Consider the following 186,892-nt stretch of genomic DNA (forward strand, 5'->3'; position numbering starts at 1 on the left):
CCAAAGATGACGTGATTGTTGTTTTACTCCATGACCATGGTTCAAGATATGTAGGTAAAATCTACAATGATGAATGGATGAAGGAAATGGGCTGGCTAGACTAAAAAGCAAATAAAAAAATCAGAGCGATCTGCTCTGATTTTTTATTTAATATTTTTCTTTATTACCTGTTTCAATACGCTGTAATCCTGTTTACTCATTGACTTTTCAGGAAACATATAGTTGTATTTACCTTCCATCGAAATATAGTCTTCATGGGTTTCTGCAGTTACAAATTCACTCCACCTGCTGAGTTCATGCTGCTCATTAAGATTAACATTGAAAGTTTCATTATTGAATCTTATCTCATAAATACCGGCATTCTCAAGTGATTTAAGATATCTTTTGACCTGTTTTTTCCATCTGGACACCTTATTGATGCTTACCGAAAGATATACAGCACAAAGAAGAAAAACAAAACTTATAAAATATAGAATTCCAAAGCTTTCTTTACTTAAATTTTCTTTTAAGGAAAATGTAATCAGAAAAATCAGAGCGACAACAATAGTGATAATGGTTTTACTTCTGGTCTCCGATGAGAAAAACAAACTTCCCTGGTTTCCTTTAAAGTAGATCTCTTCAAAATCTTTTCTGTTTACATGTAGTCTGATCACTTTCTCGTCACCCATTGTATAAAAAATTTAATTTGTTTACAGATTGCAAAACTAAATTAAATATCCTCATATCGATCACTTATTGCAGAAAGTTTGGCCAGTAAGTCTCTATTTTTTTGTTTAAGATCAGTCATTTTCTGAAGCATATCATTAATAACTTCTAAACCGGGAAGGTTTATTTCCAGATCATAATGCCAATTCGTGAATCTTTCAAAAGCAGGTAAATCTTCATACATCAAATAGCGCACATCATTTTCAGTCTGTACCTCAAGTAAGCCGCAGTCTACCAGCTCATCAAAGAAAGCAATTTCTATATTATATATTTTTACGAGTTCTTCCCGTGATATTCTTTCTTCCATGATCTAAGAATTTTTAAGTTGTTCAAAAAGTTCTTTTTGTTTCTCAGTAAGGTTTGTTGGCAACTTCACTTCATATGTTACGAACAGGTCCCCAAATTGACCTTCTTTCTTATATACGGGAAACCCTTTTCCTTTCAACCTCACCGTTAATCCACTTTGAGTCTCAGGTTTAACCTTTAAATTAACGCTTCCGTCCAGGGTATTTACTTTTACATCACCACCCAAAACAGCTGTATAAAGATCAATAGTAACTTTCGTTTTAAGATCATCTCCTACCCTCTCAAAATCAGGATCAGGTGAGATATTAAATGTAATGTACAAATCTCCCGAAGGACCTCCATTGATACCGGGGTTTCCGTGACCTTTTAATTTGATCTGTTGACCATCATAAACTCCGGCGGGAATTGTAATCCGTACTTTTTTGCCATTAATCTCAAACGTTTGGGGATGTGTTTTGGCAGCATCTCTAAGATGTAAATTAAGCTCAGCCTGTACATCCTGTCCTTTAAATTTCCCGGAAGCACTACCTCGGGAGCTTCTTCCGAAACCTCCGCCTTGTCCAAACATACTCTGGAAAAAATCTGAAAAGTCCTCTCCTTCTCCAAAATCTGCACCGGAGAATCCACCACTGTAACCTTGCCCTTGATTTTGATATTGTCTTTGTTGCTGTTGAGCCTTTTCATATTCCTCACCATGTTTCCAGTTTTCTCCGTACTTATCATATTTGCTTCGGTTTTCCGGATTACTGAGAACCTCATTCGCTTCATTCAGTTCCTTGAATTTTCTCTCAGCCTCTTTGTCATCGGGATTAAGATCGGGATGTAATTTTCGAGCCAGCTTTCGGTATGCTTTTTTGATATCTTCCTGCGATGCTTTTTTATCTACCCCCAGAATTTTATAGTAATCTATATAAGCCATAGAAACGTTTATTTACTCAAATTTAAAAAATTTAACCCTGAAAATTATACAATAATATGTTAAAAATAAGCCTATCTTTGGTAAAAAGCAATACATGAAAGAAGTATTTAAAAACTACTCTGGAATTTTATTTTTACTCTTGGGAATCATAGTTGGAAGTATTATCGGGATCACTGCTCCCGATTTTGTAGGTTATATAAAACCGCTTGGAGACATTTTCCTTAATTTACTTTTTGTAAGCGTTGTTCCATTGGTATTTTTTGCTGTGTCTAATTCTATAGCATCTTTAGAGCAACAATCAAAATTTGGAAAGATCATTGCGATGATGTCGTTTACCTTTTTATTTTTTATATTAACAGCAGCTGTTTTTACCATTATTGCTGTTTATCTTTTTCCTATGTCTCCTATTTCAGGAAGTTCACAGATCATTTCTGAAGGTAATGACAATGAAACCTGGGGAAACAGGATTGTAAGCTTCTTTACAGTTGGTGAATTCACAGAGCTGTTTTCCAGAAAGAATATGCTCGCCCTGCTAATATTTGCTTTTTTAACAGGTTTTGCGGCAAGAAAAACGGGAGAAACCGGCCAGCCATTCAGACTTTTCCTTGCTTCAGGATACGAGGTCATGAAAGAGCTGCTTTTACTGGTTATGAAGCTTGCTCCGATCGGGCTCGGGGCTTATTTTGCCTATCAGGTTGCTACTGTGGGTCCACAGCTTTTTGGTTTTTACGGAAAGCCACTAGGTATCTACTACATAATGGGAACCATCTATTTCTTTTTATTTTTCACACTATATACCTTCATGGCCAACGGGCAAAAAGGAGTCAAGGATTTCTGGACAAATGCACCCTATCCTACGCTAACTGCTCTAAGTACCTGCAGTAGCTTTGCAACAATGCCTGCAAATTTGCAAGCAGCTTCGAAGATCGGAATACCAAGTTCTATTGCGAATCTCGTTATTCCGATTGGAACTACTTTACATAAAAACGGATCATCCATATCTTCAATCATCAAGATTTATGTCGCATTTCTAATTATCGGAAAAGATTTTTTTGAGCCTTCCAACCTGATTTTAGCTTTGGGAATTACAATATTTGTAAGTATTGTTGAGGGCGGAATACCTAATGGTGGTTATATCGGTGAGCTCCTGATGATTTCTGTATATAAATTACCTCATGAAGCGATTCCTGCCGTAATGATTATCGGAACATTGGTAGATCCATTAGCTACCGTTCTAAATGCCGTAGGAAATGTTGTGGCCGCCATGTTTGTAAGCAGGTTCATAAAGGTAGATGGTTGAGAAGCTACTATAATTTTTAAGAGGAATACTCAAAATTAGTTTCTATCACTCTCTCTGATTTTACAGATCAGCTAGAGTTATTCGCTGCGTTTTACCGGTTCCAAATTTTTGTATTCTTCAGGAGTAAAAAGCTTGTAATGTACTTTAAATGTTTTTCCTAAAGGTGTTTCCAGAGAAAAACCACCTGGTCCGAAACCATCTACAACATCTAATGTAAAGTGAGAATATTTCCAATACTCAAACAAATCGCGATCGATCCAAAATTCATGTCTGTTGACTGTACCTATCATAGCATCATTCATTCTTGGAAAAAACCCTCCTTTTTCAAAACATTGAGGCTGAGTACCTTCACAACAACCGCCTGCCTGATAAAACATCAGGTCTCCATATTTTTCTTCTAGCTGCCAGATAACTTCAAGCGCTTTTTCCGTAGCAGATAACCTGGATATTTTGGGTTCCATTTCTGTAGGTTTAAGTTGATTTTTATACTGCAATAAACTACCAATTTTTCATGTAAGATTGTTAGTAAAGATCATCATTTACTCTTAGAATTATTCAAAAAACCTGACAAAAATGTCAGGTTACCTAAACTTAAGTATTAATCATAGGATGGCGAAAAAATTCTCCCTCATAAGTTTATTAATAATGAGCCTTATGGAACGGATACGAAACATGATAGTATCAGATTAGGCCGGCCGTTTTGCTCCGCTTAAATAACGGAACAAACGGACATGCCCTGATGTTAAAAAAAATTAAAAGAACCCTAATTTGTTTTTGTTGTAAGAGATCAACATATTTTTAGTCTGACGATAATGGTCCAGCATCATTTTATGATTCTCCCTTCCAATTCCGGATTGTTTGTATCCTCCAAAAGGTGCTCCTGCAGGATAAGAATGATACTGATTGACCCATACTCTTCCTGCCTGGATCTTACGGGGCACATTATACAATTGATGTGCATCTCTTGTCCATACTCCTGCACCAAGACCATAAATCGTATCATTAGCAATCTTTATTGCTTCTTCCTCATCTTTAAAAGTGGTAAAAGCTAAAACAGGCCCGAAAATTTCTTCCTGGAAAATCCTCATTCTATTATTACCTTTAAAAATTGTGGGTTGAATGTAGTATCCATCTTCTAAACCTTCCCCGACATTATTTACATCACCACCCACAAGAACTTCAGCACCTTCTTCTTTCCCTAATTTGATATAGGACAATATTTTATCTTTCTGAATCTGGGAAGCCTGGGCACCCATCATTACGGTTTTATCTAAAGGATTTCCAACTTTAATCGCTTTTACCCGTTCAATTACTTTTGCTATAAAAGCATCAGCAATATCTTCCTGAACCAGTAACCTTGAAGGACAAGTACAAATCTCTCCCTGATTAAGAGCAAAAAGAACGGCACCTTCAATAGCTTTATCCAAAAACTCATCATCCGCATCCATTACAGAGCTGAAGAAAACATTCGGAGATTTGCCTCCAAGTTCCAGTGTGACAGGAATAATATTTTCAGTTGCATACTGCATCACCAAACGTCCTGTAGCTGTAGAACCTGTGAAAGCTGCCTTTGAGACTTTAGGATTGGTTACCAAAGCCCGGCCAAGCTCTGCCCCGAAACCGTTTACGATATTTACTACTCCGTCAGGTAGCAAATCACCGATTATTTCCATTAAAACCATGATAGAAACAGGAGTACTTTCTGCCGGTTTTAATACTACGCAATTTCCAGCTGCCAATGCAGGGGCCAATTTCCAGATAGCCATTAATAAAGGAAAGTTCCATGGAATGATTTGTGCGATAACTCCCAGGGGTTCATGTACGATAAGAGAAACGGTATCTTTATCCAATTCATTGTGAGAGCCTTCTTCTGCACGGACTACAGAAGCGAAGTACCTGAAATGATCTACTGCTAAAGGTAAATCTGCAGCAAGGGTTTCCCTCACAGCTTTACCGTTGTCGATAGTTTCTACTGTTGCCAGGTATTCAAGGTTCTGCTCTATTCTGTCTGCAATCTTATTTAAAATAATACTTCGTTCCGTTGAAGAAGTATCCTTCCAGGTTTGAAATGCCTTGTGAGCCGCGTCTACCGCTAATTCTAAATCTTCCTTGGAGGAATGAGCCGCTTGGGTAAAGTTTTTTCCGTTAACTGGAGAAACTACATCAAAATATTGTCCGTTCACCGGAGCTGTAAACTGACCATTAATATAATTATCATATTTACTTTTGAAATCAGGCCACTGTAAAACAGTTTCTGATTTTTGTTCTGTTATTGTGCTCATATCGTATTGTTTTTAATTTCTGTTAAGCCAAATTACATTTCCCCACTAAGAACAGATAGCATAATCCTACAAAAAAACTTCAAAATCGTATTCGCCAGGAATTTTATACTTTTTTAACAATACCTCGATTTTATATTTTCTTATATTTGATAGAATGGGTTTTAAAAATGTATAGAAATGAATGATAATAAGTTTTTATTAAATACTCCTGATCTGAAAAAAGAAAATCAGCTGATGAGCCTTGTTGAAAACCAAACGAAATTCAATCTCAACAATTGTGAGTTCAGTATCTATGAAACCCATGAAACTGCTTTTGGTGTAAAACTTCATTTTGATACCATTGCATTTACCGCTATGCTGAGAGGAAAAAAGCATATGAAACTGGAAAATAAAACAGGATATTTTGATTATTTTCCAGGAGAGAGCATACTGGTAGCACCAGGAGAAACAATGATTATTGATTTTCCTGAAGCTGATGAAACTCCATCACAATGTATTTCATTAAGTCTTAATCCTGATTTTATAGAAGATTCGCTTAACCATTTAAATTACACATTACCAAAGGTGGATGAAACTTCTCAATGGAATATTCAGCTGGATGAGTATTTTCTATTCAATAATAAATCTCTGGCTTCCGCTACCAACAATATCATGAGGATCGCTATGGATGATAATTCTCAAAAAGACATCATGGCTGATTTTGCCCTGAAGGAACTTTTGATAAGATTGATGCAGACCCAGGCCAGAGGTATGGTAGAGAAGAATATTGCAAAAAATAAATCGAGAATAGGTTTTGCCGTCGATTATATCAAAAAAAATCTTCATCAGAAACTTTCCATTGACAGCATTGCTAAACTTGCTTATGTCAGCAAATCAAATTTCTTTAAAATGTTTAAAGATGAACTAGGTACTTCACCCAATGATTTCATTTTACAAGAGCGAATCAACCGGGCTAAAGAATTATTGGCTACTCAGAATAGCATTAAAGAAACCGCTTATCAAACAGGTTTTTCAGATACAAATTATTTTACAAGAGTATTCAAACAACTTGTGGGAGTAACACCAAAGACTTATCAGAATAAGGTTATATACTTTGAATAAAAATCTTATTTCTTTTAGAAATATGACATGAAACGACTATTCGCCTTCGCGACCATATTACTTTTCTCAAGTAGTAAATACAATTCCCAAACTTCTACAAACAAGTTTGAGATTTCATCCGATCTGGAGCAAATTTCCTTATGGGCAAAAAGCAATATGCCTGATCAACTAGGTAGTATAAACGCAGAAATGATAACTAATAAAGGGTCTGTCACTCATGTTTCTGATCCAAGGTTAATTATTCATCGACCTAAAAAACCAAATGGTATAGCCATTTTAGTCATTAGTGGTGGCGGATATGCTCACATAGAATTAGGAAAAGAAAGTACACCAACTGCGAATTGGTTAGCATCAGAAGGAGTAACTGCCTTTGAACTTATTTATAGATTGCCACAAGAAGGTTGGAAGACGACCAATGTTCCTTTTGAAGATGCACAAAGAGCTATGCGAATAATCAGAAGTTCAGCCAAAAATTATGGTATAGATCCTCATAAAATTGGCATCTTAGGGTTCTCAGCCGGTGGACATTTAGCCGGAATGATTGCCACGCAACCTAATAAGATGTTTTATAAACCCGTCGACGATATAGATTCTCTATCTGCAAGACCCGATTTTGTAGGATTGATTTATCCGGTTATTTCAATGCTTCCCCCGAATAATAAAACCCATGCTTTTAAGAGTATTCTTGGGAAAAATCCATCAACTTCCGAGGAAATAGAATTCTCTGTGGAAAGGCAGGTGAATAGTCAAACACCACCAACTTTTTTAGCACAAGCAATTGATGATCCTATTTCTCCTGTGGAGAATAGTATATTAATGGATGATGCATTAAAGAAGGTGAATGTTCCTGTTGAAATGCATTTGTTTAAGAATGGAGGACATGGTTGGGGATTGGGAAAGAAAGGAAGTGAGGTTGCGGCGTGGCCGGGGATTTATAGGGAGTGGCTTTTGAAAGCAAATAAAAAGATTATGATATATAACAAATATTAAAAAAGAGATTCGATTTTTTATTTCGGAAGAATTAATAAATCCAAATATTTATAAAAAAAAGAGACTATCCAGAAGATAGTCTCTTTTTTTTACTTTTAAGTACCTTACTTACCACCCTGGATTTTGTTGGCTGGCAAGAAGCGGGTTAACACTAGTTGTCATAAGCGGTATGGGCCATAAAAACCTATAATCAGTATAAGCAATACCATTAATCAGATTTCCGGAATAAGGAATTCCTACAGTATAGCTTGTCGCTGCCGGGAATCCATTAGGCACTTTTGCCGGAATCCCTTGAGTAGGAGCAATATCATCATTAATTAACCGATGAATATCTCCCCAACGAACTCCTTCACAACTCAACTCGATTCTTCTTTCCATTAAAATCCCTTTTACCATCTTCTCTTTATCAGGAAACGAAGCAAGCGTATAGGCTTGTGTATCAGGATTTGCCAATGATCTATTTCGAACCTCATTAAGGAGTGTTAATGCATTGGATAAATTGTTCGTTCTGGCATAAGCTTCTGCAGCCGCCAATTTCATTTCAGAAAACCGGACAATCGGTGCCGCATCTGTATAATTAACAATATCCGTATATTTTCGGGTAAATCTGGCACCAGAAACGACAGCCGTAATATCCCTCCGTTTATCATTTCCCAGCCAAAGAGGATCATTCCATAAAATAGGACTGATCGCGATCAATGCTCTGTTATTAAACTGGGCTGCCAATGCTCCATTCACCCCTGGATTATTATTTGCGGTATTAATAATTGAAAAAATAGACTCTGTATTTGCCAGGTTATTATTGAATACTGCTGCAGGATTAGCTTCTAAAGTATACATAGAAGTAAGCTTATTATATTCTGCGATCACTCCATTCCAGTTTCTCATATTCAAATAGGCTCTTATTTTAATCGCAATAGCCGCCCCTTTCGTGATTTTGCCTATTCTATTAATTCCTTGTCTTTGAACATTGGTAGGAAGACTACTTTCTGCAAAATTCAGATCTGTCAACAATCGTTGATAATCCTCAGCGACAGTCTCTCGGCCCACCTGCATTGCTTGCTCAATGGTAGCTTCAGTATCAACTCCTAATGTCCTGTATGGCACCCCCATAGAAGCGCCATTATCCAAATGATAAGGTCTTGAAAAATGTTTTAAAAGCTCAAAATGAGCTAATGCTCTGAAAAATAAGACTTCTCCTTTGTATTCATTTCCCTGAGCTTGAGATATAACATTATTGCTAACCGCTCTGTCAATCCCCTCATTAACAAGATTAGCTCTATTAATCAATCGGTAAGCATCAACCCAATAATATACATTATTGGCAGTAGTCGCATCATAATTAGATTCATACGTTAATTGATAAAATGCCTGCGTATTGACTACATCTTCCCCTCTTGCCTCATTTTGTTGAAAGTAAGCCGCTCCAAAAACATACCCCCTTGGTGTACCGTTAAAATTTCCAATTTGTGCGGCATTGTACACTCCATTTACCGCTAGTTGAACCAATTCAGGAGAAGTAAATGCCAATCCAGGATTAGGGTTATTAAAGGAAGTTGTATCTAAAATATCTTGCTGACAAGAAGCCATAGCCAGTCCTGCTGAAGCTAATACTATATATTTTTTTAATGCATTCATTATGATTCTATTTAAAATTAAAGTGTAACATTTAGTCCTATTGAAAAAACTCTTTGTCTTGGAATTCCATTAAAATCGAGCCCGTTCACCTGCATTTCAGGATCTGGTCCTGAATATTTCGTAATAATAAATGCATTTTGTGCCTGAATATAAAGTCTCATTTTCTGAATGTTAATCTTGTTTAAAAACTCTCGCTCTAAACTGTATCCCAAAGTGAGATTATCAAACTTAATAAAATCTCCTTTCTCTATAAATCGGCTATTTGAAACTGCCGGGCCATTAACCCCTGGATCATTACCTGCCATCAATCTTGGAGTCCATCCATCTCCTGGATTTTCCGGACTTTGCCATCTTCCAAGTATTTCTGTAGAGTTGTTCACAAAGTTCTGGCTCAAGAGTTCTCTTCGGGTAATATTCATAATATAATTACCTCCGCTAAACCTTACCAATGTTCCCAAATCAAAATTGTGATATTTTACAGATATATTGAAAGCACCGAAATATTTTGGAATGGTATTTCCTAATAATTGATTTTCCGGAGCACTTCCCGCCTGAGAAACATCACCTGGGTTATTCGGGTTAAATGTATTATACCTTCTCGTATTTAAATTGTATTGTACCAAAGACCCGTCTAGTTTGTAATAAACAGGGTTTCCATTGGCAGAATTGGTACCCCAGTATTTTATACCATATAATTGATTCATAGAATATCCTTCTCTATGAACTCTGTAGAAGCGATCCACATTGCTCCAGTCAGCATTTCCCGGGAAGATATCTGCTCCTTTGTATAATGTTGAAATGGTATTATTAATCAATGAAAGATTAGCTCCTATATTGACTTCAAAATTTTCCCTCTTGATAGGGGTATAATTCACTGAAAACTCCCATCCTTTATTTTTTGCAACTCCAATGTTTGAACTGTATTGATTATCTGGAACCCCTAAAGATGGATCTACAGGAACCTGTTGGATCATTTCATCAATATTATTCACAAAATAATCTACCGTTACTTTCAGCTTATTTTTAAAAAAACTCAAATCCATCCCATAATCCATCTTCTCACTTCGTTCCCACCTTAAAGTATTAATTCCCATTTGAGAATATCCTAATCCATTAGCGTCCCCATACCTAGCTGGTCCATACAATGACATATAAGGATAGTTTCCAATATTACTATTTCCAACTCTACCATAAGATGCCCTTAGCTTTAATTCGTTAACGTACATTCTCGCTTTTTCGAAAAAGCTTTCATTACTAACATTCCATCCTAATGAAGCTCCGGGAAAGTACCCAACCCTTCCTCCTCTAGGAAGAGATGACAGCTCGTCTCTTCTTATAACTCCCTGAAAGAAATACCTTTTCCCAAAATCATAATTAAATCTTGCTAAATAGGATATTAAAGCAAACTCTGTCCTTCCCCCTCCAGAAAGAGGAGTTCCATAAGTTCCCGTCACTACATTGGTACTAAAATAAGAATCTCCTAAATCAGTTCCTCCTCCAAAAAACGTATTTTGATTTTCCTTTTGGTATTCGTTCACCAATGTAACCCCTACCTTATGATCTCCAAAGCTCTTGTTAAAGTTTAATATATTTTGGATATTATACCTTTCCAAGGTCGTATTGTTGTTTTGGATTCTTCCGTTACTCCCTCTTCCATCACCATGAAATGCATTCCAATACAATAAGCCTTCATTTTGAGAACGATCTATGCTCATCTGAAGCTTATAGGTTAGAAATGGTAAAATTTTCACTTCACCAAAAACATCTCCCAGTACTCTTAGCACTCTGGACTGTAATCTATTGGTATTCATTATATACACAATATTCGGAAGGTTATTGGCAACATATTCTGTATTTTCTCCTTTACCTGTAATAGTATTAGTCCCTACCACATCAATATTGTACCCGAATGGTCCTCCTTCTCTGTATATAGGAGTATTAGGCAATTGTCTTAAAGAATTAGCCATTGCACCAGAAAGGGAATTCACTCCAGAATTAAGAGCATCATATTCTGTTCGCGTTACTCCAATATTAGCTCCTACTTTCAACCAATCATTTACCTCCTGATTGATGTTAAAACGAGCTGTAAATCGCTCCATTCCATTGCTTAAAATGATTCCGTCTTGCTTTGTATAGCCTACAGATCCAAAATAAGAACCTTTGCCTAAGCCTCCCTGAAGAGAAATATTATGATCCGTTTGTGTTGCTGATCTCAATACAGCTCTTTGCCAGTCTGTATTGTATTGTGAACCAAAAGCCCAAGGTGATCTCCCCGCATTTGTCCTTTTCTCATTGGAGATTGTTAAAAATTCCGGTGTTTGAAGTAAATCAAATTGTTTTACGACTTGAGCAATTCCAGTATATGTATTGTAGTCTAGCTGAAATCTTCCCTTTTTTCCTTTTTTTGTAGTAATAATCATTACTCCGTTAGCAGCTCTAGAACCATAAATAGCTGCTGCAGCCCCATCTTTTAAAATCTCAATACTTTCTATATCTGCAGGGTTAATATCACCCAATGCATTACTTGGAGCATACCCTCCCGTATCTCCTGTAAAAATGGGCATTCCATCAACTACAACCAAAGGATAAGTTCCTGAGTTGAGAGAATTGATTCCCCGAATATTGATAGCAGGTGCTTGTCCTACCATCCCCGAGTTAGTGGTTACACTGACCCCTGCTGCCCTTCCGGCCAATTGAGACTCAAAACTGGCAGTAACTAAGCCCGCCATATCATCAGCTTTCACCTGAGATACTGCTGCCGTTACCTCACTCTTCTTTTGTGTTCCATATCCAACCATCACTACCTCTTCTATTTTTTGCTCTTTTGTGGCTGTATCTTTTAACACCTTTTGAGCATGTACAACTTGTCCCGTAAAAAATAAAACAGCAGTTGTTATCATGCATAATTTTACATTCATGTTCTTTTATTTAGTATTATGGCTGTAAATATGTTAATAAAAATTAACATTAACAAAATTAAAACACTGATAAACAGTGAATTACAAATAAAAAAAATCACTTTTGTCGCCAAAAAAAACTAATATTATAATCTTTAAACTCTTTATAAGCTTTATATTTTTTTTAACAAATTAATATTTAAGTAAAAAAAATAAACATCAATAAGACAAATAAAAACTTCACAACTATTAAGAAAGGAATCAAATAATATTAAATAAATAAACTTAAAATATTAAAATATTAAATAAAATAAAGACTACTTTAGGCATATTAAAGTAATTTAACACCTATAACACCCCTTCTTTTTCACCAATTTATGTACGTAACAAAAAAAACATCCCATAAAGAGATGTTTTTCATGAATTCGTTTTTTAATTTACTCCTATTTTATTTCTGATATGAATAGTATCTTGCTCCTTTTAGCAATGGATTTTCAAGCTCTACCGATTGCAATCCGAATCCTGCATAATTTTCATTAACAGATTGATCCAGTTGCTTTCTGTGTAATTTTTCATATGTTTCAAAATTAACAGGTGTTCTTTTCTTTAGGTTGTCAAATAAATTCCATTGAGAAACAACAGTCTTCCAGTTTCCGGAAATCTTAGCGGCAAATACCTTGGATTTCGACCCACTTCCATAGCCTAAAAATCCTATTTCCTTACCCTCTAATTCTTCATTTTCATTGTATGATATCTGTAATGCGGAAAGCAAAGCCATAAATATGGAAGCAGTATACATGTTTCCTATTTCAGAGGATGCCCTTTGGGTTCTTTCTATTTTATTATTGATAAATTGCAGATATCCTTTAGATTTAGCCACTGTTTTTTGTTCTTCAGGGGTTTCGTAGCTCAATCCATTTTCCAGGCTATAAATCTCTGTGAATACCCTCTTTCCATGGAAGGCATAAGGCAGGTGGAAAATCAGATATCTCCAATCTTCATAAGGCTTATCCTTACCACTGATTTCTTTATAATGATGATAAGCTTCTCTGATTCGATCCTGATAACATTGGTTAGAATATTGTCCGTCAAAAACCGGCTCATCCGTAAAAACCTCTATCTTATCCGAAAAAGAGGCTGGAGCATCTTTCAGATCTTCTTTTTTGTAGTGACGTCGGGGTTTGAAAAAATCAAAAACACTCTCGGTTGCGACTCCCCATTGATTCTCAATCTCCAAAAGGTTAGGTTGGGAAGAGACCAATAGGGCTACAGCTCCTCCTCCTTGTGTATATTCACCCGATGAAGCCAGCTCGTATTTTGCGTAATCACTCGCTATGACAATTGCTTTTTTTTCAGGGTTTACCCTCACAAAATCCAGGGAATTGTGCAATGCATCGACAGCTCCTACACAAGCAAAGGTCATGTCCACAACATCACAATTTCTAAAGCATCGTTCTCCATATTTTTCTTCTAACACTTTTTCCACCATCTGCATAGCATAAGATGCTGTTGGTTTTGCGGCATCCAAAGCACTTTCAGTTCCAAGATAAATTCTTGCAATATCCTTAGGATTGATGTTATAGTCTTTTATCAGTTTAAGTAACGCTTCAGCAGCAAAAGTAGCTGCATCTTCATGGACATCAGGAAAGCCCATTTTATGTAAACCTAAGCCCTTTTCTAATTTTGCAGGATCAATTCCCCTTACCTCAGCTAAATCTTTAATTTCCAAATACAAAGAAGGCACATGATAGCTAGCTGCCTCTATTCCAAAAGTCATACAGTAAAATTATAAAAGGCAAATTTAGAAATTATTGATAACAACACCCCTAATTTTCAGATTAATATTATTACTTTGCATTCCGATGTACGCTATTGCAAAAAATATTGTAAAAAAAATACTGCCTCAAAAATTTCTTTTTGAAAACGAAATGTTTTTCAGAAAAGCTTTGTATCCCCTTTACAAGGGAAAGGATTATGAATGCAATATCTGCCGTTCCAGACTTAAAGAGTTTGTAAGATTAGAAAACGGAAATCTATTGTGCCCTGTTTGCGGAAGCTTACCAAGATCACGAAGGCTATATAAAATCCTGACTGAAAATTATCTGAAAGAAGGATTTACCGTTTTAGATTTTTCGCCTTCAAGAGCAATCTTCCGTGCTTTAAAACATAAAAAGCAAATCAAGTATTTTCCAACAGATTTTGAAAATGAATTTTTAGCAGATTATCATTTTGATATTACTAAAATTGATGTGGAAGCCGAAAAATTCGACCTTATTATATGCTATCACATTCTTGAGCATATCGAAAATGATGGTGCTGCAATGAAAGAATTACACAGGGTTTTAAAAACAGGTAAAACACTTTTAATTCAGACTCCGTTTAAAGAAGGTGACATCTACGAAAACCCTGAAGTTAAAACATCAGAAGAAAGACTTCAACACTTCGGCCAGAAAGACCATGTACGAATCTATTCCGTTAATGGATTGGTTCAGCGATTAAAAGATTCCGGATTTCAAACAGAGATAAAGACTTATGAAAAAGACACTTATTGGGGCTTTTCTGATCAGGAAACCATTATCTTCTGTACTAAATAGATAAAATTCGTGAAAACCAGGATATTTTTTCTGGTCCGGATAGAAAATATAAAAGGGCTGCTCATACTGAGCAGCCGTTATTTGATTATTTGTAATCCTCTATACTTTTATTCAAGGCATCGATTTGTTTATTAATGCTTGCAGCATTTTGTGGGTTTTGTTTTAAAAGTTCCATTTTTTTACTAAGACCATCTTTCAACATTTGAGAGATCATCATTTTAGCCTGAGGATTCTGAGCGACCTGGCCTTTTGCCTGCGCCAGCAACTTGGTAATGCTTTGTGTTGCCGCAATATTGTCGGAGGTCATGATCCAATTGAAACCTTCTTCTGCAGATTTTCCTAATTCAGGATTCTGGAATTTAATGAATGGATAAAATGCCGCAATAGGAGCTATATTGGCCATTTGTGAGGAAACCTTATTCTTTACGACAATGGGTAATAATTGTGCCAGAAGTTCATCAGAAGCTCCTTTTAAATCGATTTTATCCGCTAATGTACTGGCCTTGGAAGGATCAACAGTAAGTATAGCTGACAGGGAATTACCGCGTACAGAATTAGAAACAGCCCCCACTCCTTTTTCAAAGACCGGAAGATACTTTTTATCTTTTGTTTTTGCTAAAGCAGCAACCGCAGCACCCTGAACTAATGTTTTAGGGTCATTTGTTGCTAGTTTTTCAACGTCAGCAGCCAAAGCTTTTGCTTGCTCAGGGTTCGAAAGATCCATCAGTTCCAAGGCTTTCATTCTTACTCTGAAATAAGGGTCTTTCAAAGCAGCAGACAATAATTTTGTAGCTGCGGGATTTTTACCAACCTGATCTTTAATGGCTTTTAGCGCTGTATATCTGCTCTTAAACTCTTTGGACCCATTGAATTGCATCAGGTTCTGTTCAGGAGTTTTTGTTTCCGTAATTTCTGAAACTAATATTCCGTCAGCATTGATATTAACAAGATCCGGAGTTTTTGAAACATCAAAATTAAATGTATTCTTTGCTTCAGCATTTACCCACACATTATATCTTTTCGGTTTTCCGTTTTCATAAACATCTATTGCCAATGGAAACTGAAAAGGCTGTTCCTGGCTTTGACTGATCACCAAGCTGATCTGTTTTTTAACGGGTTCAAAAGTATAAGAATAACTCAATTTGGGATGCCCGCTTCCAAAATACCATTGATTGAAAAACCAATTCAGATCCTTTCCGGAAACCTTTTCAAAAGAAAGTCTTAGCTGATGAGCCTCTCCGTTTTTGTATTCATTCGTTTTCAGATAATCATTCATTCCGGCAAAGAATGCGTCGTCCCCAAGATAGTTCCTCAACATATGAAGGATGCCACCCCCTTTCTGATAAGTTACCAAATCAAAAACATCTTCACGGGAATCATAATTAAAACGAACCAGGTTTTTATTAAAATCAGCCGGATTATGAATGTACATATTCACATCGCTCATCTGATGATAGTCCGCCTGATCTTTACCATATTTATATTCGTTCCATAAGTACTCTGAATAATTGGCAAATGATTCATTTACGGTAAGATTACTCCAGCTTTCCGCAGTTACAAGATCCCCAAACCAGTGGTGGAATAATTCGTGAGCAATTGTATCTTCCCATTTATTTTCGTCAATTAATTGTCCCGGTTTCTGTAAAATATCACTTCCATGCAGTGTTGCTGTCGTATTTTCCATAGCCCCACTTACATAATCCCTTCCGGATATCTGTGCATATTTTGCCCAAGGATAATCGTAACCCATTTTCTTTGAGAAAAATTCGATCATTTCAGGAGTATTTCCATAGATCTGCTTTGCATAAGGTTCATATTCTTTTTCAATATAATAATCCACCGGAATATTCTTCCATTTATCTTTCACGATCGCATAATCCCCCACTCCCATAAAAAACAGATAAGTTGAATGTCTTTTATCCATGACCCAATGATCTGTTCTCAGTCCATTCGCTTCTTTCTGGGAATCCTTTAATAATCCATTAGAAAGAGTCACATATTTTTCAGGAACCGTCATATAAATTTCCTGCGTTGTCTTTTGATTCGGTTTATCAATGGTTGGAAACCAGGCGGAAGAAGATTCGGTTTCACCCTGTGTCCAGATTTGGGTTGGTTTATCCGGATCTTTCCCCTGAGCATTAATGAAATATAAACCTTTTGCATCATTGATGGCTGCACTTCCTTCTTGTTTTACTTCATTTGGACGGGAAGTGTATTTGATGTACACTGTGTAATCCTGATCTTTCTGATATGTTTTATCCAAAGTAATGGTTAACACATCATCTTTATATTCATACTTTAAAGGAGATTTCTTACCATTGTTATCTAAAGCGACTTCATGGATCAGCATACTTTTCGCATCAAGAACCAGCTGATTGGCGGAATAAAAATAAGGTGAAGCGGTAAGCCACTCCTCTCCGTTCATCTGTTCTTTCTGGTAGTCAAAATTGACTTTAAGTTTGGTATGCTTTAGTTCTGTTACTTTAGTGTGTGTGGCCCTGTAGACTTTTTCTCTACCTGAAGTTTCAGTTTGTGCTGATACGTTTGCAGAAAAGAAAATCGCTAGTACCGCAATCGATAAAATGGCTTTTTTCATTATTACTTAGAATTATTTTTAGTTAAAATCTCAAAAATGTCATTGACTAATGTTTCATAATCACCTTTTTTAAGTTGTTCCTTTGTTTTTGCAAAAGCTTTCTTCAACTCGCTTTCAGGGTTTTCTTCATCAATAATTTCAGCAGAATTCACTCCTTTTAATTGTAGAATGGCATTCCTTAGCATTTCGAGATCTGCTTTTTGATCCGTATTTATTTTTATATATTTCATTATATTATTCTTTAATAAATTTCACTTTATTACCTCCCTGCAAAATTAGAAGCTGCCTTTTTGTAACATCAAAATCAATAACAATTCCCGCAGCATCAAACTTAAAACTTGTTTGAGAAGTTGCTTCTAAAGGAAAAGCACCCTGTCCCGTTGCCTGGGCCATTAATACTTTTTCTTTAATGAAAATGGTAATTTTCATCGGCATTTGTGCCGTCGCGTATGTTCCGGTAAATTTTTGAAGCTCACTTTCCGGAAGATTCACTACATTAAAATTCGGAATTTCAAAGCTTTTTCCATAAGCTGCACTTAAAGCGGTGATCGAAATATTATTATTGTCAAAATTACTTTGATTACTGATCATAGCAAAAGTTTTCTCGCCATCAGGGAAGTAATACAATATAGAGCTAAAATGATCTATTCCTCCGTTATGCCCAAAACCTGTTTTTCCCATAAACGGAACTTCGGCCAGGCCAAAACCATAATGGTCTTTAAAATTACGCATTTTATCTAAACTTTCTCTGGAAATCAATTTTCCTGAAGCCAGTGCATTTATAAAAATAATCAATTCTGAAGGAGTAGAAACCAAATTTCCTGCGCCCAAGGGAACAGACATATCCGTTTCGGCACTTCTTACATAATTCCCATTTTCATAAGTGTACGAATGGGCCATGTTTTCTAAAGATTCTATCTTTCCTCCTGCTTTTGTATATTTTAGTTGTAAAGGTTTTGCTATAAACTCTTCAATAAGCTTTGCGTAAGATTTTTTATAAACTTTTTCCAGAATAAAACCCAGCAAAGAATAATTCGAGTTGCTGTAACTGAATTGAACACCAGGTTCAAAATCCGAGCCTGCCTTTTGAATAATATCGATAAGCTTTTCCTTGGAAACAGGTTGTAAATAGTAGGATGCATACAAGGCATCATCAGTGAAATTATGAATCCCGCTTCTATGATTTAAAAGATTTTCTACTTTGATCTTCTCAGCGTTCTTTATTTGAGGAAAGAATTGACTTAATGAAGTGTCCAGTGTTAGCTTTTTATCTTCTACCGCCTTCATGATCAAAACGGCTGTAAAAGTCTTTGTTATGGAACCGATCCTGTAAACCGTATTAAGATCTGCTTTTTTCCTAGCCTCAACATCAGAAAATCCAATCGCATTGGAATAAATTATTTTTCCGTGATCTGCAATGGCAAAACTTCCCATCACCTTGTGCTCGCTATCCAGAGCTTTAAAATAATTGTCCAGTTTTTCCTTATCAATATTCTGGGCAAAACTGAAACTGAAAACTCCGATGGAAACGCAAAGAAATATCTTTTTTAACATACTAATGACATTTCATTAATAGGTCATAAAATATGAAGATTTGTTACATATTCAGTAACGTATGAAAATAGTACTAGATCGCCACAGGAGCCTTAATTCCAGGATGTGGATCATAATTCTCCAATGTAAAATCTTCAAAATTAAAGTCGAAAATATCCTTGATTTCAGGATTTAATTTCATTGTCGGAAGAGGTCTTGGGTCTCTCGAAAGTTGTCTTTGAACCTGTTCGAAATGATTATTATAAATGTGGACATCTCCAAAACTGTGGACGTAATCTCCCACTTCAAGATCACATACCTGAGCCACCATCATTAACAACAGGGCATAGCTTGCAATATTAAAAGGAACCCCAAGGAATACATCAGCACTTCTCTGATATAGTTGTAAAGACAATTTCCCGTCAGCAACATAAAATTGAAATAATGCATGGCAAGGTGCTAATGCCATATTAGGAATTTCCGCTACGTTCCAGGCAGAAACGATCAATCTCCTTGAATCAGGATTTTTTTTGATCTGATCGATCATTTCTGAGATCTGATCAACCACTTTATTATCGGCACCTCTCCAGCTTCTCCACTGCGCTCCGTAAACAGGACCTAAGTCCCCGTTTTCATCCGCCCATTCATCCCAGATGCTCACTCCGTTATCTTTTAAATACTGGATATTGGTGTCTCCTTTTAAGAACCAAAGCAATTCATAAATTATAGATTTCAAATGCACTTTCTTGGTGGTTACCAAGGGAAAACCTTTAGACAAATCATATCTCAGCTGATATCCGAAAACGCTTCTTGTTCCGGTTCCTGTTCTATCAGTTTTATCTGTTCCGTTATCCAGAATATGCTGTAAAAGGTCTAAGTAGTTTTGCATTGTGAAAGTTTAATTATTGTGCTTTTAATAAAATTATAACAGATGTCAAAGTTAATAAAAAAACAGTTGTGAATTTATTTTTCACAACTGTTTAACTTTTATTTTTATCCGGCTTACGATTCCCAGATCTCATGACAGGAACTCAATTTTCAGCCATTCAATAAGTAATTAACGTATAACTACCGCAACATCCTTTGTGTTTCCCTCTACTGATTTGATTTTTCCAAATTTTCTCTTTTCCATTATGGTATCATTCCAATAATCCAGAGTGACATTTCCAAATTTTATAAGTTTTTTATACTTACTCTGATCTATAATTTCTTTTCCACCAAAGTCTATTGATATATCTCCAATCGACTTTAATTTTCCAAACTTACTATCATCTATAATATCATGATCCCAATAATCTATAGACAGATTTCCTATCTTTTTTACCTTTCCGTTCTTTTCCTGATCAAAACGATCCCAGTAATCTATAGCAATATCTCCGATATTTTTTACTTTGCCATCTTTATCTGTATCAAATTGATCATAATAGTCAACTTTAGAATTTCCTATCTTTTTTATTTTTCCCATTTTATCCCGGTCGAAATATTGATCATCATAATAGTCGATATTCCCATTTGAAATGGAGTTAAATCCTGCAATTGATCCGTCATCATTAATGGTAATAATTATATCCCCCATTGTAATATCCACAGATATGAGATCGTAGGATTTCCCAGAAACATTAGCTCTTACCTGAGCCAGCAATAAAGAATTTGATATCAGGAATAAAAAGACGAATAGAATGTATTTTAGTTTCATAGCTTACCAGATATTTTCAATCGTTTGATGAACATTATTGATCTCAAACTTCTCTGCTATTTTCTTGCCAAACATTGCTTTTACTAACGGAGATTCTGTAGAAACGGTCATGATCTTCTGATTTTCAAATATAATTTCTCCAATTGAAACCGAAACATAAAACAATCCCTTATTCGTTTTTATTAATGCTCCATTTTGTACTTTAAAAGATGGTTCCGGAAGTATTTTTTGAATCAGAGCCTGTTGATTCAACACTTCATTGAGCTGTCTTTGAAGATGATTAATTTCCTGTTGCAGCATCTCACGGCCAGTTTCATATTTATCTCCCATGGAGCTTTTAGTATCATTATTTGAAGCGCGGGTTTCCGCAATCAGCAATTCAAATTTTTGTGCTCTTTCTGAAAGTTTTTCCTTAATAATATATAGTAGTCCTTCTTTATTCATATGAATTAAATGCCGTTATCCGAATTAAAAAGCGGGCCTTGGCCCGCCTCTGTAAGTATAATTTTTTTAAATATAATAAAAATGTTCTTAGATTTTAAGCCAGAATCTCAGAGGCTCTGATCTTCATTTTTCAAAAACCACATAATCAGAAACTTTAAAATTAAAATCTTTCCCTGTGGTGAAATCCCTTTTTGTACCATCAAAAACATTTCGGAAAGCTCCGGACAGATTTTCATCTTGAATACTGAAACTTACATCTTCTTTAGACATATTCAATACAACAAGAACTTCATTGTTACCATTTTTCCTGACATACGCTAAAATTTTGTCATTGGCCGTTGTATTTAAAAGATAAGTTGTTACATGAGTGTCTCCACCTCTTAATGCCGGATTTGAAGATTTCAAAGCCAGTAAGGTCTTATAAAAATCTGCAACCTGATAATTGGCAGTCCACTCAATAGGATCTTTTTCAAAGAATTCCAATCGTTTCATATTAGGTAATTCCTGTCCGGAATATAACAACGGAACTCCATTCCAGGTCGCTGAAAAAACAGCCATAGGCTTTGTGATGACACCATATTTTTCATATTCTGTTCCGTTCCATGAGTTTTCATCATGATTGGTCGTGAACCATGCTCTCATTGAAGCATCTCCAATGTTGGAATATTTCAATAATAAATCTTTCAGATCTTGTAATGACAGGTTCTTTTTATAATAATCTTCAGATTTATGCATCCAGGTCCACGAGTAACTTGCGTCAAAAATTTTCCCGTATTCTGGATTCTCCAATTCGTCAAATTCGCCTAACCAGAAAAGAGGCTTTAGGGTCTCTACCTCAGGACGGGCCTGCTGCCAGAAATCAACCTCAACCCATGAAGCAAGATCGCACCTGAAACCATCAATATTAGTTTCTTTAACCCAGAACTTCATTGCACCAATCATTTCCTTACGCATCTCCTGATTCTTATAATCAAGTTCGATAATATCATCCATTCCCGATGCAATATGGAATTTTCCATCCGGATCTTTTAAATAAAATTCAGGATGTGTTTTTGTCCAGACATGGTCCCAACCGGTATGGTTCGCCACCCAGTCGATGATTACCTTAAATCCTAATCTGTGGGCTTCATTTACCATGTGCTTAAAATCATCGAGTGTCCCGAATTCAGGATTAACAGACGTATAATCTGCAGCAGCATATGGACTTCCCAAGCTTCCTTTTTTATTTTGCTGAGCAATCGGCGTAACCGGCATAAACCAAAGAACTTTTATTCCCATAGACTTTAAACGGGGCATCTCTTTTTCAAAAGCTCTAAAAGTCCCTTCTTGTGTATATTGCCTTACATTGACTTCATAAATATTTGCAGAGTGTTTCCAATCTTTAGGTAAATCCATAGTCTTATTTGTATTTTGTACAGCACAGGAAACAATTCCCAAGCCAATAATTGCCAAAAAAATTAATTTTTTCATTAATTCCGGTTTTAACAAAAGTAAGGATTGTTTTATGATTAAAAGAGGAAAGATAGAACGGAAAAAGGGTTAAAAGCAAATTTAATTCTACCTTTTCAGCATTTCCGCCTGGCATAATTTACAAAAAAGCCCCGGACATTAATCCAGGGCTCTATATTTTTATTGTGTTACCAATTATCTTTCGTCATCGTTGTCATCATCTTCATCGAATACATCGTCATTGTAGTCTTCTTCTTCCTCATCATCAAAACTGTCGTCTTCATCGGAAAAATTCCCTCCGCTTTCGAAATCGTCATCAAAATTAAATTCATCATCGATAAGAGGCATTGCAGATTTCTTTTTAGATCCACCCCCGTTTCCGCTCTTGCTTGGAGCTTTTAACGGAACGTTTCCAAATCTGTATACTGTTATAGGATAATTAACTCCTTTGGTTTCCTCGATTACTTCAATTAATTCACAGAAGAATTCCCAAAGATCCAGAAGTCCATATTGAAACTGAGCTTTATTTCCTACACTTGCAAAAGCTTCATCAATATAAACATCTGACATAATTTCCCCATCACCGTCATCACTCATATCTTCTAATGGAACACTTTTTACTATCGTACCATCTTCTTCCAATAAATTAAAAGTTGAAAGTTCATCTCCCTGCAAGCTGAACGCACTCTTAATTCCCAGATGTAAATTCCATAGTGTCTGTTTTCCCTTCACTTCGATATCACGGAAAATATCTTCTTTCGCATCTAATATTACGCGGATCTTGTAAACCATATCAGTCTTTAAATTACTTTTTGCCTTTATTTATTATGATAAATTTCTGTTGCAAATATATAATAAATGACATGTCACAAAAAAATATTTCAAGATTTTTTAAAATATTTTTTTTCCTTACATTTTGCCCAGATTATTTACTTTTTTCAAGCATAAAACTGAATTTTGTACCTTCAAGGTACACGCTTTCAACTGTAATATTTTCTTTATGAGCTTCCAAAATATGCTTTACAATAGCCAAACCTAATCCGGAGCCTCCTTCTCTACGATTCCGGCTGGTTTCTACACGGTAAAACCGCTCAAATATCCTCGGAAGAATTTCTGACTTGATTCCCATACCGTTGTCAATAACTTCAATTAAAACTTTATTCTTAAGGACGCTGGTTTTCACTACAACCTTTGCTTCCTGCCTGTTAGCATAGTGAATAGCATTAGAGATCAAATTAATAAAAACCTGTGAGATTTTTTGTTTATCAGCTTCCACAAAGATCTGAGGATGCAGTGTCTGAATTTGTAATGTAGTATTGTGCTTTTCTGCTTCAAGATCAAGCAGGTCAAAAACTTCTTTGATTAAGAGATTAACATCAAATCTCGAAACCGTAAGATTGATTTCTCCGGCCTCAAGCCTGTTAATCATATCCAAATCGGTAACAATAGCAATCAGTCTTTCTACGGATATATCTATTCTTTCAAGATATTTATCGCGAATGGTCAGGTTATCTACTCCCCCATCCCTCAACGTTTCTACATATCCCTGAATTGAAAACAATGGAGTCTTAAGCTCATGAGAAACATTTCCTATGTACTCTTTACGATAGCTTTCCATTTCCTTCATCATATCAATCTCAGAAACTTTTTGCTGATTGAGATCTGAAAATCGCTCTCCTAATTCTTTAATGGTAATATTCTCGTCATTGGTATTTACAATTTCCTGTGGCAGGAGCTGGGAAAGCCCACGAACCTGTTTTTTACCATAGTAATTGAACAGCAGTTCAAGAACGAGGTAGTTCACAATAAATATAACAACGAGACATATGATCAGCCCTATTTTAAAAAACGGTGTTTTATAATAAATATCCTTCAGCGAATCAAAGATGATCACCAATAGAAACATCACCAATGTGATAAGACATGATGCTACAAGAGTAAGCCTGTAAAATTTCAATTTTACAAATTTTTTATGGTTATAAGGTAAAGGTAGGCTATTTCGATTAAACGATCAGTTTATACCCTATTCCTTTTAAAGTCTGAATGGTATTAATTCCTAATTTCTCTCTTAATCTTCTGATATGAACATCAATGGTTCTTTCTCCGACAATCACATCATTTCCCCAGACTTTCTCAAGAATTTCTTCTCTTTTGAAAACTTTTTCCGTATTGGAGGCTAAAAGATACAGCAGATCAAATTCTTTCTTAGGAAGTAAAAACTGCTGCCCGCTTTTAGAAACCCTGAAGTTATCTTTATCAATAATCAAGTCTCCAATTTCAATTAGCTTAGCATTGTCTGACACCTGAGATGTTAGCTGTAATAGGGCATTTACTTTAGAAATAAGGATTTTCGGTTTGATCAGCTTTACAATATAATCATTGGCTCCGGCCTGGAAACCTGCTAACTGAGAAAACTCTTCGCTTCTTGCAGAAAGGAATACAATCAATGATTTTTGAAGTTCCTTTACTTTTCGAAGTTCCTGACAAGTTTCGATACCATCTTTTTCAGGCATCATTACGTCTAGTAAAATTAGATCCGGAACAATTTCTTTGGCTTTTTCTATCCCTTCATTACCATTGGTAGCGGTATAAATATCGTAGCCTTCCTTTTCTAAATTGTAAGACAGAATCTCTAAAATATCGAGTTCATCGTCTATTAAGAGTATTTTCTTTTGGTTCATTTTCAATTTTTACGTGTCAAAGTTAATAATTTTTGTACCATAGAATAACAAATCATCTATCGTTCATATAAAGTTAACAATTATATTGTTTTGTTAATGTTTAGTTAAGGAAAAATTAAATTTAACTAAACCATTAAGACCGATAAACTTTTATTCCTTTGCACCGAAAGAATATAGTAAAATAAAATGAATTTTAGAAAAGCTAGTATAGCGGTTATTTTTTTAACCGCCTCATCGACTGCGTTTTACGCTCAAGATACCAGGCAGGACACCATCAAGAAAGAGAAGAAAATCGAAGGTGTTGTCATCCAGGGAAGTAGCAATAAAAAAACTGAAACTGCTGTATTAGGAGAACAGAAAAAAGCAATTATCCAGAAGCAGGCTGTAAGTGCTGAGGAAATTTCCAGAAAGGGAATTTCTAACGTAGAACAAGGCCTTACAAAGGTAACCGGAATTACTACAGTAGAAGGACGAGGGCTTTTCGTAAGAGGTCTGGAGGAAAGATATAATTATCTTTTAATTAACGGTCTTGGCTCTCCTTCCAATAACCCTTTCCAAAAAATCATTGCATTAAAGCAATTCCCTACCGACGTTGTGGGTAAACTCAATATCTACAAAACATTCAATTCTAACCTTTACGGAGATTTTGCCGGAGCTACTTTTGATATCGAAACTTTAACGATTGATAAGCCCTTTTCGAAAATTGAATTCAGTGTTGGAGTTAATACATTGAGTACATTCAGAGATAACTTTAAAGTGGCTGAGGGTGCAGATGGGATGAATGGATATTTGGGTTTAAATTCCAGAGATAGAAGACTTCCAAATGAAGTAAGAGATTATAGACCAAATACCCATAATTTTACTAAAGATGAATCATTAAATTCATTTAAGGATTCATGGAATGTAAATAATATTAAAACTCTACCAAATACAAGTATAGGTTTTACTACAGTACAAAAGGTAAAAACTGGTGAAACGGGAAATATTGGAATCTTATTTTCTTTGAATCAGGGCTCTAAATATTCATATAAAGAAGGAGATAATAATCAGTTTAGAGATAACGGACAGATTATAGAGGTAAGTAATCTACTCAACAAGAAAAGTTATATCTATGAACTTGAGTCCTCAGCATTGTTGGGAGCAGCGTATAAGAATAGGGGTACAAATATTAACTTAAACGCTATTTATTTACAAAACTCTGCTAATATTATTGAAGATTTTAAAGGTTATAAGAACTTCAGTGTGGAGGACAATCGTTTTTTTAGAACCAATCAACAAGATATTTCCAAATTTCTAAATTTACAATTAACAGCTTCTCAAAAAATCGGGGAACGTCATTTGTTTAAAGCTGGAGGCAGTTACGTTCTTAATAATTACAGCCAACCTGACAGAAAAATATTTGAACTTACTTATCCTCAAGATTTTAGTCATGCTGCATTTTCTTATGGTGGTAACAATTTAATCAGACAATATCTAGATGTTGATGGAAAATTCTATGCGTCAGCTTTTGGTGAGTACTCTGTTTTCCTTGGAGAAAAGGGTGATAAAAAAGAGTTCCCTATGCAATTGTCTGTTGGATATAATGGCTTTTCTGATATCAGAAAAAACTCTTATCGCTTTATTTTTGGTACGCCTAAAGGTACTAACACCCCTGTCTTTATAGATATTGACAGTCCTCAATCTACCTTAGAAAATTCAATTAAAAATGATAAACTATTTTATAAAGAAGACTCTGATGCATATTCCTATTTATCAAATATTTATCAGTTCGTAAATGCAGGATATCTAAATTTTGATTATAAACCAACTGAAAGTTGGGATATTTTAATTGGAGGAAGATTCGAAAATGACATGAGAATTATTCGTTACAACAAACCAGGGGTTTCTGATAGAATTAACCTTACCACGAATAAAAATTATTTTCTTCCTTCCCTTTCCATAAAGAAAGCTTTAGATAGTAAAAACAACTTAAGATTATCATTAAGTAAAACGGTTACTCGTCCTATCTTAATTGAAACAATGCCGATTGAATATATCAATCCGGATAACACAACTGTGAGAGGTAACGAAAATATTAAAAATAGTGAAAACTATAATATTGATTTAAAATGGGAGTATTTCCCATCTAATAAAGAAATGTTTGCAGTAAATCTATTTGCTAAAAGAATTGATAATGCAATTGAAAAGTCTATCGCTCCATCGGGAAATGCAAGTGGTGTAGTTATTACTTATTACAACTCCAAGAAAGCAACGCTTGCTGGAATAGAGCTAGAAGGTATATTAAGTTTAGGTAGAATTTCTGATGCACTTGATAAGTTTACGTTTGGTGCCAATGCAACATTTATGTATTCTGACGTAAAAAGGAGTGAAGAACAATTAAAAACAGAACGACCAAATATTGTTGGATTTACAGACGATCAGCTTCATAAAAGAGGCTTGCAAGGTGCTGCACCTTATACTATAAATGCTGATTTAAAGTATGAGTATAAGAATTCCAAAAATCTTAGCAGTACACTTTCTCTAGTATATAATGTTTCAGGATCAAAAATTTATGCTGTAGGTGGGTCTGGAACTGATAATTATTATGAAAAACCGTTTAATCAGCTGGATTTTGTTTACCAAAATCAAATTGATAAAAACTGGAATATAAAATTCCGAGTTCAAAATATCCTAAACAGTAAATATCGTGTTGAGTTAGGAGATGATAATTACTATACACTAAGAACAAACGATAACTATTCTCTAAACAATTATTTCAACGGAGTCAATTTTAACTTTACAGTTGGCTACACATTTTAAAAAATTATAAAAATTAAATCTTACTATAAAATGAAAAAGAATCTTTTAACTTTATTTTCCTTAGCTATAGCTTTGAGTGTAACATTGACTTCATGTACCATAGATATTAACGATGGGGACAACGGTAACGGAACAATAACAAATCCTGGCACCACTGAAAGTGTACTAAGTGGTAGCGGAACCCTTTCAGGTACAATTACAAAAGATATATTAATTAAGAAAGGAACTTATATTCTTGATGGTGTTGTGAAAATAACAAATGGTGCAACTATTACCATTGAGCCTGGTGCTGTTTTCAATGCTGTAACTACAAAATCAAGTAGCTTGGTAGTATTACAAGATGGTAAAATAAATGCTGTAGGAACTGCAAGTGAGCCAATTGTATTTACAACTACAAATAAGCAGCCTGGGGATTGGGGTGGAATTACATTATATGGAAATGCCCCAATTAAAGCAGTTAATGGGTTATCTCAAGCATTATCTGAAGATGGAAATAGTGTTTATTATGGAGGAAATGATGCAAACCATAATTCTGGAACAATGAAATTCGTTCGTGTAGAATATGGAGGAAAGAAAATTAATGATGGTACTTCAGAAACCAATTCTATGACATTCTATGCTGTAGGAGCTGGAACTACATTAGAAAATCTTGTAACTTACAAAGGAACAGATGACGGGTATGAATTCTTCGGAGGGACTGTAAGTGCTAAAAATATTGTTTCTTATGGCAACTTCGATGATTCATTTGACTGGCAAGATGCATGGAGCGGACAAAATAACACAAACTGGTATGCTTTCCAAACGGGTACAGGAAATTTCGGAATGGAGATTGAAGCTTCTGCAAACGTTGATAATATTGCACCAAAAATCTCTAATATAACTTTAATCAGAGATGCAAATACAAATCCAGAGGTTGCAGGTTCAGTAGAAATTTCTGCTATCCAATTTAAGAGACAAGGAACTGGTATTTTCTCTAACGTTTATATTAGCGGATACAAAAACTTAGGTGGTAAAAGTGCTTACTCAGTTCTTATACAAGATGCTGCAACTGAAACAAATCAAGTAAATACAGGAAAAGTAGTAGTTGCACCTATGACCTATCTTAACTCTGATAACGCTGGAGTTTGGGGATATGCATATAATCCAAACGGTGGAAAAACTTTCACAAACGCAACAACAGTTACAAAAGTTACATTGGTACCAGGAGCTTGGGCTACGGTAGATGGTGTTAACCTTTTAGCTGGATTACAATAAGCAAGTAATAGTTTCTCATATCACATTAAAAGCCATCAGAGAGTTTTCTGATGGCTTTTTTAATTTATTACACAAAATAGGCATTGAAAATCTTCAATACCTTTTATATAATTCTGTTTTCTAGGAAATCACAAAGATATATCCTAACATGTTTACATTAGTAAAGTTTGGTCATAGTTAATTAGTTTCGTTGTTGATCAGATCGTAAAAAAATCTTTTGGAATTACTTCTTTCATTTCCTTTGTCTTGAGCAGTCGGTTTTGTCCATAATGCTCTATGGAAATCACCTTCTTCAAATCACTTTTAGTAATTTTAGGTTCCAGAAGTAAGGAGTAAAATTTTGCAATGTCTACCCTTAAACTTTCAGTCTCTATGCTGTATTTTTCTTCACCCGACTTAAGACATTGATCAAATAATTTTAGCAGCTGATGAAAATGAATCAATTCTTCTTTTGAAAGAGTCGTTTTTTTGTTGAAAAGCTTAAATTTACCTTTATTGTTCCTGGTCTCTTCCTGGGCAGGAAAGTCGTTAAAATCCCCATCGGGAACATTCAACTTAATCTTCAGATAGCTAATCATTTGTTCAGGGGATATTCTTTCCTGATAGTAATCGTGGAGTTCTTTAAGGGAAGTCCACCTGCTTCTATCAAGTGATAAATCCACTTGTCGCAGAAAAGCATAGAAGAAAAGAATTTGTTTGTAATCTACTTCTAATTCATTCATAATATACAGTAATTTATAAGGGCTTTCCCCCTATTAGTAATAATGTTGGGAAAGTAAAAAAATAGTTTTTCGTAAAAATATTTGTGTGTAAGGTGTGTATTGTATACTGCAAAAGTACACGGTAATGACAATGCGAATTTATTTCATTATTAAATAATAAACATATATTCTTATGTAAAATTAATATTAAAATTACCTTAACTGTATTTTTTTCAACATAAAATAAAAACACCAAAGTAAATTACAATGGTGCCCGGTTACAAAAACAAGTATTAAAAAATTATATTAAAACTCTTTCCAGAGTAAATGATCCTGGATCAGTAATCCCTCTATTTTAGGGACTCTTGCTACAGCTTCTGCAGAACAGCTCGCATTTAAAAAGACAGCATTTGCCTGGTCTCCTGCTTTTGGCCACTGCATTTCTCCTTTTTCATTTAGAGGAAAAACATTTCTCGTCGCAAATCCTAAAGTCCTTGAAAGTTCAAATTCTGTCTCATATCCATATAACTCAGCAATCAAATTAGCCTTCTGAAGCATATTTCCGGATCCGAAAGTGCTCCAGTGATCCTGGACATTATCATTTCCTACCAGAATATTCACTCCATATTTTTTGAACGCTGGAACAGGCATAATTGTTCCTCTGAAAGGAATAGAAGAGGCTACTCCCACCTTAGCATTCGCAAGTCTTTCAGCGATTTCATTTGTTTCCTTTAAAGATAAATGCCCCAGGGCAAAAGCATGGCTGATGAAAGTTTTTTCCTTGAGAACCGGATTTTCAATAACCTTATCGATCAGATAACTGATGGTTTTCATCCCCGATTCACCTATTTCATGCAAATGAATATCAATTCCTTTCTCATAATCCAGCGCCAACTGAACGGTGAAATCAATTACCTTTTCAATATTCCCATCAATTGAATAGGGGTCTAAGCCACCTATAAAGCTTACACTTTTTAAGGCAGCCGCTTCTTTCATCAGGTGAGCCGAATCGGTATAATACAATCCATGTTGAGGGAAAGCCACCAGTTCAGCACTGAAAAAATCTTTTTTATGTTCTAATGCTTTTTCTAAGTTTTCCAGGGATTGTAATCCTGAAGTAGGATCGACATTAAAATGAGTCCTCGCAAAAGTGGTTCCGTAAGACTGCAATAAAGAGATCAGCTCTCCTCCTCTTTCAACCGATGTCTTTAAAAGCTCAGGAATGATTTCCTGTTCATAAGCAATCATGTCTTTCACTGTTTTTCTTTTCGGCGATATTGCCTGCCATGGAAGTCCATATAAAGTTTTGTCCAGATGGATATGCATGTCACTAAATGCAGGGAGCATCAGTTTGCCATTTACATCAATCCCACCGGAATGTGCATCACCAGGTAGGATATTTTTTATTGTTCCTTTTTCAATTTCAACACAAAACAAATCCGTTTTTGTTCTGATAACGTCTTTCTCATCGTAATCGAATCCGGTTTCCAGGCGGACGTTTTTCAACAGATAGTTTCCGGAGGCAATAACCTTATAGTCTGGCTGCATACTTCTCATTTTATGATAACAAAGTTAAGCCCACCATTTCTAAAACAGGTGTACCAATTATATGATGCTTTGTACGGATTATTACTCTTTAAATTGTGAAGGTGTCATTCCGGTTTGAGCCTTGAAAAATTTTGAAAAACTGGCGTGATCATAAAACCCAAGATCATATACAATATCTTTTACAGACATTGCAGACACTTTCAGCAGACGCTTGGCCTCAAGCAAAATGCGATCCTGGATCAACGAGGAAGCCGATCTATTCAGGTTCTTTCTGCATATTATATTTAAATAGTTGGCAGAGATATTTAATTTTTCCGCATAAAAAGAAACTGAACGTTCTTCTTTAAAATATTGGTCAATAAATGACAAAAATTTAGATATTACGGGATTGGAATTAAAAATTTCAAAATCATTAAAAGCTCCTTCTACTGATTTACTGATCAGCAAACCAATCACTTCTCCTCTTTTTTGAATCAGTTCCCAAAATACAGGCTTATTATTTAAAGAATCTTTAATAGCCTTAAATTCGTACAAAAGCTGCTGAAAGATTTCCTCAGAGACATCAATCACGGGATGATTCTGATAATAAGATGCTGAAAACCGTAATACCGGAAGAAAATTTTCAAACCATTCACGGCTGATCATCAGCTGATATCCTATTGTCTCTTTCTCTATCACCCATTGATGGACCTGTCCGGGAAAAACCAGGTGAATCTGACTATTTTCAACTTTGTACCCCACAAAATCAATTGTATGAAAACCTTTACCTATTTTAAAAAGGTTAATAATGAAAAAATCATGCTTATGAGGCTCATCGATTGATCTTTCACCATACAGCTCATTAAACAAAAGATGACAACCTTTTGACTGGTCCTCACTGAATTCATGAATACCTAAGACGGGAAAATAATCTGACTGATGGCTCATTCCGCTTTTAATTTACTCTCTAAAATAAGTAAATTCTGCCAGAATAGATCACAACCTCTATCAAAAAACAATCGTACCCTGATGAACGAGAGATTCGATATGGGAAATTCTTGAAACCGCCTCAGCAGAACAGCTCGCATTTACAAACACCATATTGGCATCATCCCCTTTTTTAGGCCACTGCTGATTTCCGTTATCATCCAGCGGAAGTACATTTCCTGTTGCCAGTTTTAAACTCCTTGATAGTAAAAATTCTGTTGAATATCCATACAATTGCGCCATCAGATTTGCTTTCTGCAATACGCTTCCTGAGCCGAAAGTATTCCAGTGATCAACAATACTGTCATTACCCGTCAGAACTGTTACACCATATTGATACAATAATGGAATCGGCATAACAAGGCCTCCGAAAGGAATGGTAGAAACAATTCCTATTTTAGCGGCAGCCAGCTTTTCTGCAATTGCTTCCTGTTTTGGTTTTTCAAGCTTCCCCAAGACAAAGCAGTGGCTCAAATAGGTTCTTCCTTTGAGAGATGGGTTTTCATTCACTTTATTAATAAGATACTCTACTGTTTTTAAGCCGGATTCTCCGGACTCGTGCAAATGAATATCAATTCCTTTGTCGTGATCCAAGGCAAGCTGAACTGTAAAATCAATTGTTTTTTCAATAGCTCCGTCAATCGTATAAGGATCTACCCCTCCTATAAAATCAATATCCATAGCAGCTACTTCTTTAAGATAAGGCACCGAATCCGTATAAAAAACACCATGCTGAGGAAAAGCAACCAACTCCGCTCCAAATGTTTTCTTTTTATTCTCCAATGCTCTTTGAAGGTTTTTCAGGGAATCCAGTTTGGATGTAGGCTCAATATTGACATGGCTTCGCGCAAAAGAAGTTCCTTTAGATTGTAAGAGCTCAATCATTTTTTCTGCTTTAAAAGCTGAATTCTTCAACATTTCCGGAAGTATCTTCTGCTCCAGGGCAATCATTCCCTTTACTCCGCCTGTTCTTTTCCTTACAGCCTGCCAATGATCTCCATAATATGTTTTGTCTAAATGAATATGCATATCTTTAAATGCAGGCAGCATTAAAAATCCCTTTGCATCAATCGCTTTAGCATTAGGCTGGTTTGGAGTAATGCTTTTTATTTTTCCATTTTCTATATCAACACAAAACAGATGGGTCTGCGTAGAAATCACCTCCCCTTCTTGATATTGAAAACCGGTTTCCAACCGAACATTTTTAAAGCTCAGTTTTCCATTACTTAAAGTTTCATTTTCAAAAAGCAGGCTTGCAGCATTCATTGTTCCGGATGTTAATGTTGTTAAACCTGCCATTGCCAAGGCAGAGCTTTTAATGAAGTCTTTACGGGTTATATTGCCTGAGGTGTTCATATCCAATCTATTTATTACAAAAATAAATATAACAGAGATGAAGGACAGGTATAGTTTATAACAATGTCTGTACAATTTATTGTGAAACTCATTTTGCGGAAAATTTTATGTATACCGGTATCTGGTGTATTTAAAAACAAAAAGGACAAGATTGATAAATCCTGTCCTTTTTTATTTTTGTTTCTATTGAGTTAAGAATACTCAAATTTCCTTACAGCTTCCAGCGTCATATCGATTTCCTTCTCTTTGATCGCATCACTGATAAAATACGTTTCATAACCGCTTGGCGGAAGGTAAATTCCATTGGTTAGCATTTGATGGAAAAAGTTATTGAACAAGGAATGATTCGCTTCCTGCGCTTCATCAAAGTTTGACACTCTGTTGATATGAAAGAAAACAGACATCATAGAACCTTTTCTGTTGATTTTATGAGCAATCCCTTTTTCATTTAAAATTTTTCCAATTTCAAAATCTAAAGTTTCCGTAGTTCTATTAATTCTTTCAAAAAAGTTCGGATCATTTTTAATCAGCTGAAGTGTTTTTAATCCGGCTCTCATAGCTAAAGGATTTCCGCTCAGTGTTCCAGCCTGATACACTCCTCCTTTCGGAGCCAGGTGATCCATGATCTCATTTCTTCCCGCAAAGGCTCCTACAGGAAGTCCTCCTCCGATTACTTTTCCGTAGGTAACCAGATCTGCTTTTACATTGAACAACTCCTGAGCACCGCCAAAAGCTAATCTGAAGCCGGTCATTACCTCATCAAAAATTAATAAAGCTCCATTTTCATCACAGATTTTTCTTAAATTCTGTAGGAAATTATTTTCAGGTAAAACACATCCCATATTTCCGGCAACCGGTTCTATGATTACGGCAGCTATTTCTCCCTGGTTATGACGGAACAGATCTTCTACCTGCTCAAAATCATTGTAGCGGGCCAAAAGAGTATCTTTAGCAGTTCCCTGAGTTACACCGGGTGAATTTGGGTTACCAAAAGTAGCAGCTCCACTTCCGGCTTTGATCAAAAATGAATCTGAATGTCCGTGATAGCATCCTTCAAATTTTACAATCTTATCTCTTCCCGTGTATCCTCTTGCCAGCCTGATTGCACTCATACAAGCTTCAGTTCCAGAAGAAACCATCCTGATCTGATCAATGTTCGGAACATTTTCTACGATGAATTTTGCAATTTCCGTTTCCAGCTCTGTAGGAGCACCAAAGGAAAAACCTTTTTCTGCCTGTAATTTAAGTTCTTCCAATACCTCAGGATGGGTGTGTCCAAGAATAGCGGGTCCCCATGAATTAATGTAATCCACATAGGTGTTGTTATCCTCATCTGTAAGATATGCACCTTTTGCAGACTTCATAAAAACGGGAACACCTCCCACTGATTTGAATGCCCGTACCGGAGAATTTACTCCGCCCGGAATGTATTGATATGCTTCATTGAATAAAGCTGAACTTCTTTGATATCTCATGTTACGTAAAGAAATGCGCCTCTCGGCGCATATATATTTTATTATTTAATTTCTCGGCTTTTTATCTATCAGATAAATCAACTGTCCAGGCGAAGGTTGTTGTCCTTCATCCATTCTGTTTTTTGCGTATAGCTTGTGTAGTTTGATCCCGAATTTCTGCGCGATGTCGTGCATATCTTCACCAGACTCGGCTTTATACACGGCCGTATTTCCTGTGGAATTTTTAGATTCAAGAAATACGATATCATTTTTCTTTAAAGCAGTTCCTTCTAATTCGTTCCATTTGATCAATCTGCCTTCGCTAACCTTAAATTTGTTGGCAATGTATTTTACATCTGTATCCTCTGGAATAACGATATATTTCAGTCCGTCATTAGGATGGCTTTTTATCAGTATAGAATTAAGGATTTCAGCTTTTGTTTTAATTCTTTCTACCCTTTTCTGCTGTTGTGCATAAGAAGTCTGTTTATAAGGTACATTCACTGTAACAGGATCTTTTTTTGCGACTTTAGAAGGTTCTAATTGTGCCATGAAAGTTCTGTCATCCTTAAGGTTCGGATATAAGCTTAGTACGGCATAAAGAACCTCTTTGGAATTGGTATTGTCAAACTCATACAGTTTATATCTTTCAATTTTACCAATAAGAATGGAAGCATAACGCGGATTGGTTGCATATCCTGCTTTTTTTAATCCGTACGCCCATGCTCTGTAATCTTTCATATCCAGCTTGAAAAGATTGGTGTAGTACTTTCTTGTTGAAAGGAATATGGAATGATCTTCATAAGACTGCCTTGGATCTTCATACACACGGAAACATTCGTTCGGAGCATCATCCGTATGCTTCATTGTTTTCCCTGTCCAGTCTTCTTTGCATTTTATCCCAAAATGATTTTTCCCTTCCAGAGCCAATCTGCTTTGCCCTCCCCCTGTTTCCAGAAGCCCCTGAGCAAGCGTAATAGAAGCAGGAATTTTATATTTTTCCATTTCTTCTACTGCATATTGTGCAAATTTCTGGATGTATTGGTCTTCAGTAGCCCAGGTCTGAGCTGAGAATTTTGATAAAACTAAAAGGCTTACGAGTAAGAAAAGTCTTTTCATGTTTTTCAATTTTTACTTTATATAATTAATTTTCTATTTTGTTTTTCTAAAAGCAAATTTGCGCCTTCAATTCCCTGCAAACCGCCGGTATGGAAGCATAAAATTCTACTATTCTCAGGAAAATATCCATCATCTATCAGTTCAAAAACCTTCTGCATCATTTTCCCTGTATAAATCGGCTCCAGCGGAATCTGGTATTTCTCTTTAAAATCATTTATAAAACGGATATTCTTATCCGTTATTTTCCCATAACCTCCAAAATCAGAATCTATTAGATGATAATTTTTCTTCAAGGTTAATTGGGCTATGGTATCCTCCAATGAAGAATCACCAACCACCTTAAATCCTATAACCTGCTGATTATCTTCACAAAAATTAGAGATCCCGGCAATTGTTCCTCCGGTTCCAACTGCGGTGCAAAGATAATCAAAATCTTTTGTTTCATGATTCAGCATCATTTTCACGCCACGAACGGCATCTTCATTGGTACCTCCTTCGGGAATGATTAGGGCATCCGGAAATTCATGCTGCAAAAACTCAGATAATTTTTCTTTATTACGATATTCCTCACGCGAAACAAATTTCAGATTCATTCCATTCCTGAATGCAAAGAGAAGTGTTGGATTATCACGCCATTTTTTAGAGAGTTCTTCTCCTCTTATAATTCCAACTGTACGAACTCCTGCTAACTTCCCTATCGCTGAAACTGCTGAAATATGATTAGAATAAGCACCGCCAAAAGTGATGATGAGTGGATTTTCAATTGGTTTTTGAAGATAGGTATTAACATTATGAAAAAGTTTCCAATACTTATTCCCCGAAATCAGTGGGTGGACAAGATCTTCTCTCTTAAGAAAAAGACTGATATTCTTATCCATCTTTATTTCATCAATCGGAATAGGCTCTGCAGGAATCTGTAAAATCATTTGTTTTAAAAGTAAGACTGAAACTAAAGGCAAAATTACCATTTTTAAATCTTATCTATCTGTACTTCCAAAAACTCCAAAGTTTTCTGCTCTTAAGATAACCTCCATCATCTTCCATAGCATAGGCTTCTTTTTCGAATGAAATACTCCGGTAAGCCAGATAAGCATCTTTTAACCTGAAAAAGTGATAGTAATATTCTATAACATAAAAGATATAAAAGAAAATAATCAACAGTTCCAGTTGTTGTCTTAAATGAATTTTTTCGTGATTGATCAATACATTATTTTCCTTATCTTCGGGTTTTCTTACGAAGATAAAAGGAAAAAGAGCAATACCATTAATTTTTAATTTTTTTAATGGTTTTTGGCACACAATTATCATAATAACAAATATAAAAGTTTTTGATCAAGATTTAACTTATGGCTCATTTTGACATCAAAGAACATGAAGACTTCTACTATAACGAACAGGGATATAAAGTCTTTACGGAAAAGTTTCATCTGAAGCGAGGATATTGTTGTAAGAGTGGCTGTAGACATTGTCCTTACGGATACGATAAAAAGACTGATACATTCATTAAAAACGATAAAAAAAATAAATAAAATGAAAAAATATATTTTTATTTTGTTAGCCGCGGCTACTTTAGGTTTAACCTCCTGCAGCCCTTTTCAGGTTCGTTCTGACTATGCCGAAACTGCTAATTTCACTTCTTATAAAACATACAAAATAAGAATTGATGATTTGAAACTTAACGATATTGATAAAGACAGGGTTTTGAATGAATTATCAAAACAGCTGCAGAGCAAAGGTCTTTCATCGGGAGAAAATCCGGATCTTATTGTTAATGTAAAAGCTAATCATAAAAAAGTAACGGATATCAACAGTTATTCACCATACGGAATGTGGGGATGGGGAGGACCTTTTGGATGGGGTATCGGAATGAACAGAACATGGACCAGTAACTATAATGAAGGAGCATTAATTGTAGACCTGGTAGATACGAAAAGCAATAAGCTGGTTTGGCAAGGTATAGGAAGCGGAATATCTGTAGACTCACCAAGAGCTAAACAAAGACAGATCCCTGAAATTATGGCGGAAATTATGAAGAACTATCCTCCACAAAGAAAATAAAGATTATTTTAAATCAATTATACTGAGCCAATGCATGATTTTGCATTGGCTTTTTTTATTAATTTGTAGTTCATCACGGTAGTTATCTTATCAAATATATACCATACATAATATAAACGGCCAAAATTAACAGAAATGTAATTTTTCATTTCATAAAAATGTAGTAATCTTACACCCTAAATTTTTATTAAATATGAAAAAAATTATCTTATTTCTTGCTTTAGCAGGTATTGCTAAAGCCCAGGCTCCTGCAGGATACTATTCTTCTGCCAATGGATTAACAGGGGCTGCTTTGAAAACAGAACTCAGTTCCATTATTACGAATGGTCACCAGGACAAAGGTTATGGAGGACTTTGGACCGGATATAAAACTACCGATATTGATAAAACTTATGAAAACGACGGATCTATCATGGATATTTATTCCGAGAAACCCAATAGTGCGGATCCGTACAACTATACTCCGGTGACGAATCAATGCGGAACTTATTCAGTAGAAGGAAATTGCTATAACCGTGAACATATTGTACCACAAAGCTTGTTTAATGAAGCATCACCGATGGTTTCGGATATCAACTTCATCAGAGCTACCGATGGTAAAGTAAACGGAATGAGATCCAATTATCCTTTCGGAAAAGTAGGAACAGCAACATTTACATCCAAAAATGGATCAAAATTAGGGAACTCCGTATCTTCAGGGTATTCGGGAACAGTTTTCGAGCCAATTGATGAATTCAAAGGGGATGTGGCCAGAATGATCTTTTATTTTGTAACACGTTATCAAAGTAAGCTTTCTTCTTTCTCTTCAGGTAACATGCTAGGAAACACAGCTTTTCCGGGGTTACAAACCTGGGAGCTTAATGTTCTTTTAGCATGGCATAATCAGGATCCTGTTTCTCAGGCAGAAATCTTAAGAAATAATGCTTCTTATACTTATCAGGGCAATAGAAATCCTTTTATTGACAATCCTGCTTATGTAGATCAGATCTGGGGATCTCAACAACCATCAAACGATACTCAGGCACCTACAACAGTTACGGGCCTTAGTGTTTCAGGTAAAACATCAAGTAGTGTATCTCTTTCATGGACTGCCTCAACGGATAATGTTGGCGTTTCCTCTTACGACGTTTATATGAACGGAAGCTTAAAAACCAATGTAGCTTCAACTTCTGCAACAATTTCAGGATTGAGTTCATCCACAACTTATACTTTTTATGTAGTAGCTAAGGATGCGGCTGGAAATACTTCTTCCGACAGCTCAACAGTTTCTGCAACTACAGAATCCGGAGGAACAACGAATCCAGGTACAGATTGTGTCAATGAAAATTTTGAAACCATTCCTACGGGAAGTTCATCAAGCTATTCTACAAGAACATGGACCAATGGTGGAATTACCTGGACTGCAACAGATGCAAGAACCGATCAGACGATTTCCAATAAGGCGATTACTGTTCGTGATGGTTCTTTAAAATCGAGCAGCTCAGCTAGTGGTATCGGATCATTAACGGTAACTACTCAATTAAAATTCAGCGGAAGCGCAGGAACGTTTAATGTTTTGGTAAACGGAGTACAGGTGGGAACAATTCCTTACAGTGCAACAACTGCAACCACAACAATCAATAATATTAATGTTTCCGGGAATGTAGTAGTGACATTGGATAATAATTCATCAAGCAATCGTGTAGCTCTTGACAACCTCAGCTGGACTTGCTATTCCGGAACAGGAAAGCAAGGCAAGAGTATCTCTTCTGATGTTCAGCCTGAGTCAAAAGATTTACAGGTTTATCCTAATCCCATTTCAAATCAGGAGATCTTCATAAAAGGAGAAACTCAGAATATTAAAAAAGCTGAGATCTATAATTTGCAAGGAAAAGTAATGGAAACAATTAACAGCCCCTTCAAAAACAGCAGGAATTCAATTAAAATTAAAAATCTTGAGCAAGGTATCTATATCTTAAAACTGGATAATTCCAGTCTTAAGTTTATCGTTAAATAAGCTTTCATGATTTTATTTTAAATAAAAAAAGCCTTCTCTTTATTAAGAGAAGGCTTTTTATTGGTAGTTTAAATATCAGGGAATCAAGACCGCTCTGCCTTTGATTTTCCCTTCTCTTAACCGGTCATAAACCTCATTAGCCTGATCGAGCTTATATTTTTCAATTTCAATATGGATTTTCTTTTGTCTGGCAAGTCCTACAACCTCCATCAGTTCCACCCGGGAGCCCCAGTAAGGATTAGTCATACTTACCCCAAATGGCAATCCGGACATATTGTATTGATAATGTCCTCCTCCCAATCCTACAATGGTAAGGTCTCCGTCAAGGCTTACAACCTTAGTTCCCAACTCAATGGTCGAAGTTGCTCCAACAAAATCCAATACTACTTTAGCCTTTTTTATTCCGGTAATCTTTTTGATCTGTTCTGCAGCATCAGCATCTTTGGAATTAATGGTGTAAGAAGCTCCAAGCTCTCTGGCAAAGGCCAGCTTATCTTCTGTGACATCACATGCAATAATTTCAGCTCCGCTGATCTCCCGTAAGATCTGAAGTGCAACATGCCCTAATCCCCCAACACCGATCACCACCACATACTCATCTGCCATCAACTTATCCAGTGACCTTTTGATCGCTGAATACGGGGTTAAAGCAGCATCGGTAAGTGGTGCAGCTATAACGGGATCGAGATCATAAATAGGAACCAATAAACGGGACGATGGAACAAGCATATATTCTGCCATCCCGCCATTCAGTCCTAATCCTCCACCATACGCCATTTCTGACTGATGGTCACAATAGTTCTCTTTTGATTGCTGACAGGGTTTACAATGCCCGCAGCCCCAAGGTCCATAGACTAAGACAGCATCCCCTTTTTTATATCCTTTGACATCTGAACCGATTTCTTCAATCCATCCCGCATTCTCATGTCCCAAAGTAAAAACAGAACCTGAAACTGTACCTTCATCTATAATATGCAAATCCGAATGACAAACACCTGCACCTCCAATCTTTAATAATACTTCTTCTCCTGATGGTTTTGGGATTTCCATATCATTTACAACACGGACATCTTTGTGTCCGAAAAAACGTACTGCTTTCATACAATTAATATTTGAAATTTATATACTTCAATTTACTAATAACATACTGGTTTACATGAATAAATACCATTAAATAAATCATGTTTCCAATAAAATTTCCTATATACGTATTACATTAAAGAAAATTACAAACAACCCACCAACAAAAAATGACCGCAAAATTGCGGTCATTCAGTTCGATCATATCATTAAAGTTATTTTCCCATATTTTTAAGCTGATTAATCTGCTCCATATATCCGTCCCAGCCGACAGTAGAAAGGACAAAGATCATATAGGCAAGACTCAGAACTCCTATAATCAGACCAATGATGCATAATATTCTTCCTGTTTTAAGGTTATCATAGTCTGAATATACTCCCGGATTCTGAAGATACAGCGCATTATCCTTATTGTACAGATTCATTCCGATTAATCCACAGATTACACCTACAATCCCGTTACAACAACAGCTTCCGAGGATAGCGACGATTCCTAGTACTAGTACGGTTGTCGCGTTTGGTAATTTTTGATTCATAGTTAGTTATTTTAATAATTTAATGTAATGTTAAAGGATGTTTATAAAAATAAGAAACCACCATGATAATTGAATTAATAATGGCTAAAAAAACCAGTATATTACCATAGCTTCTTTTTTTATCAATAAAGTTCACTCCTACCATAAGCAAAAAAAGAAGTAAGGTGTAGACCGCAGGAAACATATGAAAAGCCTCTGAAAATTTTCCTTCAAAGACTAAAACAATTGCCCTTTGGGTACCACAACCAAAACATTCAATTCCTAAGAATTTTTTGCTTGGACAAGGTAGCATAAAATCTTCAATCTTCATTTCCTGAACTTTTATTTTGGTTTCTAAAATTAAGAAGAAATTTTAGCTCTTAGATATTGATGTGGGAAAAAACAGTTTTCATTCATTTCAAAGGATCCCTGAACTGCAATATATGGATTTCTAAGAATTTCCCTGGCTACAAAAATAAGATCGGCATCACCCTTCTGTAAAATATCCTCAGCCTGCTCTATTTTTGTGATCAAACCTACTGCTCCCGTCTTCACTTCAGCTTTATTTTTTACCTGTGATGATAAAGGGACCTGATAACCGTCAAAGACAGCAATCTTTGCTCCATGAATATTCCCACCACTTGAAACGTCCACTAAATCCACCTTATGCTGCTTCAGTATTTTTGCAAGCTCTACACTGCTTTCGATATCCCATCCATTTTCAGCATATTCTGTTCCTGAGATTCTCACAAACAATGCAGTATTATCATTCAGTTCCTCGTTTACCGCATCTACTATTTCTATTAAAAATCGTATTCTGTTTTCGAAGCTGCCTCCATATTCATCTGTTCGTATATTCGAAAGCGGAGATAAAAACTGATGAACTAAATATCCATGTGCCCCATGGATCTCTATAATATCAAATCCTGCTTTCACAGCTCTTCTTGCAGCTTCTTTAAAATTCTGAACCTGAGTTTTGATTTCTTCCAGCGTCAGAGCGTGTGGAATTCTTTCTGTAGGATGATAAGGAATCGGGCTAGGTGCCAGGGTTTCCCACCCCTCTTCCACTGGAATTTGAATATTATTCCAGGTAGAGCCTTTTCTTCCGGCATGTGCCAGCTGGATTCCGATTTTACTCTCAGAATTGGAGTGGACAAAGTTGACAATCTGCTGAAGTTTTTCAGCCTGTTCGTCATTCCATATTCCCATACATTTATTAGTGATCCTTCCCCGGGGTTCAACACCCGTTGCTTCAATCATTATCAGTCCGGTACCACCTTGTGATCTGCTTCCGTAATGTACGAAATGAAAGTCATTAGCCATTCCGTTTTCACTTGAATACATACACATAGGTGACATAACCCATCGGTTAGAGAGTTTAATATTTCTGAATTGTATCGGAGTATATAACATTGTCTATTAATTTTTGAATTTTACTAATGAAGAGGAAATAATCCCGGGTTGCCCACGTGATTAAAAAGAACTAATTTTACCTCCCCTTTTTAGGCTCCAATAAATATATGAAAAAAGATATACAGATCGGCTACGAATATTTTAAAAATAGCTCTGAACTGAACGATATAGAAAAAAAACTTTTCGAAAGAGCAAAACAAGCCCGCGAAAATGCTTATGCCCCTTATTCCCAATTTTTGGTCGGGTGCTCCGTATTACTTGAAAACGGAGAAATATTTTCCGGTAACAATCAGGAAAATGCAGCTTTTCCATCCGGACTTTGTGCTGAAAGAACAGCTCTATTCTGGATAGGTGCAAATTTCCCTGAGGAAAAGATCAAAAAGATTTTTATCGTAGGAGGCCCTAAAGAATCTTCTGAAAAAACACCACCGATTCCCCCGTGTGGCGCCTGCAGACAAAGTCTTATTGAATACGAAACAAAACAAAAAGAAAATATTGATCTTTATTTTTCCAGTATGAATGACGAAATCGTTAAGGTAAATTCGATTAAAGATCTATTGCCATTTTACTTTGACTCGACGTTCTTGTAATCGTGAAACTCTCAATTCTGAGGTTCTGGGAATCGTTATTTTTTCTGCAGACCATTGTTTTGATTACAAATTAACAGATACGACTGAGATTTCTTTTTAAAAACTTATCTTTGCAAAAATTTTGGTTTTCAAGCTATTGAAATAATAGGGAATTGGGTGAAAATCCCAGACTGTCCCCGCAACTGTAGATCGCAATTAAAATTTCTATAAGAAACCACTGTGAAAACGGGAAGGTATAGAAATGCGAAAGTCAGGAGACCTGCCAAAATGATAATATCAAAAATATATTGCTTTCGGTGGAAAAGTAAAATAGTATGAAAAAAACCTTAGTACTGCTTTTATCGTTATCTGCTTATTTTCTTTGTCTGGGACAAGAGAAAGCAATCGATACCGTTTATATTTTTGACAACCAGATGAACAAGGTAAAACTTTTTCATAAGGTTACTCCAATTACTCCTCAGGATGCTGAAAAGAATTCCACGAATCTTTCAGAACTTTTACGTTTCCAATCCAGTATTTATATCAAGGAAAACGGACGAGGTGCAGTTTCTTCGCCTTCGTTCAGAGGAACCTCTGCTCCACAGACAGCCTTTGTTTGGAATGGAATCAATATCAATTCGATATTTCTTGGTCAGGGAGACATTAATAATATTCCTCTTTTCGGATATGATGAGATCGGAGTGAAAGCCGGTGGCGGAAGTGTAATATACGGGAGTGGTGCAATCGGCGGGAGTATACATCTCAATAATAATCTGGGTTTCAATAAAAGTTTTAAAGCCTCCCTGTATTCTGAGGGTGGATCATTTGGTACTTTTAATAATTTCGGAACGGCCTCCTACAGCAATGAAAAGCTGAGTTTTAAAGTCTCAGGAAATCATTCGATCAGTCAGAATGATTATAAAGTCGAAGAAAAAAACTATATTAATAGAAACGGCAAATACTTTAACAGTACCTTTAATGTTGGAATCTCCTATAAAATTGCGAGACATCAGACGATCTCATGGCAAAGTCAGTTTTTTGACTCGACACAGAATTATCCGATTTTTGTAGAGAATGGCAACCGTACAAAATACGAGACACAAAGCACCAGAAGCTTACTTTCCTGGGATATTACTAAAAATAAATTTTCAAATAGCTTAAAAGCTGCTTACACAGAAGAAAATTTCCAATATTTTGGCAATTACAATGCTCCGAAGACCAGTGGTTCAACAGGGAAAAATTATATCTTTAAAAATGATTTTAATTATTTCATCGTACCTGAACTTAATGTCAACATCATCACCGAATTCCAGGTAAACAAAGGTGAGGGGTATCAGCCTGATCTCCAAGGTGTAAAAACTGAAGGAATTGGTAATGTAAGTAGAAATGTAGGCTCTTTAGCGGGGTTAATACGATATTTTCCGACGAAAGATCTGCGTTTTGAAGCTGGTGTTAAAAAGGATTTTGTAGAGAATATAAGTTCGCCATTGCTTTACTCATTCTCGGGAAAATGGAGTCCGGTACAATGGTATAATCTTGGAGTAAATGTATCCAGAAATTTCAGATTTCCAACATTCAATGATCTGTATTGGAATCCCGGAGGAAATCCAAACCTAAAACCGGAAAGGTCTTACCAGATGGATATGGACCATGAGTTTAAATGGGGTAATATTAAACTTGCATTAAGTCCGTATTATCTTTATATATCGGATAATATAGTGTGGTTGCCGACAGCTTACGGATATTGGTCCCCAGTTAATATCAATAAAGTGAAGTCTTATGGTTTAGAATCACAGATTACTTTTGATAAACAGCTTAAAGAACACCATTTTAGATTTAATATAGGATATACACTTGCAAAATCCATCAATCAGGAAACTAAAAAGCAAATGATGTATGTCCCTCTCCATAAGGTTTTTGGAAATTTTGATTATCAGTATTCTTTCCTAAAACTTTATGTTCAGGGAGTTTTTAATGGTCTTACATACACTACAACAGATGAAAAAAGAGAAGATGCTATAGATTCTTATTTCGTCATGAACACGGGTGTATCAGCAACGATCTTAAAAAAATATGTCTTAGGTTTTAAAATCAATAATTTAACCAATACTGTTTATGAAACGGTGTCTTATTATCCGATGCCAAAACGTAATTACAGTATTTCCGCAACGATAAATTTTTAATAAAAAATAACATGAAAATAACTAGACTTTTACAACTTTTATTTGCTGTAGTACTACTTTTCAATATTTCCTGTAGTACTGATAGCGATAATACTTTGCCTGTAGTAACTTATGAAAACGGATATTTAATTTCGAACGAAGGAAATTTCGGAAAGCCAAATGCAGAAGTAACTTTCGTTTCAAGAGACTTAACTTTTAGTCAAAACAGCATCTTTTCCAAAAATAATAATGGAAACCAATTGGGTGATGTTTTACAAGCTATGGCATTCAACGGGGATAAAGCGTATCTCTTGTTAAACAACTCAAATAAAATCCAGGTAGTAAATCGATATACTTTTAAAAGTGCAGGTGAAATTACCAATCAAATAGATAATCCCCGTTATGTTGCAGTTGCCAATAATAATATCTATGTAACCAATGATAAATATCAGGGAGCTAAATATGTAAGTATTTATAAAAATTCAGATCTATCTTTTGTTAAGAAAATTACATTCACGGATAACGTTGAAAGAATTGTTGAAGCAGGAGGAAATATTTTTGTTCAAAATGCAAGCTTTGGATTCGGAAACAAAATAACTTACATCAATACTTCGAACAATGATGTACAATCTGTAATTACATTGCCCAATGTAAACATCAACAAAACAATTTCCTATAATGGTAATGTATATGTTATTGCTACAGGAACTACTGACTCTTATATTTATCAAATTTCAAGTACCGGAAGCATTACGAAAACAACAACGTTGACAGGTATTCCTAATGCTACCAATCTTCAGATTGATGGTGGAAGATATTTCTTCTCTTCAGCAAATAAAGTATACTCAATGGTTATGGCGGCAACTACTCCTCCTACAACTCCTATTATTACTGCTGTAGACGGAGGACAATACTATACACTTTACGGTTTCAGTGTTGTAGATGGAAAGATCTTTACGTCTGATGTGAAGAACTTTACTGAAGACAGTGAAGTTACAGTATATACTACTTCAGGATCAAAAATCAAATCCTTTACAACAGGTAAGGGGACTAATGGCGTGTATTTAAATTAAGAAGTTTCTACTTTTTAATAGACTAATAAATTTTATTTTTTTTTCATCATTTGTGTTTTTTCCGGGCTGCCTAAGGCAGCCCGGATTTCTTCTACAGAAACCAGACAACATCCAAATAAAAAAGATCCGGAAATGAAATCTCCGGATCTTTTTCTTTTTTCAATTGATAGTTTTGGACTCAGATGATCAATCCTAACTTTTCAGCTTCTGCAATAACATACTTTTTTGCTTCTTCATGATCATTCTGGATTTCACCTTCAAGAATAGCTTCTTTAACCTTCTCTTTCAGAATTCCAATTTCACGTCCCGGCTTCAGCTGAAACATCTCCATGATTTCTTCTCCGGATATAGGTGGCTGAAAGTTCCTTACCTGGTCCTTTTCCTCAACTTCTTTTATCTTTACCGCTACATATTCGAAGTTCCTCTTGAACTTTTCCTGTTTTTTTGAATTTTTCGTGGTGATATCCGCCTTACAAAGCGTAAACAGATCTTCAAGATCTTCACCAGCGTCGAATAAAAGTCTTCTTAGAGCAGAATCAGAAGCATCATCCGTAATCAAAGCGATCGGGCGGGATGAAAGTTTGACCATTTTCTGTACATACTTCATATCTGGCCCTAAGGGAAGTTTAAGCTTTTGGAAAAGGGTTTTCACCATTTTCGATCCCAAAAATTCATGACCATGGAAAGTCCAGCCGGTTCCTTCAACAAATTTTTTAGTGGGTGCTTTTCCAATATCATGAAGTAATGCTGCCCAACGCAACCAAAGTTTGTCTGTATTGACGGAAATATTATCTACAACCTCCAAAGTATGGTAAAAGTTATCTTTATGGGTCTGTCCTTCCACCTCTTCTACCCCTTTCAGTTCAATCAATTCAGGAATGATGTATTTTAAAAGACCGGTTTGTTCCAGCAGGCTTAATCCAATAGACGGCTTTTCAGAAAGCATAATCTTATTGAATTCTACCATAACCCTCTCCTTCGAAACAATTTTAATCCTTTCTACCTCCTGGCTGATTGCGGATAACGAGTTTTCCTCTATCGTAAACTGTAAGGTAGAAGCAAAACGAACCGCTCTCATCATTCTCAAGGGATCATCAGAATACGTCTGTGCCGGTTCCAAAGGGGTTCTTAATATTCCTTTTTCTAAATCTTCTACTCCATTAAACGGGTCTATAAGTTCCCCAAAATTATCTTTATTTAAAGAAATTGCCATTGCATTGATCGTGAAATCCCTTCTCTTCTGGTCATCTTCTAATGTTCCCCCTTCCACTTCCGGCTTTCGGCTGTTTTCATTATAGCTTTCCTTTCTTGCTCCCACAAATTCCAGCTCAAGATCTTTATATTTGATCATTGCGGTTCCATAGGTTTTGAACACGGAAACCTTCATTTTCGGATCAATTTCCGCAGCCACGCTTTGTGCAAGCTCTATTCCGCTTTGTTCAGTAACAAAATCAATATCTGTAGACGCTTTTCTTTTCATCAGTAAATCCCGCACGTATCCGCCAACAATATATACTGATTGATTATTCCGGGCTGCAACCTCCGAAATGATTTTAAAAAGCTTTAGATTTTTATTTTGATTGAGATTAATGAACATATTTATTATTTAATGTAAAACCATTAAGAAACCAGGTTATTGGACTTATTTAAAATTCCATGCATTTTAAACAGACTCCACCTCCCACTCTCTTAATGGTTATAATGATTTTGCAAAGATAATTAAAATCTTGTTTTCTACTCCCGAAGTACCTTGATTCTATTATCACTCCAGATTTTGATAACTGAAGATCCGGAATACCTGGAAACCTTTTCCCTGTCTTCTTCCACTGCATAATCAACCATGTTAATGATCTCCGGAGAGATATCCGAAAATTTTAACGGACTCTTGTCTCCGCTAAAATTTGCTGAAGTAGAAACCAACGGTTTATTCAGTTTTGTGATGAGTTTTTTACAAAAATCATTTTTTACTAACCGAATTCCAATACTTCCATCTTCTGCCAACAGTTCTTCAGGTAAGCCTCTTGGATTTTCATAAACTATAGTTACCGGTTTTTCACTTAAATCAATAATTTCCCAGGCCATTTCCGGAACATCAACCAAGTCCTGAAGTCTTTTTTCAGATTCCACCAAAATGATCATCGACTTGTTTTTTTCGCGCTTCTTAATCTCAAAGATCTTATTAACAGCCTCTATATTAGTAGCGTCGCAACCAATTCCCCAAATTGTATCTGTAGGATAAAGAATAGTTCCACCGGATTTTAATATATTGATAATGTTTTCCATTTTTAATATTTAGAATTATGAGAAAAATGAAAGAGAAAGAATCTCTTATATACAATTTTTCAAATTGAATTTACATGTCAAAAATACGGATTTTCCGTTAGGTTTTGGTTGAAGCCATCGGAATAAAAAAATACATCAATACAATTTTATAACAAGAGCATATAATCAATAAAGGTGGGCTAAAGCCCACCCAAAAAATGATAAAAAAATATCATTCTATTTTTTCAAATTTGGTAAATACCTCTCTTCAATAACATTCAGATGGTGATAATTATGCCCTACAATTAACTTACCTACTGTCTCTGCTGAAATAGAATTTCCGTTAGCGTTTCCTACCGTAGCCAAAGCATCAGGCTGTAAACTTTCAAGGAGGATCTTAGAAGATTTCCTTACCAGCTGATACTCATCCAGTAAAGATTTCAGGCTTCTGTCATTAGCATGAGAATTATTTGCGTATTCATTTTCATCAAAACCTGGTAAATCTTTCTGCTCGCCTCTGGCGATCGCCAAAATCCTGTATTGAAAAACTCTTTCCGTATCGGAAAGGTGTAATAATAATTCCTTCAAGGTCCATTTTCCTTCTGCGTACGTAAAATGAGATTGCTCTTCAGAAAGGGCGGAGTAAATATTGGTTGTCTTTTCTTCTGATCTTTGTATTTCTTCCTGCCATTTTCCGGAAGGAATAAGATCGAGGTATCTTTGAATGTATTTTTGAAATTCAGTCATGTGTGAGTGATTATGGGTTATTGATGATAATTGATGTGTGATGAGTGATAAATGATGAAATTTAGACCAATGTTTATATGATGTTTATTACATCAAATCTTGATTCCTGGCTCTTGGTTCTTGATTCCTGGCTCTTGGCTCTTGATTTTTGGTTCCTAAATCTTTCCCTCCTCCTTCTATTCTTCCGGATTACTCCATTCATAGAAATTAACAGAATCGTAGAGCTTAAAACCACAAGCCGGATATAATTGATTTCCTATGTCATTGCTTTTTCCTGTTTCCAATAACACTCCGCAGGCATCAGAGGATTTGCAAAGCTCCTTTGCTTCTTCTATCAACTGTTTTGAATAGCCCTTTCCTCGATATTGGTCATTAACATAAAGATCATTGAGCAACCAATAGCGTTTCATTCTGGTTGAGGAAAAAATAGGATATAACTGAACAAAACCAATTAATTTATCTTCTTCCTGAGCAACAAAAATTTCAGAATCCTGATTCAGGATCCTTTCTTTTAAAAAGTTTTCAGCAGCCGGGATATCAGATACCTTATGGTAGAAAATCCTGTATTGATCAAACAATCCGGATAACTCTTCTATATCCGAAATATTTGCTTTTCTTGTATTTTTCATATGATATAATGCTTATCGGTGATCATAGCTCAGCACCCGCTTGAGTTTCCACTGGTTATGGTCGAAGATCCACAAGTGGGTAAATTTTGCTTTTCCGGTCTTATTCCATTTCCCATTGTTGTTTTCGAAAAACTCATGGTCACCTTCCTGTATAAATCCATATAAGGTTTTATTATTATACAGAGGATACACTTTCATACTTCCGGGAACAAGTTCTCTTTTTATTTTACCGGGAACGCTGCAGATGTTATTTTTTACAGAAGCTATAAACGCTTCTTTACCCAGAGTAATACCACCAATATCATGATAGAACTCAAGGTCATTACTTATGATATCATTATAGTGGGAAGGGTTACATTTATTAAATCCTTCTTTGAAAACCAAACTATCCAATTTCATGGCGGTTTGAAAGAGTTCACCAGTAGATTTAACCTGTGCATATAATAGCTGGTTAAAAATACTCAGGATAAAAATAATTGTAATCCTTCTCACTACTATATTATCTCAATTAAGAAAAAGCTCTTTCCAGGTCAGCGATAAGATCTTCAGCATCTTCAATTCCAACGCTTAGACGAACCAAATCATCTGTGATGCCTAATTCAGCTCTTTTTTCAGCAGGAATGGAAGCGTGAGTCATCAATGCCGGGTGATTAGCAAGAGATTCTACTCCACCTAAAGATTCAGCAAGGGTAAAGACTTTTACTCTTTCAAGGAATTTGATGGCATCTTCTTTCTTTCCGGATTTAAAAGTAAACGAAACCATTCCTCCAGCTTCCTTCATTTGGGATTTTGCTAATTCATACTGTGGATGAGATTCCAATCCCGGATAGATTACCTTATCAACTGCAGGGTGGCTTTCAAGATATTTTGCGACTTCCAGTCCGTTATCCGAATGTCTCTGCATTCTTAATGCCAGGGTTTTAATCCCTCTAAGAACCAGATAAGAATCATGTGGTCCTAAGATACCTCCACTTGCAAATTGGATGAAATGTAGTTTCTCTCCCAATTCTGCATCTTTAGCAATAAGAGCTCCTGCAATAACGTCTGAATGTCCTCCTAAATATTTTGTTGCAGAGTGCATAACAATGTCAGCTCCCAGATCGATAGGTCTTTGTAAATAAGGCGTTGCAAAAGTATTATCTACGGCTACCAAAATATCTTTTCCTTTAGCGATATCAACAACAGCTTTGATGTCCACTAATTTCATCAGAGGATTCGTAGGTGTTTCTACCCAGATCAGCTTTGTTTTATCTGTAATAAATTCTGAAATTTTAGAAACATCATCAAAATTCACGAAAGTAAATTTCAATTGGTATTTCTCAAAAAGTCTTGTAAACATTCTGTATGTTCCACCATACAAATCATCAACAGCTATTACCTCATCTCCCGGGTTCAGTAACTTCAAAACACAATCTATCGCTGCAAGACCTGAACCGAAAGCAAGACCTCTTGCTCCATTTTCAATACTTGCCAAAGAATCTTCTAAAGCTTGTCTTGTAGGATTGGCAGCTCTCGAATATTCGTAACCGGAGTGAACACCCGGACTTTTTTGTGCAAAAGTAGAAGTTAAAAATACAGGAACATTTACGGAACCTGTTGCAGATTCATGGTGCTGGCCACCGTGAATAACTTTTGTATTAAAATTCATAATATTTTTTTTAATCCAACAATCCAATAGTGTAATTATTTAAAAATGCTATTGATGCATTACACTATAAGATTGATATATTAGTAATTGGTTTACATTTTTATCGCAGATTTTACCGCAAATTCCTCTGCCATTTGTTCGATCCACTGCGCCACATCTTCTTCTCCTGTCGCTCTCTGATAGGTATTCCCTAATGAAACTAAAATCTGGTGAATGAACATTTTCATCTGATCCACAGGCATTTCTTTTGTCCAAAGATCAATTCTTAATGCTTCCATTGCTTTTTCATCCCAAACAGAAATCATCGTTGCCTTAGTTTCCTCTTTTTCAATTCCTCCATCTTGAGCATTCCATGTTATGGTTTCCGGAATGTGATTTTCATCTAATTCAACGTCTATCGTTATCTGAGTCTTTCTCATATCAATTTTAAATTTTTCACAAAGTTAATACTTCTTGAGCTTATCTAAAATTTCTACGAAATTATCTTCATCAGGAAAAGGGCTGTTCATGTTAAAAACTTTTCCATCAGGATCTATAATAATAAATCTGGGAATAGTTTGAATTTTATATCTGTTCATAAACTCCTGAGCATCCGCCAGCCAGTATTGAGGTACTTTGGATGGTTTTGTTTTTAGATAATTCAGCCATTTTGATTTATCCTGGTCAAGACTTATTGAAATAAACTGAATATTACTATAGTATTGATATTTAATACTTCTCATGTCAAATATCGGCCGGATCTGTTTACAAGGGCCACACCATGTTGCCCATAAATCAATGATCACATATTTTCCACGATATTGCGAAAGCTGGTGCGACTTCCCTTTGTTATCCAGAAATTTTAAATCTACAAATGCGGCTCCTTTTTGAGAGATGGTCAGCTGTTCATATTTCGATGTTGCCAGCTTTTTATAATCATTATCTCCTAACATCCGGAATTCTCTTTCAAAAAGCTGCTTCCTTAAAGTACTATCCGATTCCAGCTCCATGGTCTTTATAAGATGTTTACTAACCAAACGGTCTTTGTCGATATTATCGGGTAACGCGTTTAATTTCACAAAAAGAATACTGTCAGGATTGGACAACCGGTCCCTGTCGGTGAGCATTTTATCCAATCTGTATTGTAAGTAATCATCATTTTTACTTAACAGAACCGTCGGATTTTTAATTTTAGCATTCAGTTCGTTTAAAAATTCTTTCGGAGCAGCAAATTTAGGGTCATCCCAGGAAGTCATTTTCCGATAGTTATTAATCTCGTTCAAATACTGAATGGCAAGAAGCTGCTTCCTGTAAGATTTATATTCATCAGATAAGGCATTATTTTCAGCATCTGTATAATGTTCCAATCTCTTAATATTTTTATTCCAATCGGATTGCGCTAGCTGATAAAACTCTGAAGGATTATCATTGTATTTCTGTTGCTCCACAGCATATGAGAATTCATATCCGAATCCATCTTCTTCTGTATTATACTGCTGTTCGGCAGACCTGTTGGAGATTAGAAAATATTGAATTTTTAAAGGATTACAACGGATGTCAAAATCAAAATGGTCTCCGCTTCCCATCATGAAATCGATTCTTTTGGTTCCAAATTCAAGACTATATTGATCAAATGGAATCTGTTGACGGGTTTCCCACAGGAATGATCCGTTTTTTACAATGGCACTTCCTACCTGCTTATGAAAATCCTTAGAGAATATTTTTACAGAATCAATCTTCAGATCAGTATATAAGGTACCTTTGATAACAACCCCTGCACCTTTACTTTTGTAATCTTTAGGTTGCTGTATAATGAAAAATATTCCTGCTGAAACTACAATAAAAACAGATGAAAGTACTATTTGCTTTTTATGACGTAGAAATGCAGATTTAAATCCTTTTCCTCTGTACCAGAAATAACCTATAATAAAAAATACAATAGCCCAGAATATACTTAGATATTCACTGTAAGTGATAAAATAATTCAGGTTTCTTACATTAGGTGTTTTGGACAGAATATACATAGAGTTGTAGGGGCAAAAAGGAAATGCTGCTCTTTGTACCAAAGAATAGGTATTGACTATAAGTCCTAAAATACCTACCAAAAAAGCCCATATAAAACCTGGAAAAGCTACTGATATGCAGAGCTGAACAGCTGCCACACCCAATACTCCGATGCATAATCTTATGAACATCTTAAGCATCCAGATTGTATCGAAGCTTAACAATTTTGTTGTACTTGGGTGAATATAATAATCCAGAAATGAAAAGATATTACTGAATGTAAAATAAGAAGCAATACATAAAAAACTTAGTAATAACAATACCACATATTTTGCGAGATACAATTGCAGTTTGCTGATGGGCTGAGTTTCCATAAGCTGCCATCCATTATTTTTATGATCTACCTGAGCGATCCTGTTGGCCGCTATAACGATATAAAGCAAAAGAAAAAAGATGGAAAAGGCTTTAAAACTATCCGTTATAGAGCTTTCAAAAACAGAAAGAGGAAGCTCTTCCTCCGTAATAAATCGGGGATTAAAGGTACTGGTCAAAAAAGCAAGAAGAGGAATCAGCATACCAAGTACTATTGCTAAATAAACCAATCCCAAACCTTTTATTTTAAGCCATTCCGTATTGATGAGTGTTGTTAACTTTTTCATTTGTGCTGTTTTCAATTTTTTGTTATTTCCATGAACCAATCTTCCAATCCCGCACTATTTTTGATTTCAAAAATCTCTGCTTCATTTACAACCAGTTTCTTGGTAAGTCTGATGATGTCTTCCCTGGATTGCACGGTAATTTCTAAAGTATGATCATCAATTATCTGAGGGGCATAATATTCAGGAATATGTTGTAAAAATTGAGGTGCATTATTAAGTCCTATCCTCATATGGTTATGGCGGTAATGCGTGTTAAGCTCTTCAACACTTCCGGAAAATTTGATGGCTCCATGCGATATAATAGCAAGGTGGGTGACCATTTTTTCCACTTCCTGCAACAAATGACTTGAAATGAATATCGTAATACCCTGTTCTTTGTTGAGTTTAAGCAATAGTTCTCTGATCTCTAACATCCCGTTAGGATCAAGACCATTCACCGGCTCGTCGAGGATCAGAAGTTCGGGATTACCAAGAAGTGTCATAGCGATTGCAAGCCTTTGCTTCATCCCTAATGAATATTTCTTCATTTTCATTTTCCTGCTGTCCCAGAGATCTACCAGATTCAAAACTCTTTCACACTCAGAATCAGGGAGGTTTCTTAATTTGGAAAGAATAGTAAGATTATCCCAGCCGGACAAATGATCATAAAAGGCAGGGCTGTCTATAAGGCTTCCGATCCTTTGAAACCCATCAGGATAAAGTTCAGGTAATTTCTGACTAAAAATTTCAATGGTATTGTTTTCATCGGGAATACTGCCCAGCATAAGCTTCATGGTCGTTGATTTACCCGCTCCGTTAGCTCCCAGGAACCCAAAAACACTTCCTTTCGGAACCGAAAGGCTCACATTTTTAAGAATAAGTTTATTTTTTGAAAATCCGTAACTGAGGTCCCGGATTGTAATCAGATTTTCCATACATAGGTATTTTTGATTAGTGTCTAAAAAATAGAAAAGACCTTTTGTGAAGAACAAAAGGTCTTATATAGGTCTTAAAAATAATCTATTTTGTTACAGCGGGTTTATAACCAGATTGGTTAAAAATTTCAGTTGCATCCATTTTAAGAAAATCTGTAAGCTTTACCTCAGGCTTTTCTTTCAGATATTTTTTACAGATCTGCCATCCTGTATAAATACCGATCTGCGGAGAGGATTCATTGTCAATATCGGTATAAAATTTAGAAAAAGGTCCCGGAGAGATAAAACGCTCCTCCAGTCTGTGGTCATCCCCAAACAATAAATTATTCTCGACAAAATAATTCCAGATGTTGCCTTCATTGCTTACTGCCCACTCATACTGCTGTTTCGTATAATTCATTTTAAGGTAATCAGGAGTATCCGGAAGAAATGCGTCCTGGAGGATCATTACTTTTCCGTTATATATCAGCAGGTCAATAAACTTCTGATGATCTGTAGAGAAAGGAACAATGTTTTCGGCAAACATCCTTGATACTTTAGGGACGATATTGTTTGGATTCATGGATTTCTGGAAATACAATTCCAGTCCTTTGTAATTTGGGTTTTTGTCCCCCATAAATCCGGTAATATCTATAAACAAAAGGTTTCCTTTTTCATCATAAAAAACCGGATCCTGAATCATCTGCAACGCTGATGAAAAAAGATACACTTTAGGGCTTTTAAATTTAGGGAAATAATTCCTGATATGTGAAAACAGATCCTGAAGCTCTTTTTGGAGTTTCTTCTGATCAATTTTTGCAACGGCCTCTCTATAAATCTTTATTTCTTCTGCGTCAGCTCTTCTCTTTCCAAAATCTTCATCAGAAACAGTACCCTGAAACCAAGGAAACTCCGATTTAAATTTTTCCAGCGGTATATTCTGGTCGTAGAACTGACTAGAAATATCTGTCATCTCCACTTTTTCGGCAGGTTCCTTTAATTCTACTTTCCATACATTGTCCGCTTCTTTCTTGCAGGAATACAATCCTAAAACTAATATAGAAGAAAGCGCTATAGTTCTAAAAATCTTCATTATTTTTACAGAAATTTAAGGTTACGAAAATACGGATTTAAACATAATATCATGATGAAAAATAAATAAACAGCTTGCTTTGCTGCAATATTTTCCTTTTTTCATGATTTAAAATACCCATTCCATTTCGAAATCTGTTATTGATTAAAAAATAAACATATGCAACTGGAAACTGAAAGACTGATTCTAAGAAAATTCGAAGCTGATGATGCCGAGCGTCTTTTTCTTCTGGATTCCGATCCGGAAGTGGTAAAGTATGTATGTACTCCCCCGGCAAAAGATATCAGTGAATCTGAAAATGTTATTAAAATGATCCAACAGCAATACGAGGATAATGGTGTGGGAAGATTTGCAGTGATTGAAAAGAAGAGCAATCTTTTAATCGGATGGAGCGGTTTAAAATTCATCACTACAGAAATAAATGGCTACAAGAACATTTACGATCTTGGTTATCGTTTTATTCCTGAATTTTGGGGTAAGGGATATGCGATTGAATCTGCAAAAGCTTCTTTGGATTTTGGGTTTTATGATCTTGATCTCCCCGTTATATATGCCTGTGCGCATTCTGAGAACAATGGTTCCAATCATATATTGAGTAAGTTAGGGTTTGAAAATAAAGGGGAATTTGAAGAACCGGACGGTATATGCTTTTGGTATGAACTGAAACGTGAAAAATACAATTCAAAAAAATGATTGTAAGACAGGAACTGGAAAAAGATTATCCACAGGTTTTTGAATTAGTGGAACAGGCATTTAAAAATGCGGAACACAGCGACCATCAGGAACAGTTTTTAGTAGAAAAGCTAAGAAGATCGGATGCTTTCATTCCAGAATTATCCATTGTCGCCGAAATAGAAAACGAAATTGTCGGCCATATACTTTTTACCAGGCTGTCTGTTAAAAATAATGACAAAGCCTTCAATTCATTGGCTCTGGCTCCTGTTTCCGTGAAACCTCAGTATCAGGGACAAGGAATAGGTAGTCAACTGATCAGTTCTGGACATAAAATTGCCAGGGAATTGGCTTATGAATCAGTGATTTTAATAGGCCATGAAAAGTATTATCCGAGATTTGGATATAAAAAAACAAGTAATTTTGGAATATCATTTCCTTTTGACCTTCCGGAAGAAAATGGGATGGCTATAGAATTGATACCCGATGCTTTAAAAAATGTAACCGGGATTGTAACATATCCTAAAGAATTTGGAATAGATTAAAAATATCATATATAATGCAGACACAAAAAGTAATTGATCATATTGTAAGCTGGTTAAAAAATTACGCAGAAAAATCAAAAGTAAACGGATACGTGATTGGAGTATCGGGAGGTGTTGACTCAGGAGTAGTATCAACACTAGCAGCGATGACCGGTCTGAAGACTTTATTAATAGAAATGCCGATCCGTCAGAAAGAAGATCAGGTAAATCGTGCATGGGAGCACATGAATGATCTAAAGTCAAGATTTCCTAATGTAGAAGCCATGTCTGTTAATCTGACTCCTGCTTTTGAAGAACTGTACAAGACTTTCGATGTAAAGGATGATTTGTATCCGAATGAAAAATTAGCTTTTGCCAATACAAGGTCACGTTTGCGTATGCTTACCTTATATTATTATGGACAGCTTAACGGCTTATTGGTTTGCGGAACCGGAAATAAGGTCGAGGATTTCGGAATCGGATTTTACACCAAATATGGAGACGGAGGTGTTGATGTTTCCCCTATTGCAGACCTTTATAAAACGGAAGTTTATACACTTGCAAGAGCCTTGAACCTTGTTAAAAATATCCAGGAAGCTATTCCTACAGATGGACTTTGGGATGTAGACAGGACTGACGAGCAACAAATTGGTGCCACCTATCCGGAACTTGAAAAGATCCAGAAGGTATATGGTTCTAAAACTGCAGAAGATTATGAGGGACGTGATCGCGAGGTATTCTTAATATTTGACAGAATGCATAAAGCAGCCCAGCATAAAATGAATCCTATTCCTGTTTGTGATATTCCTGAAGAATGGAGATCATAAAATAATCAGTATGCTAATATCACCGTCTTGGTAAAATTGGTAGATTGTTTATATTGGTAAAGTATATAATAGAGTATGAATAGTAAAATGAGACCCGTATTTTTTGCCTGTATCGGCCTTCTGTTTGGAATGTCTGTGATGTATATTTTCAATAAGTTTTCTGGTACAGAAAAAGATACTCAGAATCCAAAAGCTGAATACAGCACAACTGCCGGTACAGCAAATCAACAATCTATCGATCAGCTTACCGCAGAAAAAACGGTAATCAGTTATGTAAAGGAACATCATCAGTTACCTGATTATTACATTACAAAAAATGAAGCCAGAAAGCTTGGCTGGAATCCTTCGAAGGGAAATCTTTGCGATGTTCTCCCCGGACGTGCCATCGGAGGAGACCGCTTCGGAAACAGAGAAAGAAGTCTTCCGCAAGGGAATCAATACTATGAAGCTGATGTAAATTACAGTTGTGGAAGTAGAAATGCCGACCGTATTATTTTCACAAAAGATGGGGATGTATATCTTACCAAAAATCATTATAAAAGTTTTGAAAAACAGTAGCTGCTTAATCAGCATTCTGATGCTGATGCTTATTCTATTTTCCTGTTCAGATAAATCGCATAAGCTGACAATGGAAAATAAAGGATTGATAGTATTGGTTCAGCCATTTAATGATTTAAAACCTGAAAGTGTAAAATTCGTAAGCAATGAGATCAGGAAAATATATCCGGATATAAAAATTCTGAATGCTATAGATTTACCGAAAGAGGATTATTATCCGGAGAGAAAACGCTACAAGGCTGATTCTGTTATCAGATTTTTAAATAACAGAACCGACAGAGGTTATGTCACAATCGGCTTAACATCAAAAGATATAAGCACCACTAAGGGTAAAATAAAAGACTTTGGTATAATGGGACTCGGTTATAGACCCGGAAAAGCATGCGTAGCATCAAATTTCAGATTAAATAAAGCAAAAGCTGATGAACAGCTTTTTAAAATTGCCATTCATGAACTTGGTCACACACAGGGATTGGGGCATTGCCCTGAAAAAACATGTTTTATGAGGAGCGCAGAAGGTAAAAATCCCACAGATGAAGAGGTGGATTTTTACAAAAAATGCAAAGCCTTTTTAATAAATAAAAATTGGAAATTCAATTCAATATGAAAACAGTATATATAGATTTTACAGATATAGGAGATTATGAAGATTTCTATAGCCAGTTGAAAGAGAAAATCAGTCTTCCGGAACATTTTGGGGACAATCTTGATGCCCTTTATGATGTTATTACGGGTGACCTGGAAATGCCTCTGCATCTTGAGTTTGTTAATTTAACGGTAGATCAGCTGGAATTATTTGAGGACCTGCTCACCACCCTGGAGGATGCAGAAGAAGAGCTTGAGGGTTTTACTTTCAGCTATTATCTGGAGCAGTATGAAGATGATGACGAAGAAGCTCCCGAAGAAGACTAAACTTAAATCCCATCAAAAAAATAAAACTCGCAGATGTATCTGCGAGTTTTTTTGGCCTGAGTCAAATAAAAGTGTCCAATTTTTATCTACTGTTTAATGAATTTTAGACTTTGTAAAATTTCCCCCTTCACAAAAATCTGCAGTATGTAATTCCCTGTCGACAATGAGGAAACATTAATCTGATTTCCTGCAGAATCTGAGGTCATTACTTTCTGACCGACCATATTATAAATTTCAGCTTTTTCTATTTTTTCAATTCCTTTCACGTAGAGGATATCTTTTACCGGATTGGGATAGACAGATATTCCCTGACCTTTTTTGATTGCTTCGTGGGTAGATAAGAATTCAGAAAGGTCCAGATAGAATGCTACAATCTGATTGGAAGAATTGGTCCCAACACCCGCTATTTTTTTCCCATCATGGGAAATTGCCAACGGCAGGGACATCGTTATTCCCTGAGTATTGATCCCCAGGCTTGTCGCATAATCATTTAGATTGATTCTTCCCCCGACAGCTGTCCATATAAAGCCTTCTCCAGACATCGGAGGTGCTGCAAAAGGCCTGAAATAACCTATTACCGTTCCGCCATCAGCAGAAATTCCGGTTGCACCGCCTCTGAAGAAGGCTGAGGAATTAGGATGTGTAATGTAAGTAAGTCCTGAAGTACTGTTCCATACATAAGGATTGGGCATACCTGCCCCTATTATTGTGTTTCCGTCGGCAGAAACGGCTCCTGCTTCGCCAACATTATTTCCGTTACTGTCTGTAATGTAGCTTTCTGTTCCATTCACCCATTTAGCACCACTTCTGGTTCCGTTGTCTTCATCCTGCCAGCCAACCACAACCGTCCCATCAGCATTTACGGCATTAGCCCTCGAACTTCTTCCCGAAACTATGCTTCCCAGGTCTACCATCCCGTTTTGTGCAGTCCATTTTACCGCATGAGCATTGGCAGCAGTTAACCATCCTAATCCTACAATGATACTTCCGTCATACGACAATCCCCAGGTAGAACTTACAGAGCCGTCCCATCCTGTAGGAACAAGTCCTCCCAGGGAAGTCCATGTTGAATTAGCGATATCATAAACTGATATCTCATTAAATCCCGTACCCGTATTGGTCATTGTAGAGGCAATTTTTGTCCCGTCATTAGAAATTACAGCCCTCCCTGCACCGGGATAGCCATTAGAGGTTGCTCCGATCTGAGACAACCCGTTAACGGCATCCCATTTAAAAATCTGACCACCACTACTCTGCATGCTTACAACCCCATTATCAGATACTGCACCCGGTGAGTAATTGGCTGTCGCCATCACCGTCACCTGAGCATTCACGACCGAAAACAGGTTGAATAAAAAGTAAGCGTATACCGTTTTTGTTAAAATCTTGTAAAAGTTTTCCATATTTATTTGGTTTTAATATTTTGAATTGGCGGAAACAATATTAATATTATATTTACCATTTAAAAAGAATTTGGCTTACATAATTCGTGAAATCCAAAAACATTTAAAATTTAAATAATTAAAAATCACCATATTATAAAAATTCAACTTTGAGGACAGATTGTAAGACGATTGAAAAAAGAAAAGCAAAAAACGAATTATTTTTATCTTGTAGTGTCATAAAATGTGCGATTTTACTCCTGACTTTTTTATCCTCCGTTTTTTACCATGCACAATCCGGCCCCGATTTTTCCATTTTAGCAGATAAAGCATTTCAGAAGCTTTACCAGAATCCAGATAACTGTATCAGTTATACCCAAAGCTTATTGATCAGCGACCAGAATACAGAGCATAAAATGATTCTGCAAAATATAATCTCACAGGCTTACGCCATGAAAGGGGATTATGTACAATCCGTTACAACATCAGCACAGCAAAATGATTCCGAAAGAAAAAACCTTTCTTATTTTATGCAACTGTTCAGCGATTATAATCTCGCGGATCAATACCAGAATTTAGATTTGTATAACCAGTCCGGAGAGATCATTTCCCGTCTTTTATCAGATCCTAAACTATTAAAAAATGACAGTCCGAAGTCTAAAATTACCGTTGCCAAACTGTATCAACTGCAAGCCATCAATTCTGCCATTATAAGAAATTTTGATACCGCTTTTGCGAATCTTAGCAAAAGTGATCAGTATATTGATCTTCATAATGAGGAAAACCGCATGATCAGCATAGAAAATAAAATCTTCCGTGCCTCCTATCTGCTTCGGCAAAACAAGTATATTGATGCTAAAAAATTATTGGATCATGTTATTTCTGATGTTGAGAGAAGCCCCGACCAACCTTTTCTCTCCGCGTTAGCCAATGAAAATTTATCCCGTTATTATTTTCTTAACGGAAATTATAAAACAGCCCTTGCCCATCTTGAAAAAGGACTTTCTGAAATTGAAGATCTTCCTTATAATAATTTGAAACTGAAAATATATGAATCACTGGCAAAAACCAATTTCGCTTTACATAATGATATAAAATACCATCAATACAATAAGCTGTATACCGAATTAAGATCTAAACTTGATTTCAATCAAAAAGAAGGTATACGGTATATCGTTAAATTGGTAGAAACTTACCAGAATAACAACCTTGAATTCCAGAAACAGAATGAGTCCAGGAAATTATGGATTTTAACCTTTATCATTCTTGCAGTTATTACAGCATTGGTTATCTATTTCTTTCTGGAAAAAAACAAAAATAAGGACCTGAAAAAACAGCTGTACTTTTTTGAAAAACAAAAACTGCGGGCACTTTCCGCTCCTCTTAAAACAGATCATGTGGAGACCGGAAAAGAAAACAGAATTGACCTTAACTCTGAAAAAGACACCCATAAAATTTCGAAAGAGAAAGAAAAAGAAATTCTCCAAAAATTGAATGAGTGGGAGCAATCTCACCGGTACCTTAACCGCAATATGTCTCTTTCATCTTTATCCGCACAGATGGGAGTTAACACCAAATATTTATCTGAAGTAATCAATACCAGCAAAGGTAAAAATTTCAATGGGTACATCAACGAGCTCAGGATCAACCATATCGCTCATTTATTAAAGACAGATCCCAGCTTTCTTCACTATAAAGTAAGCTATCTGGCAGAGTTTTCAGGATTTTCGTCGCACAGTGCTTTTACAACAGTATTTAAATCAGTAACGGGAATGTCTCCCAATGTATATATTCAGGAAATCACAAAAAATAAAGCATTATGAGAATAGGATCCCATACCATTTTTATGATCATATTATTTGTTAACTCTTTTTTCGTGTGTGCTCAGAGCATTTCTCATGATTCACTGCTCAAAAAGGCCCGCCTCGATATTTATGATAACCCCGATCACGCTATAGCCATTGGAAAAAATTTATTGAAAAAGGAAAAGGATATTAACAAGTCCATATCTGTTTATCTGTTATTGTCTACCGCAAATATTGCAAAAAGAAACTTTGATGAATCATTTCAATATATTCTGAAAGCAAAAGACCTGGCTCAAAAGACCAACGATCTGAAACTACAAACCAGTGTTTTGGTTTCCGTAGCTATACAATACCAGCAAATGGAACTATTTAGTAAGAGTTTGGAAACCCTTAATGAAGCTGACCGTTATTTAGAGCGTCTTCCAAAAGAATCTCCTGAAAAACTTATTGAAACAGCTAGAAGCTATGCTATCCGGGGCATGATTTATAAAAGCCAGTCCAACTCGGAAATTGCTCTGGAAAAATTCCTGATCTCTATCGGGAATTTTGAAAAAGTAAAAATGAAGAAAACCACCTTTGCCAATATGAGTGTGGTTTATTACAACATAGGATATTGTTATCTTAATCTGAATGAACAGGAAAAAGCCAGGCAGGCATTTATCCGCTCTATACAATACGCAGAAAAACTCAATGCCAAAAGTCTCAAAGCATTTGCCCTTAAAGGCTTGGCAGAAATGTACAAGCAAAACCGGGAAAATGAAAAAGCCCTGGGACTTCTTATCCAGGCAGAAAGCCTTTCTCAAAATACAGGAGACCTCATCCTCAATGAGGGAATCTACAAAGAAATGTCAGAAAACTATCTGGCCATGGGAAAGCCTGACCTTTACCAGGTTTACAACAAAAAGTATTTTGAAATGCGATTTAAAAGGGAACAAAGTGAATTAAGCTCCATTAATCATTCCATCAATAACCACAACAGGGAAACACAGAAGAAAGCGAAAGAACTTAGAAATAAATACAACTATCTTAGTATTGGGATTATTTTATCCGGTTCAGCAATTATTGCTATTCTCATTTACTTCATCGTAAGTATTAGGAAACGAAATAATAAATACCATAAAGAAATTCAATTACTGATCAGATCATAATCTGAAAATTTCAGCATGACCAACAAAAAAGCATCCCGAAAGGAATGCTTAATAATGTATACTATGTGGTAAGTTTATTTTCCAATCACTTCCGTAATAGGATTTCCAACCGTACCACTTGGAAACTGAATTTTAAGTAAAGAAGACACTGTAGGAGCAATATCCGTCATAAAATAAGGTTTATTACTTTCTCCGTGCTGAACTCCCCATCCCATAAATAATAACGGAATGTGAGAATCATATGAATTCCATACACTGTGCGTTGTCCCCGTTTTTGCATAAGACGGAAGCATGGAATCATGAGAGATCAGCTGAATATCTCCACTTCTCTGCCTGTTGATTCCGTTGATAATTCTCTGCTTAATCGGCTCCGGGATCGAAGATTCCTGTACTTTGGTTACAGAAACAGCATATAAAACGGTAGGATCATTTTCCAATTCTTTAACTGTAAAATTTACTACATCATCTAATTCGATCTTATTATCTTTTAATAATTTTCTATCAAAATAAATCTGATAGTTGTCTACAGCATTAATCAGTTTGTCTACTCCGAATTTCTCTTTTAATTTCTGATTGATATCTTTCTGGCTGTTTTCTCCAAAGAAACCTGTAGCTATTTTATGCTCTTGCACGAAACCTACAGAATGTGCTCCACCATGGTCTGCAGATAGAAAAACAGTATATTCACCCTTTCCTACCTTAGAATCAAGATAATTAAAGAATTCCGCAAGATCCTGGTCTAATCTTAAATAAACATCTTCTACCTCAATCGAGTTAGGTCCGAACTTATGTCCCGCATAATCCGTTGAAGCAAGATTGATCGCTAAGAAATCTGTAACATTATCATTTCCTAACTTCTCCCCTTCCACTGAAGCTTCAGCTAATTTCAGTGTCAAGGTATTACCAAAAGGAGTGTAGCGTATATTGTCTTTTTTATCCTTATAATCTTTTGCGAGATTACTATAAGGGAATGTTGGCGTTTTTGAACTTCCTAAAAGACCTTCCCAAGCAGAGTTATCCGGTGCACTTTCTGTATACTGATTAATAGGCAATAAAGTATTCCATCCGTTAGCAACCAGCTTTTCAGGTAAATTTTGTGAATTGAAAGATTTCACCCACTCTGGCAGATCATTCATATACCAAGTACTGGTAATAAAATTCCCTGTGGAATCATCAAACCAGAACGCTCCGTTTGGAGTATGTCCCGCCGGAAGAATGGAAGCTCTGTCTTTTAAAGATACCCCGATTACCTTTGCCTGGAAATTGGTTGCCAATTTTAGCTCATCCGTCACAGTTGTCGACCAAAGATTCTTCGGCGAGTGGCTTCCTATTTTAGTATTTTTGGTTCCAACAGGCTGTACACTTTCATCGGTAGTACAATAGACATTCTTTCCTGTCTCCTTATCGGTCCAGTCGTTTCCTGCAATTCCATGAATAGCCGGAACAGAGCCTGTATAAATACAAGTATGTCCTAGAGCTGTTATCGTAGGTACATAAGGAATATGAACATTATTTAAAGCATAACCTGTATTCAGCAATCTTTTAAAACCATCATTTCCATACTTATTATAAAAGCGGTAAAGATAATCCCAACGCATCTGGTCTACAACTAAGCCTACAACTAATTTGGGTCTTTCTAATTGAGAATTTTTGTTCTTCTGAGCATCAATTGTAACTACGGACAACATGGTAAGTGCCGCAATTGAAATTTTCCTAAGCATCTGGTAAATTTTTATTGCTAGCAAATTTAAGGGTTTTGAAAGTTTTGTAGTATGAAATTTTGATTAAATTTGGATTTTATATCTTAATTAAAACTGATATACTTAATGAGTCTAAAGATATTCTCCGTATCTGTCTTTTTCTATTGAACGGCTGAATATGCGATATGAAAATAAGATTTAGTATAAAAAAAGTGAAAACGGATTATTAGATTTTTTGATCCTGAGTTAAGAAAAAAGTAAAAAATAAAAATTACGGAAATGGAATTATCAAAAAATTACAATAATTTTCAAGAGCCGAAATAGACGAATATTAATACTGGCCTAATATCACAAAAATGCATTCACAAGCAATTAATCAAGAAGAAGATAATAACCCTTCATTTGATCCTTCTCTCTGGAACTCTCATTATATCTATGGTTTTATCAATGGTAATCCAATGCAGAAAATTTCAGATAAAGAAGCAGTTTCGGAAATTATAAGAAATACCGTTGGTAATCAAGGTTTCATTGCAATAGATTCTATTTTTCACCCTTATTATCTTGTTAATCAAAATGGAGCAACGGCATGGGACCTTGCCTGGTTTTCGATTTTTCTTAAGGAAAAAAAAGTGATCACAGAAGTTGCCAACAATGAAACTGCAATCGTAGTAGAATCTGATAACCTGGGATTAAAACAATTCAGGGTTTGGCCAAATGATAGCCTGGATCCTAATAAATATCAACAATATCAGAAGTTCGTCCCTTTTATTTTACCTTATCTTACTTATTCAAAGAATGAAGAGACCCCTCCACATTGGACAAAAATGATCGAAGCAGAGATACAGTTGCAAGGGCATGCCGAAACCTATATTGAGAATTTCAATTCAGTATTTTCACAATTTGTTTCAGGGCATATCATGACTTTGGGATTTGGTCAATTTGACAGGGAAAATCCCGATGATCTCCTTGAAAGATTTACTGATTTTTATGAAAATAATATTGCTAACCGATAGACCTTTCAAATGACAGAAATTAAGAAGTTAGAAAAACTGATATCTGACCCAACAGTCAATTGGGGACTTAATGGATATGAGACAGATACGATATTTGTTGTTTCCGCCATTGCGATGGGTAATATTTTTGAATTTTCATTAAGAGAGAAAAAACAGCATTATAAAAAAAACTGGGAAACAGGTCCTGATGAGATTAATGATCTCAATGAGGTTATAAAGCAGGGACACTCTTTCGGGGCCTTTATCAATGGTGAACTTGTAGGATGGCTTATTGCCGAATTCCGGGAGTGGAATAATAGCTTTTATATTGAAAATATTTTAATCAGTGAAAAATTTAGAGGACAGGATATTGGAAAGCAACTGATTAAAAAGGCAAACAGAGAAGCCCGGGATTTAAATTGCAGAATCGTAGAACTGGAAACCCAAAACACCAACTACCCTGCCATAAAATTTTATCTGCGTGCAGGATTTAGTTTTACTGGGATCAATACAAAACTCTATAATGACTCTACGGAAACAGCAATATACATGAGCTTTGATGTCTTATAGCTCTACCATTCACTTAGAATTCTTGATCGGTGAGAAAGTCCCCAGAAGTGCAGCTCGTCCAAAACTTTTTCAAGGGACATGCCGTGCTCTGTAATGGAATATTCTACTTTAGGCGGAACAGTATCAAAAGCTTCCCTTTTTATCAGTTTATTTACCTCCAGAAGTTTCAACTCTTTGGACAGAATTTTATCTGTAATACCGGTTACTTCTTTAGAAAGTTCGCCAAATCTTTTGGGTTTTTCAGATAAAGAAAATAAAATTAATAATTTCCACTTTCCTTCTACTGCTTCAAGAGCATCCTTAATAGAAAGCATTGTCTTGGGGCATCCTCCTTTTGCCAGCATAACTTATTGATTTCATTATTACTTTCCGGCCGGAAAGTACTATCCAAAGGGAAAGTAACCATGGCCGCATAACAAATGTAAGTAATTTTGAATCATTAAAATCAATAGATCATTAGAAATGAAAACCTCAAAAATTTTAAGCATTACCATTTGGGCTGCAAAAATCTTTTTATCCGTTTCACTACTTTGGGCAGCCTCTATGAAATTATTCCAGCCTGCTGAAACATTAGCTCAAATGTGGCCATGGACTGAACAAAACCGTAGTTTGGTTTTGGTAACAGGAATTATTGATGCGGTGGCTGCGATCGGGATTCTTCTTCCTGATCTGATAACACTCAAATCAAGGCTTACTTTATACACAGCATATGGAGTAATTATATTGATGATTTTCGCAAGTGTATTTCATATTTCACGGGGAGAAGCAGGACAAATTGATATAAATATATTTTTTCTGCTGTGGCTCTGTTTATTATCTGGACGAAAAAGAGATGATCTCATTTTTAACTCAATCGACAAAATCAATTAAAGATATTACAAATTCCATTTTGTACCGAACGGTACAATTACATACCTTTGCTCTGTTAAATCATTCATCATGGCAGGAAGACCTAAAATATTCGACGAGCATCAGGCAATTGAAAAGGCTACTGAAGTTTTCAGAGCAAAGGGATACGATGCGTCTTCTGCAGACGAATTGCTTAATGCGATGGGAATAGGAAAAGGAAGTTTTTATCATGCCTTTAAAGGAGGAAAACAGGAGCTTTATGTACGTTCCATTGAACAGTTTTCCGAAGGTTTTCTTAGTAGATTTGAGCAGCAGCTTTCAAGTTCTGATAACGAAATTGAACTGATTAAAACATTTTTTTTACAGCTTTCCCAAAAACCTGATTGCGATAGAGAGACAGGTTGCTATCTGGGAAATGCTTTAGTACAGCTATCCGAAAAAGATATTGAAGCCAAGCACATCTCAGGAAGGCTTTTGAAAAAACTTCAGCAGACCTTTAAAAAATCGATCAAAAAAGCTCAGGACACCGGACAAATAAAAAATGCAGAAGATCCTGAAATTCTTGCGTGGCATCTCACCAATTTATGGAATGGACTTCATGTTACAAGACGTATGGAGAATTCATGTAAAACACTTCGTTCAATCATTGAAATGAATTTGAAAGTGCTTGACTAAATTTTTTTGGACAATTTTGTACTAAATGGTACAATATAAAATAAATATTTTAAATCAACAGTTATGAACATTACAAACAACACCATCCTTATCACAGGAGGAGGATCAGGAATCGGCTTAGAAATCGCAAAATTGTTAAATCCGTCCAATAAAATTATTATTGTAGGTAGAAACAAAGAAAAACTTGACAATGCTGCTCAGGGATTGGAAAATGTATTCACTATTCAGGCAGACATCACTGATGAAAATGACATCAATCGTCTGATAGAAGAGATTAAAATCAATTTTGGGACATTGAACATCCTGATTAATAATGCCGGCCATGCATATGCTTATACTTTATCGGACTCTTCTGACACCTATACTAAAGCGATTGCAGAATTTACAACCAATTACTTTGCTCCTATCCGACTTACTGAAAAATTACTCCCTTTACTGAAACAGCAAAACAACGCGGCAATAGTTAACGTATCCTCAATTGTTGCATTTATTCCGGGATCTCATGTGCCCACCTATTCGGATTCCAAGGCAGCTTTACATTCCTATACAAGATTATTGAGATATGAACTGGCAAAAGATACGGGCATTAAGGTTTTTGAGCTTATGCCTCCTTTGGTTGACACAGATTTCTCTGTAGAGATCGGTGGTCGTGAAAACGGCATTCCGGCATCTGTTGTTGCTGAAGATCTTGTAAAAGCCCTTGAGCAAGACACCTTTGAAGTTCGCGTCGGAAATACCGAAATGGTTTACAATAATTTCTTTGCAGGCTCAGAAGGCGCTTTCGAGGTATTCAATAAATAATAAAGAATTAAATAATAGCTTTTAGAAGTTAATAGTTCTTTTATATAAATGCAAAGCCGGTGTTCAATTGAATATCGGTTTTGTATTTGTAATAAAAGAGTTTAAAATTATAGTGAAGAAGCATAGGGTATTTCCAGATTTTCAGATTAACTATGAACCTCACAACAAAGAAAATTTGAACTCCTCAACAAAGCCAACAGCTTAGTTTATTATGAACTTTGTCCTGTAAAATTAAAAAAAATGGAAAATTTAATATCAGGAAAAACGGTATTGGTAACAGGAGGAACCGGATTCGTGGGAATTCACACAATTCTTCAATTATTACAACAAGGATATACAGTAAAAACAACCCTTCGCTCACTTCATAAAAAAGATGTCATATTGAAAGCACTGAAAGAAGGTGGAATTTCAGACTTCTCACACCTGTCCTTTTATGAAACAGACCTTACAAGTGACCGTAATTGGGATGCAGCAACCAAAAACTGTAATTTTGTAATTCATATAGCGTCTCCTTTCCCTGCTCAAGATCCTAAAGATGAAAATGAGCTGATTATTCCTGCCAGGGATGGAGCTTTACGCGTATTACAATTTTCGAGATCTGCAGGGGTAAAAAGAGTAGTTCTTACCTCATCTTTTGCCGCAGTTGGTTATACTAATAATACAGAAGGACACATTTTCACAGAAAGAGACTGGACAGATCTCAATGCTGAACTTCCTCCTTATATAAAATCGAAAACTGTTGCCGAAAAAGCAGCTTGGAAATTTATACATACAGAAGGTAATAATATGGAATTAACCGTAATAAATCCCGTGGGTATTTTTGGTCCTGCGCTCGCTGGAATTTCTTCAGCTTCATTGGATATTGCAATTACAGGAATTATTAACGGAACTACCAATTACAATCCCAATTTCACTATGGGTGTAGTAGATGTAAGAGACGTTGCGGATATTCATATCAAAGCCATGCTCCATCCTAATGCTGCTGGAGAAAGATTCATTGCCACTTCAGAAGGAGTTATGTCATTTTACGATGTAGCTGAACTAATAAAGGAAAAGAGAAGCGAATATGCTTCCAATATTAAGGCGTTAAATCCAATTGACATTCATTTCTACAAAGAAATTTCTAATGAAAAAGCCAGATCTTTACTGGGATGGAATCCCAGAAGCAGAGAAGAAGCAATATTAGCCAGTGCAGATAGTTTAATGTTAAAACCATAAATTTGTCATACTAAAGCAATAGTCCATTGAAATTTAACAACATACAATCCTGCCACCTTGGTCCTGAAATATCACCGGAACAATTTATTCCGGAACATTTCTTTCTGTTTTTGCTCAAAGGATCAATGGTTTCATATGATGGTTATAAGCATTACACTATGAGACCCGGGGATTACTGCATTGCAAGAAAAAATCATCTGGTACGTTACACAAAGCACAAGGAAGACGGAGCCTTTGAAAAAGTAATTATAGCTTTTGATGAAGCATTCCTAAAAAAATTTCTGGAACGTCATCCCTACTCTGTAGAACCAACGGAAAACGACGACTCCTTTTTGTTTATAGATGAAGATAAACTGATTAAAAATTTTGTTCAGTCCTTAGAGCCATATTACAACGGAACAGAACAATTAGACAGTATTTTTGTTGATATTAAAAGAGAAGAACTTCTTATGATTCTGTTAAAAAACAATCACGAACTAAAGAATATCTTCTTTAATTTCAGCGCCCCTCATAAAATTGATTTGGAACTATTTATGAATCATAATTTTAAATTCAACATCAGCCTTGAACGCTTTGCATTTATGACAGGAAGGAGTTTGTCAACATTCAAGCGTGAATTTAAAACGATCTTCAACATGACTCCCGGTAAATGGCTAATAAAAAGGCGTTTGCAGGAAGCTTATTTTCTATTGGACAAAGAGCATAAAAAACCGACAGAAATTTATATTGATCTTGGCTTCGAAGATCTCTCCCATTTTTCTTATGTATTTAAAAAGCAATATGGATTTTCTCCCGCATATTTGAATAACAGATCCCACTCCTCATCAATGACCAATCAGTCGCATTAAATTGCCTTGATAATTTTAGTATATTAGTAATCAATAAATTAAAATACTATTACTATGAAAAATTCAAAGAAATTATCAAGAACAGATCTGGTATTGATCAGCGGCGGTGATACAGCGTATGCATTTTGCCTCGATGGCGTTTGTCCTCCGGCGGGTCCTGGTTATGATACTTACTGTAGTGGTGATGTATGTTATAAAACTCCCAAAACAGGTGGTGGCCCAATAGGTGGATGTCATGAACCCAAACGTTTCTGCCAGGAATGGGAAACAGGATGTGGATGCGTCTACTAATGATATGAAAAAAGAGTGGTTACCCACTCTTTTTTGTTGAAATCATTTCAACAAAATAAATGTTTACAATGTAGCTATATAATTTTCGTAGCCGCTTTTGCCAAGCACCTCTTTAGGGGTCAGTTTGTATATATCCTTCCACGATTCAGGTCCATGCTTTTCTACATATTTTTCTACAATCCTGAAGCCAAGCCAGTAATTTAAAGTTTTGGGAGCTTGGGGGAAAAGCTTTTTCCGATCATTTCTTAACAATGGATTATCTCCTGAGGTATCCTCAAAATAAGGTTTTACATTGGTGAAGATTTCCTTTTCATGATTCAGATACCATGTCCAGTTTTCCTGGGACATATTTTCTACTGCATTGTGCTTCTCCATTTTCCCTTCGAAAAATACCCAGGTAAAATAACAGGCAAAACCCTCATCAATAGTCTGGCTTAATGCTGAATTTTTATCTTTATCCTTATTTCTGAACTTTTCATATACCAAATGATTGAGTTCATGAGGCAACCCTTTCTCGAGTATAAATTCAGGATCAATATTTTTATTATTGAGTTCAAGAGCAAATTGCCCGGCATTACAACCTCCAAAACCAATTCCTGTTAGTGGGCTGAAAAGTATACTAATAGTTGCTTTAGGCTGGTATGGAACCATTCTGCCAAATTTCTTCAAATTAGTAGTCAGCACACGGTTGATATTCACCTTTAGCAATTCTTTTGTTTTATGATCAAACTCAGCTTTATGTTTGGGATAAAGTGTTTTATTCCATTCAACCATTCCTTCCGGAGTATTGTATAAAGAAGCATTTTTTTCACCAAAGATCATAGCATAGCAACTATCCCAAAGCCTTTTATGAGGATGATAAACCTTTTGAACAATCATTTTTTCATCAAAAGAATTATTGTGATGCGCCAGTATCTGATATTTGAAAAGGTTTTTAATGACAATATCATTCACTTTAATACTGTCTGCCACTTTCTCAACATCTTTTTCGAAAGAATTCTCTGGGCTAAGCTTTTGGTTGGTAGAACAAAAATACACTGTAATAACACTGAATATCAATAATGTAGTCCTTTTCATCTCGTGGTTTTAGGTTTATCTTGGTATCTATTTTTTTCTTTAGCGCGGTAATCTTGATGCTTTTATTTCACTTATCTGAACTTTAGGTCATATTTACTCTGATCAAGAAACAGAAGTGGATTTTCCATTTCGATCATTTCTTTTAAAGCGGATTTTTTATCTGTGGCATTTTCATAATAGGCTTCGGCCAGATTGTAGCCCATTCTGTAACCAAGATCTCCCGGCCGGTCCTTGCTGACAGAAGCATTAAAAAGCCAGTTACTAAAATCTTTTGTGCATAACTCATTTTTGAGCTCATTCCAAAGTCTTTTCTCATTTTCTTTACCATACATAAATGCTCTGCTGTTATAGTTCTTTTTTTCCAACAATACTTTCTCCGAAATATATGATGCCACGCCTTCTTTTATGATATGTTCCAGAAGAATGCATTCACATGCATTTTTATCAGTTTTTCTCTGTTGGGTATGGATGTATTCATGAACCGCTGTTTCTTTAATAAAATCAACCACATCCGATTCATTATTCCGGGATAAAATATCCGCTTTTAGGTTTTCATTCGTTATTTCAGATATATCACAATCCTTATTTCCAGCAAGCATTTCTACGCCTATCAATATATAATTACCCGAAATTGTTCCTCCTGTTGACATAGGGCCAATAACAAAACAGATTTTAGCAGGTTTTGCTTCCGGATACCATTTTTTGAATTCAGTGATCACTGATCCTATATTTTCCATCTGCATGGCTATCATGGTATTGTTTCTGACACTAGTATAGAATTTACTGTATTTTTTTATCCGTTCAACAAAAAACTCTGCAGAAAAGTACCTTACTTTCTCAAATTCCCTAAGCCCATCTGTTGCGCGGTCCAGATATATTTTTTGGATAACATCTATGCTATCCTGTTTACTTTTTGCCAGCTTCAACTGATCATATGCTTCCCAAAAATGCATGACATCTACAGTCATGATATCTTTAGCATTTTCTTTCTTCAGACCAAGAGCTACCTTCTCCCGGTTTTTCAATTCATTTTTGGTCAGTTTTTTTGAAGTAATTCCAATCACCCCATTTGGTTTTTTCTCTTTTTCAACAGAACGAATAACCAGCTTGTAATAATCATCTTTTTCGGGTGAAAACTCCATTTTATCATAACCATTGTTACCGTCTGCAAGATCTACAGAAGCAACTTTTTTCCCTGATGAATCCATAAGTATAACTTCAACATCTATATTATTTTGATAAACTGTAAAGAGATAAATATCTCCTTTTTTCAAGTTCAAATGATAATGAGCATCAGAAGATCCATCAAATGACAGATTTGGATATGATTTCCCGAGTTCTATTTTTTGTCCGTGCGAAAATGCATATACGATGAATAAGAGAAAAAATAATTTTTGCTTCATATTGAATTAAGGTGTCTATCATAATAGACAGTTCAAAAATAAATTTTATTACAAGTGAAATAAGTATTTACAATATTTTTTAATAATATTTTAATTATAAGTTCAGAAATATAGAATATAATTTTTCACTACTTTCAATTTTACATAAAGAAAATTTGCTTCTTTTATTTTTATAAACACACCCACTTTTTCGGCTACAGAAAAGTAGATTTAGTCTTTTAGCTGAAATCTATTTATTATTCAGATTTGTTTATTTTAAGAGAGAGGTTTTATTAAATTTGCGATCTTAAAAAACTACGATCTGATTTAAAATGAGCGTCAATAAAAATGTCTTAGAAAAAATGTCAAGCCAGGGGCTTGAAAAATATATAAAACCAGATACTAAGGTTGTGCCTCAAGCTATTCTATATGCATCTGATATATTGGAATCCAGAGGAAAAGAATTCAGTCCTGAAGAAATTGAACGAAAGAATTCTTTGATCACAACAGAAAAAGAAAAAGCAGAGGTCATTCCCCACTCTAACCATATGAAAGCAGCTAACTTAATTTATCTTTCAGCTGCGTTAGGTGTCGGTAATATGATCTGGACCTATGAATCTCTTAGTTCAGGTTCTGCAATATTTACAGCTGTAGTAACAATTGCAATCATTTTTGGAATTGGATATTTAGCAGGAAAAGGTACAGAATTGATAAAATATGTCCTTTTGGTTCTTTTAATTTTAGGAATTCTTGCAATCCCAATTGTAATAATGAATTTTTTAGCAGATCCTGTTCTTGGAATTATAAATGTTGCTCAAACTATTCTGCAAATATGGGCTGTGGTTTTGTTATTTAAGGTACCGAAAACCGTAGAAATATAATCCTACAAGATCTGGCTGGATTATTTTAAAAGTACAGAGACCTATCTTCTATCTCTTAAGATAAAAGAGGTGTAATAAATACCTGTTATAAAATGTTATATTCGTATAAAATTGTATACATGAAATTTATTTTCTTTACTCTGCTATTATTCATTAATACTATATCAGCTCAATCCAAATCTGAGGATTTTTTTCAGACAAGTGATCATGTACAGATCCATTACAAAGTTTCCGGAAATGGTGAAGCCTGTATCTATATTCCTGGAGGACCGGGTCAGGGCTATCCTTCATTTGAGTTAATGGGAGGGAACCATCTCGAGAAAAATCTTAAAATGGTCTACATGGACCAGAGAGGATCCGGAAAATCTGCACAATCGGATGATTATCATTTGGATAAAATGGTACAGGATATTGAAGAATTAAGACAGCATCTAAAATTAAACAAGGTTTTCTTAATGGCTCATTCTTTTGGAGGAATTATTGCCGTAAGCTATGCTAAAAAATATCCTCAAAATGTAAAAGGCATTATTTTAGCCAATGTGACTTTACATTTCTTAAATAATGAATCTGTCAAAGAACAGATTGAATATGCCAATGAGCTTCTTCATTTGAAAAACCAAAAGATTGCAAAAGACAGTCTTTCTTCTGAGCTTTCCAAATTAAGCAAGGCTTTAAGATCCAAAAGAATGGGATTCAGATTCCTTACGGATGATATTGAAACGATCAAAGAAATGGATAAGGTTGATTCATTACATCCAAGAATCATTGACTTCGGAATGGCCGTTATTTCAAAACCCAAAGAATTCCCGGAGTATTATGCAGATTATACATTAATTACAAAGGATATCAAAACCCCAACATTGATCATTACAGGAAAAAAGGATAAGGCTGTAGGTACAAAACACTATCAATCCTTTAAGTTCCCTGATAAAGAAATTGTTTCCATTGATGGCGGACACCTGCTGTATTATGAAAAAAATCCTGAATTCATTAAAGCGGTCTGGAATTTTGTAGGAAGGAAAAAATAATAAATCTGCAAATTGTCAATAAAAATAATTCAAACATAGATGCTATTGGTATTGTATTAGCTGCCTTAATCATACACCATAAATATTAAGCTATGAAAGCATTAAAAAAAATTGACGAAAACACCAATGTTATTACATGGTTTGAAATTCCGGTCATCAATACGGAAAGGGCGAAAACATTTTATGAAACAATTTTAGATATTAAAATGATCACACGCTCTATTCCGGAAACTCAGGAAGAACTTACCTTCTTCCCTTATAACCCTGATGTTGTGCAGGCTACCTCGGGTAGAATTACAGGAGTTTTATCAAAATCAGAAAACAATCAGCCTTCGGACAAAGGAACATTAGTCTACATCAATGCTTATCCGGAAATCCAGGTGGTCTTGGACAAAGTAGAATCGGCTGGTGGCAGGATCGTAAGTCCGGCGATGAAAATGAATGCAGGCTATATTGCTGTAATTAGAGATACGGAAGGCAACCGAATTGGCCTTCACGCTGAAAAATAAGAGATTACCTAAAAACGCACAAATTGTGCGTTTTTTATTTCTCCCTATCCCATAATACTCATAGCAATGTAACATTTGTTTATTTTCAGTGACTTACTGATTATAACCAACAAATAACTATACTATGAAAACAAGGTTTCTTTCCTGCACAGTTCTCATGATGATATTAGGCAATTCCCTATTTTGTGCACAAGATAAAGTTCAGACTCCTGAAAAGAATGAAGTGATCAATAACTTAATCAAAAATGAAAAAGAAGCAATGATCTGGTATGCCTTAAAGGATGGGGCTAAAATTGAAATTGCTAAGATAAACACAGAAATTACCCGTAGCAATACCACAGTGGATGTAAAAACTACCGTAAAAATGGCTGGTAAGCCAGATTGGGTTGATGAAACCATTGCAGAGCTTCCTCAATTAAAACCAATAAAACATACTTCTTTCAACACACAAAGGGACATGGCTTTACATTTTGGGAAAACAGTAACCGGATATTATACAGACAAAGCAAGCAATACCAAAACCGAAATTAACGAAAAGGGAGAGGGAGGATTTTTCGATAGTAACATCTATCCTCAGATCATCCGGTGGTTACCGCTTAAAGATCATTATAAGACTGATATTGCCATTTTTGACTACAATCCGAAATCAAGCAAGAGGTTAATGAAGGCCCATATTACAGATACACAAAAAGGAACTTTTCTCAATAAAGAGGTCTGGATGGTGAGTGTGACAGATGATATTTCTGACAATGCTGTAAAAATGACTTTTTATATTGACACAAAATCCAACCAGGTTTTGAAACAGGAAATTGATGCGGGTGGAAGAAAGATGTTGATCGAAAGAATTGATTAAAAAGACTACATAAAAAAACGCGCCTTTTGGGCGCGTTTTTTATATATAAAGTTTAATGTAATTAAAACTTCAGATCTCCGTTCACTTCTCTTACCGCTTTAGCAGCCTCAGCAAACTTCAATTGCTCTTCTACAGTAAGTGTTACGTTTACGATCTTTTCAACACCATTTTTACCGATAATAGCAGGAACACCTAAGCAGATATCAGTTTGGTTGTATTCCCCTTCAAGCATCAAAGAACAAGGGATCATTTTTTTCTGGTCACATGCAATTGCCTGAACCATTACAGAAACAGCCGCACCTGGAGCATACCAAGCTGAAGTTCCTAATAATTTAGTTAATGTAGCTCCACCAACTTTCGTTTCTTCAATTACATATTTTTGTTGATCAGCATCAAGGAATTCAGTTACAGGAACTCCGTTTCTTGTCGCTTTGCTCAATAATGGAAGCATTCCTGTATCACTGTGAGCAGCGATTACCATTCCGTCTACATCAGAAATAGGGCTTTCCAATGCTTCAGCCAATCTGTATTTAAATCTGGCAGAATCCAATGCACCCCCCATTCCGATGATCTTATGTTTTGGAAGACCGGAAGTTTTGTGTACTAAATATGCCATTGTATCCATAGGGTTAGAAACTACAATGATAATTACATCAGGAGAATGCTTTACCAGGTTAGCAGTAACGTCTTTTACGATTCCTGCATTAATTCCGATCAATTCTTCTCTTGTCATTCCAGGTTTTCTTGGAATCCCTGAAGTGATTACTGCTACATGAGATCCTGCAGTTTTGCTGTAGTCTCCTGTTGTTCCCGTAATTTTGGTATCAAAACCGTTAAGCGACGCTGTCTGCATCAAATCCATTGCTTTACCTTCAGCAAAACCTTCTTTAATGTCTACTAAAACTACCTCTGAACAGAAGTTTTTCATAGCGATGTATTCTGCACAGCTTGCTCCTACAGCGCCTGCACCTACTACAGTTACTTTCATAATGTATACTTTTTAAAATTATTTATTTTTAGTTCAGTCTAAAAATTTGACTCCCAAATTTAACAATTCCTGAAAAATTGAGCAATCTTTCAGGAAGTTAATTATCTGCAAAGGATATATTTGGATTTCAGACCAGAAATTAATTTACGTTCAGTAAAAAAGTGTATAATTTTTTGGCTCCCGATAATACCTCGTTGTAGTTCTCTTCAGAAACTTCAGTATCCAGAACCTCTTTAAAGTTTTTCCACATGGGTCCCGTGTTCTCCTGATAACAACCGAAGAAATTGAAAGTTACCTCATCAAAACCCTCCGTTTTAGAAAGTTGTTTCGCAATAACATTTCCTCCTAATGTAGAACCTTCAATTACATACATCATTCCCAATGCCTCATGCTCATTATTTACCTCAAGTCTCTGGGATGTCTTTTGGTTTTCCAAAGCAAGACTTTCCAGATCTTTTTCGATAAGGGGAAGTTTTACTCTCTGTTCCAATTGAAGTTTATCACCAAACTTGTCATGAAGGCTGTTGAAAATTTTATCTTCAGAATGCAAAAGCATCAGGTAATTCGTATGAATGATTTTTTTATAATCTTCTAAAGTAAAGGTCTTATTAAAAATCTTTTCAGAGTTAAAAAGTTTCTCAGCAGCATCGTGATATTCAGCTGTATTTTGTTTAAGATATTCAGATACCATAATATGGATTTAAAAGTTCCTCAAATTTAGGGCTTTTTAAACGTTAAAATGAAAGAAGTACCCTCTTTATCACTTTTATAATCCACATTCCCTCCTATTCTCTTCATAATTCTATGAACAATAGACAGCCCGATGCCATTCCCCTTAAACTTCTTGGCATTATCCATTCTGTTGAAAATCTTAAACATTTTATGCTTTTCCTCTTCAGGAATTCCGATTCCATTGTCTGAAATTTTATAAACAACCGTTTCTCCCACTTCATGCCCTTCGATTTTTACTGTCGGTTGCTCCTGATGAGAGGAGTATTTTACGGCATTATTAATGATATTTAAAAATACCTGGTGCAACATGGTTTTATCTGCCAGGACCTCGGGAGCTTCCTTGATGATAATCTCTGTTTTCGGGCTATCGAAAGTGATTCTGGCATTCTCAGAAATTTTTTCGATTGTCTGATGAGGCTGCAGGCTTTCCAGTTCAATTTCACTGTGCTTTGCACGGCTCAATTGAAGGACATCATGCATCATCTCTGCCATATTATCAATTTCTTCGATAATAGACTTTAACTTATTTTTTTCCTTTTCGGATTTGTCAAAATTAGAAAGAAGCATCTGGGCATTAAGCTTCATTACAGTAAGCGGTGTTCCCAGGTCATGAGAGATCGTATAAGAAAAACTATCCAGCTCCTCATTTACCTTTTTAAGCTGGTCATTCAGCTGTTTTATGGTGTTATATTGCTTGTGGGATGTTTCTAAAATTACATCACGAACCACCTGTACTCCGCTTATGTTTCTGGAACTCCATCGTTTGGAATTACCTTTAATGTTTTCCTTAAATACTTCAAAAGATTTTCTTGGAGAAACGATCTGCTTTTCCTCCCCGTTTTGAACGAAAACATCAACCTTCTTTTCAGGATTTCCGGCCCAATCTATATGTTCGTCAAATTCCCGGCGGAACCAGATCAACATTTCATTCTTAACCCGGTCTATGAAGTATATGATAATCCCTGCACTATCTTTGTCGAGTTCCAGATCATTACCGTACTCTTTCAGGAAACTGCGGTTAATGTAAATACTTTCATCTGTGTTTTCGTAAGCCCAGTTTACTATTTTCTGAATAACTACGTGGGCTGGAGTAATTCCTGTTTTTACAATATTGTCATCCGAAATAATTGCCAGACCATCTGCTTCTGCAATATTCATAATTTCTTTCCTGTTCTGAACCAGAGAGTCGAATAAAGAATTTTGTTTCAGAAACTCTGTTTTCAGAAATGCAGATTTTTCATTCAGATCCAGGCGATACTTCAGTTCTCTTTTGGTTTTAAAAGACGAATAGGCATTAGATGCCAATGCTGTAAAAATCCCTGCCTGAACGCGGTCTTCCAGATCTATATGTTTAGGTTCGGTATTCTGACAGGTTACCAATCCCCATAGCTTATCATCGATAATGATGGAAACACTAAAACTTGAAGAAGCTCCTGAGTTTTTGATATACTGCCCATGAATAGGAGACATTCCACGTGACGCAGCGAATGTAAGATCTATATTTTGTTGTATTTTGCTTAAAATAGGAACAGTTTCAGAATATACATTACTGAAAATCCTCTTTCTTTTTTTAAGATACAGTTCCCTGGCCTGTCTTGGGATATCCGTTTCAGGATAATGCAATCCGAGATAACTATGTGTACCATTACTTCTTTTTTCAGCAATCACCTTCCCTGAACCATCGGTCATAAACTTATACACCATCATTCTGTCATAATTCACAATTTTAGAAAGCGTGTTTAAAAGCTGATCCCAGATTTCCTGAGCATTGTCTATAATATAAAAGTTATCGTACTTATTGGATATCCGCTTATTGGGATTTTCAATAACCTTCTCAAACTCTAAAAAGATGCGGCCGCTATTTCGGAAAACAGAAAAATGATATTCCGTTCCGTGGATGAATATTTTATCGAAATACGTCTCATTTTCTCGTCTTGTAAACGTATTCAGTGAATTATAAATCTCTGATTCTATAATACTTTGGAAGCTTTCCGGAAAATCACTGATCTTTTTATCGAAAAGGATGTTTACATCTTCGATAGCAAATATATCCCTTATATTTTCACTGAAAAAAGTAATGAAGTGAGATTCTGCATCAATGCCAATCAGGTATCCAAAACTTTGTACATACCCCGGAATATGGATGGGTTCTTCGTGACATTCTACAAAATTCATAGTATTCTAAAATCAATCAAATATAACGATTTTTTTGATGAAATATTACTTTGTGGTATCTAAACCTTTTATAAATTCAACTATTTAAATAACAGCACATTAGAATACAATCCATTGTTATTAATATAATAAATTTTGTTAAGAAAATCACAATTTTTTTCATAAAATTAAAGGAAAATGATTATTAACATCAAACTAATATTAAATTAAAATAATTCTAATAATTAAGTAAAATTCACTAGTTTTATATCACCAAAACATGAAAACATAAATAAATAATCAAATATTTTTAAAAGAAATATATTATTTATTTACCTAACACTCAAATACATCAGTATGAAAAAATTATTTATAATCCCTCTTATTTCCTTTTTTCTACCTGGACTCATTAATTATTCCGAAGCTTGTACAAGAGTTGTTTATAAAGGTCCTGATAACACAGTTATCACTGCCCGGTCTATGGACTGGCGTGATGAAATTGCAGTAAATTTATGGGTACTCCCGCGAGGAATACAACGTGACGGCGAAGTTGGTGCAAAATCCGTTAAATGGACCTCTAAATATGGCAGCCTTATCAGCACAGCATGGGATATTGCAACCGCTGACGGAATGAACGAAAAAGGACTTGTTGCCAATGTACTATGGCTGGGTGAAAGCCAATATCCGAAATTTAATCCCAAGGGACGTGAGAAAGGCATTTCGATTTCGATGTGGGCCCAATATTTCCTTGATAATTTTGAAAATGTAAAAGAGGCTGTCGATTATATGAAAAAAGAACCGTTCGTTGTTGTAAGTGATTATATCCCGGGAACTGAACGATTTACCACCCTTCATTTATCTTTATCAGATGCTTCCGGGGATAATGCTGTTTTAGAATACATCGACGGAAAACTGGTTATCCATCACGATCCGTCTTACACTGTAATGACAAACTCCCCTGTTTTTGATCAGCAACTCGCTTTAAATAATTACTGGAAAGGAATCCCGGGTACTATTATGCTTCCCGGAACCAATCGTGCAGCAGACCGTTTTGTAAGAGCTTCTTATTATATCGATGCGATTCCGAAAACTTCTGATACCCGCTCTGCGGTAGCAAGTGTTTTCAGTGTGATCAGAAATTGTTCGGTACCATACGGTATAAGTTCAGAAACAGAACCTAATATCTCTTCAACAAGATGGCGTTCTGTCTCCGACCATAAAAATCTGGTTTACTACTTCGAAACCGTATTCACTCCCAATACCTTTTGGGTAGATCTTAAAGAATTTGATTTCAGCCCCAAAGGAAAAATATTAAAATTAAACCTTGATAATTTTAAAACCTACAACGGAAAAACCAATAAAGACTTTGTAGAAAGCAAGCCTTTTAAATTCCTGGGACTTTAGATCCTTTTCAATCTTTAAACTCAATATAAAGCACTATGACCTTTTTTTCACTAAAAAAAAGAATGCAATTACTTTGCCTGATTGTCTTCTCGATATCAGTAAGCGGGCAGGTGAAAGACTCTGCACAGACCCAACCGGAAGAAGATAATATAAAATATCCTCAGCTACAGATCAAAGGGCTTTTTCAGGCGAGATATCTTGTTGGTATGACCAAAGATGTTGATGTAAACGGACTTCATCATGAAGACGGATCCGGAACTGATAATAATTTCATGCTCAAATACATGAGGGTACAGGTAAGAGCACAGATCAGCAAACGCACTGAAGTGGTCGTATTGGCTAATCTGGCAGATTTCAAAAATGATCCCAAAAGCAGGGTTCTCGAAAATGCTTATTTGAAATACACCTTCAATCCTAAACTTGCCATCACTGTCGGGCAATTCCGTCCGTGGTTCGGGATTGAAGAAACTTACCCTATAGACATCATCAAGTCTTTGGACTGGTCCAATCAGTACACTGAATTCGGAAAATTGGGATGGACAAGTTTCCAGATAGGGATGTCTGCTACCGGGCAGCTTGAGCTGGGAGAAATACCTTTCCAATATGCGGTTTCTGTAGTTAATGGTAATGGAAAGAATCAGGTTAATGATAACGACAACGGAAAACAATATTCAACCCGCCTGGTATTCGGGCTTTTAAAAAAATACAATTTTAACGTTGGTTTAAATGGCGGCATAGGTGAAGTCTTTGGTAAAAAGGTTTACGCCCTTGGAGTGGACCTCAGCTCATTGGTTACTTTTGATCCTAAATGGAGCCTCGATATGCAGTTGGAGGCGAAACAGGCAACAAATCATGTTTTGTATAATTCAATAGCAGCCGAACAAAGGCCCGACAATCCGGACAATTATCTGATTCGTGGCATTTATTTTTTACCAAACTTAAGATATGAAATCAACCATAGAAACCTCAGCGCCTTCGAATTATCCTGCCGGTATGAATACCTGGACACCAATTTCAGGATGAACTCCAATCCCCGGCAAACGATCACTCCGATGTTCGGTTTAGAGTTTCTTAAAAACTATGGCGCAAGAATTCAATTGGGTGTACAGTTCGACAGATATAAAAAACAGATTGAAAATACCTCACAATACAATAATAATCTATTCATCGTTCAGGTGCAAAGTAGATTTTAATCATTAACACATTACTACTATGAAAGAAATAAATATCAAGAATGTCGCAATAACTTTTGCTGTTGCCCTTATCATCTGGTTTATTCCTGAGCCCGATGGTGTTACCGCAGATGCGTGGCACCTTTTTGCCATTTTCGCGGCAACAATTTTAGGAATCATTCTAAAAGCAGCTCCTATGGGAACCATGTGTATGATGGCTATCGGATTCACTGCACTAACCCAGGTAATTGCACCGGGTGATGCGGGAAAATCAATCACTAAAGCACTCTCCGGCTTTGGAGATAAAGTGATATGGCTGATTGGGATCTCATTTTTTATTGCACGGGGATTTATAAAAACCGGCCTGGGAAATCGTATTGCTTTTTTATTCATAAGGATTTTCGGTAAAAGTTCCCTTGGGCTGGCTTATGGTCTGGGATTAGCGGATGTCTGCCTGGCTCCCGCTATCCCTAGTAATACCGCACGGGGAGGAGGTATCATCTACCCTATTATGAAATCCATGGCTATCAGTTTTGATTCTGTTCCGGAAAAACCGGAAACCCACAGAAAGCTAGGGGCATTCTTAACGCTGAACAGCTATTATATGAACCTGATCGCTTCCTCTATGTTCTTAACAGGAACCGCCAGTAATCCGATGTGTCAGAAATTTGCAGCCAATCTGGGCATCAACATCACTTGGATGTCATGGGCTGCTGCTGGTTTCCTGCCTGGTTTGGTTGCCTTTTTTGCAGTTCCGTTAGTACTCTATAAATTGTATCCACCGGAATTGAAAAAAACAGGTGACGCTCCTAAAATGGCTGCTCAAAAGCTTAAAGACATGGGGCCTATTTCAAGGAACGAATGGCTGATGCTATTGGCATTCTTCATTTTACTGGCACTCTGGATATTTGGCGGAGCACTTTCAATTGATGCTACTACAACCGCTTTTATAGGATTAACCTTACTGCTTCTGACTTCTGTCCTGACATGGGAAGATGTAAAGTCAGAGAAAGGAGCCTGGGATACCATCGTATGGTTTGCCGTACTGGTTATGATGGCAAGCTCACTGAATGAACTCGGCTTTATCGGATGGTTCAGTGACCTGATCAAAGTGAAAATCGGTGGACTGAGCTGGCAGGTGGCCTTTCCTGTAATTATTGTTGTATACTTTTTCAGCCATTATATTTTCGCCAGTGCTACTGCCCATGTCGCTGCCATGTACGCCGCATTGTTAGGTGTAGGTGTTGCCGTGGGGATACCACCAATGTTACTGGCCATGATGCTCGGTTTTCTGGGTTCTATTTATGGGGTACTTACGCATTATGGCCACGGTCCTGCTCCGGTATTTTTCGGAAGCGGCTATGTAGAGCTGAAAGCCTGGTGGCTTCGCGGTTTGGAAATAGGAATCGTACTTCTTATTATCTACATGGTAGTAGGTGGCTTATGGATGAAAGTATTGGGATATTATTAAAAATAAAAAAACAAAAATTATGCTGTCTACCTTGTCAAGAAAAATGCTGATGTGCCTCACAGGATTGTTTCTGAGTTTTTTCTTGCTGATCCATTTCCTGGGAAATCTTCAGCTGTTCCTGCCGCAGGAGCAGGCACATTTGCAATTCAATGCCTATTCTCACTTCCTTTCGGGTAATATTGTAATCAAAATCGTTTCTTATGTCCTGTACGCAAGTATTATTCTTCACGCAGTAGATGGTTTAATCATCACTTTAAAAAACAAAAAATCGGGTGGACGTTATTCTGCCGACAGACGCGGAAGAGCAAGCAAGTGGTATTCCAGGAATATGGGAATATTAGGAACTTTATTACTGATCTTTCTGGTGATCCATTTTCAGAACTTCTGGTATGTATATAAATTCGGTAGTCCGCCATTAGACAATAACGGGAATAAGGATCTTTATATACTTGTGGTGACGGTATTTAAAGAATGGTGGTATGTGATCATTTATGTAATTTCCATGGCTGCCCTATGCTATCATCTTATCCATGGGATCTATAGCGCAGTAAGAACACTGGGACTTTATCATCCGAAGTTTGTAAAATGGTTTAAGACCATAGGAATTGCTTATTCAGTCATAATCAGTGTCGGATTTGCGCTCATGCCTGTTTATGTTTTCTTTACCGCTAATTAAAAATAAAACCGATGAAGTTAGATTCTAAAATACCCCAGGGACCATTAGAACAAAAATGGGCTCAATATAAAAAAACGGCAAAACTCGTTAATCCTGCAAACCGTAAAAAGCTGGATGTTATCGTAGTCGGAACAGGACTGGCAGGAAGTTCCATAGCTGCATCTCTTGGAGAAATGGGCTATAATGTAAAATCATTCTGTTTTCAGGACAGTCCGAGAAGAGCCCACTCCGTAGCAGCTCAGGGAGGAGTAAATGCTGCTAAAAATTATAAAAATGATGGAGACAGCGTGTACAGAATGTTTGTGGATACCCTCAAAGGAGGAGATTTCAGAGCTCGTGAGGCCAATGTATACCGCATGGCTGAATGTTCGTTAAACCTTATTGATCAGGCAGTAGCGCAGGGAGTTCCTTTTGGCAGGGAGTACGGAGGCTACCTCAACAACCGGTCTTTTGGCGGAGTCCAGGTAAGCAGAACATTCTATGCCAGAGGTCAAACTGGTCAGCAATTGCTTCTGGGAGCATATCAGGCATTAATGAGGCAGGTGGGTAAAAATACCGTACAATTGTTTTCCAGACATGAAATGCTGGATCTTGTGCTCATTGATGGCAAGGCAAGAGGAGTTATTGTAAGAAATTTGGATACCGGCGAGATTGAACGGCATTCTGCTCATGCTGTTGTATTAGCCACCGGCGGATATGGTAAAATTTATTACCTCTCCACATTGGCCATGGGATGTAATGGCTCAGCAATCTGGAGAGCCCATAAAAAAGGAGCTTTAATGGCTTCACCAAGTTGGATACAGGTTCACCCGACATCATTGCCCCAATCCGGAGATTATCAATCCAAGCTGACCCTGATGTCCGAATCTCTCCGGAATGATGGAAGGATATGGGTTCCTTTAAAAGATAATGAAACCAGATCTCCAAATGATATTCCTGAGAATGAACGGGATTATTATCTGGAAAGGCGGTACCCTGCTTTTGGCAATCTGGCACCAAGGGATATTTCCTCCCGGGCTGCTAAAGAAAGAATTGATGCCGGATTCGGTATCGGACCTCTTAAAAATGCAGTATATCTTGATTTTTCCAAAGCAATTAAGGAACAGGGCAAAGAAAAAATTAAGGAAAAATATGGAAACCTGTTCGATATGTATTTAAAAATAACAGGATATGATGCTTATAAAGAACCCATGATGATCTCTCCTTCTGCCCACTTTTCTATGGGCGGATTATGGGTAGATTATGAGCTCATGACAACCATTCCGGGGCTGTTTGCTCTGGGAGAAGCCAATTTTGCAGATCATGGAGCCAACAGACTGGGGGCCAATTCCCTTCTTCAGGCTTCCGTAGATGGCTATTTCATTGCTCCGTATACGATCGCAAATTATCTTTCCAATGAAATCCATACCGGAAAAATATCAACCGATAACCTGGCATTTGAGAATGCGGAAAATGCCGTTAAGCAACAGATTGAACACCTTATCAATATCAAAGGGAACAAAACCGTTGATTACTATCATAAAACCCTGGGCAAGCTGCTTTATGATTATTGTGGGTTAGCAAGAAATGAAGCAGGCCTGAAATATGCCATTGAAGAAATAAAAAAACTGAAAGCAGAATTTTATAAAAACGTAAGAGTTTCCGGTGATGAAAACCACATGAATACAGAATTGGAAAAAGCCGGACGTGTTGCAGATTATTTTGAAATCGGTGAACTGATGTGCTACGATGCCCTCACCCGAAACGAATCTTGTGGAGCCCATTTCCGTGAAGAATATCAGACTCCCGATGGAGAAGCCCTGAGAAATGATTCTGAATTTCAGTTTATTTCTGCCTGGGCATGGAAAGGTGAAAATCAGGAACCTGAATTAATTAAAGAACCGCTTGTATTTGAAGAAATACAACCCACTGTAAGAAGTTATAAATAAAAAAAGAAATTATGGATTTACATCTTAAAATATGGAGACAGAAAGACAGAAGCACGGAAGGAAAGCTCGTAAATTATGATTTAAAAGATCTCAATTCCCACATGTCTTTTCTCGAAATGCTCGATACACTTAATGAAAAGCTGATCGTAGAAGGAGAAGAACCGGTAGAATTCGATCATGACTGTCGTGAAGGTATTTGCGGACAATGTGGAATCATGATCAATGGCTTGGCACACGGTCCCTTAGAAAACACGACCACATGCCAGCTCCACCTGCGTTCTTTTAAAGACAGAGAAACTATTGTTATAGAACCTTTCCGGGCGGAAGCATTTCCGGTAAAAAGAGATCTAAAAGTTGACCGCTCGGCTTTTGACAGAATTATTTCTTCGGGAGGTTTTGTTTCCGTGAATACGGGACAGGCTCCGGATGCCACGGCCATTGCAGTTACTCACCAGATTGCCGAAGAAGCTTTTGATTCCGCGGCCTGTATCGGATGCGGAGCTTGTGTAGCCACTTGTAAAAATGCGAGTGCAGCATTGTTTACCTCTGCAAAAATAAGCCATATGGTACTTCTTCCCCAGGGAAAAGAAGAAAGGAGCGAACGGGTGATTAAAATGGTTCAGCAGATGGATAAAGAATTATTCGGTCATTGCTCCAATACAGAAGCTTGTGAAGTGGAATGCCCTCAGGGAATATCAGTTCTTAATATTGCGCGTATGAACTATGAATACAGCAGGGCTTTATTTTTCAGAAAAAAGTAAATAAAAAAAGCAAAAGGACAAAAAGGTGAATTTTCTTTTTCGTTATTCTACCCTTTTGCCCTTTTACACCTTATGTTTTAACTTCCTTAGACTTCCTTATCAAAGTACAGCATATAATACTTTCCTTTTTCATCCTGTCCCTGTTCCAGCATCTTCCGGTCACCATGAATGTAGATATGAAAATTTTTATCTAATTTGATAATGCTTTTAAAATGGCGTTGTGTCTTTTTTACAGCCGCTTCACTGATCGGAAATTCTTCAGCAATATTGATCTGCATATCCTGTTCGTAATCTGTTTTAAAGTTAACAAAACTCTCAATCACGTGTTCATCACCAAGTACCTCACTCGCAAAATCATCAAGCTTAAACTCTTCTTTTTCTTTAAAGAAATTGATGGATTTATTCAAAAAGTCAGCCTGATCCGCTTTAGAAACCTCAAATTCCTGCGGAAGCTGCTTGGTAATATAGTCCTTGTACACCATTAAAGCTTCCTGAGTATGGAAATACTCATCATCACGCTGCTTTACTTTAAGAAAATCCTCAAACCAGTAATACATATCACCGTTCTTGTTATTATCCACTACAGATAAAACATATCCGCTTTCTTTGTTATTATTATAGATCAAAGCTGCCTTATCAATTTTTGACAAGCCAATACCCTGATCTTTTTCAAGTCCAAAAGTTTCTTCCTGAGGAAATATCTTTAAGAAAGATTCTCTTTTTTCAGTCTTAAAAATACCTATTTTATCCACTTTCTCATCGCCTTCCCTTTCATCTTCAAAGAAAACAATAAACAATTCTCCTCCCTGCACTCTCGGATTTTCAGCAGCTTCAAAAAGGTGTTTGGCAATATTCTCCGATTCCCATAGAAATTTGGCCTTATCCTCAAAAATTTCTGTTACAGAACTGTAAACAGGATTATTGACAAGATAAGTATCACTGTAAAACTGGTACGTTTCTTCTGTTTTAAAAGAACCTAGAAAGTAATCTTCCAGCATTTCTGCCATCCCTTCTTCCAACTGCAGCTCTTCCTGGGAAAGTGTTAAAGACTCACCGTTGATCTTATTTCCTACTCTGTGTACTATAATTTTTGAAAACATTTTTGATTTTTATGGATTGCAAAGATATTAATAATATCAAATACCGGACAGCATTTCATTCTGATAATAACCTTATCATTTTGAATGGTTTTCTGGCTGCATAAACACAAGTAACATTCGCTCAAATGATTGATTTACAATATATTAAAATAAAAACACTTTCAAAGGAACACATTTGGTATCACCATTCTCAAAACATAAAAAATGGACTTAAAGACCTTAAACAGAATAGACCGGCTGCGAAGATTAAAAAGCAGAGGACCGAAAACCCCGAAATGGATGAAGCCCTATCACTTGCTATTTATAGCATTTCTTGTACTCTTTATTTTCGGAGGATTTATCAGATTTTTAGAACAAAACCATTATTAAATAAATATGAATTACTTACAGGCCGTTCAGGAAATTACAGAAGTTATTCCTGATATACAGTACGAGTTGGATGAGCACAAAACACAAAGTTCTTATTATGCCATGAGCACTTTTACAGATCATATCAAGCGAATGATTCGTCAAAATGAAAGGACACTCCTTTTTAAAAGTTTAAAAAAGATGAGTAACATCTATAAAAACGGAGATACTATACTTAAGAATGCTATAGAATGTACTTTTATTTATTCCCTCGATAATGTCACTATCCTTTGTAATGAAGAATACCGGAAAGCAATATTTAGCCACATGTCCAGGGATTTGCAAAAAATATATGCCAAGCAGATTTACAATCATGGCATATAATGACAGCATTTATCATCAGAAAAAGAATCCTTTTGTCACTTTAAGGAGATTTTCCGTGGAAAACGGTTGATAAAAACCGGCCACCTTATTTTTTTATTACATTTTTCAGGTATTTCATTACACAATTATCATGACTATGAAGACAAAAATCAGAAAACAATTCGACTGGAAACAGTGGAAAGAAGCGAATTCCAGACACAATATCGAAATATTGGCAACTCATATTGCTTTAATAATCGGAGTATTTATTGTTGCATCATACTTATAAGTTTGGTATAATTTTGGCGGCAATAAAAGTGTTTGAAAAATAAAATATTATTTATGATGAACGAGCCAATGCAAACTATTAATGAAGAGACAGCTGTAGAGTATTTAAAATTTTTCTATCCCACTCTTAGAAGTGAAATTACTCAATTATCAATGCAAAAAAATTTCGCCGGTATTATTCAATCCACGGTAAATTACTTGAAGAACCTCTTACGGGAATCCAAGATTAATATTATCGGCCATCATATCAAATTGATGGAAGGAATTTACCGTAATGCGGATACTTATGTTAAAGATATTATCGAAAATCTTTTCGTAAGATCATTTGAAAGCTTTAAAAAGCATACTAAAATACAACACTGGAATGCGATCTTTCAGTATATGCCGGTTAATTTCCAGGAAATTTACCTGGAACAGCAGAAAAAAGATCAGATATTTTTTGGTAAAAAATAAATAGCAAAATGCCCCGGAATCTTTCGATTCCGGGGCATTTTTATTGGATGATATCAATCTCTTTATTGATCTTTTTTCTTCACGAAAACTTTTTGAATGGTTTCAAGTTCTTGTCTGTTCAATTTTGTTGTTTTTTCAAGTTTCGCTAAAAAAGCATCTACTTCCTCCGGAGTTGCTGGGGATCCCAGATTTTCTCCTTTGTCATTAAAAGAATCTGTAAGAACCTCACCTTTAGAATTCAATACCAACCAAAAAGGAAGGCCTGCATTCTCACCTTTATATTGATTCATCATTGCTTCGCCTCCGGGATTTTCAAGAACTTTCTTTTCTCCTCTTTCCTGTACATCCACATAGGCCGTAACATAGTTTTTATCAAACAAAGGCTTTGTTTCCGGAAGATTCATATTCTTTTCCATCAGTTTACACCATTGGCACCATGACGCATGGAATACAAGAAGTACATTTTTATTTTCCTTTTTAGCATCTGTAAGAGCTTTGTTAAGGACTACATCTGCTTTTTCCTGCGCAAATCCCAACTGAAATAAAAGTACAGTAAACACCAGGATTATTTTAGAATATTTCATTTCAATATTTTTTTAAGTTAATACAACACGAATTTAGGTAATTTATCAGGAATTTATAATAATAAAATACAAAATCAAAAAACTGCTGGTTTTCGGTCTAGTATCTATACATATTTACTCTATTATTTTAATAATGTTTCATCTACGGAAATACGTCGGAAGACAATCAAAGGTTCTTTTTTCCTTACAATGTCTAATGTGTTCTGAACTAAAAAAGTGAGCAGTATATAAAAGAGAATCAGGATTGAGACAAATGCAATTCCATGCTGTCTGTATCCAAAAATCCCTTTTCCCCATGAAATCAATATCCATTGTATCATATACATGGAGGTGAGGTTTTTACTGCAATATTTTAAAACTTTCATCCATGTATTTTCCTTTGCTTTACTTGTCAGTCTGAAAATAGCCCAAAGAAATATCAGCGTCCATCCTGCAAAATAAATTACACCTCCAGGCCCCATATGATAAAAACCATTGTAGTGATAATTCCCATACATAAAAACCAAAGGAGCACCTAAGGCAATAAATATAAGCCCGACGTAGAGCATATTTTTAAACAATTGCGGCCCGTTATAATTCAGCTGCTGAAACCATTTCCCAAAAAACATCCCGATAATAATAAAAGACATCCATGGAAAAACAGGAAAGTACACATAAGCAGGAAAATTATTATTAAAAAGAAGATCCAGAATATAGTTAACGACAGGAAAATTAATATGAATACCGCTTACTTCTCTTGATACAAGAGCCACCAAAAGACCTATCGCAAGGATACCATATTTATTCTTCACATATTTCCTGATAAATCCTACAAAAAGGAGAGACATTCCTGCCAGTTGCAAGATATCCCCCAGCAGTGCCAGATATAGATATTGCTGCTCTATCGGACCATGCCATCCATATTTTTCGATAAAATGTGCAGGAGCAAAACCTAAAATTACGGGAACAATGAACTTCATAAAATTCATAAAAAAAGCCGCTAATAAAAGTAAACTTCCCCGTTTGATGGCACTTGTTAAACTTTGATGGCTGGAAGTCATGAATGTGATTCCCATACAAATCAGAAAAATAGAAGTCCCTCTTCCTAAAAAGACAATAAAACTTCCAATTGCCGTATCTGATTGTGATTTCACATTGGCAAATATGAGCAAGGTATGAATGATAATCATCCCTATTACACTCATTCCTTTTATCAGGTCCAATGTTAAGATTCTTTTGTTGAGTTGTTCCATAGTTTTGTTTAATTCAATAGATATAGTTGATAATCAAACTGTTTTAGTTTTTTTAAAAAAATTTAATTTTTATTAATTCTAAATAAAAACAAATATACTTATTTAAAACAAATAATCAAGTTCCATGATCAATTTCATCGGTATTTTATTCCAATGGTTTATTAATATTATTTCCCGTTTATTTTTTACTTTAACTTTTTTGTAATTTAGATGAATGCATTTCCGGGCTCATGCTGCTTACATTAGAGAATAAACAAAATGATTGATATAAAAAAATACTCAGATCAAAAGGGACACCCTGAACCTAGGCGTGTCATTAGGTATACGCTGTTCTGGTGCAAGAGCGGGCATGCTGAAATTCTGATTGACGAGCATTTTTTTATTCTGGAAGCCAATCAAACCGTAACCATTACCTCAGGACAATTTCATCAGTTAAAATCTGTTGAAGGCGAATTAACGGCTCTTGAATTCACGCTTGATTTTTTCAGTAAAAGCGACAGCGATGTAGAGCTCATTTTCCATAACGGACTGTTCTGCCATTTCGGTATGAATGAAAAGATCACGATACACCGTCCGGACTTCTTTACAGAAACACTTAAACAGATTGAAGATGAAATTAATGAAAAGCCTTATCAATATCTCATTTCTACCCATTCATTGGTTGAATTATTGTTAATAGAAATCAATCGCAGTAAAATTGCAAATGGTGATGAGATCTGGAAACCTGATGCTTTATTTTTAAAGTTTCTGGAACATGTCCGCCATAATTTTTCGCAGAATTATCCGGTATCCTATTTTGCCGATATTCTGGGGACTACAGAAGCAAAGCTCAATGAGGTCTCTAAATTGCACACCAATAAAACAGCACTGAACGTCATCTACAGTCTTATTATTTCCGAATCTAAAAGATTATTGCTCTACGAAAAGCTTACGGTTAAGGAGATCGCTTATCAGTTGGGATTCAATGATCCTTTTTACTTTTCAAACTTCTTTAAAAAGCATACTTCCTTATCTCCCAAGGATTATCAAAAGGCAGTGAAAAACTAAATCTTATATGCTTTTCCCAGGATTGTCTATTCTTTAGCTACCCGTCATTCGCGAAATTTGTACTTATAATTCAACCAATAAAATAATGAGTATGAAAGCGAGACAGGACATAGCTGTTTTTCTGTTAAGAATAGCCCTTGCTACCGGATTTTTATCCGCTACTGCCAGCAGATTGGGACTTTGGCGAAACCGGTCTTCGGGATGGATAAATTTTATAAACTATACCGCAGAAACCAATTCATTCTTACCCCGGTCATTAGCACCATTCATTGCAACAGCATCAACTATTGCAGAGTTGTCGCTTGGTATTTTACTATTGGTGGGATACCAAATCCATAAAGCAGCTTTATTTGCATCATTCCTCACCTTATTATTTGCTTTAGCAATGTCTTTTTCTTTTGGACTTAAAGAGCCTTTGGATTATTCAGTATTTGCATTTAGTGCCGGAGCATTTTTACTCAGTACTTTTCCACATTACAAGTGGACCATTGAACATCTTCTGAATCAATAACAATTAAAAATAAATTACAATGAACACTAACATTCACGATTACATCGTAAAAACAGAACAAAAAGAATGGCAACCTTTAATTGAAAAAGGAATTCACTATGAAGGCATCTTCGTTAAATCTCTGAAATTTGATCCTGAAAAGAACAGATCAACAACAATTCTTTTAAAATTTGAACCGGGAGCAAGCTACCCTTATCACAATCATCCGGCAGGAGAAGAATTGTTTATTATGGAAGGAGATGCCATTATTGCCGGAGCGCGTCTGGAAAAAGGAGATTATTTGTATACGCCTCCTAACTTTAAACACTCTGTAAAATCAGAAAACGGATGTCTGATTTTCTTTATGATCCCTGAAGAGGTTGAAATTCTTTAAAAGACAACTCCTCTATTAAAAAAAAACCGCAGTAAAAAAATCTTTTACTGCGGTTGTATTATTAAAGGTAAGTATATACTTAACTTATTATTTCACTTCTTCGAAGTCTGCATCCTGTACATCATCACCTCCTGCATTTCCGCCAGGATTCTGAGCTCCGGCATCAGCACCCTGAGCTTGTTGTCCTGCTGCATACATTTCTTCTGAAGCTGCCATCCAAGCTGCATCCAAAGCTTCAGTTTTAGCTTTTACATCGTCAGAATTTTTAGCTTCAAATGCTGTTTTCAGTTCTGCTGCTGCAGCTTCTATGGCTGCTTTTTTATCTGCAGATAATTTATCCCCAAACTCTTTCAATTGCTTTTCAGTCTGGAAGATCAATCCGTCTGCTTTATTGAAGATCTCAACTTCTTCTTTTCTTTTCGCATCCGCTGCAGAATTTTCCTGAGCTTCTTTTTTCATTCTTTCGATTTCTTCGTCAGAAAGACCTGAAGAAGCCTGGATTTTGATAGACTGCTCTTTACCTGTACCTTTATCTTTAGCAGATACACTTAAGATACCGTTGGCATCAATATCGAAAGTAACTTCGATTTGAGGAACTCCTCTTGGTGCAGGTGGAATATCTGTAAGATCAAATCTACCGATTTCTTTATTGTCATTGAACATTGGTCTTTCACCTTGTCCTACTCTGATGCTTACAGCTGGCTGGTTGTCAGAAGCTGTAGAGAATACTTCAGATTTTTTCGTTGGGATCGTAGTGTTCGCTTCAATTAATTTAGTGAATACAGAACCCATTGTTTCAATACCTAAAGAAAGTGGAGTAACGTCAAGAAGTAATACATCTTTTACATCACCTGTTAATACACCACCTTGGATAGCTGCACCAATAGCTACAACCTCATCCGGGTTAACTCCTTTAGATGGTTTCTTACCAAAGAATTTTTCCACTTCTTCCTGAATGATCGGAATTCTTGTAGAACCACCTACCAGGATTACTTCGTCGATATCAGAAGTTGATAAACCTGCATCTTTTAATGCCTTAGCAACCGGCTCCATAGATCTTCTTACAAGATCAGCAGATAACTGCTCGAATTTAGCTTTAGTTAAAGTCTTCACTAAGTGTTTAGGACCTGTAGCTGTAGCTGTAATATATGGCAAGTTGATTTCAGTCTGTGGAGAAGAAGATAATTCGATTTTTGCTTTTTCTGCAGCTTCTTTCAATCTTTGAAGAGCAATAGCATCTGCTTTCAAGTCTACACCTTCTTCAGCTTTGAATTCATCAGCCATCCAGTTAATGATCACATCATCGAAATCATCACCTCCTAAGTGTGTATCACCGTTTGTAGACAATACTTCGAATACACCATCTCCTAAATCAAGGATAGAAATATCGAAAGTACCACCTCCAAGGTCATATACCGCGATCTTCTGATCTTTGTGATTTTTATCAAGACCGTACGCTAAAGCTGCAGCAGTAGGCTCATTGATAATTCTTTCTACTTTTAAACCTGCGATTTCACCCGCTTCCTTAGTAGCTTGTCTTTGTGCATCATTGAAGTATGCAGGAACAGTAATTACCGCTCTTGTTACTTCTTGTCCAAGATAATCTTCAGCCGTTTTCTTCATTTTCTGAAGAATCATTGCAGAAATTTCCTGTGGTGTATATTCTCTGTCGTCGATTTTTACTTTTACAGTATCATTTGGTCCGGATACAACTTCGTAAGGTACTCTTGAGATTTCTTTAGCATCTTCTTTAAAATGAGTCCCGATAAATCTTTTAATAGAGTATACAGTTTTCTTTGGATTCGTTACAGCCTGTCTTTTTGCAGGATCACCTACTTTTCTTTCACCATCTTCTGTAAACGCTACGATAGAAGGAGTTGTTCTTTTTCCTTCCGCATTAGGGATAACAACAGGGTCTTTACCCTCCATTACAGCAACACAAGAGTTGGTCGTTCCTAAGTCAATTCCAATTATTTTACTCATAATATTTTTTATTTTTCTAATTTTTAATTTGATTTACACTGTACATTTCTCAATATTCGTACCATTCAAATATATATGACAAATTGACATACATCATCAGAGAACATGGACGCAGCCGGCCATCGCATAAGTCAGCACTCAAAAATATTCCTTTATATATCAACAATTTATGAATAATCTGGTTTAAGACTTTTTTGCCATATTGAGCTAACCAGCATGACCATTCTGGCATATTAATTGCTTGGATTTGTCCAATATTCTATTTACACAAACACACACGATGAAAAATGAAATTAACTACTTCCTGTTATGGTATGAGCCTACCCTAAATTCTAATACTATATAACACTCCCAATTCAACTTATTGTCTAAAAGATACTGAATACGGATATTTCACATCTGTTTTAGATAACACATCCATGTCTTCCAGTTGTGTTTTGTTGCTATATCCATTCTTAAATTCTTTAACAGTAACTATATAAGCTAGCAGCTTTTGCTCCTGGCCGGGTATTATTATTTATAAAAAGCCTTCAATACATAATGTACAATAACATATAAATAAACACATATGAAAACAAAAATGCTATTTTTATCCTCAATTTTGTTGTTTGAAATAACATCTGCACAAATAGGGATCGGAACACCTAACGCAAGAGGAGCTCTTGATATCAATAAACCTACAACCAATGATCATGGATTGGTATTACCTACAAATTCAAGTACTTCTAAAATATATAATCCTTTGGGTGGAGAGGTAGCAATCGGAACAATTATGTATGATTCAACAGAGGATTGTATAAAAGTTTATAAATCTAAAGGATGGTCTCAGTGTCTGGGTGAAGGCATTAATCAAGGCTTTGTTTTGGATTGTAGTAGTGGAACACTAACAGGAACTTATACGCAGTCTATACCTAGCAGTGGAACTAAAACCATTAATTACACAGGAGCAAGCGGACAAAGTTATAACGCAATATCTGTAGCTTCAACAGGAGTTACAGGCCTTACAGCTTCGGCACCCGTAGGGGCTTTAGCCAATGGAAACGGGTCAATCACTTTAAATATTTCAGGAACGCCATCCGGAAGTGGTACAGCTAATTTTACCATAAATATAGCAGGACAAACCTGTACTTTTATAATCAATATCGGCCAACCACAAGTAAGAAACGTAAAAATATTATCAATTATTCCTGATGCCTGGAATTCCAATTTATCCAATGGCAGATATACAAATATTGCAAGATCCAAATTAAATAATTCTTCTAACTTTGGCCCTTCAGGAAAAGTTAAAGTAACAGGATTTACCTACGACACCTTTAATATATACTCTAACAGTGCCCAGGAGCTGGAATATGCAATAGACAATGCAGATATTATTTGGATAGGCTACATAAGCAATAGCTATTTTACTCCGGAAAAAAGACAAATGCTGGACAAAAAAATCAGAGAAAAAAAGAAATTCTTCTTTATTGGTAACGATAATTACAACGGAGGATATTTTCCGGGTAAAACCAGTTTTGCAGGGCACACGTTTGATTATTTCAGATTCGGAACCATTTCGAATAATATCATATCAACGACAAACGGACCTGATAAAGGAATTTTCGGGAACCTATCCGACGGAGCTCCTATAAAAATGTACAGAGCTATTGGTAAAGTAACGAATTACCCTTCCGGATCTACCGCATTTATACGGAATACAGATGGAACAACTAATGCAGTAAGCAGTGATAATTTGGTAATTGTATCAGATATTAATTGGTATACAAACTATGAAAGAGCAGACGGTTTTTATGGAAGCTCAAGCAGCTGCTCAGACAACAACAACTCTATATTATTCTGTAATATTTTTGAAAAGGCAGTACAATACGTCTTAACTCATTAAATAACATTTAAAATATCTCCAGACTTTAAAAAGGTTGCCCATTGTGGCAACCTTTTTCAGCATATTCTCACAATACAAATGGTAAAAACAGTTGTCGTATACAAAATCGCATTCTAGTTTCTACATACGTATAAGAAAATGATATTTGGATTTTGGCACATATATTGATAATAGGAGTACCCAACACAAACATTCAAGATGAAAACCAATGAAATTTCTTATTTTATAAAAAATTATTCATACCCTATTTTTCTTTAGGGCACTGATAAACCATATTCATATTATCGGGTTCACCTAATTTAAAAAGATCAATATCAACAATTTAGACCATAACCGGTAAGAATATATTTCATTATAAACATAAATAAATACAAATATGAAAAGAAATTTTTTTCTACTTTCAATGCTTTTAGCATTTAAAACAATTTATTCCCAAGTAGGTATAGGGACAACAACTCCAAGAGGTGCACTGGACATCAATAAGCCGACGACTAACGAATTTGGGTTTGTACTACCAACCAACACCAGCACAACAAAAATAATCAATCCTCAAGGAGGAAATATTGCTGTTGGAACAATGATGTATGATTCTACTGAGGACTGTGTTAAGGTGCATAAATCTACAGGATGGTCCAATTGCCTTAGTGATAACAACAACATAGCAGGTAAAATAGACAATCTGGAATGCAATGGTTCTTTGACTGGAACTTATAATCAAGGGACACTTAGTAATGGTATGAAAGTAATCAACTATACGAACGGAAATGGAAAGGCTTATGATGCTATAAACGTCGCATCAACAGGAGTTACAGGACTTACCGCTACCGCTCCGGCCGGAACATTAAATAATGGTAACGGAAGCATTACTTTAAATATTTTTGGAACACCAACTACATCCGGAACAGCAACATTCATAATCAATTTTTTAGGGAAAACATGCACATTCACGGTCAAGGTTGAGCAGCAGATCCGCACCATAAAAATACTATCGCTGGTTCCTGATGCCTGGTCTACAAACTTATCAAATGATCCCTATACAAGTGTTGCCAGGTCTAAACTCAATAATTCATCCCACTTCGGACCGTCCGGAACTGTAAAAATATCTGGATTCACGTATAGTACCTTTGATGTTAGTACAGGGACTGCACAGGGACTGCAAACAGCTATTGATAATGCTGATATCATCTGGATCAGTTATATAACCAACGGAAATATCAATGCGGAAATGAGGAATGCTCTGGAACAAAAAATCAATGAAAAGAAAAAATTCTTTTTTATTGGTAACGATAATTATAATGGTTCGGTTTTTCCGGGAAAATCCGTCTTTTCAGGACAGACATTTGACTACTTTAATTATGGTAATTATTCTGGTTCTATTGTATCAACAACAGTGGGACCTGATAAAGGTGCATTTGGTACGCTACCAGCCGGTACACAAATAAATATGACATTAGCCGTCGGAAAAATGACGAATTACACATCCAATTCCACTCCTTTTATGAAAAATATGGATGGAACTGTTAATTCTATCATTGCTGATAACTTAATCGTTGTTTCGGATATTAACTGGTACATCAATTACCAATCAGATGATGGTTTTTATCAGGGATCCTCAAGTTGCTCCGATAACAGCAAATCCATTTTGTTTTGTAATATATTTGATAAGGCTATCAAATATGTATTGAGTCATTAATTTGCTATTACATATAATTTTATAGAAGGCTGCTGTAAAAGCAGCTTTTTTATTTACAGTAAAATATGTGATATTCTCAGGGATCAAAACAATTACATTCTTAATCAAAGTTTAATCTTGTTTATCACTTTCAATATGTATTAATCCTTATTTTTGATAAATTTTACACACAAATATGTCAATACACTTTAATCCGAGGGATATTACCTGGCTGGCTTTTAATGAAAGGGTTTTACAGGAGGCAATGGACGAAAATGTTCCATTGCATTTAAGAATACGTTTTCTGGGAATTTTTTCCAATAATCTTGACGAATTTTTCAGAGTACGTGTTGCCGGATTAAAGCGAGCCATGGATTTTAAGGAGAAAGTAATTGCGGAGTCCTTCTACCAGCCACCTTCGAAAATTTTACAAAGGATCAATGAAATTGTGATCAGACAACAGCAAAATTTTGATAAAACCTGGAAAAAAATCCAGAATGAAATGGCTGATCAGAATATTTTCATCAAGAATGCTAAAAACTTAACCGTACTCCAGAAAGAATTTGTCAGAAAATATTTTGATGAAGTGGTAGAATCCAATGTCATTCCTATTCTTCTTCATGAAAATACATCAATGCCATACTTAAGAGATAAAAGTCTTTATCTGGGTGTTGCCATGAGAAAAAAAGACTGGCAATACCAGAGTAATTATGCTATCATCGAAATACCGTCACGCTTTGTAGGAAGGTTTGTTTTGCTCCCTACTGAAGATCCGAAGGAAAAAAATGTAATGTTACTGGAGGATGTGATCACTTTCAACCTTCCTCATATTTTTTCTTATTTTGGATATGACGAATTTGCTGCAAATGCATTTAAAGTAACTAAGGATGCTGAAATGGATCTTGATAATGACATCAAAACCAATTTTGCAGAAAAAATAGAAAAAGGGCTTAAGAACAGAAGAAAAGGAAAGCCTACAAGATTCGTTTTCGATAAAGATATGGATAAAGCTTTACTGGAATTATTAATCCGTAAGCTCAATCTCACTAAAAAAGACAGCATTATTCCCGGTGGAAAAATTCATAACTTTAAGCATTTCATGGATTTTCCGGATGTTTTTGAAGCTTATGCCAGACCTGTGGAAAGAACTTCTTTTAGCCATCAGGCTTTTGAACATGGCGAAAGGGTAACTGATGTGATCATGAAAAATGATGTGTTGCTCACTTTTCCATACCATAAATATAATCCGGTTATTGATCTTCTTCGTGAGGCGGCAATGGATCCTGATGTAAAATCAATACAGATTACAGCTTACAGACTGGCAAGCAGTTCGAAAATTATCAATGCATTGATCTATGCTGCACGAAATGGAAAAGAGGTTACGGTAATGCTCGAACTTCAGGCCCGGTTCGATGAGGAATCCAATCTTGAATGGAAAGAAATGCTGGAGCCGGAAGGTATTACCGTTTTAGTTGGAATTCCGGATAAAAAAGTTCATGCTAAGCTTTGTGTTATCAAGAAAAGAGCTCACAACAAAACCATTCAGTACGGATTTATCAGTACAGGGAATTTCAATGAAAAAACGGCCAGAATTTATGGAGATCATTTATTAATGACTGCAGACAGAGGAATTATGGCAGATATCAATAAAGTTTTCAACGTCCTTAAAAAACCTAAGGAAGATTACCTTGCTGTTCTGAAAACCTGTAAAAGTTTAATGGTCTGCCCACAATTCATGCGTGAAAAGATCGTCCATCATATCGATAAAGAGATCGAAGAAGCAAAAGCAGGGAGAAGAGCAGAAATTATTGTTAAAGCTAATTCGGTAAGTGACCGTGCTTTAATTACAAAACTATATGATGCGGCTTTAGCAGGAGTGGTTATAAAAACAATTGTGAGAGGAATTTATTGCGCTGTCAATCAAAAAGAATTTAAAGAAAAAATAAAAGGTATAAGTATTGTTGATGAATATCTGGAACATGCCAGGGTCATGTATTTTTATAACAAAGGGGCTGAAGACATGTATATTTCATCAGCAGACTGGATGACCAGAAACCTTGATTACAGAATTGAAGCGGCAGTAAAAATAACAGATAAAGAACTGAAAAAAGAGCTGAAGGACATCCTCGATATACAATTGAGAGATAATGTAAAGGCCAGGATTCTGGATAAAAAACTGAGTAACGAATATGTAAGAAATGACAAGCAGGAATGTCGTTCTCAAATTGAAACTTATAAATATTTAAAAGCTAAAACGAGTACAAAATGAAGATCGCAGCAATAGATATAGGAAGTAATGCAGCAAGACTTTTAATCAATGAAGTAAAAGATAACGGCAAACACCCGGAATTTATAAAGCTTAATCTTTTACGGATTCCTCTAAGACTGGGTATGGATGTCTTTACCCGTGGAGAAATAGGACCTGAAAGGGAAAAAATGGTGATCGATTCAATGAAAATTTTCAGTGACCTGATGAAAATTTATAAAGTGGAACACTACAGGGCATGTGCGACAAGTGCCATGCGCGATGCTGTAAATGGAAAAGATATCATTGAACAGGTTAGAAAAACTTCAGGCATCAACATTGAAATTATATCAGGAGATGAAGAAGCTACCCTGGTGTATGAAAATCATGTGGCCGAAGGTCTGGATAAAGACTTCGCCTATTTATATATCGATGTTGGCGGTGGTTCTACTGAGCTTACATTCTATGAAAATGACAAAATGGTGTATGAAAAATCTTTCAATATTGGAACCATCCGGTTACTCAACAATCTTGTTACTCCGGACAACTGGTATGAGATGAAGCAGAAGGTCAAGAAAAATATAATGAGCAAGAAACCGATTGTTGCTATCGGATCTGGAGGAAACATCAATAAAGTGTTTTCAATGAGTAAAACCAAAGACGGAAAACCAATGTCTTTAGCTCATCTTAAAAAGGTATATAAAGAATTTGATGAACTCAGCGTCGATGAAAGAATGACAAAACATAATCTGAGAGAAGACAGAGCTGATGTGCTGGCCCACGCATTAAAGATTTTCAATAGTGTAATGGCATGGGCAGATATCAACAGAATCTTTGTTCCGAAGATTTCCGTAGCGGACGGGCTCATCCATAATATCTACAGTAAGCTACAAGAAAAGAAATAAATGAATAGCACATTATAAAAATAAAAGTCATTTGCCACTACGCATCTGACTTTTTTATTTTTAAAACCAATTTTTATTAAATCTGCCTTCTTGGGCCGTCTTTTGGGGTAATTTAAAACAATCGGTCAAGGACACTGCACCCTTTTACAAGAATTTTCGCGATGTTCTTTTATTAAAATTTACTTAAAATATGGTTATGTTTGAAAATTTCATTATTCGGAAAACATGGGTAACCTCTGGGAAGAGAGCACATTTACCTTTTATTTTAAAGTTAATCAAACGCAAATGTTTAATTTTTTTTATAAAAGTTAATTTTTTTTAAAGTAAATTTAAGTGCGAAATCGTTATAAAAGTATAATCTTAGTAACATGAGTTCAAACCCAATTAAAATAATAATAACAGGTGCCACAGGAATGGTAGGAGAAGGCGTGCTGATGGAATGTCTTGAAAACCCCGGTATTTCAGAAATTTTAAGTGTCAGCAGGAAACCATCAGGAAAAAAGCATGCTAAATTAAAAGAGTATATCGTTCCAGATTTTCTAAGCATCACTGAAAATGATGAAAACCTGAAAGGTTATGATGCCTGTTTTTTCTGTGCAGGGATCAGCAGTGTGGGAATGAATGAAGAAGATTATACTAAAATAACATATGATACAACTCTCCATTTTGCAAATGCTGTTTTGAAGCAAAACCCCGGAATGGTTTTTAATTATGTTTCCGGAGCCCATACAGACAGCACAGAAAGTGGAAAGACAATGTGGGCAAGAGTAAAAGGAAGAACCGAAAATTCTTTAAAGAAGTTAGGATTCAGATCTGCCTATAACTTTCGTCCGGGATTTATGAAACCCGTAGAAGGTCAGGTTCATGTCAAATGGTTTTTCAAACCTATTATATGGCTTTTTCCTGTTTTACTCCCGTCTCAATCATTAACATTGCATGAAGTAGGAAGAGCTATGGTCAATGTAGTAAAAAAGGGGTACCCAACATCAGTTTTAGAAATTCGAGACATTAAAAAACTTGCGATATGAGAGAAATGTTAAAAAGAATTATCCTTGTTATTTTTATCCTACTGGTTTTGACAGCAATTTCAGGTTTTCTGTATACCCAGAAACATCCGCTTGAAAAAGCATCCAATGAAAAACAATGGATGCAAAAAGCCATTAATCAAAAGCAGGTTGGAAACTAATAAGCATAGACCCCTACATTATTATTAATCATTTGTTAAGATTGCATTAAAATATTTACAAGGTATAAAGTTCATTTTTGCATTAATCAAAATTTAAAGTAAAAATGACGAAAAACTATCTTTTTAGAGGCTTCCTGCCTATTGCTGTCCTGTTTCAAGGCGGTCTTTTCGGACAATCGTTGATCCATTACTGGAATTTCAATAACAATGCTTCTCAAGCCTCTATTACCACTCCGACATCCTCGCTGGTAAACGGTTCTTCACTTGCTGCTATTGCAGGGGGAACAAGTGTTATTGATTTTGCAGGAGGATCAGGTCAAAATTTCGACACCCATAATTTAAATGCCAGGAATAATGATCCTGCCGGAACCCATTTAAGGTTTAACAACCCTATTGGTGGTGGACTTCAATTTTCCCTGCCTACTACCGGATATAATAATGTAGTGGTAAAATTTACAACCAGAAGATCTGGTTCAGGGGCAGGAACACAAATCTGGTCATATTCCCTTGACGGAAATACTTTTACTACCTACCAGAGCGTTACTCCGGTGGATGACGTCCCTCAGTTAGTTACTTTTGATTTTTCAAATATTGCAGGAGTTTCCAACAACCCCAATTTTAAATTAAAAGTTGAATTTGCTACGGGATCGGGAGGAAATGCTGGAAATAATCGTTTTGATAATTTTACGGTAGATGCTGTAGCAAACGGTTCCACAGATACTACTCCACCTACAGTAACGTATCTTCCGGCTAATAATACCAATAATGCATCCACAACAATAAATCCGAGTATTTCGTTTAATGAAAATGTAAGACATATTAATAACGCTGCAATCACTGATACCAATGCACAAAATCTTGTTGAATTCAGGGTGGCAAATGCTTCAGGCGCACAGATACCGTTCACAACTACTTTCAGTAATAATACAATCACGATTATTCCTGGCACTCCCCTACTTCCTAATCAAACATATTATTTATCACTAAAACCCAATACCGTTGAAGATTTTAGTGATAATGCTATTACTTCAGCTACTTCTACTACTTTCACTACGGCAGGTACCACTATTTCACTCGATAAAAATTTCATCAAAGTAAACGAAAATGCAGGTAACCTAAGTTTCAAGATCAATATTAATAATCCTTCCGCCTCTACTGTAAATCTTGTTGTAAAGCCGACTCCTTTCAGTACAGCCAACAGCAGTGATTTTACATTAAATAATCAAACAATCACTATTACACCAACCACTACCAGCTATATTGTAAATATTCCGATTATTGATGATACACTCGAAGAACAGCAGGCAGAATATTTTGTAGTAAGCCTTGAAAACCCGGTAGGTGCAACTATTACAGGAGATAATTCAGCCACAATTTATATCGTAGATAATGATAAGGCCGCACCTGTTCCTTCAAATCAAATTCATTTGAACTATATTGGAAGCTTCGATCCTTCCGGAAACAACAACAGTTCGACAGAAATTGTTGTTCATGATCCTGCCACTCAAAGGTTGTTTACGATCAGTTCACTTACCGATGTTTTTGATATTATTGATTTCAGTACTCCAACGGCTCCTGTGGTTATCAAAACGGTAAATATGGCTTCTTATGGGGGAATCACTAGTATCGCGGTTAAAAACGGAATTATCGCAGCTTCTTCTCCAAATGTAAACCCACAACAAAACGGATCTGTCATCTTTTTTGACATTAACGGAAATTTCCTGAAACAAATTACTGTAGGTGCATTACCTGATATGATTACTTTTACTCCGGATGGAACAAAGGTTATTACAGCCAATGAAGGAGAACCTAATGACGCCTACACAGTTGATCCTGAAGGCTCAATCAGTATCATTGACATTTCCGGAGGAATAAACAATCTTACCCAAAGTCAGGTTACCACACTCAATTTCACCAATTTCAACACCCAGGAATCTTCTCTTTTTGCAACCGGATTAAGAAAAGTAAAGGCAACGAGTACGCTGGCCCAGGATCTGGAACCGGAATATATAACGGTAAGCTCAGACAGCCAAAAGGCATGGGTTACTCTTCAGGAAAACAATGGGATTGCTGAAGTAAATCTGGTAACGAAATCCATAACGAGTATTTGGGGATTAGGCAAAAAAGATATGAGTTTACCCGGAAACGGTTTTGATGCTTCGGATAATAACGGAGAGGTACTGATTGCCAATTGGCCGGTAAAAACATTTTATACTCCCGATGCTGTACAAAACTATAAAGCAGGTAATACCAATTATATCGTAACAGCTAATGAAGGTGATGAAAAAGACCTTTCCGGGTTCAGCGAAAGAACAACTGTAGGAGCCAATGGCTATCCTTTAGATGCTACAAATTTCCCTAATTCATCTATATTAAAAGCTTCTCACAACCTGGGAAGATTCAGGGTAACCAATGTAAATGGCAATACAGACGGAGATGCCGAATACGAAGAAATTAATGCAATGGGAGCACGTTCTTTTTCCATTTTCAATGCCGATACAAAACAGATTGTATATGATAGTGGAGATCAGTTTGAACGTTATATTGCATACAGCCATCCATTAATCTTTAACGCAGATAACGAAAGTAATGCAGTTAAAAGCAGGAGCCGTGCCAAAGGTCCGGAACCAGAAGGTGTTGCTTTAGGAACCATAAACTGCCAGACTTTTGCCTTCATCACGTTGGAAAGAACCGGTGGTGTAATGGTTTATAATATTACAGATCCAAATAATGTAACTTTTACGGATTACAAAAATTCGAGATCAACTTCAGCATATGGTGGTGATAACGGCCCCGAAGGAATTATTTACATAGCTCCACAAAATACAGCAACAGGCAAAGGCTATGTAGTTATTGCAAATGAAATCAGCGGAACTTTATCGATGTATGAAGTAGTAACACCTCCCACATTAGGAACGGGTGAGGTAAAAGCTGAGCAGGCCACATTTAATGTATTCCCTAATCCTGTGACAAAAGGAAATACTCTATATTTCAACCGCGCACAAGGTTATGAATTGTACGATATGTCAGGAAAACTTTTGAAAAAAGAGAAAAATTCTTTACTTATTGAAACTTCATCACTTGCTACAGGTGTGTACCTCATTAAAACTTCAGAGGGTATACTGAAACGGTTTATCGTAAAATAGAATATACATTAGATTGATAAAAAAGCTCAGGATTTTCCTGAGCTTTTTATATTAATGCATATCATCATAGATCCGAACAAGATCTACGACATTCTTAATTTTTAGCTTATCAAAAATTTTCTTTTTATAGGTACTGATCGTAGACATTTTAAGGTCGAGAATGTTGGCAATTTCTATATTCCCGTTTCCTTCAGCCAGAAGTTTAAATATCTGGAATTCCCTTTTAGAAAGCTTTTCTACAGTACGCCCATCTTTAGAGTGGGACAACAATTTATTAACCATCTTTGACGGGTAATAATACCCTTCTTCAAAGATCGCTGTAATGCCTCTCAATATTTCAGATTCTGAAGCACCCTTATTAAGAAACCCTTCCGCCCCTTCTTCAATATATTGAATGCCTACACTTTCATCATAAGTAGAAAAGATCATGATTTTAAGATCTTCCTGTTTTCCTTTTAATTCCTTTACCATTGTTTTCGAAGTGCTGTCAGGCATATCAATATCCAGAATCACCAGATCATATTGTTCTTTAGAAACTTTGTCCTTGGTCTCAATATAATTTTCAGCAAAATCTATTGTACAGGGATATTGAAGTTTCGATTCCAACAGCAGCGCAGTACCCGTTCTCACAATATAATGGTCATCCGCAATGAGTATTTTTTTCATAGTTCTTAGTTTTTGATCATAACTTCCAAAGGAAACCATGGATATGATTTTTTTGGAGTGCATTTCCTCGTCCGATTTTTAGCAAGATGCAATACAACATGTAGGCCGATACGATCTTTTTGAAAATAAATTTCTCCGTAATAAAGATCTTTCGCTGCATTTATACAGCGATTTATTATTTCTTTAGAAAATCCATACCCAAAATTGGCAATTTTGACGATTCCCCATGTGTTTTTAGACTTTTTCATAGTAAACCTTATTGTGATCATTTTTTATTTGTATTGTCAATTAGTGTAGAATCATATATTTGGAAATAATATGGGTTTTATAAGGTATACAAAACCTGATTTATCTTCTGAAATGCTTTGCCATCTTTTTTGTAAAACGATACTATTCGCTCCGAAACAAATTGAAGAGTTTTGTATATAAAACAGGGAAAGAAAAAACATAACAGAAGCAGCCCAAACCTCATATAGTGTTGTAAATAAATTTTTTACAAAAGTAACATTAATAAAACTCACAAAAACATAGAATTATTTCTATATGAATTTAATATTAATTCTAGTTTAATATACCCTATTGGACAAGTATAATCAATAAAAAAAGACAGGCTATAAAAACCTGTCTTTAAACATATTACATTATTTTAAATGAATAACTTATTAAAAATAATAATTCACTGGAAATTTTTAAATATATACAAATATGAATTCCTTTTTACGGCTTAGGAAAATCATCTTTTGAGCCATCATTTTCAAGAGTCATGTCATCAAAATTCTTTTTCTCTTTCTTCTCAATGATCTTAACAATTTCTTTTTGAACCTCCTCCGGCTTTCCTTTTAAATAGTCCGGTAAATTAAGTCCTGCCATATTGAACAAATCATTTAATGGCGGAACTGTTTTCATCATCCCTGAAACAAAATTAGCCGTAGAATTGTTTCCATCTTTCCCATTTCCACTATCCCATACAGTAACCTTATCAATCTTGATATTTTTAACTGCTTCCACCTGGGTTTTTACCAACTCAGGAAGTTTTTCCAATAGCAATAGCTGGAATGCACTGTTAGCATCACCCCCAGCAGCTTTAACCACCTGATCATATCCTTCAGCCTGCTTGGTAAGGATCTCATAAAGACCCTTCGCTTCAGCTTCCATCTTAGCAAATATGGCGTCTGCTTCTCCTTTTGCCTGCAATCTTATTTTTTCAGCTTCAGCCTCTGCATCGATAATCATTTTCTGTTTTGAAATCTCTGCGGGAACTACAATATTAGCCTGTTGTGTAGACCGTTCTCTTTCCGCTCTCGCAGCCTCTGCTTTCTGTTCAGCCACATAAGCCTCTTCCAGTGATTTCGCTGCTTGTACCTTTTCAGCAGCAGTAGCAATTCTTAATGCCTCCGCTTCTCTTTCCCTTCTTTCAGCATCGGAATTTGCGATGGTAATCTTTGCTTCATTTTCTCCTTTTACAGCAATAGAGTTAGCCAAAGATGTAGCAATACGTGCTTCTTTTGCAGCTTCTGCCTTACCGATAGCCTCATCTTTTCCTGCGGCCGCAATACTGATCTCTCTGTCTTTTTGAGTAATCGCTATCTTAACATCCCGGTCCCTCTGTGTCTCTGCAATCTGAGTATCTTTCTCGCGATCAGCAAGAGCTTTTCCTGTTTCACCGATCTTAGTCTGTTCCGCCACACTGATAATCGCTTCATTGATCGCTTTTGCAGCAGCTTCTTTTCCCAGAGCTTCAATATATCCGGATTCATCCCTGATATCCGTAACGTTTACATTGATTAGCTTCAGGCCTATTTTCTTTAATTCCGTATCAACATTTTTAGAAATATTATCCAGAAATTTATCCCTGTCCGAGTTAATTTCCTCAATGGTCATTGTAGCAATAACCAAACGCAATTGCCCGAATAAAATATCTTTTGAAAGCTCCTGAATCTGCTCGGGAGATAATCCTAGTAAACGCTCTGCTGCATTTCCCATTGAATCAGGATCTGTAGAAATGGCAATCGTAAAACGACAAGGAACATCCACACGGATATTCTGGCGCGAAAGCGCATTGGTAAGATTGGCTTCAATAGAAATTGGTTTCAGATCCAGATAAGCAAAATCCTGGATAACCGGCCATACAAAAGCTCCCCCTCCATGTATACACTTTGCAGAGCTTCCGCCTGTTTTACCGTAGATCACTAAAATTTTATCTGAAGGACATCTTTTGTATCGCGAAATAAGGGCTAAAAATGTGACAAATAGTACGACGACTATTACAACTGTTAAAATAAGGGTTCCGGGAATTTCCATATATCGTTTTATAATTTTAATTAAACTTTCGAAACAACAAGGATCTTGTCATAAATGTATATCACTCTTACAGAATGACTCGACGGAATGCTTTCTTCTGCTTCCGTCATCGCCTGAAGCTCGTGGTTTGTTCCTTTTAAGGAGATCTGTATCTTCCCCATTCCACTCATCTTTGGAGGAATCGTGATATACACCTCACCCGTTCTTCCGATAAGATCTTCTATTTTAAAGGTATTGTCTTCTGTTAATTTTAAAATCTGTAGAATAAGAATAAAGAAAAGGAAAAGAAAACCTGTTCCGATAAGAATAGCTACAAGAAACAACAGTGCTTTGCTTCCTATGGAATCATAAAAGGCCACTCCACCCCATCCGAATCCCAAAAGGAAATTAACCAGATTCCTGAAGGAAAACAGTTGGAAAGGACTGTCACCATGCGGTGCATCACCACTGAAATCTGTATGAACAGCCCCGGTGTGATCACCTCCGATAAAAGTAAGGATTGTCTGAATTAAAAATATTAAACTGGCACCCAAAGCTATATACCAAAAGCCTTGATTCAGAGGTTCTAAATTTTCTATAAATCCAAACATATCTATGTGTTTTAACAAATATAACAAAAACCACCATATGATTCGGAAAAGGACCATAATAAAAAAGACAGGCTATAAAAACCTGTCTTCGTTATCTTTACATCTTAATTGATGTTACTCTACGCTTATTACCTTTTCGATCTCCGGAGCGTGCTGCTTTATTGTATTTTCTACACCCAGTTTAAGTGTTGAAAAGTTCAAAGAACATCCGGAACAGTTTCCTAAAAGTTTTACATAAACCGAGTTATCTTTCACATCAATAAGCTCAATATCACCTCCGTCTTTATTCAAAAACGGACGGATACTTTCTAAAGCCTCCATTACTCTTGTTACAGTATCTTCGTGTGCTACGTTTGTTTCCATATTTTTCAGTTCAATTCGGTTTTTTTTCAAAATTTAATTTGAATATTATTTTTTTGCCTTTGGAGAGCATCCTGCCATAGTTGTGATCTTTACAGCTTCAGTAGGTGGAAGATTTTTATTCCTTTCTACAAGACTTTCTACCATATTACGTGCTGTTTCCGTATAAATATCTGCGATTTTGGAATTTTCCTGCAATGCTGCCGGCCTTCCCACATCTCCTGCCTCTCTTATACTCTGGATCAGAGGAATTTCTCCCAGTACCGGAATTCCAAGATCATCAGCTAAATATTGTGCTCCCTGGTTTCCAAAAATATAATATTTATTATCAGGTAATTCTTCAGGTGTAAAGTACGCCATATTTTCGATTAATCCAAGAACCGGAATATTAATACTTTCCATCTGGAACATGGCAATACCTTTTCTTACGTCTGCCAATGCAACATGTTGAGGTGTACTTACAATCACAGCTCCTGTAACAGGCACTTCCTGAATAATTGATAAGTGAATATCTCCTGTACCCGGAGGTAAGTCGATCAATAAAAAGTCCAACTCTCCCCAATTCGCATCTCTAATCATTTGGTTCAGAGCTTTAGAAGCCATTGGACCTCTCCAAACTACTGCCTGATTAGCTCCCGAGAAATATCCGATTGAAAGCATTTTCACACCATAGTTCTCTACAGGCTTCATTAGATTTTTTCCGTTAACCTCTACAGAAATCGGCTTTTGTCCTTCCGTATCAAACATGGTAGGGACAGATGGTCCGTAAATATCTGCATCCAATAGACCCACTTTAAAGCCCATTTTAGCTAAAGTAACTGCCATATTTGCAGCTACGGTAGATTTTCCAACGCCTCCTTTACCGGAAGCAATTGCGATAATATTCTGAATTCCCGGAATCTGCTTTCCTTTGATCTGGCTTTGCTGAATTTCACTTGGCTCAGGAGAAACTATTTTAAGCTTTAAATGGATATCTTCTCCAAACTCACTGGCAAAAGCCTGCTTCATTGCAGCCTCTAATTTTTTCTTTTCATGCATTGCCGGTGAATGCGCCGTCATATCTATATATACATCATTTCCTACAATCTGAAGATTATTAACTAAATCATCTACTTCTATTTCTTTAAGGAAATCTTGAACCTTTTCTTTCGTCAACATAAAATTGCTATAAATTGTTTACAAATTTACGGATTTTTTCTATAATTTAGAATGAATAAAATCTATAACTCAAGGTGATAAATCGCATCACTAAAAATATATCAATCAATTTTTCCGGTTTCCCTTTTCGGGAAATAAACTTTTAAACTCTATAAAAATGAACACCAATCCTACATCTTATCCCTCTAAATTTGCTGCATTCGATGGTATTTTTAACGTGGGAAAAACAAGATTCAAATGGTACAATTTAGCTGAAAATACACATGACATTTCTTCTGAAGATATCAGCCATGCAAAAACATGCATCGAAAATGCAACTGAACATTTTCAGGACATTGAAGATCTTGGTTTTGTAATTCTCCACAGATGCGGCAGCAATTATTTGCTTCTGGTTTGTACCTGGAGAAGTGAAAACGAATTATGGGAAAGTGTATATTATGACGGAACCGGAAAATTCGAAACCTGGGAAAGAAAGAACAATCACATTCCTACCTACTGTGTCTGGGAAATGGGAATTGTATACCATGAATCCAGAGTCTGGAAAAAGTTTCTGGGAACTGACAAACAGGAAAACAACAGACAGCAGTATCTGGATGATTTTTTTGAAGGAGAAGTATAGGGCTGCAATCATTTCATACTCTTAGTTCTTCTATTTTTCAATATATTCACCGTCATAAAATTATGATATGAGAAAAGGTTTCATAGTAGTTTCTTTATTTATTACTCAGGTTATTTATTCCCAGAATTATTCCCGGTATGTTAATCCTTTCATAGGAACCGGAGGTCATGGCCACACCTTTCCGGGAGCGATTGTTCCTTTCGGAATGGTCCAGCTTTCACCCGACACCAGGATAGATGGCAGCTGGGACGGGTGCAGTGGTTATCATTATTCCGATTCGGTCATTTATGGGTTTTCCCATACCCACCTCAATGGTACGGGAGTTTCAGACTATGGTGATATTATGCTAATGCCTACCATGGGAAATCCAAGCCTGGACAACAAAGACTATTCTTCAAAATTTTCCCATAAAAATGAAACTGCTTCTGCCGGATTCTATTCTGTAAAATTGGATAAAAACAATATTGATGTCCGTTTAACAACAACCAAAAGAGTAGGATATCATGAATATACTTTCAACAACAGCGGAAATGTCAATATCATACTTGACCTTAATCACAGGGATAAACTTCTGGAAGGAGAGGTGAAAATTATTGATGATAGAACGATTGAGGTCTTCAGAAGAAGTGAGGCCTGGGCCACAAACCAATATATTTATGCCCGGATTGAATTTTCCAAACCATTAAAATTGACGAAGAAAGAAGCTAATGGAAAGCAGGAAAATAATATGTATACCGGAACAAAGCTGGCTTTAGCATTTTCGGCTCCTGTTAAAAAAGGAGAGAAAATCAGCGTAAAAGTCGCTTTATCTCCAACAGGCTATGAAGGTGCAGGAAAAAACATACTGGCAGAAGGTCAGTCGAATGATTTTGAAAACATAAGAAAACAAGCAGACAATGATTGGAACAAGGAACTTTCCAAGATTGAGGTAAAATCAGACGACACTAATAAGCTGAGTATTTTTTACACCGCTTTATATCATGTTTTTACGCAGCCTAATATTTATATGGATGTTGATGGAAAATACAGGGGTCGTGATAATAAGTTCTATACGGCAAACGGATTCGATTACTATTCTGTTTTTTCTCTATGGGATACTTTCAGGGCTGCACATCCGCTCATGACCTTAATTGACAGGAAACGAACTGCGGATTTTATTAATACCTTCATCAGACAGTACGAGCAAGGTGGAAAATTGCCGGTATGGGAGCTTGCCTCTAACGAAACAGAATGCATGATCGGTTATCATGCAGTTTCTGTAATCGCAGACGCCATGACCAAAGGAATCAAGGGTTTCGATTACGAAAAAGCGTATGAAGCTTCTAAAAATTCTGCAATGCTGGATATTTTCGGACTGAATGCTTACAAGCAAAACAATTATATCAGCGTAGATGATGAACATGAGAGCGTTTCCAAAACGCTGGAATATGCATATGACGATTGGTGTATTGCACAAATGGCTAAAATTTTAAACAAAAAAGAAGACTACCGGTATTTCATGAACCGTTCCCAGAACTGGAAAAACCTCTACAATCCTGAAAACGGCTTTATGCAGGCCAGAAAAAACGGGAACTGGTATCAACCTTTTGATCCAAGAGAGGTAAACAACAATTACACGGAAGGAAACTCATGGCATTATTCTTATTTTGTTCCCCAGGATATTCCAGGCTTAATTGATGCCCATGAAGGAAAAGAAAAATTCGAACAGTTCATCGATGCCATTTTCACCGCCCCTAGCACAACAACGGGCAGGGAACAAGCTGATATCACAGGTCTTATAGGACAGTATGCGCAAGGCAATGAACCAAGCCATCATATTGCTTATCTGTATAATTTTGTGGATAAACCACAAAAAGCAGACGAGAAGATCAGATACATACTCGATCATTTTTATCAAAACACTCCGGATGGATTGATCGGAAATGAAGATTGCGGACAGATGAGTGCATGGTATGTTTTAAGTTCCCTGGGTATTTATTCTGTAACTCCGGGTAAGCCGGAATGGGAAACCGTTACCCCTTATTTTGATGAAATTAAGCTTCACCTTGAAGACGGCACTACCAGAACGATTACAAAAAACACAGGCAAAGAGGAGCTCAGAAAACTGGGATTTGAAAATGTAAAATCCATAAAAGATTTTAAATACAATGAACAAACCGCATCTCCTGTGATTGTAGCTGACAGGCTTTTTGATTTTTCTACTAAAGTACAGATCACTCCCCTCAACCCAAAAGACAAGGTTTATTACATGACCATAGACGAAAATGATAAAAATGTAAGAAAAACTTTCTCCACGTACAAAGGTCCGTTTACCATTAATAAAACCACCCAGGTTTCTGCATATGCTCAAAGAAACGGAGAAAAAAGCTCAGTTACCACTGCTAATTTTAACAGAAGGCCTAATCATTGGGATATTACTGTAAACTCAAAGGTGAATCCTCAATACACAGCAGGAGGCAAACTCGCTCTTATTGATGGCATCAATGGTACTGAAAACTGGAGAAAGGGAGAATGGCAAGGCTATCAGGGGCAAACTTTTGAAGCTATTCTTGATTTTAAATCTCCGCAACAGCTTACCCGACTGTCTTCAACCTATCTTCAGGATAGCAGGGCATGGATTTTAATGCCTAAAAAGGTAGAATACTATGCTTCAATGAACGGAAAAGATTTTATACTATTGAAAACCGTTGATAATACTGTTGACTCTAAAGATGAGAAAGTCCAGATCAAAGATTTTACCGCAGATATTCTGCCTACAGAGACCCAGTATATTAAAATAAAAGCTTATCATTTTGGTAAACTTCCGGAGTGGCACCAGGGAGCCGGCGGTGATTCTTACATCTTTATAGACGAAATTTCCGCTCAATAACCGTATTATACATTAAAAAACCTCTTTCAAATTGAAAGAGGTTTTTTTATTTAGATCATAGGAGAATCTTCAATTCGTCATATTGTAAACTCTAATACTTATATTCAGAATAAGTTACGCTTCTACAGCAGGATTTTCAAGCTGTCCCTCCCATTTGGATACTGCGGACGTAGCTAAAGCATTTCCTAATACATTTGTCATACTTCTTCCCATGTCACAGAAATGGTCAATAGGTAAAATCAAAGCAATTCCCTCCGGTGGAATTCCGAACATGGAACAAGTTGCCACAATAATTACCAGTGAAGCTCTCGGTACACCTGCAATTCCTTTAGAGGTAAGCATTAAAACCAAAAGCATCGTGATCTGCTGTCCCAGGGTCATTTCAATTCCATAGATCTGAGCAATAAATATTGAAGCAAACGTCATATACATCATGCTTCCATCCAAATTGAATGAATATCCCAAAGGTAAGATGAAAGACACTACCCTGCTGTTACAACCAAATTTTTCCAGTTCTTCAACCAACTTTGGAAAAACAGCCTCGGAACTTGTTGTAGAAAAAGCAATAAGCAAAGGAGCTTTAATTCTTTTTAATAACTCAAACAAACGATTCCCTAAAATCAGATATCCGACCAATAGCAACACCAGCCAAAGAACACCTAAAGCAAAGAAGAAATCTCTGAGATAAACTGCATATACTTTAAAAATTTCAAAGCCATTCACCGCTACCACAGCAGCAATAGCACCAAGTACACCCAATGGTGCAAACCACATAATATATCCTACCATTTTCAAAATGGCATGGGCCACAATATCAAATAGTTTGATAACAGGTTTTGCATATTCTTCACCCAGATTAGCCAGTGCAACACCAAACATAATCGAAAATACTACGATCTGCAATACCTCATTGGTTGCAAAAGCCTCAAATAAACTTTTCGGGATAACGTGCTTTACGAAATCTTCCAGAGTAAATCCTTTACTGCTTTTTAAAAGCTCTTCGGCTGAAGCAGCATCCTGAATCGGAAGTTTGGTAACATGCCCGGGTTCAAGCCAGTTTACCAACATCAACCCGATAAAAAGAGACATCAGCGATGCAGAGATAAACCATAACATTGCTTTTGTTCCTACTCTGCCTATCATTTTGATATCGCTCATCTTGGCAATTCCCACTACAAGAGTGGTAAATACCAATGGAGCAATGATCATCTGTACCAGCCTGATGAAAATAGTTCCGAGTAATTTAATATTTTTAGAAAAAGGTTCTGCACTTTCCGGATACTGTACGTGAACAATTCCTCCAATTCCTACACCCAAGATAAGTGCAATAATAATCGCTATAAAAAGCTTATTTTGTCCTTTCATATAAATAATTCAACTTGCGCAAATATAATAGTTTTTAAATTGTGTGCTATTACTTATTAAATTGGACATAGTTAAAATTAAAATACTGGTTTTAAAAACTTTGTAAAAAAATTAAGAAACATTTAGTCAATTTTTAATCATTTGGTATAAATTTTATTGTTACATTTATAGTATCAATACATTAAATTAAATATACAACTATGAAAAAAACTATTGCAATGGCTGCCTTAGCTCTGGCAGTATCGTTCGGTGCTATTTCTTGTAAAAAGAAAGTTTCTGATGCTGATCTTCAGACTCAAGCTACCACGATTGTAACGTCCAACCCAAGTGCTTCCGTTGAAGTAAAAGATGGTGTAGCCCACCTAAGTGGAACATTTCCTGATCAGGCTTCTAAAGATGCAATGATCAAACAACTAAAAGCAGTAAATGGTGTAAAAGACGTTATGGATATGGCGACTATTGCTCCTGCAACTCCTCCGGTTGAAACGCAATCTGCAGTAGATCCGGCAGTTCAGAAAAAAGTTCAGGATGCTGTAAAAGATTTCCCTTCTGTAAAAGTAGAAGTTGTAAACGGTGAATTAACGCTTACTGGAAACGTTTCTAAAGAGCAGGCTAGAAAAATCAAGCAATCTGTGGATGCTTTGAAAGCAGGAAAAGTAAATTATAACTACACTGTAAAATAATTTAAAATGAGCACATTACAAGATAAATATTCAAGTGTAATTTCAGCAGCTCAGTCTGCAGGAATTTCAAACCTTCAGGTTCAGGAACAGGATGGAATTTTATACATCTCAGGAGCAGCTTCCAATACTGCAGCAAAAGATGCTGTATGGAATGCTTTGGGGACTATCGATTCTACTTACTCTGCTTCCGATATTAATGTAGATGTACAGGTTGCAGGTCTTGCATCAGGGGCAGCGCTTACAGTGGCTACTGAAGATTCAAACCTGAACATCAGACAAGAGCCTTCTACGGAAGCTGCTGTTGTAGGAAAAGCATCAAAAGGTTCTTCTGTAACTTTAATTGAACAGACTTCAGACGATTGGTGGAAAGTAAAAACTGCCGACGGACAAGAAGGATATGCTTATTCAAGATATTTGAGAGCTTAATTCATGACAATAAATATTGAATCCCTGAAATTTCTTTCAGGGATTTTTTTTACTTTTGAGTCGAAAAAGTAATAAATGAAGAAAATTTTGCTGGTATTGATTATTTTGATCAATACTGCGATCTTAAACGGTCAAAAACTCGCCATCGATGGAAAAGTGATGGATTTTGAAAAAAAGCCTGTAGAAAACGCAACCGTTTATCTTCTCAAACAAAAAGATTCTTCCATTATCAATTATACCCCCACTAATAAAGAAGGTAAATTTTCTTTAAAAACAGATCCGTCCAATGAACCTACCGTTCTGAAAATTGATGCTGAAAAATTAGTATCCTATTCTAAAAATATAGAGAAAATAAATCAATCGCTCTCATTAGGCTCTATTGAACTGGAAAAAAATTCTGTTTTTAATATTGAAGAGGTGAAGCTTACCGTTTCTCCGGTAAAAATTAAAAAAGACACTATCGAATTTAATGCATCCTCGATCAAAGTACGGCCTGATAGTAAAATCGAGGAACTGCTTAAACAGATTCCCGGAGTTGAAATCAGTAACGAAGGAAAAATTACAGTAAACGGTAAAGATGTGGATCAGATCATGATCAACGGAAAACCTTTTTTCGATAAAGACGGCAAAATTGCATTACAGAATCTTCCGGCAGATATTATAAAAAATATTCAGTTTACGACCACTAAAACCAAAGAGGAAGAGCTCAATGGAAAAACGGCGAAATCAAACAATACAACCATCAACTTCAATATTGACGAAAAGAAAAACAAAGGACTTATTTCCAGGTTAACTCTGGGCTATGGTTCTGATAAACGTTATGAAGGAAGCGGCCTTATAAGCTACTTTAAAAAGGACACGAAAATAAGCCTGCTGGCTTCATCCAATAATATTAATTCCCAGGGCTTTTCTAATGATGAGGTCTTTGACAGCATGGGACGTGGAAGAAATTCCTGGATGATGCAGGGAGGAAGCGTAATGACAGTAGGAGGCAATACGTATTATTACCAAGGAGGAGGCAACACCAAAGGAATCCAGAGGTCTACAACGATAGGATTTAATTATAGTGATAAATTGGGAAAAGATGCAGACCTTGAGACCATGAGCTTCATGCATTCGAATAATAATCTGAAAACACGATCTAAAGTTTCAAGAACAACCTTACTTCCGGATTATACATTAAAAACCAACTCCGAAAGCAGTGGAGAAAACGAAAACAGACAATATAATTTTGATACTGCTGCACGGATTAAATTAGATTCGTTAACCAGTATTTACATTTCACCTTCATTTTCCAGAAGCGAAGGATCTAATTTTAATAATTCAACATCATCCACTTTCAGAGACAATACCCTTCTGAATGAAAGTAATGCGTACACAAGTACGGATTCTGAGAGCAATTCATTCAATCCGAATATCTATTTTTCGAGAAAGTTCAGAAAAAAAGGGCGCGTTGTATACGCCAATATCAACAGCAATATTTCGGAATCTAAAAGTAATAATTTAAACCAGTCCAGGACTGTATTTTATCAGAACAACGGGACTAATGATGACAGAAATCAGCTCGCTAAAAATAAAACACAAAACAGCAATTACCGTTTTAGTACAGGATATACGGAACCTCTTTCAGATTCTGCTACCGTAAGCCTTAATTTAAATTATGAAGCAAAGATCTCCGGAGCCGAGAGAAACGTTAATGACTTTGATGCCAATACCGGGCAGTACTCGAAATACAACTCTGTTCTTTCAAACAGCATGGATCAAAAAATTAATCAGCTTTCCCCGGAGTTGAGTTTTGAGCTCAATAAAAACAAAATCAACATCTGGTCTTCCGTGAATCTTCAGATTTCCGATATGAAAGTGAACTCTGTTTTTAATGATCAACAATATGACCTTCAGAAGAGCTTTGTTCTTCCCAGCTATAATCTTAACCTGCAATATCAATTTTCCCAGAATAAAAGGCTAAGCCTCTACAATTATGCTGACTTTAATATTCCAAGTGCTGAGCAGCTAACTCCTTATGAAGACCTTTCCAATCCTTTAATTACCTACAAGGGAAATCCGGATCTTAAAAATACCTGGACCAACAGAACCTACCTTTACTTCAGTAATTATAATATGGTAAAAGATATCAATTATTATGTGAATATTGGATTTACCTACGGAAATAATGATGTTACCAATTATTCCTATTATGATAATTCGGGAAAACAGTTTGTTACATATGCCAACATAAGTGGTAATAAAAATATCAACCTTGGTGGTGGATTCAGTAAAAGTTTTAAATGGAAGGAAAATAAGCTTGTGATTAATCCAAGAATTAATACGAGTTACGGCTATAACAGAGGTTTTATCAATAGCCAACAATTCAGCAGCGGGACATACAGTATTAATCCCGGATTAAATCTTACTTATGAAGTTAAAGATAAGTTCACCATAAAGCCCTCCTACTCAATCGGATACAACTTTTCTAACTATACCAATTATAGTATTGAAAAAGTTCAAACCACCAATCAGATATTAAAACTCCAATTAACCAATTATCTTTTTAAAAGCAATCTTGTTTTTGGAAATGATTTTGAATACAATACAAATTCTAATATTGCTCCGGGATTCAAACGCGATTTTTATTTCTGGAATACAAGCCTCGGATACTCTTTTTTCAAGAAACAGCTTACTGCAAAAATTAAAGTATATGATGTTTTGAATCAAAATCAGAGCGTAAGAAGAACCATTACCAATTCATATTTTGAGGATCGGGATGACCTTATCCTGAAACGTTATGTTATGTTCTCCTTAAGCATGAAGCTGAATAAATTTGCAGGAAAAAAGATGCGTAATCAGTAACCATAGGATGATAATATAATAAAAATGGCCGAATTGATTCGGCCATTTTTATTATTTGGCAGTAATGGGTAATATTTATCATGGTAAACGCGTTTTTATTTTTAAATTAGCTTCAAATTTTATTTATGAAAACCCATATTTCCATTTTATTTATTTTCTTTTTCATTTTGGGTAATGCACAAAATGCAACACAAAAGGACAATTTTGTGAAAGATAATTTTACCAAACAAGAATTTTATATTCCCATGCGTGATGGTGTTAAACTTTTCACAGCAGTATATATTCCTAAAGATATAACCAATAAAAACAAATATCCGTTTCTGATGCAGAGAACCTGCTACAGCATTGCACCTTATGGTGAGAATGAATATAAAACTAAAGTAGGCCCAAATCAGTACCTGATGAAGGATAAATATATTTTTGTGTACCAGGATGTCCGCGGAAGATATATGAGTGAGGGAACTTTCACGAACATGACTCCTCAGGTAGAACGTCAATCGAAAAAAGATGTCGATGAAAGTACGGATACTTATGATACGATAGAATGGCTATTGAAAAACGTCAAAAACAACAATGGAAAGGTAGGTCAATTTGGAACTTCTTATCCTGGTTTTTATACAGCTGTAGGGATTTTAGCGGATCATCCGGCACTGGTTGCATCATCACCTCAGGCACCTATTTCTGATTTCTGGAATGACGATTTTCTTCACAACGGAAAATTTATGCTGGGATACTTCAGAACCTTCCCTGTTTTTGGGGTTCAGAAGACCAAAGCTGAAAAACAGGCATGGTACATGGATACTTTTGTAAAGCAGACATCAGAAGACGGACTGAAATTCTACAGGGAAATGGGAACCTTAAAGGACGGCTATGACAAATACTATAAGAACAACTTCTTCATGACCGAAATAATGAACCATCCCAATTATGATGATTACTGGCAGAAAAGAAGCCTTTTACCTCATCTTAAAAATGTTAAGCATGCAGTAATGACCGTTGGAGGATGGTTTGATGCTGAAGATTTATCAGGTCCTTTGAATATTTATAAAGCGATAGAAAAATCCAGCCCGAAAGCAAAAAACACCATTGTTATGGGACCTTTTTCTCATGGCGGATGGTCACAGGAAATGGGAAAACATTTCCATAATGAAATTTATTTCGGAGACAGCCTCGCTACCTATTACCAGAAGAACATCGAGACAAGATTTTTTAATCACTACCTGAAAGGAAATACCAAAGAAGATGCAGGACTTCCTGAAGCTATGATGTATGATACAGGAGCAAAACAGTGGAAAGAATTTGCATCTTATCCTCCAAAAGATGCTAAAAAAGTTAATTTCTACCTGGCTGACGGAACATTAAAAAGTACTTCTCAACAAGGTTTTTCAGAATATTATAGCGACCCGAATAATCCGGTATTAAGCTCAACAAGCTTAAAGGATTTTAATGGATTTACTCCCAGAAATTATATGTCGGAAGATCAAAGGTTTGCGGAAGGAAGACCCGATGTTGTTACTTTTACAACAGATGCTTTATCAGAAGACATGACTTTCGCGGGAGAGATTATGGCAAAATTAAACATCGCCTCTACTTCCACAGATGCTGATTTCGCTGTAAAACTCATTGACGTATATCCGGAGGATTTCAAACCTGTTGAGAAAAAAGACGGTGTTGTGTATGGTAATTATCACCAGATGGTAAGAAGTGAAATTATGCCTGCGAGATTCAGAAACTCAAGGGAAAAAGCCGAAGCTTTAGTTCCTGGTCAGAAAACAGCGGTTCAATTCAGACTTCAGGATGTGGTTCATACGTTTAAAAAGGGACATAAAATCCAGATCCAGATCAGCAGTACATGGTTCCCGCTCTTTTCTGTAAATCCACAGAAATTCATGGATAATCCGAACATGGCTTCTAAAGAAGATTATACCAAAGCATTCATAAGAATTTATAATGACAGCTCAATTGAAGCTGAGGTGATAAAATAAAAAAATCGGGTGACTTCAAGAACTTTAGTCACTTCTCTTCTAATACTTGTAGTATGGTTTTATAATAAAGACCATTGTTTATAAACAAAAAGGTGGCTTCGAAAATCTCAGCCACCTTTTTTATTCTTCAATCGTTCTGAATGTAAGGTTTATTCTTGGAGTTTTTACCTTTGTAGTTGGGGGAAGCCTGTGAAGCCAGTTATCCTGTGTTATTCCTTTCATTACCAATAAGCTTCCGTTTTGTAAGAAAATCTCCACTTTCTCTTTGGTTTGTTTGTGTTTAAACAAAAATTTCCGTTCCGCTCCAAAGGTTACCGATGCAATGGCACCATGCTTTTTCAGGTCTTTTTCACTATCACTATGATAAGCCATCCCTTCACTGCCGTCATGATATAAATTGAGAAGACATGAGTTATAAGTTTCTCCTGATATTTCCTCACACTTTTTCTTTAATTCCAATAGCTCAGGCGTCCATAGCGTTGCATACTTGGTCCTGTTGGAATAGGTATACTCAAATGCTTTTTCCCCGAACCACGCCACTTTTCTTTTGGTTAGAATAAGTTTACCGAAAATAATGGCTTCGTCATTTTCCCAGGGAATCTGATTCAAAAGATAGTTATAATAGAAATCGGATTTTTCTTTAGAGAAAATGGTTCCGTAATAATTAACCGTTCCGTCTTTGGGAAGGATATTGACCGGAAAATCATATATTTCTTCAAATAAACTCATTCCTGTTTTTTTATAGCACGGATACACATGAAAGCCGGAAACTTATTTAGTTCTTTAAAATGTTTCGGATCCAGTTTTTCAAATTCTTTTGTAGGTTTTGGTTCAACCAGTTTATCAATATAAAAACCATTGTCTGTAAGCGGAGTGATGCATTCACTAAGAGGTCTTCTGAAGCTGTTAATTTCAACAGGTTTCCCGAATCCGTTCCATATACAATTTACATGTTCAATTTCGAAATATTTTTCTGAATGAAAGTAATTGTATTCAAAAAATGGATGCTCAATCGATATAACAAGACTACCATCAGGTTTCAAAACCCTGCAAAATTCTTGAATGGTAAAATTCCAATCCTCTATATAATGAAGCGCTAATGCACAAATAACAGTATCAAAGCTTCGATCCTCAAACATTTCAAAGGGTAAAGATAAATCGTGGACGAAAAAATCTTTTTCATTATTATTTCTTTCACGTGCCAGCATGACCATTTTCTGACTGATATCAAAACCTTTTACTGTCGCTCCCTCAGATATTAGGATTTCAGCATATTTCCCCGGACCACAAGCCGCATCAAGGATAAATTTACCCTTTACCTCCGGAATAAGCTCCAATGTATTCGGTCTGTCATAATAGGCATTATGTGGTTTGTGATCGATCAGCTCATTATATTTCTCAGCGATCTCCTCATAAGCAGATAAGATTTTATGTTTGATCATGATTGTATCCTTTGATTTCTAGATTGAATCTATTGCATTGGAAGTGCGTGAACTTTCCCAACCAATAATGAGCTGCTTCCGATCCTTTCCCCAACGGTAACCGCCCATGTTTCCTGATGATTGAATGACCCTGTGACAAGGAATAAGAAAGGCTACAGGATTGCTTCCAATAGCTGTTCCTACTGCTCTGGAAGCTTTAGGATTGCCTATTTTCCCGGCCAGATTACCATAAGTAGACAGTTTTCCCATAGGAATTGTCAGAAGGCTTTCCCAGACTTTTAACTGAAAATCAGTGCCCTTAAGGTGAAGTTTTACGGTATTTAACTTGTTCCAGTCTTTACCGAAAATAGACAAGGCATCTTTTTGAAACTGATCCTGCTTCTCATAAAAAGAAGCATTAGGAAACTGGGCTTTCAGATTTCCTAATGCCATTTCTTGATTATTTTCAAAGGCCAGATGGCAAATTCCTTTTTCGGTAGAAGCTACCAGAATGTTTCCAAATGGACTTTCTGAAAAACTATGGTTAATTCTCAGGCTTTTTCCGCCATTTTTAAACTCAGCCGGAGACATTCCTTCTATTTTTACAAATAAATCATGAAGCCTGCTTGTACTGGAAAGCCCGGTCTCATAAGCAGCATCAAATACGCTCAATTTCTCTTCTTTCAAAAGATTTTTGGCATGTTCTATACTGATGAACTGTAAAAATTTTTTCGGACTTGTTCCTGCCCAATCTGTAAAGATTTTTTGGAAATGGGTAGGACTAAGATGCACTTTTTCTGCTACTTCTTCCAGACTCGGCTGAAGTTTAAAATTACTTTGGATATACTCTATCGCTTTAGCGATTCTGTTGTAATCTATTTGACTTTGTGTAGACATATCTTTGTATTTTATCTCACAAATTTCCAAAGAAAATCCCGCAGAAAAAATCCGATTCTTGTGGAATTTTAATCCTGGCTGATGTGATAATAAGCTAACATTTTGTAATATAGTTTAGCGGCAAGGAATGCGCTTGGCTTAGCCATCGGAGAATCCATCAATTCCACAATATCAAAAGCTACAACATTACATTTTTCAAATACTTTTCTTAATAATTCCAACGTTGGATACCATTGCAGACCTCCGGGTTCTGGTGTTCCGGTAGATGGACAGATAGATGGGTCAAAAGCATCCAAATCGATTGTAATATATACATTTCCGGAAACTTTTTCTAAAACATCATTGATCCAGTTATCATTGACAGCAATTTCATGTGCAAAAAATACTCTTCCTTCAGGTAAATACTGGTATTCTTCAACATCCATTGAACGGATACCCACCTGAACCAGGTTGTGCTTCTGATTAGCTTCAAAAACAGCACATGCATGATTGGAGGTAGAACCATGGAATTCAGGACGTAAATCCGTGTGAGCATCCAGTTGTAATACTGTTAAATTATCATATTTCTCACCTACTGCACGGATCGAACCAATAGAAACAGAGTGTTCACCACCAAAAAGGGTAAACAACTTTCCTTCATTCTGCAAAAGCTCTTTTGTTTTTTGATAAACGGCCTCGGTCATCGCTTCAGGTGTAGCATTTTCAGATACTTCTCCGGCAAGATAAACACCATCAAGGTAAGGCTCGGTTCCTGTCTCTATGTCATAAAGCTCCATGTTTTCAGAAGCATTAAGGAATAATTCAGGACCTTTATCCGCTCCTTTACCCCATGTTGAGGTTCCGTCGTAAGGAACGGTAACCAACATTACTTTTGAGTTTTCTAATGACGCATTTTCTTCAGGAATTCCCGCGTATGTTTTCATGTTTTTATTTAAAAATTAAATGATTTAAAATTTGAAATACTTCCAGCAAAGATACAAAGAAGTTGGAAGCCGGAAGCAAGAGAAGGGAAGTTTTTGAAGGTATCAACAAACTCACAGCCTCTATAAAATTCTAACTTCTTCCATCTCCTCTAAAATTCACTACCTTTGCAAAAAAAATCAAATATGTCCTTAAAAGCGGTGCTTTTTGATATGGATGGGGTAATTGTAGATACAGAACCTTTGCATAGAAAAGCTTACTTCAAGATGTTCGAAGATCTTAAAATTCAGGTATCTGAAGAACTTTACACTTCATTTACCGGAGCTTCCACCAAAAAAGTCTGCGAAACATTAATTCAGATATTCGGGCTTAACCATACTTATCAGGAGTTGACCAATATAAAAAGGGATTATTTTAAAGATTACTTCTATAATGATGCCGATTTTGACCTTATTCCCGGGGTGAGAAAACTGATAGAACATTACTATGAAAATAATATTCAGCTCATTGTGGCCTCTTCCGCAAGCATGGTAACCATCAATATGGTTTTTGAAAAATTCGGACTTGAAAAATATTTCAACGGGAAAATCAGTGGTGCTGAGTTAAAAGAATCAAAACCTCATCCTGAAGTTTTTCTTTTGGCAGCCCAGCTGGCTGAACAGCCGATAGAAAACTGCCTGGTAATTGAAGATTCTACCAATGGAATTCTGGCCGCTCATAATGCTAAAATTTTCTGTGCCGCCTATAAAAGTGAACATTCCCATAATCAGGATTATTCCCTGGCTAACATTACCATCTCAGATTATACTGAACTGGAATTAGATAAAATCTCAGATTATTTTAAATAAAAAAGGTTCTCGATCGAGAACCTTTTTTTATATTGATCCGTCTCTGAGAGGAGCGCTAGTATCCCAAAAGTTTTAAAACATCTTCCGGCTCCTGTCTTTCACGGAATATTTCATATTGAAACTCTCCGTTTTCATCTTTCTGAATCAGAATATGTCTTGGCTGAGGCATTAAGCAATGATGCACTCCTCCGTATCCTCCAATCGTTTCCTGATAAGCTCCTGTATGGAAGAAACCAATATATAAAGGTTTTGTATCACTGAAAACAGGCAGGTAGATTGCATTGGTATGCTGTTCGGAATTATAATAATCATCCGAATCACACGTTAAGCCTCCCAGAAATACTCTTTCATAAGTATCTTCCCAACGATTCAGAGGAAGCATGATAAAGTGTCTTGAAATCGCCCATGTATCAGGAAGTGTCGTCATGAATGAAGAATCGATCATGTTCCACTTCTCTCTGTCGTTCTGACGTTTTTGCGAAATAATTTTATAGAGGTTAGCTCCACTTTCTCCTACCGTGAAACTTCCAAATTCAGTATAAATATTCGGTTCCTCTACTCCCTCTTCTTCACAGAATTTTTTAATCTGGGAAACGATCTCTTCAACCATATACTGGTAATCGTAATCAAAGTTCAAAGAAGTCTTAATCGGGAAACCTCCTCCGATGTTCAAAGAATCCACCTCCGGAGCAATTTTCTTCAAACGTGCATATACACGAAGACATTTATATAATTCATTCCAGTAATACGCAGTATCTTTGATCCCTGTATTGATGAAAAAGTGAAGCATTTTCAATCGCGCATTCGGGTGTTCAGCAATTTTCTGACTGTAATAAGGAATAATGTCTTTATATCCTATTCCTAATCTGGATGTATAAAATTCGAATTTCGGTTCTTCCTCGGAAGCAATTCTGATCCCTATATCAAAAGTAGTATCGATACTCTCTGTAAGTTTGTCTAGTTCCCTGTAATTATCAAGGATCGGAGTAATATTTTCAAAACCATTATTAATCATCTCCGAAATTTTTGCCAGATAATCATCTGTTTTGAATCCATTACAGATTACTTCAATATTTTTATCTACTTTACCTTTTTTGTAAAGAGACCTTACAATATCCATATCATAAGCGGAAGATGTTTCAATAGAAATATCATTCTTCAGAGCTTCTTCAATAACAAAATTAAAATGACTGGATTTCGTACAGTAACAATATCTGTAATTTTTCTTATATTCGATTTTCTCAAAAGCCTCCTTGAACCAGCCTTTTGCTTTCTGAATATTCTGAGAAATCTTCGGGAGGTAACTAACCTTTAAAGGAGTTCCAAACTTTTCAACAACATCCATCAAAGGAATATCGTGAAACAACAAATTGTTTTCAGAAACGTTAAATTCTTCTGTTGGAAAATATAACGTCTGATCAATAAGTTCCGAGTATTTTATTTTCATTTTTTAGCAAGTGAATTAAGAATGCAAAATTGCTAAAAAAGTTTGATTTTTTGATGTTAAAATTATTATAATTTTATTTGATCTTCATGAAAGGCTCTATCGAAATCAGCACCCGCTAATTCACCGTTTATTAATATGTAAACTTACGAATATAGAATTGTCTTTTATCATCAGAAATCTCCAACACTTGTTGAATATATACATCTACAGAGCCGTATTTCTTATCAATTTCATTAAATGCAGAATCCAGATAATTCCTCTCTACCCAGCTGAGCTTTTCCAATACTTTGATATCCATTTTAGGATATAGAAAATGCAGGTTTCCAGCCAGCTTTAATCGCTTCATAACCATATCTTCCCTGTAGTTGTTAGACATCAGATAATCATTATAAATTGTTGCTTTATCAAACTTTAAAATGGTCAGAATAAGAGCTGTAATAATACCTGTCCTGTCTTTCCCTGCCGTGCAGTGATATAAAACAGGTTGATCTGAATCCAAAATTTCACTAATAATCTTTTTGATTGTTGCCGGATTTTCGGTTACATATTCACGATAAAAATCAACCATTCTTTTATCAGCATCGGCAGAATTTACCTTTCCCTTTAAAACCAGCTTCCTTGCTTGTGATAGCTGGTCTCCCTGATCTTCAAATGCTGAGTATTTTTTATAGCTAAGCTGAGCAGGTAGATGATCAGGCTTCAGACCGATTTCTTTTTCATTTCTGAGATCTATCACTTCCGCTATTCCCAGTTTTTTAATCGTGTCAAATGATTTTTTCTTCAGCTTATTAAGATGCCCGCTCCTGTAAAAAACACCTTTTCGTAATGTTCTCCCGTCAACATTTTTCATTTCTTCCAATGTCCGGAAATTATGTACTTTTTTCACTCCTGCATTTTCAGCCTGGCTTTTTCCATACTCGGGTGCAGAGAAGTTCTGTATTTTACAGGAAAAAGCACAGAATAGCACAATAAAAAGGAATAGTATTTTAAGTAATTTCTTCAATATTCTAGAAAAATTAAGTCGATGTCGATACAAGATACAAAAGTTTCTCCGAATACTCAATTTCAAAGGTATTCAGCTTATCGTTCTAAAAACAAACATCAGCTTAATATATTGGTGGATATTCTATATCATCGCGTCCTACAAAAAACAACAAATCGCCGGATTCATAGTGAACGGATACTTCATCTTCAACAGCAAAATTTCGGGTTCCGATCCTTGAAGTAATGCTTAAGCTACCATTTGTAAGAGGCCAGTTCAATCCTTTTGTCGTTATATTTTCCACAATAGGGAAAGGATATATAGAAATCATTCTATTCTTCACCTTTTGCACTGTAAAATCTTTAGGAATAAAATAATATTCAGAAAATTCATCATAAAATTTTATCTCCAATCTGTCTTTAAAGGTATAAGCAACCGTAAGGTTTCCTAAGAAATGGTCCTGCTCTCCACCACTGGCCCCAAAAACATCTATAGCGCGAAACCCCTTATCCAAGATAATTTCCAGAGCTTTATGAAAGTCTGTTTTATCCTGATCCAGGGTGAGAATAAATTTTTCCTGATATACCTCTTCATCGGATCCTGTGTGTGAATCAAAATCACCGGAAATGAAGTCCAATTTATCTAAAGGAAATCTTTTCTCTTTTAAGTAATGAAAAGCTCCATCCGTACATGCAATTAAATCATATCCGGATAGGTCAGGAAAGGACATGGGAGGTTCTCCGTTAATAAAAAGTAATACTTTATCTTTCATTCGGATTCCAGTATTCTTCCGGTTCGTTATTTAGTTTTGAAATATACCGGGCAAGAACAAAAAGATAATCTGAAAGCCTGTTGAGATATTTAATTAATTCAGGACGAACCTCTTCAGCTTCATTCAGGAAAACCAGAGAACGTTCTGCCCTTCTGCAGATTGTTCTTGCTGCATGAAGAAATGTCGCAGATTTTCCGCCACCGGGAAGTATAAAATATTGAAGAGGATCCAGCTGGGTATCAAAATCATCCATCCAATGCTCTAATTCTTCAATCTCATTTTCTGAAATAATCAACGGAAGCCTGGATTTTCCATTGGCAAGCATTAATTTATCAACCGGAGTTGCTGCTTCAGAGCCCACAGTAAATAAATCAAACTGAATTTTCTTCAATTGCTTTAAAACCTCAACATCTTCAATATGACTTTTTGCAATGCCAATAAAAGAATTCAACTCATCGATATTACCATAACTTTCTACTCTGGCGCTGGCCTTGGAAACTCTTGTTCCTCCGTAAAGAGCGGTTTGTCCTTTATCTCCTGTTTTTGTATAAATTTTCATACGACTAAATTACTTTTTTAAAATTAGCTTTACAATACTTACGGGTTTGTTTCTTATCTTGTTTTGTAATTCTGCTAATAAAAAATGACCGGTAAAAACCAGCCATCTTCAAATTATTTATCTACCTCAACATATTGCAACACTGTCTTGTTTTTAGAATTATAAATAATGGTACTTTTATTGGGAAACCGCTTTAATTTATAATACTCGATACCATTGTCATTCTTTATATCTTCTAAAATGCTTTTATCAATTGTATTTTCAGGCAGGAACTTTTCAATAAAACTTATTTTATCTACTATATTTTGTCCGTCTACCCTTCGGGCTGCCTTATCGGACCGGGTTTCATCCGTTGTAGGTTGAGACTCCAGAAATGGAATGATATCTTTTTTGTCTGCTTTATACTTAAAAATATATCCTGTAGTGCCATTTGGAAATACAAACTTTTTCCCGTTTTCATCGGATACAACAGCTTTCCCTGAACCAGGAAAAACCTGATTAAATTGAACATCTTCAGAATTTGTCAGGGACTTGATGGACTCATTCACGGTCTTTTTCACCCTCTCTTCCACTGCCTGCTGGGTCCTTTGCTTTACTGTTTCGGTTGTTTCCTGTACAGTCTGATCTATTTTATCACTGATTTTATTACACGATAGTAGTGACAAAGCACTTGTAATTCCTAAAATTAGCTTCTTCATTTCTCTGAAATTATAAATAATACCCGGTACATCTCTCTTTTAAACGTAAAAAACGCAATGATATTTTAGGAGAAAAAAATATTTTCAATGTGCCAAATCCTACTGACAAACTGTTGTCATAACCTGCTCTTATCTTTGTATCAACAATAACAAATTAAACAAAAATATTATGGCAACTACAGCAACAGCAACAAAACAGTTTATGACATCAGACCAATTATTAGAGCACTGGCAAGGACACAGAAATCTGACAAGAAGAGTAATTGAAGCGTTTCCTGAAAAAGAATTATTCGAATTTTCTATAGCAGGTATGAGACCATTTGCTAAACTGGCAGTTGAGCTTATCAGCATTGCAGGACCGGCATTAAAGGGAATCAATGAAAAAAACATGGAGGCTTATAACGAAGAGGGATTCAACCCTAAAACAAAAGAAGAAATACTGAAAAAATGGGACGAAGAAACAGAAGTAATCAACCATTATTTTAATCAGATTTCTGAAGAGCGTATGCAGGAAACGTTCAATCTGTTTGGCCAATATGAATTTCCGGTATATCAGAATATCCTATATTTCATCGATAATGAAATCCATCACCGTGGACAAGGTTATGTCTATCTAAGATCATTAGGAATTGAACCTCCGTTTTTCTGGGAGAGATTTTAATTCTGTTTAAAAATATTTTTCTTCTATCAAATTATTAAATTTAGTGAATGCAAAAGCTTTCAGATTCTCTGAAAGCTTTTGTTTTTTAACCCGGCAAAATATTTTTAAAGAAAGTAATAATGTTCTCTTTTAACTGGGCGAAGGCACTTGAGGCTCCAAATTCTTTGTTATCATATCCTATAGGAAATCCCTTGGCAACATACTCATTATTTTTATTTAAAGTAAGCACCTCAAAGTCATCATTTACTTTACCCAGCTTATCTGTATGAATATTCAAATATTTTATAGAGGCCTGTTTTGAAAAATCGAGTTGAGTAATATCAATTGTTTTAACTTCTTTCTTAAGGTCGGACCGGAAATAAAGATTCATCTTCTTGACATCAATAACGGTCTGCCATTCTCCCGCATATACAGAATTAAGAACATTCCAGGCATATTCTACAGGCTTTTTATCATACTTATAACTATAAAGCATATAGTAAGCTTTACTATATCTGTCTTCCCATTTATTTTGCTGACCAAGATCAAATTTTTCATTACCTCCTAAAAAATCAAACCTCTGAACCCGTTCAATATCTTTCTTATACTGATTATTGCATAGAAGAGGCATAGGCATATCCTTTCCTGTAAGCACCTTATACTTTCCATTTAGCAAAGCTATAGTTGCTGTATTTCCTTTAGCATCAGTAACGAAGAAGTGGCTTCCTCCAGCACTAGGCCACCAATCAATATTAGGACCGCCATTCAAATGATCTATCACTTCCTGAACAGATTTATAATTATCCAACTGGTATTGAATCCATTGTGCCCAAAACATATTAGGCTGTGTGGGATTAAAAACTTTTGTGGTTTCCTCCAGAGAAAGTTCAACCAGAAAAAGACCTTTTTCATTTACACCGTAACAAGGGAAATCATAGCCTAGAAGATTAAAGGTTATAGAACCATATAATGATTGCCATTCCTTTTCAGCATTCAGATGTCGGGAGGTAAGATTTTCCCAGCTTATATTTCTTTTGGCAATCCCACGTTTATTGACGACGATCATCCCCGGCATTGTTTTCCAATTCTCATTGAATCCGATTACACAATAATCATTACCCTTTAATAAAAATGCTGAGCAGGCGGAAGAAATCCCGTAATGAAGAAGAGCCAGGAGCAGCATAGAACGCATCAATATAAATTTCATAATTAATCAGTTGGTTATTGTAATTTCGTAGAAATATTTGTGATCAGCTCACCAATTTTTGTTTTGAGTGTTTCTGGTTCCAAAACTACAGCGTAATCCGCAAATGTAATCAGCCATCTTGGAAATCCCTCTTTGATCCACTCCGTTTCAAAGGTCATCACAACTCCTTCATCGGTTTCAGTTTCGTCTATTAAACCATAGTATCTTTTAGAATTAACGAGATGCCCCATTATTTTCTTATCTACCAGCAATTTTACTTTGGTAACATCATTACCGGAATTTTTCCTATAATCATTAATTCCACCATACTCTTTTGAAAAAGGAATACTGGTTTTGGAAACCTGAAGAATCCGGTCTACCCTGAATTGTCTGAAATCCTGTCTTAACGTACAAAAAGCCATAATGTACCAATAATTAAATTCAAAAAATAAACCTACCGCTTCTACAATCCGGTTAGATACCTTTGAATCCATACTTCTGTATTCTATGGAAAGTTGCATTTTTTCTGCAATACTTTCAAGGATCAGGGGGATCACATTTTTAACAGAATCCGTTGATTGAGCATGGTAATTAAAAACATCAACCTGCTTTTCTACTGTCTGTATTAAATTTTTATCGGAATGCCTCAGCACTGAACGCACTTTTTCCATAGCCGTCCGGTAATGAGAGCCCAAACTCTCGTGAGAAAACTTTTGCATCAGCTTTTCGGCTGTAATAAAGCTCAAAACTTCTTCTTTTGTAAACATGACAGGAGGAAGTTTATATCCGTCCATTAAGGAATATCCGCTACCCGCTTCTCCGACAATCGGAATCCCCGCATTTTCAAGTGTTTTTACATCCCGATAGATCGTTCTGATGCTTACTTCGAACTTCTCTGCCAGATCCTGAGCCCTTACCAAAGGTTTGGATTGCAGTTGAGTAAGAATTGCTGTTACCCTGTCAAGCTTTTTAAGATAATGGTCATTCATTTTATCCGGTCACTCTAAACTTTTATACAATAATTCCAGATATAGTAAAACCAACAATTTTAGCTATATTTAGATATCCAAGAATCACATATTATTACTAATGAGCTACACCAATTTCATCCAGACTATTGAAAGGATTTCGAATCCTGAACAGGCTGTCATTGATGAACTGATTTCAAAGTTAGAATTAAAAAATTACAGAAAAGGAGATTTTTTATTAAAATCTGATGAAACCTGTAAACATTTTTATTTCCTGCAAAAAGGACTGGTAAAATTGTTCTTTGATAATGGGGATAAAGATTTTATCATGACTTTTTTTGCTGAAAATTCTTTTTTTACGGAATTGAGCGGATTTCTTACTGGTAAACCATCCAAATATATGTTTGTAGCACTAGAGCCTGTGGAAGTATACTCCATTCGCAAATCTGTTGTCGACGACTTATGTAAAAAATACCATTCTGCAGAAACCCTTTTCAGTAAGCTATATTCAAAAGCACCTGTTAACATGATGGGTAGAATAAGTGAAATGCTGGAAGATGATGGCAAGAGGAGATATCATAATTTTCTGAAACAAAAGCCGGAACTTATCCAGCGTATCAGCCTGGGAGACCTTGCGGACTATATTGGCATTACCCAGGTTTCACTAAGCAGGATCCGTGCGCAAAAATGATTTTTTATCATTTGTAAAAAAATCTGAATTAATTGCAATCTACATTTGTCACATAATTAATCAAAAAAACAAAATTATGTCACAAAGAATCAACGCATTTGCTATGGGAAATAAATCTGTAAATGCACTTCACACCATGGGATATCATGTAGAAAACTCATCTCTTGACAATGCTTTTCTGGAACTTCTTTATTTTCGTGTTTCACAGATGAATGGCTGTGCTTTTTGCCTGGATATGCATTCGAAACAATTAAGGGCAAAGGGTGAAACCGAGCAGCGAATATTTTTGGTAAGTGCCTGGAGAGAATGCCCATTCTACACAGAAAAGGAAAAGGCAGGTCTCTTATGGGCGGAAAAACTTACCGAACTGAACGGAAAAGAAATTGCGGATGACCTATACCAGGAAGTAAGCAACCATTTTTCTGAAACAGAAATGGTGGATCTTACCATGGCTATTATCGCGATCAACAGCTACAATAGGATAAATATTGCCTTCGGAGCTGAAGTAGGCACTTATCAGGTTCCTCAAAAGAACTAAAAAAGTTTTACAAATAGAATGAAACCTGTATTTCTTGTACAGGTTTCATTTTTTATTATATTAATCCTGTTTAAAAGAATTCATCAATTTATCAAGATTCAGACTTCTGGCAGATGCTTCAAAAATTTCACGGTAAGTCCCGTTTTCCTGAACCAGTTCATTGTGAGTTCCACTTTCAACCACTCTTCCCTTTTTCATAACATAGATTTTATCAGAATCCAGAATCTGAGACAAAGAATGTGAAATAATGATTACTGTTCTTCCTTCTTTAATGGCATCTAAAGAGTTTTTGATCTGTTCGGTTGCAATAGCGTCCAGGCTTGCAGTAGGCTCATCGAGAAAAATAATTGGCGGATTCTTAAGGAATAATCTCGCAATAGCAATTCTTTGTTGTTGTCCCCCTGAAAGCTGGGTAGCATCGTGGTTATACTGATCCGGTAGATCCTGGATCTGTTCATGGAGGTATGCTTTTTTTGCAGCTTCCCGGATTTCATCAAAACTGGCATTCATATTTCCATACCGGATATTATCTTCTATACTTCCCTGAAAAATATGATTTCTTTGAAGTACAAGACCTATATCATTTCTTAAAAATGTGTTATCAAAATCATTTAAATTGACATTATCAAGTAGAATATCTCCTGAATCCGGAAGGTAAAATTTACACAAAAGATTGATAATTGTGGATTTACCGGCACCACTTAATCCTACCAAAGCCGTTGTCTTTCCATTTTCAATTTTCATAGAAACATCATGTAAAGCTTTCGTTCCGTTTGGATAGGTAAAGTCTATATTTTTAAGTTCAAATGTTCCCTTAATTTCCCTTTCTACAAATGTCCCGTTTGGTTCTTTTTCATCGTCAGCATTTAAAATATCAAAGTAACCTTCAGCATAAATCATTGCATCATTCATATCATCATAAATACGATGAAGTTGGCGTATCGGGGATGAAACATTATTGAAGAGCATAATATGAAGCATAATTGCACCAATTGTCATCTGCTGGTCCAGAACAAGATAAACGGTGAGCAAAATGATGAGTACAACCCCAAACTGTTCTATAAAAGTCTTAAGCCCATCATAAATAAAATTTGTTTTTCTGGTGAACATCTGGCTCTCCATTAATTGCATCTGAAGATCATACTGCTTTTTACCCTCGAATTTTTCACGGACAAAACTTTTAATCACCATAATCGAATTGATCAGGTTCAGAAGGCCCGAAGTCTTTTGCTCACGCTGGTTTCTCAGCTGCCTGCGAACCCCACCCAGCTTTTTAGCCTGTAATGAACTTATATAAAAATAAATAGGAACAATTATGGTGGATACCATGCCAACATATACATTTTGCATATACATGATGATCAAAGCAATGATCGCATTGGAAAAGAGAGGCAAAATATCTATGAAAAAATTCTGAACAAGCTTAGTGAGACTTTCAATCCCACGATCGATCCTGATCTGCAATTTTCCTGATTCGTGGTTTTCATCATTAAAATATGCAACCCGGTACGTCAGTATTTTATCAATAGCTGACTGAGCCAGAACAGAACTTACATTGATCCGGATCTTTTCCCCATAGAATTTCTGTCCGAAATTGATAAAAATATTCAACAGTTCTTTTCCCAGTAATATTATGGAAATCACTACCAACACATGAATTCCTTCCGACATAGGATGTGGAAGATGTGTTAGTAGGGTTACCTCGTCAACAGTATACTTCAAAACCAAAGGATTGACCTGGGCTGCAAGAGCTCCTAAAAACGTCAGGAATAAAGTTCCGTAAATCATCAAACGATAAGGCCTTATAAATGGAATAAGCTGTTTATATATTCCAAATAAAGTAACTGTTCTATTAAAAGGTTTCGCCATTATTATAAGATCTTTAGTAAAATTAAAGCTTTTTTAAAACAATCTATAAAAAAAGCCAGCATAAAAGCCGGCTCATTCTTTTGCTATAAAAATTTCTCTTTAATATCGGGTTTTCAAAACGATCTTTCCTAGTTCTAAAAGCTCATCCTGCTGGGTAAAGTGAACACGTCCTTTCTTCGAAAATACTTCCCATGCGATCATGGAAACAATATCATCAACAACTCCCTGTTCTTTAGAATCGTCAACGTACTCAAATGTACGTTCATCAATCATTTTTACCGGCTGTTCATAATCCTGATGTACGATCAGCAGATCACCCCTTCCGTCCAAAGCGGCCTGGTAAATTTCCTGAAGATCCGTAAGAACCGTTCCATGAGACACCGCCTCTTTAACTTCCTCAATAGCCAATGCACGACTTTCTTTTTGTTTAGCCTTAATAATTTCATAAGCCTGCTCTACAATGTGATGCTCATCAGCAGATACATAATTTTTATTATCATGGCCAATATAGATCTTAGGAATGTCAGCAACTTCAAGAAGTTTACTATAATTATCCGCAGTACTAATAACAACTACGTTTAAATTTGATTTTTTGTAAATTTCAACAATGGATTTATCAACCCTGTTAAAATATTCTTTGATCTGATTATCTACCTGTTTGGAATCGCTTCTCACATCTGAATGGGTAATATAAAAGGGATTCTGGGGAAATGGAAACCCTTCCTCTCGGACTTCCCCGACAATAGAATCATTTAATGCTTCGTACAGCTTGGTACCGCTTTGCGTTAAAACTAAGATGAGATATTCCTGAGCTCTTACTGCAGCCTTGATCAGAGGCCTTACAGCAAACTTCTCCTCCACTTCTGTTACATTTCCTCTTGAAGCCCATGTAGATTTTATAATTTCTTCTGTGTCGTTCGACAAAAAAATATGCAAACTATCCAGATTGTACTGATGGTCAATTTTCCCTGCAATATGATCCAGCTTTTCCAAAACTCCTGCGGCAGGTCTTTTTCCGTACTCATCAATAACACGGTTTTCTGCTTCTTTGATGAGGTTTTTTAAAATGATTTCGTCTTGTTGGTTTTCAGGAAATGTTCTGTGGGTATTTAATGAAATACTTACACAAGGTTCATTTCTTTCATTGGCTAGTTTTTGTAATTTTTCTTGTAATGACATATTTGTATTTTTTATTAATAATGAAATTTAATGATTTATTTTATCATTTTAACACAATTAAATACAAAAACCAGGCCTTTAAAACAATTTAAAAGTGCTTTTTATATAAAATACGAAAAATATCAATTTAAAATTTATTCTATATTAAAAATTAGCTATCATTCTTTCTTGGAGAGTAATAATGTACTTTAAAAAATTTCCACCCTTTCTCCTAGGTATGTAAAATATCATATTTTAATTGTTGTATTTAAAATATAACAATTAAATATTTATAGTACATTTGTTTTATCATTAAAAAACGACAAGATGAATAATAAACAAAAAGCCTTAGTAAAGTCAACCGTTGCGGTTTTAAAATCAAACGGTGCAGATCTCACTCAATATTTTTACAACAGAATGTTCAACCATAATCCAGAGCTCAAAAATCTTTTAACATGAGTCATCAGGCAAGTGGCAAGCAACAACACGCACTAGCCGGAGCAGTGCTTGCCTATGCTGAACATATTGAAAATCCAACTTTACTAATTAATATTTTAAGATCTATAGGCAATAAGCACGTCAGCCTTAATATAAAACCGGAACAATATAATATTGTAGGACTTCATCTGATCTCATCGATAAAAGAAGTTTTAGGAAAAGCGGCTACTGACGAATTATTGGAAGCTTGGACGCAAGCCTATCATGAACTTGCCCAAATAATGATTTCTATCGAAGACGAAATATATTGTTCTAACCTAAACAAAAATGGGGGATGGAAAGGTTGGAGAACATTCATCATCAGTAAAATCGTAGAGGAAAGCATGGAGGTTAAATCCTTTTATCTTAAGCCTAAAGATGGGCAGCCAATTGCAGAATACTTTCCCGGTCAATTCATATCTGTAAAAACATATATTCCATCACTGGGATATGAGCAACCAAGACAATATAGTCTATCATCGGCCTTCACTCCTAAATATTACAGGATATCTGTAAAAAAAGAGAAAAATCAATTTAATCCGGATGGTATTGTATCCCATATCATGCATGCTAAGTTAGCAGGAGATGAAATAGAAGTGAGCGCACCTGCAGGAATCTTTCACATTAATCCTTTATCGGAATATCCTTTAGTGCTTATAAGTGGAGGGATTGGAGTTACCCCTCTTTTAAGTATGCTGGAAACAAATGAAAACAACAATCGTAACCCTGTTGTATGGTTGCATAGTTGCCGGGATCAAACAGTTCATTCCTTCAAAGATCATATTGACTATTTAGAACAAAATAATGAATGGCTCACCACCCACATCTTTTATGAAAATAAAAATAAAGAAGATGACCAGGCAATACATGAAGGAAGAATTAACCTCCATGAAGTGAAAGAAGAAATTCTTATTGACAATGCAAAGTATTATATTTGTGGTCCCGAAGCATTTATTAAAGTGCAGTACAATTCTTTGATGCAGTTAGGAATTGCCGGAGAAAATATTTTTTACGAAGAATTCGGACCTCAGTTCCTTCATTTAAATTAGCAATTAATGAAATTGAACCACTTTACTGATTATAGTTTGCGCGTTTTAATCTATTTAAATAAAAAAGATAAGGCTCAGTCCTGCTCATTGGACGAATTATCAGAAAAGTTGAATATTCTTCGCAATCACCTTATTAAAGTGGTTCAGTTTTTATCTCAGAAAGGATTTGTTATTACCAAAAGAGGAAAAAATGGTGGAATCATTATTTCTGATAAGGCCCGTACGACAGGGCTTGGTGATCTTATTCACCTCCTTGAACAGGATGATAGTCCGATTATCAACTGCCAAAGTAAATCTTGCATATTTATATCTTATAACTGTCAGTTAAAATCATTTTTAGACATCGCCTATCAGGCATTTATCGATAGTATGAACAAGCATTATTTATCCGACCTTGTTTTTAATAATTGGGATATCATTTTTGCGAGCCAGCATACCAGTAATTAAAACTTAACCTTCGTAAAGATATGTTGTAAGGTAATGAAGCTCGGGTTTACTTGCTTCTTTTGATTCCGCTTCCGCCTGTTCCAGAGAATATTGGGAGGTAATTTCTTTGCGCTGGAATACAAATGAATTATTTGCATTTTTATCAACCACATCATTGAAGATGTGTTCTATCTCTGAATTTGCCAACGATGCAAAACTAATATCCTCAAATCCATACATCAACCTTAAATCATCAAATTCTGAAAACTGATTATCAACAAAACTTTGAAGCTGTGATTTCGAATCAAAATTCCCTGCCCAGATATTGTATGCGTATTTCTTCTTTTTAGGCTTATCCAGGATACTCTGATACACAAAATTTTCACCCAGATAAGCTTCCCTTACTTGCGGATCATTTGCCAGGTCCTCCGGAAGACCTTCTTTCAGGATCCTACCTTCAAACATGATGTATGTTTTATTAGTAATAGCGAGAGTCTGCTGAACATTGTGGTCGGTGATTAAAATTCCGATATTTTTATCGACAAGACTTCTTACAATTTTCTGTATATCTTCTACTGCAATGGGGTCTACCCCTGCAAAAGGTTCATCCAGAAGGATAAAGTTCGGGCTGGTAGCAAGACAGCGCGCAATTTCAGTCCTACGTCTTTCTCCTCCGGAAAGAAGATCTCCTCTGTTTTTACGAACATGCTGCAATGAAAATTCTTCGATCAGCTCATCACATTTGATTTGCTGTTCACGCTTGGAGAGATTGGTAAGCTGTAAAACTCCCATAATATTTTCCTCAACAGAAAGTTTTCTGAAGACAGAGGCCTCCTGAGCAAGATAACCAATTCCTTTTTGTGCTCTGCGATACATCGCATCAGTTGTTATTTCCTGTTTATCCAGGAAAATTTTACCGGATGTCGGCTTAACCAATCCCACGATCATATAAAATGAAGTGGTTTTACCTGCTCCGTTAGGACCTAGCAAACCAACAATTTCTCCCTGCTGGACTTGTACAGAAACGCCTTTTACAACTTTTTTTGGACCGTATTCTTTGATTAAGTTTTCTCCTCGTAAAATCATAGTCGCAAAGATATAAATTTGTTTTAAGTTATGATTTTGTAACTACTCATATTTTTCTTCGACTTATGTTAAAAACAATTCACTTTATCATAAAAAATACTAAAATGGAAAATTACGGTTATACAAAAACAGAAAATACCCGGGATCAGCAGGCCCATGTACCATATCGCTCTGAAAAAAAGATCCCTGCTGCAATACTAGGTATACTTGTAGGATGGCTTGCCCTGAATAAATTTTATCTTGGCTATACTAAAGAAGGTATTATTCAGATTATTTTAAACCTTGTTACTTTTGGGGCAGCTTCTATCATTCCTTTCATTGAAGGTATATTGTACCTGTTTATGAGTGACAAACAGTTTGATGACACTTATGTATATGGTAAAAAAGGCTGGCTGTAAATCCAGGCATCAGATATTCTAACGAATTTGATACATTTACTGCACCAACAGCAAATTAATTTTAATGGAAAATAACAAAGAATTAACAGAACTCCTTGCATTAGATTTAGGAATCAACCTGGTTGACCGTAGACCTTATGCTAAGGAAGTTTTTAAATGGCAGGATATGGATCTCCTTCCCCATTCATCCACAGACACCTTACTTTGTGAAATTTTTGAATGGAATGGCAGAAACTGGAGAACAACCAGCAATAATCTTATTGGGTATCTCTTTTCAGGAGAGAATCTGACTACAATAAAAAACCAGTTGATTAATGCTCCGAAACATCCTGCTCTGATTCCTGATTTTGAATTTACAAAAGACAGCATGATCGAATACGGCCTTTCGCTGCCTTCTCTTTTTAATATCGGAGTTAACGGAAATATAAAAAATGCTAAAAACTTTTCTGTCCGTGTCAATGGAGTAACAAAATCAAGAATCACCAACATTGATTCTCCGGGAATTGAAATCTTAAAAAACTATTCAGCATTTACCCAGGATAAAACAAAGACGTACAGAAAAAATATCAAGTTTAATTATTTGAGTACTTCTTTATTTTATGCCGAAAGCGTTGAGATTTATTTAGAAAAAGAATCTTCAACTGTTCTTGATGTAAGCTTTCAAACGCAGGACGTTGAAGTGGAATCAAAGTTAGATACGGATACTAAGAAACATTTTGTTCTAAAATATATAGGTAACCAGGCTCCCTTTGCTGCTAAATTTACAAAAGGTAAAGATTTCAATATAATGTGATAAATTTTAACTATATTTAGTTTATCTAAAAAAATAAATATTATCATGAAAAAATTAACGAAAAAAAATCTAAAAACCATCAACGGTGGAAATATAAGACCACCCGATGCAAATGGCAACTGCCCATCAGGTTGGTTTTTATGCCCAAGTAATATCTGCGTTTATGACAATGGAGGTAAAGACCCTATAGTTCCGGGAAAACCTCATTACAATGCCTGTTTCGGATAAATAAAAAACACCTCTATATAGAGGTGTTTTTTATTTATCTGTTTTAAAACTATTTATTTAAAAGCATTGCTGCTTCCTTTGCAAAATAAGTGAAGATCATATCTGCACCAGCTCTTTTAAAACATGTTAAGCTCTCAATGATCGTTTTATCATTATCTAGCCAGCCGTTTTGGGCAGCCGCTTTTACCATTGCATATTCTCCACTTACATTGTACACAGCAATCGGAAGATCAATTGCTTCACGAACTTTAGAAACAATATCAAGATAAGGAAGCCCCGGTTTAATCATAATGATATCCGCTCCTTCATCAATATCTTTAAATACTTCATTTAAAGCTTCCCTGGAATTATGAAAATCCATCTGATAAGTCTTTTTATCTTTTGGAATTTCCATATTATCTTTTGGAGCACTATCCAGAGCACTTCTGAAAGGTCCATAAAAAGAACTTGCGTATTTTGCGGAATAACTTAAAATTCCTACATCTGTAAATCCACTTTCTTCTAAGGCTTCACGAATCCCTAATACTCTGCCATCCATCATATCACTTGGTGCGACAATGTCTGCCCCGGCTTCTGCATGAGATACAGACATTCTTGCCAGTGCATCTACAGTTGCATCATTTACAATTTTTCCGTTTTCGATTATTCCGTCATGTCCATAAATAGAATAAGGATCCAGCGCTACATCAGGCATAACGATCATTTCGGGAAGAGCATCTTTTATGGCTTTAATGGTGTTCTGCATTAATCCGTTTTTGTTCCAAGCTTCTTTTCCCGTATTATCTTTTAAATGATCTGACACCTTCATATACAGGTTGACAGATTTTACCCCCAAAGAAAACAGTTCTTTACACTCTTTAACTGTAAGATCGATACTCCGCCTGAATATTCCCGGCATTGATGCAATTGGTTCCTGCTTGTTTTCACCCTCCATTACGAAGATAGGCATTACGAAATCATGAGTTGTAAGTATATTTTCCCTTACCAAACTTCTCATTGATTCATTTACTCGTAGCCTTCTGTTTCTTGAATGTATCATTTTGGAATACTTTTTGAATAAGTTTATGCAAATTTACTACAAGTTAAATGAAAAAATATGTTGGAGAGTGGTAGATTTTTTATATTTTTGTTTTATAAATACTTGAGAAATTATATTTTGATGAAAAAACTTTTACTTTTATTTCTTTTCGCAGGCACTTTTGTTGGATTTTCCAGCAATCTAAATGCACAACTCAGGGAGCCTGGTTCCATCTCACAAAAATCTGATGATGGAGTTTTTATTGCTTACCCTAATCCTGCGAAAGATTTCCTAATTATTCGAGCAAAAGACCCTTCTTTAAAGGTTAAAAATGTTACATTCTATTCTATTCTTGGTACACAGGTTGCTACTTATGCGGTTAATATGAATTCGGGAGAAATTAATATTGAAAAATTAAAACCCGGTAAATATTTGATCCGTTACATTTTAAGTGACAACACTCAAAAAGTTACCCAGATCGTAAAACAATAAATTAAATCCTGATAATCATCAGGATTTTTTCTTTTACGTTAGTAGTCCTTTTAATTATTCCGTAACTTTCGGGACATTTTTATACTAATAGTAAAAAAACAATTTAATGCTAAAAGCTGAACATATTACTAAAACCTACAATGCCGGAAAAAAAACCGCATTGGATGATTTTAGCATACATGTCCCAAAAGGGAGCATCTATGGTCTTTTAGGCCCAAATGGAGCGGGAAAAACATCATTTATCCGTATCATCAATCAAATTACCCAGGCAGACTCCGGAACTATATTCATCAATGGAGAGAAGTTAAATCCCGATCACATCAAAAATATCGGTTACATGCCTGAAGAAAGAGGTTTGTATAAAAATATGAGTGTAGGAGATCAGATTCTTTACTTCGCAGAACTAAAAGGAATGAGCAAAAATGATGCTCTCAGTGAAGCAAAGAAATGGTTTGAAAAACTTAATATTGATCAGTGGTGGAAGAAAAAGCTTTCCGAGCTTTCGAAAGGGATGGCACAAAAAATCCAGTTTGTGGTTACGGTATTGCACAGACCACATTTACTTATTCTCGATGAGCCCTTTTCAGGTTTCGACCCCGTAAATGCAAATTTAATAAAAGATCAGATTATTGATCTTAAAAATAACGGAACCACCATCATTCTTTCAACCCACAGAATGGAAAGTGTAGAAGAGATGTGCGACTATGTAGCACTAATCGACAATTCAAAAAAAGTTTTGGATGGCAGAGTTTTCGACGTTAGGGAAAAATTCAAAAAGAACATCTTCGGTATTACCCTTTCGGCTGTAAATGATTCAAATTTTGAGACATTCAAACAGAAATATGAGGTGTTTAATTTCTCAAATGAAAATGATCTTGTTTCTTTTGATCTGAAAAACGAAAGTGATCAGAACAACATCCTTTTAGATTTGGTACATGTGGGAAAAGTCAGATCATTTGACGAAAGAATTCCGAGCATGAATGAAGTATTTATTAACGCTGTAGGCCATCATTCTTAATTTTATGAATAATATTTTTTTAATAACCAAAAGGGAATTCCTTACACAGGTCAAGAAGAAATCCTTCATTATATTAACTTTACTTGCTCCTCTTATGATCATTGCTTTTGGAGCAATTATTGGCCTGATGTTTAAAGCCAATGAATCACATAACGTCATTGAAGTAGTAGACCGAAGTGGCTTATTCAAGGATCAGCTACCATCAGATTCCAAACTCAATTATATTTTTGTTCCTGCTGCAGAAGAAAAATCGAAAATCAGTACATTAAAAGGAAATGAATCTTTGGATGGAATCCTTATTCTACCTGAACTGAATAATCATAATTTTGATGATCTTGAAAAAAACACAAGGCTTGTCATCAACAGCAAAATAGGTTTTGATACTAAGCAACGTATCGTTTCAGATATTTCAAATGTCATTAAAAAGGAAAAAATCAAAGAATTGGGTATTGCGGAAACCCAGCTCAATAATCTTGATAAAAGCTTCTCTTTAAAAACGATTAATGTTTCTGAAGATAATAAGGAGGATTCTGACCTTACTTTCGGGGTAAAATCCGGACTAAGTATGGTTTTGATGTACGTAACTTTCATGTTCATTATTATCTATGGAGTACGGGTAATGAGAAGTGTACTTGAGGAAAAGAATAACAGAGTGGTGGAAATCATTATTTCTTCCGTAAAGCCGTTTGAGCTTATGATGGGGAAAATTTTGGGAGTAACGATGGTAGCTTTAACTCAGTTTATTATCTGGATTACCATGTCCGTTATCGGAGCCCTGGTATTGAATACCGGCTTTTCATCTATTCAGAAAAACATTCCCGGAGGAAGCGAAGGAATGGCAAGTAAACTGGACGTAACACAAATCGCTACACAGGTTTCCCATAGTCTGCTTGAACTTAATTTCCCTTTGATTATTTTTGTATTTATTGTTTTCTTCCTTCTTGGATATATCTTTTACAGCTCTGTATACGCTGCCATTGGTTCTGCCGTGGACAATGAGACAGAAACACAGCAGTTTACCTTATTTGCTATATTGCCATTAACTTTGGGGATGTATGGCAGCTTTTCATTAATGAATAACCCTGACGGTCCGTTGGGATTCTGGCTATCCATGATTCCTTTCACGTCTCCTGTCGCTATGATTGCCAGGATTCCTTTTGGAGTTCCTGCATGGCAAATCGCACTGTCAATAACACTGTTAGTAGTGACAACATTTTTTATGATCTTTTTAGCCGGTAAAATCTATAGAGTCGGTATTTTAATGTATGGAAATAAAGCAACCCTTAAGGAGCTTTGGAAATGGATTAGAAATTAATTCTATATAGTCAAAAAAATAACCCCGGAAAATGGTTCCGGGGTTATTTTTTTATTTTAAGTGTTGTCTTAGTTGAATATGTAACTTAAGCTTACACTAAGAACTTGTTCAGACTTACTTTTGCTAGTTCCGCCAGGTTCTTTTCCCAGATCAGGATAGGTATTTGAAAATCCAAAATCGTATTTTAAAGCTAGTTCGAGTTGTCTCTTATAGCTATATCCTACTCCTACACCCAGTCCAAAATTAAAACTGTTTGCTTTGCCACTTACTCCCGGATTTTTTGGATCTGTTACATCCGGATCATAGTATGGTCTGCTTACAGGAACATTTTTAACATTTTGATTTAGCAAAAAATTAAATCGAGGGCCTATCATTCCAAAAAATTCAGATTCTGCCTCTGAAAAATATCCTTTGAAATAGATAGGTACACTTAGATAATTATTGGCATATACCGCATCATATCCGTCTCTTCCTTTAACATCTTTATCTTTTCCTGTTTCCCCTGCACCGTAGTACAAAACTTCAGGTTGGATATAGAATTGGTTTCCCTTTCCAACAGGAATCAAAGCTAAGGCTCCTGCCTGTACTGCGTATCGGGGACCGGAAGGGTTGTGCGCATTTTGCACCCGGGAATAGTTTCCTCCTGCCGTGATACCGAATCTTGTCCCGCTGAAATTAATCTGAGCAAAAGACAAGGTAGAGAAAGCCAGGGCAGAGGCTAATAAAAGTTTTTTCATATTGTTTTGTTTTATGGTTTATCCTAGCACTTTAGCTACAGTAACGCCAATGTCAGCAGGAGAATCTACAACGTTAATTCCATTTTCTCTCATGATTTCCATTTTAGCCTGAGCAGTATCTTCAGCTCCACCTACAATAGCACCAGCATGTCCCATTGTTCTTCCTTTAGGTGCCGTTTGTCCTGCAATAAAACCTACTACAGGTTTAGTAGAACCACTTGCTTTGTACCATCTTGCAGCTTCAGCTTCAAGTCCACCACCAATTTCACCAATCATCACTACTGCTTCTGTTTCAGGGTCATTGATAAACAACTCCAACGCTTCTCTTGTCGTAGTTCCAATAATTGGATCTCCACCAATACCGATAGCTGTTGAAATACCAAAACCAGCTCTTACAACCTGGTCAGCAGCTTCGTAAGTAAGAGTACCAGATTTAGAAACGATACCTACTTTACCTTTCTTGAAAACGAAACCTGGCATAATACCAATTTTAGCTTCTTCTGAAGTAATAATCCCAGGGCAGTTCGGACCGATCAATCTACAGTCTCTGTCTGCGATGTAAGATTTTACTTTTACCATATCCGCTACAGGAATTCCTTCAGTAATACATACGATAACTTTAATTCCAGCTTCAGCAGCTTCCATAATAGCATCAGCAGCAAATGCAGGTGGTACGAAAATAATACTTACGTTAGCTCCAGCTTTTTGAACAGCATCAGCAACCGTATTAAATACAGGCTTTCCTAAGTGTTCGCTTCCTCCCTTTCCCGGAGTAACCCCACCTACTACGTTGGTTCCGTATTCAATCATCTGACCAGCATGGAAAGTACCTTCGTTTCCTGTAAATCCTTGTACAATTACTTTAGAATCTTTGTTTACTAAAATTGACATTTTATTGTTGTTTTTAATTTATTTACTATTTTATTAATGCTCACAAATTTACTTAAATTTCTTTGATTTTAGACTAATCCAAAAGAATTGTTTATTTGAGATTTCTCAGCTTTACCTCTTTCTTCAAATACTCACGAAATTCTTCTGCAATCATTCCAAAATAGGTTCCTTTAGTCAGGTCTCTGTTCACTCCCACCTTGGCCAGAAGGATGGTTCCTTTCTCCAGTCTGATTCCTGATGCAACTCCAACCTGCCCCCACATGGTGACCTCATCTTCAACAATACAACATCCTGCTATTCCTACCTGAGAAGCAATCAAACATCTTTTACCAATTATGGTATCATGACCTATCTGAATCAGATTGTCTAATACAGAACCTTCTCCTATTATGGTAGAATCCGTAACACCTCTGTCTATAGTACAATTATTACCAATTTCAACGTTGTTTTCAATAATAACATTTCCTACTGAAACAAGACGATCAAAATTACCATTCAGCTTTCTGTAATAAAATGCATCACCTCCCAATACCGTTCCGGATTGAATAATAACATTATCACCGATCACGGTCCTGTCACCAATCACAACATTGGGGAATATGTGGGTATTCTTCCCTATCTTCACATTATTGCCAATCACTGCAGAAGGATGAATTCTGGTTCCTTCTCCAATTTCAACATCATGTAATTCTTCTGTAAAATTGTATATTCTTGTAAAATGAGTATTGATAAAATTAAAATCCCTGAACGGATCTTCAGAAACAAGAAGAGCTTTTCCTTCCGGGCACTCTACCTCTTTATCGATAAGAATGACCGTTGCTGCCGAATTCAGTGCTTTGTCATAATATTTCGGGTGGTTAACAAATACAATATCCCCGGGGGTTACCCTATGGATCTCATTGGTTCCCAACACTTCAAAATCTTCGGAGCCAATAAATCTTGCCCCAATTAAATCAGCTATTGTTTTAAGCTTTTGTGGAGAATGGAATCTCATACATTAATCTTATTATAAAATAAAATTCGGACTGCAGGTGCAGACCGAATTTATGTAGATTATATTGTTATTTTACTCTTTCTAAATAAGTACCGTCTTCAGTATTTACTTTGATTTTGTCTCCCGGCTCAATAAACAGTGGAACCATTACTCTTGCTCCTGTTTCAACGATTGCATTCTTAAGAGCATTCGTAGCAGTATTCCCTTTTACTCCCGGATCTGCTTCAATTACATCTAAAAATACAGATTGTGGAAGTTCAGCGGAAAGAGGAGTTTCATCAGCTTCTTTCAGGATGATTGTAACTTCTTCACCAGCCTTCATAAACTGAGCGTTTTCAATCATTTCCTTATTGATATACAACTGGGAAAAGTCGTCATTGTTCATGAAGTGGAATCCATTCTCATCATCATAAAGATACTGGAATTTTCTTGTAATTACTTTTACTTCATCTATTTTATGTCCCGCTGAAAAAGTATTATCAATTACTTTTCCATTAGTTACAGATTTTAATTTGGTTCTAACAAAAGCAGGTCCTTTTCCTGGTTTTACGTGAAGAAATTCAATTACCTTGAAAATATCATTGCTATATTCAATGCAAAGTCCCTTTCTGATATCGTTACTTGTTGCCATTAATTTTTTATATTATCTTTTTATTTTAAAATGAGTTACTCTTTTCCAGTACCATAACCTTTTACGATACCTCTTGGAGAGTTTTGTATAAACTGAAGGATTTCATCTCTTTCAGCCGTTGGTAGCATTTCTTTTTCAATATGACTAATTGCCTGAGACACATTCATCTTCATCTGGAAAATAGCTCTGTAGATCTTTTGGATCTCAAAAATTTTCTCATTTGTGAATCCTCTTCTTCTTAAACCTACTGAATTAATCCCTGCATAAGACATCGGTTCTCTCGCAACTTTTACGTAAGGAGGAATATCTTTTCTTACCAATGTACCCCCAGAGATCATTACATGTTTTCCTATTTTCCCAAACTGATGAACAGCACTTAGTCCTCCCATTACCGTATAGTCACCTATTTCTACGTGACCGGCAATACCGCAACCGTTTACTATGATAACATGATCTCCAATTACACAATCGTGTGCAATATGAGAAGTAGCCATAATCAGACAGTTTTTACCTATTTTGGTATAGCCTAGCGCTTTAGTACCCCTGTTTACGGTAACACACTCTCTGATTGTAGTCTCGTCACCGATAATTACCTGAGTATCTTCACCATCAAACTTTAAATCCTGCGGAATCGCAGAAATTACAGTTCCCGGAAAAATCCTGCAATTCTTCCCTATTCTAGCTCCATCCATAATGGTAACATTGGGACCTATCCAGCTTCCTTCTCCAATTTCCACGTCCCCTGCAATAGTAGTAAAAGGTTCTACGATTACGTTCTTGCTGATTTTTGCACGTTTATCTACGGCAGCTAATTGATGAACCATTTAGTCAACTTTATTTTTTGCAACTTGAGCCATTAATTCGGCTTCTACAGCCACTGTATCTCCTACATATCCGTATCCCTGCATATGAACGATACCTCTTCTAATCGGCTCTATCAATTCAATTTTGAAAATCATCGTATCTCCCGGAACTACTTTTCTTTTGAATTTTACTTTATCCATTTTGATGAAATAAGTAGAATAGTTTTCAGGATCCGGAACACTTGCAAGAACCAAAATTCCTCCGGTTTGAGCTAAAGCTTCTACTTGCAAAACCCCCGGCATTACAGGTTCTTTTGGAAAATGCCCAACAAAGAATGGTTCATTCATTGTAACGTTTTTCAAACCTACTACGTGAGAATCCGAAAGCTCCAGAACCTTATCGATCAATAAGAACGGAGGTCTGTGAGGCATCAGTTTCATGATTCCGTTAATATCAAAAACCGGTTCTTTTGTAAGATCAAAATCAGGCACATTTTTCTTTTTTTGCAGTTTCCACTGACGATTCAGTTTTTTTGCAAATTGAGTATTCACGAAATGTCCTGGTTTATTTGCGATAACTTTACCTTTTATTTTAACACCAGCTAAAGCCAGATCACCAATTACATCAAGTAACTTATGTCTTGCTGCCTCATTAGGATAATTTAAAGTAAGGTTATCAAGAATACCATTTGGTCTGATAGAAACATTGTCTTTACCAAATGCTTTTTTAAGTTTTTCTGTGGTATCCGGAGTTAAATCCTTATCAACGTAAACAATTGCATTAGAAATATCACCTCCTTTAATAAGACCATGATCTAAAAGCATTTCCAGTTCATGTAAGAAGCTGAATGTTCTTGCTGATGAAATTTCCTCTTTAAACTCAGAGATATTTTTAAGTGTAGCATTTTGGGTACCTAATACTTTAGTTCCAAAATCTACCATCGTTGTAATTTCGTAGTTATCTGATGGAATAATGGTAATCTCAGAACCCGTTGCAGGGTCTGTATAGCTAAGAACTTCTTTTACCACAAGGTATTCTCGGGCAATGGCCTGCTCAACTACCCCTACACTTTCGATAGCTTCAACAAAAAACTTTGAAGATCCATCCATAATAGGAGGTTCTGAAGCATCCATCTCCAATATAGCGTTATCGACATCGCAGCCTACTAAAGCTGCAAGAAGATGCTCGCATGTGTTAATTTTAACGCCTAGCTTTTCTAAGGTTGTCCCTCTTTCTGTTGCTACAACATAGTTAACATCTGCTTCAACCTGAGGGTGCCCCTCTAAATCGGTTCTTACAAAAACAAAACCTGTATTTTCTTTAGCAGGTTTAATGGTAAGTTTTACTTCTTTACCAGTATGAAGGCCAATTCCAGAAAGAGTTACCTCTTGCTGAAGTGTTTTTTGCATATCACTCATTAGTATTATCTTTTGAGGTATTCTCAAGATTATTTATTCTTCCTACGATTTCAGTAAAATTCCTGAAATGAACATAATTTCTCAAATAGTCATTATAACTGATTGCAGGTGAACCATATAAAGTTTCTTTATCACCTACACTGGAGTTCACTCCACTCTGAGCCTGAATTTTCACCTGATTGCCGATCTTAATATGACCAACTACACCTACCTGTCCTCCAATCTGATTCCAGTCTCCGATCGTTGTAGAGCCTGCAATTCCGGCCTGGGCTGCAATTACATTATTCTGACCAATCTTAACGTTATGCGCAATCTGAATCAGGTTATCTATTTTTGTTCCTTTTCCAATAATGGTAGATCCAATGGTAGCCCTGTCTATACTACAGTTTGAACCAATTTCCACATCATCTTCAATAATAACGTTCCCAAGTTGTGGAATTTTTTTAAATCCTTCTGCTGTTGGCTGAAAACCAAATCCATCTCCCCCTACTACCGTATTGGAATGGATAACACAATTATCCCCAATAACACAATAATCATAGATCCTTGCTCCGCTATCTATTTTGCAGTTCTTTCCAATTTTAACACCTTTTCCGATGTATACTTGTGGATAGATTTGTGTCCCCTCTCCGATTTTAGCTTTTTCTGAAACATAGGTAAATGCTCCAATATATACTTTATCTGCTATTACAGCGGTATCGTGAATAGATGCTCCGTCTTCGATTCCTTCTTTTTTTCCCTGCATTTCCTGATACAGATTCATAAGAACCTGAAAGGACAGATATGCATCTTTTACGGCAATAATAGTAGGAGTATAACTATCTTTTACAAGAAGTTTTTCTGAAGCAATAATTACTGAACACTTGGAAGTATCCAAATAATGAGAAAACCGGTCCTGAGCTATAAAAGAAAGATGTCCCGATTCTCCATTTTCAATTGGTGAAACGCCATTAATAAGTGCATTTTCGTCACCTATTATTTTCCCGTCAATAAAACTTGCAATTTGCGAAGCTGTAAATTCCATATTCTGCAAAGATAAGAAATTCTATAATTCGTAAACATTTTTTAGTTTCGGATGGATAATTTTAATATTCTTTAAGAATTTATTTTGGAAAAATCTCTTGGAAATGTTAAAATATATCGTGTCGTCTTATTAACGATCAATCCCGATAAAAGCTGGTCTTCAGACTCATCGAGTCTTATTTTCTCACCATTTTTCTGTAACAAATAGATGGGTTGCATTTTGGTATTGTATGGCAAAAGTTTTCTCTTAATTTCGTGAACTAATTCTTCCCCATTATCAATTCCAAAAAACTCGTTCGTATTTTTTATTTTTTCCTCAACAAATTCTTTATCAAATGGATGTGATGAAATAATGGTTTTAGGAAGATCTCTTTTAATCACACTTTTGCACCAGTAAGACAATATAAAGTCATCGGAATTCTGCCATAGCTTCATCGCCTGGATTACGTCATTATCATCAAGCTGGGTAAACCTTTCAATATCTTCATTGGTTGCGGCACTTTTTCCTCTATATAAAAAGTATTTCAGATTTTCAGTGGCAGGCAAATCGATTCCCTGGGAAACCAGATATTTGGCCCTTTCCAGAATTTTCACCAAAATAAATTCTGCTAATGCTGATGTTTTGTGATAATAAACCTGCCAATACATAAACATTCTGGCAGTCAAAAAGTTTTCAATAGAATAAATTCCTTTTGCATCAATCACCAATTCTCCCTCTTCACAAACATTCATCATAGAAATGATCCTTTGTGTATTGATGTTTCCTTCAGATACTCCCGTGAAAAAGCTATCTCTTTTTAAATAATCCAGACGGTCAACATCCAACTGAGATGAAATCAGCTGATTAAAAAACTTCCTGTGATATTTACCCTGAAACATTTCAATTGCTACCGTAAGCTGACCCTCAAACTTTTCATTAAGCCTGTTCATTAATAATAATGAAAGGTTTTCATGATGCCAGTCATCCATCAGCATGCTTTCCAATGCGTGAGAAAATGGCCCATGTCCTATATCATGCATCAAAATAGCTAACATAGCTCCTTTTTCTTCTTCATCAGATATTTTTACGCCCTTTTGCTTTAAAGTTTCAAGAGCAGTAAACATAAGATGCATCGCTCCAATAGCATGATGAAATCTGGTGTGGGTTGCTCCCGGAAAAATAAGATTAAGAAGTCCTGTCTGTGAAATTCTCCTCAACCTCTGAAAATAAGGATGCTCAATAACATCAAATAAGATTTCATGTGGGATTTTAATAAATCCATGAACAGGATCGTTGATAATTTTTAGCTTATTCTGCATTTGAAAAACTGAAGTATTAAGCTAACAAAGTTAGGGAAATTTAATCTTAGGTTTTGCTTTCAAGAATAACCCACCATAATGCAGAGATCTTTATCTTTGAAATTATAATTGACGAATAATTTATGAGGGCGTTTTCAATTGTTGTACTACTGTTTATCAGTATAAATATCTTTTCCGCTCAAACCATTTCTGAAGTTCAAAAACTGGAATCTCTATGTAAAATATGGGGTTTCTTAAAATACTATCACCCTCATGTTGCTGACGGCACATTCAATTGGGATCAGCAATTGCTCCAAAAGATAGATGAGCTAGACGGCATTCAAGATAAAAGCCAACTGAATATCTTGTATACTCAATGGCTTGATAGCCTTGGTGCTGTTGAAAAGTGCAATTCCTGTAAACTGACCAACACCAAGGTCTATTTTCGTAAAAATTTTAATCTGGACTGGATAAATGACAACAATATATTTATTGAAAGTATCACCAACAGGTTACAATTTATTGAAGAAAACAGATATGTAGGTACCCCTTATTATTTTGGGAAAGGGGGCCGAAAAATATTTTTCCGCAATGATGATTCAACGGGTTCCAAATTCATTTCTAAAAAGATTGCACTCCTGGAGCTTTTCAGATATTGGAATTTTGTGGAATATTTCTTTCCTTATAAATATGAAACAAATCAGAACTGGGATGATGTATTAACAGAAATGATTCCTAAATTCCTGGTGATAGACAACGATGTCAATTATCATTTAACATTGGCAGAGTTGGTAACAAAGACTGATGATTCTCATGCTTTTTTATTTTCACCACTCATTAGTATCAACCAATATGGACGAAGGAGAATCCCTGTTGAATACTCTTACGCAGAAGGGAAACTTATTGTCACTAAAATCAATTCTAATCAATATAATGAGGAATCTGTCTTAAAGCCGGGAGATATTATTTATGATATTGACGGTAAAACGATCTCTCAAATGGTTAACAGCTTTTCAAAATATATTCCGGCCTCAAATACCTGGGGGAAAATTAAAAAAGTAAAAAATCTTTTTCTATTATCCAATTCAGACAGTGTCGAAGTCAAAGTAGAAAGAGAAGGACAAAATATTGCACTTAAAGCAAAAACGTATCTATTAAAGGATATCGTATATGAAAAGAAAATTGCTTCCCGGAAATGGCAATTTTATGATGAGGAAAAAAAGATTGGAATTGTCAATATGGGAATTATTGAAAGAGAAGATCTGGATGAAATGTACCAAAATTTAAAAACTACCGAATCTATTATTTTTGATCTTAGAAATTATCCCAAACAAACAATAAGACCTTTAAGTCTATTAATTCTACCGAAAACAAGTTTATATTATGAATTTACTTTTCCGGAAACGACCTATCCGGGATTATTTTATATCAGAAAAAACAGCATCGGGAAGAAATAATGATCAATACTATAAAGGAAATGTAGTAGTTTTGGTAGATGAAAACACCCAAAGCCAAGCTGAAACAACAACCATGATGTTCAAACAGCATCCTAAAGCAAAAATCATCGGAAGTCATACTTCCGGAGCCAACGGAGATGTTATCCGGTTTAAAATTGCAGGCCTGGAAACCAGCTTTAGCGGCCTTGGTGCTTATTATCCTGATCAAAGGGAAACACAGAGAATCGGAATTATTCCTGACATCATTGTCAGACCAACTTTAAAAGGAATAAAAGCAGGAAAGGATGAGGTTTTGGAAAGAGCCCTGGAGTATTTAAAAACCGGCCGCTAGATGTAATCCTCAAGATAAGTAGTAGAGGGAGTTCCATTTAACTATAATTTAACTTTTTATCTGTTCATTTTGACAGATTTTATAATGAGTTGGTCGCACTTTTGATACTATAACCATGTAAAAAATATATATTATGTCCGAAAAAATATTATGGATAGATGATGAAATAGATTTACTCAAACCTCATATCGTATTTTTAGAAAAAAAAGGCTACCAGGTAACTCCTGTTAATAATGTGAATGAAGCACTGGAGCTTATCGATTCTGAGAAATTTGCATTGACACTGATCGATGAAAATATGCCCGGGATTTCAGGTTTGGAAGCAATTCCTATGATCAAAGAAAAAGACAATTCCTTAAAGATAGTAATGGTTACTAAAAGTGAGGAAGAGCATATTATGGAGGAAGCAATAGGTTCACAGATTGCCGACTATATACTGAAGCCCGTTAATCCGAATCAGATTCTTTTATCATTGAAAAAAAATCTTCAGGAAGATAATCTGGTTGAACAAAAAACCATTTTGCAATACCAGCAGGAATTCAGAAATCTTTCTATGGAACTTTCTTATTTAAAATCTTATCAGGAATGGGCGGAATATTATAAGAAAATTCTAAACTGGGAAATTAAATTTGATAAGGTAACTGATAACGAATTTGCAGATCTTCTACAATCTCAGAAAGAAGAAGCCAACATTCAGTTTGCAAAGTTTATTGAAAATAATTACGAAGAGTGGTTAAGCGGAAGCGATAAACCATCTATGAGCCATACCCTTTTCAAAGATAAAGTAAAACCTGAGGTAGAAAAAAATAAGGTTCTTCTTCTTATGATAGACAATCTAAGATATGATCAATGGAAAGTAGTTGAGCCTCTATTTACAAAGTATTATAATAAAGTGTCTGAAGATTATTATTACAGTATTCTTCCAACAGCTACTCAGTATGCAAGAAATTCATTCTTTGCAGGCTTATTACCATCTGAAATAGAAAAACGTTTCCCAGATAAATGGTTTAACGATAATGAAGACGGAAATAAAAACGAATTTGAACGTGATTTTCTTGAGGATCAGATGAAAAGAATTGGCCTCGGTTCCAAATCAATGAAATACTTAAAAGTATTGAATGCAGATTTCGAGAGAAAGATCTATGATGATTTTAATCAACACAAGAATAATGATTTATTAGTGATTGTTTATAATTTCATTGATATACTATCTCACGCCAAAACAGATAATCATATTGTAGACCAATTGATCCGGGATGATAAAACTTTTAGATCTTTAACTTATAACTGGTTTGAAAATTCATCCATCTTAAAGATCATTAAACTTGCTGCTGAAAATGGTTATAAATTGGTGATTACTACTGATCATGGAACGGTATATGTGAAAAAGCCAAGCAAAGTAGTAGGTGACAGAGAAACTTCCACTAATATCCGTTATAAAACAGGTAAAAGTTTAACTTATGATGACCGGGATGTATGGGCTATTACCAATCCTGAGAAATTATTTTTACCCAAAGGAAACCTGAGCTCTAAGTATATCTTTGCAAAAAACAATATCTTCCTGGCTTATCCAAAGAATTACAACCACTTTGTCAACTATTATAAAGAAACATATCAACACGGAGGAATATCATTAGAAGAATGTATTATTCCCATTAGTATATTAGAACCCAAGTAGTTTTTTCATAGTTTATTAATTTTGGGTTCAGGGCGGAAAAAATCAATTGATTTTTTCCGCCTTTTTTAAGGCATCTATTTTGTATACTAATACATACACAATAATTAAATACACTATTATGAAAAGAAGCATTTTTGCTACAGCTGCTATAGCAGCTTTGTTTTTAACCTCATGTAATAAGGAGAAAACTCCTGCAGATACTGCAACAACTGCAACCGTAGATACAATATCTTCAAAACCATCTGATTCAGCTGCTATTTCAGCCGGTAAGGATGAAATTGTAAAAAGTACCTCAACAGACAGTAGTGGAAAAACACTGGAAATGACGTTCAATAACACCAAAAACACAGCAACAGTAGCATTCAACAAAGAAACGATTGAATTACAGGGTCAAAAGCCCGCATCTGGAATATGGTATAAAAATGATCACTATGAATTGAGAGGAAAAGGAGAAGAAATTGAACTTACAAAAGATGGAAAAGTAGTTTTTAAAAAATAAAATCTATTATAATAAGATAAAAAGTCGGTTTTGAAATTCAGGGCCGGCTTTTTAATTTCCCTACATTTGAAAAAATTTATTTTTTGTATGAAATTAATCACTTATAATGTTAACGGAATCAGGGCAGCTTTTACAAAAGATTTTTTGGGTTGGCTAAAGACTGCTGATCCGGATATCATTTGTATTCAAGAAAGTAAGGCAGGAAATGACCAGATAGACATCGACAGTCTTCAAAAACTTGGTTATCATAGTTACTGGCATTCTGCTATAAGAAAAGGATATAGCGGCGTAGGAATAGCTTCTAAAATTCAGCCCAATCATGTAGAATATGGTTGCGGAATTGAAAGCTATGATAATGAAGGAAGGATTATCAGAGCAGATTTTGATGATTATTCCGTAATTTCGGTATATGTCCCCTCTGCATCTAATATTGAAAGATTAGACTTTAAGATGCAGTTTTGTCATGATTTTCTGAATTATATTAAAATCCTTAAAAAAGAAATTCCTAACCTCATTATTTCGGGTGATTTTAATATTTGCCACCAGGCTATTGATATTCACGATCCTGTGCGCTTAAAAAATGTTTCCGGCTTTTTACCTATGGAACGTGAATGGATGACCAATTTCATCGAAGAATGTGAACTGATAGACAGTTTCAGGTTTTTTAATAATGAGCCTGATAATTACACATGGTGGAGCTACAGGCAAAATTCAAGAGCAAATAATAAAGGCTGGAGATTGGATTATAACTTTACCTCTTATGCTTTAAAGGATAAGCTGTCAAGAGCTGTTATTTTAAAAGAAGCCGTTCATTCAGATCATTGCCCCGCATTGCTGGAATTAGACATATAAAAACGTTCAAATAAAAAAGCCAACTGAATCAGTTGGCTTTTAAAATTTAATAAATCATAAATTTAATCGACAATTTCATATTCTACCGGAATAGTACCAAGATTGGTATTTCCGATTTCATCGAACGCGGCTCTGGAAATATCCAAAGCTCTTGATGAATGGAAAGGTCCTCTATCATTTATCCTCACTGTAACCTCTTTTCCATTGCTTAAATTGGTAACTCTAATTTTAGTCCCAAAAGGAAGCGTTCTGTTTGCAGCGGTGAATTTTGAATTATCAAAAATTTCTCCGTTTGCAGTTTTTCTACCATTAAACTTATCGTGATAGAACGATGCATAACTTGTTTTTTTCGCATCTGTGGCATTGTTCTTGAAAGAATAAATACCAAAGGCTGAAATCATCATTATGATTACGAGAATGAATCTTTTCATCATTTTGAATTTTATTGGTTTTGACTTGGCAAATGTATCATGAATCTGCTTAAGACCATAGCCGATATGTTAAAAACTGTTAACAAAAACCCAATTCAAAGTTAACAACGTCTGTAACCCTTTACAAATAGGGGTTTTAGAACCCACTGTTAAAAAGTGTTAAAAATACCCTCAAAAAGTTAACATAATTAACTAATTGCGATACACATCATCCATAGATAATATATAATTGACTGATATACAATGTAATAAAAAAAATAAATCATTCTTTATATAATACAAAAAGACCAATGAAATATTTCATTGGTCTTTTTAAAGAAGATAAATACTCTTATTTTAAATATTCTAATACATAATCATAGGTTCCTGCCGGATAAACTACAGACATACCTTGAGATCCGGTAACCGCATTTCCTTCTGCAGTTCCTAATGTATAGGAATACAAATCTCGCGAATAAACTGTTCCTGAACCTGACTTGTAGATTGTAATACCATACATTGATTTCATCCCATCTGGTGAAGGGATATTTACCGCACTAGATGTTCCTGTAGCTGCAAACGTTCCTTTTACAGCATATATCTGCGAATTGTTTATTAGAGTATGTGTGGCTGTTTCAGAATTTGTTATATTAGTTTTACTTGAGCTTCCACCTATTGCAACCCATCGGCCATTAGAAATATTTCCAGGATTTCCCGGGTTTGAAAAATAATAAAACCCCGGAGAAATTTCCGTAACAATACCTTGACCTGCAAGAGTCTTTCCACTTGCTGTATTATATACTACCATACCATCAAATTCAGAAACAATAGTTTCATCCTCCATAGCAGCCGTATTAAATTTAAAATTCGTTAGATCCGTACGGGGAAATCCAAGCCCTCTACCATAATTTTTATTTGCTAATCCTTCAAAATTACTGGCATCCATAAAATAATTTGTATCTCCTAATGCCGGTGTAATAATTCCATTACTCAAAAGCTGGGCATTACCATTAACGCTAAAAAGCAATAAAAAAAAACCTGTTATGTCCAATAAAATCTTTTTCATTTCGTCTTTGTGTTTTTAATAATTAATTTCTACCTGAGAATAAATACCATGTTGTTCCATTACTATAAATTCTAACTGCTGCTTGCGCTGTAAAAGAGGCCAAACCTTTTGGCGTTCCCACTCCATCTGTTCCGTTAAATTGTACAGTACCTCCGGTATTATTTCTTATGTATATTGTTCTCCCATTGTATGAAGAGGGTGCTGGTAATGTTAATTGAGTTCCTGATGTAAATTCCCAGAAATCAAAATCAGAGTTTGACCAATCATAAGAAGTAGAAGCAGCTTGTGCCAGATTTAGTCTAAAAGTAGTAGGAGCTACTGTAGTCCCCCCTAAAGCAGTCCATTTTGAGGTGGGATCATCATAATAATAGAAACCAGTACCGTTAATGTTTTCTGTTTTACTACCCGGAGTGCCAGTACCTGATGTAACAAAAACGAGAGCTCCATTTTGAGCAGATTGATATGCCTCATCTTTATCTGCCAATTGTGCAACTGTCATTCTTGGAACTAAAACGGCATCTGCCATATTCCTATCCCTAACATTTGCTACTACGTCAAGAGTAGCTGCCGGCGAAATTGTATTAATACCAACTCCTTTTTGTTGCGCTTTTGAAAGCATAACAAATGAAACCAGCATTACTGCTGTCAATAATTTTTTTTTCATACGTGTTTTTTGAATTTTTAATTATTTTTCGTGATAATTATTATACAAGATTCATAGTTTGTACAGATCCCAACCTATGCTATATTAATCACAAAAACAAAAATAAAATTACTCTTAATCCAATATTTTTTGTGATTTAATGTTGCAGATCTAGTATTAATTATTACTTCTGCAAAGTTAGAGTTAAATTATTAAAAATTCAAATCCACCCTGTCTTACTCTAATTTTAAGGAATGAAAAAGGAACACAACAAGCTGGTAATCAAAACAATGTAAAAAATAAATCAAAACAAACAAAAAACAGAATTGTTAATAAATAAATCAATATTATTTTTTATAAAAAAAAAATAATGTAAAGTTTAAAGACTCTACATTATTTTTATGAAAATATTTTTTTTATCTATTTTTTTTAAATCAGCTCCCCATATAAATCAAATTCTTCTGCAGAGGTTATTTTTACCATAGCGAATTCTCCAATTGAAATATAGGTATTATCAGCAGGAACTAATACAGTGTTATCTACATCAGGAGAATCATATTCAGTTCTTCCTACAAAATAATTTCCTTCTTTTCTATCAAAAATACATTTGTAAACTTCCCCGATTCTTTCTTGATTTTTTTCCCATGAAATCTGAGATTGGAGCTCCATGATTTCCTCAACCCTTCCTTCTTTAATTTCCTGAGGTATATCATCATCCAAAACATGTGCTGATGTATTTTCTTCGTGAGAATAGGTAAAGCAACCCAATCTATCAAATCTTTGCTCTCTTACCCAATCTTTTAATTCCTGGAATCTTTCCTGCGTTTCTCCCGGATATCCAACGATCAATGTAGTCCTGATTGCCATGTCAGGTACTTTTTCTCTGAACTTTGCCAATAAAGCATCTGTCTTTTCATGAGTAGTCCCCCTTTTCATTGATTTTAAAAGATCAGAATTTATATGCTGAAGAGGAATATCAATATAATTACAAATCTTAGGTTCTTCTCTGATGATATCTAAGACATCTTCCGGAAAACCACTAGGAAAAGCATAATGAAGTCTTATCCACTCGATTCCGTCCACTTTCACAAGCTCTTTTAAAAGATCTCCAAGTGCCCGTCTTTTATAAATATCTAATCCATAGTATGTAAGGTCTTGAGCAATAAGGATCAATTCTTTGGTTCCAACTTTAGCTAGTTTTTCAGCTTCACGCACTAGTTTTTCAATTGGTGTAGAAACATGTCCGCCTCTCATTAGGGGAATCGCACAAAAAGAGCACGGCCTGTCACAGCCCTCAGATATTTTAAGATATGCATAATGTTTTGGCGTTGTAGTTAATCTTTCACCTACCAGCTCATGCTTATAATCTGCACCTAAATGTTTTAACAAGATCGGAAGATCTCTGGTTCCAAAATACTGATCCACATCAGGGATTTCCTTAACCAAATCCGGTTTGTATCTTTCGGAAAGACATCCGGTAACGAAAACTTTCTCCACCTCTCCCCTGTTCTTCGCATCAACATAATCAAGAATAGTATTGATAGATTCTTCTTTTGCATTGTCTATGAAACCACAGGTATTGATGACCACAATATCTCCCTTGTCTTCATGTACAACTTCTTTACCATTCGCCTTAAGCTGACTCATCAATACTTCCGAATCATATACATTTTTAGAGCAACCAAGGGTTACGATATTAATTTTCTTTTTACCTACAGATTTTGTGCGCATCTTTTTGATTTGAGTGTGCAAAGATACGAAATATTAAAAAGTTTGAATCAAAAAATAAAAACCACTTTAATAAAGTGGTTTTCAGTAAACTGTTTAGAAGTTTTTTTCTTTAAGGCTGGGAGCATTTTTATCTTTTTCGGATAAAAGCATATCTTTTTCATCAACCATCCAATCAATATTAAGATCTGTATCATTAAATCTCACTGCACCTTCCGATTCTTTATTATAGAAATTATCACATTTGTAAGCAAAGACAGCAGTGTCACTTAATACAGAAAAGCCATGTCCAAATCCTCTTGGTATATACAACTGAAGCTTATTTTCTCCTGTAAGCTCAATTCCAAACCATTTTCCAAAAGTGGGAGAATCCTCTCTTAAATCCACTGCAACGTCCCAAACCTTCCCTTCAAGACAAGACACTAATTTTGATTGTGCGTGTTCACCTTTTTGCAAATGTATCCCTCTTAAAACTCCATAAGATGATTTAGAAATATTATCCTGAACAAAATGTCCATTCATTCCCGTCAATTCTTCAAATCTTTTTTCATTATATTTCTCAAAGAAATAACCTCTATCATCTTCGAAAACCGTAGGTTCTATAATGTAGCAGTCTTTAAGTGGGGTTTCTTTTATTTTCATATTTATTTGTCATATAATTGTTATAAATTATGATTTGAATTATAAAATATTGTTATTATATTTTAATGACTATTCATAGTCAAAACTACTTTCACTGTTTTTAATAGTGTATGTAGATCCAAACCAAAACTATAATGCTTAATGTAATAAAGGTCGTATTCCAATTTCTTTAAATTATCTTTCGGAGTAGCCTTTGGTAAATGTACTTGTGCCCAGCCGGTAACACCCGGTTTAACCAAATGTCTTAAATCAAAGTAAGCATTTTCTTTTACAGATTCTTCAACAAACTTTGGTCTTTCCGGTCTGGGACCAATTAAACTCATATCTCCATTTAAAACGTTGTAAAGTTGCGGTAATTCATCAATTTTCGTAATTCTTAAGAACTTTCCTACTTTCAAAAGCCTATCATCATTCTTTTGTGTAAAATCACCATGATGATGTAGTTTCATTGTTCTGATCTTAAAAATTTTGAAGGGGACTGAATTTTTACCCACTCTTTTTTGTGTAAAAAAAACACTTCCTGGCGAGCTAATAAAAACCAAAAAGCAACCAATAGTAATTAATGGTAGAGCAAATGGTAAGATTGTTAAGCTCACAAAGATATCAAATATCCGTTTAAATATTTCAGCATTTCTTTTAAGCCCTATTGAAAAAACATTATCAGCAAAATATTCATTAGTTTCAAACTTAACTAGCGGGATTCTCTTATTTACAATTTCATAAAACTCCTGAGCGTCATATACCTTAACCCCTTTAATTCTACTTTCAATTATTTCATTAGTCACTTTCTCTGAAATATGATTAATGTTTGAAGTTTCGATGATTACAGTTTTAATTTTTAATTTTAAAATATACTCTGAAATACTTCTCTTTTCCGTTTCAGTATTAAAGAAAATAAATTTATTATTTTCAACAAAGTGCGTATCTTTAATTAGTTTATGTGTAATATCACTAACATTTACAAAAAGAAGCCTCTTTGAAGTTGATAATTTTGAAATATTCATCATTTTGTGTTATGCAAATACAGATCTAAATATTTATCATACATCTTTTCGATTGTAAACTTATCTTCGAAAATTTGTCTTGACTTTTTCGCAAATTTCTCATAAATATTTGGATTAGAAAGAATAAAAGTAATGGAATTTATAATTTCCTTCAAACTTTCATTGGATACTAGTTTCCCATTATTATCAACAAGTTCGGAAATACCTCCCACATTGGATGCTATTATAGGTTTTGAATAGCATAAAGCTTCTATTAATGATATAGGAAGCCCTTCATAATCTGATAATAAAAGGGCTAAATCAGCATATTGATAATATTTATGTGCTTCCTTTTTTTCACCCAACATGATAACATTTTTTGGAACTTCGGCGACACTCTCTTTATTACCAATCCAAACGAATACATAATCCGACTCCAAAAAATTCTTTGCTACTTCGCAAAATAGATCAAATCTTTTAGGGGGAGCAAGTCTAGAAATAGAAATGATTATTTTCTTACCTACACCATTTTTAATTTCAGATAAAATATCATTGTTATTATGTTCTTTTTTTAAAGCCATGTAATCTTTAATTCCGTTTTGAATCAAATGAATATTCTCTTTAATTCCTTCATTTCTGAGATTCTTAAGGTCATATTCACTGACTCCAACTATGGCACGACATCTTTTTTTCAATGACCTTTCTATTGATAAAAATTTCCGATACCTTAATCTTATAGAATCGAACCCATGCACTGTATAAATTATTTTAGATTTTGGAAAACATAGTCTCCCTAAAATTCCAATTTTAGAAGAATGTAAGTGAATGATATCCGGTTTAATTTTTTTATAGAGAATCATTAGATCTCTGGCAACAAGAATATCCTTTAAACCTATTTTGTGTTGAAGACTTTTTAATTTAACTTGTATTATATTTTTGTTTAATAAATCCCACATTTCTCCATGAACTGAAGAAACTACAAAAACTTCATGTCCTTTTATTATTGATTGTTCAGCCAAATTTATTACTACAGATTGCGCTCCGCCCAATTCTGCAAGTGTAATAACATGTAAAATTCTCATCCTTACCGGGTTAGTTTTATATTCTTTGATTTTCTTACATTAAGCTCAAAATCTTGTAATTTTTGTGTATCATTAATTTTAATTCTTGAAAAAATAATATTTACACGATGTTCTTGGGGAGTCTTCCAATAAGCTATATCTCTACTCGATATCCATTCTGCATTTTTTATTATGATATTTCCTGCCGTATCAAATTTATTTTTCTCCGCATTTAAAGAGGTCAAAAATCCATGCCTGGATCCAAAATCCGTATGTCCTTCAATTAATATACTAGTTATTTTAGCATCTTTTAATTCATCAGCACCTAAAGCATTAAGATTTACTGAAATCCCTGCAGAGCCATTGTTAAATGTATATACATTTTGAACACTAATATTTTCCAGTATATCTTTATACCAACTTGGTTCTATATCAATACCTGATTCAGGATCATGCCCATATGTATTAGATATAAGTATATTTTGAACTTTTACATTCTTTCCGGAAGTAATAGAAATTCCATTTCTTCTTGCACTATCAACCCAGCCACCCGAAACTATTACCTCCTCGGAAAAACCACCGTCTTCTGATCCTATAAAGATTCCATCACCATAAGTTTCAGATATTTTGGGATTTACAATCTTTATATTTTTAGAATTCAAAATAGAAATCCCAGCACTCCATTGTCCGGTTTGTTCTATTTTATTATTCCTACTTCCGACGATTACCGCATTTATTATTTCAACATTATGAACATTATATATTTTAAGTATATCGGAAAATCTTTCATGGGCTGGTCCTAAAAACTTAATCTTTGTATTTTTCTGAAAAATTATTCTTTTATTGGATCCAATTTTCAATCCGTTTTTATTAATAAATAACGTAGCATCCGGAAGTAAGATATTTTCATTATTATCAATAGCCTTTTGAATTATATCAGTGTGATCATTCTCTTTTAAAAATGAACTGTCTACACCAACAAAAAAAATATTACTATTTTTATAATATTCATTTGTATAATTAGGGGAATAATATTTTGAAATAAGATTTTGAGAAACATTTTTTATCGAAAAGTTTTGTGCACTTCCTTTGCAGCTTATTAAAAATCCACAAAATATGCCTAAAATATATGTTTGATTTATTTTTTTATACATATTATTCATTTGCTATATAAAAAATTTGTAGTTTTTTTTCTCTATTTTCACCCTATTCCTATTTTGGATTAGTACGTTTTCTTTTCCTATAGAAGCAAAAATAAAATATACAACACAAGATAATAAGTATTTTACAGAGAATTTAAAATAATCCAGAGAAAATTTATGTTTTTTCAACATATACCAAATTCCAGGAAGTCCTTTAAAATACTTTTTGTAATAATTATTACCAATCTCTCGATAAAAAAGCAGAGGCTCTCCTGTTACTTTAAAGGAGCTTTTATTCTTTGTTCTTAACCAAAGTTCTGCATCTTCAATCCGAATTGCATTAACGTCATAGGGATTATTTTTAAACCAGACAGTTTTTGCAATAACAGTTGGATGAACAAACGTATTTGCAGAAACAAGCTTATCATCCAATAAATCATTTCTCTTTCCAACGACATCATTATTTTCATCAATAGAATAAGCATTGCTACCTAAAACATCAATTTCAGGATTATCTTTTAAAATTTTGATCTGCCGTTCAATTCTTTTCGGATGCATAATATCATCTGCATCCATTCTTGCTAAAAATATCGTCTCTGTCATATCGGGAATTTGATTTAAGCGATACCCCAGATTAAGATTTAGACCATCCGAGAAAACTTTTACTCTCTGGTCTATCAAATATTTTTGAGCAATTTTTAAAGATGAATCCGTAGAACCATCATCGATTAACAATAAAGTAAAATCTTCGAATGATTGAGATAGGACAGATAGAATTGTTTCCTCAAGATAGTCTTCGGCATTATAAAAAGGAATTGCTATAGTAACTTCTGCCATTATTTATTATAAATATTAAAAAATATAAAAATAAATATAAGAAAGGTAACAGTAAACATACCAAATTTTGCAGTATTCTTTACACTAAATAGTGGAGATAGCAAAAAAGGTATCGTTATCCAAGACATTACACCCCATCGATCTGAAAAAGGAATTTGAAACATCATAAAAAACACACCACTTATCAGCATATAATATTTCAGGAGTAATTTATAGTTGTTATTTTCATTTTTTAACAACTTAAAGTTGATAAATGAAAAAATTAATAAAAAAATTGTATTAAAAGCTGCAAACTGTAATTTAAAACCCACTACAAATTCCTCAGCTCCTATACCCTTGATGTAATAATCTGACTGTCTACTATCAATTACAAAGTTCAATAAAGATCCTAAAGATATAATACTTCCGCCTAATGCCGAAACTACTAATAAAATGAAATACCAGAAATAATAAAAATTTAATGTTGCCTTCTTAGCAAATAAAACAATTAGAAATAAAACTAGAACAACAATAGTTGTTGAATGAAACCCAATTGCAAGAATAAATGGAATTATCCAGCTGATTATATTTCTTCTCTCTTTAAAATAATAACTCACTCCTAATAATACCAGAGCAAGAGATACCCCTTGCCTAATGATATTAATACCCAGAGATAAAAAGAAAAAAAGACTTACAAAGGAAAAAGCTACCAAAAGAAAATTGGTCTCAAAACTTTTCAATAAATTATCAATACTCCAAAAAATAATAAGAGTATATAATATACTTATACCAAATAAAAAGTACCTATAATCTTCAGTAAAAAAATGGAATAAAACAATAAGATATTTAAAAGCAATCTGTACACCCAAATCTGCATAATGATTCAGAAACTGCCATTTATACATTTCTGTATCAGATCCTACTTCTGAATCTCTAAAGCCAAATAAAACCGCTATAATTATAAAGAGTATTCCAGTAACAAAACGAGAAATATTATTGTAATTCTTTTTTTTTATGTCTACATACATGGAAAAAATAAATGCTGCCACAGCAAATACAAAGTAAATAATATAATACTTTAAATTAAAAACCTCCATTAAATCTCTTTTAACATCATATTGGCTACTAATTACTTTTTACCAAAAAACGATTTCAATTTCCCTAAAATAGTAGTTGATTGACTTGTATTTGTATAACCATAACCGTGTTTATTTCCATAACCGAAATTTTCGGATTTCACATCATTTAAAACAAAATTTGCGTTTTTTAATTTATTGTCACCAGCTATATTATTAGCATATTCAATAAATGCTTTTTCCGTTCTCTCTGATCTAACAACATACAATGAAACATCAGCAAATTTTGATATCACAAATGTATCCGTTACTGGCATCAATGGAGCAGAGTCTATAATTATATAATCATACTTATCAGCAAGATTATCCAATAAAACTTTATAATTACCATTTTCGAAAAGCTCAACAGGATTTGGAGGAATAATTCCTGAAAATATAAAATCACAGTTCGGATTAAAACCACTAGGATGAATTATGTCTTCAACTTTATTAATACTACCATACAAAAATTCTGAAAGTCCATAAGCATTTTTCATTTCAGGCTTATACCTTTGTAATTGTGGATTTCTAATATCTGAACCTATTACAAGCACCTTTTTCCCGGGCTTAGCAATACTTAGTGCCAAGTTAACAGATATAAAAGTTTTCCCCTCTCCTTTTACGCTTGATGTAACTAATACGATTCTATTCTTTTCTTTCGAAATCGGCAGAAGTAAATTAACATTTGTAGCCAGAATTCTAAATGCTTCTGCCAGTTGTGACACATCATTAACCTGAATCAAATTACTATCCTTTGAAGTTAAGTGAGGTATTTCAGCGATCACCGGAATATTACTTACCTTATCAATACTCTTTTTATCAGATATTCTAGTATTAAAAAAATGTTTTAGAAAGATAATCAAAAATGGAATGGCCAGACCTAATAAAACCGCTACCCCTAAAATAACCATTTTCATAGGTGCTACAGGTTTTCTTTTGTTGTATGCTAAATCAAGCACTCTAGCCTTATCTGATGACATTGCTAAAGTAATTGCAGTTTCTTCTCTCTTTTTTAGTAGGACCAAATACAATTCTTCTTTGATTTGTTGTTGTCTTTCAATATTTCTAAACAAACGCTCTTGAGAAGGGACTTTTTTTAATTTGCTATCACTTTTTTGTTCTACGGAAGAGACGTTATTAATAGTTAATAAAATATTTGATTTACTTTTAGCAAGACTTTCTTTGATTGCGGATCTTACAACCTTTATCTCATCATTCAATGCTTTAACAAGTGGGTTTTGAGGTGTTGCATTTTCAAGCAATCTGTTTCTGTCAGTAATTAATTTATTATATGCAGAAATACTGTTAATAGCAGCACCATTATCCAATCCGATATTTGCAGGTAACACCTCATCATAAGATTTGCTATTCAAGTAATTAATATACATATTATTGAGTTCCAATTGAGTATAAAGCTCTAATTTCCTTCTTTCAGCTTCTGTACCGGTTTGCAAATCTATTCCAGCTTGTGAAGCAATATCGACGATTTCATTGCTTTTTTTGAAATTTTCTTTTTGAACTTCAACATCCCCAAGCTCTTTAGAAATTAATCTTACCCTCTCATCTATAAACTCCTTAGTTTTCTCAGATTCTGTATTCTTTTCAGTAATAGCCTCATTATTATACTTCCCTACTAAAGTATTCAGAATATCTTTTGCTTTGTTAATATTTTCATATTTTAGTGATAAGTTAATAACTGTAGCTTCTTTGTTACTCAAACTAACATTCAAAGCCTCCTGCAAATTATCAATAGTAGATAATTTATCTGTATAATTAAAATATAATGAATTAAAATTCGTAGTTTTTGATAATTGTTTAGGATTAAAAAGAGGGTTTTTTATAATCATCAGATTAGCATAAGGCAAACTAATCGTCTTATTAAAAAAAGTTTTTATTGGTTTATCCAATTCATCAGAAGTTAACTCTAAGGCATTACCGTTAATTTCCAAATTAATTTTTTTCTTTGGTAAAAGAGAATAGGGTTTCTCGTTTATAACTTGTATAATAATTGGTGATTGTGTTCGGTATAATTCTGTGTCATGAAAGGTGCCAATACTGTATATTGTACATTGTAACGGTAAGTCATTAACCACCTGAGAGAGGATTTTTTTAGAGGCTAAAACTTCCATTTCATTTTCAACTGTATTCGAAGTTAAGCCCGAAAAACCTGACAAGCCTTGCATTGCTGCTATATCAGCAGCCCCATTACCAGATTTTTTTGCATCCTTAATTAAAATTTTCGTTAGTACTTCAAATACAGGGGTAGTTTTCTTTATGAGCAAAACTCCTAAAATCGCCATAATAAAAACTCCAATAACAAACCAATACCATTTCTTAATATATGGTTGTATAATATCCCTTAACGAATCTTCTTTCAGAATATATTGATCTTCCCTCATTTCTTAATTTTCCTTAATTTTTTGATTGACGAAGATAGATAAATTTGCTTTTAAAAAAAACTTTAGAAAAAAAACCTATTTCAGGTAAACAACTTTATCTATCTCACTAAAATAATTATTTATAATATTTTGTTATTGCATGTTTTAGAAGAAGAATATACCGGTCATCATTGTAATAGTTTTGGTATATTTTCTCCAGCAAAGGTCGTAATTTATTAAGATCAAGATTCGATTGATGATGTTTTATTATTTTTTCAGCAATCATTTCAATTGTCTCTCCATCACTAACTTTAACACAAAAAGAATCAAGATTTAAATTTTCTTCAAATGAATTTACAACATTACTATAGATCGGTAGTATACCAACAGATAAATAGGAATTCATTTTTGTCGGAGTAGCTACATTGTTTACCTTTATATTATCTCTTAATAGAAAGCCATATTTGTATTGAGATAACTCATCATCTAATTTATTCAGCGAAACGTACTTAATAACAGCATTTTTAATTTTGTATTTCTGTAAAAGCTTTTCAGCTACAGATTTTTCACCTGTCAATAAAGTAAGAGAAGCATCCGGGTATTGATTCTCTATCACTTTAAAAACTTTTAATGTTTTATCTATGCATTGCCACGCAAACATTCCTCCAGCATAAACAAATTTTAATTTTTGATATCTACTATCCTCTGGAATTATTAAGTCATCTCTTAAATTTTTATTATAGCATGGAATAACTAGATAATTCCTGGGCACTATCTCATATTTATCTTGATAATGCTTTTGCATGGCATGAGAAACAAACAATGAAATATCACTTTGAACTAATGCTTTTTTTTCGAAAAATTCTAAATAGCGTTTCATTATAGATGACCTTAAGCTTCTGCCATGCAACAAAAAATATTCTTCAGGGCCTATCCCTTGAAACCATGTCATAATTTTACTTTGAGGATTAACTACCTTTATATGGTATGCGTCTGCAGGTGTTATTGCCACTATAAAATCAGAATCAGATGCTTTAAATATTTTTAATTTATCTTCCACAATAAAGCCTAAGCTTATAAAGGCTCTTTTTATTAATTCCGTATAGTATATTGTAGCGTCATTTCTTGTCTTTAAGGGCAGATAGAATGTAACTCTTTTTTGCATCATTTAAAGAAATTTTTAATTAATAAAAATTGGATTAGGGTATGAACTAAATAACTAAACAAGTATGCTAAAGAAATTCCTACGGCCCCTAAATTAAAAACCATAACCAGCAAATAATTCCCACATAAAAGACTGATACCCCAAATAAAATTCACCCAAAGTCCTAACCACATCTTTCCCTGGCTAGCAATAAGTTGTCCTATAACATTATTTACAGCGATAAAGCCTGTTGTTATAAACATTATTATCATCGGAACTTGAGCATCATTGTATTTATCACCATAAAACCACACAATTACAGGAGATATAATAACAAGTATTATCACTATAAAAAGCGATATATAAAGATTCAACTTTATATTTTTTTTAAATATTAATTTATAATTTCTTTTATCATCTAAGCTAGATGTAAGCATGGGTAAGGCAATTTGAGAAAGAGCCACAGGAATGAACAAAACAGTATTACGCCATTGATTAGCAATGTCAAAAATAGCCATTTCTTTAAACCCATTAACTTGGTTGACTAAAATATTATTACAAATCCAAATAACGGGACCAACCATAATTCCCGCCAAAATTGCGGGCAAACTAAAGTTCCAAATAATTTTAATTTCTTTAAAGTTATCTTTATGAAAAATCCTTATTTTATAATCTTTATAAAATAACTTTTTTAAGCTATAATAATTAAGAATAAACAAAAACACAAAATTACTTCCAAATGCTATGATTATTTCATACAGTGAGAAATAAAAGGTAGATATAATTAGTAAGATTGAAGATAATAATCCTGCAACCGTAGTGTTTATTGCGCTTTCCCTAAATTTTTCCAATCCATTAAGAATTCCACTTTGAATACCATTAATTGATGAAAAAAAAAGGATAAACGAACTCATCTTTATTTCCCTAGTTAATTGAGGAGCTGCTATTTGTGAAGCTATTATAGTTGAATTAAAATATATTAATAAAGCAATAATTAAGCTTATAGATATTGCAAAAAAGTTAGATAACCCAACAATCCTTTCTATTTTCTGCTTGTCTAGGTTTTTATACTGTGAAATATATTTTGTAGCAGTAATTCCCAGTTCTAAACCTGCAAACATGGCAAACATTAGTATGGTAGACTTAATAATACCAAATTGACCATATTCTTCTTTATTCATGATTCTAGCCATGATAATAGTAGATACCAATAAAGATAATTTTGACACAATGTTGCCAATTAAAATCCAAAAACTATTGTTAAAAATTCTTTTGTTTATTTCAGATGATTTCAAAATCAGAATTTTCTCACTAATCCAGCCCATTAATAATATTTAATTTTTCATAAATACAATAATACTTCATATATACATCATTCAATAAAATTAATCTAAGCTTCAAAGTAATATCATTTTATCATTCTTGCAAATTTCAACTTTAATAATGACTTTATTCTCATCTTATTGATATGCACTCATCTGTTATTAATATTCTAGAAGAAATATTAATGTAAAGTATAATTATAAATAATTCACAGCCGCAAATATATCCAATATTTATATATTTTATTTTTATATTGGTTAAATATATTAAGTGCAAATATTTTTATTGTGCTACTTTTTAAATTATCGTATCCCTAATAAAATGTTCTAATAATCTAAAATAGGATTACATTGTTCTCTATTTTATTTTATAAGTCAACATCAAACCACCCCGGGTAGGAATCAGCTCTCCACTTTTATTAAATTTGGTTGCTCCTTCGTACCTCTGATTATTATCTTTAAAATATCCTTTATAGAAGGATTGTGTAGTCCCTATTCCTGCATACAGATCCAAACCCCAACGATCATTAATAGTAAAATGATATCCTCCACTTATCCCAAAAATAAAAGCAATACCCTTCTGATAACGTCCCGTAACACGAAAGCTTCCATCAGGCAATACTTCAGGGTGTCCATTTTCGTCCAGTACACGCTTATCATGCCAGTAATTCCATTTTTGAAGGTTAAATGCGGCCATCGAAACGTAAGTCCCGACATACCATTTTTTCAAATTCTCTTTAAAATAATATCTTCCTTCAACGGTCCCCACATACATTTGTAAATGTCTTCCAGCAAAAGATTTCCATGGGGAAACAAACGCTTCGGCTTGTAATGAAATCTTATTTGTAATTGGCTTTTCAACGGCAATATTGTAGATACCTATCGGAGCAAAAAGAGTGTTTACTTTTACTTCTATTTGTGCATTCAGGACAGATGCCAGAAATAAGCTGCTTATAAAGCATAGTTTTTTAATCAGAGATTTCATTAGAATATAACATTTTTCTTATTAATATATTATGTTTTGAGTACTGAAAAGGTCTTGAGGAGTATATAAAGGTCATTTTTAAAGGAAAGATGATGATAGTAATCAAGGTTCATTTTTACTTTATCCGGAAATAAAATCTCATCATTATATTGTAAAGGATTTTTCTGCTGAGCAAGTATTTGTTCTTCATTCCGATATTTAATTCCTGCTTCACTGGTAAGCCCAGGTTTAAGAAGCAGAACAAAACGATTTTCTCCTTCAAGTTTATCATAATACCCGGGAATATCCGGGCGAGGTCCAACTAAAGACATATCCCCTTTTAAAATATTAATCAACTGAGGAAGTTCATCCAGTTTATATTTTCTCAGCCATAGGCCGATCCTTGATTTTCGAGATGTTTTAGGATCCAATGTTCTGAATTTGTAGACATTAAAAATTTCACCATTCAAACCTATTCGCTTCTGAACAAAGATCCCAGGGAAACCGGTATCTATAGAAGCTATAATTACTAATAAAAAAAACAGAGGTAATAAAAGAATGACAGCAAAAAAAGCTATGCTGTAGTCCATCAACATCTTCCAAATAGGGTATTTTTTCACAATCTCTGGATTCATTACAAATATATGAAATATGTCTCTAATATGAGAAAAATAAGCAAAGTGTACCGATTTATTAAAAAAATATTCACCTGGAATTTTTATACAATGACTGTGACATATTTTAGAATCAACTGTGCTTGAAAAAATCTTTTAAAACTCTAGCAATCCTTTCTTTATGCTCAATGGAAAGATTAGATCCGGAAGGTAAACAAAGCCCCGAATTAAAGAGGTTCTCAGCTGTTTGTCCTCCATAATATGGAAAGTTTGAAAAGACAGGCTGTAAATGCAAAGGCTTCCAGAGTGGTCTTGATTCTATATTATCATTAAGAAGAGCGAGACGTAAATCCTCTCTTGTTTTTCCCGTTTTTTCAGAATTTATTGTGATTGCAGATAGCCAATGATTCGAGTAGAAATCTTCATTAGGTTCTGTAAAAACATCAACTCCGTCTATATTTTCAAATAGAGCAGTATAAAAATTATGAATACCTCTTCTTGCCTGAATCCTATCATTTAGAACTTTCATTTGTCCACGTCCTATTCCTGCAATAATATTACTCATTCTATAATTATATCCTGTACTTGAATGCTGATAATGAGGAGCATCATCTCTGGCCTGTGTGGACAAAAATATCGCCTTATTCTTATCTTCTTTAGAATGGCATATCAATGTCCCTCCACCAGATGTTGTAATAATTTTATTCCCATTAAAGGATATGATACCAAATTGACCAAAGCCACCACAAGGTTTACCTTTATATCTGGATCCAAGTGATTCCGCAGCATCTTCTATCACCGGGATCTTATATTTTTCTGCAATAGATAAAATTTCATCCATTTTGGCAGGCATTCCATAAAGGTGTACAACAATAATAGCTTTGATTTTTTTTCCTTGTAAAAGCCTGTCTTTAATAGCCTCTTCCAAGGTAACAGGGCACATATTCCATGTTTCCGGTTCGCTATCAATAAAAACAGGATTGGCATTGCAATAGATAATCGGATTGGCTGACGCAACAAAAGAGAAAGTTGAGGTCAAAACATCATCCTCATTACCTACCCCTAAAAGCATAAGAGCCAAATGTATTGCTGAAGTAGCAGAATTCAGGGCACAAACTTCAATATTGCCTCCAAGAAAGCTCCTTAGATCATTTTCAAATTCATCAATATTATTGCCTATTGAGGTAACCCAGTTTTTCTGAAAAGCATCATCAATGAATTCCAATTCATTTCCTGAAAGATGAGGAGGGGAAAGCCAAATTTTATCGTGCATCGTGTGTTATTGAGAAGCAAATATAACTTTTCCTACTGAATTTTGACATTCATTTTTTCACTTATGGAAATACTGGTATTTTTTAGTAAAATAGATTTATTTTTTGATTCTGTCTCCCTGACCTTTTCCACCAACTGTGGCGAAAATATATTTTAAATAATCCGATACCGTTAGATTTTTAAGCATTTCAGCGTCTTTTTCTGCCAATTCAACCGGTGTTGACATATCAATTTCATTGATTTGAGCCAGACCTGTGATCCCAGGAAGGAAATTATAAACACCTCTTTTATCTCTCTCTTCAATCAAATCTGTTTGATTAAAAAGGTTAGGTCGAGGACCTACAAGACTCATATCCCCTTTTAAAACATTAATAAGCTGAGGAAGTTCATCCAGCTTAGACTTACGTAAAAATCCTCCGAATTTAGTTACAGAAGAGGTACTTGAAAGATGCGTTGCTACAGATTTTGTATTCACATGCATCGTTCTGAACTTCATTAATTTAAATGGCCTTTTTTGCTTCCCCACTCTTTCCTGGAAGAATATAGGAGAGCCGGTGTCAAATAAACCGATAATATACAATATTACTCCTATTGGCCATAAGAATAAAATTCCAAAAAAAGAGAACAAGAAATCAAGTACGCGTATCATTATAATAAAATGTTTAAAAGTTGATTTTAATTAAATATTAAAACTTTGAATGGTCTTTGTTAATCCCTCCTGAACTGTTACAGGCAAAGATTTAATTTTCAGCTCTGTTTTTATCTTCTGATTGGAAACGACATAAGATTCCGTAAGCTTTTTTAAGCGTTCTGAATTTAGGGGTAAATGTAATTTATCCCCCAATTTAGCCATTCCTTCAATCATTGTTTTAGATATACTCCACAACTTTGCTTTTTTATTTACTGCAGAATTAATTGTCCTGATGAGATCATTTGTCGATATAGCATCATCATCTGCGAAATTATAGATCCCTGAGGATACATTTTTATTCATGAGGATTTCATTGACAAGGAAGTTGAGGTTATCAATACTTAAAAAGGACCTCTTATTCCCAAATGCAGCTAAAGGCCATGGTAATCCTTTTTTTACCACTTTATACAATAAATTCAGATTCCCCTTATTTCCGGGACCGTGGATCATACATGGACGAATAATATATACTTTTTTCCCTTCTGGTAAAGATTGATTAAAAATATATTCTTCAGCTTCTTTCTTGGATTTCCCGTATGGAGTATAAGGGTTTGCCTCAGCTTCTTCAATTAAAACATGATCTACTCTATCTGCTACAGCTTTTACTGAGCTAAAGTAAAAAAACTCTTTAATTTCTGAGTTTAAGAATTTGTTAAATAATTCAATTGTCAGATCCCTGTTTATTTTATAATACTCCTGGTCATCAGAAGTGTTGGATGTATCATGTGCCTTCCCTGCGAGATGGATTATTGCATCACCATTCATAGGAAATTCATTTCTCCAATTTTCATTTCGGAGAGATAAGGAAGTAACATGATGATCCTTTGATTCTAAGAACGTTGAAAGGTTTTTACCTACAAACCCAGATGCACCGGTGATCGTTATATTCATACTATATTTTTTAATCTGACAAAGGATATTATTTTCCTTTGATGATATTTTCTAAATTGGATATACAACTGGACATTCTGAAATTATCCTCATAATACCTCCTGCTGTTTTCTCCTAATTGGGTAAGTACTTCTTTTGATAAACCGGAAGCCTTTAAAATGGTATTTGCAAGCGATTGATAATCTCCCGCAGAAACTGTAAACCCACAATCGGCCTCTTTAACATTATCTGCCCCTTCTCCATTCAGCATTGCAATTACAGGTTTGGAAGCACTCATGTAGGCCTGTAATTTCGCAGGCACTGTAAGGTTAAATATCGGATCATCTTTCAGAGTAACAAGCATCACATCAGCTTTATCAAAAAAACTGGACATCGCTTCTACAGGAAACCTACCCATTGTAAAAACCGTTTCCTGTAACTGGTGTTCTTCTATAAATTCTTTTACGAAAGGCATTTTCCGGCCATCTCCTACCAGTATAAATTTAATATCCTTTTTGTCTCTTAGTTCCAAAGCTGCCTTTACAATATTGTCCAGATCCTGTGCTTCTCCGATATTTCCAGCAAACATCACTTTAAATCCATCGGGTAAGGATGGAATGGGAAAATCTTTATTCCCTTCTGATATCGTATCTTCTGCCCAGTTAGGAAAATAAATGATCTTGTCATCAAAATTCCCTTTCTGATTGATTGACTTTCTGAATCCCTGGGAAGTAATCAAAATTTTCTCTGAATTCTTATAAAATCTTTTGATAACATTTTCATAATAATTCAATATCCATTTGTTTTTTACTCCACCCGCGATGGATAAACTTTCAGGCCATAGATCCATAACCCAGAAATAGACCGGTGTCTTCCATATTTTATTCATGAGAAGAGCAGGATAATACTGTGTTATTGGAGACGGTTCGTGTACAATAATAGCATCAAACTTATTATTAAGACCCATTAAAAAGGCTTTAATCGAAGCAAAAACAGCAAAACTATAATAGTTGATAAATAGCCGTATTCCACCTCCTTTCCCTCTGGGAAGAAGTAGTGATCTTATCACTTTTACACCATTAACAATTTGTTTTCTATTTTTAAAAACACCGTACCCTTCAAAGATCTTACCCTCAGGATAATTGGGAAGTCCCGTCAATACAGTAACATCGTGACCTTTCTTTTTTAGTTCAAAAGCGAGGTCATTACTTTTGAAATTTTCCGGATAAAAATACTGTGTTATTATAAGAATATTCATAAGTTTATTCTTCGCTCCAAACTACTCTCTTGATGTAATCCGTATATGAGATGATAATTCTTACTACTTTTTCAGATACATTAGGCATCGAATAATCGGCAACAGGTCTGAAATTACGTTGCTGCCCTATATTCTGTTGTTGTACCTGCACAAGCCCTTGCATAATGCGCTCCGGAGATAAGCCTACCATCATTACACTGGCTTCTTCCATAGCTTCTGGTCTTTCATGAGCCTGACGTATGTTGAGAGCTCTAAAGTTAAGAATTGAAGATTCCTCTGAAATTGTTCCTGAGTCTGATAATACAGCATAAGAACGTTTTTGAAGGGCATTATAGTCGTGAAAACCAAGCGGTTTTAAAAACTGAATTTCAGGACGAACCTCTATTTTCATCTTATCAATCATATTTCTGGTTCTTGGATGAGTAGAAACAATGATAGGATACTGATAATGTTCTGCAATGGCATTTAATGAATCTATAAGTCCTCTGAAGTTTTTTTCAGAATTAATATTTTCTTCACGATGAGAAGATACTACAAAGAATTTTCCTTCTTCAAGGTTAAGCTTTTCAAGGACATCGGAAGCATTTATTTCAGGGAGATAATGATTCAGTACCTCATACATTGGCGACCCTGTTTTAATAATTCTGTCAGCAGGTAGTCCTTCACGCAATAAATATTCTCTTGCAATATCCGAATATGTAAGATTCACATCAGCTGTGTGATCTACAATCTTACGATTGGTTTCTTCAGGTACTCTTTGATCAAAACACCTGTTCCCTGCCTCCATGTGGAAAATAGGAATGTGTCTTTTTTTTGCAGGAATTGCACACAGGCAGGAGTTCGTATCTCCAAGAACAAGGAAAGCTTCTGGTTTTAGCTCTTCCAGCAAAGGATCTATTTTAATAAGGATATTACCTATGGTCTCTGTTGCTGTTTTTCCAGCTGCTTCCAAAAAGTAATCAGGTTTCCTTAATCCCAGATCGTCAAAGAAAATCTGATTAAGTTCATAGTCATAATTCTGACCCGTATGAACGATGATATGTTCTATTGCTTCAGATGCATCCAAAGCGGATAATACTCTTGATAATCTAATAATTTCCGGTCGTGTTCCAACAACCGTCATTACTTTTAATTTTTTCATTAATTAATATTTTAAACTTCTACAAAATAGGTGTCGGCATCTTCTGGATTATATGCTTCATTAATCCAGAAAATAGTGTACAATTCTTCTTCACCAATATTCTTAATATTGTGGGTATACCATATCGGCATATCCACATATGCGGGATCCGACCCGTCCAGATAAAAATCAAGGACTTCATCAGAATCTATTTTTCTTAGCTGAATTAATGCTTTTCCTTTAATTACAGCAAAACGTTCGATTTTTCTGGTATGAAAATGATTTCCTCTTGTGATATTAGGCACTGTAGTTGAAAATGAACATTGCCCTCCTATGCCTAACCGGATGATCTCAACAAAAGCACCTCTGGGATCTGTATGTTGGGTAAACTTTACCGGGTAGTGCGTTTTATAATCAATATAAGAACGATAAGTATTAAATAAATTATGTTCAAAAGAATTCTTTAATGTAGGAATCTCACCATTCTCAAAATACAAACTTTTGAATTGATTAAGCAGCTCCAACACCTCAGATACTTTTCTGGATGCAGTAGCTTCTATAAAAAGTTCTTCGGTACTTTGTCCTGAACGGATTTCTTTAATAATACGATCAACCAGTTCCTGAACATAAATTAATTTTACCTCACCATCGTTTGCAATGTTAGGGGTTTCTCCATGGGTTAGCTGATGGCAGAAAGTAGCAATAAAAGAGTTATAATATGGCTTACCAAAAGCTCCAAAAACATTTGGAATGATCAAGCCTGTTACTTTACCATCATTTGCCTTCGCCCAATTGATAATTGCTTCCCTACCCTCACGTTTTGATTTGCCATACAAATTATCTCTTTCCTCTTGCGTTGAAGATGAGATCAGGACATGCGCCCTGGAATTTGTACGCTTTAATGAACTTACTAAATTTTGAGCTAGGGCTACATTGGTTTCATAAATCACTTGCTCACTTTCATGACGGTTCATCGCCGCTAAATGAATAATGACATCACATTTAGAAACGAAATCATCTAGCTTGTCCTGACTTTCAAAAAATTCTTTTTTAAATTCAACGCGCTCAAATTCCTCTGGAAATAATCCTAAAGTATTATATAAGTGACGACCAACAAAGCCATTTTGTCCAGTAATTCCAACTTTTCTCATTTAATTATTTTTAAAACAAATATTGGGTTATCTGTTATTAATTGTTTAAGATTATTACTTTATTTAAAATAATCTAATTCAAACCGATACTCATCTTCAATCTCCCCCAATTCATAATCAGCTAATACAAGCAGTTTGCTTTCTTCTTCCAAGCTTTGGATAGCAGTTAAACAACCAGCATGAATATGCAGATAGGTTAAGGCTTCTGAAGAAAGTATATATTTATTTATTTTCGCATTTGTTGAAGGATTGTCAAAATCATCTATTACGATAACAGATATTTCAAATTTCCCTTTCATACAAGCAAACCAACGTTGTTCAATTTTATGCCCCTGCCACCCTCTGACAAATTCAGTTGAATGATTTTCTATTGTATAAATACGTTTAATTTTCGTAGCATCAAACTCATTGTTATAGGTTATAATGCCTCTTATATCTTCGTGCCTGTTTCCTTTTAATATCATCAACTATATTTTGATAATTGTTTGAACTCTAATTTTAATTGATAAATTCTAAGGATATTGCATAACATCCTCTCCAAAAACTTCTTTCCTTATTAGCGGAAGAGTAGATATCAATTTTTTTAAACCTTCTACACCTTGTTGTTCTGTATTATGAGAATGATAGTCTTCTATTCTGGATATATCTTCTTCTCCTTCAGAGAAGTATTTCGCATAGTTCAAATCACGATTATCTGCAGGAATACGGTAAAAATCCCCCATATCTTCTGCTTTGATCATTTCCTCACGAGTGCATAGTGTTTCGTAAAGCTTTTCACCATGACGTGTCCCAATAATCTTAACAGGGACTTCTTTACCTGTCAGTTCAATTAGTGCTTTTGCTAAATCTCCAATACTACCTGCAGGAGCCTTGTTTACAAAGAGATCCCCCGGATTGGCATTTTCAAAAGCAAATAATACCAGATCTACAGCATCTTCTAAGGACATGAAAAAACGAGACATATTGGGATCTGTAATTGTTATGGGCTCTCCCTTTTGAATTTGATTTAAAAATAAAGGAATAACAGATCCTCTGGAAGCCATCACATTTCCGTAGCGTGTTAAGCAAACTGTAGTATCTTTTAAATTACGAGCTTCTGCTACTGCTACTTTCTCCATCATAGCTTTGGATATTCCCATTGCATTAATAGGGTAAGCAGCTTTATCTGTTGATAAACAAATAACCTTTAAAACTTTGTTTGCTGCAGCGGCAAGAATAACATTTTGAGTTCCTTCTACATTAGTTTTTACAGCCTGCATAGGGAAAAATTCACATGAAGGAACCTGTTTCAATGCAGCAGCGTGAAAAATATAATCCACTCCTCTTGTTGCCGGTTCTACAGAATTATAGTCTCTTACATCACCTATATAATATTTTATTTTTTCATTTTTATATAGGTTACGCATATCATCTTGTTTTTTCTCATCACGAGAAAATATACGGATTTCTTTAAAATGATCCGTTTGTAAAAATCGATTTAAAACAGCAGTTCCAAAAGATCCTGTACCGCCTGTTATTAATAATACTTTATCTTTAATTCCTTGCATTACTTTGTATAGTCGTTAATCGTTATTTCTAAATTTTCTTTTAGCATTTTTTTGTGCTCATCAATTTCTTCTTCAGTAAATCTATATTTAATAAACTTAGCTGGAGAACCTCCAACAATTGTATATGGCTCTACATCTTTTGTAACAACAGAGTAAGCAGCAATAATTGCTCCATTACCAATTTTAACACCTCTGCTTATAAAAGCACCATACCCAATCCATGCGTCATCTCCTATTATGGTCTCTAATTCTGCTTCTCTACCAGAAAAAATGATTGGTTTATTTGGATTCTTATAGTAATGATCTCCTCCAACAATCTTAACTTGAGGAGCCAGCATTGTATATCTCCCGATTTTAACTTTGGGATAGATTACACACCCTGGTCCGATGTAAGAGTATTCTCCGGCTTGCAGGTCTCCCGATATCTCTGACTTTCCCCCCATATAAAATGTTTTATGTACATTTTTGAGTCCATAAGATAATCTAAAAAATCTCATTTTTAAGTCTCTGTATAGTTGTCGGATTATCCCTTTCATTGATTTAGCTTAAAGATTTATTAATAGCTCTTTTAATTTCATTGGCCATCATTTCAGGAGTTCTATTATTGATGTAATGGTTATATGCATTTTCATTCATTTTATGAACTTGCTCCTTATTATTGATAATCCATTCCATTACATCTGCCAAGTTCTCCTGCTCTTTGTATATTATACCGTTATATTTATTTTTTATATTAAAAATTTCACCTCCCGTAATAGCGTCCTCTCTCGTTACGAATGAAGTACTATTACCCATAGAGTTTAGAACGGATAAACCTGCCTGATTAGGTGATATACATGCGATGGATTCAGCAAATATTTTAGAAAGTTCTTTAGCATCATAAATACTTCCAAACAATACAATTTTATCCGCTATGTTCTTTTCCTTAATAAATTCTATAATTTTCTCTTTTTCCGGGCCATCTCCTACAATTAATAATTTAGGGCAATCGTTCCTTTTTGTGTACAATAGATAATATGCTTCAAGTAACTCTCCTATTCCCTTCTGCGGATACAATGTTCCAACAAAAAGAAAATCTTTTTTATTGTTAACATCTGATTTAATTACATTTTCAACTTCTGTAGTATTATGAGCCACAAACAGTTTTTCTTCAGGAATTCCTGCTTTTATATATCTTTCCAACGGATAAGAACTATAAAATAGCGTAAAATCAGATTTTCTTGAAATATAGTACCTAAATTTATCCCATGTCGTTTTAGAGTCAAAACTATTTTCATATGAAGCAGTCACTCCGATTCCCCAATATCCAATCTTATATTTTCTATTTCTTCTTAAGCAAAGTAACATAAGACTAATCCATCTGAGATTAGATAATCCAATTACC

Annotated in this window: 183 protein-coding genes, 1 pseudogene and 1 riboswitch (1 of these 185 cut by a window edge); of the genes and pseudogenes, 77 read left to right on the forward strand and 107 right to left on the reverse strand. The window is 35.3% G+C overall.

Annotated elements, in window-relative coordinates; all coding sequences use genetic code 11:
* A protein-coding gene (locus AC0INN_RS14520) for a PLP-dependent cysteine synthase family protein (RefSeq protein WP_172279634.1) crosses the window boundary here: on the forward strand, positions 1-104 show its 3' portion. 880 nt of this gene lie to the left of the window's left edge; only the last 104 of its 984 coding nucleotides appear in the window; its start codon lies off the left edge, out of view; its stop codon occupies positions 102-104.
* 39 nt (positions 105-143) lie between these two features.
* On the opposite strand, the gene AC0INN_RS14525 is transcribed toward AC0INN_RS14520, so the two are convergent.
* From AC0INN_RS14525 to AC0INN_RS14535, 3 genes are read right to left on the reverse strand one after another with little or no spacing between them, the layout of a single operon-like run.
* Entirely contained in the window at positions 144-668 is a 525-nt protein-coding gene (locus AC0INN_RS14525) for a hypothetical protein (protein WP_273648715.1), read from the reverse strand.
* Between the two features lie 41 nt (positions 669-709).
* The gene (locus AC0INN_RS14530; protein WP_273648717.1) at positions 710-1,012 is read right to left on the reverse strand and encodes a chaperone modulator CbpM; all 303 of its coding nucleotides are present in this window, start codon (positions 1,010-1,012) and stop codon (positions 710-712) included.
* A 3-nt stretch (positions 1,013-1,015) separates the two neighbouring features.
* A complete protein-coding gene (locus tag AC0INN_RS14535; protein ID WP_273648719.1) occupies positions 1,016-1,930 on the reverse strand; it encodes a J domain-containing protein in 915 nt (304 codons plus the stop codon).
* Between the two features lie 94 nt (positions 1,931-2,024).
* Between AC0INN_RS14535 and AC0INN_RS14540 the strand changes: the two genes are divergently transcribed.
* A complete protein-coding gene (locus tag AC0INN_RS14540) occupies positions 2,025-3,230 on the forward strand; it encodes a dicarboxylate/amino acid:cation symporter (protein ID WP_273648720.1) in 1,206 nt (401 codons plus the stop codon).
* Between the two features lie 77 nt (positions 3,231-3,307).
* On the opposite strand, the gene AC0INN_RS14545 is transcribed toward AC0INN_RS14540, so the two are convergent.
* Both AC0INN_RS14545 and AC0INN_RS14550 read right to left on the reverse strand, forming a co-directional pair.
* The gene (locus AC0INN_RS14545; protein WP_273648722.1) at positions 3,308-3,691 is read right to left on the reverse strand and encodes a DUF779 domain-containing protein; all 384 of its coding nucleotides are present in this window, start codon (positions 3,689-3,691) and stop codon (positions 3,308-3,310) included.
* Between the two features lie 291 nt (positions 3,692-3,982).
* Entirely contained in the window at positions 3,983-5,512 is a 1,530-nt protein-coding gene (locus tag AC0INN_RS14550; RefSeq protein ID WP_273648724.1) for an aldehyde dehydrogenase family protein, read from the reverse strand.
* Positions 5,513-5,689: 177 nt separating this feature from the next.
* Between AC0INN_RS14550 and AC0INN_RS14555 the strand changes: the two genes are divergently transcribed.
* Together AC0INN_RS14555 and AC0INN_RS14560 are read left to right on the forward strand one after the other, a co-directional pair.
* Entirely contained in the window at positions 5,690-6,613 is a 924-nt protein-coding gene (locus AC0INN_RS14555) for an AraC family transcriptional regulator (protein WP_273648725.1), read from the forward strand.
* 27 nt (positions 6,614-6,640) lie between these two features.
* Positions 6,641-7,603: an alpha/beta hydrolase gene (locus AC0INN_RS14560; RefSeq protein ID WP_273648726.1), complete on the forward strand. Its 963-nt coding sequence runs from the start codon at positions 6,641-6,643 to the stop codon at positions 7,601-7,603.
* Positions 7,604-7,711: 108 nt separating this feature from the next.
* Here the strand turns inward: AC0INN_RS14560 and AC0INN_RS14565 are convergent, their stop codons facing one another.
* From AC0INN_RS14565 to AC0INN_RS14575, 3 genes are all read right to left on the reverse strand, one after another.
* Entirely contained in the window at positions 7,712-9,241 is a 1,530-nt protein-coding gene (locus AC0INN_RS14565) for a RagB/SusD family nutrient uptake outer membrane protein (RefSeq protein ID WP_273648728.1), read from the reverse strand.
* Between the two features lie 17 nt (positions 9,242-9,258).
* Entirely contained in the window at positions 9,259-12,159 is a 2,901-nt protein-coding gene (locus AC0INN_RS14570; RefSeq protein WP_273648729.1) for a SusC/RagA family TonB-linked outer membrane protein, read from the reverse strand.
* A 427-nt stretch (positions 12,160-12,586) separates the two neighbouring features.
* A complete protein-coding gene (locus AC0INN_RS14575) occupies positions 12,587-13,915 on the reverse strand; it encodes a hydroxymethylglutaryl-CoA synthase family protein (protein ID WP_273648730.1) in 1,329 nt (442 codons plus the stop codon).
* Between the two features lie 151 nt (positions 13,916-14,066).
* Here AC0INN_RS14575 and AC0INN_RS14580 point away from each other — a divergent pair, with 151 nt between their 5' ends.
* Positions 14,067-14,732: a class I SAM-dependent methyltransferase gene (locus AC0INN_RS14580; RefSeq protein WP_306613818.1), complete on the forward strand. Its 666-nt coding sequence runs from the start codon at positions 14,067-14,069 to the stop codon at positions 14,730-14,732.
* A gap of 85 nt (positions 14,733-14,817) precedes the next feature.
* Here AC0INN_RS14580 and AC0INN_RS14585 read toward each other — a convergent pair whose 3' ends face one another.
* The 10 genes from AC0INN_RS14585 to AC0INN_RS14630 all read right to left on the reverse strand — a co-directional run bounded on the left by AC0INN_RS14585 (position 14,818) and on the right by AC0INN_RS14630 (position 25,131).
* Positions 14,818-17,328 carry a M1 family metallopeptidase gene (locus AC0INN_RS14585; protein ID WP_273648733.1) on the reverse strand — a complete coding sequence of 837 codons (2,511 nt, stop codon included), beginning with the start codon at positions 17,326-17,328 and terminating at the stop codon, positions 14,818-14,820.
* Positions 17,329-17,330: 2 nt separating this feature from the next.
* Positions 17,331-17,558 carry a hypothetical protein gene (locus tag AC0INN_RS14590; protein WP_172279749.1) on the reverse strand — a complete coding sequence of 76 codons (228 nt, stop codon included), beginning with the start codon at positions 17,556-17,558 and terminating at the stop codon, positions 17,331-17,333.
* Positions 17,559-17,562: 4 nt separating this feature from the next.
* A complete protein-coding gene (locus AC0INN_RS14595; RefSeq protein WP_306613821.1) occupies positions 17,563-18,882 on the reverse strand; it encodes a serine hydrolase domain-containing protein in 1,320 nt (439 codons plus the stop codon).
* 73 nt (positions 18,883-18,955) lie between these two features.
* Positions 18,956-19,750 carry a thymidylate synthase gene (locus AC0INN_RS14600; RefSeq protein ID WP_306613822.1) on the reverse strand — a complete coding sequence of 265 codons (795 nt, stop codon included), beginning with the start codon at positions 19,748-19,750 and terminating at the stop codon, positions 18,956-18,958.
* Between the two features lie 168 nt (positions 19,751-19,918).
* Complete coding sequence (locus AC0INN_RS14605; protein WP_306613824.1) at positions 19,919-20,557, reverse strand: hypothetical protein; 639 nt, start codon at positions 20,555-20,557, stop codon at positions 19,919-19,921.
* Positions 20,558-20,560: 3 nt separating this feature from the next.
* A complete protein-coding gene (locus AC0INN_RS14610; RefSeq protein ID WP_306613826.1) occupies positions 20,561-21,001 on the reverse strand; it encodes a hypothetical protein in 441 nt (146 codons plus the stop codon).
* 123 nt (positions 21,002-21,124) lie between these two features.
* Positions 21,125-22,471, reverse strand: a complete 1,347-nt coding sequence (locus AC0INN_RS14615) for an alpha-amylase family glycosyl hydrolase (RefSeq protein WP_306613828.1) — start codon at positions 22,469-22,471, stop codon at positions 21,125-21,127.
* Positions 22,472-22,645: 174 nt separating this feature from the next.
* The gene (locus AC0INN_RS14620) at positions 22,646-23,242 is read right to left on the reverse strand and encodes an IS1096 element passenger TnpR family protein (RefSeq protein WP_172279762.1); all 597 of its coding nucleotides are present in this window, start codon (positions 23,240-23,242) and stop codon (positions 22,646-22,648) included.
* 133 nt (positions 23,243-23,375) lie between these two features.
* Positions 23,376-24,407, reverse strand: coding sequence for a sensor histidine kinase (locus AC0INN_RS14625; protein WP_172279764.1), 1,032 nt, complete (start codon positions 24,405-24,407; stop codon positions 23,376-23,378).
* Between the two features lie 46 nt (positions 24,408-24,453).
* The gene (locus tag AC0INN_RS14630; protein WP_172279766.1) at positions 24,454-25,131 is read right to left on the reverse strand and encodes a response regulator; all 678 of its coding nucleotides are present in this window, start codon (positions 25,129-25,131) and stop codon (positions 24,454-24,456) included.
* A gap of 186 nt (positions 25,132-25,317) precedes the next feature.
* Here AC0INN_RS14630 and AC0INN_RS14635 point away from each other — a divergent pair, with 186 nt between their 5' ends.
* Both AC0INN_RS14635 and AC0INN_RS14640 read left to right on the forward strand, forming a co-directional pair.
* On the forward strand, positions 25,318-27,930 hold the full coding sequence (locus AC0INN_RS14635; protein ID WP_273648742.1) for a TonB-dependent receptor plug domain-containing protein: 2,613 nt from the start codon (positions 25,318-25,320) through the stop codon (positions 27,928-27,930).
* Positions 27,931-27,960: 30 nt separating this feature from the next.
* On the forward strand, positions 27,961-29,184 hold the full coding sequence (locus tag AC0INN_RS14640) for a hypothetical protein (RefSeq protein WP_273648744.1): 1,224 nt from the start codon (positions 27,961-27,963) through the stop codon (positions 29,182-29,184).
* Positions 29,185-29,381: 197 nt separating this feature from the next.
* Here AC0INN_RS14640 and AC0INN_RS14645 read toward each other — a convergent pair whose 3' ends face one another.
* The 8 genes from AC0INN_RS14645 to AC0INN_RS14680 form a co-directional block, all read right to left on the reverse strand.
* On the reverse strand, positions 29,382-29,906 hold the full coding sequence (locus AC0INN_RS14645; RefSeq protein ID WP_273648746.1) for a hypothetical protein: 525 nt from the start codon (positions 29,904-29,906) through the stop codon (positions 29,382-29,384).
* 285 nt (positions 29,907-30,191) lie between these two features.
* Complete coding sequence (locus tag AC0INN_RS14650) at positions 30,192-31,433, reverse strand: amidohydrolase (protein ID WP_273648748.1); 1,242 nt, start codon at positions 31,431-31,433, stop codon at positions 30,192-30,194.
* 81 nt (positions 31,434-31,514) lie between these two features.
* Entirely contained in the window at positions 31,515-32,360 is an 846-nt protein-coding gene (locus AC0INN_RS14655) for an AraC family transcriptional regulator (protein WP_273648749.1), read from the reverse strand.
* 60 nt (positions 32,361-32,420) lie between these two features.
* Positions 32,421-33,755 carry an amidohydrolase gene (locus AC0INN_RS14660; RefSeq protein ID WP_172279778.1) on the reverse strand — a complete coding sequence of 445 codons (1,335 nt, stop codon included), beginning with the start codon at positions 33,753-33,755 and terminating at the stop codon, positions 32,421-32,423.
* A gap of 191 nt (positions 33,756-33,946) precedes the next feature.
* Positions 33,947-35,230 carry a glutamate-1-semialdehyde 2,1-aminomutase gene (hemL, locus tag AC0INN_RS14665; protein ID WP_172279780.1) on the reverse strand — a complete coding sequence of 428 codons (1,284 nt, stop codon included), beginning with the start codon at positions 35,228-35,230 and terminating at the stop codon, positions 33,947-33,949.
* 45 nt (positions 35,231-35,275) lie between these two features.
* Positions 35,276-36,328 carry a glucosaminidase domain-containing protein gene (locus tag AC0INN_RS14670; RefSeq protein WP_172279782.1) on the reverse strand — a complete coding sequence of 351 codons (1,053 nt, stop codon included), beginning with the start codon at positions 36,326-36,328 and terminating at the stop codon, positions 35,276-35,278.
* 17 nt (positions 36,329-36,345) lie between these two features.
* Positions 36,346-37,254, reverse strand: coding sequence for a 1-aminocyclopropane-1-carboxylate deaminase/D-cysteine desulfhydrase (locus AC0INN_RS14675; protein WP_306613835.1), 909 nt, complete (start codon positions 37,252-37,254; stop codon positions 36,346-36,348).
* Positions 37,255-37,309: 55 nt separating this feature from the next.
* A complete protein-coding gene (locus AC0INN_RS14680) occupies positions 37,310-37,636 on the reverse strand; it encodes a hypothetical protein (RefSeq protein WP_273648758.1) in 327 nt (108 codons plus the stop codon).
* Positions 37,637-37,674: 38 nt separating this feature from the next.
* On the opposite strand from AC0INN_RS14680, the gene AC0INN_RS14685 reads away from it, so the two are divergent.
* The 3 genes from AC0INN_RS14685 (at position 37,675) to AC0INN_RS14695 (ending at position 40,382) form a co-directional block, all read left to right on the forward strand.
* Positions 37,675-37,857: a DUF5522 domain-containing protein gene (locus AC0INN_RS14685; RefSeq protein ID WP_089027353.1), complete on the forward strand. Its 183-nt coding sequence runs from the start codon at positions 37,675-37,677 to the stop codon at positions 37,855-37,857.
* Position 37,858: 1 nt separating this feature from the next.
* Positions 37,859-38,386 carry a DUF4136 domain-containing protein gene (locus tag AC0INN_RS14690; RefSeq protein ID WP_172279788.1) on the forward strand — a complete coding sequence of 176 codons (528 nt, stop codon included), beginning with the start codon at positions 37,859-37,861 and terminating at the stop codon, positions 38,384-38,386.
* A gap of 193 nt (positions 38,387-38,579) precedes the next feature.
* A complete protein-coding gene (locus AC0INN_RS14695) occupies positions 38,580-40,382 on the forward strand; it encodes an endonuclease (protein WP_273648761.1) in 1,803 nt (600 codons plus the stop codon).
* 75 nt (positions 40,383-40,457) lie between these two features.
* Here AC0INN_RS14695 and AC0INN_RS14700 read toward each other — a convergent pair whose 3' ends face one another.
* The 4 genes from AC0INN_RS14700 to namA form a co-directional block, all read right to left on the reverse strand.
* Entirely contained in the window at positions 40,458-41,483 is a 1,026-nt protein-coding gene (locus AC0INN_RS14700; RefSeq protein ID WP_306613838.1) for an NAD(P)-dependent alcohol dehydrogenase, read from the reverse strand.
* Positions 41,484-41,677: 194 nt separating this feature from the next.
* Entirely contained in the window at positions 41,678-41,998 is a 321-nt protein-coding gene (locus tag AC0INN_RS14705) for a CCC motif membrane protein (RefSeq protein WP_273648764.1), read from the reverse strand.
* Positions 41,999-42,017: 19 nt separating this feature from the next.
* Entirely contained in the window at positions 42,018-42,308 is a 291-nt protein-coding gene (locus AC0INN_RS14710) for a DUF2752 domain-containing protein (RefSeq protein ID WP_172279796.1), read from the reverse strand.
* 29 nt (positions 42,309-42,337) lie between these two features.
* The gene (namA, locus tag AC0INN_RS14715) at positions 42,338-43,390 is read right to left on the reverse strand and encodes an NADPH dehydrogenase NamA (protein WP_273648766.1); all 1,053 of its coding nucleotides are present in this window, start codon (positions 43,388-43,390) and stop codon (positions 42,338-42,340) included.
* A gap of 107 nt (positions 43,391-43,497) precedes the next feature.
* Here namA and AC0INN_RS14720 point away from each other — a divergent pair, with 107 nt between their 5' ends.
* The 3 genes from AC0INN_RS14720 (at position 43,498) to AC0INN_RS14730 (ending at position 47,194) form a co-directional block, all read left to right on the forward strand.
* Positions 43,498-43,980: a cytidine deaminase gene (locus AC0INN_RS14720; protein WP_273648767.1), complete on the forward strand. Its 483-nt coding sequence runs from the start codon at positions 43,498-43,500 to the stop codon at positions 43,978-43,980.
* Positions 43,981-44,085: 105 nt separating this feature from the next.
* Positions 44,086-44,261: riboswitch (cobalamin riboswitch) on the forward strand.
* Positions 44,262-44,294: 33 nt separating this feature from the next.
* Positions 44,295-46,142 (forward strand): TonB-dependent receptor plug domain-containing protein, encoded by a 1,848-nt coding sequence (locus AC0INN_RS14725; RefSeq protein ID WP_273648769.1) that lies wholly within the window; start codon positions 44,295-44,297, stop codon positions 46,140-46,142.
* An 11-nt stretch (positions 46,143-46,153) separates the two neighbouring features.
* On the forward strand, positions 46,154-47,194 hold the full coding sequence (locus AC0INN_RS14730; RefSeq protein WP_273648771.1) for a DUF5074 domain-containing protein: 1,041 nt from the start codon (positions 46,154-46,156) through the stop codon (positions 47,192-47,194).
* A gap of 178 nt (positions 47,195-47,372) precedes the next feature.
* Here the strand turns inward: AC0INN_RS14730 and AC0INN_RS14735 are convergent, their stop codons facing one another.
* From AC0INN_RS14735 to gldB, 10 genes are all read right to left on the reverse strand, one after another.
* Positions 47,373-48,791 (reverse strand): CCA tRNA nucleotidyltransferase, encoded by a 1,419-nt coding sequence (locus tag AC0INN_RS14735; RefSeq protein WP_273648773.1) that lies wholly within the window; start codon positions 48,789-48,791, stop codon positions 47,373-47,375.
* Between the two features lie 137 nt (positions 48,792-48,928).
* Positions 48,929-49,477, reverse strand: coding sequence for an L-threonylcarbamoyladenylate synthase (locus AC0INN_RS14740; protein WP_273648775.1), 549 nt, complete (start codon positions 49,475-49,477; stop codon positions 48,929-48,931).
* Between the two features lie 216 nt (positions 49,478-49,693).
* The gene (locus AC0INN_RS14745) at positions 49,694-50,203 is read right to left on the reverse strand and encodes a DinB family protein (protein WP_273648777.1); all 510 of its coding nucleotides are present in this window, start codon (positions 50,201-50,203) and stop codon (positions 49,694-49,696) included.
* A gap of 176 nt (positions 50,204-50,379) precedes the next feature.
* Positions 50,380-50,832: a GNAT family N-acetyltransferase gene (locus AC0INN_RS14750; protein ID WP_172279812.1), complete on the reverse strand. Its 453-nt coding sequence runs from the start codon at positions 50,830-50,832 to the stop codon at positions 50,380-50,382.
* A 12-nt stretch (positions 50,833-50,844) separates the two neighbouring features.
* Positions 50,845-51,324 carry a DUF4440 domain-containing protein gene (locus AC0INN_RS14755; protein WP_273648778.1) on the reverse strand — a complete coding sequence of 160 codons (480 nt, stop codon included), beginning with the start codon at positions 51,322-51,324 and terminating at the stop codon, positions 50,845-50,847.
* A gap of 16 nt (positions 51,325-51,340) precedes the next feature.
* Complete coding sequence (locus AC0INN_RS14760; protein WP_172279816.1) at positions 51,341-52,480, reverse strand: cystathionine gamma-synthase; 1,140 nt, start codon at positions 52,478-52,480, stop codon at positions 51,341-51,343.
* 92 nt (positions 52,481-52,572) lie between these two features.
* Positions 52,573-52,899 carry a gliding motility protein GldC gene (gene gldC, locus AC0INN_RS14765; protein WP_034687059.1) on the reverse strand — a complete coding sequence of 109 codons (327 nt, stop codon included), beginning with the start codon at positions 52,897-52,899 and terminating at the stop codon, positions 52,573-52,575.
* Between the two features lie 24 nt (positions 52,900-52,923).
* Positions 52,924-55,122 carry a thioredoxin-like domain-containing protein gene (locus tag AC0INN_RS14770; RefSeq protein ID WP_273648783.1) on the reverse strand — a complete coding sequence of 733 codons (2,199 nt, stop codon included), beginning with the start codon at positions 55,120-55,122 and terminating at the stop codon, positions 52,924-52,926.
* A gap of 11 nt (positions 55,123-55,133) precedes the next feature.
* Positions 55,134-56,036 carry an ABC transporter ATP-binding protein gene (locus AC0INN_RS14775; RefSeq protein ID WP_172279820.1) on the reverse strand — a complete coding sequence of 301 codons (903 nt, stop codon included), beginning with the start codon at positions 56,034-56,036 and terminating at the stop codon, positions 55,134-55,136.
* An 85-nt stretch (positions 56,037-56,121) separates the two neighbouring features.
* Positions 56,122-57,108 carry a gliding motility lipoprotein GldB gene (gene gldB / locus AC0INN_RS14780; RefSeq protein WP_273648786.1) on the reverse strand — a complete coding sequence of 329 codons (987 nt, stop codon included), beginning with the start codon at positions 57,106-57,108 and terminating at the stop codon, positions 56,122-56,124.
* Between the two features lie 159 nt (positions 57,109-57,267).
* On the opposite strand from gldB, the gene AC0INN_RS14785 reads away from it, so the two are divergent.
* From AC0INN_RS14785 to AC0INN_RS14810, 6 genes are all read left to right on the forward strand, one after another.
* Complete coding sequence (locus AC0INN_RS14785) at positions 57,268-57,801, forward strand: GNAT family N-acetyltransferase (RefSeq protein WP_273648787.1); 534 nt, start codon at positions 57,268-57,270, stop codon at positions 57,799-57,801.
* Positions 57,798-58,325 (forward strand): GNAT family N-acetyltransferase, encoded by a 528-nt coding sequence (locus AC0INN_RS14790; RefSeq protein WP_273648789.1) that lies wholly within the window; start codon positions 57,798-57,800, stop codon positions 58,323-58,325. The genes AC0INN_RS14785 and AC0INN_RS14790 overlap by 4 nt, the downstream gene beginning before the upstream one ends.
* 14 nt (positions 58,326-58,339) lie before the next feature.
* On the forward strand, positions 58,340-59,131 hold the full coding sequence (gene nadE / locus AC0INN_RS14795) for an NAD(+) synthase (RefSeq protein WP_273648791.1): 792 nt from the start codon (positions 58,340-58,342) through the stop codon (positions 59,129-59,131).
* Between the two features lie 87 nt (positions 59,132-59,218).
* A complete protein-coding gene (locus tag AC0INN_RS14800; protein WP_306613846.1) occupies positions 59,219-59,689 on the forward strand; it encodes a ribonuclease domain-containing protein in 471 nt (156 codons plus the stop codon).
* Positions 59,690-59,759: 70 nt separating this feature from the next.
* Complete coding sequence (locus tag AC0INN_RS14805; RefSeq protein ID WP_306613848.1) at positions 59,760-60,296, forward strand: matrixin family metalloprotease; 537 nt, start codon at positions 59,760-59,762, stop codon at positions 60,294-60,296.
* Complete coding sequence (locus tag AC0INN_RS14810) at positions 60,293-60,601, forward strand: barstar family protein (protein ID WP_172279834.1); 309 nt, start codon at positions 60,293-60,295, stop codon at positions 60,599-60,601. The genes AC0INN_RS14805 and AC0INN_RS14810 overlap by 4 nt, the downstream gene beginning before the upstream one ends.
* An 86-nt stretch (positions 60,602-60,687) precedes the next feature.
* Here the strand turns inward: AC0INN_RS14810 and AC0INN_RS14815 are convergent, their stop codons facing one another.
* Positions 60,688-62,004, reverse strand: coding sequence for a T9SS type A sorting domain-containing protein (locus AC0INN_RS14815; RefSeq protein ID WP_306613851.1), 1,317 nt, complete (start codon positions 62,002-62,004; stop codon positions 60,688-60,690).
* 149 nt (positions 62,005-62,153) lie between these two features.
* Between AC0INN_RS14815 and AC0INN_RS14820 the strand changes: the two genes are divergently transcribed.
* A complete protein-coding gene (locus tag AC0INN_RS14820; protein WP_273648798.1) occupies positions 62,154-63,806 on the forward strand; it encodes a helix-turn-helix domain-containing protein in 1,653 nt (550 codons plus the stop codon).
* The gene (locus AC0INN_RS14825; protein WP_273648799.1) at positions 63,803-64,936 is read left to right on the forward strand and encodes a tetratricopeptide repeat protein; all 1,134 of its coding nucleotides are present in this window, start codon (positions 63,803-63,805) and stop codon (positions 64,934-64,936) included. The genes AC0INN_RS14820 and AC0INN_RS14825 overlap by 4 nt, the downstream gene beginning before the upstream one ends.
* A 74-nt stretch (positions 64,937-65,010) precedes the next feature.
* Here the strand turns inward: AC0INN_RS14825 and pafA are convergent, their stop codons facing one another.
* Positions 65,011-66,657: an alkaline phosphatase PafA gene (gene pafA / locus AC0INN_RS14830; protein WP_306613854.1), complete on the reverse strand. Its 1,647-nt coding sequence runs from the start codon at positions 66,655-66,657 to the stop codon at positions 65,011-65,013.
* A gap of 335 nt (positions 66,658-66,992) precedes the next feature.
* Between pafA and AC0INN_RS14835 the strand changes: the two genes are divergently transcribed.
* Both AC0INN_RS14835 and AC0INN_RS14840 read left to right on the forward strand, forming a co-directional pair.
* Positions 66,993-67,649 (forward strand): hypothetical protein, encoded by a 657-nt coding sequence (locus AC0INN_RS14835; RefSeq protein WP_273648802.1) that lies wholly within the window; start codon positions 66,993-66,995, stop codon positions 67,647-67,649.
* Positions 67,650-67,658: 9 nt separating this feature from the next.
* On the forward strand, positions 67,659-68,198 hold the full coding sequence (locus AC0INN_RS14840) for a GNAT family N-acetyltransferase (protein WP_273648803.1): 540 nt from the start codon (positions 67,659-67,661) through the stop codon (positions 68,196-68,198).
* Between the two features lie 2 nt (positions 68,199-68,200).
* Here AC0INN_RS14840 and AC0INN_RS14845 read toward each other — a convergent pair whose 3' ends face one another.
* On the reverse strand, positions 68,201-68,542 hold the full coding sequence (locus tag AC0INN_RS14845; protein ID WP_172279846.1) for a winged helix-turn-helix transcriptional regulator: 342 nt from the start codon (positions 68,540-68,542) through the stop codon (positions 68,201-68,203).
* 118 nt (positions 68,543-68,660) lie between these two features.
* Here AC0INN_RS14845 and AC0INN_RS14850 point away from each other — a divergent pair, with 118 nt between their 5' ends.
* The 6 genes from AC0INN_RS14850 to AC0INN_RS14875 all read left to right on the forward strand — a co-directional run bounded on the left by AC0INN_RS14850 (position 68,661) and on the right by AC0INN_RS14875 (position 72,880).
* Positions 68,661-69,068, forward strand: coding sequence for a DoxX family protein (locus tag AC0INN_RS14850; RefSeq protein WP_306613857.1), 408 nt, complete (start codon positions 68,661-68,663; stop codon positions 69,066-69,068).
* 69 nt (positions 69,069-69,137) lie between these two features.
* On the forward strand, positions 69,138-69,722 hold the full coding sequence (locus AC0INN_RS14855; RefSeq protein ID WP_306613859.1) for a TetR/AcrR family transcriptional regulator: 585 nt from the start codon (positions 69,138-69,140) through the stop codon (positions 69,720-69,722).
* 63 nt (positions 69,723-69,785) lie between these two features.
* The gene (locus AC0INN_RS14860) at positions 69,786-70,523 is read left to right on the forward strand and encodes an SDR family oxidoreductase (protein ID WP_306613861.1); all 738 of its coding nucleotides are present in this window, start codon (positions 69,786-69,788) and stop codon (positions 70,521-70,523) included.
* 240 nt (positions 70,524-70,763) lie between these two features.
* Positions 70,764-71,741 (forward strand): SDR family oxidoreductase, encoded by a 978-nt coding sequence (locus tag AC0INN_RS14865; protein ID WP_306613863.1) that lies wholly within the window; start codon positions 70,764-70,766, stop codon positions 71,739-71,741.
* 26 nt (positions 71,742-71,767) lie between these two features.
* A complete protein-coding gene (locus tag AC0INN_RS14870; protein ID WP_306613865.1) occupies positions 71,768-72,589 on the forward strand; it encodes a helix-turn-helix transcriptional regulator in 822 nt (273 codons plus the stop codon).
* A gap of 54 nt (positions 72,590-72,643) precedes the next feature.
* Positions 72,644-72,880: a hypothetical protein gene (locus AC0INN_RS14875; protein WP_306613867.1), complete on the forward strand. Its 237-nt coding sequence runs from the start codon at positions 72,644-72,646 to the stop codon at positions 72,878-72,880.
* A gap of 63 nt (positions 72,881-72,943) precedes the next feature.
* Here the strand turns inward: AC0INN_RS14875 and AC0INN_RS14880 are convergent, their stop codons facing one another.
* Together AC0INN_RS14880 and AC0INN_RS14885 are read right to left on the reverse strand one after the other, a co-directional pair.
* Complete coding sequence (locus AC0INN_RS14880; protein ID WP_273648817.1) at positions 72,944-73,957, reverse strand: gliding motility protein GldB-related protein; 1,014 nt, start codon at positions 73,955-73,957, stop codon at positions 72,944-72,946.
* A gap of 71 nt (positions 73,958-74,028) precedes the next feature.
* A complete protein-coding gene (locus AC0INN_RS14885) occupies positions 74,029-75,360 on the reverse strand; it encodes a DUF2268 domain-containing putative Zn-dependent protease (protein ID WP_306613869.1) in 1,332 nt (443 codons plus the stop codon).
* Positions 75,361-75,671: 311 nt separating this feature from the next.
* On the opposite strand from AC0INN_RS14885, the gene AC0INN_RS14890 reads away from it, so the two are divergent.
* The 4 genes from AC0INN_RS14890 to AC0INN_RS14905 all read left to right on the forward strand — a co-directional run bounded on the left by AC0INN_RS14890 (position 75,672) and on the right by AC0INN_RS14905 (position 78,610).
* Positions 75,672-76,220, forward strand: coding sequence for a hypothetical protein (locus AC0INN_RS14890; protein WP_306613871.1), 549 nt, complete (start codon positions 75,672-75,674; stop codon positions 76,218-76,220).
* Positions 76,221-76,339: 119 nt separating this feature from the next.
* Positions 76,340-77,248 (forward strand): alpha/beta fold hydrolase, encoded by a 909-nt coding sequence (locus AC0INN_RS14895; RefSeq protein ID WP_306613873.1) that lies wholly within the window; start codon positions 76,340-76,342, stop codon positions 77,246-77,248.
* 92 nt (positions 77,249-77,340) lie between these two features.
* A complete protein-coding gene (locus tag AC0INN_RS14900; RefSeq protein WP_172279863.1) occupies positions 77,341-77,757 on the forward strand; it encodes a VOC family protein in 417 nt (138 codons plus the stop codon).
* Between the two features lie 124 nt (positions 77,758-77,881).
* Positions 77,882-78,610, forward strand: a complete 729-nt coding sequence (locus AC0INN_RS14905; RefSeq protein ID WP_172279864.1) for a DUF3108 domain-containing protein — start codon at positions 77,882-77,884, stop codon at positions 78,608-78,610.
* A gap of 61 nt (positions 78,611-78,671) precedes the next feature.
* Here AC0INN_RS14905 and AC0INN_RS14910 read toward each other — a convergent pair whose 3' ends face one another.
* The 3 genes from AC0INN_RS14910 to AC0INN_RS14920 all read right to left on the reverse strand — a co-directional run bounded on the left by AC0INN_RS14910 (position 78,672) and on the right by AC0INN_RS14920 (position 82,505).
* Complete coding sequence (locus tag AC0INN_RS14910; protein WP_172279865.1) at positions 78,672-79,598, reverse strand: malate dehydrogenase; 927 nt, start codon at positions 79,596-79,598, stop codon at positions 78,672-78,674.
* 139 nt (positions 79,599-79,737) lie between these two features.
* Positions 79,738-80,289 (reverse strand): biliverdin-producing heme oxygenase, encoded by a 552-nt coding sequence (locus AC0INN_RS14915; RefSeq protein WP_172279866.1) that lies wholly within the window; start codon positions 80,287-80,289, stop codon positions 79,738-79,740.
* Between the two features lie 26 nt (positions 80,290-80,315).
* Positions 80,316-82,505 carry an ATP-binding protein gene (locus tag AC0INN_RS14920; RefSeq protein WP_306613877.1) on the reverse strand — a complete coding sequence of 730 codons (2,190 nt, stop codon included), beginning with the start codon at positions 82,503-82,505 and terminating at the stop codon, positions 80,316-80,318.
* Between the two features lie 336 nt (positions 82,506-82,841).
* Here AC0INN_RS14920 and AC0INN_RS14925 point away from each other — a divergent pair, with 336 nt between their 5' ends.
* From AC0INN_RS14925 to AC0INN_RS14950, 6 genes are all read left to right on the forward strand, one after another.
* Positions 82,842-83,888 carry a linear amide C-N hydrolase gene (locus AC0INN_RS14925; RefSeq protein WP_273648826.1) on the forward strand — a complete coding sequence of 349 codons (1,047 nt, stop codon included), beginning with the start codon at positions 82,842-82,844 and terminating at the stop codon, positions 83,886-83,888.
* Positions 83,889-83,950: 62 nt separating this feature from the next.
* A complete protein-coding gene (locus AC0INN_RS14930; protein WP_273648828.1) occupies positions 83,951-85,081 on the forward strand; it encodes a porin in 1,131 nt (376 codons plus the stop codon).
* Between the two features lie 19 nt (positions 85,082-85,100).
* Entirely contained in the window at positions 85,101-86,531 is a 1,431-nt protein-coding gene (locus tag AC0INN_RS14935) for an anion permease (protein ID WP_306613880.1), read from the forward strand.
* Between the two features lie 19 nt (positions 86,532-86,550).
* A complete protein-coding gene (locus tag AC0INN_RS14940) occupies positions 86,551-87,207 on the forward strand; it encodes a succinate dehydrogenase cytochrome b subunit (RefSeq protein WP_273648831.1) in 657 nt (218 codons plus the stop codon).
* An 11-nt stretch (positions 87,208-87,218) separates the two neighbouring features.
* Complete coding sequence (locus AC0INN_RS14945) at positions 87,219-89,135, forward strand: fumarate reductase/succinate dehydrogenase flavoprotein subunit (protein ID WP_306613882.1); 1,917 nt, start codon at positions 87,219-87,221, stop codon at positions 89,133-89,135.
* Between the two features lie 11 nt (positions 89,136-89,146).
* Entirely contained in the window at positions 89,147-89,896 is a 750-nt protein-coding gene (locus AC0INN_RS14950; protein ID WP_306613884.1) for a succinate dehydrogenase/fumarate reductase iron-sulfur subunit, read from the forward strand.
* An 86-nt stretch (positions 89,897-89,982) separates the two neighbouring features.
* Here AC0INN_RS14950 and AC0INN_RS14955 read toward each other — a convergent pair whose 3' ends face one another.
* Entirely contained in the window at positions 89,983-90,996 is a 1,014-nt protein-coding gene (locus tag AC0INN_RS14955) for a nucleoid-associated protein (protein ID WP_172279874.1), read from the reverse strand.
* 204 nt (positions 90,997-91,200) lie between these two features.
* Here AC0INN_RS14955 and AC0INN_RS14960 point away from each other — a divergent pair, with 204 nt between their 5' ends.
* The 4 genes from AC0INN_RS14960 (at position 91,201) to AC0INN_RS14975 (ending at position 92,448) form a co-directional block, all read left to right on the forward strand.
* Positions 91,201-91,365, forward strand: coding sequence for a hypothetical protein (locus tag AC0INN_RS14960; RefSeq protein ID WP_306613886.1), 165 nt, complete (start codon positions 91,201-91,203; stop codon positions 91,363-91,365).
* A 6-nt stretch (positions 91,366-91,371) separates the two neighbouring features.
* Positions 91,372-91,728 (forward strand): DUF7674 family protein, encoded by a 357-nt coding sequence (locus AC0INN_RS14965; protein WP_306613888.1) that lies wholly within the window; start codon positions 91,372-91,374, stop codon positions 91,726-91,728.
* Positions 91,729-91,864: 136 nt separating this feature from the next.
* Positions 91,865-91,996 (forward strand): hypothetical protein, encoded by a 132-nt coding sequence (locus tag AC0INN_RS14970; protein ID WP_262888816.1) that lies wholly within the window; start codon positions 91,865-91,867, stop codon positions 91,994-91,996.
* Positions 91,997-92,049: 53 nt separating this feature from the next.
* Positions 92,050-92,448: a DUF7674 family protein gene (locus AC0INN_RS14975; RefSeq protein ID WP_172279876.1), complete on the forward strand. Its 399-nt coding sequence runs from the start codon at positions 92,050-92,052 to the stop codon at positions 92,446-92,448.
* Positions 92,449-92,510: 62 nt separating this feature from the next.
* Here the strand turns inward: AC0INN_RS14975 and AC0INN_RS14980 are convergent, their stop codons facing one another.
* On the reverse strand, positions 92,511-93,032 hold the full coding sequence (locus AC0INN_RS14980; RefSeq protein WP_306613890.1) for a thioredoxin family protein: 522 nt from the start codon (positions 93,030-93,032) through the stop codon (positions 92,511-92,513).
* Between the two features lie 122 nt (positions 93,033-93,154).
* On the reverse strand, positions 93,155-94,264 hold the full coding sequence (locus tag AC0INN_RS14985) for a heparan-alpha-glucosaminide N-acetyltransferase domain-containing protein (RefSeq protein ID WP_306613892.1): 1,110 nt from the start codon (positions 94,262-94,264) through the stop codon (positions 93,155-93,157).
* 258 nt (positions 94,265-94,522) lie between these two features.
* Here AC0INN_RS14985 and AC0INN_RS14990 point away from each other — a divergent pair, with 258 nt between their 5' ends.
* The 3 genes from AC0INN_RS14990 to AC0INN_RS15000 all read left to right on the forward strand — a co-directional run bounded on the left by AC0INN_RS14990 (position 94,523) and on the right by AC0INN_RS15000 (position 96,195).
* Positions 94,523-95,311 (forward strand): helix-turn-helix domain-containing protein, encoded by a 789-nt coding sequence (locus AC0INN_RS14990; RefSeq protein ID WP_306613894.1) that lies wholly within the window; start codon positions 94,523-94,525, stop codon positions 95,309-95,311.
* A 91-nt stretch (positions 95,312-95,402) separates the two neighbouring features.
* The gene (locus AC0INN_RS14995; RefSeq protein WP_306613895.1) at positions 95,403-95,822 is read left to right on the forward strand and encodes a DoxX family membrane protein; all 420 of its coding nucleotides are present in this window, start codon (positions 95,403-95,405) and stop codon (positions 95,820-95,822) included.
* 19 nt (positions 95,823-95,841) lie between these two features.
* Positions 95,842-96,195 carry a cupin domain-containing protein gene (locus AC0INN_RS15000; protein WP_273648846.1) on the forward strand — a complete coding sequence of 118 codons (354 nt, stop codon included), beginning with the start codon at positions 95,842-95,844 and terminating at the stop codon, positions 96,193-96,195.
* Between the two features lie 87 nt (positions 96,196-96,282).
* Here AC0INN_RS15000 and dnaK read toward each other — a convergent pair whose 3' ends face one another.
* Positions 96,283-98,178, reverse strand: a complete 1,896-nt coding sequence (gene dnaK, locus AC0INN_RS15005; protein WP_172279883.1) for a molecular chaperone DnaK — start codon at positions 98,176-98,178, stop codon at positions 96,283-96,285.
* Between the two features lie 568 nt (positions 98,179-98,746).
* On the opposite strand from dnaK, the gene AC0INN_RS15010 reads away from it, so the two are divergent.
* The 7 genes from AC0INN_RS15010 (at position 98,747) to AC0INN_RS15040 (ending at position 109,214) form a co-directional block, all read left to right on the forward strand.
* A complete protein-coding gene (locus AC0INN_RS15010) occupies positions 98,747-100,060 on the forward strand; it encodes a hypothetical protein (RefSeq protein ID WP_306613898.1) in 1,314 nt (437 codons plus the stop codon).
* 376 nt (positions 100,061-100,436) lie between these two features.
* Positions 100,437-101,753 carry a hypothetical protein gene (locus tag AC0INN_RS15015; protein WP_273648981.1) on the forward strand — a complete coding sequence of 439 codons (1,317 nt, stop codon included), beginning with the start codon at positions 100,437-100,439 and terminating at the stop codon, positions 101,751-101,753.
* A gap of 175 nt (positions 101,754-101,928) precedes the next feature.
* Complete coding sequence (gene ppk1, locus AC0INN_RS15020) at positions 101,929-104,001, forward strand: polyphosphate kinase 1 (RefSeq protein ID WP_172279887.1); 2,073 nt, start codon at positions 101,929-101,931, stop codon at positions 103,999-104,001.
* Complete coding sequence (locus AC0INN_RS15025) at positions 103,998-104,882, forward strand: Ppx/GppA phosphatase family protein (RefSeq protein ID WP_306613901.1); 885 nt, start codon at positions 103,998-104,000, stop codon at positions 104,880-104,882. Before ppk1 ends, AC0INN_RS15025 begins: the two co-directional genes overlap by 4 nt.
* Positions 104,883-105,250: 368 nt before the next feature.
* Positions 105,251-105,910, forward strand: a complete 660-nt coding sequence (locus AC0INN_RS15030) for an NAD-dependent epimerase/dehydratase family protein (protein WP_273648983.1) — start codon at positions 105,251-105,253, stop codon at positions 105,908-105,910.
* Positions 105,907-106,068 (forward strand): hypothetical protein, encoded by a 162-nt coding sequence (locus AC0INN_RS15035; protein ID WP_273648984.1) that lies wholly within the window; start codon positions 105,907-105,909, stop codon positions 106,066-106,068. The genes AC0INN_RS15030 and AC0INN_RS15035 overlap by 4 nt, the downstream gene beginning before the upstream one ends.
* Positions 106,069-106,172: 104 nt before the next feature.
* Positions 106,173-109,214: a choice-of-anchor I family protein gene (locus AC0INN_RS15040; protein WP_306613904.1), complete on the forward strand. Its 3,042-nt coding sequence runs from the start codon at positions 106,173-106,175 to the stop codon at positions 109,212-109,214.
* A gap of 51 nt (positions 109,215-109,265) precedes the next feature.
* On the opposite strand, the gene AC0INN_RS15045 is transcribed toward AC0INN_RS15040, so the two are convergent.
* The 6 genes from AC0INN_RS15045 to AC0INN_RS15070 all read right to left on the reverse strand — a co-directional run bounded on the left by AC0INN_RS15045 (position 109,266) and on the right by AC0INN_RS15070 (position 114,289).
* The gene (locus AC0INN_RS15045) at positions 109,266-109,880 is read right to left on the reverse strand and encodes a response regulator transcription factor (protein ID WP_172279897.1); all 615 of its coding nucleotides are present in this window, start codon (positions 109,878-109,880) and stop codon (positions 109,266-109,268) included.
* 5 nt (positions 109,881-109,885) lie between these two features.
* Positions 109,886-110,128: a hypothetical protein gene (locus AC0INN_RS15050; RefSeq protein ID WP_273648988.1), complete on the reverse strand. Its 243-nt coding sequence runs from the start codon at positions 110,126-110,128 to the stop codon at positions 109,886-109,888.
* Between the two features lie 469 nt (positions 110,129-110,597).
* On the reverse strand, positions 110,598-112,181 hold the full coding sequence (locus AC0INN_RS15055) for a flotillin family protein (RefSeq protein ID WP_273648989.1): 1,584 nt from the start codon (positions 112,179-112,181) through the stop codon (positions 110,598-110,600).
* A gap of 20 nt (positions 112,182-112,201) precedes the next feature.
* Positions 112,202-112,771: a serine protease gene (locus AC0INN_RS15060; RefSeq protein ID WP_273648991.1), complete on the reverse strand. Its 570-nt coding sequence runs from the start codon at positions 112,769-112,771 to the stop codon at positions 112,202-112,204.
* Between the two features lie 114 nt (positions 112,772-112,885).
* Entirely contained in the window at positions 112,886-113,134 is a 249-nt protein-coding gene (locus AC0INN_RS15065; RefSeq protein ID WP_172279905.1) for a NifU family protein, read from the reverse strand.
* Between the two features lie 45 nt (positions 113,135-113,179).
* Complete coding sequence (locus AC0INN_RS15070) at positions 113,180-114,289, reverse strand: Mrp/NBP35 family ATP-binding protein (protein ID WP_172279907.1); 1,110 nt, start codon at positions 114,287-114,289, stop codon at positions 113,180-113,182.
* Positions 114,290-114,446: 157 nt separating this feature from the next.
* Between AC0INN_RS15070 and AC0INN_RS15075 the strand changes: the two genes are divergently transcribed.
* Together AC0INN_RS15075 and AC0INN_RS15080 are read left to right on the forward strand one after the other, a co-directional pair.
* Positions 114,447-114,908, forward strand: a complete 462-nt coding sequence (locus AC0INN_RS15075; RefSeq protein WP_273648993.1) for a hypothetical protein — start codon at positions 114,447-114,449, stop codon at positions 114,906-114,908.
* 67 nt (positions 114,909-114,975) lie between these two features.
* A complete protein-coding gene (locus AC0INN_RS15080; RefSeq protein ID WP_306613909.1) occupies positions 114,976-117,777 on the forward strand; it encodes a GH92 family glycosyl hydrolase in 2,802 nt (933 codons plus the stop codon).
* Positions 117,778-117,891: 114 nt separating this feature from the next.
* On the opposite strand, the gene AC0INN_RS15085 is transcribed toward AC0INN_RS15080, so the two are convergent.
* On the reverse strand, positions 117,892-119,142 hold the full coding sequence (locus AC0INN_RS15085; RefSeq protein ID WP_273648996.1) for a dicarboxylate/amino acid:cation symporter: 1,251 nt from the start codon (positions 119,140-119,142) through the stop codon (positions 117,892-117,894).
* A gap of 200 nt (positions 119,143-119,342) precedes the next feature.
* Here AC0INN_RS15085 and AC0INN_RS15090 point away from each other — a divergent pair, with 200 nt between their 5' ends.
* The 4 genes from AC0INN_RS15090 to AC0INN_RS15105 all read left to right on the forward strand — a co-directional run bounded on the left by AC0INN_RS15090 (position 119,343) and on the right by AC0INN_RS15105 (position 125,083).
* The gene (locus AC0INN_RS15090) at positions 119,343-119,825 is read left to right on the forward strand and encodes a BON domain-containing protein (protein WP_172279915.1); all 483 of its coding nucleotides are present in this window, start codon (positions 119,343-119,345) and stop codon (positions 119,823-119,825) included.
* Positions 119,826-119,831: 6 nt separating this feature from the next.
* Positions 119,832-120,251 carry an SH3 domain-containing protein gene (locus AC0INN_RS15095; protein ID WP_172279917.1) on the forward strand — a complete coding sequence of 140 codons (420 nt, stop codon included), beginning with the start codon at positions 119,832-119,834 and terminating at the stop codon, positions 120,249-120,251.
* A gap of 75 nt (positions 120,252-120,326) precedes the next feature.
* Positions 120,327-123,098: an outer membrane beta-barrel protein gene (locus tag AC0INN_RS15100; RefSeq protein WP_273648999.1), complete on the forward strand. Its 2,772-nt coding sequence runs from the start codon at positions 120,327-120,329 to the stop codon at positions 123,096-123,098.
* A gap of 125 nt (positions 123,099-123,223) precedes the next feature.
* On the forward strand, positions 123,224-125,083 hold the full coding sequence (locus AC0INN_RS15105) for a CocE/NonD family hydrolase (RefSeq protein ID WP_273649001.1): 1,860 nt from the start codon (positions 123,224-123,226) through the stop codon (positions 125,081-125,083).
* 120 nt (positions 125,084-125,203) lie between these two features.
* On the opposite strand, the gene AC0INN_RS15110 is transcribed toward AC0INN_RS15105, so the two are convergent.
* The 4 genes from AC0INN_RS15110 to speB all read right to left on the reverse strand — a co-directional run bounded on the left by AC0INN_RS15110 (position 125,204) and on the right by speB (position 128,324).
* Positions 125,204-125,812, reverse strand: coding sequence for an alpha-ketoglutarate-dependent dioxygenase AlkB family protein (locus tag AC0INN_RS15110; protein ID WP_273649002.1), 609 nt, complete (start codon positions 125,810-125,812; stop codon positions 125,204-125,206).
* Positions 125,809-126,525: a class I SAM-dependent methyltransferase gene (locus AC0INN_RS15115; RefSeq protein ID WP_273649004.1), complete on the reverse strand. Its 717-nt coding sequence runs from the start codon at positions 126,523-126,525 to the stop codon at positions 125,809-125,811. The genes AC0INN_RS15110 and AC0INN_RS15115 overlap by 4 nt, the downstream gene beginning before the upstream one ends.
* An 18-nt stretch (positions 126,526-126,543) precedes the next feature.
* Positions 126,544-127,401, reverse strand: a complete 858-nt coding sequence (locus AC0INN_RS15120; protein WP_273649006.1) for a bifunctional helix-turn-helix domain-containing protein/methylated-DNA--[protein]-cysteine S-methyltransferase — start codon at positions 127,399-127,401, stop codon at positions 126,544-126,546.
* Positions 127,402-127,469: 68 nt separating this feature from the next.
* Positions 127,470-128,324, reverse strand: coding sequence for an agmatinase (gene speB, locus AC0INN_RS15125; protein WP_172279929.1), 855 nt, complete (start codon positions 128,322-128,324; stop codon positions 127,470-127,472).
* A 183-nt stretch (positions 128,325-128,507) separates the two neighbouring features.
* Between speB and AC0INN_RS15130 the strand changes: the two genes are divergently transcribed.
* Complete coding sequence (locus tag AC0INN_RS15130) at positions 128,508-129,170, forward strand: HAD family hydrolase (RefSeq protein WP_172279931.1); 663 nt, start codon at positions 128,508-128,510, stop codon at positions 129,168-129,170.
* A gap of 55 nt (positions 129,171-129,225) precedes the next feature.
* Here AC0INN_RS15130 and AC0INN_RS15135 read toward each other — a convergent pair whose 3' ends face one another.
* The 5 genes from AC0INN_RS15135 to AC0INN_RS15155 all read right to left on the reverse strand — a co-directional run bounded on the left by AC0INN_RS15135 (position 129,226) and on the right by AC0INN_RS15155 (position 133,628).
* Complete coding sequence (locus tag AC0INN_RS15135; RefSeq protein ID WP_172279933.1) at positions 129,226-130,617, reverse strand: type III PLP-dependent enzyme domain-containing protein; 1,392 nt, start codon at positions 130,615-130,617, stop codon at positions 129,226-129,228.
* Positions 130,618-130,747: 130 nt separating this feature from the next.
* On the reverse strand, positions 130,748-131,620 hold the full coding sequence (locus AC0INN_RS15140; RefSeq protein ID WP_273649008.1) for a tyrosine-protein phosphatase: 873 nt from the start codon (positions 131,618-131,620) through the stop codon (positions 130,748-130,750).
* A 103-nt stretch (positions 131,621-131,723) separates the two neighbouring features.
* Positions 131,724-132,371: a thiamine diphosphokinase gene (locus AC0INN_RS15145; protein ID WP_306613915.1), complete on the reverse strand. Its 648-nt coding sequence runs from the start codon at positions 132,369-132,371 to the stop codon at positions 131,724-131,726.
* Entirely contained in the window at positions 132,361-132,930 is a 570-nt protein-coding gene (locus AC0INN_RS15150) for a cob(I)yrinic acid a,c-diamide adenosyltransferase (protein WP_273649011.1), read from the reverse strand. Before AC0INN_RS15150 ends, AC0INN_RS15145 begins: the two co-directional genes overlap by 11 nt.
* A 113-nt stretch (positions 132,931-133,043) precedes the next feature.
* A complete protein-coding gene (locus AC0INN_RS15155; protein WP_273649013.1) occupies positions 133,044-133,628 on the reverse strand; it encodes a hypothetical protein in 585 nt (194 codons plus the stop codon).
* 169 nt (positions 133,629-133,797) lie between these two features.
* Here AC0INN_RS15155 and AC0INN_RS15160 point away from each other — a divergent pair, with 169 nt between their 5' ends.
* Positions 133,798-134,289: a DinB family protein gene (locus AC0INN_RS15160; protein ID WP_273649015.1), complete on the forward strand. Its 492-nt coding sequence runs from the start codon at positions 133,798-133,800 to the stop codon at positions 134,287-134,289.
* Between the two features lie 85 nt (positions 134,290-134,374).
* Here AC0INN_RS15160 and AC0INN_RS15165 read toward each other — a convergent pair whose 3' ends face one another.
* Together AC0INN_RS15165 and AC0INN_RS15170 are read right to left on the reverse strand one after the other, a co-directional pair.
* Positions 134,375-135,475, reverse strand: a complete 1,101-nt coding sequence (locus AC0INN_RS15165) for a linear amide C-N hydrolase (protein WP_306613918.1) — start codon at positions 135,473-135,475, stop codon at positions 134,375-134,377.
* A gap of 14 nt (positions 135,476-135,489) precedes the next feature.
* Positions 135,490-136,443 carry a helix-turn-helix transcriptional regulator gene (locus tag AC0INN_RS15170; RefSeq protein ID WP_273649019.1) on the reverse strand — a complete coding sequence of 318 codons (954 nt, stop codon included), beginning with the start codon at positions 136,441-136,443 and terminating at the stop codon, positions 135,490-135,492.
* A gap of 100 nt (positions 136,444-136,543) precedes the next feature.
* Between AC0INN_RS15170 and AC0INN_RS15175 the strand changes: the two genes are divergently transcribed.
* Positions 136,544-137,113, forward strand: a complete 570-nt coding sequence (locus AC0INN_RS15175) for a Crp/Fnr family transcriptional regulator (RefSeq protein ID WP_273649021.1) — start codon at positions 136,544-136,546, stop codon at positions 137,111-137,113.
* Between the two features lie 76 nt (positions 137,114-137,189).
* The gene (locus AC0INN_RS15180; protein ID WP_273649023.1) at positions 137,190-137,651 is read left to right on the forward strand and encodes a carboxymuconolactone decarboxylase family protein; all 462 of its coding nucleotides are present in this window, start codon (positions 137,190-137,192) and stop codon (positions 137,649-137,651) included.
* A gap of 60 nt (positions 137,652-137,711) precedes the next feature.
* Here AC0INN_RS15180 and AC0INN_RS15185 read toward each other — a convergent pair whose 3' ends face one another.
* Together AC0INN_RS15185 and AC0INN_RS15190 are read right to left on the reverse strand one after the other, a co-directional pair.
* The gene (locus tag AC0INN_RS15185; RefSeq protein ID WP_273651058.1) at positions 137,712-139,439 is read right to left on the reverse strand and encodes an ABC transporter ATP-binding protein; all 1,728 of its coding nucleotides are present in this window, start codon (positions 139,437-139,439) and stop codon (positions 137,712-137,714) included.
* A 180-nt stretch (positions 139,440-139,619) separates the two neighbouring features.
* Positions 139,620-140,699, reverse strand: coding sequence for a baeRF3 domain-containing protein (locus tag AC0INN_RS15190; RefSeq protein WP_273649025.1), 1,080 nt, complete (start codon positions 140,697-140,699; stop codon positions 139,620-139,622).
* A gap of 306 nt (positions 140,700-141,005) precedes the next feature.
* Between AC0INN_RS15190 and AC0INN_RS15195 the strand changes: the two genes are divergently transcribed.
* From AC0INN_RS15195 to AC0INN_RS15205, 3 genes are read left to right on the forward strand one after another with little or no spacing between them, the layout of a single operon-like run.
* On the forward strand, positions 141,006-141,137 hold the full coding sequence (locus tag AC0INN_RS15195) for a globin family protein (RefSeq protein ID WP_273649027.1): 132 nt from the start codon (positions 141,006-141,008) through the stop codon (positions 141,135-141,137).
* Complete coding sequence (locus AC0INN_RS15200; protein WP_273649029.1) at positions 141,134-142,204, forward strand: globin domain-containing protein; 1,071 nt, start codon at positions 141,134-141,136, stop codon at positions 142,202-142,204. Before AC0INN_RS15195 ends, AC0INN_RS15200 begins: the two co-directional genes overlap by 4 nt.
* Positions 142,205-142,210: 6 nt before the next feature.
* Positions 142,211-142,651 carry an Rrf2 family transcriptional regulator gene (locus tag AC0INN_RS15205; protein ID WP_273649031.1) on the forward strand — a complete coding sequence of 147 codons (441 nt, stop codon included), beginning with the start codon at positions 142,211-142,213 and terminating at the stop codon, positions 142,649-142,651.
* Positions 142,652-142,990: 339 nt separating this feature from the next.
* Here the strand turns inward: AC0INN_RS15205 and lptB are convergent.
* Positions 142,991-143,716: pseudogene (gene lptB, locus AC0INN_RS15210) on the reverse strand (LPS export ABC transporter ATP-binding protein); the annotation flags it as partial.
* Positions 143,717-143,820: 104 nt separating this feature from the next.
* Here lptB and AC0INN_RS15215 point away from each other — a divergent pair.
* The 3 genes from AC0INN_RS15215 to AC0INN_RS15225 all read left to right on the forward strand — a co-directional run bounded on the left by AC0INN_RS15215 (position 143,821) and on the right by AC0INN_RS15225 (position 145,135).
* A complete protein-coding gene (locus AC0INN_RS15215) occupies positions 143,821-144,114 on the forward strand; it encodes a TM2 domain-containing protein (RefSeq protein ID WP_172279957.1) in 294 nt (97 codons plus the stop codon).
* Positions 144,115-144,178: 64 nt separating this feature from the next.
* The gene (locus AC0INN_RS15220; RefSeq protein WP_172279959.1) at positions 144,179-144,907 is read left to right on the forward strand and encodes a hypothetical protein; all 729 of its coding nucleotides are present in this window, start codon (positions 144,179-144,181) and stop codon (positions 144,905-144,907) included.
* 45 nt (positions 144,908-144,952) lie between these two features.
* Positions 144,953-145,135: a bacteriocin gene (locus AC0INN_RS15225; protein WP_172279961.1), complete on the forward strand. Its 183-nt coding sequence runs from the start codon at positions 144,953-144,955 to the stop codon at positions 145,133-145,135.
* Positions 145,136-145,184: 49 nt separating this feature from the next.
* On the opposite strand, the gene hemB is transcribed toward AC0INN_RS15225, so the two are convergent.
* A complete protein-coding gene (gene hemB, locus AC0INN_RS15230; RefSeq protein ID WP_306613924.1) occupies positions 145,185-146,174 on the reverse strand; it encodes a porphobilinogen synthase in 990 nt (329 codons plus the stop codon).
* Positions 146,175-146,294: 120 nt separating this feature from the next.
* On the opposite strand from hemB, the gene AC0INN_RS15235 reads away from it, so the two are divergent.
* The 3 genes from AC0INN_RS15235 to AC0INN_RS15245 all read left to right on the forward strand — a co-directional run bounded on the left by AC0INN_RS15235 (position 146,295) and on the right by AC0INN_RS15245 (position 148,978).
* The gene (locus AC0INN_RS15235) at positions 146,295-146,645 is read left to right on the forward strand and encodes a T9SS type A sorting domain-containing protein (RefSeq protein WP_172279965.1); all 351 of its coding nucleotides are present in this window, start codon (positions 146,295-146,297) and stop codon (positions 146,643-146,645) included.
* Positions 146,646-146,751: 106 nt separating this feature from the next.
* Positions 146,752-147,663, forward strand: a complete 912-nt coding sequence (locus AC0INN_RS15240) for an ABC transporter ATP-binding protein (RefSeq protein WP_172279967.1) — start codon at positions 146,752-146,754, stop codon at positions 147,661-147,663.
* A gap of 4 nt (positions 147,664-147,667) precedes the next feature.
* Positions 147,668-148,978 carry an ABC transporter permease gene (locus tag AC0INN_RS15245; protein ID WP_306613927.1) on the forward strand — a complete coding sequence of 437 codons (1,311 nt, stop codon included), beginning with the start codon at positions 147,668-147,670 and terminating at the stop codon, positions 148,976-148,978.
* 68 nt (positions 148,979-149,046) lie between these two features.
* Here AC0INN_RS15245 and AC0INN_RS15250 read toward each other — a convergent pair whose 3' ends face one another.
* From AC0INN_RS15250 to AC0INN_RS15285, 8 genes are all read right to left on the reverse strand, one after another.
* Entirely contained in the window at positions 149,047-149,715 is a 669-nt protein-coding gene (locus AC0INN_RS15250; protein WP_273649043.1) for a porin family protein, read from the reverse strand.
* An 18-nt stretch (positions 149,716-149,733) separates the two neighbouring features.
* Complete coding sequence (gene sucD / locus AC0INN_RS15255; protein WP_273649044.1) at positions 149,734-150,606, reverse strand: succinate--CoA ligase subunit alpha; 873 nt, start codon at positions 150,604-150,606, stop codon at positions 149,734-149,736.
* Between the two features lie 91 nt (positions 150,607-150,697).
* Complete coding sequence (locus AC0INN_RS15260) at positions 150,698-151,600, reverse strand: UDP-3-O-(3-hydroxymyristoyl)glucosamine N-acyltransferase (protein ID WP_273649046.1); 903 nt, start codon at positions 151,598-151,600, stop codon at positions 150,698-150,700.
* Positions 151,601-151,667: 67 nt separating this feature from the next.
* On the reverse strand, positions 151,668-152,231 hold the full coding sequence (gene efp, locus AC0INN_RS15265; protein WP_172279977.1) for an elongation factor P: 564 nt from the start codon (positions 152,229-152,231) through the stop codon (positions 151,668-151,670).
* Positions 152,232-152,266: 35 nt separating this feature from the next.
* Complete coding sequence (gene lpxA, locus AC0INN_RS15270) at positions 152,267-153,055, reverse strand: acyl-ACP--UDP-N-acetylglucosamine O-acyltransferase (RefSeq protein WP_172279979.1); 789 nt, start codon at positions 153,053-153,055, stop codon at positions 152,267-152,269.
* Entirely contained in the window at positions 153,056-154,453 is a 1,398-nt protein-coding gene (locus tag AC0INN_RS15275) for a bifunctional UDP-3-O-[3-hydroxymyristoyl] N-acetylglucosamine deacetylase/3-hydroxyacyl-ACP dehydratase (protein ID WP_172279981.1), read from the reverse strand.
* Positions 154,446-155,477, reverse strand: coding sequence for a UDP-3-O-(3-hydroxymyristoyl)glucosamine N-acyltransferase (lpxD, locus tag AC0INN_RS15280; RefSeq protein ID WP_172279983.1), 1,032 nt, complete (start codon positions 155,475-155,477; stop codon positions 154,446-154,448). Before lpxD ends, AC0INN_RS15275 begins: the two co-directional genes overlap by 8 nt.
* Positions 155,478-155,548: 71 nt before the next feature.
* Positions 155,549-156,775, reverse strand: a complete 1,227-nt coding sequence (locus tag AC0INN_RS15285; protein WP_172279985.1) for an HD domain-containing protein — start codon at positions 156,773-156,775, stop codon at positions 155,549-155,551.
* A 122-nt stretch (positions 156,776-156,897) separates the two neighbouring features.
* Between AC0INN_RS15285 and AC0INN_RS15290 the strand changes: the two genes are divergently transcribed.
* From AC0INN_RS15290 to AC0INN_RS15310, 5 genes are all read left to right on the forward strand, one after another.
* On the forward strand, positions 156,898-158,211 hold the full coding sequence (locus tag AC0INN_RS15290; protein ID WP_273649050.1) for a S41 family peptidase: 1,314 nt from the start codon (positions 156,898-156,900) through the stop codon (positions 158,209-158,211).
* Positions 158,138-158,542 carry a S41 family peptidase gene (locus tag AC0INN_RS15295; protein ID WP_273649052.1) on the forward strand — a complete coding sequence of 135 codons (405 nt, stop codon included), beginning with the start codon at positions 158,138-158,140 and terminating at the stop codon, positions 158,540-158,542. Before AC0INN_RS15290 ends, AC0INN_RS15295 begins: the two co-directional genes overlap by 74 nt.
* 133 nt (positions 158,543-158,675) lie before the next feature.
* Positions 158,676-160,220, forward strand: coding sequence for a T9SS response regulator signal transducer PorX (porX, locus tag AC0INN_RS15300; protein WP_273649054.1), 1,545 nt, complete (start codon positions 158,676-158,678; stop codon positions 160,218-160,220).
* Positions 160,221-160,338: 118 nt separating this feature from the next.
* Complete coding sequence (locus AC0INN_RS15305; RefSeq protein ID WP_273649056.1) at positions 160,339-160,719, forward strand: MliC family protein; 381 nt, start codon at positions 160,339-160,341, stop codon at positions 160,717-160,719.
* Between the two features lie 87 nt (positions 160,720-160,806).
* A complete protein-coding gene (locus tag AC0INN_RS15310) occupies positions 160,807-161,571 on the forward strand; it encodes an exodeoxyribonuclease III (protein WP_273649058.1) in 765 nt (254 codons plus the stop codon).
* 62 nt (positions 161,572-161,633) lie between these two features.
* Here the strand turns inward: AC0INN_RS15310 and AC0INN_RS15315 are convergent, their stop codons facing one another.
* From AC0INN_RS15315 to AC0INN_RS15435, 25 genes are all read right to left on the reverse strand, one after another.
* Positions 161,634-162,005, reverse strand: a complete 372-nt coding sequence (locus tag AC0INN_RS15315) for a septal ring lytic transglycosylase RlpA family protein (protein WP_172279995.1) — start codon at positions 162,003-162,005, stop codon at positions 161,634-161,636.
* A gap of 328 nt (positions 162,006-162,333) precedes the next feature.
* Positions 162,334-163,047, reverse strand: a complete 714-nt coding sequence (locus AC0INN_RS15320) for a hypothetical protein (protein WP_273649060.1) — start codon at positions 163,045-163,047, stop codon at positions 162,334-162,336.
* A 22-nt stretch (positions 163,048-163,069) separates the two neighbouring features.
* Positions 163,070-163,711, reverse strand: a complete 642-nt coding sequence (locus tag AC0INN_RS15325; RefSeq protein ID WP_306613935.1) for a hypothetical protein — start codon at positions 163,709-163,711, stop codon at positions 163,070-163,072.
* A gap of 408 nt (positions 163,712-164,119) precedes the next feature.
* Positions 164,120-165,421 carry a 30S ribosomal protein S12 methylthiotransferase RimO gene (rimO, locus tag AC0INN_RS15330; RefSeq protein ID WP_273649064.1) on the reverse strand — a complete coding sequence of 434 codons (1,302 nt, stop codon included), beginning with the start codon at positions 165,419-165,421 and terminating at the stop codon, positions 164,120-164,122.
* Positions 165,422-165,514: 93 nt separating this feature from the next.
* Complete coding sequence (gene rfbC / locus AC0INN_RS15335) at positions 165,515-166,060, reverse strand: dTDP-4-dehydrorhamnose 3,5-epimerase (RefSeq protein WP_273649065.1); 546 nt, start codon at positions 166,058-166,060, stop codon at positions 165,515-165,517.
* A gap of 62 nt (positions 166,061-166,122) precedes the next feature.
* Complete coding sequence (locus AC0INN_RS15340; RefSeq protein ID WP_273649067.1) at positions 166,123-167,067, reverse strand: sugar transferase; 945 nt, start codon at positions 167,065-167,067, stop codon at positions 166,123-166,125.
* Complete coding sequence (locus tag AC0INN_RS15345; protein WP_273649069.1) at positions 167,064-168,125, reverse strand: glycosyltransferase; 1,062 nt, start codon at positions 168,123-168,125, stop codon at positions 167,064-167,066. Before AC0INN_RS15345 ends, AC0INN_RS15340 begins: the two co-directional genes overlap by 4 nt.
* Positions 168,126-168,127: 2 nt before the next feature.
* Entirely contained in the window at positions 168,128-169,258 is a 1,131-nt protein-coding gene (locus tag AC0INN_RS15350; protein WP_273649071.1) for a hypothetical protein, read from the reverse strand.
* 12 nt (positions 169,259-169,270) lie between these two features.
* Positions 169,271-170,083, reverse strand: a complete 813-nt coding sequence (locus AC0INN_RS15355; protein ID WP_273649073.1) for a glycosyltransferase family 2 protein — start codon at positions 170,081-170,083, stop codon at positions 169,271-169,273.
* Positions 170,083-171,159 carry an EpsG family protein gene (locus AC0INN_RS15360; RefSeq protein ID WP_273649075.1) on the reverse strand — a complete coding sequence of 359 codons (1,077 nt, stop codon included), beginning with the start codon at positions 171,157-171,159 and terminating at the stop codon, positions 170,083-170,085. Before AC0INN_RS15360 ends, AC0INN_RS15355 begins: the two co-directional genes overlap by 1 nt.
* Positions 171,160-171,191: 32 nt before the next feature.
* Positions 171,192-173,576: a GumC family protein gene (locus AC0INN_RS15365; RefSeq protein WP_273649077.1), complete on the reverse strand. Its 2,385-nt coding sequence runs from the start codon at positions 173,574-173,576 to the stop codon at positions 171,192-171,194.
* A gap of 115 nt (positions 173,577-173,691) precedes the next feature.
* A complete protein-coding gene (locus AC0INN_RS15370) occupies positions 173,692-174,723 on the reverse strand; it encodes a glycosyltransferase family protein (protein WP_273649079.1) in 1,032 nt (343 codons plus the stop codon).
* The gene (locus AC0INN_RS15375; protein ID WP_273649081.1) at positions 174,720-176,024 is read right to left on the reverse strand and encodes an oligosaccharide flippase family protein; all 1,305 of its coding nucleotides are present in this window, start codon (positions 176,022-176,024) and stop codon (positions 174,720-174,722) included. Before AC0INN_RS15375 ends, AC0INN_RS15370 begins: the two co-directional genes overlap by 4 nt.
* A gap of 355 nt (positions 176,025-176,379) precedes the next feature.
* Positions 176,380-177,006, reverse strand: coding sequence for a DUF3575 domain-containing protein (locus tag AC0INN_RS15380; protein ID WP_273649082.1), 627 nt, complete (start codon positions 177,004-177,006; stop codon positions 176,380-176,382).
* A gap of 29 nt (positions 177,007-177,035) precedes the next feature.
* Positions 177,036-177,620: a sugar transferase gene (locus AC0INN_RS15385; protein ID WP_273649083.1), complete on the reverse strand. Its 585-nt coding sequence runs from the start codon at positions 177,618-177,620 to the stop codon at positions 177,036-177,038.
* 112 nt (positions 177,621-177,732) lie between these two features.
* Entirely contained in the window at positions 177,733-178,872 is a 1,140-nt protein-coding gene (locus tag AC0INN_RS15390) for a DegT/DnrJ/EryC1/StrS family aminotransferase (RefSeq protein WP_273649084.1), read from the reverse strand.
* A gap of 96 nt (positions 178,873-178,968) precedes the next feature.
* Positions 178,969-179,520: a sugar transferase gene (locus tag AC0INN_RS15395; RefSeq protein WP_172280018.1), complete on the reverse strand. Its 552-nt coding sequence runs from the start codon at positions 179,518-179,520 to the stop codon at positions 178,969-178,971.
* 30 nt (positions 179,521-179,550) lie between these two features.
* Positions 179,551-180,453: an NAD-dependent epimerase/dehydratase family protein gene (locus AC0INN_RS15400; protein ID WP_273649086.1), complete on the reverse strand. Its 903-nt coding sequence runs from the start codon at positions 180,451-180,453 to the stop codon at positions 179,551-179,553.
* A 28-nt stretch (positions 180,454-180,481) separates the two neighbouring features.
* A complete protein-coding gene (locus AC0INN_RS15405) occupies positions 180,482-181,690 on the reverse strand; it encodes a glycosyltransferase family 4 protein (protein ID WP_273649087.1) in 1,209 nt (402 codons plus the stop codon).
* A gap of 4 nt (positions 181,691-181,694) precedes the next feature.
* A complete protein-coding gene (wecB, locus tag AC0INN_RS15410) occupies positions 181,695-182,831 on the reverse strand; it encodes a non-hydrolyzing UDP-N-acetylglucosamine 2-epimerase (protein ID WP_273649089.1) in 1,137 nt (378 codons plus the stop codon).
* Positions 182,832-182,842: 11 nt separating this feature from the next.
* On the reverse strand, positions 182,843-183,961 hold the full coding sequence (locus AC0INN_RS15415; protein WP_273649090.1) for a polysaccharide biosynthesis C-terminal domain-containing protein: 1,119 nt from the start codon (positions 183,959-183,961) through the stop codon (positions 182,843-182,845).
* Between the two features lie 59 nt (positions 183,962-184,020).
* Positions 184,021-184,425 carry a WxcM-like domain-containing protein gene (locus AC0INN_RS15420; RefSeq protein ID WP_273649092.1) on the reverse strand — a complete coding sequence of 135 codons (405 nt, stop codon included), beginning with the start codon at positions 184,423-184,425 and terminating at the stop codon, positions 184,021-184,023.
* 48 nt (positions 184,426-184,473) lie between these two features.
* Positions 184,474-185,508: a polysaccharide biosynthesis protein gene (locus tag AC0INN_RS15425; RefSeq protein WP_172280025.1), complete on the reverse strand. Its 1,035-nt coding sequence runs from the start codon at positions 185,506-185,508 to the stop codon at positions 184,474-184,476.
* The gene (locus AC0INN_RS15430) at positions 185,508-186,044 is read right to left on the reverse strand and encodes a CatB-related O-acetyltransferase (protein ID WP_306613945.1); all 537 of its coding nucleotides are present in this window, start codon (positions 186,042-186,044) and stop codon (positions 185,508-185,510) included. Before AC0INN_RS15430 ends, AC0INN_RS15425 begins: the two co-directional genes overlap by 1 nt.
* Before the next feature lie 4 nt (positions 186,045-186,048).
* The coding region (locus AC0INN_RS15435; RefSeq protein WP_306613947.1) for a glycosyltransferase family 4 protein at positions 186,049-186,892 on the reverse strand (844 nt) is incomplete at its 5' end.

The organism is Chryseobacterium subflavum (genome assembly GCF_055762745.1).

Coding starts and splice junctions, on each gene's coding strand:
- AC0INN_RS14525 (WP_273648715.1), bottom strand. CDS start 668: ATGGGTGACGAGAAAGTGATCAGACTACATGTAAACAGAAAAGATTTT.
- AC0INN_RS14530 (WP_273648717.1), bottom strand. CDS start 1,012: ATGGAAGAAAGAATATCACGGGAAGAACTCGTAAAAATATATAATATA.
- AC0INN_RS14535 (WP_273648719.1), bottom strand. CDS start 1,930: ATGGCTTATATAGATTACTATAAAATTCTGGGGGTAGATAAAAAAGCA.
- AC0INN_RS14540 (WP_273648720.1), top strand. CDS start 2,025: ATGAAAGAAGTATTTAAAAACTACTCTGGAATTTTATTTTTACTCTTG.
- AC0INN_RS14545 (WP_273648722.1), bottom strand. CDS start 3,691: ATGGAACCCAAAATATCCAGGTTATCTGCTACGGAAAAAGCGCTTGAA.
- AC0INN_RS14550 (WP_273648724.1), bottom strand. CDS start 5,512: ATGAGCACAATAACAGAACAAAAATCAGAAACTGTTTTACAGTGGCCT.
- AC0INN_RS14555 (WP_273648725.1), top strand. CDS start 5,690: ATGAATGATAATAAGTTTTTATTAAATACTCCTGATCTGAAAAAAGAA.
- AC0INN_RS14560 (WP_273648726.1), top strand. CDS start 6,641: ATGAAACGACTATTCGCCTTCGCGACCATATTACTTTTCTCAAGTAGT.
- AC0INN_RS14565 (WP_273648728.1), bottom strand. CDS start 9,241: ATGAATGCATTAAAAAAATATATAGTATTAGCTTCAGCAGGACTGGCT.
- AC0INN_RS14570 (WP_273648729.1), bottom strand. CDS start 12,159: ATGAATGTAAAATTATGCATGATAACAACTGCTGTTTTATTTTTTACG.
- AC0INN_RS14575 (WP_273648730.1), bottom strand. CDS start 13,915: ATGACTTTTGGAATAGAGGCAGCTAGCTATCATGTGCCTTCTTTGTAT.
- AC0INN_RS14580 (WP_306613818.1), top strand. CDS start 14,067: ATGTTTTTCAGAAAAGCTTTGTATCCCCTTTACAAGGGAAAGGATTAT.
- AC0INN_RS14585 (WP_273648733.1), bottom strand. CDS start 17,328: ATGAAAAAAGCCATTTTATCGATTGCGGTACTAGCGATTTTCTTTTCT.
- AC0INN_RS14590 (WP_172279749.1), bottom strand. CDS start 17,558: ATGAAATATATAAAAATAAATACGGATCAAAAAGCAGATCTCGAAATG.
- AC0INN_RS14595 (WP_306613821.1), bottom strand. CDS start 18,882: ATGTTAAAAAAGATATTTCTTTGCGTTTCCATCGGAGTTTTCAGTTTC.
- AC0INN_RS14600 (WP_306613822.1), bottom strand. CDS start 19,750: ATGCAAAACTACTTAGACCTTTTACAGCATATTCTGGATAACGGAACA.
- AC0INN_RS14605 (WP_306613824.1), bottom strand. CDS start 20,557: ATGAAACTAAAATACATTCTATTCGTCTTTTTATTCCTGATATCAAAT.
- AC0INN_RS14610 (WP_306613826.1), bottom strand. CDS start 21,001: ATGAATAAAGAAGGACTACTATATATTATTAAGGAAAAACTTTCAGAA.
- AC0INN_RS14615 (WP_306613828.1), bottom strand. CDS start 22,471: ATGAAAAAATTAATTTTTTTGGCAATTATTGGCTTGGGAATTGTTTCC.
- AC0INN_RS14620 (WP_172279762.1), bottom strand. CDS start 23,242: ATGGTTTACAAGATCCGCGTAATATTAGATGCGAAAGAAGATATTTTC.
- AC0INN_RS14630 (WP_172279766.1), bottom strand. CDS start 25,131: ATGAACCAAAAGAAAATACTCTTAATAGACGATGAACTCGATATTTTA.
- AC0INN_RS14635 (WP_273648742.1), top strand. CDS start 25,318: ATGAATTTTAGAAAAGCTAGTATAGCGGTTATTTTTTTAACCGCCTCA.
- AC0INN_RS14640 (WP_273648744.1), top strand. CDS start 27,961: ATGAAAAAGAATCTTTTAACTTTATTTTCCTTAGCTATAGCTTTGAGT.
- AC0INN_RS14645 (WP_273648746.1), bottom strand. CDS start 29,906: ATGAATGAATTAGAAGTAGATTACAAACAAATTCTTTTCTTCTATGCT.
- AC0INN_RS14650 (WP_273648748.1), bottom strand. CDS start 31,433: ATGCAGCCAGACTATAAGGTTATTGCCTCCGGAAACTATCTGTTGAAA.
- AC0INN_RS14655 (WP_273648749.1), bottom strand. CDS start 32,360: ATGAGCCATCAGTCAGATTATTTTCCCGTCTTAGGTATTCATGAATTC.
- AC0INN_RS14660 (WP_172279778.1), bottom strand. CDS start 33,755: ATGAACACCTCAGGCAATATAACCCGTAAAGACTTCATTAAAAGCTCT.
- hemL (WP_172279780.1), bottom strand. CDS start 35,230: ATGAGATATCAAAGAAGTTCAGCTTTATTCAATGAAGCATATCAATAC.
- AC0INN_RS14670 (WP_172279782.1), bottom strand. CDS start 36,328: ATGAAAAGACTTTTCTTACTCGTAAGCCTTTTAGTTTTATCAAAATTC.
- AC0INN_RS14675 (WP_306613835.1), bottom strand. CDS start 37,254: ATGATTTTACAGATTCCTGCAGAGCCTATTCCGATTGATGAAATAAAG.
- AC0INN_RS14680 (WP_273648758.1), bottom strand. CDS start 37,636: ATGATAATTGTGTGCCAAAAACCATTAAAAAAATTAAAAATTAATGGT.
- AC0INN_RS14685 (WP_089027353.1), top strand. CDS start 37,675: ATGGCTCATTTTGACATCAAAGAACATGAAGACTTCTACTATAACGAA.
- AC0INN_RS14690 (WP_172279788.1), top strand. CDS start 37,859: ATGAAAAAATATATTTTTATTTTGTTAGCCGCGGCTACTTTAGGTTTA.
- AC0INN_RS14695 (WP_273648761.1), top strand. CDS start 38,580: ATGAAAAAAATTATCTTATTTCTTGCTTTAGCAGGTATTGCTAAAGCC.
- AC0INN_RS14700 (WP_306613838.1), bottom strand. CDS start 41,483: ATGAAAGCAGTACGTTTTTTCGGACACAAAGATGTCCGTGTTGTAAAT.
- AC0INN_RS14705 (WP_273648764.1), bottom strand. CDS start 41,998: ATGAATCAAAAATTACCAAACGCGACAACCGTACTAGTACTAGGAATC.
- AC0INN_RS14710 (WP_172279796.1), bottom strand. CDS start 42,308: ATGAAGATTGAAGATTTTATGCTACCTTGTCCAAGCAAAAAATTCTTA.
- namA (WP_273648766.1), bottom strand. CDS start 43,390: ATGTTATATACTCCGATACAATTCAGAAATATTAAACTCTCTAACCGA.
- AC0INN_RS14720 (WP_273648767.1), top strand. CDS start 43,498: ATGAAAAAAGATATACAGATCGGCTACGAATATTTTAAAAATAGCTCT.
- AC0INN_RS14725 (WP_273648769.1), top strand. CDS start 44,295: ATGAAAAAAACCTTAGTACTGCTTTTATCGTTATCTGCTTATTTTCTT.
- AC0INN_RS14730 (WP_273648771.1), top strand. CDS start 46,154: ATGAAAATAACTAGACTTTTACAACTTTTATTTGCTGTAGTACTACTT.
- AC0INN_RS14735 (WP_273648773.1), bottom strand. CDS start 48,791: ATGTTCATTAATCTCAATCAAAATAAAAATCTAAAGCTTTTTAAAATC.
- AC0INN_RS14740 (WP_273648775.1), bottom strand. CDS start 49,477: ATGGAAAACATTATCAATATATTAAAATCCGGTGGAACTATTCTTTAT.
- AC0INN_RS14745 (WP_273648777.1), bottom strand. CDS start 50,203: ATGACTGAATTTCAAAAATACATTCAAAGATACCTCGATCTTATTCCT.
- AC0INN_RS14750 (WP_172279812.1), bottom strand. CDS start 50,832: ATGAAAAATACAAGAAAAGCAAATATTTCGGATATAGAAGAGTTATCC.
- AC0INN_RS14760 (WP_172279816.1), bottom strand. CDS start 52,480: ATGAATTTTAATACAAAAGTTATTCACGGTGGCCAGCACCATGAATCT.
- gldC (WP_034687059.1), bottom strand. CDS start 52,899: ATGAGAAAGACTCAGATAACGATAGACGTTGAATTAGATGAAAATCAC.
- AC0INN_RS14770 (WP_273648783.1), bottom strand. CDS start 55,122: ATGAAAAAGTTAACAACACTCATCAATACGGAATGGCTTAAAATAAAA.
- AC0INN_RS14775 (WP_172279820.1), bottom strand. CDS start 56,036: ATGGAAAATCTGATTACAATCCGGGACCTCAGTTACGGATTTTCAAAA.
- gldB (WP_273648786.1), bottom strand. CDS start 57,108: ATGAAGATTTTTAGAACTATAGCGCTTTCTTCTATATTAGTTTTAGGA.
- AC0INN_RS14785 (WP_273648787.1), top strand. CDS start 57,268: ATGCAACTGGAAACTGAAAGACTGATTCTAAGAAAATTCGAAGCTGAT.
- AC0INN_RS14790 (WP_273648789.1), top strand. CDS start 57,798: ATGATTGTAAGACAGGAACTGGAAAAAGATTATCCACAGGTTTTTGAA.
- nadE (WP_273648791.1), top strand. CDS start 58,340: ATGCAGACACAAAAAGTAATTGATCATATTGTAAGCTGGTTAAAAAAT.
- AC0INN_RS14800 (WP_306613846.1), top strand. CDS start 59,219: ATGAGACCCGTATTTTTTGCCTGTATCGGCCTTCTGTTTGGAATGTCT.
- AC0INN_RS14805 (WP_306613848.1), top strand. CDS start 59,760: ATGGAAAATAAAGGATTGATAGTATTGGTTCAGCCATTTAATGATTTA.
- AC0INN_RS14810 (WP_172279834.1), top strand. CDS start 60,293: ATGAAAACAGTATATATAGATTTTACAGATATAGGAGATTATGAAGAT.
- AC0INN_RS14815 (WP_306613851.1), bottom strand. CDS start 62,004: ATGGAAAACTTTTACAAGATTTTAACAAAAACGGTATACGCTTACTTT.
- AC0INN_RS14825 (WP_273648799.1), top strand. CDS start 63,803: ATGAGAATAGGATCCCATACCATTTTTATGATCATATTATTTGTTAAC.
- pafA (WP_306613854.1), bottom strand. CDS start 66,657: ATGCTTAGGAAAATTTCAATTGCGGCACTTACCATGTTGTCCGTAGTT.
- AC0INN_RS14835 (WP_273648802.1), top strand. CDS start 66,993: ATGCATTCACAAGCAATTAATCAAGAAGAAGATAATAACCCTTCATTT.
- AC0INN_RS14840 (WP_273648803.1), top strand. CDS start 67,659: ATGACAGAAATTAAGAAGTTAGAAAAACTGATATCTGACCCAACAGTC.
- AC0INN_RS14845 (WP_172279846.1), bottom strand. CDS start 68,542: ATGCTGGCAAAAGGAGGATGCCCCAAGACAATGCTTTCTATTAAGGAT.
- AC0INN_RS14850 (WP_306613857.1), top strand. CDS start 68,661: ATGAAAACCTCAAAAATTTTAAGCATTACCATTTGGGCTGCAAAAATC.
- AC0INN_RS14855 (WP_306613859.1), top strand. CDS start 69,138: ATGGCAGGAAGACCTAAAATATTCGACGAGCATCAGGCAATTGAAAAG.
- AC0INN_RS14860 (WP_306613861.1), top strand. CDS start 69,786: ATGAACATTACAAACAACACCATCCTTATCACAGGAGGAGGATCAGGA.
- AC0INN_RS14865 (WP_306613863.1), top strand. CDS start 70,764: ATGGAAAATTTAATATCAGGAAAAACGGTATTGGTAACAGGAGGAACC.
- AC0INN_RS14875 (WP_306613867.1), top strand. CDS start 72,644: ATGAAAAATTCAAAGAAATTATCAAGAACAGATCTGGTATTGATCAGC.
- AC0INN_RS14880 (WP_273648817.1), bottom strand. CDS start 73,957: ATGAAAAGGACTACATTATTGATATTCAGTGTTATTACAGTGTATTTT.
- AC0INN_RS14885 (WP_306613869.1), bottom strand. CDS start 75,360: ATGAAGCAAAAATTATTTTTTCTCTTATTCATCGTATATGCATTTTCG.
- AC0INN_RS14890 (WP_306613871.1), top strand. CDS start 75,672: ATGAGCGTCAATAAAAATGTCTTAGAAAAAATGTCAAGCCAGGGGCTT.
- AC0INN_RS14895 (WP_306613873.1), top strand. CDS start 76,340: ATGAAATTTATTTTCTTTACTCTGCTATTATTCATTAATACTATATCA.
- AC0INN_RS14900 (WP_172279863.1), top strand. CDS start 77,341: ATGAAAGCATTAAAAAAAATTGACGAAAACACCAATGTTATTACATGG.
- AC0INN_RS14905 (WP_172279864.1), top strand. CDS start 77,882: ATGAAAACAAGGTTTCTTTCCTGCACAGTTCTCATGATGATATTAGGC.
- AC0INN_RS14910 (WP_172279865.1), bottom strand. CDS start 79,598: ATGAAAGTAACTGTAGTAGGTGCAGGCGCTGTAGGAGCAAGCTGTGCA.
- AC0INN_RS14915 (WP_172279866.1), bottom strand. CDS start 80,289: ATGGTATCTGAATATCTTAAACAAAATACAGCTGAATATCACGATGCT.
- AC0INN_RS14920 (WP_306613877.1), bottom strand. CDS start 82,505: ATGAATTTTGTAGAATGTCACGAAGAACCCATCCATATTCCGGGGTAT.
- AC0INN_RS14925 (WP_273648826.1), top strand. CDS start 82,842: ATGAAAAAATTATTTATAATCCCTCTTATTTCCTTTTTTCTACCTGGA.
- AC0INN_RS14930 (WP_273648828.1), top strand. CDS start 83,951: ATGCAATTACTTTGCCTGATTGTCTTCTCGATATCAGTAAGCGGGCAG.
- AC0INN_RS14935 (WP_306613880.1), top strand. CDS start 85,101: ATGAAAGAAATAAATATCAAGAATGTCGCAATAACTTTTGCTGTTGCC.
- AC0INN_RS14940 (WP_273648831.1), top strand. CDS start 86,551: ATGCTGTCTACCTTGTCAAGAAAAATGCTGATGTGCCTCACAGGATTG.
- AC0INN_RS14945 (WP_306613882.1), top strand. CDS start 87,219: ATGAAGTTAGATTCTAAAATACCCCAGGGACCATTAGAACAAAAATGG.
- AC0INN_RS14950 (WP_306613884.1), top strand. CDS start 89,147: ATGGATTTACATCTTAAAATATGGAGACAGAAAGACAGAAGCACGGAA.
- AC0INN_RS14955 (WP_172279874.1), bottom strand. CDS start 90,996: ATGTTTTCAAAAATTATAGTACACAGAGTAGGAAATAAGATCAACGGT.
- AC0INN_RS14960 (WP_306613886.1), top strand. CDS start 91,201: ATGGACTTAAAGACCTTAAACAGAATAGACCGGCTGCGAAGATTAAAA.
- AC0INN_RS14965 (WP_306613888.1), top strand. CDS start 91,372: ATGAATTACTTACAGGCCGTTCAGGAAATTACAGAAGTTATTCCTGAT.
- AC0INN_RS14970 (WP_262888816.1), top strand. CDS start 91,865: ATGAAGACAAAAATCAGAAAACAATTCGACTGGAAACAGTGGAAAGAA.
- AC0INN_RS14975 (WP_172279876.1), top strand. CDS start 92,050: ATGATGAACGAGCCAATGCAAACTATTAATGAAGAGACAGCTGTAGAG.
- AC0INN_RS14980 (WP_306613890.1), bottom strand. CDS start 93,032: ATGAAATATTCTAAAATAATCCTGGTGTTTACTGTACTTTTATTTCAG.
- AC0INN_RS14985 (WP_306613892.1), bottom strand. CDS start 94,264: ATGGAACAACTCAACAAAAGAATCTTAACATTGGACCTGATAAAAGGA.
- AC0INN_RS14990 (WP_306613894.1), top strand. CDS start 94,523: ATGATTGATATAAAAAAATACTCAGATCAAAAGGGACACCCTGAACCT.
- AC0INN_RS14995 (WP_306613895.1), top strand. CDS start 95,403: ATGAAAGCGAGACAGGACATAGCTGTTTTTCTGTTAAGAATAGCCCTT.
- AC0INN_RS15000 (WP_273648846.1), top strand. CDS start 95,842: ATGAACACTAACATTCACGATTACATCGTAAAAACAGAACAAAAAGAA.
- dnaK (WP_172279883.1), bottom strand. CDS start 98,178: ATGAGTAAAATAATTGGAATTGACTTAGGAACGACCAACTCTTGTGTT.
- AC0INN_RS15010 (WP_306613898.1), top strand. CDS start 98,747: ATGAAAACAAAAATGCTATTTTTATCCTCAATTTTGTTGTTTGAAATA.
- AC0INN_RS15015 (WP_273648981.1), top strand. CDS start 100,437: ATGAAAAGAAATTTTTTTCTACTTTCAATGCTTTTAGCATTTAAAACA.
- ppk1 (WP_172279887.1), top strand. CDS start 101,929: ATGTCAATACACTTTAATCCGAGGGATATTACCTGGCTGGCTTTTAAT.
- AC0INN_RS15025 (WP_306613901.1), top strand. CDS start 103,998: ATGAAGATCGCAGCAATAGATATAGGAAGTAATGCAGCAAGACTTTTA.
- AC0INN_RS15030 (WP_273648983.1), top strand. CDS start 105,251: ATGAGTTCAAACCCAATTAAAATAATAATAACAGGTGCCACAGGAATG.
- AC0INN_RS15035 (WP_273648984.1), top strand. CDS start 105,907: ATGAGAGAAATGTTAAAAAGAATTATCCTTGTTATTTTTATCCTACTG.
- AC0INN_RS15040 (WP_306613904.1), top strand. CDS start 106,173: ATGACGAAAAACTATCTTTTTAGAGGCTTCCTGCCTATTGCTGTCCTG.
- AC0INN_RS15045 (WP_172279897.1), bottom strand. CDS start 109,880: ATGAAAAAAATACTCATTGCGGATGACCATTATATTGTGAGAACGGGT.
- AC0INN_RS15050 (WP_273648988.1), bottom strand. CDS start 110,128: ATGAAAAAGTCTAAAAACACATGGGGAATCGTCAAAATTGCCAATTTT.
- AC0INN_RS15055 (WP_273648989.1), bottom strand. CDS start 112,181: ATGGAAATTCCCGGAACCCTTATTTTAACAGTTGTAATAGTCGTCGTA.
- AC0INN_RS15060 (WP_273648991.1), bottom strand. CDS start 112,771: ATGTTTGGATTTATAGAAAATTTAGAACCTCTGAATCAAGGCTTTTGG.
- AC0INN_RS15065 (WP_172279905.1), bottom strand. CDS start 113,134: ATGGAAACAAACGTAGCACACGAAGATACTGTAACAAGAGTAATGGAG.
- AC0INN_RS15070 (WP_172279907.1), bottom strand. CDS start 114,289: ATGTTGACGAAAGAAAAGGTTCAAGATTTCCTTAAAGAAATAGAAGTA.
- AC0INN_RS15075 (WP_273648993.1), top strand. CDS start 114,447: ATGAACACCAATCCTACATCTTATCCCTCTAAATTTGCTGCATTCGAT.
- AC0INN_RS15080 (WP_306613909.1), top strand. CDS start 114,976: ATGAGAAAAGGTTTCATAGTAGTTTCTTTATTTATTACTCAGGTTATT.
- AC0INN_RS15085 (WP_273648996.1), bottom strand. CDS start 119,142: ATGAAAGGACAAAATAAGCTTTTTATAGCGATTATTATTGCACTTATC.
- AC0INN_RS15090 (WP_172279915.1), top strand. CDS start 119,343: ATGAAAAAAACTATTGCAATGGCTGCCTTAGCTCTGGCAGTATCGTTC.
- AC0INN_RS15095 (WP_172279917.1), top strand. CDS start 119,832: ATGAGCACATTACAAGATAAATATTCAAGTGTAATTTCAGCAGCTCAG.
- AC0INN_RS15100 (WP_273648999.1), top strand. CDS start 120,327: ATGAAGAAAATTTTGCTGGTATTGATTATTTTGATCAATACTGCGATC.
- AC0INN_RS15105 (WP_273649001.1), top strand. CDS start 123,224: ATGAAAACCCATATTTCCATTTTATTTATTTTCTTTTTCATTTTGGGT.
- AC0INN_RS15110 (WP_273649002.1), bottom strand. CDS start 125,812: ATGAGTTTATTTGAAGAAATATATGATTTTCCGGTCAATATCCTTCCC.
- AC0INN_RS15115 (WP_273649004.1), bottom strand. CDS start 126,525: ATGATCAAACATAAAATCTTATCTGCTTATGAGGAGATCGCTGAGAAA.
- AC0INN_RS15120 (WP_273649006.1), bottom strand. CDS start 127,401: ATGTCTACACAAAGTCAAATAGATTACAACAGAATCGCTAAAGCGATA.
- speB (WP_172279929.1), bottom strand. CDS start 128,324: ATGAAAACATACGCGGGAATTCCTGAAGAAAATGCGTCATTAGAAAAC.
- AC0INN_RS15130 (WP_172279931.1), top strand. CDS start 128,508: ATGTCCTTAAAAGCGGTGCTTTTTGATATGGATGGGGTAATTGTAGAT.
- AC0INN_RS15135 (WP_172279933.1), bottom strand. CDS start 130,617: ATGAAAATAAAATACTCGGAACTTATTGATCAGACGTTATATTTTCCA.
- AC0INN_RS15145 (WP_306613915.1), bottom strand. CDS start 132,371: ATGAAAGATAAAGTATTACTTTTTATTAACGGAGAACCTCCCATGTCC.
- AC0INN_RS15150 (WP_273649011.1), bottom strand. CDS start 132,930: ATGAAAATTTATACAAAAACAGGAGATAAAGGACAAACCGCTCTTTAC.
- AC0INN_RS15155 (WP_273649013.1), bottom strand. CDS start 133,628: ATGAAGAAGCTAATTTTAGGAATTACAAGTGCTTTGTCACTACTATCG.
- AC0INN_RS15160 (WP_273649015.1), top strand. CDS start 133,798: ATGGCAACTACAGCAACAGCAACAAAACAGTTTATGACATCAGACCAA.
- AC0INN_RS15165 (WP_306613918.1), bottom strand. CDS start 135,475: ATGAAATTTATATTGATGCGTTCTATGCTGCTCCTGGCTCTTCTTCAT.
- AC0INN_RS15170 (WP_273649019.1), bottom strand. CDS start 136,443: ATGAATGACCATTATCTTAAAAAGCTTGACAGGGTAACAGCAATTCTT.
- AC0INN_RS15175 (WP_273649021.1), top strand. CDS start 136,544: ATGAGCTACACCAATTTCATCCAGACTATTGAAAGGATTTCGAATCCT.
- AC0INN_RS15180 (WP_273649023.1), top strand. CDS start 137,190: ATGTCACAAAGAATCAACGCATTTGCTATGGGAAATAAATCTGTAAAT.
- AC0INN_RS15185 (WP_273651058.1), bottom strand. CDS start 139,439: ATGATTTACGGAACTTTATTCCTGACGTTTTTAGGAGCTCTTGCAGCC.
- AC0INN_RS15190 (WP_273649025.1), bottom strand. CDS start 140,699: ATGTCATTACAAGAAAAATTACAAAAACTAGCCAATGAAAGAAATGAA.
- AC0INN_RS15195 (WP_273649027.1), top strand. CDS start 141,006: ATGAATAATAAACAAAAAGCCTTAGTAAAGTCAACCGTTGCGGTTTTA.
- AC0INN_RS15200 (WP_273649029.1), top strand. CDS start 141,134: ATGAGTCATCAGGCAAGTGGCAAGCAACAACACGCACTAGCCGGAGCA.
- AC0INN_RS15205 (WP_273649031.1), top strand. CDS start 142,211: ATGAAATTGAACCACTTTACTGATTATAGTTTGCGCGTTTTAATCTAT.
- AC0INN_RS15215 (WP_172279957.1), top strand. CDS start 143,821: ATGGAAAATTACGGTTATACAAAAACAGAAAATACCCGGGATCAGCAG.
- AC0INN_RS15220 (WP_172279959.1), top strand. CDS start 144,179: ATGGAAAATAACAAAGAATTAACAGAACTCCTTGCATTAGATTTAGGA.
- AC0INN_RS15225 (WP_172279961.1), top strand. CDS start 144,953: ATGAAAAAATTAACGAAAAAAAATCTAAAAACCATCAACGGTGGAAAT.
- hemB (WP_306613924.1), bottom strand. CDS start 146,174: ATGATACATTCAAGAAACAGAAGGCTACGAGTAAATGAATCAATGAGA.
- AC0INN_RS15235 (WP_172279965.1), top strand. CDS start 146,295: ATGAAAAAACTTTTACTTTTATTTCTTTTCGCAGGCACTTTTGTTGGA.
- AC0INN_RS15240 (WP_172279967.1), top strand. CDS start 146,752: ATGCTAAAAGCTGAACATATTACTAAAACCTACAATGCCGGAAAAAAA.
- AC0INN_RS15245 (WP_306613927.1), top strand. CDS start 147,668: ATGAATAATATTTTTTTAATAACCAAAAGGGAATTCCTTACACAGGTC.
- AC0INN_RS15250 (WP_273649043.1), bottom strand. CDS start 149,715: ATGAAAAAACTTTTATTAGCCTCTGCCCTGGCTTTCTCTACCTTGTCT.
- sucD (WP_273649044.1), bottom strand. CDS start 150,606: ATGTCAATTTTAGTAAACAAAGATTCTAAAGTAATTGTACAAGGATTT.
- AC0INN_RS15260 (WP_273649046.1), bottom strand. CDS start 151,600: ATGAGATTCCATTCTCCACAAAAGCTTAAAACAATAGCTGATTTAATT.
- efp (WP_172279977.1), bottom strand. CDS start 152,231: ATGGCAACAAGTAACGATATCAGAAAGGGACTTTGCATTGAATATAGC.
- lpxA (WP_172279979.1), bottom strand. CDS start 153,055: ATGGTTCATCAATTAGCTGCCGTAGATAAACGTGCAAAAATCAGCAAG.
- AC0INN_RS15275 (WP_172279981.1), bottom strand. CDS start 154,453: ATGAGTGATATGCAAAAAACACTTCAGCAAGAGGTAACTCTTTCTGGA.
- lpxD (WP_172279983.1), bottom strand. CDS start 155,477: ATGGAATTTACAGCTTCGCAAATTGCAAGTTTTATTGACGGGAAAATA.
- AC0INN_RS15285 (WP_172279985.1), bottom strand. CDS start 156,775: ATGCAGAATAAGCTAAAAATTATCAACGATCCTGTTCATGGATTTATT.
- AC0INN_RS15290 (WP_273649050.1), top strand. CDS start 156,898: ATGAGGGCGTTTTCAATTGTTGTACTACTGTTTATCAGTATAAATATC.
- AC0INN_RS15295 (WP_273649052.1), top strand. CDS start 158,138: ATGAATTTACTTTTCCGGAAACGACCTATCCGGGATTATTTTATATCA.
- porX (WP_273649054.1), top strand. CDS start 158,676: ATGTCCGAAAAAATATTATGGATAGATGATGAAATAGATTTACTCAAA.
- AC0INN_RS15305 (WP_273649056.1), top strand. CDS start 160,339: ATGAAAAGAAGCATTTTTGCTACAGCTGCTATAGCAGCTTTGTTTTTA.
- AC0INN_RS15310 (WP_273649058.1), top strand. CDS start 160,807: ATGAAATTAATCACTTATAATGTTAACGGAATCAGGGCAGCTTTTACA.
- AC0INN_RS15315 (WP_172279995.1), bottom strand. CDS start 162,005: ATGATGAAAAGATTCATTCTCGTAATCATAATGATGATTTCAGCCTTT.
- AC0INN_RS15320 (WP_273649060.1), bottom strand. CDS start 163,047: ATGAAAAAGATTTTATTGGACATAACAGGTTTTTTTTTATTGCTTTTT.
- AC0INN_RS15325 (WP_306613935.1), bottom strand. CDS start 163,711: ATGAAAAAAAAATTATTGACAGCAGTAATGCTGGTTTCATTTGTTATG.
- rimO (WP_273649064.1), bottom strand. CDS start 165,421: ATGCGCACAAAATCTGTAGGTAAAAAGAAAATTAATATCGTAACCCTT.
- rfbC (WP_273649065.1), bottom strand. CDS start 166,060: ATGAAAATAAAAGAAACCCCACTTAAAGACTGCTACATTATAGAACCT.
- AC0INN_RS15340 (WP_273649067.1), bottom strand. CDS start 167,067: ATGATGAATATTTCAAAATTATCAACTTCAAAGAGGCTTCTTTTTGTA.
- AC0INN_RS15345 (WP_273649069.1), bottom strand. CDS start 168,125: ATGAGAATTTTACATGTTATTACACTTGCAGAATTGGGCGGAGCGCAA.
- AC0INN_RS15350 (WP_273649071.1), bottom strand. CDS start 169,258: ATGTATAAAAAAATAAATCAAACATATATTTTAGGCATATTTTGTGGA.
- AC0INN_RS15355 (WP_273649073.1), bottom strand. CDS start 170,083: ATGGCAGAAGTTACTATAGCAATTCCTTTTTATAATGCCGAAGACTAT.
- AC0INN_RS15360 (WP_273649075.1), bottom strand. CDS start 171,159: ATGGAGGTTTTTAATTTAAAGTATTATATTATTTACTTTGTATTTGCT.
- AC0INN_RS15365 (WP_273649077.1), bottom strand. CDS start 173,576: ATGAGGGAAGATCAATATATTCTGAAAGAAGATTCGTTAAGGGATATT.
- AC0INN_RS15370 (WP_273649079.1), bottom strand. CDS start 174,723: ATGATGCAAAAAAGAGTTACATTCTATCTGCCCTTAAAGACAAGAAAT.
- AC0INN_RS15375 (WP_273649081.1), bottom strand. CDS start 176,024: ATGGGCTGGATTAGTGAGAAAATTCTGATTTTGAAATCATCTGAAATA.
- AC0INN_RS15380 (WP_273649082.1), bottom strand. CDS start 177,006: ATGAAATCTCTGATTAAAAAACTATGCTTTATAAGCAGCTTATTTCTG.
- AC0INN_RS15385 (WP_273649083.1), bottom strand. CDS start 177,620: ATGAATCCAGAGATTGTGAAAAAATACCCTATTTGGAAGATGTTGATG.
- AC0INN_RS15390 (WP_273649084.1), bottom strand. CDS start 178,872: ATGCACGATAAAATTTGGCTTTCCCCTCCTCATCTTTCAGGAAATGAA.
- AC0INN_RS15395 (WP_172280018.1), bottom strand. CDS start 179,520: ATGATACGCGTACTTGATTTCTTGTTCTCTTTTTTTGGAATTTTATTC.
- AC0INN_RS15400 (WP_273649086.1), bottom strand. CDS start 180,453: ATGAATATAACGATCACCGGTGCATCTGGGTTTGTAGGTAAAAACCTT.
- AC0INN_RS15405 (WP_273649087.1), bottom strand. CDS start 181,690: ATGAATATTCTTATAATAACACAGTATTTTTATCCGGAAAATTTCAAA.
- wecB (WP_273649089.1), bottom strand. CDS start 182,831: ATGAAAAAATTAAAAGTAATGACGGTTGTTGGAACACGACCGGAAATT.
- AC0INN_RS15415 (WP_273649090.1), bottom strand. CDS start 183,961: ATGAGAAAAGTTGGAATTACTGGACAAAATGGCTTTGTTGGTCGTCAC.
- AC0INN_RS15420 (WP_273649092.1), bottom strand. CDS start 184,425: ATGATATTAAAAGGAAACAGGCACGAAGATATAAGAGGCATTATAACC.
- AC0INN_RS15425 (WP_172280025.1), bottom strand. CDS start 185,508: ATGCAAGGAATTAAAGATAAAGTATTATTAATAACAGGCGGTACAGGA.
- AC0INN_RS15430 (WP_306613945.1), bottom strand. CDS start 186,044: ATGAAAGGGATAATCCGACAACTATACAGAGACTTAAAAATGAGATTT.